We start from the raw sequence: 229,671 nt of genomic DNA on the forward strand, positions 1-229,671 counted from the left end.
GCGGCATATAAAGTCGCATAAATTAATATAGGTTAGCAATTTTCATAAATAAATACTAACCTATCATGTGTAAAGAATATGCTGGCGTAGCTCAGTTGGTAGAGCAACTGACTTGTAATCAGTAGGTCCCGGGTTCGATTCCTGGTGCCAGCACCATCTAAATAGGACTAAACGTTGACTAAAAATGTTGACAATCCATTCATCTTAAAAGACAATAGCGTTCTTTTTGGAGGGGTTCCCGAGCGGTCAAAGGGATCAGACTGTAAATCTGACGGCTCAGCCTTCGAAGGTTCGAATCCTTCCCCCTCCACCAGTTAAGAGAGAAGTTAGAAAGCGGGTGTAGTTCAATGGTAGAACTTCAGCCTTCCAAGCTGATAGCGTGGGTTCGATTCCCATCACCCGCTCCAAAGTAGTAAATAGTATTTGCTTGTTGGGACGAGCTAGCAAGCTGATATGAAGCCCACATAGCTCAGGCGGTAGAGCACTTCCTTGGTAAGGAAGAGGTCGTTGGTTCGAGTCCAGTTGTGGGCACCATGTAATATAAATTAGCAAACGGGGAGACTTTCCGATGGCGAAGGAAAAATTTGAACGTAAGAAGCCGCACGTAAACGTGGGTACGATTGGTCACGTAGACCATGGTAAGACGACATTGACAGCAGCTATTACAACGATTATGGCGAAGAAGTATGGTGGTACAGCGAAGGCGTACGATCAAATTGATGCTGCGCCAGAAGAAAGAGAGCGTGGGATTACAATTTCTACAGCACACGTTGAATATGAATCAGCGAGTAGACATTATGCACACGTAGACTGCCCAGGCCATGCTGACTATGTTAAGAACATGATTACTGGTGCTGCGCAAATGGACGGAGCGATACTGGTTGTATCAGCGGCTGATGGTCCTATGCCACAAACGAGGGAACATATACTATTGTCTCGCCAGGTAGGTGTTCCATATATAGTTGTGTTCATGAACAAAGCGGATATGGTTGATGACCCTGAATTATTAGAACTAGTGGAAATGGAAGTGCGTGATTTGCTAAGCAGTTACGATTTCCCTGGGGATGATATACCTATTGTTGTAGGTTCAGCCTTAAAAGCATTGGAAGGCGAAGACAGTGACATCGGTGTTAAGGCTATTGAGAAACTGGTTGAGACAATGGATTCTTATATTCCTGAGCCAGTTAGAAACATAGACAAGCCATTTTTATTGCCGATTGAAGACGTATTTTCAATTTCTGGACGCGGAACAGTGGTCACTGGTCGTGTTGAGAGCGGAATTGTTAAAGTTGGTGAAGAAGTTGAAATTGTTGGAATAAGAGACACCCAAAAGACTACTTGTACTGGTGTTGAGATGTTCCGTAAATTACTTGATGAAGGTCGAGCTGGTGATAACGTTGGTGTGTTATTACGTGGTACGAAGCGAGACGAAGTGGAGCGTGGACAGGTATTGGCTAAGCCAGGTACTATTAAGCCACACACCAAGTTTGAAGCAGAAGTGTATGTGTTATCCAAGGAAGAAGGCGGACGCCATACTCCATTTTTTAATGGTTACCGTCCACAATTCTATTTCAGAACTACTGACGTGACAGGTACTTGTGACTTGCCATCAGGAGTTGAAATGGTAATGCCTGGAGATAATGTGCAATTAGTTGTTAGCTTGCATGCTCCAATTGCGATGGATGAAGGTTTAAGATTCGCAATTAGAGAGGGTGGCCGTACAGTTGGCGCCGGTGTAGTCGCTAAAATAATCGAGTAAAGTAAGAAGGTAGTACACAGTGACATGAGCTACATAATGGCTCATGTCAATTAAATTTAGGCCAGTAGCTCAATTGGCAGAGTGGCGGTCTCCAAAACCGCAGGTTGGGGGTTCGATTCCCTCCTGGCCTGCCAACTACAAGTAAATATGAAAAGTTCAAACGAAAATCAAAGTAAGATTAAAGATATTATGTCCTGGTTAGCTATTGTACTGGCTACAGCAGGTGCATTTCTATGCACTTACTATTATACGTTCACAGGACCAATTCAATCGATAATATGGCTTGCGTGGCTTATTTTGATCCTTTTCTTGGGTTACTTAACAACAACAGGTAAGAGAGTCTTTGCATTTGCGCAAGAAGCAAAAGTTGAATTGTTAAAAGTGGTTTGGCCTACACGCCAAGAAACAATACAAACAACTACTATAGTAATGGTGATGGTTGGATTGACAGGATTTATACTCTGGGGAGTAGATTCAATCATGATGTGGGCAATTGCTAAGTTAACACATTTAGGGTGAATATGGTTGAGGAAAACAAAGCAAAACAGTGGTACGTTGTACATGCCTATTCAGGATATGAAAATTTTGTCATGCGCGAAATAACATCTCGTGCAAAACACCATAATTTACAAGATAAAATAGGCGAGGTAGTTGTACCTTCAGAAGAAGTTGTAGAAATGCGTTCAGGCCAAAAGCGCAAGAGTACCCGCAAATTTTTCCCAGGATATGTTCTAGTTCATATGGTAATGGATGATCAAACATGGCACATGGTAAGAGGTATTCCCAGAGTTCTGGGTTTTATTGGAGGAACTAGTCAAACCCCAACTCCGATATCTGATAAAGAAGCTCAGGCCATTATGCAACGAGTTGAAGATGGTGTGACGAAGCCAAGGCCAAAAATACTGTTTGAGCCAGGGGAAGTAATCAGAGTGAAAGAAGGTCCATTTGTTGACTTTAATGGAGTTGTTGAAGAGGTCAATTATGAGAAAAACAGGCTAAGGGTAGCAGTTCTTATATTTGGACGTTCAACCCCAGTGGAACTTGAATTCAGTCAGGTTGAAAAAACATAAATGATCTAGATAAAAATTTTAAACTCATCAGTGTTGTTTAAAATTTAAATACAAAGGTTTTACAAAACCGGGGAGCTAGAACTTAATTGAAAATGCTAATTCAATAAAAACTAGCGCATGACCCATAAGGAGTAATAATGGCAAAAAAAGTAGAAGCATATATCAAATTACAAATCCCTGCAGGAAAAGCAAACCCCAGTCCTCCAGTTGGACCTGCTTTAGGTCAACGTGGGGTAAATATTATGGAGTTCTGCAAGGCTTTCAATGCTGCGACACAGCAAATGGAACAAGGTCTACCTATTCCAGTTGTTATTACAGTATATAGTGATCGTAGTTTTACCTTTATAACCAAGACCCCTCCAGCTTCAGTGCTGCTGAAAAAAGCTGCTGGTATTCAAAGTGGAAGTGGCACACCAAATACTAAAAAAGTAGCCAAACTGAATGTCAGTCAACTTGAAGAGATTGCTAAGGTCAAAAAACCTGATTTGACAGCAGCTAACCTAGCAGCGGCAGTAAGAAGTATTGCAGGTACAGCACGTAGCATGGGTATTGAAGTTGAAGGTTTGGAATAAGGGGTTACCATGTCAAAATTAACTAAGAAACAAAAGAAAGTAGCGGAAGTTATTAAGCCAAATCAACTCTATACAGTTGCTGATGCAGTAGCTATTCTGAAGCAATTCGCGTCTAAAAAATTTCGTGAGAGTCTTGATATCAGTATTAATTTAGGAGTTGATCCTCGTAAATCGGATCAAGTAGTTCGATCCTCGACTAATCTGCCAAAAGGGACAGGAAAAACAGTTCGAGTTGCTGTTTTTGCTCAAGGTGATAATGCTGCTAAAGCAAAAGCTGCGGGTGCTGATATAGTAGGATTTGAAGATTTGGCTGATAAGATCAAAGCAGGCGAGATGAATTTTGATGTTGTTATAGCAACTCCAGATGCTATGAGAATTGTGGGCCAACTTGGACAAATTTTAGGACCAAGAGGACTCATGCCCAATCCTAAAGTTGGAACAGTTACAACCAATGTGGAAGCAGCGGTTAATGACGCGAAATCAGGTCAAGTAAGATACAGAACTGATAAAAATGGAATCATTCATTGTACTGTTGGTAAGGCTGATTTCGCGCCTGAAGATGTTCTTGAAAACGTAGTTGCGCTGATCAATGATCTGAAGAAGGCAAAGCCAGCATCCTCTAAAGGGCAATATCTGAAGAAAATATCTTTATCTACAACAATGGGGCCAGGATTACCTATTGATATTTCATCAATACCTGTGTAACATATCATCCCATTTTTAAGAATTCACGGCATAGATTAGGTTCCATGCCGTCGAAGACCGCAGGTGCCTCGGCTTAATTTCCTGCGCAGACGGTGAACCGGCTCCTTAAGAAAGAGACGGCCACCATAACTGTCAAGTCCATGAGATTTGTACATATTAGGAGGTCAGTAACGTGACATTAAATTTAGCTGCAAAAAAAGCCGTTGTTGAAGAAGTGACTGCAGTCGCGTCAAAGGCTATTTCAGCAGTGGTTGCTGATTATCGTGGGTTAACTGTAAATCAAATGACGCAATTGCGTAGTGAAGCACGCAAATCCGGTGTTTATCTTCGTGTGGTGCGAAATACACTAACAAGAAGGGCGTTTAAAAACACTGAATTTGAATGTTTGAATGACTTACTTGTAGGTCCTGTATTCATAGCATTGTCACTTGAAGCACCAAGTGATGCTGCAAGACTACTAAAAGATTACGCAAAAACATTTGAAAAGCTTGAGATTAGAGCATTATCAGTTGGTGGGAAAGTATACAACGCAAATCAAATTGATGCTGTTGCAAGCTTACCAACACGTGATGAAGCAATATCCAAGTTAATGTATGTGATGAAAGCGCCAATTGAGAAATTTGTTCGCACACTTGCGGAGCCTCATGCCAAATTGGCTAGAACTCTTGCTGCTGTAAAGGACAAAAAAGCAGGCAATCCCGCTTAATCATTATTTAATTTTAATTAGGAGCTAGTAATGGCTGTATCAAAAAACGAAATATTAGAAACAATTTCTAACATGACAGTAATGGAAGTTGTTGAATTAATAGAGGCAATGGAAGAAAAATTTAATGTTTCTGCTGCCGCTGCTGCTGTAGCTGTTGCAGCACCAGCTGCTGGTGCTGGGGCCGCTGCTGCTGAAGAACAAACTGAGTTTACCGTTGTAATGACCAGCTTTGGTTCTAACAAGGTAAACGTAATCAAGGCAATTCGTGGCATAACTGGTCTGGGCTTGAAAGAAGCTAAAGACTTAGTAGAAGGTGCACCATCAACTGTTAAAGAAGGTGTGTCAAAAGATGAAGCTGCCAGTATCAAGAAAGAGCTTGAAGAAGCTGGTGCTACAGTAGAAGTTAAATAATTAAAATATAGCAGTATTTAAGGACCCAGCCATGTTCACATGGCTGGGTTTACTCGTTTGAAAATCATCAATAATTTACAGAGGAACCACCATGGCAGTTGCAGAAGCTAAACCTCAATATTCGCATGCTGAGAAAAAACGATTTCGCAAAAGCTTTGGTAAGCAGACAGATATAATGCCAATACCGAATCTGCTTGAAATTCAACTTAAATCCTACAGGGATTTTCTTCAAACTAATACTAAATTAAGCGAACAACTGAATACGGGATTGCATGCTGCATTTTCTTCTGTATTTCCTATCGAAAGCTTTTCTGGTAATGCAAGACTTGAATATGTTGGATACAAACTTGGAGAGCCTGCATTTGATGTTCGCGAATGCAAATTAAGAGGCCTAACTTACTCAGCTCCTCTAAGAGTCAAAATCAGACTTGTTGTGCTTGACAAAGATGCAAGCGATGATCCTAAGCCTATAAAAGATATTAGAGAGCAAGATGTTTTTATGGGAGAAATTCCTTTAATGACCGACGTTGGTACGTTTGTGGTCAATGGAACTGAACGCGTTGTTGTTTCACAATTACATCGTTCACCTGGGGTTATATTTGAACATGACAAGGGAAAAACTCACTCTTCAGGGAAGTTGCTTTATTCCGCACGAATAATACCTTATCGTGGTTCATGGTTAGATTTTGAATTTGATCCTAAAGATTGCGTTTATGTACGTATTGACAGACGTCGTAAATTGCCAGTGACTATTTTGCTAAGAGCACTAGGTTACGAAGCAGAGGATATACTAAGCGAATTTTTTGAAACAACTCGTTGTCATCTAAAAAATGGTGAATATCATATTGATTTAATTCCGCAGCGTTTGCGTGGTGAAATCGCTTCATTCGATATTCATGTTCCTGAAACAGGAGAGCTTATCGTAGAACAAGGTCGTAGAATTACTGCAAGACACATTAAGTTAATGGAAAAAAGTCAAATGCAGGATCTTGTTGTACCAAGAGATTATTTAATTGGAAAAACATTAGCAAAAAATATTATTGATACATCAACTGGTGAATTTCTAGCTCAGGCTAATGATGAGATAACTGAAGAACTGTTAGATGCTATGGCTAGCCATGGTATTTTGCAAATTGATATGATCTATACTAACGATTTGGATCATGGTTCATATATATCAGATACATTAAAAATAGATCCCACAGGATCACAATTAGAAGCACTCGTTGAAATTTACCGCATGATGCGCCCTGGAGAGCCTCCTACAAAGGAAGCTGCAGAGGCACTATTCAAAAATCTATTCTTTGTTGAAGAACGCTATGATTTGTCTGCTGTCGGTAGAATGAAATTTAACCGTCGCGTTGGAATTAAGAGCGACGAGGGTCCCGGTACATTAACGAAGGAAGACATTTTATCCGTAATTAAAACACTGATAGATATTCGGAATGGAATAGGGATGGTTGATGATATCGATCATCTGGGAAATCGTAGGGTAAGAAGTGTTGGTGAAATGACCGAAAATCAGTTTAGAGTAGGTCTTGTCCGTGTAGAGCGTGCTGTCAAAGAACGCTTAAGTTTGGTTGAATCTGAAAATCTGATGCCACAGGACTTAATTAATGCGAAACCGGTATCTGCTGCGATCAAAGAGTTTTTTGGCTCCAGTCAGTTATCGCAATTTATGGATCAAGTGAATCCATTATCTGGTGTTACACATAAAAGACGCGTATCGGCTCTTGGACCAGGTGGTTTAACACGTGAGCGAGCTGGCTTTGAAGTCCGTGACGTACATACAACACACTATGGTCGTGTATGTCCAATTGAAACGCCAGAAGGACCTAACATTGGTTTAATCAATTCATTGTCAGTGTATGCAAGAACTAACGAGTATGGATTTATTGAAACTCCTTGCCGAAAAGTAGTTAATGGGCGCGTAACAGATGAAGTTGAATACTTATCTGCTATTGAAGAAGTAGATCAATACATTGCACAATCAAATGTCGAGTTAGACGAACAAGGAAATATTCTTGCTGACTTAGTTCCCTGCAGACATCAAAATGAATTTTCCTTGACTACTCCGGATAAAATTAACTACATGGATGTCTCACCCAAACAAATTGTTTCGGTTGCTGCATCATTGATTCCATTTTTAGAGCATGATGACGCAAACAGAGCACTCATGGGTTCAAACATGCAACGTCAGGCCGTACCAACCTTGCGATCAGAAAAACCTTTGGTTGGGACCGGTATGGAAAGAATCGTCGCATCTGATTCAGGGGTGTCCGTTGTTGCGAAGAGAGGTGGAGTTATTGATCTGGTTGATGCTTCTCGTATTGTTGTTCGTGTTAATGACGACGAAACAACTGCAGGGGAAACTGGAGTAGATATTTATAACTTGACCAAGTATTTCCGCTCTAACCAGGATACCTGTATTAATCAAAGACCCATAGTATCAACAGGTGATCGAATTCAACGTGGTGATGTTCTGGCTGACGGCCCATGTACAGATATGGGTGAGCTGGCACTTGGACAGAATTTACTGGTTGCGTTTATGCCCTGGAATGGTTATAACTTTGAAGATTCCATTCTCATATCTGAACGTATCGTTCATGACGACAGATTTACTACCATTCACATCGAAGAGTTAACATGTATAGCTCGAGATACCAAATTAGGCACTGAAGAAATTACAGCAGATATTCCCAATGTAGGTGAGTCTGCGCTCTCTAATTTGGATGAATCTGGTGTCGTTTACATCGGTGCAGAAGTAAAAGCAGGTGATATTCTTGTGGGTAAAGTAACTCCTAAAGGAGAAACCCAACTTACACCAGAAGAGAAACTTTTAAGAGCTATCTTTGGTGAAAAGGCTTCAGATGTTAAAGACTCATCATTGAGAGTTCCATCCGGTATGAATGGAACGGTGATCGATGTACAGGTATTTACCCGTGATGGCCTTGAAAAGGATGCCCGTGCTAAAAGCATTGAAGAAGAACATTTAGCTCGAGTTCGCAAGGATTTAATCGACGAAAGACGTATCCGTGAAGAAGACATCTATCATAGAGTTTCTCATTTGCTACTGGATAAGGTAGCAACAGGCGGACCAGGCAGCTTAAAACCAGGATCTAAAATCACCCAGGATTACTTAGAGAAAGTTGAAAGAGAAAAATGGTTTGATATTCGTATAGAGGATGACGCAGTTAGTCAACAGCTGGAACAGTTATCCAAGCAATTAGAACTTTTAACAAAAGAAATGGAAAAGCGCTTTAACGATAGCCGCAAGAAAATTATCCAAGGTGATGATTTAGCTCCTGGCGTATTAAAAATTGTTAAAGTGTATTTGGCTGTTAAAAGAAGAATTCAACCTGGAGACAAAATGGCAGGTCGCCATGGAAACAAGGGTGTGATCTCCATTGTTGTGCCAGTTGAGGATATGCCACATATGGAAGATGGAACAGCTGTAGATATTGTTCTTAATCCATTGGGTGTCCCATCGCGAATGAATATTGGACAGGTTCTTGAGACGCATCTAGGATTAGCTGCCAAAGGATTGGGAAGAAAGATTGCACAGATGCTTGATGAAAAACAAACACCTGAAGCAATAAGAGCATTTCTTGAGAAAATTTATAATCATGACGGAGTGCAACGTGTGAACTTGAAATGTCTCAATGATGATGAATTGATGACATTGGCAGATAACCTTAAAGCGGGTGTGCCGATGGCAACTCCTGTTTTTGATGGTGCTACTGAGCAAGAAATCAAAAGTATGTTGCAGCTAGCCGATTTGCCAGCAGATGGTAAAACAGTGTTGATAGATGGCAGAACAGGTAATAAGTTTGATAATCCAGTTACTGTAGGCTACATGTATATGTTGAAATTAAACCATTTGGTAGATGACAAGATGCATGCGCGCTCAACTGGATCGTACAGTTTGGTCACTCAACAGCCACTTGGCGGTAAAGCACAATTTGGTGGTCAGCGTTTTGGTGAGATGGAAGTATGGGCATTGGAGGCATATGGTGCAGCATACACTTTACAAGAAATGTTAACCGTAAAATCAGATGACGTTGGAGGTCGAACAAAGATCTATAAAAATATAGTCGATGGAGATCATCGTATGGACCCAGGAATGCCTGAATCTTTCAATGTACTATTGAAGGAAATTAGAGCGCTGGGAATTGATATCGAGTTGGAGCATGACTAACTCATCAGCGATACATACTGACTAACCATTTTTTGGAGGCATAGACTTGGCTACCCTAAGCAACGACCCAATGAAAAAAGCACCAGTAATGAGTGACTTACTTGGTATTCTTAAGCAACAAGGTCAAAGTGAAGAATTTGATGCAATTAAAATTGCACTGGCGTCACCTGAATTAATTCGATCATGGTCCTATGGCGAAGTTAAAAAACCTGAAACAATCAACTACAGGACATTTAAGCCTGAAAGAGATGGTTTGTTTTGCGCCAAAACTTTTGGTCCAGTTAAAGATTATGAGTGCTTATGTGGAAAGTACAAGCGATTAAAACATCGCGGTGTTATTTGCGAGAAGTGTGGGGTTGAATTGGCTCTCGCAAAAGTGAGACGAGAAAGAATGGGGCATATCGAACTCGCAAGCCCAGTTGCTCACATATGGTTCTTAAAATCTTTACCATCAAGAATTGGATTACTCCTCGATATGACTCTAAGAGATATAGAACGAGTACTCTATTTTGAAGCTTTTGTCGTTGTTGATCCCGGAATGACAGAGCTTGAAAGAGGGCAACTGCTGAATGATGAAGCCTATCTTGATGCGATGGAACAATATGGTGATGAGTTTGATGCTCGCATGGGCGCAGAAGCAATTCGTGATTTGTTACGTCAAATTGATCTGGAAGATGAAATTAAAAATTTACGTGAAGAACTTCCAACAACAAACTCTGAGACAAAGATTAAAAAAATCACCAAAAGACTCAAGTTATTAGAGGCCTTTTACGAATCGGGAAATAAACCTGAATGGATGATCATGGATGTACTTCCAGTGCTTCCACCTGATTTGAGGCCATTGGTTCCGCTGGATGGTGGACGTTTTGCTACATCCGATTTGAATGATTTATACAGGCGCGTCATTAATAGGAACAACCGTCTAAAACGTTTGCTGGATCTGAATGCACCTGACATTATCGTTCGCAATGAAAAACGAATGCTGCAAGAATCGGTAGATGCTTTGCTTGATAACGGCAGAAGGGGGCGTGCTATTACTGGCACAAATAAGAGACCTCTTAAATCACTGGCTGATATGATTAAAGGTAAACAGGGTCGTTTCAGGCAAAACCTCTTAGGTAAGCGTGTCGACTACTCTGGACGTTCAGTTATTGTAGTTGGACCAACTTTAAAATTGCATCAATGTGGATTGCCCAAAAAAATGGCATTGGAATTATTCAAGCCATTTATATTCTCCAAATTGGAATTTAGAGGTTTGGCAACTACTATTAAAGCGGCCAAGAAAATGGTCGAAAGAGAAGAATCAGTGGTTTGGGATATATTAGATGACGTTATTAGAGAGCATCCCATCCTTTTAAACCGGGCTCCTACTTTACATAGATTGGGTATTCAGGCATTTGAACCTGTTTTAATTGAAGGTAAAGCGATCCAGCTCCATCCTTTGGTATGTACTGCGTACAACGCTGACTTCGATGGTGATCAAATGGCTGTGCACGTGCCCTTGACACTGGAAGCACAGCTGGAAGCTCGTTCATTGATGATGTCGACAAACAATATATTATCTCCAGCTAGTGGCGAACCAATTATTGTTCCCAGCCAGGATGTTGTACTTGGGTTATACTATTTAACACGGGAAAAAGTTAATGCCTTAGGTGAAGGGAAAATATATTCAAGTGCTCAAGAAGCGCAAAATTTCTATGAAGCAGGTCATTTGGATATCCATGCAAAAATTAAAATTCGCATGCCTAAAGAAGAAGGTGAAACAGGATATCATTTAGTTGAGACAACAGTAGGACGTGCTATTTTAGCGGAGATTTTGCCTAAAGGGATGCCATTTGATTATATAAACCGCACAATGACAAAAAAGGTTATCTCAAAAGTTATAGATAGCTGTTACCGTAAGTTTGGTTTGAAAGAAACGGTTATTTTTGCTGATCAGTTAATGTATACCGGGTTTAAATACGCCACACGATCTGGAGCGTCCATAGGCATTGAGGACATGGAAATACCAGATGATAAGGCAAGTATTATTGAACACGCTGACAATGAGGTGAGAGAAATCGAGTCTCAATTCAGATCAGGTTTGGTAACGAATGGTGAACGATACAACAAGGTAATTGATATTTGGTCAAGAACAAACGAATTAGTTGCCAAATCAATGATGTCTAAAATTGCAACTGAAGAAGTCACTGATGCAAAAGGTAACAAAGTAAGACAAGAATCATTTAATCCAATTTTCATGATGGCTGATTCGGGTGCTAGAGGTTCTGCTGCTCAGATACGACAGCTGGCTGGTATGCGAGGACTGATGGCAGCTCCAGATGGGTCAATCATTGAAACTCCTATTACAGCTAACTTCCGTGAAGGTTTGAATGTATTCCAGTACTTTATTTCTACTCACGGGGCTCGTAAAGGGTTGGCAGATACTGCATTAAAGACAGCAAACTCAGGGTATCTAACGCGACGTCTTGTCGATGTGGCGCAAGATGTTGTTATTACTGAAGATGATTGCGGTACTGATACGGGTATTCTGATGCAACCACTGATTGAAGGTGGTGATATTGTTGAACCTTTGCATGAACGTGTCCTTGGACGGGTAGTTGCTTCAGATGTTTATATTCCTACTCAAACTGAACCAGTAGTCAAAGCTGGAACTTTACTGGATGAAGAATGGGTTGAAAAATTGGAGAAGCATGGGGTAGACCAGGTTATGGTCAGGTCACCGATCACTTGCCAAACAAGATTTGGTCTTTGTGCAAAATGCTATGGTAGAGATCTTGCTCGTGGTCATCTTGTCAATACGGGTGAGGCAGTAGGTATTATTGCAGCGCAATCAATCGGTGAACCAGGAACACAGTTAACGATGCGTACCTTCCACATTGGAGGTGCTGCATCGCGAGCAACAGCTGCGAATAATATTCAAATTAAAACGAAAGGGGTTATTCGCTTACACAATATAAAGACTGTAACTCATGAGAATAAAAATCTAGTGGCAGTTTCTCGCTCAGGTGAAGTCACTATTGTTGATGAGTTCGGACGTGAGAGAGAGCGATATAAAGTTCCTTATGGTGCAGTAATTTCCGCGCAGGATAATTCTCCTGTTGAAGCTGGCCAGGTTATCGCAACGTGGGATCCTCATACGCATCCTGTTATTTCTGAAGTATCAGGTCGGTTAAAGTTTGTTGATCTTATTGATGGCATTACAATGAATAGACAAACTGATGAGTTAACCGGTTTAAGCAATATTGTAATAATAGATGCCAAACAACGGAGTGCAGCAGGCCGAGACTTACGCCCAATGGTAAAATTAGTTACTGATGAAGGGGATGACATTTATCTTGCTGGAACGAATGTCCCAGCACAATATTATCTGCCTGTCGATGCTATTGTAAACTTTGAAGACGGTAGTCTGGTGGGAATAGGAGATGTTATTGCCCGTATTCCGCAAGAACGGTCTAAAACCAGGGATATTACCGGGGGTTTACCAAGAGTGGCGGACTTGTTTGAAGCAAGAAAACCAAAAGACTCTGCAGTAATGGCAGAAGTATCAGGTTTGGTTAATTTTGGTAAAGAAACAAAAGGTAAGCGACGCTTGATTATCAATGTATCGGAAGATCAATGCCATGAAGAGTTGATTCCTAAATGGCGTCATATTTCAGTGTTTGAAGGTGAGCACGTAGAGCGTGGTGAAATCATTGCAGAGGGTGCACTTAATCCTCATGATATATTGCGCTTATTAGGTGTTGGTGCGCTGGCTAATTATATTGTAAATGAGGTCCAGGACGTATACCGTTTACAAGGTGTGAAAATTAATGATAAACACATTGAAGTAATTGTTAGACAGATGCTACGCAAGAGAGTGATTACCTTTGCCGGTGATTCAAAATTCCTCGTAGGAGAGCAAGTGGAAGAGAGTGCCATGCTTCAGGAAAATGACAAGCTTCTTGCAGAAGGAAAGCAGATTGCTCGAGGTACTCCTATTTTATTAGGAATCACAAAAGCCTCACTGGCAACAGAATCGTTTATATCAGCCGCTTCATTCCAGGAGACCACAAGAGTTTTGACTGAAGCAGCAGTAAGCGGAAAAATTGATGAATTGCGTGGTTTAAAAGAAAATGTGATGGTGGGCCGACTAATTCCAGCAGGAACTGGTTATACCTATCATCAAAGCCGAAAGGCAAAAAGAGCAAGGGCTGCAGCAGGTGGAGATACTTCAGCAACACACACAGTTACTGCAAGTGATGTTGAACACGCGTTGAGTGAAGCATTAAACGCGGATAATCATGAACATTAATCGGGATTCAAAAATGGCAGATTTAAGCTTGACAAATCTGCCGTACCTATATAGAATCCGGCCTCCTTATGCATTCAAAATATTCACAAGTGACAGATCGGAGTTAAGTACAAATGGCTACTATTAATCAGTTAGTAAGAAAGCCTCGTGTGGACGTAAAGAAGAAAAGTAACGTACCAGCACTTGAGTCATGTCCACAAAGACGCGGTGTATGTACTCGTGTATACACTACTACACCAAAGAAACCTAACTCAGCTATGCGTAAGGTTGCACGTGTGCGCTTGACCAATGGATTTGAAGTAACATCCTATATTGGTGGTGAGGGTCATAATTTACAAGAGCACTCTGTTGTTTTAATTAGAGGTGGTCGTGTTAAGGATTTACCTGGTGTGCGCTATCATACAGTTCGAGGTAGCTTAGATACCTCTGGAGTGAACGATCGAAAACAAGGGCGTTCTAAGTATGGTACAAAAAAGCCAAAAGATAAAAAATAACCGATTGTAGGAAAATTGAGATGCCAAGAAGACGAGAAGTACCCAAAAGAGAAATTTTACCTGATCCAAAGCACCATAGTGAACTGCTTGCTAAGTTCATTAATGTTTTAATGGTTAGCGGTAAAAAATCAATTGCTGAAAAAATCACTTATGGTGCGCTATCTGTTATGGAAGAGCGTGTCAAGAAAATTAAGAAAAATGAAGAAGATGGCAGTGAAACTGGTAGCAGTGGAAGTGCCGGCGCAGTGCTTCGTTATTTTGAAGAAGCATTAGATAACGTTCGCCCAAGTGTAGAAGTACGTTCACGTCGAGTTGGAGGGGCAACATACCAGGTTCCAGTAGAAGTTCGACATGATAGGAGCATAGCTCTTGGAATGCGGTGGATAGTTCAAGCTGCTCGCACACGTGGTGAAAAGGGTATGATGCTGCGTTTGGCAGGGGAACTGATGGACGCTTATGAAAATAAAGGGTCTGCAGTAAAGAAACGTGAAGATACACATAAAATGGCAAAAGCTAACCAAGCATTTGCTCATTTTAGATGGAATTAAGAGAGAGATAAGCCGTGGCAACTCCATTAAAACTATATAGAAACATAGGCATTGCAGCCCACGTTGATGCTGGAAAAACAACAACTACAGAGCGAGTACTGTACTATACCGGTATGTCTCATAAGATTGGTGAAGTGCATGATGGTGCTGCAACTATGGACTGGATGGTCCAAGAGCAGGAACGTGGTATTACCATTACTTCTGCTGCAACAACTTGCTATTGGTCTGGTATGGACAAACAATTTGACTCCCACCGGATCAATATTATTGATACACCTGGACACGTAGACTTTATGATTGAAGTCGAACGTTCTTTGCGTGTATTAGATGGAGCAGTTGTTGTATTTGATTCAGTTGCCGGCGTTGAACCTCAATCTGAAACAGTATGGCGTCAAGCTAATAAATATGGTGTTCCTCGTATCGTTTTTGTAAATAAAATGGATAGGATGGGTGCCAATTTCCTAAGAGTTGTGAATCAGATAAAACAGCGATTAGGTTCTACTCCTGTAGTCTTACAATTACCAATTGGTGCAGAAGAAGAATTCAAAGGTGTGATTGATCTCATCAAAATGAAGGCAATCCACTGGGATGAAGAAAATAAAGGCATGACGTTTAAATATCTTGATATCCCCGCTGATTTAAAAGCAACCTGCGAAGAGTATCGCGCACATATCATCGAAGCAGCAGCAGAATATTCCGAAGAGTTAATGGAAAAATATTTGGAAGGTGAAGAGTTCACAGAGACTGAAATCAAAAAGGCTTTACGTCATTTGACAATTACAAATAAAGTTGTTCCAGTATTCTGCGGGTCAGCCTTTAAGAATAAAGGTGTACAAGCAGTACTGGATGGTGTAATCGAATATTTACCATCACCCACCGACATTCCTGATATACAGGGAGTTGATGAGCATGGTGAGATAATACATAGAAAAACCAGTTATGATGAACCATTCTCAGCATTAGCGTTTAAGATTGCTACAGATCCGTTTGTGGGTACTCTAACATATTTTAGAGCTTATTCTGGTATTCTCAAGAGTGGAGATACAGTATATAACTCAGTGAAGTGCAAGAAGGAGCGTATTGGCCGCCTCTTGCAGATGCATGCTAATTCTCGTGAAGAAATTAAGGAAGTGAGAGCAGGGGATATAGCTGCTGCAGTTGGCCTTAAAACAGTAACCACTGGTGATACCTTGTGTGATCAAGACAAGGTTGTAATTTTAGAAAGAATGGATTTTCCCGATCCGGTGATTGCAGTTGCTGTTGAACCAAAGACTAAAGCAGATCAGGAAAAAATGGGAATTGCGTTAGGCAAATTAGCCCAAGAAGACCCTTCTTTTAGAGTTCATACTGATGAAGAGTCAGGTCAGACAATTATTCAAGGTATGGGTGAGTTACATCTTGAAATCATTGTTGACCGCATGAAGAGAGAGTTCAATGTAGAAGCTAATGTTGGTAAACCTCAGGTTGCATACCGAGAGACACTGAAGCAAGCTGTTGAACAAGAAGGTAAATTCGTAAGACAATCAGGTGGACGTGGTCAGTATGGTCATGTGTGGTTGAAAATTGAACCACAAGAGCCTGGAAAGGGTTATGAGTTTATCAATGCCATCGTTGGTGGTGTCATTCCAAAAGAATATATCCCTGCAGTAGATAAAGGGATACAAGAACAAATGCAAAATGGTGTAATTGCTGGATATCCAGTAGTAGATGTTAAAGTTACACTGTTTGATGGTTCATTCCATGAAGTGGATTCAAGCGAAATGGCATTTAAGATCGCAGGATCTCAATGCTTCAAGCAAGGTGCATTAAAGGCTAAACCTGTACTTCTTGAGCCAATCATGAGTGTCGAAGTTGTTACACCCGAAGATTACATGGGTGATGTTATGGGTGATCTAAACAGACGACGTGGATTAGTTCAAGGTATGGAAGACTCCCCAGCAGGCAAAATTGTTAGGGCAGAAGTACCTCTTGCAGAGATGTTTGGTTATTCAACTGACTTACGTTCTGCTACACAAGGAAGAGCAACCTACACTATGGAGTTTTGTAAGTACGCAGAAGCACCAACAAATATTGCTGAAGCAATTATCAAGAAACAATAAAAGTTAACGAGGTTATTGAAATGGCGAAGGAAAAATTTGAACGTAAGAAGCCGCACGTAAACGTGGGTACGATTGGTCACGTAGACCATGGTAAGACGACATTGACAGCAGCTATTACAACGATTATGGCGAAGAAGTATGGTGGTACAGCGAAGGCGTACGATCAAATTGATGCTGCGCCAGAAGAAAGAGAGCGTGGGATTACAATTTCTACAGCACACGTTGAATATGAATCAGCGAGTAGACATTATGCACACGTAGACTGCCCAGGCCATGCTGACTATGTTAAGAACATGATTACTGGTGCTGCGCAAATGGACGGAGCGATACTGGTTGTATCAGCGGCTGATGGTCCTATGCCACAAACGAGGGAACATATACTATTGTCTCGCCAGGTAGGTGTTCCATATATAGTTGTGTTCATGAACAAAGCGGATATGGTTGATGACCCTGAATTATTAGAACTAGTGGAAATGGAAGTGCGTGATTTGCTAAGCAGTTACGATTTCCCTGGGGATGATATACCTATTGTTGTAGGTTCAGCCTTAAAAGCATTGGAAGGCGAAGACAGTGACATCGGTGTTAAGGCTATTGAGAAACTGGTTGAGACAATGGATTCTTATATTCCTGAGCCAGTTAGAAACATAGACAAGCCATTTTTATTGCCGATTGAAGACGTATTTTCAATTTCTGGACGCGGAACAGTGGTCACTGGTCGTGTTGAGAGCGGAATTGTTAAAGTTGGTGAAGAAGTTGAAATTGTTGGAATAAGAGACACCCAAAAGACTACTTGTACTGGTGTTGAGATGTTCCGTAAATTACTTGATGAAGGTCGAGCTGGTGATAACGTTGGTGTGTTATTACGTGGTACGAAGCGAGACGAAGTGGAGCGTGGACAGGTATTGGCTAAGCCAGGTACTATTAAGCCACACACCAAGTTTGAAGCAGAAGTGTATGTGTTATCCAAGGAAGAAGGCGGACGCCATACTCCATTTTTTAATGGTTACCGTCCACAATTCTATTTCAGAACTACTGACGTGACAGGTACTTGTGACTTGCCATCAGGAGTTGAAATGGTAATGCCTGGAGATAATGTGCAATTAGTTGTTAGCTTGCATGCTCCAATTGCGATGGATGAAGGTTTAAGATTCGCAATTAGAGAGGGTGGCCGTACAGTTGGCGCCGGTGTAGTCGCTAAAATAATCGAGTAAAAAAAATGAGCAGCAATCAAAATATTAAAATAAGATTAAAATCGTTTGATCATCGGTTGATTGATTTATCAACACGAGAAATTGTTGATACTGCAAAAAGAACTGGCGCACAAATACGTGGGCCAATTCCATTGCCTATCAGAAAAGAAAAATTTACTGTATTGACTTCACCGCATGTAAACAAAGATGCAAGAGATCAATATGAATTACGTACTCATAAACGCCTGGTCGTTATTGTTCATCCAACTGAAAAAACTGTAGATGCTTTAATGAAATTGGATTTGGCTGCCGGGGTTGATGTTCAGATAAGCCTTGATGACTAGATAATAAGGCAAAGGATATTAAAGAGGTGTTACAATGATGATCGGTTTATTAGGCCGTAAGATCGGTATGACGCGTGTCTTCACACCAGAAGGAGTTTCTGTTCCTGTTTCTGTTGTAGAGGTTCAGCCGAATCGCGTTTCTCAAGTAAAAACATCAGCGAATGATGGTTATTCAGCTGTACAGTTAACTGGTGGTACAAAAAAATCGAGTAAAGTGAGTAAGCCAATGGCTGGTCATTTTGCTAAAGCAGAAATAGAAGCTGGTGATATGCAAGTAGAATTTCGTATAGATTCAGAAGATGCATTTACACCGGGTCAAGTAATATCTGTCGCTGATGTATTCACTGCTGGGCAATATGTAGATGTATCAGGTTTGACTAAAGGTAAAGGTTTTGCAGGAACTGTAAAGAGATATAACTTTAGAACTCAAGATGCATCACATGGTAACTCAAGATCGCATAGAGTCCCTGGTTCTATAGGACAAAACCAAACTCCAGGCCGTGTTTTTAAAGGGAAAAAAATGGCCGGTCACATGGGTAATGCTCGATGTACAATTCAAAGTCTGGAATTGGTGAAAGTTGACTCTGAAAGAAATTTATTGCTCATTAAAGGTGCAATTCCTGGTGCTCCAGGTTCTAGAGTAGAAATTAAGCCTGCAGTCAAAAAGCAAGTGCGAGGTGAGTGATGGAAATTACTACAATAGATACAAAGTCAAAATTAAAGCTAAATAAAGAAGTCTTTGCTTATACCTATAACGAAGGCCTGGTTCATCAAGCAGTTGTTGCTTTCATGAACAATGCACGAAGTGGTAATAGTGCTCAGAAAACACGTTCTGAGGTTAGCGGCGGTGGTAAAAAACCTTGGAACCAAAAAGGAACTGGTCGTGCAAGAGCAGGGACCATTCGAAGTCCTTTATGGAGAAGTGGGGGAGTAACTTTTGCGTCTAAGAAAAGAGATTATTCGCAAAAACTTAATAAAAAAATGTACAAACGTGCATTACGTAGTATAATCTCCGAACTTTGCCGTACTGGCAATTTAGTGGTTGTCAGTGATTTCCAATGTGATAATCACAAAACCAAGGATTTTCTCAAAAAAATGAATCAGATGGATATAAATAATGCTCTGATCATAATGAGTGAAGTTGGCGAAAATGAATACCTTGGTTCAAGAAACCTAATTGATTATGATATCTGTGATGTTACAACTATAGATCCTGTTTCCTTACTACGATTTGAGAAAGTTGTTGTTACAGAAGCTGCAATTAAAAAAATTGAGGAACAGTTACAATGAACGCTGAGAGATTGATGATGGTTCTTAGGGAACCACATACTTCTGAAAAAGCAACTGTCATGGCCGATAAGTTTAAACAGTTCACTTTCAAAGTACTGAAAAATGCGACTAAGACTGAAATTAAATTAGCAGTTGAACATATATTTAATGTAAAAGTTAAAAGTGTATCTGTTGTCAATGTGAAGGGTAAATCTAAACGCTTTAAACAAACCAGTGGAAAGCGAAGTGACTGGAAGAAGGCATTTGTCTCTCTTCATGCAGACCAAGATATTGACTTTACAGTTACTGAATAAGGCAGATAAAGATGGCACTATTAAAATCTAAACCGACTTCACCCGGAAAACGAGGTGAAATACGTGTTGTACATCACAATATCTATAAAGGAAAGCCACATGCTGCATTAGTTGAAAAACTAAAAAAGACAGGTGGAAGAAATAATCAAGGTCGTATAACAGTTCGACATATTGGTGGTGGTCAACGTCAAAAGTATCGAATTATAGACTTTAAACGCAATAAGGATGGTATATTAGGTCGTGTTGAGAGATTGGAGTATGATCCAAACAGAACTGCTTTAATTGCATTGATATCTTACAAAGATGGTGAAAAACGCTATATTATAGCGCCATCAAATTTGGAAGTTGGTGCTACAATTCAAAGTGGAGCTGATTCACCGATAAGTGTAGGGAACTGTCTTCCGTTAAAAAATATACCTGTAGGTACAACAATTCATTGTGTTGAAATGAAGCCTGGTAAAGGCGCTCAAATGCTACGAAGTGCTGGTTGCAGCGGACAACTTGTTGCAAAAGAGGGTGTTTATGCAACTTTAAGATTACGCTCAGGTGAGATGCGCAAGATACATGTTTTATGCCGAGCTGTAATTGGTGAAGTAAGTAATAGTGAGCACAACTTAAGAGCTTTGGGTAAAGCAGGTGCTAAGCGATGGAGAGGAATACGTCCCACTGTTCGCGGAGTTGCGATGAACCCAGTTGATCACCCGCATGGTGGTGGTGAAGGACGCACATCAGGTGGACGTCATCCCGTATCTCCATGGGGTTTACCAACAAAAGGCTATAAAACTAGAAGCAATAAGCGTACTGACACATTTATTGTCAGAGGGCGTAAGAAGAAATAATTAATAAGAGGATATCAAGTGGCTCGTTCAATTAGAAAAGGTCCATTTATTGACCATCATTTGATCAGCAAGGTAGAAGCTGCAATCGAATCAAAATCAAAGAAGCCAATTAAAACTTGGTCTAGACGTTCTACAATCGTTCCTGAAATGATTGATTTAACGATTGCTGTACATAACGGCAAAGACCACGTTCCTGTATTTATTACAGATAATATGGTTGGTCATAAATTAGGTGAGTTTGCCATGACTCGTACATTCAAGGGCCACTCTGGGGACAGAAAGGCTAAAGGTAAGTAAGAGGATATGATGGAAGTAACAGCTAAATTAAAAGGTGCTCCTTTATCCGCACAAAAGGGTAGATTAGTAGCCGATATGATACGTAATATGAATGTATCTGGTGCGCTTGATGTCCTCAAGTTTACACCAAAAAAAGGTGCTAAATTAATGCTTAAGTTATTAGAGTCAGCTATTGCTAATGCTGAAAATAATAATGGAGCTGATATCGATGATCTAAAAGTAGGCATGGTATGCGTTGATGAAGCAACAACTTTAAAACGTATTAGTCCCAGAGCTAAGGGTAGAGCAAATAGAATTTGCAAACGTACCTGCCATATAACTATTAAAGTGTCTGACGAGGAATAGCAATGGGACAAAAAGTTAACCCAATAGGTATACGCCTTGGAATAATCAAAGATTGGAACTCGAAATGGTTTGCAGGAAAGAGATATGCTGAGTTTCTAATTCAGGATATAAAACTTCGAAATGAACTTAAAAAGAAATTAATGGCTGCGGCTGTAAGTAAAATTCTTATAGAGAGACCAGCTAATAATGCTGTTGTTACTATCTTGACAGCAAGACCTGGAGTTATTATTGGCAAAAAAGGCGGAGGGATTGAAACACTTCGCAAGGAAATTTCGGATAACCTGGGTGTACCAGTTCATTTGAATATTGAAGAAGTGAAAAAGCCTGAGCTGGATGCTACTTTGGTGGCTGAAGGTATTGCTCAGCAGCTAGAGCAACGAGTCATGTTCAGACGCGCTATGAAACGTGCTGTTACCTCTGCTCTTAAAGCTGGTGCAAAAGGTATTAAAATTTGTGTAAGTGGACGATTAGGTGGTGCTGAAATTGCAAGAAGTGAATGGTACAGAGAAGGAAGAGTACCTTTACATACTTTTAGAGCTGACATTGATTATGGTACCGCTGAATCCAAAACTACCTACGGAATTATTGGTGTAAAAGTCTGGATCTTTAAGGGTGAAATTCTCCCGCAAAAGAAAAGATCAACAGAAAACGCCCAGTGAGTGAGGATTAGAAATTATGTTACAACCAAAGCGTACTAAGTACCGAAAACAAATGAAGGGTCGTAATAAGGGTTTGGCTCTTCGTGGTAGTAAAATTAGTTTCGGTGAGTTTGGTCTTAAGGCTGTAGAGCGCGGACGTTTAACTGCTAGACAAATAGAAGCAGCGCGAAGAGCTATGACACGACATATAAAGCGTGGTGGTAAAATTTGGATTAGAGTGTTTCCAGACAAGCCAATCACACAAAAACCACTTGAAGTTAGACAAGGTAAGGGTAAGGGAAGTGTTGAGTATTGGGTAGCTCAAATACAACCAGGTAAGGTTTTATTTGAAATGGAAGGTGTTAGTAAAGAACTTGCAATGGAAGCATTTGACCTTGCAAAAGCAAAACTTCCTTTCAAAGTGATGTTTGAAGAGCGGACGGTAATGTAATGAAAAAAATAGATGAATTGCGCAATATGTCAGTTGAGGAATTGCAAAATGAATTGCTTTCATTACGTAAAGATCAGTTTAATTTACGAATGAAAAAAGCAAGTGGCTCACTAGATAAAACACATCTGATCACTATGGTGCGTAAGTCAGTGGCAAAAGTTAAAACAATCTTGACTGAAAAGGCAGGTAAGTGAAATGTCTACTAATAGTGAATCAAATGCCAGAACAATGATTGGAAAAGTAGTTAGCGACAAAATGGATAAAACTATTGTAGTTATGATTGAACGTACTGTGAAACATCCAAAGTATGGGAAAATCATGAAGCGAAGAACTAAACTACATGCACATGATGAAAATCAAGTTTGCCGAGTTGGTAATACCGTAAAAATCCGTGAGTCACGACCACTCTCTAAAACGAAAAGCTGGGTATTAGTCGAAGTAATTTCATAAGTAACTTAATTGTTTTACTTTTAAAACCCTAAAAGGCCTGATATAATCAGCAGCCTTTTTCTGGTCGAAATTAGATCTGGAGAGAAAAATGATCCAAATGCAGACAGTGCTTGAAGTAGCTGATAACAGCGGAGCACGTAAAGTAATGTGTATTAAAGTACTTGGTGGATCACACAGACGGTATGCCCGTGTAGGTGATGTAATTAAAGTAAGCGTGAAAGATGCTATACCAAGAAGTAAGGTAAAAAAAGGTGCTGTAATGAGAGCGGTAGTGGTTAGAACTGCTCAAGGTGTGAGAAGAGATGATGGTTCATTGATTCGATTTGATGATAATGCAGCAGTTCTTTTAAACAACCAAAACGAGCCAATAGGCACACGTATATTTGGCCCGGTTACACGCGAGTTAAGAGAAAGATTTATGAAGATAATTTCTCTTGCCGCAGAGGTTTTGTAAGAAGGATTAGATATGAAACGTATTAAAACAGGCGATGAAGTAATTGTTATTGCCGGTAAAAGTAAAGGTCATATAGGTAAGGTTTTAAGAGTAATTGATGATGCCGTTGTAGTGGAAGGTGGAAATCTAATTAAAAAGCATATTAAACCTAATCCACAAAAGCCTGAAAATAAGGGTGGTATTATTTCGCGTGAAGCTCCATTGCACGTTTCAAATGTGGCTCATTACAATCCTGTTACAAAAAAGGCAGATAAGGTTGGCTTTAAATATCTTGAGAATAATGGCGTTAGCAAAAAGGTTAGATATTATAAATCTAACAATGAAATAATTGACCGTATATAGAGTTAGGTGATTGAAATGGCGAGACTTAAAGAATTTTATAAGAAAGACGTCGTCACTATGATGATGAAACGGTTCAACTATTCGAGTGTGATGGAAGTTCCCAGGATTCTCAAAATTACTCTGAATATGGGAGTTGGAGAAGCTGTTGGTGACAAAAAAGTGATGAATCATGCCATTGAAGACATGACACTGATTTCTGGTCAGAAGCCCGTCGTCACAAAGGCAAGAAAATCAATAGCTGGTTTTAAAATAAGAGAGGGATGGCCAATTGGTTGTAAAGTGACACTCAGACGAGAACGCATGTATGAGTTTCTAGATAGATTAATATCTATTACTTTACCTCGAGTAAGAGATTTTCGTGGTTTGAATCCAAAATCTTTTGATGGAACAGGAAACTACAGTATGGGAATCCATGAGCAAATCGTGTTTCCAGAGATTGATTATGATAAAACTGACGGAATACGAGGTTTAGATATTTGTATTACAACAAGTGCTAAAACAAATGAAGAAGCTAAAGCTTTGTTAGAAGCATTTAATCTTCCACTGAAAGACAAAGATAGAAAATAAAAGGGTGAAATTGTGGCTAAAAAATCAATGCTGATGCGAGAGTCAAAGCGTGCGAAGCTGGTAGAAAAGTACAGACAACGCCGAAACGAGTTAAAACAATTGATTAAATCATCTGATGATTTCCAGATAATAATGGAAAGTCAGGCAAAACTAGCAAAATTACCAGTTAATTCAAATCCTGTTCGCTATGTTACTCGATGCAAGCAATGTGGAAGACCACACGCAGTTTATCGCAAGTTTAATCTTTGCAGAATTTGTTTAAGACAACAGCTTATGGTGGGGAATATCCCTGGCGGTAGAAAATCAAGCTGGTAAACTATTTTATTGGAGAATAATTGTGAGTATGCATGATCCAATTGCTGATATGCTGACTAGAATTAGAAATGGTCAACAAGCAAAACATCAGCAAGTAACATTGGTTTCTTCTAAGTTAAAGGAAGAAATAGCTCGAGTTTTGAAGGAAGAAGGATATATACAAGACTTTTTTATTGAAGCATTACCAAATGGTTTGAAATCAATTACTTTAAAACTAAAGTACTATCATGGAAGACCTGTAATTGAATTTATTAAGCGCATTAGTCGTCCAGGTTTGAGGGTATATAAGTCATACAAAGATTTGCATTCAATCCCTGGATTTGGTGTGGCTATTCTTTCTACGTCTAAAGGTATAATGACCCATGTATCAGCAAAAGTAAAAGGTGTTGGTGGCGAAGTCATTTGTGAAGTGGCTTAATACTTGCGAGGAATGATATGTCTAGAGTAGCAAAGGCCCCAGTAGTTCATTCACCAAATGTTGAAGTAACATTTGTTGATGGAGTAATCACTGTAAAAGGCCCAAAAGGAATATTAACTCAAAAAATTAATAAACTGGTTAATATTCAACATAGTAAGGAATCAAATAAATTAGAGTTTTCACCTGCTTCTAATGATCCAATGGGATGGGCACAAGCTGGTACAGCTAGAGCCTTAGTAAGAAATATGGTTCAAGGAGTAACTGAGGGATATACAGTTGCACTCGAGTTGGTTGGTGTAGGATATAGAGCGCAATCTAAAGATAAGTCAATTAGTTTGTCACTAGGATACTCACATTCTATAGAATATGATTTACCAAAAGGTGTCACCGTAGAAACTCCTAATAATACAACCATTCTACTAAAGGGCGTTGATAAGCAAGTTCTTGGACAAATAGCTTCTGAAATTAGGGCATTTAGACCACCAGAGCCCTATAAAGGAAAGGGTGTTAAATATGCTGGAGAGCAGATTGCTCGAAAAGAAGCTAAGAAGAAATAAGGTGTTAACTATGAATAAGCAGAACGCACGACATAGACGTGGATTAAAAGCCAAAGCCTTAATACGTAAATCAGGCCGCTCAAGATTAGTTGTGTATCGAAGTGGTGTGCATATTTATTCTCAAATTGTCAAGTCAGATCAACTTGGTGATAAGGTATTGGTAGCATCCTCTACTATTGATAAAGAATTGAGATCCAGTTTGACTGGAAAAAGTAAAGTTGAACAAGCCAGTTTAGTTGGTCAACTGTTGGGTAAGCGCGCTAAGGAAGCAGGAATTACTCAGGTTGCATTTGACCGAGCAGGTTATAAATATCATGGCAGAGTTAAAGCACTTGCTGAAGGTGCACGCGAAGCCGGATTAGATTTTTAAGGAACGATTATGTCATTCGATGAATTACCCAAGTCAGATGGATATCAAGAAAAATTGGTATCGGTAACTCGTACGGCTAAAGTTGTAAAAGGTGGGCGAGTTTTTGGTTTTGCTGTTTTAGTAGTTGTAGGTGACGGAAAGGGTAAAGTTGGGTTTGGACGAGGAAAGGCAAGAGAAGTTCCAATAGCAATTCAAAAAGCTATGGATCAAGCCAAGAAAAATATGGTTTATATTCCTCTTTCGGGCACTACAATATTCCACGAAATTACATGGAACTACGGTGCTTCCAAAGTGTTTATGAAACCAGCGAGTGAAGGTACAGGAATCATTGCTGGAGGCGCTATGCGTGCCGTTTTGGAAGTGTTGGGTGTGCAAAATATTCTTGCAAAAAGCATTGGTTCTACCAATCCAAGTAACATTGTTCGTGCAACTATTGGTGCATTGACACATATTGGTACGCCGGACTATGTAGCAGCCAAACGTGGAAAAACCGTTGAAGAAGTAATGGCAGGCTAATTATGGGAAAAAAAATTAAAATAACCTTGGTTAAAAGCACTATAGGTAGAAAACCAAAGCATGTTGCTATAGCCAAACAGCTGGGTTTAGGTAAAACAAATTCAAGTGTGGTTCATAGTGATACTCCTGCAATACGTGGACTTGTAAATGAAATTAATTACCTGTTGTTGGTTGAGGAGAGTGCGTAATGAATTTAAATACACTATCGCCAGATCCAGGATCCAGACCCTCAAGAAGACGAGTGGGAAGAGGTATTGGTTCTGGATTAGGAAAAACTTGTGGCAAAGGTCATAAAGGTCAAAAATCAAGGGCAGGTGGTTACCACAAAATTAATTTTGAAGGTGGTCAAATGCCTATACAAAGACGATTACCCAAGATGGGTTTTAAGTCTAGAGTGGGCCGAACCATAGATGAAGTGAGTTTGGGGGAGCTTGCAAAATTGAAAGATGAAGTTATTGATTTACTTGCTTTGCGTAAAGCTGGCTTAATTAATAACTCAATCAAAGATGTTAAAGTAATTTTATCTGGCGAGCTGACCGCAGCAATTAAGCTTAAGGGTTTAAGGGTCACTAAAGGAGCTCGTTCTGCTATAGAGAGTTTGGGCGGTAGTATAGAAGAGTGACTATGAAAAACCAAAAGCATAACGGTAGTAAGCCTCGTGGTGGATTAGCCGAACTAAAATCAAGATTGATGTTTGTTGTTCTCGGAATATTAGTATACAGGTTAGGTGCTCATATACCTGTTCCAGGGTTAGACCCTGCAAAATTAGCTAATTTCTTTAATGAACAGCAAAACACTATATTTGGTTTATTTAATATGTTTTCTGGTGGGGCCCTGTCTCGCGTGACAGTGTTTGCAATTGGTATTATGCCTTATATTTCTGCATCAATTATTATCCAACTCTTTTCAGTAGTTTCTCCTAAATTGGAGCAATTAAAGAAAGAAGGAGAGTCTGGCCGTAGAAAAATAAATCAATATACCAGATATTTAACATTGCTCTTGTCAATATTTCAGTCTATGGGTATGGCGAGATGGTTGGCTAGTCAACAAATTGCTATGCAGCCAGATTTCTCATTCTATTTTACTGCTGTTGTAACTTTAGTTACAGGTACTATGTTTTTAATGTGGTTGGGTGAGCAAATTACTGAAAAAGGTGTTGGTAATGGAATTTCCTTAATTATCTTTTCTGGAATTGTCTCTAGCATGCCAAATGCAATAGGATCTGTCCTTCAACAAGTTAAAGAAGGTCAGATGCAGGCCCTTACTCTAGTTATAATTGCAGCAGTAGTAGTTGTAGTTACTGGTTTTGTTGTATTTATGGAGCGTGCTCAACGACGAATTCGTGTTAATTATGCTCAGAGAACGCAGGGTAGAAAGGTATATGCAGCTCAAACAAGTCATTTACCATTAAAAATAAATATGTCAGGTGTGATTCCACCAATATTTGCATCTAGTATTATTTTATTGCCAGCCACTTTAGCGCAATTTTTTTCGCAAACTAAAGGGCTGAGTTGGTTATCTGATGTTGGAATGGCACTATCACCAGGTCAGCCTTTATATTTGATAGTGTATGCTGCAGCTATTTTGTTCTTTGCATTCTTTTATGCTGCCTTAGTTTTTAATCCTAAGGATACAGCAGATAACCTGAAAAAATCAGGGGCATATATTCCAGGAATTCGTCCGGGTGAACAAACCACAAAGTATATTGATTCAGTAATGACTCGTTTGACTTTGGTTGGAGCTATTTACTTGGTTTTGGTATGTTTGTTACCACAAATTCTAATGTATACCTGGCATGTTCCATTTTATTTTGGTGGTACTTCGTTGCTGATTATAGTTGTTGTTATTATGGATTTTGTAGCACAAGTACAAGCTCATTTAATGACCCAGCAATATGATTCTTTATTAAAAAAGGCGAATTTTAGAGGTACTAAGTTACCTGGTCTGCTATGATTTATCGGAGTTAGGAATGAAAGTAAGAGCATCAGTAAAGCGAATATGTCGCAATTGTAAAATAATAAAAAGAAGTGGCACTATACGAGTAATTTGTAAGGATGCCCGTCATAAACAAAAGCAAGGGTAATATCTGCTTGATTTTATTTTATTAAAATAGTATCCTTCTGTCCCTTTCGACAGAACAAATAACGTTCGGAGAAACTAATGGCTCGTATTGCAGGAGTTAATATACCTGATCATAAACATGTGGTAATCGCTTTAACAGCAATTTATGGAATTGGTAAAACAACATCATTAAAATTATGTAAAACAGTTGATATAGATCCTTCAGCTAAAGTTTCTCAGTTGTCAGACGCTCAACTGGAAGCATTGAGAACTGAAATTGCAAAAATTACTGTGGAAGGTGATCTTCGACGTGTTGTAACAATGAACATAAAAAGGTTGATGGATCTTGGTTGTTATAGAGGGTTAAGGCACAGAAGAGGATTGCCGTTGCGCGGACAGCGTACGAAAACTAATGCTCGTACCAGAAAAGGCCGTAGAAAAGGCACTAGTAGTTGATTTTTCATGTAGGAAAATAAAAGATGGCAATAACAAAGTCAAAGCAGCAAAAAACACGAAAAAAGATAAAACGTGTAGTGTCTGATGGCATAGTACACATACATGCATCTTTCAATAATACTATAGTTACCTTTACAGACAGACAAGGTAATGCATTATGTTGGGCAACTTCTGGTGGTTCTGGATTCAGAGGTTCTAGAAAAAGTACTCCTTATGCTGCGCAAGTTGCAACTGAGCGAGCTGCTGCTGTTGCTAAAGAATATGGTATGAAATCTGTTGCAGTATTTGTACATGGTCCTGGTCCTGGTCGCGAATCTACTATTCGTGAATTAATAACCCAGGATTTTAAAATTGTTGAAATTACCGATGTTACTGGCATACCACATAATGGTTGTAAGCCACCTAAAAAACGTCGTGTATAAGACTCAGGAGTAATTAATGGCTAGATATCTTGGTCCTAAATGTAAGTTGTCACGACGAGAAGGTTGTGATTTATTGCTTAAAAGTGGGGTTCGTGATCATAAATCCAAGTGTAAATCTGAAAAATTACCTGGACAACATGGTGATAAAAAACCTCGTTTAAATAGTTATGGAATTCAGCTTAGAGAAAAGCAAAAGATTAGAAGACTTTATGGGATTCTTGAAAAGCAATTCCGTAATTATTACAAAAAAGCGGCTAGACAAAAGGGTTCTACAGGTGAAAATTTAATGGCTCTTTTGGAAAGACGTTTAGATAATGTTGTTTACCGTATGGGTTTTGCCAGTACTCGTGCCGAAGCTAGACAGCTGGTTGCACATAAGGCAATACTTGTAAATGATAAAGTAGTTAACGTACCATCTTTTCTGGTTAATCCTGGAGATACTGTATCAGTTCGACAAAAGGCTAAAAACCAAGGACGTATCCAAGCTGCTTTAGCTTTATCTGAACAAAGAGCACCTTGTGATTGGATTACTGTAGATACTGCTTCTTTTAAGGGTACATTTTCTACAGCTCCAACGTTAATGGATTTATCTTCAGACTACAACGTAAACCTTGTTGTAGAACTTTACTCTAAGTAAGCTCGGAGAGATAGCTGAATGTATACTGAAATCAATGAAATGCTGACGCCTAAGGTTCTCAAGGTACAGGCCGAGTCGCCCTATAAAGCTAGAATAGTTTTAGAACCTTTGGAGCGAGGTTTTGGTCACACCCTCGGCAATGCTTTGAGAAGAATCTTATTGTCATCCATGCCTGGAAGTGCCATTACCGAAGCTTCTATCGATGGTGTTTTGCATGAATATAGTACTATTGAAGGGGTTCAGGAGGATGTAGTTGATTTGTTACTTAACCTAAAATCAGTTGCTATCAAATTGACTGTAGGAAATGAAGCACAGGTTACACTCAATAAAGAAGGACCGTGTCAAGTTACAGCTGGAGATATTCAGTTGACTCATGGTCAAGAAATTATTAATCCTGAACTTGTTATTGCCAATCTTAATGAAAAGGGTAAATTGAATATGACCCTTAAAGTTGAAAGAGGGATTGGCTTTCATAATACTGATGCATTTGTTCGCTATCATGATGATGAAATTGAGAAAAAAACTGTCGGAAAATTAAAAATTGATAACAGTTTTTCTCCAGTGAAGAAAGTGGCTTATTTCGTCGACAGTGCACGTGTTGAAAACAGAACAGATTTAGATAAACTTACAATTGAATTAGAAACTAACGGTACTATTGACGCTGAAGAGGCAATAAGAATATCCGCTAGTATACTGCAAAGACAACTTCATGCGTTTGTTGACATGAAATTTGAAGAATCACGTGCTGATAATAAAGAACGTAATGATTTTGATCCTGTTTTATTGCGTTCAGTGGATGATTTAGAGTTAACTGTTCGATCAGCGAATTGTTTGAAAGCTGAAAACATTCATTATATAGGCGATTTGGTTCAAAGAACAGAAAGTGAATTATTAAAGACACCTAATCTTGGTAAGAAGTCACTAACTGAAATTAAAGATGTTTTAGCATCACGATCATTATCGCTGGGTATGAAACTTGAGAATTGGCCGCCAGCAAGCCTTGGCGAGTAATATTTAGGAGTCTTTGTTATGCGTCACCGTAATTCCGGACGTAGTTTTAGCCGTACAAGTAGCCACCGAAAGGCCATGTTTTCTAACATGTGTTGTTCTTTGATTGAGCATGAGTTGATTAGAACAACTTTGCCCAAGGCAAAAGATTTACGTCGATATATCGAACCTTTGATTACTGTTAGTAAATCTGATTCAGTAGCATCACGCAGACGTGCTTTCAATATTTTGCGGTCTAAATCAGCGGTAGGTAAATTGTTTACTGATTTAGGTCCACGTTTTGCAAAACGACCTGGGGGGTACATCCGTATTATTAAATGTGGGTATAGGGATGGTGATAATGCGCCCATGGCTATAGTTGAATTAATGGATAGACCCATCACAAGTGATGATACAGAAGAGTAAATTTTAGTTTATAATAAAATCTTTTTTTGAGCCCGCATTAAAGCGGGCTTTTTATTTTAATCATTTAAAATGGTATGTCATCATCTAATTCATCAAAAGCATCTTGTGCGGTAGATGTTGGTGAAGCTTGATTTTTTGTTGAAGTTTGTTGGGAGGTGGAGGTTCCCTGGAATGAAGGCATGTCGTCATAATTGGAGGCACTGCTTCCTTTGCTATCGAGCATTTGAATATCAGACGCAACAATTTCAGTTGTATATCTGTCTTGACCCTGCTGATCTTGCCATTTTCTTGTTCTTAAACTACCTTCAACATATAGCTTAGATCCTTTACGAATATATTCACCAGCTATTTCACCCAGACGATTAAAACATACGACCCTATGCCATTCAGTTCTATCTTGTTTTTCACCAGTCGTTTTGTCTTTCCATGTTTCACTGGTAGCAACTGAAAGCGTAGTAACAGCATTTCCGTTAGGTAAATACCGTACATCGGGATCCGCTCCTACATTGCCAACAAGTATTACTTTATTTATTCCTCTTGCCATTGAAATCATCTCCTGTATGCGAAAGTTAGTTAGGTATTATACATAATTTGAAAGTTATTTCGTAGCGGCTCAATGAGAATCAGCTATTGGCAAATTTTAGACTGGTGAAGAATCTTTTCAGCGCTTCCTGCACTATATTCTGTATTATCAACTCGAATGTACAACGTATTTTCATCCTTGGACAAAATTACCTCTTTAATACCGGCTACTTTTAAAAGCTGTTTGATAATTAATTTTGGTTCTTCATTAGTTGATTTAAGAGGTAAAATTAGAGTAGAAAAATAGACATTGGATTTCATGCTCAGTGAAATGATGAGCCATAGAACTCCCAAGATCATGTTAAGTAAAAAAATAGCTTGGTTATCATGCCATTGATAGAGAATGCCTGCTAAAGAGCCTCCAAAAAAAATTCCTAGAAATTGACTCGTTGAATAAATACCCATGGCTGTACCTTTACTCCCGGGATTTGCCTGTTTTGAGACTAATGATGGTAATGTTGCTTCAAGAATGTTGAAAGAAATGAAATACAAAAACATTAACAAGCATAGCCAATACCAGCTTTTTGATGTCAATACTAATAGGCCTTGTGTGAGGGTAGTAAGCAGTACAGATAAAATAAATACTGTCTTTAAGAGTTTTTTTCTTTCTGAAATAACGATAAATGGTACCATTAAAATAAATGAGAATAACATGAGTGGTAAATAGAAGTGCCACTGCTGATGCAATTGTCCATTCTCAATTTGATATTTCAAAAGCATAGGTATGGCGAAAAAAGTAGCTGTCAGAATAAAATGCTGACAAAAAATACCAAAATTCAGGCGTTGTAAATGTTGATCTGTTACTACAGGTTTAATGAGTGATAAGTTGGGTTCACTATCTGCATGAAACTGTTCTTTTGAGGGATTGGGAATGATTAGATAAAGGATTATAATCCCTAAAACAGCTAAAATTGTTGTGAGATAGAACACCCCTGATAATCCATAGTAGTGGGTGAGAGCAGGGCTAATTATCATTGCTAGGCTAAATGATGTTCCAATAGTTATCCCTACTACGGCCATTGCCTTTGTGCGTTGTTCATCCAGGGTTAAATCAGCAAGCAAAGCAATTAACACACTACCTATAGCGCCAGCACCCTGCAATATTCTGGCAGTTATCATTCCGCCAATAGAATGGGTTACTGCTCCTAACAAACTTCCGGCAGCGAATAACAAAAGACCTATTGCAATCATGGGTTTTCTGCCAATTTTATCTGAAAGCATACCAAAAGGGATTTGTAGTAATCCTTGTGCCAATCCATAGCTTCCCAAAGCCAAGCCAATTAATGTTGGAGTGGCTCCCTTAAGTTCGGTGGCGTAAAGTGTGAATACCGGGATAAGTAAAAATAATCCCAGTAGACGAAAAGAGAATATTGCTGCTATAGGAAAAACAGTTTTGTTCCAAGAATACTTCATTCATTATAGGTATAAATTATATTATGTGGAGATGGTACAAACTAAGTGCCTTGGAAACAAGATAAATTATGAAATTACACTTGATAGAGTCCCTATATTTCCATTGACAGCACAGCAGATTAACGGTAGTTTGGTGGGATTTTATACTATAGGGTTATTGTATGAGTTCATTAGTTTTTTCAGGAAAAGTAGGGTTGATAACAGGTGGTGCGCGAGGAATAGGAAAGGCGACCGCATTAAAATTAGCGCATGCTGGCTGTGATATTGCTGTTGTGTATTACAATAGCTCTGACGAAGCTCAAAACCTGGTCAATGAAATAAGCAATATGGGTAGAAAAGCAATTGCCTTACAAGCCAATGTAGCAGATTGTCAATCGGTCAAAGAAATGTTCTCTCAATTCAGAGAGCACTTTAAACACTTAAATTTTCTAGTAAGTAATGCGGCAAGTGGAGTATTAAAGCCTGCTTTGAAGATGTCGACCAAGCATTGGCGCTGGTGTTTGGAAACAAATGCTTTGGCTTTGAACCACCTGGTTACTGAAGGCCTTGATTTAATGCCTAAAAATAGTCGGGTTATTGCTCTTTCCAGCTTAGGTGCATCAAGGGCAATTCCAAATTATGCTTTTATTGGAGCCTCTAAAGCTGCTCTGGAAGCATTAGTCCGTTCGCTAAGTTTAGAGTTGGCTACTCATGGCATTACTGTGAATACTGTTTCTGCAGGTGTTGTCGATACGGATGCTTTAAAGCATTTTCCAAACAGAGAACAGTTATTGGATGAATATCAAGCGCATGCTTTGGCTGACAGAGCTTTAACACCAGAAGATGTGGCTAATGCTATCTATTTGCTTTGTTTGCCTGAAGCAGCGATGATTAATGCCCATACATTATATGTTGATGCAGGGTATAGTCAGGTTGGGTAGTAGATGATAAAAGTAATTTTTATGATATAATTTCAAGCTTTGCGAGCTTTGTTGGTTCAGAGGATAAAATATGAATGTAGCTGAAGTTTACCCTAAGGTTAGGGAAATTATTGCTGATGTATTAGTAATTGATGAAGAAGAAATTTCTTTAAACAGTAGTTTAATTGAAGATTTGGGTGCTGAGTCTATCGATTTTCTTGATTTGGTTTTTCAATTGGAAAAAGAATTCAAGATTAAAATCCCAAGAGGCCAGTTGGAAAAGAATGCTCGTGGTGATCTGGCTGAAGATGAGTTTGAGAAGGGCGGTATTTTAACAACGGCAGGATTACAGGCATTAAAGAATTATTTGAGTGAAGTCCCCGCTGAGCGATTTAAAGAAAATATGAAAGTGAACGAAATTCCTGTGTTGTTTACCGTAGAAACTTTTTGCAAGCTGGTTGTTTCAGCTATAGTCCAGCAGCAAGCAATGGAAACTGTAGCCTGATGAGGTTCTTATTTGTTGATCGCATTGTACAATTATCCCCAGGAGAGTGGATTAAAGGGATAAAGCATGTCACAAGAGATGATGCTTATTTAACCACAGACGATCAAGGAAGGTTTTGTTTTATGCCTTCTTTGATTGGAGAAACATTGGGGCAATTAGCAGCATGGAATGTGATGCAGCATAATCATTTTACTTCAAGGCCAGTCGCTGGCGTAGTGTCAAGTGCTCGATTGTATAGACCTGCTTACGTCGGTGAAACGATATTGCTTGAATCAAATATTGATGCACTGGATGAAAAAGCAGTTCAATATCATAGCATTGCTAAAATAGGGAATGACATTATTTTTTCTATAGATGGAGCGTTAGGTCCCATGCTGCCTATGACTGAATTTATTAGTACAGAGGTCATTAGACAGCAATTTGCAGAGATATACCGACCAGGTGATTGGTCTTCCGTTATAGCCCTGAGTTCGCCTGTTTTAAAAGAGGAAAATTACTCTGATTGTGGAATTATTAATTCTTCCATGCAATTTGACAGAATCCTTGCCAGTGAACCGGGCATAAGCTTGCTTGCTGAAAAAAAGATAACTCGTTCAGCATCTTATTTCCCAGATCATTTTCCTAACAAGCCTGTACTACCGATGACAGTACTTCTCGAATGTAAATTGAATCTGGCAAAAGAGTTTATAACTAGATCAAGGTATGATAGAGCTTATCGAATTTGCGAATTACGCAAAATTAAAATGAATGAATTTGTTCATCCCGGGGATGTCGTAGTTTGCCATGTTAAAGTTAAACAACAAACGGATGATGAATTAATATTGTCTTATAGGTGTGAGGTTGATGGCAAGCGGGTATGTGTTGTCGACATAGTGCTTATTCCCAAAGGTAAATGAGGTTATGAAACGACGAGTTGCTATTACAGGTCTAGGGGTTGTTTCGCCTCTAGGAAATGATGTATCCACCACCTGGAAGAATTTGATTGCCGGGTATTCTGGTATAGATAGTATCAAGCAGTTTGATGCCAGTGCTTTTCCTACTACTATCGCCGCTGAAGTAAAGAATTTTTCACCTGATACGTCTATTTCGGGAAAACATACTCGATTTATCATGTCTTTTACGCATTTTGCTTTGGAAGCCGCACGCCAGGCTTTTGAAGATGCTTCTATATTTCCTACCAAGCAGACATCGGATCGATGGGGAATAGTAACAGGCAGTGGAATGATGACGGCTGAGTTCGAGTATTTAATGCGGTTTCAACAAACTTGTGCTGCAGGCGGAGAAATAGAGTGGGGAAAGCTGCAATCCAATAGCAGGGATTTTTATAATTTGATTGATTTTGGTAAAACCACTTCAAACTCTGGTCTTTCCTTATTAATACAACAATATGGGATTACTGGTTATGCCTCTTCTGTCCATACAGCCTGTGCTTCAGGAGGCCAAGCCTTGGGATTGGCGATGCAGGTGATTCGTCGAGGTGAGGCAGATTTTATGTTGGCAGGTGGATTTGATTCCATGATTAATCCTTTGGGTTTATCCAGCTTTTGTCTTTTGGGTGCTTTATCAACTTATAATGAGACTCCGCAAACAGCAAGTCGCCCCTTTGATGCGACACGCAATGGTTTTGTCCTGGGGGAAGGGGCTGCCTTTTTGATCCTTGAAGAATGGAATAAAGCAAAAACACGTGGGGCAAAAATCTATGCTGAACTGGCAGGAGAGGGAAATTCTTTGAGCTCCTACCGAATAACTGATTCACATCCCAATGGTGATGGTGCTATTCAAGCGATTAACCGTGCGTTGGAGGATGCGGGAGTTCAACCACGAGATGTAGATTATATTAATGCGCATGGCACATCAACTAAAATGAATGATTTAAGTGAAACGAATGCAATCAAAGTTGTTTTTGGGGACAGAACCGCCAATTTACCTGTTAGCTCTACCAAGAGTCAAACAGGACATTTAATCGCAGCAGCTGGCGCACTCGAGGCAGTGTTGTCAGTTAAATCCATAGAACAGGCGCAAATCCCTAAAACAGCGAATTTAAAAACGCCTGATCCGGAATGTGATTTGGATTATGTTGTTGATGGCCCACGTGAAAAATCTTTAGGGGTAGTCCTATCTAATTCATTTGGTTTTGGAGGTTCTAATAGCTGCTTATTATTTAAGCATCCAGAGTTCGAGGAGGCAAAATAAATGAGTCAGGCGAATAGAGTATTTATTACGGGTCGCAGTGCTCTAACTGCCTCTGGTGCAACTGCTGATGAAACTTGGAATGCGATCATTTCAGGCCAGTGTGGAATAGCTGAAATTCAGTTTTGGGAATTATCTCAATGGTCGCATCGATTGGGGGGGGAGATAAAGGATTTTCAACCATCCAAGATGCTTCCTGATAGAAAATTAATAAAAGTTATTTCCCGTCAGGATATAATGGGAATCAATGCGGCAGTGCAAGCTGTTGAGCATAGTAAAATGATTGCTTACAGAGATAGCTTGGCAGATGTTGACTCATTTAATGAACAAACCGCTATTTATGTTGGTTCTCCAGGGAATAAATATTTTCAACAATATGACTTTATACCTTTGTTGGCTAAAACCCATGGAGATATGCGTAGCTTCGCAAATCAGTTGTTTGATGAAGTGCATCCTATGTGGTTATTGAGGATTTTACCTAATAATGTGCTTGCCTATACAGGTATTACCTATGGCTTTAAAGGTCCAAATCACAATGTAACAAATCATGCTGTAGGTGGTACACAAGCCATTTTAGAAGCGTATCATGCCATACGTAGCGGGCAGGCAGAGCGCGCGGTTGTGGTTGCCTATGATATAGGCACAGAACCTCAGGGCTTATTTTATTATGAAAAATTGGGCGTGGTGAGTAATCGTCATTTAAAACCTTTTGATAAAGAGCATGACGGTACCATTCTTGCTGAAGGTGCAGCTGCCCTTGTATTGGAAAGTGAAGCCAGTGTGAAGTCCAGAGCTGCGACTTGTTATGGAGAGATAGTTGGTGGTTTATCCGCTACTGAAGCAACAGGATTATTTTCTATTGAAGCAGATGGGAAACATTTGGCTTCATTGATGGGGAAGACATTAAGCGCATCAGGAATAAACTATGGGGAAATAGGGTTAATAGTAACCCATGGAAATGGAAATAGTAAATCAGATGACAGTGAAGCGCAGGCCATCACTTCAGTATTCAAAGAAGAAGTTCCTGCGACTGCTTTTAAATGGTCCATGGGGCATACTTTATGTGCCTCTGGAGTATTGGATGCGGTATTAACTACATATGCCCTTGAAACCAAATGTGTGCCAGGGATCGCTAATTTTCAACAAATTGCCCCGACGTGTGAAGGTTTATCGGTAAGTTGTGAGCATAGAGAGATAACATCTAATTCCTATGCCATGATGATCAACCGAGGATTTGCCAGTATGAATGTATGTTTGGTGATCAAAGCTTGTGAATAATTTAGCTCAACAGATAGAAGCATTATCCATTACGCTGGCGGGGCGTTTTATTTATCGGTTTTTACCATACAGGCGGCGATTGATTTTTTCCAATATTAGTCAAGTTTATAATGATCAACTGAATGAATCTCAAAAAAAACGCTTGGCAAAAGCTTATTACTCACACCTTGCAAAATCTTTAAAAGAAGCCCTGCAACTAAGATTCATGAGTGAAAAAAAATTACGGGCTCAGGTTGAAGTGATCGGCCATGAAAAAATGCTGGCTGTTGTGGCACAGAAGAAAGGAGTGTTAGTCGTTACCGGTCACTTTGGAAATTGGGAATTTGCGCCGTTGGGAGGGGTACTAAACTTCAAGGAATTCAAAGGCCAATTTCATTTTATCAGGCGTACCTTGCGATTTAAGTTCATAGAACGCATTATGTTCAAAAACTATTATCAAGCTGGCCTAAATGTTATTCCTAAAAAAAACTCTCTGGAGCAGGTTTGTGTTGCGTTGGAACAAAATCATGCCGTAATCTTCGTATTGGATCAGCATGCATCTCTGGTGAACAGAGATGGGATAGCGGTAGAGTTTTTTGGCAAAAAAGCGGGTACCTACAGAAGTTTGGCGACGATATCTCGTCATACAGGAATTCCAGTTATACCTGCAGCCAGCTACAGATTACCCAACGGGAAGCATGTTTTGGAGTTTCATGATCCCATTCCCTGGAAAGATTATGAAACTACGCAAGAATCTTTATACCGAAATACCTTGGCGTATAATCAGGCTTTAGAAAAGATTATTCTGGCACATCCGGAGCAGTGGAACTGGATGCACAAGCGCTGGAAACTTTCTTAAATGAATAGGCCGTCAGCGGTTCATCTTGATAAAGAATATTTATGAAAAGAGCTCTTGCTTATTAATTATTTATTACAGCAGGAGGATGTTTATATGTTGTAATGACTTCTTATAGAAAGGTAATATCAAATCTTTATGTTTTATTTTTTCGTTCATCTCTTAATCGTTTGAGCACCAAAAATAATTTATTCGTTTCGTCTTCCTTTGTGAAATGGAGGACTATGTTGTTGTCTTCAGCACGAATCAATTCATAGCAAAGTTCTATAATGAAGTTATGAATTTGTAATTTAACCACTCCCTCTTTAGGAATATTAGTTTTCTGCTTAAGTACTAAAGCACCATTGGAAGAAATTTCAATAATCTCAATTGGATTACTGTCTAAGCTGGCATTCATTTCACCATGATTTTTTAGCCGAAAATATTTCCGTCTTTCGTCCATTGTTTAGCCATAAATAAAGTATGCTTTTTAATTTTAGGTCTATTATTCCTGATAGGTCAACCTGATGAGCGTGTAAAAAACTTCAGAGACTCTAATAAGGCTCAAAGTAGATGCACAGGGTAGATGAAACAATCCGGCTGTAGATACGCAGCCGGAGGATTAATCAAGGTGAAATCATTGTTGATGTCGATTGGGGAGCAGGTTTATGATTTGGATAAATAGCGGACATGATGTTGTTGCTAAAAAATACTCCCAAGTTGCCTAATGTGCTTTTTAAGCTGGTAGCTAACTCAGTTGCTGTATCCAGGATAGTTGTGCCTGGAGTTTGATTTGAAGAAACAGATTCATTCTTAAACGGATTTTGTTCAGGTAAAGTATGAGTAAACTCTTTACTGATAGCGCTGAAATGAGTAGAGTCCTCATTGAATTCCTTAAGTAAAGATTCAACCTCATTACGAGCTCCTTTCATTAATAGCATTTCTAATAAACGAAAACGATTCGCGATTAAAAGTTGTTGATTTTTTAAAAGCCAGGCATCCAATGTTAAGTCGCTTTTGCTTTCTAATAACAGATAATGGAATAAGCGATGAAGCTTTTGGCGAATTTTAAGCTCGTTCTTTGGATTGGGTTGTAATGAAAATATATTTAATGCTTCGATTAATTCATTAAGTTTTTGTTGAGTATAACCTGATTTTATATCATCGAGGATAATCGACAGATTTGTTTCAAGTTTGGTAGTGAAATATTTTCTTTGTTGAAGAAGATGAGGGGCTTCTTTTTCACTTTGCTTTATTGGAGTGTCCATTGTTGCAACAAAGGTAGGTGGATTTGGGGAAAAAAATCCAGTCCAGCCATAATACCAACATCGTTTCAATCGTGTAATCAATTGAGCGATAAATCCAGTATTTTCACCAAAACTTAACTCGATTTTTGCCTCAGTTAAAGCTTGAGTTGCTATACTGATAATTTCCTTATGCTTATTTGGATTTAATTTTTTTAGCGCTCCCTCACATAAATCAATAATTCTGGTATAGCTATCTTCACTTGCTTGTGCCCCAAAATGCTGGATAGTTTTTTTAGCATCATAGACAAATAACGAGAAACTAATTTGCTCATCATGTAATTCAGGGTAGTTTAGAAACGCCATAAATATAGCTTCTCTAACAGAAGCTGGGATATCGCTTAAAGACATGAGAACAATTAAATGATATATCGAACGCCGATGCATTTCAGTGCATCCTTCTTGAACATAGTAACTTAAATAATCATTAATGAGCTTGGAAAGTGCTTGTTTGTCGCCTTTGTAATGCATTAAAAAATAATCTATCGATTTAACCGTTCTCTTGCTTTTTATTAATTTATTAACTAAAGAATGTTCAGGTATATCATTGGTCGGTGCCATTACAGAAGTTTCGCTAATTTTGATGCCACAGAAGATGCTGCTTAAAAAACTTTTTTCTTGTGATTTAGTTGGAATTTTGGGAGCTAACTGGACTAGTTGAGTCATGCTCGTGATGTTTATGCGAGAATCATTATAAAATAAGCTTGAATCACCGGATTGTGCTGATGCCCGCAAGTAGTAATTGGTCAGATAGGCGATTTTATTATTTAGCTCTTTAAATTCTTCCAGATTATTTAAACAAATAAGGAGTTGCATCGCTTGAGGTGAGAATTGATAATTACGGTTTAATAATTTATAAACCAATAACTTGATGTAAGTGACATACGCGTCATGATGTTGACCATAGAGATAGCGTTGAATAGCGGAAATTAGTCGTTTCTCTTCATTTTGGTTGATCAAAATAGGATGGGTTGGATCAAATAGCTCGAGATGTTCAACCATATTCATAATAATGGCTTCCTTTTTTGTGGAATCCATTTTATTGAGTTCGTCTACAACATGAACATCTACCAAATTCATCAAATGGGCTAAAATAAAATGGGCATTTGGTCTGGATGAGTAATGATTTAGCCAATAAGCAATCATATCAGGCTTTGGATATTTAAGTAGTATTTTTTCAACCTGTTTTTCTGACAATTGATGAAAATGAGGGATAGAGCAGAGTAAAGTAACACATGCTTCAGGTTGTAGAAATTCTATTTGCGCCACAGTCAAACATTTCAGGTTTAATTGGTGAACCAGGGCATTAAGCCGAGGTGGTGAGTGAAATTCACTTTGGCTTAAATGGGCTAGAAATGATTTTTCTTTTAAATTGTCCAAGTACTCTTTTTTGCTTAAGAGACAGGTAATTAATAATGATTTAATTTGGCTATCCTGTGCTAAAGCAATTAATTCCAGTATTTGTTGGTAGCTAAATTTATTAGCGTTTAACGCATAGATAAAATCGAGCTGACTTTCTTTACTATTGTTGATACTGGCTAAATAATCCTTATTTAAGATGGCTATTTTTAATAAATCAAAATTTAATAGTTCATTTCTTTTCATATGATTCTCCAGCCAGCTCCACGAGCCGAGTTTAATAATATCAGGTAAAGTCGTTTGATCCGGTGCAACTATAAGACAATGATCACAAAGCCAATTCATTTGTGAGGTAGTGAAATTTTCATGCTGAATCAATATCTTTTTGATGGTGTAGGGGAGCAGCTTTTGCTCGACAATATGTTTCAACAGGAGGACTATCTCTGTGGAGGATTGAAGTTGATCAGGGTTTAATTGACAGAGCCATTTTATAAATACTTCAGTTTTAATAAGTGGATCATTAAGTGATAAAAATGATTCCAGAGCCTGCTTCCAGGAAAGAGTTTGATTTGGAGATGGTTCGTTTAAATCTGCGATAAGTAATAAGCTGGTGAGAATATCATTTTCTGAGACAGGTTTATCAAAATCAACCACTTGATCCTCCTTGACCGAAATGTCAAAACCACTCTATCAACCTTAATACCCATTTCGTTCATGTTAAGCCAGGGAATATAATATTCACAACTTCTCCCGATGGAATTTTTACAGGACTTACGCAACCCTCCAATTTCTTCGTTAAAAACTGATTTTTAATTCGGTCATTTAGTTTATCTAAACTCCCTCATTAAAAACATTTTTTGCCTTGACCTTGGCGTTTTTCGTAAGTCCTGTTTTACACTTGTGGATTAATTCAGAATAACTGTTTGAAAAAAAAATTCAATACTTGTTTTAATTTTGTGAATTTTGTTATGAAAGTAATGTGCCCTCATACACAAAAGCAGCAGGTCCCGTTAATATAATGGGAGCAGTGCGACAAGGCCATTGGATAAACAAATCTCCTCCTGGCAAATGAACAGTGATTTTATCTGATAAATTGTAAAATAAATGTGCTATCGCTGCTGCAGCAACCGCACCACTACCACAAGCAATCGTTTCTCCACAACCCCTTTCGTAGACGCGTAAATTGATTTTTTCATGATTAATAATTTGCATAAATCCAACGTTGACTTGCTCTGGGAATTGTGGGTGAAGACTAATCTGTTGTCCCAAACTGCTTACAGGGGCTGTTTCTACATCTTTCACCAACAATACAGCATGTGGGTTACCTACACTTATCGCATGAAGATTAACTGTATTGCCGTTATTTAATTCAAGTAAATATTCTGGGGATTGGCTATCAGCAAGAAAAGGAATTTCACCTGGGGCTAGTTTAGGAACACCCATGTTGACACTCACGCTGTTATCCTCATTGATGATTAAATCCATGAGCGTGGTTTTAGTTGCGACTGTTAATTTATTTTTTGCTGTCAAACCATAATACCTGGCAAAAAGGGCTATGCATCGCGCTCCATTACCACATTGTCCTACCTCTTGCCCATCGGCGTTAAAGATTCGATAACTAAAATCAATTCCTTCGGTTTGACTGGGTTCTATTAGTAAGCATTGGTCAAACCCAATACCGGTATGGCGATTGGCTAGTTTTTGTATTTGCTCAGTAGTGAATTGAATAGATTGATTCACTCCATTCAGTACAATGAAATCATTGCCTAAACCATGCATTTTGGTAAATTTTATTCCCATAGGATATCTCTATTGATTGGCTGTTGCCTTCTTTTCTTGCTCAGGCAAATACAAAGGTCCTTTTTGCCCACAAGCTGACAAACATAAAGAAGCCAAGGTGACAGTAATGGACAATAATGCGAAATAAATGTATCTCATGAGGTACTATTATTGAGTTAAATTTTAATTATATGAGATTTGCTTTGAAACTCAATGATTCATTCTTCTTAGTTTATTTTATGCGGGAATATTTTAGGCTCAGTCAAAATGGGCTGAGAGCTTATTCTGTATTTCGCGTCTTTAAGTGAAGTCATTCTTAGGTGTGGCGTGTCTGAAAAGAGAGAAATCTATTATTGGATGCTTCGAGTATTTCTTCCAAAGAGTGTTGATTATCCATAACCAATTGATGCAAAATTGCAAGTTCCTTCTTAGGTAATTTATTTGTACACTCAATAAAATAACTGTTTTTTCCATCTCTGTACCAGTATATGAAAGTCGTATTTTGTGAAATGACGCCTTTGCCAGGATTTCCATATAAGCTGTTTGTATTTGAACCATGCAGATCAGTTCGGGGTGAATAGAAGCGATAATTTATTTGGTTGCGATTATGGCTTTGCTGGATTTGCTCAATAAATCCGTAGTCAGAAGCCAGTTTTCTTGCTAAAAACAAAATACTCATAAAACAGGATAACATACAAAACAAACATTATGATAAAATTTTGTGCAAAAAAGATCAATAGTTATTAGTATTCCCGGTGTCATTGTGTTTGTAATTTGTTCAATATATTTTTAAATGTTAAACTTGCGCTGCTCTATTGCATTGGCGATAATTTATCTTTTTGCGTGGAGAATTTGTTTTGAGCGTTTATATGAAGGAACCTTTAGAGAAGGCACAAGCTTGTGTCATATGGATGCATGGGTTGGGAGCTGATGCCTCTGATATGATGGGTTTAGCTGATCAGCTAACAATAGAAGATACTGCTTTAAGGCATGTATTTCTTGATGCTCCTCGAAGACCAGTGACTCTGAATGGTGGAATGGTTATGCCTGCGTGGTATGATATTTATGCATTAGATTTAGTCGATGAGGAAGATAAAGCAGGAATTGAAGAGTCTGAATCATTAATCCGTAAGGTAGTTGACGCTCAATATAATTATGGTTTTAGATCTCAGCAAATTTTTTTAGCGGGTTTTTCTCAAGGAGGGGCTATGGCGTTGCACACAGCTCTTCATATGGCTGAGCGATTAGGAGGGGTTATTGCATTGTCTGCTTATTTGCCCCTGGTTAAACATAATAAGCCGCAACTGGATAAGAATACCCCCATCTTTATGGGAGCAGGACAATTTGATCCTTTAGTTTTGCCAAAATGGACACAACAAAGCAAGGATTGGCTATTGGCTAATGGGTATAATGAAGTCTCTTTTCATCAATACCCTATGGAACATTCTATATGTTTTGAAGAAATAAAAGATCTTAGCCTTTGGCTTAATAAGCAGGTTCAAGGAGTTTTACAATGACAATAGTAAAAAGGTCAAGAACAGTACCTTATTCTTGTGAGCAAATGTACGGGCTGGTTAATGATGTTGAACATTATTCCGAGTTTTTACCTTATTGCGCGGAAAGCAAAATACTTCACCGTGACAGTGATGAAGTCCAGGCGACTTTGGTGATAGCTGCTGCTGGTATGAGTAAATCATTCACTACTCGTAATCGATTGCAAACTAATAAAATGATTGAAATTCGTCTGGTTGATGGTCCTTTTAGCCATTTAGAAGGATTTTGGCGTTTTGATGAGGAAGAAAAAGGGTGCAGAATTTCTTTTGATTTGGAGTTTGAGTTTGCCGGGAAAATATTTTCCATGCTTCTTGGCCCTATATTTGATCAGATAACCGATAAAATGGTTGACGCATTTTGCGAAAGAGCAGAGGTCATTTATGGTAAAAGTTGAATTGGTCTATATAGCGAATTCTGAAAATTGTCTGCATTACAAAATGGATTTAAAGCAGGGGGCTACAGTTGAAGAGGCATTAATTCAATCAAATATTTATTCTACTTGTCCTGAAACGAGGGAATTACCTATAGGAGTATATGGGAAACGGGTTTCCATGGACCTGGTATTGAAAGATGGCGATCGAATTGAAATTTATAGGCCATTGATACTCGACCCCAAAGAAAAGCGCCGTAAGTTAGCCCAATTTAAAAAATAGAGGCATATTAGGTATTTTAATCTACATTGAACTCTTAAAAACAATTTTCCCCTTATCTAATCGCTTAGGCAAGGGGGTGACGCTACATTACGGCTTATGTTCTATTCTTATCAAAGAACCTCTGGAAAAATATAAAACAACATTACGAATTTCCAGGTTACCTTTCCCTCGTCGCCAGGTATAAGCATAATCCCACCGATCATTGTTGAATGTTGGGCTCATTAAGCTGGTGCCCATCAAGATTGCAACGTCATTTTTACTCATGCCTGTTTTTAATCGGGCAATTTTTGATTGAGGCAACAAATTACCTTGCTGAGTAATACGCCTTGAGAAGTCGTATGATGCACATTGAGTTAAGGTTAATGTTAAAATGAAACAAATAAAAAAGGTTATTATTCGCATTTTTTTGCCTACCATGAAAAATTTCGCCATAATAACATGTCATTTATTGAAAGGCACCTGTCATCATGTGGAATTTGGTATTTGTCATTGTTCGGCCAGACTAAGTTTTAAGGCTGCTCACGGTTTTTCGAGCATGGAAATAACTTTGGGCCTTGATGCTAATTGTTAATCTGATTTTTCTGGAATAATGATTAAAGTTCGGAATTCGTTACAGTTAAGGAGCACAAGTGGAAGAGAGTCAACAGCTAAAAGACGCTGGATTAAAAATCACATTACCTCGTATCAAGGTATTACAAATATTGGAGCAATCAAGAAATCATCATTTGAGTGCGGAAGCAGTCTATAAGGCCTTATTGGAATCGGGTGAGGATGTTGGTTTAGCTACTGTTTATAGAGTTCTTACTCAATTTGAAGCAGCAGGATTAGTATCTAGGCACAATTTTGAAGGAGGACACTCGGTGTTTGAGTTGTCTCAAGGCGAGCATCATGACCATCTTGTTTGTGTTAAGTGTGGGCGAGTAGAGGAATTTGTAGATGAAGTAATAGAACAAAGACAGAAAGCTATTGCAGAACGTGCTCATTTTAAAATGACAGATCATGCGCTAAACATATATGGTATTTGTCCTCAGTGTCAATGAATTGGATATTTTAATTGGAATGGTTTGTTACCTCACGTAATATTCTAAGCGTATTTACTATGTTCTTCTGTAGTATTTTATCATTACAATAATTGGAGTGTTTTGGTGAAACGCTACTTTCCTTAAGGGTCCATCATATGGAATTTGATTATATTATTGTTGGTGATGGTAGCTTAGGATATGTTTTAACTTCATGGTTAAGTGCCAGCCCCACAAATAAAGTATTATTGCCAGAAGCCGGAGATAGCTTATTTCTGGCAATACCAATCTGCCTGCGATGAGGATTGCACACTACATTCCAACTTTACGTTAGAGTTCAGTATCCTAAATGGCAATTTTAAATTATTTGCTAGGCGGTAAAGACAGTCCCTCATTGCGCAGTAAAATCACGAATAAAACTCTCAATAGGATTTACCAAGGTGGTTAAGCAATACCCGCTGCTTATCCATAATATTAGTAACGACTTATTGAGCCAGGTTTACTTTTTCTAGATGCGCCTTTTGGATAAGACCACAAAAAAAGCTGGCTTAGTTGATGTGGCAGAGTCCTCCACACAGTTTCTTGTTACGCGCATTAATAAATTATCCTCGCTATCTTATTGTCCAAAAACTGATTATCAAAGGCCATGAGCGGATTTTCCAATGTTGATTTGAGTGCGATAAAGTCTCTTGTTCTTACATCACATAATGACGTCATAGCGGTTAAATCAAGAGCTGCGGTCCCGGTCACCGATTGCGATGATGAGGTGGCGATGTTGCCCATCCCTTTATATGCAGCAAAAGCAGAACCTAATTTAAAATAACTTAAGAACCAATGATCCATAAAGTCGGTTATCCAATTATAAAACTTCAAGGATGAATTGGGTTTTATATTAAAGTCTGGTACAGGGACAAACGGCCTGTCAGCGCAATATTCGTGAACAACATGCAGGGGGAGAAGCTTCTGCGCCCCGCCTACTCTTACTGTCCATTGCTTATTAATGGCTTCCCAATTGGGGTTAGGCGCATTGATCGAATTCACCTGGTCTTGAAGCGCTTTAATAATGGTATTTTGAAAATCAAAATGGTGTTCAGTGACTTTTTTTTCATTTAGAGTATAAGTCACTCCATCTGTTTCTACCTTGTTGTATTGGCTCAGAAGTTCTTTGAATATTTTCTCAAAATTGGAATCCTTAGGGATGCACTCAAGCATTATCGTCCAACCATGCTTATCCAACGCCCAAAGCATGTATTCAAAAGCACTGATGTCCTCAAAGGTCCGGCCCGAATAATCGGTCACATTACCTCTTTTCAGCAGTAAATTAATGTCTTTTGTTAAGATTGATTGAACCGCATTATCCTTGCGACGGACTGCATGGAACAAGAGTATGCTCACATTATAAAGCTGGGACTCAAATAGTGTTTGGTTATTTTGTGAGGTTTGGGCAAGATGGGCAATATTTGATAGATTTAAATACTGACCAATTTCCTTTTCAATTATATCTTTGGGTAATCTATGAAATGGAAATTTACTATGTTCTGGCATAATCAACTGTCGGTGCAAATAAACAAGGATGATATTATACCATAGTGATCTGTTTTGAAGATCAATGTCAGGCTGCAGCCTTATACAAGGTCTTTAAATTACAAATTTACTGCGGTATAAGGAAGCAACTAAATAAAATTGTCTATACTTGAAATTATAATGAAGGTGCTTGGGTTTTGAATTAATTATGTATCAAAAGAAGCGGTCTTCATTGGAACTTGAAGCCTTTTTGTCGTTATTTGAGGGATCCTTAAGAACTATCCCATTCAATATATTGGCTGTGATGGTGCTTGCTTTGGATTTTATATATACGAACGAGGTTCCAATCAAACTGGTTATTATCTGGTTTTTTCTTATTTTAATTTTAAGTGTGATTCGTTGGGTAACCAGCCGAATTATAATTCGTAAAGAGTTTTACATCACAAAAGGAAAGCTGTCTTTAATTAGTTTTTTACTGCTCAATTTTTTTATGGGATTGGCTTGGAGTTTGAGCTACTTTACTTTTATTCCTTATTTAAATAATACAAATGAGTTGATTTTTGTACTCATTTTGGGAGGATTATCGACAGGCGCTATCGCTTCTTTATCAATTTATCTTCCGGCATATTATGCTTACGTATTGCCGATGAATTTTCCAATTATTGCCTACAATTTCTATTTATTTCAGTTTGATAAAACAATTTTTGCTGTCATGTATTCGCTTTTTTTGATCATAGTATTGTTGACTGCAAGATTAAATTCAAATTTACTTTCCAAAGTGAGGACATTATCTATAACTGATTCATTGACTGGCTTATTTAACCGTCGTCATTTTGATGTGGTGTTCAGCAATGAGTTAAGCAGAGCAAAACGTAATAAATATCCTATCAGCCTGGTTTTCATTGATATAGACAATTTCAAGTATATTAATGATACTTTTGGACATTCTGTAGGTGACAGTTTTTTAATTCATGTGGCAAATATCCTGAAACAAACATTACGACGCGCCAGTGATAGCATGTTTCGAATTGGTGGCGATGAATATGCCGCTATTCTTATTAATATGCCACCAAATGAAGTGACGGCATTCTGTGTTGCTATTCAAGAGCACTTTAATAAAAAAAATCAATATAAAAATGTATCCTTAAGCATGGGAATCATAAGCATAGGGTCTATGCATGTGATTGATCAACAAAGTGTCATCGCAGCTGTTGATAAAACACTTTATCAAGCAAAAAAAGCAGGTAAAAATCAGATTAAATCAAAATCGTTAATCTAAACGAAGGGGGTGAGTAGCAATTAAAATTCTTCGATTTCATCACCATCAGTTTGGCACAAGAGAAACAAATTATTCTCTTATGCCAAATAGAGTTTCAGTTAATTACTTTTTATTCAATGTTGATAGAATAGGAGTAACTTCCGAAACCGTCATAGGTGGTATTGATATAACGTAGGCCATTGCAGGAAGCGCTGACGACAGGATGATTCATAAATGGACCATCATTAATATCCAGAATACACCAATTGGCACTGTCATAAGCTACGGTGACGTGAGCATATCCTGCTCGACAATCAAAACCATCCCTGATTACAAAACTGCGTGGGCCAACAATTTGCAATATGACATCTGAATCATTATAACCACTGACTACATAAATTCCGGGATGAGTTTTATCACTCAAATGAAAAAAATCCTTGTATCCACAGAATGATTCATTGGCGTATGCATTCATCATTAAAAGGCTGCTTGCTGCCAGTACCGTCCACTTTTTCATATGAAAATACCTTCTTATTATTATTCAGGAAATCGAATTATAGGGAATCAATGACTATTAAACAATCACCTTGTTCTTTTGTTTTTTGAAAAATCCAGTTTTAAAAATTATTTCTGGGAAAGACAGGAAATATTTCCTGTTGAGGAGATGATAAGTGACCTTGTTTCGATTTACCTAATCAGATACGCTGACCATATCGATATTGATAATCTCGACAATATTTTGAATGGATAGAAACATGGATTTATCGGGAGGAAAAAATGTATTCATCATTATTTCTAAAGAAGGACTTAGGGCATTTACCTGAAAAAGTTATTTTTCTTGATTTTGACGGTACTGTTGCTCTTCCTGCAAGGAAGGCAAATGGAGAATATGATATTCAGCCTGATGGGTCAATTGGAGCTTCCCACCTGGATAAGGATAAATTTAGACGTTTAGTACAGTTTGCTATTCGCACGGATATTCCGTTATATTTTTTGAGCGGACGTCCCGATCTTCAATCTTGTGTTGATTTAATGACTGATTTTATTGCAAGCGTTGATGGCTTTAATCCTGGTATTGGCGGGTTTAAAAAGGATTCTCTGTTTTTTATCAGTAAAATGATAATTGATGAAGGAAAACTTGTTCGAAAGGAAATAACGACAAAGGCTCAGATTATTCAATCAGTGCATCATGAAAAATACAGTTATTTACCTAATGAATCGATTTTACTGGTCGATGACATTCAAGAGTACCTCGACCCTGTGCAGGAACTAGGCTACAACACTTTGTTGGCAAATCCAGAGAGTTTGGAGCATTTTGATGAAATAGAGAAATTTATTGGAGTTACATTACAAGAAACTATCGCATTCAATGCTTAGACATGGTTATGGCAGATTAAAAGATCAAGTTAAATATTTTTATGCTGATGGCACTAATGGGTTTAACTCAATTGTTCCATTATTTTCAACAGAGGGAGCTGACGTAATTGCCCTGGACTCAGTAGATATAGCTGACTCATTACCAGCAAATAATCCAAATCGTTTGGTCAGTTCATTGATTTTGGGTTGGGTTTTTACAGAGCTTTCCAAATTATTAAACAGTTTTCTTCTCTCCGGAGTGTACAGGCAAAGCGCTTCCAATAAGGATAAGATGCATTGTTTTAAATAGGTAAAACTAAAATAGCTTTCATGCTTGTAATCCATGATGATTCTTTCAAAATTAGGATTTTTAACATGGAAAGATATTTGGTCGACACGTTCTTTTGGCGTAAGGGTTCCATCTTCACTGATATCGACCAGTTTATTGATGAGCTCTGTTTTTTTCGCCAGTGTTTCTTCACTTTCAAATGTTGAATTATTTTGCTCGATGGCTGCGGTAGAAAGACTAAAGTAGTTTTTAAATTGGGCTAAAGCGACTCTTACTGCATCAAGGTGATAATATTTCTCAAAATTATCTCTTTCAAAATTTCTAATTTTTTCCTTTAGCAAATTTTTTATAGTTAAATTAATATCTTCAGCGAATTTTGAGTGTTGAATAATACTCTCTTTGAATGCCAGTAAGTATTCTCTAAGTTTTGTCCGATATTCCTTGTCAGTGTATTGTAAGCCTATATGACGGTTGCAGAAGGCATCTAACTGTTTATTAAATGATTCTGTAGTGTATTCTTCTATATAAAGAAGATCTTCTTGTTCTTGAATCGATCTTAACTCTTTAAGATAGTTCAGTTTTTCTCTGGCAGTATTTGCCTTCATAAGATAGGTGGCTTTTAAGCCCTCGTAATGATGGTAACTTGCAATAATGAGGGGTTTAATGAGCGTTAATTTAGGTTCATACTCTTTCAGTTCTGAATTTAAAAGAGTATCTAGTTCATAATCTTTAGGCTCAGGATCTGTATTCTGAGGTAATCGCTTTTGTAATTTTACCAATTTGTACAGAGCTTTTTTATAAGTTTCTATTAATTCATCATCAGTGGTTTTGCCGCTTTTTGTTTTAATAATTTCATATAATTTGATGATATGTTTATAGTTTTTTTCTATTTTATCCAAATGTTGTGTTGCATTTTCGAGTTTTTTATGCGTTGTTTTTATTCTTTGATCTATTGGTGTCTTATCACATATCATTCGAATATGGGCTTTGGAATGCAGCGCTAAAGGATGTAACAGGCCTTTATAATATTCATCCGTTATTGTTTTTAATGGTCCGGAGATAGTACCTGGTACCAAGCCTAATTTATCTTCCCATGCATCAGCTTCCATCAACATGGGTGTAAAAATCTTGGAGCGGAACTGATCCAGATTATTCATTACGGCGTCATGTGATGTGCTAATAAATTCATTCAGTTTATTCGTCATTTCTCTATAGAGAGAATACATGGCGGGTGTTTGTAAGAATAATTTGAAATAGGAGTTTGAACTTTTAATGATATTTTCTACAGTAACAGTTGCTTTCTTTGCCTTTAAGTGTAAGTCATTGAGCTCTTCTGTCGTGAGATAATTGGTGTTTCTTAAACTTCTAATGTGTTTGGGTGAAATATAAAAAGCATTAAGTGTATACCAAAGGGCATTGTATTTAATATCGTGGTTATAAGGTACTTCTAACGGTGATACCTGATACGCATCACTGTGTTCTTGTATTGTTGCAATAAGCGTTTGCGCTTTTTCCAGTAACTCACTTGCTATGAGCTTAAAATGAGGATCCACAGCGAGTTTTAGCGCTAATTTCTTAATTTCATTAATGTGATCATAGGCTTGTATTAAATGATAAACATAGACACTTTCGTAACTTCTGGTATCCAGTTTTTCTAATTCAACAACAATTTTTTCAACATGATAGAGGCTATTGAATATGCGTTTTATTGCGATAACCTGTGCACTTTGGGCAAGTTCTTTATTTTTATCTTGCAATTCAGGGTACGGTATTCCGTTGGGTTGCTGTTTTAATTGTGCTTTCATCGCATCATTAAACAATGAAATGATTTGATTTAACTCGGTTCTGAACTCATGTATGTATTTAGAGAAATTGGTATGTTTAATTAAATGATGGGCTCTACTTTCCAGCCTTTCATCATGTTCAAGTTCGGTTGAGTTATTTTCACTGGCAAATTTTTCCTGGGCCCATTTTAAATATTGATTACTCTTTTTACTCCATTGCAAATCAATTTCTGTAAAATAAATTTGAAAATGTTCATCCAGTTTTTCAAACAGGTCAACTGCTGGAGCATCGTAGGCGGATGACTCATCAGAAAAGGAATGCACTAAAAATTTGTCAAAACTTATTGCGGAAGCTCTGAGTTCAGGGGGTATCCCATCGATAAAATACGGTTGAAATACATTATATAAATTACGGCAGCGAGTTTTGGTCTCTTTATCAAGATTATTTAAATGAAGAATCCTTCCTTCCGTTTCAGCGATTGTCTTGGTTTGCTTTTTTAATAAGGTAATAAATTCGTTATATGCTTTGCTGGCAACTCTGAATTTTTCACGTTTGTTTCTATACCATTGGTAGAGGTCAAGAGCCTGTTCAGATGTTAAATCCTCAGGATTAACCAGTAAATTATGTCCTTTCTCTGACCTGAATTTTAGTTTGTCCGTAGCACCATTAGCAGGGTTTAATGCTTTTGTCTCATCCAGAAGAAAGACATTGGTTTTTTCACTATAAGGGAATAAAACCAGATTTGTTTGTTTGTGAACAGATTCGATAAGGTCTCTATTCAACTCGATATGAAATTGTTGAGTTGCTTTCTTTTTGCTAATTAAAGCTTGTAATGCTTCCTTTTGCGCTAAAACAAAGCTGGCATGATCGGCAGGAAGAGTACCTCTTAGCCAACGCCACGGCTTCTTTAAATAAGAAGACCAGGATTCCGGGCCCTGAAAACTATCGATCAACAAAATATTGAGATCAGGGTCCACATCCATCATATAAGGACTGATTATTTTGTAATGTGTAATCAGTTGATTTTTAATTTCTTTCGGTAATTGATGTATGGGTTGGTTATTATAGGGGGACGCATCCAATATTTTGTAAAAATTATCCAAGGCTTCTTGCGCTTTTTGTATTTTAAAAAGGGCTTTGTTCGCTTCATCAATTCGTTGATATGTTCTTTCCAGTCTCAAAGCGAGAAAACGGGAGTCCTCTATACTGAGCAACTCTTCTCCTTTTTCTTTGAAATTGACTGGCTTGGATGCGTAATAAATTAAAAGTTGATATAGGGGTTTGATTTTTTCCATTAACGGAATGGATAGTGTGCCAGGCTTCAGCATGGCATTGTCTTCAATTTTATCTACTAACCCAAATAAAGTAGGTAATACAACGTATTTTAATTGAGCCAAATTATCACGAATGACATCCTGGGATGAATCGCTGAAATGTCCCATTTGTTCAACAGAGCTTGTCGCTAATGTGATGATATTACGGATAATGTGAATGTATTTTAAAACTTTAAGGGATATAAAAAAGTCATTCCCTTTCAAATGCTCTAGATCATTAAGTAATTTTAATGATGCGTTTTGTAGTTCTTCCAGCTTTTCGTTATTGAGTGTAGGCTCTTTTTCTTTGATTTGTGAAGAATATTGCTGAATGTATTGAGTTAATTTCTCTATATAACCAGGTAATACGGCGCTGAATTGAGTGAGGAATTGGTAATCCCAATCTCCTGTTCTCGGTTGCATTTGCTCTAAGGCAATGCCTGTAACTTCTCCTGCTTTATAACTTATAGGAAAATCCTTCCAATACTCAGCTAATTGCTTGGTGGATTCCTGGTGTTCCCCTGCAAAGGCTTGTAATTGTCCAATGACAGGGAGAATAAGATCAATCTCTTCCTTGAACATTTCCTGCAAATCAACATCCAGGTTCGTGATTAGATAACCGGCTTGATAGGCCTGGTGAATCGTATTGCTATAAAGTAATTTGAGATCAGGGATAGTTCGTTTGATGTTCCGTATATCAATATTCTCTAAGTCCAGGAAAGCTAAGCGGGCATGATAAAGGGCATTAATCAGTTTCTTGATTTGAGAAATATTTTCCGGGTCAAGATCAAAATCGGTGAATGGAACCCCTTCTTTATTCATTTTTTCCAGGTAGGGAGCCAGTCTGGGGTTGAAGTGTCCACTTTTTAAAGTCGCAAGGATTTTTGAATTAATTTTTTCAATTAATTTAGAGAATTGGTTTTGCTTAAAGGATTCTAAAAGCTTGATCTTTTCTGAAATCATTTCAATATTAAAAAAATTAACTTGTGATATTATAAAGAAAAATACTTAAGCAAATATTAACACATGATCAGTGCTTGTAAAAACTCAATCTTTTTTGTAAAAAAAATTTTTAATTCAGCCACTTAGTCTGTTTAAATTGCAGATTGAAAAATATTGTTGCTTATATCTCTGATTTTTGATAAGCCTTAATCGTGTTTGATATGCTCAATGATACTGTATTTTTGAGTGCGTCAAGGCTGTGATTGTTAAAAATAAGTTTTTGATTGACTTCCAGTTCAATGCCTATGTATTCATGAGGACTGTATTTTTTACGCAAGGATGTAGTAAACCCATCACTGGTTCCTTTATAAGGATAATTCATACGTACTTTTAACTGGGGATGGAGCATTTTGATTTCTTTTTGCCATTGCCGAGCCAAGATTTTTTCCGAATGACTCCCAGGGTCATATAGAAGGCCGATGTCAGTCGTGCGAATGATATTATTCATTACTGGCGTAAAACTGTGTGTGGATAGATGCCACACTTGCAGCTTTTGACTAATAAGTTGCTGAATGTAGTCCATGACTCGATTGCGAAATGGAAAATAGAATTCATCCAGTATTTTTTTCTTTTTGTCTGATGATAAATTTTTTGTAATCTCTGAAAAGCAATGGGGATGATTGATACTCCTGTTGCAATCGACCAAGAGCCTTGTACAGGTGGCTTGAAACAAACTGCAATGGTTACTTTTATGAATCGATTGTGCGATTTCTAGCGCGCCAAAATCAATTCCTCTATGAGACTCTAATAATTCTTTATGGGATTCAAATAGGGTTTGATATTCATGAGGGACTGTATTGACAGCATGTTCACAACTGATTAGGAGGGCTATATTTTTCATCATATCAAGGCGTAAATTGTTCATTGTGAAGCAAACAATGAGTTAATTGTTTATACACTTGTTTTAAAGAATCATGATTGACACAGGAACTGCAAGCCTTGAGTATTCTTTCACTCAAATTTCCCTGTTTTAAAATAAGTTCCAGGGCCAGTTGCTGTTTCCTGTCCAGTTCATGGCTAATTCTTTCAATCAGTAGTGACCATATGGTATTTACTGACATCCCTTGAAGGGGTAATTGCCATTGCTCCAGTAATTGTTTGTTATCGATATGACAACTTAATCCGTTTTTTATGGTCTCATCAAAAACGTACTTTAAACTTTTGGTATCGCATGGATTATCAAGATAAAAATTCGAGGTGCTTTGCCAGTATTTTAAAATGGCATTGATTGCTTTTGCTATGGCAATGTCTGCTTCTACACATTCTTGGCTGTCAAGAATACGAATTTCAATAGCCTTCATGTCAAACTTGGGAATTGCACCACGAGAATTTAACCATTGATATTGTAATATTCCTTCGGGATCATAAGGGCTAATATCTCGATACATGGGTTCGAGAATTTGTTCCTGGTATTCCCTTTCTGTTCTAATAAACTCAGGAATAATATCGCCGCTGATGGAGGGAATACGTTGCTGATTGCGGCTATAAAAGAATAAACGGGAATCCAGTAATCCTGTAGCTTGCCCATCAAGAAATGGAGTACTTGCCGCAATAGCGGGTAATAAAGGTAAAATCAAGCGTGTGGCGTTATGCAATTGACAAAATTCTTCTTCATTGGAATAAGGCAGATTGACATGCATACTTTGCAGGTTTGCCCAGCCATGTCCCTGGCAATTGAAAATTGAATTAAATTGATTATAGATATCATGGTTACCATGAGGCCAGCGAATTGTTTCGGTATCTGGGTTCATCCAGGGATGAGCGCCAGTAGGTAATAACAATAAATTGTGTTGAGCAAGAAGCGGCTGGAGCTCTCTAATGGTTTTCTGGAAATGTTCGGCTACTGGAACATGTATTGGTTTAGGACCATTATTTTTTAATTCAAGGACATGCAATACTAATTCATTGCTTATCGCAATGTCTCCTAATTCTATTTCATTAACCTGATGACCTGCCAAAGCACGTAATATAAGATCGCTTTTAGGTTGGACATTCAAACTCTCTTTATCCACTAGCATGTATTCTATTTCTATCCCTAAGACAGAAAAAATAGGAAAATCAGACATAACCATGTTTCCTGCGAATTCGTTGTAAAAAGACACTCATAATCTGTTCATACAGATTTTGGCCGAGTATTTTATCTTCAAGGCCATGATCAATATTAGGATTATCATTCACCTCGATGACGTAATATTTATTACCATGACTTTTTATATCGACACCATATAAGCCGTCACCAATCAAGCGTGTACTTTTTAGAGCTATTTTAATAATCTGCTCTGGTACTTCATGAAGGGGCAGTGTTTCACTATCTCCTTCTTTGTTTTCTTCCTGGCAATGCCAATCATAGATTTGCCAGTGGCCTTTTGCCATAAAATAGCGGCAGGCAAAAAGTGCTTTATTATCAAGGACACCGATGCGCCAATCAAATTCAGTCGGTATAAACGGTTGAACTACTACCAAATCAGAATTTTTAAAAAACTGGTTTAGAGATTTCTGCAAAGATTTTTCATCATCTATTTTAACCACTCCATGAGAAAAAGCACTGTCTGGCTTTTTTAAAACGCAGGGGAATTCAATCTTGGGTAATTCCTTGTCATATTTGCTGATGAATAAGGTGTCTGGTGTCATGATTTGATGACTGCTTAATAGTTCTGCAAGATAAACTTTGTTGGAGCATTTAATAATGGATTGAGGGTCATCAATAACGACCAAATTCTCTTGGGCTGCACGACGTGACACGCGATAAGTATAATGATTCACTGAAGTCGTTGCTCTGATAAAAAGCGCATCGTATTCAGCGATTGCTTTTGCTTCATTTTTATCTATGATGTCAACGTTTAATCCCAGTTCTTCACCACAAGAAACAAAAAGCTCAAGGGCTTTTTTATTGGATGGCGCATTGGGTTCGGAGGGGTCGACAAGAATTGCCAAATCATGAAATCGTTGTTTTTTACGCCATTGATGAACTCGCTTTTTTGATAAATAATTTTCAGCAGATTGGCGCATAAACTCCAGATGATGCTCTGGTACATCCGACAAAGCCAAAGGAACGACTGTCTTAATTCGCCATTGCTTTTTCTTTTCCAAATAAAAACGAATGAGTGGTAAAGGAAAAAGGCCATGGAGTTGCTTAGCCAACGTTGCATATCGTTTTGCCAGATTTTGACCAAAATAGAGGCTTAAAACAAATTCATTCCCTTTGATATCGTGAAGACTGTGCTGTATTTCTTCATGAGTATCCTGAGAGATCAGTTTGGATAAACTGACATTTAAAACATCCTGAATACTGTGTACCGAGGGTAATGCTTTGTGATCACGGGCTTGGGCAAGTAAAGATACGTAATAGCCTATCGATTGGTAATTATAAGACCGGCATAAGTTAATGACCCGAAATGATTTATTTTGATGATACTCATCACCACTAAGATATTCCAAGGCATGTACTATAGGGGCAAGTTCACTTAAAAAAGACCAGCTGTGCAGATCATCAGTAACAATAACTGTTTGCATTTATCACTCTTTAGGTTCAATTATGAGTAGATTCGCATCATAAGTTAGTACACCAAGCATTATAGAGTTAATCAAGCGATTGATGCTTACTTTATAATAATTGTTATGAGACAGTGGGTTTTCTGCATGGGGGTCAGCAACAATTACAAGGCGTTTTTTTACGTCATAACCGCACAGTACAACAAAATGCCCACAAGGCTCACCACGAATATCATCGTAAACTGATTTGCCTTCCGGAGTAAAGTATTCTCTTGCACTGCGATAAAGATAGGTAGCACTTAAACCAGTTAAAATGGGGATTTTCTTATTAAAATATTTTTTTAATAAGTCCACGTTTAATGATTTGGAGCGGACTGTACCCCCCAGTTTTAAGTAGTCTAAATAGGCTAGAGACGCTTTGGTAATATATGGATCATTTTTGTATTTCATCTGGGCTTCAAGTTTATCCATTAAAAAGGAATTATTGACTTCACCATTATGAAACCAGGTTAGGTCAAATATATTCAGGTTATAGATGTAAACAGTTGTTCTAAACCCATGGAGGAGGGCATGTTTTCCCAGCATGGGCGTTAAGGTGCCTCCTGAAAGCGATTTATCCACGCCTTCTATGATTTCGTTTAATGGCAAATCTAAACCATAATATAAATAAATGGCATGTAAGCTGGTTGGTCCGCAAGTTTCATCGTCAGGTTGAGTTTGTATTGTCAGGTCAATCATAGGCAAATCCTTGCGGTAAAAATAGTGCCTTCATGATTTAAAATTAGACATGAGTGGCTTCTTTGTCAAATAGTGTAATCGATTCAATAATAAGTACTTTTAGGAAACTGATAATAGATTGACGTTTAAGAAAATAAAGTTGAATAAATAACTCTCATTTGCAGAGTTAATATTTATTCTAGGAATACAAATCTGTTATTTTATAATTTTTACAGAGAGTTCAAGGATAAAATCAGCAATCGCTTCCGGATGGGTCAAATAATTGATATAAGCCTTGATATGAATTGGCTTGTTAATTCGTTCACCGGATTTCTTTGATTCTTCTATCATTTTTTTAACTACCTCTCCTTCTGTGCATATAAAATAAACATCAGATTCAGGTCTACGCAGAAATTGTGCTTGAAATGATTTAAATGCCAGGGATACTTTACATTTCGCTTGTTTGGCATGATAAAAAGCATGTAATCCCCCGGCTATGTCCGCACCAACTGCCAAGGCACCAAAATACATGGAATGCAGATGATTGCGACTGCGCCTTGTCAATGGTAGTCGCACAACAATTTCATTATCGGTAAGCTGAATTAACTTAGGTTTTAAATAGCCAATCAAGGCTACTTTAAAGTGGCTAAAAAACCATAAAAAGAATTTAAATTGGGTTAATGGGTTCATGTATTTTCCTGAATTTCCAAATTGGTAACGATTTTTTTGACGCCAGGGATCTTATTAACTCGTTTAATGATAGCCGCAATGGAGCGTGCGCTTTTTACATGCCCAGACAAGGTAACCTCGCCATTCGTTGTGCTGGCATTGATTCCTACCAATGGTATTGATTCATCATCCAGAATTTTGGCTTTTAAAACAGCTGTTTCAACTTCTGCTGTGATGAAGGCATCTGTAAACGCTGTGTTGACTTTCTTTATGTGGAGATCGTTGGCATGTACTGCCTTGACTCCTTTTGTGTTTTTGGCGATTTGCAAGGCATCTATGAAAGCCTGTTTATCAGGAGCATATCCGCTTAAGGTCACAACACCTTTTTCTGTGCCGATTGAAATTTTTAATGGATTCAAGTGCCTGCTTTCGGCAAACTGTGCGGTAATTTTGGCAGTAATCACTGAATCACTTACTTCTTGTTCTATTTCCTGTAGATTGCTTGCATAAAATGTAGTTGAAACAAAAACTAATGCGGTAGCCAAAATAAAATGCATACACTTAGGCATGGTTATGTCCTCCTGTTTATATTGAAGCAGAATTTAAAGCGGGAGTATAGATATACAAGTGAATTGCATGTGGCTAATTCCTGTTTAATTTATAGTTATGAGGCGTTAAGCAGTATACTTAAGCTTTGAATTATGTATGGGGAGCCCGCTGCGGCAGATCGTCCCAGGATGGTTAAGGTAAAGGTTAAGTTGATATTGAGTTCGTCTATGGCTACTGATTGTCTGATAATCCAATAACTCATACCCGAATAAAGGCCTGTTGAGAGAATTTGGGTGTCGGGCAGTAAAATCGGATGAAGTGTTAGTTGTTTTTCACGTATGCTTTGCATATTACCACCTAAAAATCCGGTTATTCCACTCCAGGCATTAAGTGAATAATTTTTGCGAACAGTGGCAAAATCTTTTGGTTTTGTAGTATAATTGACTGATAAAGTATCCATAAGGGTTTGTTGAGCCCATTGAATCACTCTGGTATTACCAGAGGCGGCATAGAGAGCAGGCGAGTTGATTAAGAAGACCACAATCAAAAGCAAGCTTTTTATTAGTGATTTCATATTAAAATCCCTATTTCTCATCATAGTGTGCAATTTGTTTTATTATTATAGCAGAGATATACTCACCTATTTTTAAGGCAAATTAACGAATTTTATGCATACTATCACCATCCGTGGCGCAAGAACCCATAATCTCAAGAATTTGGACCTGGAGCTTCCGCGAGATAAACTAATAGTAATAACCGGATTGTCCGGTTCTGGGAAATCGTCTTTAGCCTTTGATACTCTCTATGCCGAAGGCCAGCGACGTTACGTGGAATCTTTGTCTGCCTATGCACGGCAGTTTTTATCCATGATGGAAAAACCTGATGTTGACTCAATAGAGGGGCTATCACCCGCTATTTCTATAGAACAAAAGGCCACCTCCCATAATCCGCGTTCGACTGTAGGCACCATTACCGAAATTTATGACTATTTGCGCTTGCTTTATGCACGAGTAGGAGAACCAAGGTGCCCTACTCACCACACCAGTTTGCATGCCCAGACTATTAGTCAAATGGTTGATCAGGTATTGGCTTTACCAGAGGACAGTAAGGTGATGATTCTGGCGCCCGTTGTTCGTGAACGAAAAGGAGAGCATGTCCAGTTTTTGCAACAATTGCAAGCTCAGGGTTATGTGCGTGCCCGTATTGATGGGGAACTTTATGAGCTGGACTCTCCCCCTAAATTAGGATTGCGCACCAAGCACACTATAGAAGTAGTTATTGATCGCTTTAAAGTGCGCTCCGATTTGGCTCAACGCTTGAGTGAGTCTTTTGAAAATGCGCTCAATCTCGCAGATGGCCTTGTCATCGTTGCGTCAATGGATGGCAATTTCAAGGAACTTTTATTTTCTTCCCGATTTGCATGCTCTGAATGCGGTTACAGTTTAAGTGAACTGGAACCAAGGCTTTTTTCATTTAATAATCCTGTCGGTGCTTGTTCCTCATGTGATGGGCTGGGAGTCGATCAGTTCTTTGATCCGGCAAGAGTAGTCCATGATGCGACCGCAAGTTTGGCAGAAGGAGCAATAAGGGGGTGGGATAAGAAAACCACTTATTATTTCAGCATGCTTGAGTCACTTGCAAGGCACTATGGTTTTGATACCAATACGCCTTTTTGTGATTTAGGTGAAGCAATGCAACAACTCGTTTTGTATGGCAGCGGTCGTGAAATAATCGAGTTTCAGTACCATAGACCGCATGGAGGATACATGGTGAAGCGGCATAGTTTTGAGGGAATCATCCCCAATATGCAACGCCGCTATCGTGAATCAGATTCTGGTATGGTCAGAGAGGAACTTGCCAAATACTTATCCTCACGCCCTTGTCAATCCTGTCAGGGAGCGAGATTACGTGTAGAAGCTCGACATGTATTTATTGATAATAAAAATCTACCAGAAATTACCAGCTATTCTATTGAACAAGCCTATCAGTTTTTTAGAGAGCTGAAGTTATCGGGATATAGGGGTAAAATTGCGGCAAAAATCAATAAGGAAATTGTAGAACGATTGGGATTTCTGGTGAATGTCGGTTTGGATTATTTGTCTCTGGCTCGAAGTGCGGAGACTTTATCTGGCGGAGAAGCTCAACGTATTCGCCTGGCCAGTCAAATAGGTTCAGGACTTGTTGGTGTCATGTATATTTTGGATGAGCCTTCAATAGGGTTGCACCAGCGCGACAATGATCGATTATTGAGGACTCTAATGCATTTACGCAACCAGGGAAATACTGTAATTGTTGTGGAACATGATGAAGATGCTATTCGAAGTGCTGATTTTGTTCTTGATATAGGGCCTGGTGCTGGAGTGCATGGTGGTAAAGTAGTTGCCAGCGGCTCTCCTGAAGAAGTCATGAACAACTCCGCGTCTCTCACGGGTCAATATTTGTCTGGGAAAGAGGCAATAGAAATTCCAAAAGCTCGAATCCCGGTTAATTATGATCGGATGATTCATTTAAAAGGAGTGACTTGTAACAATTTACATAATGTTGATGTCAGTATTCCTTTAGGTTTGTTTACTTGCATTACAGGTGTTTCTGGTTCAGGTAAATCCAGTTTGATTAATGATACTTTATATCCCATTGCTGCCAATGCACTAAACAGAGCCAGCTTAATGACTACAGGTGAGGTTAAGGACATTTCCGGACTGCATCTTTGTGACAAGGTTATTGACATCGATCAGAGTCCAATTGGCAGAACTCCGCGTTCCAATCCTGCAACTTATACCGGTTTATTTACTCATATAAGAGACTTGTTCTCAGGGACTCCCGAATCACGAGCACGAGGGTACCAACCTGGGCGCTTTAGTTTCAATGTAAAAGGTGGCCGATGTGAAGCTTGCCAAGGCGATGGTCTTATTAAAGTTGAAATGCATTTTTTACCTGATATATACGTTTCGTGCGATGTGTGTCAAGGCAAAAGATACAATAGGGAAACTTTGGAAATTCACTACAAAGGCAAAAATATTCATGAAGTGTTGGACATGACAGTGGAAGACGCATGCACTTTTTTTGCTGCCATTCCTGTTATTGCCAGAAAATGTCAAACATTAATGGATGTTGGTCTGTCTTATATAAAGCTTGGACAAAGTGCAACTACTCTCTCTGGAGGGGAGGCGCAAAGAATCAAATTGGCCAGAGAATTGTCAAAAAGGGATACCGGAAATACGCTGTATATTCTTGATGAACCCACAACGGGGTTACATTTTCATGACACGAAACAGTTATTAACGGTGTTGACTCGCTTGCGTGAGCAGGGAAATACCATTGTCATTATTGAACATAATTTGGATGTGATAAAAACGGCGGATTGGATCATTGATCTTGGTCCTGAAGGAGGCAGTAAAGGGGGAAATATTATTGCAACAGGAACACCCGAAATGGTTGCTGAAAACCCTCACTCTTTTACAGGCCAGTTTTTAAAACAAATGTTCTCTAAATCAAATTAGTTTCTAAAAGTCAAATAATTCATTAATTCTCAAATTGTCTTTATATTTGATGTTCTATTCAGGTTGTTTTTCAGGCAACCTGAATCTCTTTTTGCAACAAAAAAACACTGTATTCAGTTGTTTCTTTTTTCTTATCTTAACTGTTATTTTTTGAAATTTCGGGCTATAAATTAGGGAAGGGATCTTTCATAGGATAAGAAGATGAAAACATTTTTAATCGCAATTTTAATTATTATTGCGCTGGCATTCATTTGGGCAATTAGCATATATAATACTCTAATTGGTTTGATAGAGGCAATTAATAACAATAAAAAACAAATTGATATTCAATTGGACAGGCGATTTAAAGTTTTTGAATCACTGATCGAAGCAGTTAAAAAATACATGGATTATGAAAAAACCACCCTCAAGGATGTTGTTGCATTACGTAATCAGGCACAGGCCGCTAAAGAAGCAGGAGATGAGCAAGGAAGAATTGCTGCAGAAAATGGAATTTCAAAAATTGCATCCAATTTGAATTTAGTTTTTGAACAGTATCCAGATCTGAAAGCAAGCCAAAATGTTATGCAATTACAAGAGGAAATTGTTAATACAGAAAACAAGCTGGCTTATGCGAAACAAGCTTATAACGATGGAATAGAACGTTATAACGCAAAGAAAAAATCATTTTTTGAATCCATGGTTGTGGCAATGTTTTCTTCTGCTTTGGATAAAGAATTTATCTATTGGGGGCTTCCAGAAGAACAAATTCAGGCAAAAGAAAGTTACACTGTCAAACTTTGAGCTATATACCATGGGGATCGCAGATTATCATGCCACAGCAGGAGATTGGCGTGCACAATTGAGGCGAAATGAGAAAAAAACCCGAAGTGTGATTGCGGTCTTTTTTTTAGTTTATATTTTTGTGGGATTGATAGTCGATGCTTTTGTTTTACAAGGCATGTATCCTCATGCCTCTTTGGAAAATATTGTCTATGCCTTAATCACTTTTAAAGTGGTGCCTATTGCTACCTTGTTAATGATTGCATTTGCAGGTATTTCTTTGCTAATAACATATGCTCTTTATGACCGCATTATGTTATTGGGAACAGAATACTATGAAATAACACCAGAAACAGCTCGTACCTTGCAAGAAAAACAATTATACAATGTTGTTGAAGAGATGAAAGTAGCATCAGGCTTGCAATATATGCCCAAAGTTTACATTATCGAAGCCAATTACATGAATGCTTTTGCCAGCGGTTATAGTGAGAAATCAGCGATGGTTGCGATTACTCGTGGCTTGATGGAAAAGCTGGATAGGGCTGAAATGCAGGCTGTAATGGCTCATGAGTTAAGTCATATCAGACATCATGATATTAAATTGACTCTCATGGTTGCTGTGCTAAGTAATATTTTATTAATTGTCATTGATATCCTGTTTTATTCTGTAATTTACAAGCGGGATAGGAGAGGGGATAACCGTTTGTTAATGGTTATTATCATCTTAAGATATGTCTTACCCATTATTACTGTTTTGTTAGCTCTCTTTCTAAGTCGAACCAGAGAATACATGGCTGATGCCGGTTGTGTGGAATTAATGAGAGATAATGAGCCTATGGCCAGGGCTTTACTTAAAATTAATCAAGACCATGTTGAGAATGCGGAACAATATGCAAAAGCTTATGGAGATACTCCTCATGAGCAGGTAAGGCAAGCCTCCTATCTATTTGATCCTTCCCATATTGACCCAGTAAAATCGCTAAATAATGCTTTTTCAACTCATCCCAGTATAGAACAGCGCCTGGAAGCATTGGGTTTTAAACGCAAATAGATTAGTTTTGTAAGGAATCTAATTATTTTTATTCGCGAAATCCAACCCCTTTTTTTAAAAGAATCATATTCCCTGCTGTCAAAGCAAGTAACATCAGGGAAATAATAATCATAGCCAGAGTCATACTAACCTCTTCCTGATCAATCATGGTGTGTCTTAAGGCGTTTACCATGTATAAAATTGGATTGAAAAGAGAGATTTTTTGCCAAAAGGGAGGCAGCATATTAATACTATAAAATACTCCTCCCAGATAAGTAAGAGGGGTCAAGATAAAGGTAGGGATCAGCATGATGTCATCAAAATTTCGAGCGATCATGGCATTGGTAAATCCAGCCAGAGAGAATATGGCTGCAACAAGCACGACGACTACCAGGGTCATCGGTAAATGGTCTAGTTCAACAGGCAGAAAAAAGGTAGAGATAACAAAAACCAGAATGGCGACAATTAAGCCTCTAAGCACACCTCCTATCACATAACCTAATAATAGAAGCCCGTGATGCATGGGACTAATCAACATTTCCTCTATGCTTTTTTGAAATCTTACACTGAATAGTGAATTAGAGACGTTTCCATAGGAATTAATAATAACAGACATCATAATTAATCCAGGGGCTATGAACTGTGGGTAATCCACACCCTCAATATCACCAATACGAGGTCCAATCAAACTGCCAAAAATTAGAAAATATAACGTTGTAGTGATTACTGGTGGTAAAAACACTTGGCTCGAAATGCGAAACATACGAACCAGTTCGCGTCTTACCAGAGTATAAAGGGCAATGAGTTGATATTTAAACGCCATTTTTAATAAGATCCATAAAAAGTTCTTCTAACCGGTTGGTTTTATTGCGCATGCTGTGAATCTTTATTCCCTGATTTGTCAATACTGCAAATACTTCATTTAAACTGAAGTTATTGTCTACACGCAACTCAAAAGTAGTCGCATCAATAGGTGTCACATTGAATGGGTGTATATCTGGTAAATAATCAATGGTGTTTTCTGTGTTAAAGATAAAGGTTTGATGGCGCAATGTTTGTAATAAAGCCTTCATCGAGGTATTTTTAATAATTTGACCCTTATCGATTATTGCGATGTTTTTACATAATTGTTCTGCTTCTTCCAAATAATGAGTCGTCAGGATAATCGTTGTTCCTTCTGCGTTAGTCCTTGTTAAAAAATCCCACATACTGTGTCTTATCTCTATATCAACACCGGCGGTGGGTTCATCCAGAATCAACAATTTGGGTTGATGAATCAGCGCTCTGGCAATCATAAGCCTTCTTTTCATTCCACCGGATAAATGACGTACTATAGAACGTCTCTTGTCCCAGAGTCCTAATTGTTCTAACAAGGATTCTGCTCTGGGCAAAGCCTTTTTCCGTGAAATGCCATAATAGCCAGCTTGATTCAGTAAAATTTGTTCGCAGTTTTCAAAAATATTAAGATTGACTTCTTGAGGTACCAGTCCCAAACAAGATTTGGCTTTTTCAGGATAAGCATCAAGGTCGAAGCCGTAAATTTTGATGTTTCCTGAGGTTTTATTGACTAAAGAGGTGATTAAACCAATGGTGGTCGATTTGCCGGCGCCATTTGCCCCTAACAGGGCAAAAAAATCACCGGTATTCACTGTTAAATCAATGCCTTTTAACGCTTCAACTCCATTTGAATAGGTTTTTGAAAGTTGTTTAATTTCTAAGGCATGCATGATTTATTATTTAAGCAAAAACGCTATTATACACCATAATTTTTATTCTACAGTAGCCTATGGATTTTAATTCATCCCTCATTTCCAACGGGTTAATTCCGGGGATGAGGAAGGAGTTGACTCTGGTGATGAATCATCAGTATGAGGGTATTTGCCGGTCACTGCTTTTCTAATTTCCTCCATTTTAGCTAAGAGAGCCATATATTCAGGAGGAACAGAAGTTGAGTTAACTAGAGATTTTTTTTTTCTCCGTGTGTGGCTTGCGCTTCGTCTTTTGGACGTTCCTTCCTTTCTTTAATTTTAGCGTTTAATTCTTTTAAAAAACTATCACCAGAAAAGAATCCTGAATTTTTTGCAGCAGGCTGGGTTGTATTTTGTTTGGGCACGGAGGGTATTGCAGTTTTTGGAGAGATATCCTCTTTAGGGGTTATATTTGGGGAGAAAGTTAGTCGTTCTATGTCATTGGGGGGCGGTGGAACCGGTTTTTTTTCCGGCTCTTGGCTTATTGTATGAGTAACTTCCTTGTATACAGGGATGGCAGGGTGTACATTTTCCTTTGGAAGTTCAGTTTTACTTTCTGTAAAAGTGGTAATGGGGGATGGAAATACAGGCTCTATATTGGGTTTGGCATTTGTGATTTCGCTTAGAGTTTGCATTAATTCTGTTAAAGTGCTTAGTTGCTGCCGGGCAGTGTTAATCTGTGGATTAAGGTCTGCGAATGTTTTTTCTGCCCTAACTTGATCCTTTAGGAAGTGATTTTGTGTGACTAACCGCTCGTTTTCTTGCTTTGTTTGCTCAAGCTGCCTTTTTAGCGAGTCAACTTCTGTAGCATAGGCTTTTTGAGCTAAAATAAACGATTGCTGTGTCATGGCCAGGCTTTCTTTGAGCTCTCTTATTATCCGCTCGGATGGGGTACCTTCTGGCCCGATTTTAATGTGCATCGAAGCCCCTATAGGGGTAAAGCTGTTCGTTTCAGTATTGTATTTGGTAATAAATGAAATCCAACAATCGAGTAAGTAGGGATTTGTCTTTGCTGATAATAGTACTGTGGCATTAAGGTGCTCTATAATACTGACATCGTGAAATGTTTCTGTGTTTGATTTAATAATTTCCAAAAGTTCATGGAAAAATTTGTTAATGACTTCATGATTTTGTTCCTTTGCCCAATGATAAAATGAAGGGGTGCCATTGCGTGCATAATTATCAACAAATTCACTGAATAACTTAAGAAAGGCATTACTGATAGGCATGGTGGTAACTCCTGATCCATGGAACCATTTCCAGGACTTGGGAGCACTCAATATCTTCGTTAAAAAATATTTTTCCCTTGACTTTAGGGTTTTCCTAAGTCCTGATAGTGTTTCATTTAATATCAACTTAACTTAAAGTTCAATAGTTCTTGTGACCTTATAAACTAATTTTTTGTTTTATACAGGGTGCAAAGTGCTACTGAGTTATTTGGGTCAGTTTATTGTCGACCAGTACGGAGGTTGAGCGTGTTTTCATCCATCCTGTTATACTGAAACGCGTTTGATGAGTCGGATGGACTTCGTGCGGTAATTCACTATCAAAACAGACCAATCGATTTCCCACTGGAGATATGTTTTGAATCAGTTTGTCTTTAATATTATAGAGTAACAATTCACCGCCAAATTCTTTTTGCCAAGTTTCATTCAGATAATAGACGAATGATATTTTCCGGGTTTTTGTACTTTCAAATTGATCAACATGCTTTTTGTAAAAGGCTCCAGGGAGATAAATTGCAAAATGGGTTTCAAATTCCACTAAACCAAGATACAGGGTTTGATTCAGAATGTTGCCCAAACAGACAAGTTTTTTTAAGTAAGCTTGAATGGAGGGATAAGGAGAGTCTGCATCTATCCAGAAAATTTGATCGCTTCTAATCTTGTTATTTTGCTGAGCTTGTAAATTCTGGCCAATTTTGGCATTTCTGAATAAATTTTGCTGTTTCAATTCATTAGCCATATTCCGTAAAGAGTGATAGTGCTCCTCTTCCAGAAATTCATCAATGATATGAAATCCTTGAGTGCCAATATTGTGGGCGATTAAGTCCGGATTAAACAACCTGTCTACACCAATCAAGCAAAGTGATAATGCATTGTACGTCATGAATTATTTTTTGAAAACAATGAGAAAATGAATTTGGTTATTACCTTGCGAACGTATTAGCATTAGATGTACATTCCAGTATCCTTTGATATTCTTGCCATTTGGGCATGAAATGTGTCATGAGCGCATAAAATCGTTTGTTATGACTGGCTTCCAAAATATGTACCATCTCATGAACAAGAACGTATTCAAGGCACTCCAAAGGTTTTTTGATTAAATTAAGATTAAGCCAGATTCTTTGTGCGCGAGGATTACACGAACCCCAGCGGGTTTTCATTTTTTTTATACCCCATTGATTAATTTTGACTTTCATTATTGGTTCCCATTGTTGAATAAGCTTGGGAATGACAAGATTCATTTCCTTTCTATACCAGCGATCCAGAACTATCTGCTTTTGCTGTGGAGTTAAATTGGGTTTTGTATAGTAATAAATTAATTCATCTTTCATTAGGATTTGAGAAGGGCCGTGATGCTCTTCAACAATTAATAAATAACTTTTACCTTTAAATAGAATGGTTGCACCTGTTTGAAGTGATTGTTCACTGGAAAAAGACCGTGCGCGAATTCGTTCGCGTTGGACACGAATCCATTCACTTTTTTCCTGCAACCGTTGTTTTATTAACTGTTCGCTGTATTTTAAAGGAACACTCACTTTGACTAAGCCATCGGGAGGATAAATTCTCAAGTTTAAATTTTTAATGGGTTTTCTCAGTATTTCTATAGGAATGCCATCAATTTGAATGTGCATAGCAAAATAGCTTATTGTTTTGTTTTTCGATTATACAGAAGAAGTAATGTTTATGATATTGCTGCAATAATTTTAACGCTCAGCTCCTATACATGGGCTATCAATGTATTCACCATTGATATCCAAAACCATATTGACACTAGCACGTTGATAGCGGGCCAGAATATCATATTGCTGCTTTGTGATATAACCGTAAGAACTTCCGCAATATACTAGAGAGGAAGCGCCTGGACTGGGCTTGACCTGTACTGGAATATCACAATCCCATCGAAACTTGGTTAAATCACAATTAGCCATGGCGGCAGCTGTTGGTAAAAGGAATAATAATATACTCATTGCCAATTTATTTTTCATGGAATTCCCCACCCGTTTTGTAGTTTTACTTTAAGTATAGAATAACAATCGATGAGCGTATGTTGTTTAACATGAAATAATTTTTCACAAGATTTTTAGTATTGTTAATGTTATAAATTGAATAATTAGATTTTGGTAATGGATAACTATGCTTTCATCGACAAAGGAATATCTTCAAGCTTTACGTGATGGAAAATACCTGCTTTTTCTGCAGTGGCCAAGATTTATTGCAGAATATTATGGTAAGAACGACAAGAATCAAGAAGCTGATGAAATGGTGAATTTGATCATATTTGAATGGTTAAATAATGGTTTTTGTGAGGAGGATATTAAAAAATTTGCTATTTTGTACGCTGTCCATGAAATGGAGTCCAGGCCTTTAAGAGAGGGATTATCCTATGCGCTCACTACAATTTCCATTGCTCTTTTTCCCTGTATGGTGTATTCAACAAATAATCTGCAAAAGCACTATATTAGTTCAAAAAAATTATCAGGTAAGGAAGTGATCCAATTAATGGCTATGAACAATGCTTATCTTGAGAAGCGACAGTTTGTTGAGTTGTTAGGGCAAGAGCAAGATAAATTTTTTACTTGGGTTAAGGAAGCAGATTCTTCTGCGGTTTATAAAGCGTTTGATCAAATTTATTCTGTAACCTATCTGAAATATCTAATTGAAGATTATCTTAGTATATTAGAGTCTGCGCGCTTGCCCAATGATCAATTAAAATCTTCTCGCATCAGCTTGATTATTCGATTAGCCAAGTATCTTAACGAGCAAACCGAATTAACTCAAGATGTCCTTGATGAAATAGCTGTGTATGTAAAAAAGCTTTGGGAAATGCAGCCAGCTGAGTTCGAAGAGGAATTTTTAAAGAAAATTTCGCCACTACCGTTTATCGATAATACTGTAAGAATATTAACGGGATTGGGCGCCAGATTTTTTAGTATATTACAACCTCCATCCCCTCCTTTGAATATCAATTCTGAGGTGAATAAGAATCCCAAAGTTTAATTTCACACGCCCCCAATATCTTCGATAAAAACATTTTTTACCTTGACCTTGGAGTTTTTAGTAAGTTCTGATCAATGTAATATTGATTATTGTAAACTCAATTAATCAGGGAGTTTTTGCTTCATGGGTGAGTAGATTTTGTTTATAAGAAATGGCCTTTGGATTTCCCATATATCCTCCCAGATCATGTTTCCCTACTACTCTGTGACAGGGAATAAATAAAGCCAGTGGGTTGCTTTTGCAAGCTTGTCCAATTGCTCTTGGGCTACTTTGCAGTTTCACAGCGAGTTCTCCATAAGTAACTGTTCTGCCAACGGGAATTACCAACAGTGTATTCCAAACCTTTTGCTGGAAGAGGCTTCCTTGAGGTTTTAGCGGGAGTTGAAAACGGTGATGTGGATCATCAAAATAAGCCTTTAATTCACTGGCGATTAAATGGGCCAATTGGTTTTGGGCTGGAGCGCCAGATTTGTCTGTAAAGGAGGCATTGAAAATAAAATGCTCATCATGGGCTACTTCCAGGTTACCAATAGGGGTATTAAAAATAGACACGAGGAGCATTTTGCCATTCAAGAATTAATCGCCTTTTTTCCCAGATAGTTTTTCTTTAATACGAGCAGCGCGACCGGCAAGATTTCTTAAGTAGTATAATTTGGCACGTCGAACGTCACCACGTCTTTTTACCGTAATACTATCAACAATAGGACTGTAGGTTTGGAAAACGCGCTCTACACCAACGTTATGTGAAATTTTACGCACAGTGAAAGCAGAGTTTAGTCCACGGTTACGCTTGGCAATCACAACTCCTTCAAATGCCTGTAAACGCTCACGGTTACCTTCAATAACTTTTACTTGAACCAGAACGGTATCGCCTGGGTTAAAATCAGGAATTTCTTTGCCTTGCATTTGTTCGGCATTTATTTGGTCAATAATATTAGTCATGGACTACTCCTCAAAGTGGCTTATCCTCACTAGGAATCACCGTGTTCGCATTTAAACTCAGCAAGCAATTGCCTGTCTGTTTCACTTAATTGTACTTTCTCAAGTAAATCCGGGCGCTTGAGCCAGGTTTTACCCAGGGATTGTTTTCTACGCCAGCGTTCTATTTCTTTATGGTTTCCTCCTAATAAAACATCTGGTACATCCAGTCCATTGATAGTTGCTGGTCGGGTATAATGTGGGCAGTCCAGTAATCCGTTCATAAATGAATCTTGTTCTGCTGAACCCAAATGCCCAAGGCTGCCAGGTATCAAGCGAATTATCGCGTCAATAAATACCATGGCAGCCAATTCACCGCCACTTAATACAAAGTCCCCTAGCGACCATTCTTCATCTATGTGGTGACTAATAATTCGCTCATCAATTCCTTCATATCTCCCTGCAACAAATAGCAAGGATTGTTTTTTGGTAGCTATGAGTTTTAAATCGTTCTGCTTAACTACCTTGCCTTGAGGGCTTAAATAAATTGTTTTGCAGTTTTCCTTCATTACACTGCGTGCATGCCTTATCGCAGCATGCAATGGCTCATACATCATGACCATTCCTGGTCCGCCACCATAGGGTTTGTCATCAACTTGCTTATAAGGTCTTGATGACCAATCCCTAGGATTCCAGCAATTAACTTTAACCAAGCCTTGTTCAATAGCTCGGCCGGTTACCCCATAATGAATGCCTTTCATTATTTCTGGCAACAGGGTGATGACTCCAAGATGTAATGCCACTAAAAATTCATATCCCAATCAACAGTGATAACTTTCTGGCTTTCATCAATATCGATTACGAATTGGCCTGGAAGATAGGGAATTAAATGTCTTTTTTCACCTTCCACAACCAGCACATCATTCGAGCCAGTAGGCATGATTTCAACAACTTTTCCAAAAAGTTCACCTTTGGCGTTTATGACACTCATGCCAATCAACTGGTACCAGTAATACTCACCTGGTGCCAAAGCAGCAAGCTGTGATTTTTGCACAGCAATATCTAAATTAGTCAATCTAGAGACTAACTCACGCTCAGGATACCCTTCAATTTGAGCAATAATGGCTTTACTTCTTACTTCTATTGCCAAAAACTTAACGGGCTGCCACTGTTTATTTAAAAAAACATGCCAGTCATTGTACCGCAAGATATTATCAGCAGGGTCTGTAAAGGAATGTACTGTTACAAAACCTTTAATACCATGGGGTCGGCCAAAACGACCGATGACCACCCAATTTGTCTTGTTATTCACTTTGACTAAGCAGCTGTTCCTGAGTTTTTACTATGTTCTTTTAACAAGGCACTGACTCGATCGGATAACTTGGCTCCAACTTTTTGCCAGTGAGTCATTTTATCCATATCAATGTGAAGCTTTACTTCTTGTCCACGTGCTACAGGGTTAAAATAACCAATACGCTCAATGTAGTTTCCATCGCGACGCTTGCGGCTGTCAGTAACAACCATGTGATAAAAAGGACGCTTTTTTGCGCCAGCTCGTGATAAACGTATAACGACCATTATTTTCCTCTACTGTTAGAGTGGTTACATAAAAATGCCGTGTATTGTACGAAAATTACATCGACATGTGAAGTAATTCTTACGAATTATTTTAAATCATCTGGAAACATGCCTTTCAATCCGGCCATGCCACCAATTCCACGCATCATTTTTTGCATTCCGCCTGGTTTGGTAAATTTCTTCATCATCTTTTGCATCTGCTCAAATTGTTTTAATAGTCTATTCACGTCCTGAATTTGAGTTCCAGAGCCTAAAGCTATGCGCTTTTTACGGGAGCCTACAATAATTTTGGGTATACGACGTTCTTTGGGTGTCATGGAGTTAATGATTGCAATGGTTTGTGCCATCGCTTTGTCATTCACTTGCTGCATTGCCTGTTTTGGCAATTGACCCATCCCGGGTAATTTGCTCATCATCCCGGAGATACCCCCCATATTGTTCATTTGTAATAATTGTTGTTTGAAATCTTCTAAGTCAAATCCTTTCCCTTTTTTTAATTTTTTTGCCAGTTTTTCGCTGGCTTGTTTGTCGGCTTTGCGTTCTACCTCCTCAATGAGAGTTAAAATATCTCCCATCCCCAATATTCTTGATGCAATCCGTTCAGGGTGGAAAGGCTCCAAGGCTTCTATTTTTTCACCACTCCCTATAAATTTTATAGGTTTCCCAGTGATTTGTTTGACGGATAGTGCTGCTCCTCCTCGAGCATCGCCGTCCGTTTTGGTCAAAATCACACCAGTGAGAGGGAGAGCCTCATGAAATGCTTTTGCAGTATTGGCAGCATCTTGCCCTGTCATACTGTCAACAACAAAAAGAGTTTCGATTGGATTGACTGCTTTGTGCAAGGATTTGATTTCAGACATCATATCCTCATCAATATGCAGACGTCCTGCTGTATCGAGAATAAGAACATCGACATACTGTTTTTTGGCACTTTCCAAAGCTTTTTGAGCAATTTTTATCGGCTGCTCATTGGAGTCTGAATCAAAGAAGGCGACATCAATTTGCTCGGCTAATACTTTCAGTTGATGTATAGCGGCTGGTCTGTATACATCAACGCTGGCCATCATCACTTTTTTATTTTCAGTTTCTTTTAAATAACGAGCGAGTTTTGCGGTACTTGTTGTTTTACCAGATCCTTGTAAGCCTGCCATTAAAAAGACAGCAGGTGGCTGGGTTTTGTAATCAAGTTCAGCCCGCTCATCACCCATAACGTGAATGAGCTCATCATGCACGATTTTAATGAATGCTTGATCGGGATTTAAACTGGTTAAGACTTCCTGGCCAAGTGATTTTTGTTTTACTTGCTCAATAAACTCTTTGATAACGGGTAAAGCGACATCGGCCTCAATAAGAGACAGTCTTACTTCACGCAAAGCATGCTGGATATTGTCTTCCGTCAGGCGGCCTTGGCCCCGCAAATTTTTAAAGGTCCGGGTTAAGCGTTCGGTTAAATTATCAAACATAGTGAGTAGTACCCAAAAAATGACTACTATACCATAGAGAGTTAAAAGTATACCACAGAGAAAAACGCATTAATGATTAGCCGTAATTGATGACAGTGAATCAAGTCGGGTTGTCTTTATGATTTTATCATTAGAAGCTGTAGAGTAACTTATTAGTTACTCTACAGTTTTAGTTACTCTGCAGTTTTTCAGGTTTTGGATAAATCACCATAAATTGTCATATTAAGTAAACCAATAGAACGATCTTCACTATGGTTTATCAAACGATATCAATTAATGGAACCCATGCTTATCCATTCCGGTTTTCTTCTCATCATCGTGAGCTCTGGATAAAGGTTTTGTTGTTGTTTTTGTTGAGGTAAGGAAAAATCCTACTCTTAGCCCTGCGAAAGTGGTTGGAGTATCTACTTCTTTTTCTTTCACAACAGGTCGTTTTGTGCCTGAGTGAACTGAAGGAGAGGATACAGGCAATGGACTGGGCACGGTTGTTTCCAGTTTTGGCATATCTTCGGGGAGAGCATTGGCTTTATGGTAGGCATCGATAAAGCTGACGTGTTCTTCAGAAGAAATAAGAGAATGCTTTTCTAATATTCCCAGAATATTTTCCAATTTACTCTCATCAATAGTTTTATCAAATTGAGCATGATAATGGTTATCGTCCATGCTAAATTCATCTTGATGATACAAATCGTGATCATGATCATCACGATGAATAAAACGATAGACACCGAGTTCATTCGAACGCATCATAAAAAACTGATCAACCTGTGCGCTGTTGCAATCCATTTGAGAAAACAACAGAACCATGAGAAGATCAAGCTCACTACGTATTTGAATAGGTTTTGGCAGTACAGATGATTTAGGGTAGACAGTCAATGTGTCATTATATAAACTGAGGTTGACTTTTTTACACAAATGGGTAAATGCTTTAGGCATAAGGGACTCCAATGATTTTTTACAAAAAGCAGTTGTCTATATTTTGGCTCTATAGTTTAAAACATCAACATTAAGGTTTTCTTAAGAAGAAATAAGTAGTGCTATCAACGAATTGCCATAACTGATCTGTTGCTTCGAGGATATCGGATTTCCTGTACAATTAAGCTTTCGATTTGTATTGACTTACCCCATTTCCATTTCTCTCTTTTTACTAATACTTTCTGATGAGGTAACAGTACTACACAACCAACACGAAAATTGAAAAATATAGAATAATTTATTGATTTTAAAATTTTTTCATAAATCCTCATAAAAAACAGTTCAATTAAAAATACATTATCCCTATTGTTCAAGGTTTATTTTCAACAAGCATTTATCTCGCCCTTTTATTTGACAATAAAAAAATCAATTTGCTTATTTTTCTTAATATTTTCTTAATGATTTTTAGTTATTATTTTGCACAGTTTGTATCTAGATATGGTGAAAGTTATGGCGAAAATAATCCTGGTGTATGCTAATTGTGTTAATTCAACTGCCAAAGGTGATTTTGCTCTGGCTGGGCAGATTGCTAAAGATTTAGTTAGAGAAAAAACTTCTGATGATATCGATGTGGTTTTAACCTCTACTTTGGATGGAGTCGCAAGATTTGAAAGCCTTTATGGCAAAGCAGTTGATGGTCGTGTAATGATTGAAGGAACCAGTGTAGGCTTATGTGCCTTGGAATTATTTGACTCGGTAGATAATGAAGTGGTCGCTTTCATTGAAGCAAACCGATGCAAATACGCGCCAAGTGATATTCTGAAGAGAGTTCTCTCTCCTGACAGCAAGTTTTTATTTATTGGAGCTGCTAACCAAAAGGCAATAGCAAAAGGCGATAAATATACTAAATCCTGGCTGTATATAAGCCATAAAGGTGATCAGCCTAATGTTTATGAGCATTTTGACGAAGACGATTCTCTAATACAAAGTGTTGGTTTAGGTGATGATCGATTAGGATTACCATCCTTGCCAAAAGTCGATGAATTACCCAAGATGAACTCCACACAATCACAAAAAATACCAAGTGGAGAGTATGGGTTTATGTATCTTGCCGCTGTACATGGGATTGATGACGTTTATTTGATGAATCAATACATGTCTTTAACTGGGATGGGGCAATATGTCTTGGTGGGTGAATACGCCAAACAATCAAAAGAAGTTCAAATGGCTCTGCATAGTTTACAGTACAAAGGCAGTTCGGTATCACTAACGGTGCCTCAGATTTTCTTCCATGATTCGGTCGATAATTGTTTAATGCGAAACATGGTTTCAAAGTCTTCTGGTCCTTTGGTTGTTTCCACAGGGGTTATGAGTTCTATTGAGGCGATGCAGGATGGTAAATTAACGTATTATCAGACAATGTCTAATAATACCCAATTCGTGGCTTCTTATTTAATCGCAGTGAAATCGATTTGCTCCAGTGATACAACACTATTTGGTTCCATGCCGAAATTAATTATCGACTTGTCCAATTTGCTTTTTGCAGAAAAACCATTGAAAGAAAGCCAAGTAAATGAAATTAAAACTTTACTGAGCATGTCTTCGGTTACCAGTCGTTTGGGTGAAATGAATAAAAGAATTATTGCAAAAGCAAATGGGACTGTTGCTGGTGAGCTTTTAAGCTTTATTGGAAAACCTAAAACGACGCAATCACATAAACAATGCATTAGCGTTTGCATGTCCCTTCGCAAGAGTGGTGAAACTACGTCACCCATTTTTGATCAAGCATTACGTAGAGCAGCAGCTTGGGGTCGCTTGTTTGAATTGAAAGTGTTGATTGCATCAATGTCAACTTCCGATTTAAATAAAAAAGATAAAACAGGTAATCAATACACAGCACTTCATTGGGCTGTGATGCAGGGGCATTTAGATTGCGCAAGATTATTAGTGAAATCTGGCGCCTCTGTCGATATTCAAGACAAGTCTGGTAAATCGCCTTTACACTATGCGATTAAAAGAGGAGATAAAGAAACCATTAAATTATTGGTTCAAGCAGGAGCTTCTTTGGAAATTATGGATGATTCAGGGGCAAAACCTTGTGATGGTTCAGAGTCTTGGGTTCCTGAGTATATTAAATCCTGTTATGAGAAAAGTGGCCACAATAAATCCAGTAGCTTATTTTAAATTAGTCTTAATGACAGATTTGTAACCTTGAATTACCCGGAGATGAAATCCATGATCCGGGTAATTTTTTATTATTTAAAAGCGTGGATGATTTTATTTGCTTTTCTGGTATTACCCAGTTTTTTGAAGAAAATTTAACCCCGGCCCCCCTCGACTTATTTTATGGGTTAATTTTATACTGAATTCATTATGGATAGCATCTGGTTCAAGGGATATGATTTTTGTTCTAATTTGTATCGTTTTAGTTTGTGGTTTGGTCGTGTATCAACTCATGCCCAAGTTCCTTTCGTATTCTCCTTCTCTTATCTCAAAAAATCGAGATTCCAGGGAGTTAACTCATGATGGTATTACTGATGTCTTAACTCAACTCGGTCATCCCAAATTTGAGGGAGTCTGTTATGGCTTCACTCTCAATTGGGCATTGGCGGTGGCTCAGGGTAAAGAATCTTTTTTTTACCGCCAATTACATCATTTACGGATCCATCAGTTTGATTTACCAAAAACGTTACAACAAATTGCAGACAAGAAAGAAAGTAAACAATCATTAAGCAACGATGAGACGGTCATTGAAACTTTGCCTCAGTTAGGAAAGAAAATTTGTATTGCTCAAGATCCCTTACAATATAAAGAGAAATACAAAAAGCTGGTATGGCAGCCTGATATTAACTCCATTTTGAAAGCCATTAATGCTGATTCTTCTATTGCAAAGCACATTTTTTATAAAACACATAGTTTTTTAAACCAGGATGAAGCAACAGAGTATCTTGAATTATTAAAAAGAACAGGTATTAGAGAAGATGTTGCAGTAATTATCAGTACTGCGGATCACGCTATGGGGTTTAAACTGGCGGGTAATGTCTGGCGGTTTATTAACATCAATGATTTATACCAACAAGACAAAAGTAAACCTTACTTTGAATTCTCATCCCGAAACCTGATTAAAGAGTTGTATCGTGCGTGTGCCGAGAACCTTCAGGGAAGTCGATTGACCGTGAATACCGATTTTATTTCCATTCATCCTGAAGAAAAACTGTCAAGAGTATTGCAGAATGTATTTCCTGTGTTTCCAGTCAGAACCAAAACATCTTATCCTGAACGATTGGCTTTTTTTTCCATGGCAGCTACCCAGGGTGATATGAATTCAGTAAAAAAGTGTATTCACTCTGGGTGGTCAATTTTTTCTCGACAACGATTAAGTGATGATTCACCTATCCTAACAGCCATCTATTTAGGAAGAAGAGACGTAGTACGTGCCATGCTGAGTACTTCTCGACATAGAGTTAACCAAAAGCGTAAAAACGATTCTTCTACTTTGCTCCATGTTGCCTGTCGGTATGGCGGTAGTGGTATAGTCGAAGATCTGTTGAACATACGTGGAATTAAAATTGATCCCCAAGACAGCAAGGGACGGACACCACTCATGTACGCCTGTAAAAAATCTGTGGTGACAGATGATAGAAAATTATTTAATTTATTGTTAGCAAAAGGTGCTTCGCTTTCTATTAAAGATAATGACGGTTTGACGGCACTTGATCATGCTCTAAAAAACGAGCATACCCTTGCAATCCACATGATTGAGGAGAGATTGGAAAAAGAAGCTTGTATGCAGGGGAACTCAACCCCTAGTCGATTTAAATTTTCTGAGACTAAAGGTACTTTGTTCCAGAGAGGAGTAAAAGCTATTCCCTATCACTCACAACAACCTGGCTTTAGTATGAAGTAGGAGAATAAAATTTTTTTAACACGCTAATCTTTCTGTCTCGACCTTGGGGTTTGGCGTCCAATTAGTAAATAAACCACTTAATGTGCATTATAAAAATTCTTGTTATTAATTTTATATACAGAATACTGGTTTTTCATGACATAACATCATATGATGTTTTCGCATCGGACCTGTACTGATATGAAAATTCTCAACATCTGTTGAAGCAATTTTATAGGTCAGTATATTAAGGGGTATATTTGGTTATTTTTTATTCGATTATTAAGGTTTCCTTAAGCTTATTTCTTTATAATAAACTTTTGATTCCAAATAGTCCTCACTGAAGGAATACAATGAGCAATAAAAAACATTCTCTCACTATATTTAGCTTGACTATGATTACCGTTGGCTCTGTGGACAGTATCCGTAACTTGCCAGCTACTGCATTATTTGGGAGTCAATTGATTTTTTATTTTATTCTGGGTGCCTTATTCTTCCTTATCCCAACCGCATTGGTTTCGGCAGAGTTAGCCTCTGGATGGGCCAGGCAGGGTGGAGTTTATATCTGGGTTAAAGAAGCTTTTGGGAAAAAATCAGGTTTTTTGGCCATTTGGCTGCAATGGATAGAAAATGTGATTTGGTATCCCACGATTTTATCTTTTGTTGCAGGAACAATAGGTTATCTTATTAATCCCTCTTTAACTACCAATCCTTATTTTCTTTGGGCCGTCATTGTCAGTTGTTTTTGGGGAGCAACCATTGTGAATTTGCGTGGCATGAAATCATCGGCTATGTTCAGTAATATTTGCTCTTTAGCAGGATTATTATTACCCATGTCCTTGATCATTGGTTTGGGTGCGGTTTGGATAGTTCAAGGTAACCCGTTACAAATCAGTTTTGACATGCCAAGTATTGTTCCTCATCTATCAGATAAGGGCATGTGGGTTTCATTAACCGCCATCATATTGTCGTTTTGCGGGATAGAAATTGCTACGGTTCATGCCAATGACGTTAAGGATCCCCAGCATGCTTTTCCTAAAGCCCTGGTTTATTCTGTAGGGATCATTCTGAGTACTTTGATTTTAGGTTCATTAGCGATTGCGGTAGTGCTTCCACAAAAGGATATCAATCTGGTTGCCGGGATTATGCAAGCCTTTTCTGCCTTTTTCCTGAAATATCACATGGATTGGATGATGCCCGTGGTGGCTGTAATGTTGGTTCTGGGTGGGCTTGGTGGTGTGAGCAATTGGATCATTGCCCCTACCAAAGGTCTGTTAGTTGCTGCAGAAGAAGGGAATTTACCCGAGGTATTTCAGCGTACTAATGGAAAAGGTGCTCCAGCTATGATGCTATACACCCAGGCAACCATAGTCACAGTATTATCGGCTTTATTTTTATTTATGCCCAGTGTCAATGGCTCCTACTGGCTCTTAACGGCATTGGCGGCTCAATTATACATGCTGATGTATTTGATCATGTTTGTTGCTGCAATTAAATTGCGCATAAGCCAACCATACCATCCCAGACCTTTTAAAATTCCAGGTGGTATGGCAGGAATGTTGTTTGTAGCAGGTATAGGCATCATTGGAGTGGTTACCACTTTAGCTGTTAGCTTTATTCCTCCAGAGGGGATTAATGTCGGCAGTGCAACACGCTATGAACTGACTTTGATTATTGGTTTGTTGCTCATGTGCGCACCACCTTTTATAACCAGTTGGTTGCAATCCAAAGAGGCGGATTTGGAACCTGCTGTTTAATTTAACAGGACAGGTTAATTTTAATAACCCTAGTTGTTTATGTAATTTTCAAAAGATGGGCTATATTGACGAATTGTTGGCAGAGCTATCTGCACGATTGCCAGAGTTGGAGTGGAAGATCAATGGATTGAGTTCTTCTATTTCAATTCATAATTTGCCCAAAGGCATATTCTCTTCCGTTATAGAATTCAATGGGCCTGCCTGTATCAGAGAAATCAGGGATGATATTCACGCTTTACAGAAGCATAAGGATGAATCAATTGCATGCTTTTTGGCAGAGCGTATTCAGAAAAAAATTAATGTCTTGGTCATTTTATGTCAAATGGACAAGAAGAATAATAAATCAGAAACAAGAGTTACTTTTGATTTGACAACACTTAGTACAAGACAACAATGGATTGAAACCATGGAAAGGAATATCTGTGCCCTTGAAGAACAATATCAAGCCATGAGAAAAACTTTGGAACAAATGAAGTCTTGCTCTAATCCTGCAACCATTTTGCATTTACAAACCGAATTAGGGAATGTTGAAAAAAGACTTACCCTGGCTAAGGAAACGCTCAATCGGGCGATATCCTCTTAAATTAACGTGGGTTATCGATAAGGATTATATAAGAAGCAGTCGATATCCAGGGCCTGTTCGTGCTGAGGCATCGTCTCGAAGCCTTGGCACGAAACATTAAAATCCATACAAGGCTTCGAGACGGCATAAGCCCGAACGATTCAAGAGAACGACCTATCTTATTCATCACTCACCTTAAATTAAAGAATACATCTTTTGCATCCCAATATTATGCTGTAAATTAGAGGCGCTTGAAAAAATTATAAAAAGGAAGGAGTAGGCTCATGTCAGATAAGTTTTCACATATTACAAAAGATATTACTACACAATTAGCTAAATTTCGCAAAGAGATGCCAGAGTTAATGACAGGCTTTTCTTCTTTAGCGCAAGCTGCGACTAAAGACGGTGCCCTGGATAAAAAAACCAAGGAGTTAATCGCTATGGCGTTGGCCGTGGCAAAGCAATGTCCCGGATGCATAGGATTTCATTCACAGACTTTAGTGAAACTGCAGGCCTCAAGAGAAGAGTTATTAGAAACATTGGGTATGGCGGTTTATATGGGGGGCGGCCCATCATTAATGTATGCCGCAGAGGCGTTGGAAGCTTTTGAGGAGTTTAGTAAGTAATTATCAAGACGTTAAGTCGCGCTTAAGCAACACTAAAATCAGTAAAAAAACCAGCAAGGCAGAGTTTTTGTAAGCATTGGCAAAGCAATTCAAAGTGCTTTGCGCTCTGCCAAGTTTGCTTTGCTGTTTCCGCAATAAGAATTTTAAGAAAAAGAAGATGTTTGTAGAAAAAATTCTGGGGGGATTTACCACAGAGGAAACTACTGAGGTGACAATAGGGAAGCCACATGTTGTATTTGTTTTTCTTGAGGGGTCGGCTCACAAGGATATTTCTTGCTAAGTCCTAATAAAGCCACTTGGGAAACAGTCATTTTATCTTTGTCGCTTTGTTGACTGGATATTTCTTTATAAGTTTGTTGAATAAGCTCGTTCATGACGAAAGAATTAAGTTGTACACCTTGCGGCAAGCAAAAAATAGGTTTGCCGTGTGTTTTTGCAGCCTCATTCGCCTGGATTAATGTTTCAGCAATACTTTCACTGGTAATGGTGAGTACGTGACGTGCCGATCTGGCCCAGGCTTGAGCTTGAGGGTCTGCTTTCATTTCCATTTGCGGAATATTGTTAGCAATATTCATATAATTATTTATTGTATCGGCCTGTAAATATCCGCTGACAAGAATTAAACTGATAAACAAAAGACGCATTTTAAATCCTCAAGATCCTTAATTATTATTTAGTAAATAATATTTGCTCGGGTTATCTGGACATTCGTGCGGTCCACATTCCAAGAATGTACTGATTCCATTGGCAAGAATCAAGATAAAAAACATCCATATCATTACTTTTACCGACTTGCTTCCTACTTTATAATCTGGCATGAAACCCTTATCAAGGATTAAAGCCCCAGCAATCAACAAGATAATGATTAAAAATATGATTGCAGACCAAGTATAAAGATGTAAACCAAAAAAGAGGCCGCCATAACCAGTATCACCTGGGGTTAAATGAATATACATTTGCCGAACTGATATAGACAATCCCAAAAGACTTGCCAAAAGCATCAGCCCGTAGTGTGAGGCTCTAATACCCAACATTAAATTCATAACAAAACACAGACCTACTGCAACAAAGCAGATTCTTTGCAAAATGCATATAGGACAAGGTAGTTCATAAAAGATGAATTGATCCAGGAAGGCCAGGAGCAAAAGGCAACAAATTATCAATAATCCTGACGTATTCCCGAAAAGATGCCATTGCATTTGTCTGTTCATAGATTCACCAGATGGCTGTGATAATTGAAGCTGATTAGTATAAGAAATAAACTGAAAAGAAATTGGAATATTATGGTTTTATTCGGTTTATATAAAATTTGTAATCCTATTATGAAATAAAGTAAAAACAGCACTATCATCATGATCATCACCATCCCTTTTGAGGGTTACAACAAAAGTATAGATAGTTTATTAAGCAATTACGAAGTTTTATTAGGGTACTGTCAATTGATCAGGGTTTACGAAAAGCTCCTAATCTGGTTGTTAAAAAAAAATTTTAATTCGCTCATTTATTTTATCTAATTCCCTAATTAAAATCATTTTTTACTTTGATCTTGGAGTTTTTCACAAGCCCTGTCGATGCTTGCTGCGAGAGTTTTCCGTTGTTTGTCGTCTCGTGACTTAGGCAGAGATTTCCTGAAGGTCATTTTGAATTAGCGCCGAGAACTCGGTTTATCTTGTCAACAACTGAAATGACTCTTTAAAAATATCTCAGTATTTCAGCTAGGACCATGTCTCTCGACAAGAATTGATTAAAAACTAAAAAGTTAAATCCCATGAGGTTGAATCAATCCCAATTTGAATGCAATAAATAAAAAAACAAATAAAGATAATGAAATTGCAATGCGTACGGTGAGGGCTTTGACTGTACGTTTTGATTTATCAGTGTCTTTGACCAGGTAAAAGAGCCCACTCGCTAAAGAGGCTACAATAAGAATCATGACAAAGATGATGAAGATTTTGGTGAACATTTGTTATACTCCTGACATTGCTAGCTTCAGGGGAATGTTAGCTAACTAAATGAGTAGTTGATAAAAGATGCCTAGTTTAACCTGTTTTAATTTTCGTTTCACCTCAAATTGGCCAATGCTTTTTCTTGCGGCCTTTTGCTTTTTTTTATTCATTAGTCTTGGGTTTTGGCAAATACACAGAGCTGATGAAAAAACTAAAATGATAACCGCACAACAGGCGCTGGCAAAACAGGAGCCAATAATTTGGAAACCAGGGCAAAAATTGCCAGAGCAATATCAAAGAATTAGCCTTGAAGGAATTTTTCTACCAAAGTTATTTTTGCTTGATAATCAACATTACCAGCATCAGTTTGGTTATGACGTAGTTTCTCCTATGCTTCTTGATGATGATTCCATCGTTATGGTGGATAGAGGATGGGTTTCTGGAGACATCACTCGACGCACTTTTCCTGATGTTCAGACACCCCATAAGAAGTTTAAACTATTTGGCATGGTTTATTTTCCAAGTAAAAAACAATGGGTATTAGGGCCAAGTTTTGAAGAAAAAGAAAATAAGGTGACCATTCTTGAACTCATTGATGAAGAAATACTGAAACAACTTTTGCAAAAAAAGGTCTATCCGTTTATTATTCGCCTCGACAAGGATGAGCCTTTTGGTTTTATACGAGAATGGGAGATAGTATCCATGCCCCCGCAAAGGCATTTTGCTTATGCAATACAGTGGTTTGCCATGGCATTGGTTATTCTGATTATATTCGTGATTTTTAATTTGAAGAAAAATGAAAAAACACTATAAATACATGACATTATTACTCTTGGTAGTGATTTTTGCTGCACCAGGAATAACAGCTTATTTGTTTTATAAACATCCTTCCTGGCTTGGAACTTCTAAAGTGAATAAAGGGATTTTGCTTTCTCCCCCGATAGCACTAAAACCATTAGATAGCAATGCAAAATGGCGCATTATCTATTGGAATCCTAATGGTTGTGACAAGACTTGTCTTAAGCAGCTTAATATGTTGGGAAGAGTTCGCCTTTCATTTGGGAGAAAATTGTATCAGGTGGATGAATGGTTACTCCTAAGTAACAAAGACTCGTTGATTGCAGAGGAATTAAAACCTATTTTAAAAGAGCAAGATATCCATGTTGCTGCCTTATCATTAACTGAAATGTCCAAGTTGGCGACTTTATATCCTGAAGCCAAAATTTTTATAGCAAACCCGGATAATTACCTCATACTGAGCTATCAACCAGGTTGTAACCCCGGCGATATATATAAAGATTTGAAGCTTTTACTCAATACAACTGAAATTAAGAGCGGGTAAATTGATGTCTAATAGTTCAATACGATTGGCAGCGACTCTCGCTGTTTTTTTGGCTTTTTTTGTCGTTATGTTAGGTGCTTATACTCGTTTAACGGATGCGGGGTTAGGTTGCCCGGATTGGCCTGGTTGTTATGGTCACATGGTTCTTCCAGGAGCAGATAAAGGTTTGCAAGAAGCGCAATCACAATATCCGGATCTTCCTATTGAATCCAGAAAGGCCTGGACTGAAATGGCTCATCGTTATGTGGCAGGAACCTTAGCCTTGTTGATTTTTTTCATTGCTTTCCTGGTATGGTTCAAGCGTCGTCAGGATCAAGATTTACCCTGGCATCTTCCTTTGGCTTTGTTCATGTTGGTGGTATTTCAGGCGGCATTGGGAATGTGGACTGTTACTTTAAAATTACTGCCTGTAGTAGTCATGGGACATCTGCTAGGCGGCATGTTAATCGTTGCCTGTTTGTGTCGTTTTCGTTTGCAGATAACTCCGCTAAACGGCGAAAATTTACCTAAATGGCGACCTTGGTTGCGTTTGGGAGTTGTTATTATTTTGTTGCAAATTGCTTTAGGCGGTTGGGTAAGTGCCAATTATGCGGGTATTTCATGTATTGGTTTTCCATTATGTAACGGAGTCTGGTTTCCTGAATTGCATTTTGCAAAAGGATTTAATTTATTTTCTGCGATAGGCGCAAATTACCAAGGCGGTGTACTCGAGAATGAAGTTCGGGTCAGCATTCAATTTATTCATAGAATCGGCGCTATATTGACTGCCACTTATATACTGGCTCTTTCATTAATAATCGTGTTCAAAACCCATTCAATTTATTTAAGAGCAACAGCTATTATCATGGCTATGTTAGTATTGCTTCAATTCACTTTAGGAATAATGAATGTGATTCATCTATTACCGCTCAAGATCGCAGTCGCTCATAATGGTGTAGCCGCATTATTATTAGCGGCGGCATTTTGTTCTTTGCATTTTACACAAGAAAGGGAGGTTGGCCATGCGTACTGAATACGCGGCTCGATTCCCTGTGGACTGGCGTGATTACATGGAATTGTGTAAGCCACGCGTTGTATTGCTCATGCTACTCACGGTAATTGTAGGAATGTATTTAGCAGCCCCTGGCTGGGTGAGCTTGCAGTTAATCGTTTTTACTTTACTGGGTATAGGATTGTGTGCTGGAAGCGCCGCTACAATTAACCATTTGGTAGACAGGCATATTGATTCGATTATGGCCAGAACAAAAAAAAGGCCAGTTGCTTATGGGCGAGTCTCAGTAAAGCAAGCCTTATGGTTTGCAGTCATTATCGGGACAACGGGATTAAGTTTTCTCATCCTGTTTGTGAATCAATTAACAGCATTACTTACCTTTGTAACACTGATTGGTTACGCTGGTGTTTACACGGGTTATTTAAAACGAGCTACTTCACAGAATATTGTTATTGGGGGATTAGCCGGAGCTGCGCCTCCCTTATTGGGGTGGACTGCGGTTACTGATCAATTGGATCCTCAGGCCTTGTTATTAGTATTGATTATATTTACATGGACACCCCCTCATTTTTGGGCCTTGGCAATTTATCGGTATAAGGAATACCAAGATGCTGAAATTCCTATGCTACCGGTGACACATGGTATTCAATTCACAAAATTAAATATTTATCTGTATACGGTTTTATTGCTGGTAGTTAGTCTTTTGCCTTTTGTTGTGAGTATGAGTGGCTGGATTTATTTGCTGGGCGCTTTAGTTTTGGGCATCAGATTTTTAGTTTGGGCACATAAGTTGTATTTTACTGATAAACCAGTCGTTGCTATGCAAACATTTCGATTTTCTATTCTGTACCTGATGCTGTTGTTTGTCTTTTTATTAGTAGATCACTATTTTTAAGGGGTTAGAATGAACGTAAAGATAAAAGGGGGCGCTGTAACAATCACTGTATTGGCCCTGATCAGTTTATTGGCGGGTATTTATATTTCTCAAAATTTTCATTTTAAAAAGAAGATCAATGTGGTGGATTTTCATGGAACTTATCTTGAAAATCCAAGAACGGTTAACCATTTTAGTTTAACAGGCACAGATCAGAAGGTTTTCAATAACACAAGCTTGCAGGGTCGATGGACTTTAGTATTTTTTGGGTTTACCAATTGTGGTTATCTATGCCCAACTACTATGGCAGAACTTGGAAAAATGTACCGAATTCTGGAAAAGAAAGGAGTAAAAAACTTACCTCAAGTTGTGATGATATCTATTGATCCTCAAAGAGACAGTCTTGATAAATTGGGCAGTTATGTCACTTCATTCCATAAATCATTTTATGGTGCAAGAGGCGAGGAAAATTCAATTAAATCAATGACTCAAGAAATGGGCATTGCTTATGCAAAAGTTGCCAACAAAGAGAGTTCGGAGCCTCAAAATTATGATATACAGCATAGTGGGGCAGTCATGCTATTTAATCCTCAAGGTGAGTTAAATGCATTTTTTACAACACCACATCATGCAGATCTTTTGGCTAAGGATTATATCTTATTGGTATCTTAACCTGTAAGTTGATGGTTTACCCCTGCAAGAGCAACTGTCAGACGGAACTTTATTTATTTATTTATGTCAAAGGACTCTGTATAGAATGCATTAGTTAATTAATTGACTGCTGCATGAATTCAAAAATTATTCTCCGGTCAGATACAACAGGGAGGATAATTTGCGATTTTTAATCTAGGCTTTAAGTATGGGTTGTTGACATTTCATTTATCTTGGCTTAAAACCCGCGATTTTTTATATGTGGCTGCTTTTTATCATTTCAGAGCAGTTCTGTTGTGATGCTTAAAATTTGCGTTATTTAACAGAGAAGTAGGTAAATTAGTTTGGATTGTTCAGATTGAAGTATGAAATTACTGAGGAAAGTTTAATTCATGAAAATTGCGATATTGGCAACTAACCCCCATTTGTATTCTCATAAGCGTTTAAAGGCGGAGGCGGAAGCTGCGGGGCATGAGGTTAAAATTATTAACCCTTTATATTGTTATATGAACGTGGCTGCTTCTAATCCTAAGGTACATTATCGAGGTGGGGCACCTTTGCCGCATTTTGATGCCGTTATTCCAAGAATTGGTGCATCCATTACGTATTATGGTACGGCAGTATTGCGTCATATGGAAACAATGGGTATGTACACTCTTAATGAATCCATCGCTATCTCACGCTCCAGGGATAAATTTCGCTCTTTGCAATTGTTGGCACGCAAAGGAATTCCTATGCCGTTAACCAGTTTTGCCCAGTCTCCTGATGATACGGAAGATTTGATTCATATGGTTGGTGGGGCTCCTCTGGTCATAAAATTATTGGAAGGAACACAAGGCAAAGGAGTCATCCTTGCTGACAGTCATCAATCAGCTGTAAGCATCATCAATGCATTTAAAGAAATGCATGCCAATATTTTGGTTCAGGAATTCATTGAAGAATCCCGAGGTACGGATATTCGTTGTTTTGTCATAGGAGAAAAAGTGGTTGCCGCAGTTAAACGGCAAGCCAAGGATGGGGAGTTTCGTGCAAACGTCCATCAAGGAGGAAAAGCAGTGAAAGTCAAACTCTCCCCACAAGAACGGGCAATCGCTGTTAGTGCCGCAAAAACAATGGGATTAAGAGTTGCTGGAGTAGATCTGATTCGCTCAAATCATGGTCCATTAGTGCTGGAAATTAACTCTTCTCCAGGGCTTGAAGGTATAGAAAAAGCAACTAATATTAATTTGGCAGGAAAAATCATTGAGTACATTGAGAAAAAGGCGAAGCCAATCAGTTCCAATCACAGGTTTCATGGATAATTTTTAATGTGCTCCTGATTTAGAGTCACTCTTGCCAATTAGCCAATCCGCGTTGACTTCCAGTTCCTGAGCTAATGTTTTTAATACAGCCTCATCAGGGCTTGTAATTCCATTAAGCAAAGCTTCTGCTTTAAATTTTGGAATTTTAATGAGTTTAGAAAGTATCTCAATTCGTTCTGCCGCAGCCTCCGGTACTCCAATATTATCCAGTTCTCTATTCAGTCGTTCTGAAAATCTCTTGTTAAGCATGAGGGGCTCCTAATCAAAGGGATTTTTTACTAACATGTACTTATTTCATATAGCATAAAAATGAAGTTTTGCAATTTTGAGACAAAGATCGCTTACACGAGGATTTTTTTAATCCCTGCTGCTTTTAATTCACTTCAATTTAGTTTGATTGATTAAATAGGTAACGAACCTGATGGAATAAGTGAAAAAAAGCAATTTTGATTGACGCTTGATTCCAGTGATGTAAAATCGATGAAATTTCAGGGAAATAGTTATTGTAATTTTAGGATGATATATGCTCTTAAAAGCAGAATCGAAGTATCCTTGTGATTTAATTTTGTTTGGTACACTGGGTGATTTGTCTTGTCGAAAATTGTTACCTGCATTATATCAATTAGAATTAGCTAATTTACTTCACGAAAAAACAAGAATTATTGGATGTGCACGGGAAAATCTCGATTTTTCTGCCTATCTTGACTTGATTAAACATAAAATTCAGCAATTTTTATTTGATGAAATTGATGAAACGGTCTGGTTACGTTTTATAAAAAAGCTGGCTTATTGCAAGCTTGATTTGAATCAATCAGACGATTATCAAAAATTAACAGACTATGTTAACCCTTCTGAACGAGTGATTATTTCTTATCTGGCAATTCCTCCAAGCCTTTATTCTCAAACATGCCGCAGTCTTGCTCAACTTGATCTAACAAAGAAACCATCGCGAGTTGTTTTGGAAAAGCCTATTGGTCATGATTTGCCTTCTTCTATAGCAACTAATGATCAAGTGGCTTGTTTTTTTGCTGAAGATCAGATTTATCGGATTGATCATTACCTGGGTAAAGAAACAGTCTTGAATTTATTAGTGCTCCGCTTTGCCAATTCCATATTTTCAACCAATTGGGATAATCGTGTTATTGATCGGGTTGAAATTTCTGTTGCCGAAGAAATTGGTGTTGAAGGTCGTTGGGAATATTATGATAAGTCGGGGCAAGTCAGGGACATGCTGCAAAATCATTTATTACAAATATTGTCTTTAGTAGCGATGGAACCCCCGTTAAGCCTTTCAGCAGAAAGCATCAGAAACGAAAAATTAAAAGTACTAAAATCCCTGCGTTTTATTAACAAGTCCAATGTGCATGATCATACGGTACGCGCTCAATATGTGGCCAATAATTTAATAGATGGTAAAAAAATACCTGGTTATTTGGAAGAAGAGGGCGCTAATCAGACATCGACAACGGAAACTTTTGTTGCTATCAAAGCCTATGTTGACAATTGGCGATGGTCTGGTGTCCCATTCTATATGCTTACTGGTAAAAGATTGCCCAAAAAGCAAAGCGAAGTGGTGATTTATTTTAAACCACAGCCGTATAATATCTTCCATCCCTTAAAAGAAGAATTGTATCCTAATCAGTTAATTATTCGCTTACAACCCGATGAAGGGGTGGAAGTGAGGATAATGAATAAAATTCCGGGTCTTGGTGAACGTATGGAGTTGCATGATTCCAAGCTGGATTTAAATTTTCATCATAGTTTTAAAACGCGGAGAATTGCTGATGCCTATGAGAGATTATTATTGGAGGTAATGTTAGGTAATCAGTATCTGTTTGTAAGCCGAGAAGAAATTGAACAAGCTTGGCAATGGATTGACAGTATTATCTCTGCTTGGGAAGAAGATAATATTCCTCTGTATACCTATCCGGCTTGTACCTGGGGGCCAAAGGAAGTCATACGCTTATTTAACGGACAAGCACATGTTTGGGGTGAGCACAATGCAGTTTCATAGTTTTATGGATGCCAAACAGTTGATTCATGGCATGGTGGAAAAATTAAGAATTATTCTATCAGATGCTATCAAACAAAGAGGGCAAGCTTTTTTGGTAGTTTCCGGCGGTAAAACTCCTGTCGATTTGTTCAAGGAGTTGGCTGTAGCTGACTTGCCTTGGGAACAGGTAGCGATCACTTTGGCCGATGAACGTTGTGTGAATCTTTTTGATTCTCAACGTAATGAGCGACTGGTTCGCGAATTTTTGCTTCAACATAACGCAAAAAAAGCCAAATTTATCAGCTTGTTTGATGAAAAAGAGGACCCATTAAGTCATTTGAATGCGGTGAATAGCCAAATTGATTCTCTACCAACGTTTGATGCAGTCATTTTAGGAATGGGTGAAGATGGTCATACCGCTTCGTTATTTCCATGCAGTGATGAGTTAAGTGCAGGATTGGATGATAAAGCCAATGCGGTACTTATTGTGAATCCCAAAACAGCTTCATTCCAGAGAGTTAGCTTATCGAAAAAGCGATTATTAAATAGTCGCACTATTTTTTTACATTTAGTAGGTCAAAGAAAGCAGGCTGTCCTGGAACAGGCAATGGCAACTAACAACCCGGAAATACTGCCAATCTGCGCTATTTTAAATGCCCCTGATGCCAATATTCAGGTGATGTATGCTCCAACATATGAGGAAAAAGAATGCATCCTGTAGTAAATAAAGTGACTGCCAATATCCAAAATCGTAGCACTGCTAGAAGAGCAGCTTATCTGAATCAAATCGATAAGGCTCGTACTAAAGGTCCACAACGAAGTATTCTGCATTGTGGAAATTTAGCACATGGTTTTGCTGCTTGTGCTAAACAAGACAAGGCAATTTTGAGAGGTAACACAAAAGCCAACATTGCCATTGTTTCTGCTTATAATGATATGTTATCAGCGCATCAACCGTATGCTACTTTTCCTGATTTGATTAAAGAAGCGATTTCTGCTGCAGGCGGAGTAGCACAATTTGCCGGAGGTGTCCCTGCTATGTGCGATGGGATTACTCAGGGACAGCCGGGGATGGAGCTAAGCCTGCTCAGCCGAGATGTGATCGCTTTATCTACTGCCGTGGCTTTGTCACATAATATGTTTGATGGAGGGCTCCTCCTAGGTATTTGCGATAAAATAGTTCCTGGATTATTAATGGCTGCACTGGCCTTTGGCCATCTGCCTTTTATTTTTGTACCCGCTGGCCCCATGCCTTCAGGTATCTCTAATCAGGAAAAAGCAAGAATTCGTCAATTGTACGCAGCAGGTCAAGTCGACAAAAATGCGTTATTGGATGTGGAAGCAGCATCTTATCATACTGCTGGAACATGCACATTTTATGGTACAGCCAATTCGAATCAATTAGTTATTGAGCTGATGGGGTTGCAGCTTCCGGGGGCTTCCTTCGTGAATCCTAATACCCCGCTGCGCAATGAATTAACCAAAGCAGCAGCATGTCAGATTTTGTCATTAACAGATTTAAATTCTGATTATATGCCAATAGGGCAGATGCTTGATGTGAAAAATATTGTAAACGGTATTATCGGATTATTGGCTTCAGGGGGATCAACCAATCATACCATGCATCTTGTCGCGATAGCAGCTATGGCAGGATATTGGGTAAATTGGGATGATTTTGCTCAGTTGTCGGCAATTATTCCATTAATTGCTCGAATCTATCCTAATGGTCAAGCAGATATCAATCATTTTCAAAGAGCAGGGGGAATGGCTTATTTTGTTAAAACCTTGTTAGATGCTGATTTGCTCCATCCTGATGTCAATACGGTGGTGGGTTTTGGTCTGGATAAATATACGAAGCAGCCGCAATTGATTGACAATCGATTAGTTTGGGTTAATGGTCCTGACAGTTCGAGTAATAATGACGTATTAACCTCTGTTGCCGATCCATTTAAACCTCAAGGCGGTTTACAGGTTTTAAGTGGTAATCTTGGCAGAGCGATTATTAAAACATCCAGTCTTTATGATGCGCATTATGTGATAGAAGCTCCTGCAGTCGTTTGCTCAAGTCAAGAGGAATTTGAACATCTATTCAATCAAGGTTTGCTTAATAAAAATTGTGTGGTAGTCGTTCGTTTTCAAGGCCCAAAAGCATGCGGAATGCCAGAATTACATCAATTAACGCCAAAACTTGGTGTGTTAATGGATAAAGGTTTTCATGTGGCATTGGTTACAGATGGTCGAATGTCTGGCGCATCAGGCAAGGTTCCCGCTGCAATTCACGTTACTCCGGAAGCGGTTGATGGTGGTGGTATTGCTAAAATAGAAACGGGCGATATGATTTTGATCGATTGTGAAAGAGGGATACTTCAATTATTAGTTTCTGATGAAGAATTAGCCAGTCGCTCGCCAGTTGCTGTCGCAGGATATTCTTCTGTTCAAGGTATGGGACGAGAATTGTTTAGTAATTTAAGATTACATTTTACTGGTGCAGAACAGGGAGCTTGTAGTCTATTTAATGGAAATGAATTTTTTTATGACGTCTCATGATTTAGCCCAGTATGCGATTGTCGCTGATATAGGCGGCACTTTTGCTCGTTTCAGTAGAGTCAATCTTGTCAATTTGCAGATGGATAAAATCGAAATTTATCCTTGTGCCGAGTTTCTTAGTCTGGAGTCCGTGCTAATAACTTATAAATCCCGGCATTCTCTGCAAGAAATAAAACATATTACGATAGCGATTGCGTGTCCAGTCATCGATGATTTGGTTTCTATGACGAATTGTCATTGGCAATTTTCAATAACAGAATTAAAACAGAAGCTCAGCCTTGATGTTCTGGAAGTCATGAATGATTTTACTGCGATTGCTATGAGTTTGCCTGTCTTATCGGCTCAGGATCTGGTGCAGATTGGTAATGGTTACCTGGATGCCAGTAAAGTGAGAGTGGTCTTAGGTGCAGGCACTGGTTTGGGTGTTGCTTATTTAATTCCCCATCAACATCACTATAGTGCTTTTGCAGGGGAAGGGGGGCATGCCGATTGGGGAGCAAAAACGGAGCAGGAGTGGTTTATCCATCGTTATTTAAAAAGCAAATACTCCCATGTATCTTATGAGCGCTTGTTATCGGGCCAAGGACTGGAAAATTTATATCAAGCTTTAGCCGCGTACCATAGTAAAAAAGTTGAATTTTTGTCTGCAGCGCAAATTATATCTTTGGCATTAAGTCAGGAATGTTTCATAGCTCATAAGGCAGTGGCCCAATTTTTTTCAAGTTTGGGATCTTTTGCTGGTGATTTAGCCTTAACTTACGGGGCTTTTGGTGGTGTTTATATTGCTGGAGGTATTGTGCCACGTTTACTCTCCTTGATACATCAAAGCGACTTTAGAATCCAATTTGAAGACAAAGGTCGATTTAGCGATTTCAATTCGTTAATTCCCACTTATGTTATTGCAGCGGCTCAACCGGGTATTTTAGGCGCGAGTGTAAGTTTAAAACAAACATTGACAGGAGTTTCTCATGTCATTTTCTGAATGGAAAACACAACCAGGGACGGTATTTTGTGCATCCCCCGTCATTCCAGTCATTGTAATCAATGAATTAGAGGATGCATTACCTTTGGCCGACGCTTTATTTGCTGGTGGGCTTTATGTGCTTGAAGTGACATTAAGAACGTCAGTGGCAATGAAGGCTCTGGAATTATTGATCAATACATTTACAGATAAATTAATTGGTGCTGGAACTGTAATCACTCCAGCCCAACTTCATGATGTGGCAGCTGTAGGCGCTCGATTTGCCATTAGCCCAGGCCAAACCAGGGAATTATTGATAGCAGGACAGAAAAGTAAAATTCCTCTCATTCCAGGTGTAGCCAGTGTCTCTGAATTAATGGAAGGCTTGGGGATGGGATATAACCATTTTAAATTTTTTCCTGCGGCAGCGGCTGGAGGTATCCCTATGCTACAAGCGATATCGGGGGTATTTCCTCAAGTTAAGTTTTGTCCAACAGGTGGAATTAATTCCAGGAATTATGAGGAGTATCTGCGGTTGCCAAATGTAGCTTGCGTTGGAGGGTCTTGGATAGTACCAGAAGAGGCTATCAAAAATCATAATTGGTCTTACATTACAGAATTATGTTTGGCTGTGAGTGCTCAGAAGCGAGAATTTTGTTCGCAGCTTTAATCCATTCAAGTTAAAGAAATACCTTTTCATGATGTAAAGAGAGCAGCAGTTAAAGTAGTTCATTACGCAGTGACAGAGGAAAAGTATTTAAAATCAAGGAGTGAAAAATGGCTTGGATTGTTGCAATAATTGGGTCAGTTGCCGGTTTTTTATTTGGTTACGATGAGGGAATAATAGCTGGTTCCCTTGAGCTGGTAAAAAATCATTTTAATCTGACTGCAACCCATATTGGTATTATAGCTTCTGCTCTGCCTTTTGGGGCATTGTTTGGTTCGATGTTAATTGGCGTATTCATGGCATCAAAGGGCGTAAAACATTTCGGCAGACGTTCTTTATTATCTTTTGCTGGTTTTTTGTTCTTTATTGGGGCCCTGGGTGCAGGGTTTGCTGAAACCATCTCTGTATTGATTTTATCTCGGTTAGTTCTAGGCTTGGCCATAGGGATGGCTTCTGTTTTAACCCCATTATACCTGGCTGAAACAGCCGCTATGCAATCACGTGGCGCTGTGGTTGCAATTTATCAACTTGCTTTGACTGTCGGTATTGTTTGTTCTTACTCGGTCAATTATTTATTGATAGAGCAGCAAGCATGGCGTGCAATGTTTGCTTCAAGTGCTATTCCTGCCTTGTTATTGACCATAGGGATTTTGTTTATGCCTGAGTCTCCCAGGTGGTTATGCAGTGTCGGACGTCATGATGCAGCAGCAAACTCCTTAAGAAAATTAAGAGGAAAACAATCAGTTGAGCAGGAGTTAAAAGATATTGAAGTAACACTGGCGAACGAACCGAAACAAGGCAACTGGCTACTTCTGTTTCAAAAGCCCTTATTGCCTGTGTTGATGTTAGGGACCATATTATTTTGTTTACAACAATTAAGCGGTATTAATGTGGTAATTTATTTTGCACCTGAAATATTCAAGAATTTAGGTTTGGGCAGCACGACTGGGCAAATATTAGCAACAATGGGAATAGGTTTGGTTAATTTACTGGTTACTATTATTGCCATTTTGTATGTCGATAAATTAGGACGACGCAAATTACTGTTACTGGGTTTTGCAGGAACCAGTTTGAGTTTGTTGGCATTATCCCTGTTCTCATTAAACCATATTGCCTGGTTATCTTATTTATCCGTTATTTGTTTAATGGTTTATATTTTCTCTTTTGCAATCAGCGTGGGTCCTATTCCCCACATCGCTATGGCAGAAATTTTTCCTCTACATGTCCGTGGTGCCGGTATGGGGATGTCCGCGATGAGTAACTGGTCGTTTAATACGATAGTCATTTTTAGTTTTCCTATCCTGCATCAAATGTTTGGTATAGAAATGACTTTCGCCCTGTATGCGGTAATTTGTTTCTTGGGTTTCATTTATGCTTATATTTATATGCCTGAAACCAAGAATATCAGTTTAGAACAAATAGAAACTTATATAATGAGCGGCAAGCCATTACGATTTTTAGGTAGAGAGGACGAAGAGGTTGATAATGAGTCAGCTAAATCGGAATCTTCTTTGTTGGCTTCAACGACTTGATACAAATTTTTTTCTGATGCCCGTGTTATATTTTGACTAACACGGGCTACAAATTCTGTTCTTTATCGTATTACCTGATCATATAAATCCTAATGGGTATTCCAGCCCATAATTTTTATTCTATTTTCCAATTGTTCTCTTAAACGAATAGCTCGTAAGACGGAAACGTAACTCCAGGTCAAGGATGTTGCTCCTTGCTGAACTCCAGTATTCAAATTAATTTGTTCACTTAAATTCAGATCAGGGCCATATTGTTTTATCAGCCTTAAATAATTGTCTCCTTTCTTTAGATAATTCAGTATATGGAGTTTATTATGGGTGCTTAGCGACAGATTATGAGCCAAGGTAAAATAATATTCAGCCATCGTAGCTGTTAAGATAAACCAGGGGTTCCCTAAGCTGTTTGTTTGATAGCCATCATAAGTATCGCCGGGATAACGACCAAACAATATTGCTCCGGAGCGGTTTTTATTGATAGGAAACATTAAATTAAATTGTTCATGCAAAGCCTTTACTGTATTTTGCACAAAGGTGTGATCTGGGGCAAAAACACCTTCTTTTTGTTGATTGGTTAAAATACCCAACATGACTGATGAATCTAGCTCTAGGGTTTTTTGAGGACCGGGGTGAGGTAATAATGTGGCTTGAATTATTTTATTTTGATGATCCAAATGCTGCTTCAGTCGGTTGTTAATTAAGTTGGCTTGCATTTCATAAAAAACAGCGGCTTGTCTGTCATGAAGTTTGTGAGCCAAAATGGCACCATCAATCAAAGCTTTTTGTTGTGCCATCGCCGTGAAAAAATGATGGCCATAAACCTCTTCCCACAGATCAAAGTTTGCATCTTGCCAATGATGTGCGATGTATTCCAAATCGATTTTGATAGTGCCCATGGATTGGGGGTCCATAGTCTTGTTATAAAGATGTGTTTTCACATAATCTATTTCATTATGATCGATAAGCTGTTGCGCAAAACGAATTAAAACAGATGCTCTCAGTGCCGGACCATCATTTTGCGGTCTTCCCCATTCTCCATCAAAAGGGTTACCATTGATATAAAATTTAGGTTCACCCAATATGTCTTGGCCAGCAATGGGATCAGTTTGATGCTGTATTTTTTCTGTCCATGAAACATATTCTAGTAAAAGCTTTTTATATCGAGTAGATTGGCTGGTTTCATACCATGTTTCAACCAATCCCATGGCAATGGCTGAGTCTCGAATCCAGTCATAATAATAATTGGGGTTGTATTGCGAGGGTGAGGCTACGATGGCTCCATTGGGTTGAAAATTATTTAAAAAATGTTTTTTTAATATTTGAACCTCTTCATGGGTAAATACTGAAGCCATAGTTTGTGAGACATAAAAAATCATTAAGAAAAAGATCCTTTTCAACATAATCTCCTGATAATAGTTAGTTTTAAAAAGAAGGTCGCCATAGTACAGGAAATGAGTTTTTCAGACCATAGTCTTTAGGGCAGATTCTTGTTAAATGTGTTGAACCTCAATTACTCAGGATACACCAAAATCCCAATTTCATTGTTAAAAAAGTTTTTAATTCGGTCATTTAGTTTATCTAAACTTCCTCATTAAAAACATTCTTTGCCTTAACCTTGGGGTTTTTCATAAGCATCTGTCTTTTTTACAATTGGGTTGGGAAATATATGAAACTTCACGCTCGGACTTATTACCGTAACCCCTGACTAAAATCTTTGCTCTGATTAAGCTCTATCTCTTATAAGGTGCTTATCTTCAATGGATTGATACTCAAGCAGATCTCCAGGTTGACAATGCAAGTAAGCACAAATGGCCTCAAGAGTCGCAAAACGTATTGCTTTGGCTTTACCATTTTTTAAAATGGATAAATTCGCTTCAGTAATGCCTATTGCTTCGGCTAAATCTCTAAGTCGACACTTTCTTTTTGCCATCATCACATCCAAATTAACAATAATTGACATCGATTGAACCTCCTTAAATAACAAACGGGATATAAACTGATTGAGATTGGCGTAAGAAAATCTCTTGATTTTCTTACGCTGAAGTTCACATTAAATGGTTAATAAGGCATCTGTCTTTAATTTATGTGCTTCCTTAATAATCCAGGAAGCGATCAAAATGATAAAAGCAGTAATTAACGTGGACAGGTTAGCTGTTCCCAAGGTGATGCTTGCGATACGTTGACCAGATGGATTGGTAAAGGTTAAAGCCGCTGTGATCAATGGTTGATAAAGCAATTGTATAAGTTCACCTGATATAAGGTAAATACTTATATTCCTAATAAGTCGAATGTTTTCTTCTTCAAATAAATGGCCATGCTCATATAGGTGAAACAGCTTTGCCAATTGATGACAAATTAGAACGTTAATCGATAAAGGTAAGGCTTCTATTGATAAAATAATGAAACGATGCAACAAAGAAAACTGAGAGGGGTCTTGCACCGGGGTTGATAGCAGGGAATGCCATCCTCCCCAATTCAGCATGCTCTCGAAATGAAATAAAATGAAATAAGCCGTTACAAGAGGGAGGCCATAGGCTAATGTTCTGAATAATAGAAAAAGCAAATGACTCACAGATTTTATTTTTTGCATTATAACTGTCCTTCTAAGATGAGATCATGCGTATTTTATAATAAATTTATTGTTTTGCAATAAATATTTAACGTAAAACGTGATTTTATTATGACTGTATGTAGTGAAATTAGCAAGACGACAGGTTAAAATGGCGCGCTAACAATACTTTGAATTGCTTTGACCCATTCAGGATGATCATTCATGCAAGGAATTAATATAAATTGTTCACCACCAAGTTTTTCCCACTGTTCTTTTGCACGCATTCCTATTTCCTCAAGAGTTTCCAGGCAATCTGCGACAAAAGAAGGGCAGGAGACTACAATATTTTTAATTCCTTTGTTGATGAGTTCGGCAAGAACTTTATCGGTATAAGGTTTTATCCAGGGAGTTTTCCCGAGTCTGGATTGGAAGGCCGTTGTATATTGGTGAGTGCTTAACTGCAATTCTTTTGCCAGTAATAGACTGGTTTGGTAGCATTGAGCCCTATAACATGCTTGATTTTTATCATCTATGGGTTTGCATATTTGGGGACAAAGCGTATTGCATCCGCTTTTATGAATGTGCCGTTCGGGAATCCCATGGTAGCTAAAAAGAAGATGGAAATTATCCTTAATATAGGGCTCCATAATTTTAGCTTGTGCATGGATATATTCTGGTCTTTGGTAGAAATCTCGAATGATCTTGATTGATGGGATTATTTCTTGGCTTGCAAAATAGGTCATGATTTTTTCAACAGCTGAGCCTGTAGCTGCAGAAGAATATTGAGGAAATAAGGGTAAAATGGTAAGGGAATGACAATCTTTTAATTCTGCAAGCGCAGTTGTAATGGATGGAGTCCCATAGCGCATTCCCAAGGCAATTTTGTACTCATTGTCAACTACAGCCTGTAGTTTTATCACTAAATTTTGGCTGTGATATAAAAGTGGAGATCCGTTTTCAGTCCATATCGATTGGTAAGCCTGGGCTGATTTTGGCGATCTAAAGGGTAAAATCAAACAATATACAAGGATATATCTCAGGATAGCTGGTAAGTCTATCACTCTTTTGTCAGTAAGAAATTCACGCAAATAGGGTTTTACCGCTTTGATATCAGCGTTATCGGGAGTGCCAAGATTTAACAGTAATAAGCCACGTCTCATCAGCTAAAGTCCGGTTATAAAATAAAGGACATAATACCTTAAGTTGATGGACGCAGCAGCATAAATATTAGTTATACTGCCACGCTTAATAGTTTATCACATCAATTAGATTAAGCTATTTCTTCTTGTTCAGCGTTTTCACTAAGAGCAACAACGTTAGAGGCATGCAAACCTCTTTCACCATTGACTACATCATAGGTAACCGCCTGCCCTGGAACCAGCGTTTTGTATCCAGTACCGTGAATTGACGAGAAGTGAACAAAAATATCTTCGCCGCCACCTTCCGGGATAATAAAACCCCAACCCTTGGCGTTATTAAACCACTTGACTTCGCCTCTAGCCATGAATCCTCCTTATGCTAAAGCTTATCAATCGTCGACTGACATAAGCGGTCAGCTGAGCAATTGCATTCTTCCTTAAATGACAATTGTTAAAAGCCTATTTTACAATAGGTCATTTCAACATAACGCAAAAAGGGATCATTACTCAATAGGTTTATTAAAATTTATCTGTAATTCTTATAATTTTGAGGTCATGTTTTTGTTACAATGATTGAGTACTTATTGACAGAGAGAGTATTTTGTTTAGCATTGATGATCGGATTAAGTCGTCTTCTTTTATACTTGGAGAATGGCCTTTATCTACAGTTCTTTTAAAAAATGACGCCTCATATCCCTGGTTTATTTTGGTTCCAAGAAGAATGGATATTCAAGAAATTTATCAACTTGAAAAGAGTGATCGGTTTTTATTAATTGAGGAAATCAATCAACTGTCTCTTCTGGCTAGTGATTACTTTAAACCAGACAAGCTTAATATAGGCGCTCTTGGCAATATTGTTCCGCAATTACATATACATATTGTTATCCGCAGAAAAAGTGATCCTTTGTGGCCTCAAGGCATTTGGCAAGCTTCCATGCCTTCTATTCCTTACCTTGAAAGTAAATTAAAAAGTTTACTGTCTACCTTGGGTGAGTTAGTCAGGACTTACGAAAAATCTCAATCTCTTTGTTAAAAAATGTTTTTAATTCGGCCATTTAGTTTATCTAAACTCCCTCATGAAAAACATTTTTTGCCTCGGCCTTGGAGTTTTTTGTAAGTCCTACTAGCAAACGAGGCATACTAAAGGTGGGTGTTATTTTATATTTTTGGAAATATTGACACTTTGCATACCACTGATTTGGGCGGAGGGCTCCTTTAGAGACCCTCACAAGTACTCCTGGAAACAATCATGTTAATTGATGTAAAGTGATCGCGTTTCCTTCTGAATCGAAGGCGATTGCCATTTTGCAAACAGGCGAAGTGAACAGATCAATTTTGAATTGAACTCCTTTGGATTTTAGTTGGGATACCAGATCGTCAAGATTATCTACTTCAAAAGCAACGCTTCCTCCGGAATTTGCACTAGGGATAACTCCTTGAGCCAATGTAGTAATTGCAAAGCAACCTCCTTGAGGTAAATCATATTCTACCCATGCCCCCTCTGCAGAAATTTTGCCAACTTCAAGTCCAAGTGTTTTTTCATAAAATTGCCTTGCTCTATCCATATCTTGAACAGGATACATGGTAAATGCGATTTTTTTGATCATGGGAGCTCCTTGTTGAAATTTAAATATACTTTCACCATTAGATGAATTATAAATTACAATGATAAACATTCACTTTGAAATAAACGATGATGTGCATGCTTAAAAAATTAATGTTCTTATTATTGTTGGGAGCAGGTTTGTTAAGCTGTGGGCAAAGCACGGATCAGCAAGTTTCTAATATTATAACACCTAAACAATTCCCTTCCAGTCCCAGGGATTATCGCCCAGTTCAAGAATTACCTTATTTAGCCTGGTGGAAGCAGTTTCAGGATCCGGAGTTGGATCGTATAATTGATGCTGGTTTGAAAACCAATATGGATATTCATATTGCGATGGCTAATTTACAACAAGCACAAGGAGAGTTACAGCAAGTGAAGTTGAGTTGGATACCTAATATTCAAATATTGGGGGGATATTCTACTAATCCTGCTCTTGGGGTGCCAGGAGGGTTTTATGGAATATGGCCAAGTTATGTTTTGAATATTATGCAACTTTATACTCAGCAAAAGCGGGCTCAATATCAGGTCCAATATCATCAGGCAGCCATTGATGGTTTGCGCTTGACCTTAATTGGTCAGGTAACTGCAGCTTATTTCACTTTGATTGCGCAGTTGGAGCAACTTAAATTATTGTATGAACTGGACAGGGATTTAAAATCGTTAATTGCTTTGAGCAGGAAAGAAATCAATATAGGATTAAAAAATGATATTGATTTGGCTCAGTTACAATCTAACGAGCGCTTGATAGCAGCACAAATAAAACCTATTAAGCACAACATTGTTGTTAGCCAGAATGCGTTGCGTTATTTAATCAATGAGAATCCTGGTTTAATCAAAAGCAAAAATAATTTTGCTCAATTGGATTTTACACGCTTTAAACCCGGAAGCTTACCCGCTACTGTATTAAGTAATCGCCCCGATATGAAGATGGCCGAATATTCCTTAAAAGCGGCTCGTATAGGTATTTTTGTCGCTTATAGTAATTTTTTTCCTGTTATGCAGCTGGATGATTTTATTGGAGAGGCGCATTTGCCTAATAGCACGTTTGAACAAGCAACGGATGCGTACGTAAACTGGGCAATTAATCCAAATACTCTGGGTAAAATTTCAGTTAGTAAGGGAGTTTATAATGCAAAATTGGTCGAATACGTTAAGACAGTCCGATTAATTTTAAAAGAAGTTGATAATGCTTTTTCAGCTAATAAGCGCATGAGAGAGCAATTTTTATCCTATCTACATGCACAAGAAGAGTATCAGCATAAATACAAGTTACAAAATGGTTTATTAAAAACAGGGCTAATGTCTTATAAAGAGTTATTGGAGAGTAAGGTTTATCTGGATAACTTGGCACTCTCAACAAATCAGGCGAAGCTGGAATTGGCTATGTCACTGGTTATGTTGTATCAAGATTTGGCTGGTGGGTATGCTTATAGTGACTAAATCGGTTTGGTTTGCAACGCACTGATTTTAAAAGTTGCCAAACAAGCTAGAATTCCAGTTCTCATCTCTTGAGCTGTTCGATGAGATAGGCTAATTTCGCATTATTGTTATATACCAAGGGAAACTGGTTGGCTATTTTATGAAAAAATTGATGGAATATAGTGGAAAAATAAAAGAGTATTTGCTGCGTTTAAAACCAAAACGTTGGTTTACCCTCACTAATTTGATTATTTTTATTGGTTTTCTTACTGCAATTATCTATGTTTTTTCCTATTTGATTCCTTTTACTGATAATGCGTTTGTCGTAAATAATGTACGACCAGTTGCGGCACTAACAAGCGGATACATAACTGATCTTTATGTAAAAAATGGTGATGTAGTTTGTAAGGGACAAAAACTGTTTACCGTATTCAAAAAGCCCTATGAATACACAGTTGAGCAACTCAGCGCTGATTTAGCTGGAGCACAGGCAAAGTTGGCTGTATTAAAAACCACGTACGAACGGGATTTCAAACTCAGTCAAAATGAGCAAAAAATATACACAAAACTGGCGCAAGATGATCAAAAATATCTTAAAGGCTATGCTATAAGATCTGTTTCTCTTATAACTCTGCAAAATTCCCAACAAGAAACAAAAGCAGCTAAAGATAAATGGCAGGCTTCATTGAAACAACTGGAAATAGATCAGCATCAAATAATAGTTCAGGAGAATGAAATAAAATCAATTCAGGCCCGATTAAAAAATGCCAAAGTCAATTTGGATTTAACGGATGTTTATGCGCAGGGTAGTGGGGTTATTCAAAATTTGTTTTTTACCATAGGAACTCCGGTAAATATCAATCAGCCATTATTCTCGTTGGTTGATCAGGATAATATTTATATTCAGGCCAATTTTAATGAGACGGATTTGCGTGATGTGCGCAAGGGTTCAAAGGTATTGATATTTCCAAGAATGTATTTAGGAAGAAAAATGTTTCATGGTGTCATTGATTCTGATTATTGGTCTGCGAATAGGCAATTGGTAGATGTGCGTACGCAGCTGCAAAATGTTATCAATGAAAATCAATGGATTTTATTGCCCCAACGCCTTCCTGTTATTATCAAGGTTACTGACCCTGACCCTAAATATCCGCTTCGTGTCGGAGCTAGTGCTTATGTCTATGTCGAAGTTTATTGATTGGGTTGAGCAGGTTGACCCCTATGCTATTCAACGAATAGCGCTCTATAAATCACTTTTTATTGCTACAATAATGGCCTATGTTTATTGGATATTTCGTCCCACGAATTTTACAGCATTTTTTTCACCATTTTTGCTGGTAAGATTTTATGAATCTCCCAGTCTTGCCAGTTTTCAAGAGAAAGAGCATTTTTTGATTTTTATTGGAGTGGTAGTGATACTGCTGAGTACTTCTTTTTATCTTGTTTACCCATTTCGTGTTGTATTTTTCTTTTTCTCAATTATTGCGTTAACAAGCGTTTATTTTTATGTACTGAAAAAATATCTTTCATTAAAGAATGTGACTATGTTGATTGTTGCATCTGGAGCAACAATTTTAAGTACAGAGCCCCCTGCAAATTGGCAAATTGTTTATGACATTATTGGGTCAAGCGCATTATCGATGATTGCCATATTCATTTGCTTAAGATTTTTTCCAAACCAATATCTCAGAGTATGGAAGAGGGCTATGGCAAAATTCATTCAATCTCTTGAGCTGGATATTGAAAAATCATTTAGTCATCGTGGTCTGAGATTCATGCAGGAAGAAATGATAAATCTGAGCGTAATTAGACAATATCGTAGACTTATCCCCAAAAAATATATGATTTATACGCAGCAAATTTCAATCAACATACGCAACATTCAATTTTCTTTAGATAATCTTTATTATGAAGCCAAAAATGAGGCTTTCTGGCATGAAGTGAAAGAGAATCTTTATACGCTTAGATGTGCAATAAAAACCAATACACCCAGCTGCACTCCTAAAATGTCTATCGTGCCTGAGTCAAAATTACAACAATATGTCATGGGATGTTTACAAAAAGCATTTAATCATTGGAATCAATTATGCATGATACTTCAGCATTGAAGAAAAAGCTTGATTATGCTCGCCTTGTTCACCTGCTCATCATGTTCATGGTTGCCATGCTCATTTTTTTGTTTTCAACCTTTCCTGAAAAGTGGTGGGTATTGATAACTGTTCTGTCAGTTAGTGCGGGTATTGAACCAGGATTAATTATCAGAAGAGCTAAACATCGGATTTGGGGAACACTTTTAGCTCTCATCCTTTTGATTCCCTTACTTTATTTACTCCAATTGAACTATCGATTGATATCCATCCTGTTCGTTCTGGCGATAGTTGGTTTGAGTGTTGCTACGTTAAACACAAAACGTTACGACATTAGTGTATTTTTTATTACTTTAGTTGTCTTTTTTTTAATGGCACAAACGGAAGAAGTGACATCGCCTCATGGCCCTTTTGAGATGGTTCTTAATCGGGGCATATGCACCTTGTTTGGTATTTTTATTGTGTTGGCTGGCGATTATTTTTTATTTCAGGCATACCGTTACTCTCATAGACTTTATTTTTTTCATCAGGTGACGGTTTATGATTTTTTAAATAATATTGTGAAAAAAATATATAATTCCAATGCAGAAAAAGTGAATACATTACTCTTTGTAGAGAAATTACGTGGCCAATTTACCGAGTATTATCTCCCGATATCCATCAGTTCTGAAAATTTGAAACTGGATTTTAAAACCAGTGAACATACTAAAAAAAGAATTGATATTTTTCAGGAAACGATTTGGGAAATCCGACGCTTGGTTTTTGCATTATGCATTTCAGAGTTTGTTTTACATTCCTCAACAGCATCTGAACAGCATTTGCAACGATTTAAGTTGTTGATGAATAAAGCTCGAACTCATTTTATTCAGTTTGAAGGTCATTAGTAATTAGAAGTAGGGAGTACAAACATGTCTCATCCTGACTATAGTGTTTATAATGAGAAGTGCCCATCACATAATGTTCTTGAAGGCATTAGTGACAAATGGTCTATATTGGTTATTAGTCTTTTATCCCAAAGAATATACCGTTTTGGTGAGTTAAAACGCGAGATCGGTGGAATATCAGCCAAAATGTTGACACAAACATTACTGAAATTGGAGCGATATGGCTTTGTCCAAAGACAATCGTATCCTGTTTTACCTATGAAGGTTGAATACTCATTAACCGCTTTGGGTAAAGAATTGAGTGCTATATTGGTTTTACTTACCCGTTGGACTGAAACCAATATGGATAAAATAATCAATGCGGAAAAGACATTTAGTGAACAGAAGCTTTATTGTGATTCCGAATTTATCTAAACCATTTTATTAAAGTTTCCTCACCTAAATGGTCATGGATATAGGTTAAATAGCGAGTTAGTTCCAAGGCATATTCCTCTTCAGAAACCTGGGTGTTTTTTTCGAGTAAAGGATCATGATGAAAGAAAATTCCATTGAGATGGGTATTACAAAATTCATGATAATCTCTGGTGAATAAAAGAAAAGTATGCCACATCTTGTCAATATCAACCATTTCCGCATGAATGACACAAGAGAAATTCAGGTTTTTATCCCCAGGATAAAGTAATTTGTCCGTTTTATGTTTATGGCAGAGCCAAATAAATTTCATTAATTCTTGTAATGCCTCTTCTGCTTGCATGGCGGCAGTTGGGTAATCCATATTATATCGGGTAATAATTTTATGATTTCTGTAATCGAGTAAGTCTTTTAAGTCAGGATGCATGATTATGGGGCTTTGATTGGTTTAAGTATAATGGCACGTTTTTGCTAACGTGCCATCATTCCGGTTTTATCATCCAATGCAAGTTCCTGGGCCACACCATCCTCTATGCCTTTTTAACAGTTTTTCCTGGACAATTTTTTTTATGAGTTTTTCTTTCATAATCCACTCCTTTATTTTATAAAATGAACAGGTTTGAGACTAAGATATTCAATAAAATCAGTCAATTAGTTACTTTTTGGTAACTAGGGGTATGCAGTCAATGAATAAAAGAAATTGGATCGCTTATTATAATTCTACGAAACAAAACACTCTACCCAGAAAGTCTTTGTTAAAGGCAATTGCAAATTTTGATAAAGAAAAGGTCAGTATATCTAAATTGGCAATAGATTTGGGATGTGGTGCCGGTATGGATGTTATGGAACTTTTGCGTGGCGGTTGGTCTGTCATTGCTATTGATTCGCAATTGGCCGCTATAGACAGCTTGTTTTCTTCGGTTCAGGAGTTAACATGGGTTAATCATCTAAAAACAGTAGTATCTTCATTTGAGACATTGAATTCTCTTCCTGAAGTAAACTTAATTAACGCCAGTTTTAGTCTCCCTTTTCTTAAACCAGTTTATTTCTATAAATTCTGGAACGTTATTTTAAGAGGGCTTGAGCCAGATGGTCGATTTTCTGGTTCATTTTTTGGTTTTAATGATTCCTGGAATACCAGAACTGATATGACTTTTTTAAATCGGGAAATGATTTGCCATTTGTTTACCCAATTCAAAATAGAGTATTTTCAAGAAGAAGAAAAGGATGAAATGGATGCTTTGGGTTATTATAAACATTGGCATAAATTTTATATTGTAGCTAAAAAAAACGCATGATGGCGCAATCATAGAATCATCTAATTGAGGTTAGAAAATTGAATCGTATTCTCATGAGCTGAAAGTTTTATAAAAGATAGGCATGCAAGGATAACATGAAACACCAAATAGTAAATTTGGTGTTTCATGATGGATTAGTAGGTAGGATAAAAAATTTTAAAGGGCATTTTTAGGGGCGTCTATGCCGGCTTCTTCAATACGACTCTCTGGAACTTTTCTTAAAGGAGGTATTTCTCCACCGGTCATAAAGAAAAGACTAATAGAATCTTTTAAATTTTGCTGATCATAAGTTTCTTTTGAATTATATTGATTTTTAATGATTAAAAGCTGGTTTTTAAGTCTACCAAAAAGGACAGTGATGATTGAGTCATCAAGCCCCTCTCCAGCAACAGTTGAATAAACCGATTCCAGCAATTGCATGTAATCGTACTTTACTATACCACCTAAGCGATTGATTAATTGTGATTTCCTTGCTTGTTCTCCGAAGCGATTACCTTCAGCATCACATTTAGAAGAAACAGCTTCCAAACCACCCATTAATTTAATGATTTCACAGGTATTTTTAATTTTATCTTCAGTCAGGTATTTGATATTGGTGCTATTCACCAGCAGGAAATGCGGTGCTCGCTCTGAAATGGAGGCATTGTGCTGCACTAAATATTTGAATAATTGAAGATCCTGATTTTTACAAGCCAATTCAATTGGTGTTTCTTTGTGATGGTTGATAGGATAATTAAAATCAACATGATGCTCAACCAAAATATCAAGCATTTTGTAGTCAATGTGCTTTTTATTTAATACTCTAGCCAGGGGTGAATCATAAGTTGGGGGAACGTACTGATTTACAAGCTCAGGATCTTTATCCAGTATTGTATTGACAGTTTCATAATGACCTTCAGACACTGCCTTCATTAATTCACGCAATTCGGCTGATGCTATTTTCATTTCTCTTGTACCCATAGTAATCACCTGTTTAAAACTAAAGACATAGTGTTGTAATAGTAAAATTGCTGGCATCTTAGCATAACATCTGTATAAATGACAATATTTTTGTTCATTTATTTTACTTATATACTGGTTGTTTTGATCAATTTTTCTTTTGATTTAAATTAATAACACATTTTTTTAAATTTGAACAATACGTTTAATATTTTCTTAATCTTTGTGTTTTATCATACCCGCTGTGAAATATAAGTTGTCAAATATGACAATGTTTAGAGGTAGAGGGTTATATGCAAAACTTAGATGAGATTCTAAAGAAACTGGGAGAAGATCTGAAAAAGACGTCGAAGGAAACGACTGAGAAGCTAAGTGTTTTATCAAAGAAAGTTGCTGAAGATGTGGTTAAGGTATCTAATGAAACGGTTCAAAAAATTAACGAAGTAACCAAAAAATTCACCGTAGATACTACAGTCAGCACTATTGAGGCCCAAAAAGTTTTAGATGACTTTATGAAAAACATGCGTTTTTCTCGATTTAAACGGCTTTGTCAAGCAATTGAGGAAGCGCCTAAATCCAAGCACATATTATTAAAGTCTCTCTTCTTAAAAGGACTGTTGACCCATAATAAACCTTTACTCGAAGAAGTTATACGACAAGTTGGATTAATACCTTATTCAACTGATTTGGAGATGCTTGGTGCTTTTAGTAAGGATAAAGTACATCCACTCTCACCTGAGCTTTTGGAATTTGTACAAGAGATGCTTGCCAATCAAAGCGAGAAGGTATTGCTCACTATTCTGATGAATGCTTTTCAGTCTATTCCTGAGCTGTCTCTTGATAGCAAGACCGGGACTTTAAGCATGAAAACCAAAAAAGCCTTACTGCCTCTTTTAATTGAAAAAGTGGATACCTCAATTGCAAAATCCATTATGTCGCAATTAACCGATATCTCATTTGATTCTGTATTACCCGCATTTCGTCCGTCGATTGGTGATCCCAGCTATAAGAAAACGAACATAAACTTAAGTAAATACTTATCTCTTGTTGGTGATAAAACAGATGTTTCAGAGTTTTTAATATTAACCATTGGTCTTTTTTCCTCCTTAAAAATTGGAGATAAGGGGTTTCTGCAAGAATTATCGGCTGATTATTTATTTGTTCGATATGATGACTGCTTGCATAAAATAATGGAAAAATTAAAGAAAAAGGAAGTAATAGAAAAATTAGGAAAAAATGAAGTTCAAAAAATCATGGAAGCATCTGGAAACCTTAAGCCTTTTGATCCCAGGAGGAATGACCCAAGGCGATTTTTTGAAACCCGTCTTGCTCAGTATATTAATGGGCTTTCCCACTCTGAAGAAACCCTTGAAATTGATTTGACAGAAGAGGGTATAGAGCCCGAAGATGAGGAGTTAAGGGATAGCACGCTGAAGGCATGTAATAAAATTCTGCAATTCTTTTTAGGTGATTGCGGACGAGTTGATACTCCACGAGAGATGGAACAAAAAATTTGTATCTTTGCCAATGGTTATAAGGATACCTCTAAATTTACCAAGAAAGAAGTTGAGTTTATTACCGGTGTATTACATCATGCTGAAGCGCATAAAGGACGCGATCGGGTTGAACGGGACAAATTGACGGGTATTAAAGAAAGAAAATTTGAGACTGATTCAGAAAAAGTCGGTTCGGATGTATGGAATTGTGGTGGCGGAGTCATGAGAGGCTGTTCTCCTGTCTTTTATGACGCTCAACGCGAACCCATGCGTAATATGCTGGTAGATTCATCAACTGTTGCACCTGATAATAAAGAGGGAAAACAATGGTTTTGGAACAATAACCGCCGGTATTCGTCTTACGTAGGGTCGATTTCCGGGCATACTTGCAATATTGTGGGTATGTTAGCCAAGTATATGGCAGAATATAAAGAAGATTCCGATTTGCAAAACGACATCAATCTTTTTCTTATCCAGGTCATAGGTGTTTATGCCAAGCGTGGTTTTCATGCGATGCTTGAGGTCATTGATGTTCTTCATGATCCTTTCGTACAGGGTATATTCAAAGAGTATGGTGTTAAAGTTAACCTTTATAGCTATTTTAAAGAAACCCCAGAGCTTGCTGGATTTCTACAGCATGCGATGAATGATACAACCACCTATACTCAGGCACTTGTGAATAAGGAGCATGTCAAGAGAGCGCTACAATCCCATTCACTCTTCAGCAAGAAAGTTGAAGAGAGTGGGGATAAGAAAAATGACCATACGCCAAAAGATGGAAATGTTTATGGGTGTTAGAGGATAACTTGAGAGCCCATTGCCTACTTGCCTCGGTTTGTCCGAGGCATCCAATCCAGGGAAATTTTGCATTAAGAATGAATCTTTTCAAATAAATCATCCCGAGCAAGATTGTTTTTTGCAATCAACAGGACTTACGAAAAACCCCAATCTCTTTGTTAAAAAATGTTTTTAATTCGGTCATTTAGTTTATCTAAACTCCCTCATTAACAACATTTTTTGCCCGACCTTGGAGTTTTCGTAAGTCCTGATCAAATGTAATTTCTATTATCCAAGCCAATTGTTTAAACGACAAGCGGCTTACCCATAGGCTACATGAATTTCACAACAGAACTGATAACTTATAATTCTTCATGCGTACTATGTTGATGTGTTTTGACAATCCTTAAGTCAATAAATTCGACTTTGGATGGGTGTGTTAACCACTATTAAAAATCGGCTTGTATATCTTGTTATCTGGTTATCTACTACTAGTGGGAGCAAATAGACTGTGAAAAGGAATATTCAAGAGTCTATGGTTGAAAATAACTTTATCCAGAAGTTTTGATACTGCTCCTAGCTGAAGTTCAAGTACAATAAAGATGATATTATTTATGTTTATCTGACAAATTATCCGAAGGGATTTATTTTATCATCTCTTGTTTCTAAGGTTTTATCCAAAGTGGTTTTCTCCAAAGTTGTCATGTCGTCTGATGCAGATTTCATTTTATGAAAAAAACCAAAACTGCTTTCCTTTGCTTCGCTAACCTCTTTTTTATCGTGAATGGTCACTTTTAGAGTATCGCCAAACTCTTCAGTAAACTCTGGTGAATTAACGTATTCAGCCAGTTTAAGTTTAAACATGGCGAGACAGGCTTTGAGCTCCTCTTCATTCCATTTTATGGCATGTTGGTTAATAGGGTGAGTTTTATTCTTTGCAATTAAATCAAACATCAAACCAGGCTCTGGTCCTCTTAGAGGAACACCGGCAATATATTCCATGTCTGGGGCGCCCCTGCCCCACATATGCAAATGAAGCATGCTGGGTTCTTCCTCACTTCCAATCAGTGTTACTCCGGTCTCTTTATCGAAAGACTGGGAGTTATTGCCAAGTTGAGAAAATTGTACAATAAGCCCTAATTTTTCATAAACTTGGGTCATGAGACTGGCAACGTCATTTAATCCTCGTTGTTCAGATACAGTGTAAGGACGGTTAAAAGCAGATGAAAGACTTGAATCGCCCTCATTCAGGTATCGAATAATGATACGATAACCTCTACAATCAGTAGGGTTAAGAATCACAGAGTAATGATATTTATTCCGGACAGTAATAACTGCGATTGAGGTGCCTGCCCGGGTATAATCAATTGACCAATGGTCAGAGGAGTATTCATGTTTTAAAAATTCTCTTTTTCCTTTCATTACAACCTCATTGTGATATACACTTTTTTTTGCCCAACATGTGCCTGATGTCAACGGGATAGAAAACAAAATTAAAATAAAGGCATTTATAAAAAAATTAAAACAACTATATCCCAGAAAGGGTTTTAATTCCAAAGTGCTACCAATTTTGCAGTTTGTCATTAATCAAGCAACTTTTAATTTGATAATAGTTTTCGAGATGATATTGTATTGTAAAATACTTAACTTAATATTAAGAAACTTAAATTTTATAAAGGGGAATAGTTGATACGTGCAGAATTTTTTTGGTTTTTTCAAACTCTTAATAATTCCTTAATTTGTATGTGATATCTTACTTAAGAGTTGTTAAAAGGGGATTTCGGATGGATATCCACAGTACCTACAAAATGTTAGCTAAAATGCAAGGGAACAAAGAGTTTAGCAATCATAAAATTGCTGAAACTGAACAAACTGAAGCGGATACTGTTCCACAGTTAAAACTTCAAGCTGAACCAGAAGCAAAACCTGATATGCAAAATATTTTATCTAATATGTTAGGGATATCATCTAATAAAAAACATTCTCCAATGGATTAAGTTCGGGTTACTAACATAGGATATCTATTTGTGGCTAACCCTTCGTATTTGCAATATTCAATTGCATAAAAATTAATCTTAATTTTAAGTTTCTTGAAAGTATCAACGTGCACAAGCTGTTTTTTAAGTATATACTTTTTTAAAAGGATGATTTTTTGAGGTTTAAAAATGGCAGGTGGATTTTCAGCAACGAGCCACTGGCGTGACTCTGCGAGAAGCGCTCGGTTTTTTGTGGTTGATGCGAGGGCGGCATTCCCAATATTTTTATTTCTAATGCACATAAGGGTATGGACAGGTGTTTTGGTCTTAGTTTCTGCAATTTTTTTTGGGATAATTGAACATTATGGATTCACTGTCCCGGTTTTTTTACGCTGGCTCAGAAGTTTTTTAGCTGGTTCAGTTAGATCTGCTAAACCCTGGTGGAGATAAATGGAACGAGATATTAGCAAGTGTATGGCAAAGATTGCAGCAAGCATGAATGCAAAATTTTACCTGAACGATAGATTTGTAAGTTTTGATGAAGTTTTTTCAGAAACAGGGTTGTTACCGGCCATTGCCAAGAGAGCGGATCAATTGTGTTCCTTGTGTTTAGGTTATGGCTTAGGAGCAACTTATGACGAGGCCGAAGGTGCATTATTAGGTATTAGAGTTGTTTTTGATGAAGTGACGCCAAATGTATTACGTTTGTTATGTATGACGGATGTTATGAATGAGCTTATTCAAGGGGGGCCAAGCCGTGATTATACTCCCCTGGATGAGTTAATGTATGATTAGTTGTTTGTAAAAAATTAGAAAGTTTTATCGGACCAAGATATATTGAAAGATATATTTTGATATATGTAAAGTAAGAGATTTAGCTCAGGAGTGGTAATAATGGGTAATAATACTGATGACAGTGCACGAAATCCATTTGGTTTTTATACGCCACCTCGTGTTAAAGAGATAGGTGAATCTGATGTAACTGATGCTACTCTTGGCAGTGTCTATAGTGAAATTATTTCACCGGTAAAAGATTGTATTCTAACTGTTGCAAAGGCTGTTAGTTTTAATCCCGGAGGGAAGGATAACACCGATGCAGTTGAGGTGTTAACAGAACTAAATACAAAGGTAGAGAGAGCCGCTTTAAATCAACCGGTTTTAATAACAAAGCCAGAAAGAATGTTTGGTGCTCCTGAACCTGAAAAATCGTCTGAGCAACCAAGCCATGAGGAACGTGGTTTCAAATTATCTTCTTGAAAGATTAATTTCATTTCAGTGATTTTTACAAATGCTGTTATACTTTCTTTATATTTGCCCTAATTCTTGGTTCCCATAAGAAGTATTGAAGTTATGAAAGATCAACTCTCGGATGAACAAAAAGAAACTATTTTAAAGGCCTTAAATGATGCTATTGAAAAAGGCCCATGGGATAAATCCAATTTCTTAAGGGTGATTGGCAAAAAGTTAATTGCAATTCGAGATCGTTTTTTAAAGCGGATAGGTGCTGCCAGTCAGGCTAAGTTAAAAGCAGAGTCTCATTTAGCAAATCGAATTGCCTTAAGAAGCGGTCAGCAGGAAATTTATGTTTCTTTATATTCCTCAGATGGAAGTAATATTCAGTCTTGGGAGAAAATAGTGGGAAGTTTGCCCCGACAAATGATTTCACGGCCTATTTATGCAGATGAAGAAGACATAAAAGCAATGTTAAAAACAAAAGAAAATAAACAGAATGAAGCCTATGTGGCAATTTATATCAGTCAATCTGATATCTTGCATTTATCCGCTGATAAGGCTCCGGTAGATAAATTAGGTAAACCGTTATTAACGCTTAAGGATAAATCTATCAGTTTGGAAAATATCAGTCGTTTTGTCCATGTGAGTGGTATATATCGATACTCTAATGGTCGTCTAATTAAAAATGGATAAACCGTTTCAGTTTTCTTGTAATGATTTCGAGTGTGTTAAAAATTTATTTCTACTCTAACTGTCCTGACGCTTTATTCAATCATCCTTGTATTCATATTTTGATATAGTACACGAAAATCTCGCAAAAATAGCTCCGAGCAGTATATACTTGATATATAGAATCTATTAACTAATTGTATATAGAGATGGCACAACAACAGCAGCAATCGGGTTCAGATAATTCCATGGCGCCAGTATGGATCGTCATACTGTTATTTATTACTGCTTATTTTATTTGGGCGCTGGCTCATCAGTACATTGTGAGTTTTGTATTTACTATCAATATCTGGCAAGCAAGATTAGTTAATTTGTTTTTAAACAATCAACTCTTGGCCAATCAAATTTATCTGATGCAAACCCTTGATCCTAACACTGTCAATTGGGATCAAATGGTGACTGTGATGCGTGCGGTCGGTGATTACATGCGTTACCCGGTTATTTGTATCCTGGTAGTGTTAGCCTTTGTTCTTTATAACTCAAATGTGACTCTAAAATATCGCAAAACCTACGATATGAAAAGCTTACGGGCTCAGGAACAATTCAATTGGCCTGCCATCATGCCTATAATTAAGGAGGATTTGGTCAGTCAAGATATCAATAAAGGGCCTTGGGCCATGGCTTTAACACCTATGGAATTTGCGCGAAAATATAATTTATTGAGAAAGGACGACGCATTATTGGATAATCCTGTGCCTGGCGAAGAGATGACAGCGGGGATTCGGCGTGGCGATGCCAAACGAGTATTTACCATGCAATTGGGCCCTTATTGGGATGGTTTTGAACGTTGCTCTCCCCAGGCTTACGCATTGTCTGCTGTATTTATGGCACGAATGAACAGAGACAGAGATGCAGCGAATAATATTCTTAAAGTGTTAGATAAAACATTTGTGGATGGGAAACCTGATTTTTCTGTCGCAAGACCCGTGATGAAAAAATACCAAAACTCAGAGCTGGTACAGGAAGTAGTAGCCAAGCATGCTTATGTGCTCACAGTGATTGCTTCTCTGCTGGAAGCAGCAAGAGAAGATGGCGTGGTTCCTAGCTCTGAGTTTCTATGGCTAAAACCTGTGGATAGACGTTTATGGTATATGCTGAATTGCGTAGGCAGGCAAACTCCATACTCTGAAGTTGCAGGTCCTTTCGCACATTGGAAAGCTGAAAAGGAAATGGGACGGCGTTCATTGGTTCCAATGATAGATGAAGCGATTAGAGCCTTGGAAATTGCAGTAAAAGAAGTGAAATTATCACCACGTCAAATGGAGGAGTTAGAGCCATGATGCGGGGTATTGATTCTCGTCATGAGTTAGATCCAACCCTTTTACTGAGGGATACACGTACTTTTACGCAACGGTTGGCAGATTTTTTTGCAGATCCAACAAATATTTCTATTGTTCTTATTTCTTTGGCAGCTGTTTCATATTATTTCTCTGAAGCAGCAACATTTTTGCTGATTATGGGGAGCATATTTTTTCTTTATAGCTATACCCGAAAGCAAAAGTTGCCTTTTCGATTGCCGCAAATTTCGCGCGCAAAGGATTATAACGATCTGAAACCAGGTATTAATAAACCGAATATAGCTCGAGGTATTACCTTTTTTGGTAATGACCGAAAAACTGGTGAGGAGCTTTGGTTCGCTAACGATGATATGCGTACCCATGCGTTAATTTTCGGTTCAACAGGTAGTGGTAAAACAGAAACTTTGGTTTCTTTGTCATATAATGCCCTGGTACAAGGGAGTGGGTTTATTTATGTTGATGGTAAAGGCGATAACTCCCTGTATGCTAAAGTGTTTTCTATGGTGAGGAGTATGGGACGTGAAGATGATTTGCTCTTAATCAACTTCATGACCGGAGCCCGTGATATTGTTGGCCCACAGGAAAAAAGACTTTCCAATACACTAAATCCATTCTGCCAAGGTTCTTCCAGCATGCTAACTCAGTTGGTAGTCAGTCTGATGGGGTCTTCAGGCCAATCCTCTGATGGTGATATGTGGAAGGGTCGAGCCATAGCTTTCGTAGAAGCATTAATGCGTTTATTGGTGTATATGCGTGATGAAGGCGCAATTCTCCTTGATGCGAATACTATTCGAAATTACTTTGATCTGCAAAGATTGGAATCTATTGTAATTGATAAAGTTTTTCCCAGAGATGATCAAGAAAGCGTCAATATTGAAACCATTCCAAAACTGGTAACGGATCCTTTAAGAAACTATTTAAATACCTTGCCGGGGTATAATAAAGAGAAAAAGGGGAAACAGGTATCACAAGTTTTGGAGCAACATGGTTTTATTACCATGCAGCTTGTACGAAGTTTCTCTTCTCTGGCAGATACTTATGGTCACATTATTCGTACCAATTTAGCAGAAGTCGATTTTAAAGATGTGGTACTCAATAGACGCATATTAGTGGTTTTATTACCTGCTCTGGAAAAATCACCGGATGAATTATCTAACCTTGGCAAGATTATTGTTTCGTCACTAAAAGCTATGATGGCGGCTGGTTTAGGTGAAGAAGTAGAAGGAGATTACCGTGATGTTATTCTCAGAAAACCCACGAATGCGCCGACTCCTTATATGTGTATTCTTGATGAGTATGGATATTACGCAGTGCAAGGTTTTGCTGTAGTACCTGCGCAAGCCCGTTCGCTAGGGTTTTCTGCTATTTTTGCTGGGCAAGATTTGCCTGCATTCCAAAAAGCATCTAAAGAAGAGGCAGCTTCCATCGGAGCAAATACAAACATTAAAATATGTATGAAACTGGAAGATCCCACCGAAACTTGGGATTTTTTCACTAAAACTGCTGGTGAAGCTTATGTTACAAAAGTGGATTCGTTTCAAACCAAAGAAACCAGCATAGCCAATAGTTATATGGATACTAAAAGCTCTTCTTTTGAAAAAAGAGCTAGAGTAGATCTCCTGGATTTAAAAGAACAAACTGAAGGTGAGGCGCATATATTTTTCAAATCCAAAATTGTTCGTGCTCGCATGTTTTATGCTAATCCTAAACCGGTTAAGCAATTAAAAATTAACCAATTTTTAAAAGTAGAACCACCACCAGATGATTATTTAATGAAGCTACAGAAACAATTAGCTTCTTTCCAGAGCATTCTTGAAAGTGGTGACTTGAGTATCAATAAGGCAGTAGAGAACGAAGAAATCACTCTCATTAGCAAGGCATTAAAAGAATCGACTATCGTGGAGCCTATTGAACGAGGCGTTGCCGCTTTAATTGCATTTCATGGCCAAAATGAACCTGAGCCTGTGGAAGACATTGTCGAAGAAGAAGTTGAGGGGGCATTAACTATTTTCAGCAAACTACGAATTGACCCTAATGCTCCTCCAATATTAGTTGCTGACAAAGAGGCTTTTTCTGAGCCATTATTACCTATTAATGAAACAAGAAATCAAATGATAACGATTGAGCGATTGGCAGGGGCTAAAGACAAATACGCTGGGACAGTAGCTAATGAATTAATCAAAGATTTTCAAATAGCGACTAGTTATCCTCCTGAAGAAAGGGATGTGATTGATGCTCAGGAACTTACTGGTATTATAAGAGATTTATCAGCTAATATTTCCGCAGAACGTGAGAAGGCCAATAAAAAGGCTGCGGAGGAGTTAACGTAAAGACTCAGCCGACAATTGGAGTTAGATTATGGTTTGTCTTGGGTACGAAGAGAGTTCTTATTTAAGTCACTCTAAGTTTTTTATAATCCGAGTAGTGATATTGTCTCTTTAAAATTTTGTTTATGACGTTAATGATCTGTATCGTTCCCTTTTGAGAGAGCTTTTGTATTCTGAATTTATAGGGTAATTATTCAGTATACTCATAGATTAATTTGGCATATATTGATTTGTCTTAATTAGTCAACCCCATCTTAAATAAATAAATTATTTAAAAAAATGGCAATTTTATTAAATTCATTGTAACGTAATGATTTGTATGTTTTTATTATCAAATGGAATGTTTGAGATAGTTAGACATAGATAACACAATTAGTCTATTTTCAAAGATGGGGATAACAGGTGAGATCACTTCGTACTAACTACATCTATGTATTGTTTAAAACAACTGGATTACTATTCTTATTATTGCTAAGTGCTTGTAATCGTTCTGGTTATGTCTCTGAGAATGAAGTACCCAAATTACCATGCCGTGTTGATGGTGCATGCGATGCGACAATAATCAAAATGATGACTGATTTAAATAAAAAAGGGATTAAAGTTGCATCAGTAGGCCAAAATTATTTAATAAGCATTCCTGCAAGCGCTCTGTTTGCGGATCAATCTCCTCGGTTACATTGGGCTTCTTATAGCCTTTTAAATGAGATCGCGACGTTTCTTAAACAATTTCGCAAAATTGCAATAACGGTAACTAGTTACAGTAGTAAATATGTGTCGGTAAAAAGAGAACGAGCATTGACATTGGCGAGATCAAGAGTTGTAAGTGAATATCTATGGTCTCAGGGAGTTGATAGCAGAATAATCTTTACACAAGGGTTAGGTAGTGATAAACCTATAACTAGTTATACACTTGGTGGTGATAGATCACCCAATGCCAGGGTGGAAATCACATTTAGGCGGGCTGTGGCATAATTGAGGTAAAAATGAGTCGAGAAACATGGGCTTTAATAAAACGAAATAAGAATTTTAATGTCCATATTTACAGACGCGGCTTAACACTCCTAATTCTTTCTCTTGGATTGAGTTGTGGGTTATCTGGGTTGATTTATTATGTTCATATACATGAACCTGAGCGAGATTTTTATGCAACCAGCGGCATAACACCTCCTATCCAGCTTAAGCCAATGCTGACTCCGAATATGTCATCTGAGGCATTGCTTCCGCCGGATCCACCAGATGAAGATTCACAAAGGATTATACCGCAATAATTTTTAGAGGATATTATGGCTGAAGATGCCTTAACTGTAGTTGCCTTAAGAAATAAGTTTTATAAAGATAGTCAACGCAAAGTCATATTGGCGTTATTGATTGCTATTGTGGTAAATGTGGTCTTGGCGTCACTTGTTGTCTATATGATTACTCATCCGCCCGCTCCAAAGTACTTTGCAACAAGTATTAACGGACGTATTACTCCTTTATTTCCTTTGGATGAACCAAACCAATCAGACTCAGCTGTACTACAGTGGGCTAATCAGGCAGCAATCGCGGCATTTACGTATAATTTCGTAAATTATCGCGATGAGTTACAGGCTTCTTCCGGCTTTTTTACGGCGGAAGGTTGGGATCAATTTTTAGCTGCATTAGAGCAATCCAATAACCTTGATGCGGTTAAAGCGAAAAAACTCGTTGTGTCGGCGGTAGCAACTCGAGCTCCGATCATTTTGCAAAAAGGAGTGCTCAATGGCAGGTATTCATGGAGAGTACAAATGCCAATATTAGTTACCTATCAGAGTGCGAGTGAATTTACACAACAAAATAACGTAGTAACGATGCTGATAACTAGAGTTTCAACGTTGAATTCACCTAGAGGAATAGGTATTTCACAATTTGTTGTTGGACCTGCCAGCGGTGGGGTATCCTAGTGATGAAGAAATATTATCAATTATGTAAATATTGTTTAGTGATTGGTTTGACATTCAGTATGTCATACAGTGCCTATGCGGCTGATCAATCAGATGATGCTCAGCAAGCGTTGCAGCAACTACGTATGCTACAGCAGAAATTATCACAAAACCCTTCTCCTGATGCACAGGTAGGAATCGGTGATGGAGGTGATAATGCAGCTTCTGATTCAACACAACAGTCTAATCAGTCTGGGCAGACTAATGTTCCTGCGGCAAATCAAACAGCAAATGCGGGTGGTGAGGGTCAGATAATTAGTCAAGATGATGCCGAGGTTATTGATAAAAAGGCTTTTAAGGATATGACACGTAATTTGTATCCGTTAAATCCTGAGCAAGTGGTCAGATTAAAACAAATCTATGAAACTTCTGAGTATGCCAAAGCTGCAACGCCAGGCACTCCACCTAAACCTACAGCGACATCACAATTTGTTAATTTGTCTCCAGGTTCAACACCACCAGTAATAAGATTATCACAAGGTTTTGTGTCTTCTTTAGTATTCCTGGATTCAACAGGAGCTCCCTGGCCTATTGCTGCATATGATTTGGGCGACCCCTCTTCATTTAATATTCAATGGGATAAAACCAGTAATACTTTAATGATTCAAGCTACTAAACTATATAACTATGGTAATTTGGCAGTAAGGTTAAGAGGATTAAATACTCCTGTAATGCTTACTCTTATACCCGGACAGAAAGCAGTGGATTATCGAGTGGATTTGCGAGTTCAAGGTTATGGCCCTAACGCTAAAAGTATGCCAACTGAAGAAGGCATTCCCCCATCAGCCAATGATTTACTTCTTCATGTGTTAGAGGGAGTTCCTCCGCCGGGAAGTAGGCGTCTGGTGGTTAGTGGCGGAGATGCTCGAGCCTGGCTATCTAATGAAAAAATGTATGTCAGAACGAATCTCACTATATTGTCGCCGGGCTGGTTAGCCAGCATGACTAGCGCAGATGGAACGCATGCCTACGAAATGCAAAAGTCTCCGGTTTTATTAGTGTCTTGGCATGGAAAAGTCATGCAACTCAAGGTAGAAGGGTTATAAGCAAATGGCGAGCAAAAAAGAAAATCTAAAGTCACTGTTTTCCAATACTCGGACTCGAGTAATTATCATTTTTACAGCAGCTTTATTAATCATTGCAGTAGTAATAGGTTTTTTTAAAATAAGAGGTGCTACTACCGGTTCTATTGCTACAGCTGAAGTTTCTACTGTGCCGGGAGGAATTCAATCTATTCCAGGGGTTTTAGATCCAACCGCTCAATATGCGAAATTGCAAGAAGAACAAAATGTAACCCAAGCACAAATTGCTGAAAAAACAGGTGGGAGTGCTATTCCAACAATTATCCGTACTCAAGCATTGGGGGAAGGAGTTGGTGTTATTGGCTCTCAAAGTGGAGTAGGTTTTGCTGCTTTGGCACAAGAAGAGTTAGGTGGTCCTCAACGAAGTTTATGGATACAAGAGTTACAAGATGGCAGTTGTAGCAAATCTGTGATTACAAAAGTTGTGAATCAGGGAGCCCAATTAACTGATTTGAAAGCTGCTTGTAGCTGTGTTCAGTTAAAAGATAGTGGGTACGGTTTGCAGGAATTAGAGCAAGTTTGTGAGTGTAAAGAGTTAAAAGCAGCTGGTTATAATGCAAGGCAGCTGAAGGAGGCAGGTTATAGTGCAGGTCGACTAAGAAATTGTGGATTTGATGCTTGTGAATTACGTAATGCGGGCTTTACAGCACAAGAAATGAAGGATGGAGGTTTTTCTGATGGAGAATTAAAAGGAGCCGGGTTCTCTGATGCTGAAATTGCAAAAGCAAGTGGCTTACCAGATGGTATAACTGCAGATGATGTGCGCAAAGCAGGATGTGGAGCTGCTGCATTGGCCAAATTACGTCAGGCAGGGGTTAGCGCGTCTGCGATTAGAAAAATAAGCGGTTGTACCGCTGAGCAGTTGAAAGCAGCAGGTTATACCGCTAAAGAGTTAAAAGATGCGGGTTTCAGCGCCGCAGACTTAAGACGAGCGGGTTTTTCTGCTGCAGAATTAAAAGATGCTGGATTTACTGCAAGAGATTTGTTAAACGCGGGATTTACACCGACTGATCTTGCAAAAGCAGGGTTTTCTGATGCTCAAATCAAAGCTGCTCAGGCAGAGCTTCCGCCTGGGATTACTCCGCAAGATGTGAAAAATGCTGGTTGTGATGTGGAGGCCTTGAAAAAGGAAAGGGAAGCAGGGGTTAGTGCTGCTTTAATCAGGCAATACGCAGGATGTAGCGCACAGGCTCTCAAAGCTGCCGGATTCACTGATGCCGATTTGGCAAACGCAGGATTTACTCCAGCTCAAATCAGCGCTGCAACTCCTTTGAGTGATGCGGAAATAAAGGCGGCTGGCTGCGATCCTGATAAACTGAAAAAATTATTTTCAGCAGGCGTATCTGCGAAACGCATCAAAGAACTCAATGGTTGCAGTGCAGAAGCTTTAAAAGCTGCAGGGTATGATGCGCAGTCCTTACTTGCTGCAGGATTTACCCCTCAAGAATTGCTTGCAGCAGGATTTACTCCAAAGCAGTTGGAAGATGCTGGATTAAATCCTGCATCCATTATTGCAGACGGGCGTGTTGCAGATTGCAGCGTAGAGTCATTAAAAAAAGCGAGGGCAGCTGGTGTCAGTGCTTTGACAATAAAGCAAACATTAGGATGTTCTGCTGCGGCATTGAAAGCAGCTGGTTATACTGCAAAAGAGCTGAAAGACGCCGGGTTTACTGCAGCTGAATTAAAGGCAGCGGGTTTTAGCGCGAAAGACTTAAAAGATGCCGGTTTCACCGCAAAGGAATTGCGTGATGCAGGTTTCTCCGCCCAGGAATTGAAAGATGTGGGTTTTAGTGCAAAAGATCTAAAAGACGCAGGTTTTTCTGCTGCGGAATTAAAAGCGGCTGGATTCACTGCTGCTCAGCTAAAGGCCGCTGGGTTTTCTGCAAAAGATCTAAAAGATGCTGGTTTTTCTGCAGCGGAATTGAAAGCAGCCGGATTTAGCGCAAAAGAATTGAAAGATGCTGGTTTTAGCGCCTCGGATTTGAAAAATGCCGGATTTAGCGCAAAAGAATTGAAAGATGCCGGTTTTAGTGCCTCGGATTTGAAAAACGCAGGATTTAGTGCCTCAGAATTAAAGGATGCTGGGTATTCTGCTGATGAGCTAAGAAAAGCAGGATATACCTCAGCTGAACTGAGAAATGCTGGATTTTCTCCACAAGAGTCAGCTGTTGCAGGATTACAAGGCCCTGATTTACAACAACTCGACTCAAGTATTACAGGAATTCCTTCAATTCCTGGTGCTACTCCAAGACCCACAACCAGTGATGCGGCTTCTAGTGCTGAACAACTTCAGGCCATTTTGCAAAAGCAGAATGAACAATTGGCTGAACAAAAATATCAGCAAGAAATTCAACAAAGAACTTCTGACATGCTTACGGCAGCGACTCAGCTGGTTCAAGACTGGAAGAAAGTTGAAACCCAGGTGTATACAGAAGGTACGGAGGAAACAAAAACATCTGGTGGTGAAAGCGCAGTTCCAGGAACAGGCACAGGCGCTAATAATCAGCCAGTAGATCAAGGCGCAAATAGTGCTCAGAATCAGGCAATTATCAAAACGGGTGATATTATGTTTGCAGTTCTGGATACTTCTGTGAATAGTGATGAACCGGGTCCAATATTGGCAACTATTGTTACTGGTAAGCTAAAAGGCTCAAAATTAATAGGAAGCTTCAACTTACCGTCTAATGCGGACAAAATGGTGATTACCTTTAATACAATGTCAATTCCAGGAGCAGAAAAGACTATATCCATCTCCGCTTACGCAATTGACCCAAATACGGCAAGAACGGCCCTATCCAGCAGAACCAATCATCATTATTTAATGCGATATGGTTCTTTGTTTGCTTCATCTTTCTTACAAGGATTTGGAAATGCATTCCAGTCAGCAAATACAACAATCACCATTGGGGGTACTGGTGGTGGCAATAATATTACCGTGGCCAATGGCGTTGGTCGCTCAACTTTGGAAAATGCGGTTATAGGATTGGCTACCGTTGGAAAGGCATGGAGTCAACAGGCGCAACAATTGTTTAATACACCAACAACTGTGGAAGTTTATTCAGGTACAGGTTTGGGTATTTTATTTACCCAGGATGTTACAACAATTTAATTTGATGGCGGATAATGATGGCAGAGCACGATCAAAATAATGATGAATATAAATTTGCAGAACTTGATTCATACGATATGGATCAGGCCGGTGAATCGGATCTCGATTCAGAAGCTTCGTTTCAATCTGGAAAAGAGGGATTAACAAAGAAAAAAGATATTAAGAGAAACGCTCTTATTGCTATTGGGGCAGTTGTTTTTATAATGGTTATGTATAAACTAATTGGTTGGATGTTTTTCTCAGATAAATCCAGCCAAGTCACCTCAAAGCCGGCTATTCCTCCGGTGACACAGGTAGCAACACCACAGCCTGTACAAATAATACCAACAACTACTCCCATACAACAAGTTCAACCGACAACTATTATTGAAGAGGACTCCGATCTAAAGAAGAAAGTTTCAGCAATAGAAATAGCACAACAGAGTCTTCGTTCGGAAGTCAATGCACTTGGTGAACAAATCAATGCAGTAAATAATAATATCAAAAATTTAAATGCTCAAATTGTAAATCTGAATCAAATTATTGGTAATATGTCAAATCAAATAGCTAGACAATCAGAAGTTATTAATGTCTTAATGGCACGTACAACACCCAAGAAAGTTGTAAAAGTGTCTCGGTCAGCAGTTCCAGCAAGAATTATTTATTACATACAAGCAGTAATTCCAGGTCGGGCTTGGCTAATTGGCTCAAATGGTTCTACACTTACAGTTAGAGAGGGATCAAAAATTCCCGGATATGGAATAGTTAAATTAATTGATTCTTTGCAAGGTCGTATTTTAACAAGTTCTGGACAAGTGATTAAGTTTAGTCAAGAAGATAGTTGAGGCGTATATGGCTGATCCGACTTGTACTGGCGGCACAGTAGCATGCTGGATAGTGAGTCAAGCTAACATATTAGCTAATATTGCTAATCAGTTGGAGCCTGTTCAAAGGCTGATTACTGGAGCCGCTTATTTGATTGGGTGTGCTTTTATATTTAAGGCAATTTATAGCCTAAAGGTTTATGGAGAAGCCAGAACAATGATGTCGAGTAATACGAGTATCAAAGAGCCTGTGATGTATTTAATGGTAGGTGCATTGCTTATCTATTTCCCATCACTGGTTTCCTCCGTACTGCAAACGACTTTTGGTTATAGCAATCCACTGGCCTATTCAGGAGGTGTCAGTAGTGGAAGTGATACTATCACGGCCTTATTTGGTAGTGGCAGTCTTGTAGGTAGACCTTTGGTGATGATTATACGGGTTATTGGTCTAATTGCATTTGTAAGAGGGTGGGTATTAATCGCACGTTCCGCGTCGCAGGGGCAACCTCCAGGAGGTACAGGTAAAGGTTTGATTCATGTATTTGGTGGGATATTGGCAATCAATATTGTTGGTACAGTTGATATGATTAACAATACTTTATATGGTACTTAAACTAATTTAAAAATAGGAGAGAATTGTGAACATTAAGGTTATCCATAAATCTGGTTATAAACACTGGCTATTAAGTGCAGTTTGTTTGGCTTTATTGACCCTAATTTGCCAGGATGCTGCAGCAGGCGTATCGCTAGGTAAAATGGCATCACAAATTACAGGTTCCTTTACAAGCCTCACTAAATTGATTACAGCGGGTTCTTACTTGGCTGGCCTGGGTTTTTCTATTGGTGCGATTATGAAGTTTAAGCAGCATAAGGATAATCCTACTCAAATTCCAATCGGAACACCAATAGCTTTAATATTTATCGCTGCGGCATTATTGTTCCTTCCTTCTATTTTGGGAGTGGCTGGAGTAACTATGTTCGGTAGTAGCGGAGGTAAAACTGCTGGACCTACTGGAACAATATACAAAACTAACTAATCAGAGAGATTATTTATATTATTTGGGTAAAGATAATACCGCTTTACCCAATTTAATTTATAGACTTTTTATTGTGTTAAATAGTAAGTTTAAATGATTGTCTCTATTAATATGGTCCAGTATTCTTAAGCTGACGGCAGTCAGTAGTTAAAGATACAACACATAATTTTTTGAAAATTGACTAAATGTGAACCAAAAACATGGCGGATAATCAGCAACGATGTGAGCTAAAACTAATTGCTTCACCAGGTTCCTGGCGTTTATATTCTGCCAGAAAAATTGATGAGCGATTTAAATCCTATGAGCAAAAAATCTTTCAGCGAGATAGGTATACTTGTCAATTTTGCGGGTTTCAAGCTCGTTTATACCAAGAGATCGTGAATCTGGATGGTGATTATACAAACAATAGGTTGTCAAATTTAGTTACAGCATGTTGTTTTTGTGCGCAATGCTTTTTTGTTGAATCAGTAGGCGTTGGTGGTTATGGTGGGGGTACTTTGATCTACCTGCCAGAATTATCCCAGGCAGAACTGAATAGCTTATGCCACGTTCTTTTTTGTGCTATTACCAATGATACTGGATATAAATCCAGTGCACAGAATATATATAGAAGTTTTAAATTTCGCTCGCAAATTGTTGAAGAAAAATTTGGTGAGGGTACAAGTGACCCTGCAATATTTGGACAATTAATGATTGATTCTGGTGTGAATAGTGAAGAAATAAGAGAGAAGCTTTTTAAAAATATAAGACTATTACCCTCCAGAGCAAAATTCAGGAAGCAAATAGAGAAATGGGCTGCCAGTGCTTTAGAAGAAATTGCAGATTAAACAGTAAAAGTACTATCAATAATTGAGGACAAAGGATGGCAAATTGGTCAGAATCGTTTTTTGAAGGCGTCGATACTTTCTTTGCCTGGTTAAGTACTTCCTTGAAGCAAACTACAGAGTCTTATATAGATTTGGAGACGGCAGATAGTCCTACCGTATTAGTTAATCATGATGGCTCATTACTGTCGGTATTAAAAATTGAAGGGATTACTGGATTGGCAGGCCCTGAAGAATTTGAACGATTGGTTGAAGGTTTAGCCAACTCATTTCAAGCTGCTATGGGTAGACCTGGTCATGCACTACAAGTTTATTTTAGTCATGATAAGCAAAACATAGTAAAAATGATCAAGGATATTTATGACCCCGCGGAAGCAACAGCAAGCCGTCTTGAACTTAATTTAAGAGATTTATTTGAAGAGCGGGTCAATTATTTATCACAATATTGCGCAGAGGAGCGTGTTTATTTTGTTTTGTATACGAGACCATTTAATTTGGCGAGTGATCAGTTAAAAGCTGCGAATAAAGCAAAAATGAAGATGATCAAGGATACAAAGGCTCCTCCCTTTAAAAACACACAAACGATTTTTGCGGCTGTTCCAGAAATAAGAGATACACATGATGCTTATGTGCGTGCAATTCTTAATGATTTGGATGCTCTTAACGTTATAGCTAAGTTGCTTGAGGTACATGATGCTGTACATGCCATTCGTATGACAGGTGACCCCGATTATACTGCAGATGACTGGCGAGCAACTTTACCTGGAGACAAAATATCTGTTCGCGAACTGAATAATTTTGAGGGAGATCCTTCAGATTTATTATGGCCTCCGTTGTCCAAGCAAGTTTTACCAAGAGATGCAGAAATTATTGATTTACGCACTGTCCGAGTAGGGGATAAAATTTATTCTTCAACCTATATTGATTTGTTTCCAAAAGACGTAAGACCGTTTATTAGTTTATTTTCTCGTATTCTTCCTTCACATGTGCCCTGGAAAATTTCTTTTTTGCTGGAAAGCGAAGGATTAAGCACAATTAAATTGAAGGGGCTTTTGGCTGCAATATTGAGCTTTAGTTCTGCACAGAATCGTTTAATTAGTGACTCAGTTAATCTGTTAAAATATATACAACTCAATACGGATGAAGCTATTGTCAGGCTACGTGTCGTTGCAACAACTTGGGCTCCTGAAGGCAATATACCCTTATTGAGGCGAAGAAGTTCTGAGTTAGTAAAGGCTATTGAAGGTTGGGGTTCTACTGATGTATCAGAGATTTGTGGAGACCCGTTTGCAGGCTTTGTGTCAAGTATGCTAGCTACTACTTTAAACAGTTCAGCTGTGGCATCAGTAGCTCCTTTATCAGATGTTATCTCAATGCTGCCTATTACAAGGCCAGCATCTCCTTGGAAAACAGGAGCTCTGCTTTTTAGAACACCGGATGGTAAACCGTGGCCGTTTCAACCAGGCTCTACTGAACAAACTACTTGGATTGATCTGGTTTACGCTCGTCCTGGCTCTGGTAAATCTGTTTTGTCAAATGCGCTGAATTTAGCTCTTTGTCTGTCAGGTGGTTTGATGCGTTTGCCTCGCATAGCAATTATTGACATAGGTCCCTCAAGTAGTGGTTTGATTTCATTGCTAAAAGAGGCTCTCCCTGCATCCAAGCGTCATTTGGTTGCTTATCATAGATTAAGGATGACTCCAGATTATTCCATTAATCCGTTTGATACCCAATTGGGATGTCGTTATCCAACTGCTTTGGAGCGGTCATTCCTGGTCAATTTTATGACCTTGCTAACTACACCATTAGGCGCTGCAAAGCCATATGACGGAATGGCCGATTTGGCAGGTATGGTAGTAGATGAATTATATAAAAGCCTGGCTGATGAATTTAACCCAACTCCTTATGCTCCAGGAATAGAGGAATTTATCGATAGTATTCTTGAGGAAATAGGTTTTGTCCGAGACGCGAAGTCCACTTGGTGGGAAGTGACTGACGCACTCTATTCAGCAGGCTTTGTCCATGAAGCGATGTTGGCGCAACGATATGCAATGCCATTATTAGCGGACGCTGCTTCTATCTGTAGAACACCATCAATTGAGGATTTGTATGAAAAGATTACCGCTCCAACTGGCGAATCACTAATTAATGCTTTTTCAAGAATGATTTCATCCGCTGTTCGTGAATATCCTATTTTATCACGGGTCACTAGCTTTGATATCGGTGACGCAAGGGTAGTATCTCTTGATTTGGATGAGGTAGCGAAAAGCGGTGGTGATGCGGCTGATAGACAAACAGCAGTGATGTATATGTTAGCCAGATATGTATTGGCAAGACACTATTATTTAACAGAAGAAAGTTTGAATAATGTACCAGAACAATATAAAGAGTATCACAAACAGAGAGTATTAGAGATTCGAGAGGATCATAAGCGTATTGTTTATGATGAATTCCATCGCACGGCAAAATCGTCTGCTGTCCGTGAGCAAGTTATTATTGACATGCGTGAAGGCCGAAAATGGAAAGTGCAAATTTCCTTATTATCACAAGCAGTGGATGACTTTGATCCGGTAATGATTGATTTTGCTACCGCTATTTATGTTATGGACGCCGGGCCATCTCAGGCCGTGGAGAAAACCAGTCAAATTTTTGGACTTTCTGAAACAGCTAAGATCGCTTTACGTACTCGAGTCCATGGTCCCAGGCAAGGTGGGGCTACTTTCCTTGCTCAATTTGCTACTAAAACAGGAATTAACGTACAATTATTGACCTTAACATTGGGGCCGGTGGAATTATGGGCATTTAGTACTACTGCAGAAGATGCGACAGTAAGGAATCTTTTGTATAGACATCTGGGACCAAGTGAAGCTCGACGGCTTTTAGCCGCACTGTTCCCGAATGGTACGGTAACTAAGGAATTGGAGGCTCGCCTGGCAAGTATGAAGCAAAAAGTTGGATTAATTGAAGACGAAGAGAGAGAGGGGATGATTAATCAATTGGTAAATGATATTCTTGATGCTTATTCAAAAGATCCCAACGTAAAAAGCTTGCCTGCAAAAGTGGGTTGAAGTGGGTAAGATTTTTATTAGTATGTCCCTATGCTCTTATTTTCTGGGTAATAATGCTTGGATATTTTCTGCTTAATAGATCCCGATCAAATTGTATTCTTGCTTATTCAATTGAGAGAGATAGCGATTTATATCAATCTAATGTCTTAAATAAGTTCTTTTTGATAACTTTCACGAATAGAAATGGTTATTGGTATCACGATAAGAGTCCACAGGAACAGGTACCAGGCTGGAGCCATTTTATTGTTACTTAATTCAATCAATGTAAACGCTACCAAAGGCATGGTCCCGCCAAACAAAGCCTGGCCAATGTTATAGGATATGGAAATTCCACTTGCTCGTACACTGGTTGGAAACATTTCTGCAATAATAGTGGGTACTGTCGCATTAATTGGGGCTAAAACTATCGCCAGTAATAATTCGCAGCATAAAGCTTTCCACCAACTACCACTTAATAAGAGCCAAAAAAATGGGAAGATTAGTATGCAAAGAGAAAATAAACCTATTAAAAAAATAGGCTTACGTCCTACTACATCAGAAAGAAATCCCATCAGTGGTATTAAAACTGTCAAAAGAGCAAGCGCAATTAAATTGATTAATAATGCATCTTTTAAGAGAAAATACTCAGATTTGACTAAAAAGGTTGTGACATAGGCGATAAGTACATAATTAGCCATGGCAAGAATGCTAGTAATTATCACAGATAAAAACAATTGCTGTTTAAATCGCGTGAATACCACTTTTGCAGGAAGTTCGGTAGTATGCTTATCCTTAAGAAATGTGGGTGATTCAACGCTTTTAATACGCAAATAAATGCCCAAAATTCCTAAAATCCCCCCTAGCAGATACGCATACCGCCATCCCCAATTTAATAGAGAATCACCTGTAAATAATGTGCTGAATATTGATGCTGTAAGCGCTCCTATAAAAATACCTAAAAAAGCGCTACTTAACACCAGGCTTCCAGCAAGCCCCCGGCTATGTTGAAACATATGCTCAATCAAATAGGTGGTTGATCCAGGGAGTTCGCCTCCCACTGCAAGGCCCTGAATCAGTCGTAAAACAGAAAATAAAATTGGGGCGGTGATTCCCAATGAATTAAAATCAGGCAATACAGCAATTAATGCGGTAGAAACGGTCATTACTGACATAGATAGTATTAATGCTTTCCGCCTTCCTACATGGTCAGCATAATGTCCAAGCAAAAGCCCACCAATTGGTCGCATAATGAATCCTATAGCAAATAAGCTAAATGTTGCTATAAGAGAAACAAAATGGATTTTTGAAGGGAAAAAAATTTCAGCAAAGACTGGAGCAAAACTGGCATAGAGTAAGAAATCATACCACTCTAAAGCATTTCCGTATAATCCAGCAATAATGCTGTGTTTGATGTTTTGCTTCATAATTATGCAATATGATCGTTCAAAGTAAACCCATTTAGAATTCCTGGAGTAAAGGGATTAATTTGGTTGTTTGTTTTTAATAAATACCGGCCGGAGTTGCTATTCACTTCAAAAAGTATTTGGAGGCTGGAGCTATCTTGTTCATCCACAAGAACATTAACTTTTTCAAGTAATTTAAATATTGCCCAGGTTCCATATTCTGTGAGCTCATAATGATTCCCTTCAATAGAATCAAGAGCCAATTTAGCGTTGTTTTGAGGCCAGGTGAAGCGAATTAATGAATCGCTTGTTTGATTATCCATTAATTTGGTCCCGCCAATTTCAAGGACTAGATTAGAAACTACTGGATCCAGAGAGATTTTTTGCAAGCTAAAATCAATTTTACTTTCCTCACTGTGATCAGGAAAAAACATATTAGTGATGATATTGGCACGGATTAATTCATCAATTACTTCATTTGAAATGGGTAAGATGAAATCATTCACTGCTTTAGGCTTCCATTCTGGAGATGAAGTATCAAGAAATGGTTTAAGGTATTGTTCAGTGTAGGTGTTCAATAAGCCATGAGTTGAGAAAAAGCGATTAAAATCTGCAATATCTATTTCTGCAGTTTGTGACGAATCAAAAGGATAGCGCTGGGCAATAGAGTTTTGGAATTCTCTATAGACGGTTTTTTGCCATTGATTATTAATATATTGACGGCTATCTCTAATCAATATAACCCAAGTGTCACCAGCTATTTGCTTTGTCCACGAACTCAATGGTTCAGGTAATTGACGTGCTTGACTGTAGAGCAAACTTATAGGGTCAGAGGAATTTTCATTGATAAAGCGCGATCGTGTAATGGTAAATGCTGTTTTACCTCCATCATTTACAACAGATAAAGTTGCAATAAATCGTTCTAACTCAGAAATTCTAAAATCTAATTCCTTTATGCTGGATAAAGTTGTTAAATTTAAATCGGTAAATTGATTGGCAATGAATTGGTTAAAGGTGGATATGCTTTCAGTTAAATCCGGTTTGGTTTCCTGCTGAATAAAATTAGCGAATTTATAAAACGAATTAGATTGTTGTATTAGTTTTGTTAATTGACGACCTTGATGATAATCCTGATACCGTAATGGTTGGGATTTCTTCATGAACGTTTGCCACCAAGTGACGTAATCAAAACAATAGGCCTGAATAAGCATATTGTGTAATTGAGACAAATCCTGTCTTGCAAGCACCCAGTTTTCTGATTGAAGTGTACTGGTAATTTTAGGTAATTCGTTAATGATTTTCGTAAATCCGGTTTTAGTAAAATAGGTTGGCACTTCATCTGTAGGTAAAGTAAAACCTTCTATTACTATCTTTTGCTTTTCCTGAGGGAAATACTCTTTAGCAATGGAATAATATAAATAACTTGTTGGAAGCGCATTAAGATAATTCCTTGCATCACTGATTACTTGTGATTTGATGGGTATGTTTTGGGGAGGATTGTTAAGGGTTTGCTTTAAAAGAGCCAACTGTTTTTGAGTTGTGACCGATGCACGTCCCTGCCATTGTTGTTGAAACCAATCCAGTATGGGTTGCGCTGAAAAATATTTTGTTTGTCCTAGCATTAAATAAATTTTTAAAGCTTTGTATCGAGTTATAGGTGTGTTGCCAGGATTTGTGATGACTTGTTCCAACTCATTGGCTAAAGAGGGAAGAAATTCACCTTGTAAACGATTTTGAGTATTGTTGTGAAGGTTTAATTTTAATTGGTGCACAGTAGGCAGTGATATGGAGTTTGATGTAATGTGATTCATTTTATTTGCGGCTTGCGATAAGTGATACAAGGCTTGTGCGCCATTAGTGCCCTGATTATTCAGTGCTTCATAGGCAAGCAATTCTTTACTAGCCTCATCAAGGATATGAGAGGTTTTGTAGTGATTATAAATTAGGGTTAATAAACTGAGCCCTGCCAAACTTACTGCAACAGCAATAAATGGTTTTTGAGAAAATTTTGTAGTCTGTGGTGTCTGGATACATTGTTCCTGGATTGTTTTCAGTGCGCCTTCTACAAAGTAGGATCTGAAATTGGTCGCTTGAGGGAAAGTATCCTGAACAATCAAAGCGTATTCATGCTGAATTTTTTTGTTTAGCCTGTCTACACTAAACCCGCCTTGTTCAGCGCTCGTGAAAAAAATAGAGTGAACATGGAATAATTTTGGCGAAATTCCTTGAATTAGTGATTGAATTGGGGCTCTCAAACTGGCTAATTGCAAAGGAAATTCTCGGATCAAACTGCGTTTAATAGTGGAGCGTACCGGGTGCATTTTATTGATAACTTGCTGTCCCAAAGCTTCGATTAATTGATTGAATTGAAGGGAATACGTTTCAATTTTTTTAGTTAACTGGTTTACACAATCGAGAGAAAAGCCAAGTGGTTTGGATAGATCATTGACATGATCCATTTGATAAAATTCAGAAAAACCAGCCAAGGTATCCATCTTGGTGAATATTAAAGCTAATTCAACCTGATATCCCAGATTAACACCTAAACGTTGAAGAAGTTGCAAATGAGATTTTTTTTGTTCGGTGAATTGTGCGGGTTCCGCTATCAGTAAATCATTGACATCCACGCATAAAATCAAACCTGTAATTTTGAGATGACGATTGCATTTATTTAATTGTTTAAGTGTTGTGAGCAATAATGTTTTGCTATTAGTAAGCCAATTTTCACCAAGTTCTACTATGATTCCTTTTTGATTAAAATACAGTTTGGCATGCTCTTCGCTGAATACGGGCATTTCTTCCATATTACTTTGCTTTAACAGTGCCGATTTGCCTTGGGCATTTTTTCCGGTGATGACAATAAAAGATAATTGATTAACTTGCGGTTTTAATTGAGAGAGAATTTTTTTTATAGCATCACATAATGCGCGTAATGAATTGTCCATTAGTTTTCCAGCATAGCAAGTTGGGTATGTCCAAATAAAACTGTTTTCGCTTTGTTTTCTAATAAAACATGGCTAGTAACGAAAGCCAGAATTACAACAGCTACAGCAACAACAGTTGTTATCCATGTTGCTTTATAATTTTTTTTAATGGTTTTGGGAAGAGGATTCTCATTAAACAAACGATTTGGTTTATTAAAACGATATTTTTGAATGATTTGATATAAATCTTCAATAGTATTATCAAGAGATTGTCGCCCATCTGCTTTCAGATGGTATTCGCCCTCAAACCCGGCAATCAGGCAAAAGTAGGCTAATTCAATTAAATCAAGAAATTGGTTTGGTCTTTCTTTAATATAATTCAATATTTCAAAAAAACGCTGTTGAGGCTGCGCCCCATCACTTGATAAGGGAGTGAATGATTTGAATTCTGTCGTCAGGTTATAGACTCTTAGATAACTTTTACCTAATATTTCATCAATGGTTGCTGATAATAAATATTGAGCAATGCTAATAATATCCAACGGATATTTAGATGCGTCTAATTTACTATGAAAGGCGCGTAATTCATGTTGTATATTTTCTCTTATATCTTCTACTGGAGGTAAAGAAGGACTTAAACAAAGTCTTTCCAATAAAGACAGCAATGGTCCGGCAGCTGCAACTAAAACATTTGTAGAAAATGGGGCAATAAATAATTTCGAACGATAATATCCACTTGGAACCAACGCGGGCTCTGTGATAGCAAGACGATTGACAAGTGAGGACGGATATTGCTCAGTTGTCATTATATTACTCCATGAGATTCATTGACGCATTAGACGTTTATTATAATTTTTATCTTTTGCGTGATTGCCAGTTGATTAGTAAGTATTCCTATAATTCTCGTTTATTCTATAGGTAAAATCTGCTTCTAGAAATACTTGCTCCTTGTTCTAATATCAAATCCATAAATCCTATAAGAAAAGGACCATTTACGCTAATCAATAAGCTTCAATTAAAAAGAAGATGATACGTTATATACGACTCTTTGTTCAAGTTAGTCAAGCCCAGAATTCAGGGCAAAATCATATTTTGATTAAATAATAAAATATATGTGCTATTGCAGCGCAGGTGGAGATCCATTTCAAATCCCGTTCTTCAGTTTGCTATCAAGCTTCCCGACTGTGGGGGAATGACAAAACATGAACGATTATTTGTGCTGTTTATTGTACTTAATGGCATGATCTTGCCTCGATTTAGAATTAATAGATGTTCGACATTAATGTTTAAAATGACGCACTCCTGTAAAAATCATGGCAATGTTGTGTTGGTCGGCGTAAGAAATAATTTGTTCATCTCTGATAGAACCCCCTGGTTGAATAATTGCGGATATACCAGCTTTCGCAGCTATTTCAATAGTATCAGGGAAAGGTATAAATGCGTCTGAGGCCATAACAGAGCCTTTGGGATCAAAGCCCATTTGCTCTGCTTGCCACAAACCAATACGAGCGCTCATCACTCGACTGGTTTGCCCTCCTCCAATCCCTATGGTGGCCAAATCTTTAGCATATACAATCGCATTGGATTTGACATGCTTGGCTGCTAACCAAGCGAACATTAAATTTTCGAGTTGCTCATCAGAGGGTTTTATTCGGGTAACGGTTTGCAATTCACAAGATTCCAGCGAAAGAGAATCATGTTCTTGTACTAATAGACCACCATCAACTTTCTTCATATTTAATCTAAAATTGGTACCTTGTTGCCAAAAACCGGTGAGAAGAACACGAATATTCTCTTTGGTTGCCAGAATTTTTTTTGCTTCTTCATTGGCATCAGGTGCAATAATGACTTCAACAAATTGCTTTTCAAGTATTGTCTTGGCCGTATCGCTGTCCAGAGTTCCATTGAAAGCAATAATTCCTCCATAAGCGGATACAGGATCACTTTGAAAGGCTTTTAAGTAAGCATCAAGTGATGTTTCGGATAGCGCAATGCCGCAGGGGTTGGTATGTTTTACAATGACGCAAACCGACTTTTCATTGGAAAATGATTTAACACAATCGAGAGCTGCATCGGCATCAATGATATTATTATAGGATAATTGTTTTCCCTGTAATAATGTTGCTGTGCCTAAAGAGCCTGGATGTGAATTTTTATCAGCATAAAAAATAGCTTGTTGATGAGGATTTTCACCATAACGAAGATCAGTAATTTTATTAAATTGACAGGTTAGGATGTCGGGAAATCCAGTTGGTACATAATCATTATCTAAAGTGGTTAAATAATTTGCAATTGCGGCATCGTAGGCTGCAGTATGGGCAAATGCTTTTTTAGCTAACGTAAAATTCCAATGAGAAGGCACTTTCTGATCTTGTAAATAATGAATCAATTTTGGGTAATCATTAGGATCAACGATGACATACGTATGGGCATGGTTTTTAGCTGCTGCCCTCACCATCGTTGGTCCACCAATGTCAATGTTTTCAATGGCCTTATTAAAATCGCAGTCCGGGTGGTTAATGATTTGTTCAAAGGGGTATAAATTGACAATAAGTAAATCAATAGGTTTTATTCCATGTTGTTTTAAAACAGGGCTGTCTTGTTCTCCGCGGGCTAATAAACCAGCATGAATAGCTGGATGAAGGGTTTTGACTCTTCCATCCATTATTTCGGGAAATCCCGTACAATCACTGACATCGGTAACTGGTAATTTATGTTCTCTTAATATTGCAGCTGTGTTACCCGTGGCTATCAATTCCACTCCATGGTCATGTAAGGCCTGACCGAGTTCTCTTATTCCTCTTTTATCAGAAACACTCAGCAGTGCTCGATGTGGCTTGAAAGAAGAGTCAATTTGTTTTTTCGCCATTTACATATACCTTAGTGATATCGTTATTATTTGCTGGTAAAAACCAGCAATGACCATCCCTCACAATATTCAGTTGCAATATGATTGAATGCGGAATCATAAGCTTCAATCAGTAAAGGGGCTTGTTCTTCCAGGAGCCCTGATGTTACCAAATGCATGCCGGAGGGGAGTAGTTGATGAAAACGCTCCTTTAAGTTGATTAGCGGGGCTAACAAAATATTTGCGATAATTAAATTCACAGGGTTTTGTAATGCCTCCGGGGAGCTGATAGAGAGCTGACTTTCAGTGATATGATTGACATACGCATTATTTTGAGTCGCTTGTAACGCTTGATTATCTATGTCAACGGCATAGACATGTTTAGCCCCTAACTTGATTGCAGCGAGGGATAGTATCCCTGAGCCACATCCATAATCTATTACTGATTTATTTTTTAAGTCAGCCTGTTCCAGCCAGTTTAGGCATAGGGAGGTGGTCGCATGTGTGCCTGTACCAAATGCCAACCCAGGATCTAACATTAAATTTACAGCATCAGGTTCAGGGGGAGAGAGCCAAGTAGGGCAGACCCATAAACGGTTACCAAAACGATGAGGTTGAAAATCTTCCATCCAGGCTCTTTCCCAATTTTTATCAGCGAGTGTTTCCAAACTGCAATGCAGAGAAGGTCTTTTATCAGCCAATTGTTCTCTTACGTATTGCGCTTCTTCTGCTTGGGCAAATAAGGCATGTATGATTACCTCAGGCCATAAGGGTGTTGTCCCTGGCTCTGGTTCAAGAACAGGATTATCGTTTTTGTCCGTGAGCATGATGGACAAGGCACCGTATTCTTCGAGTTCCTCGGTTATTTCTTCAATCTTGTCATTAGGACAATGTTCTATTTTTAGTTGAAACCACACGCTATGAATCCTTGAGCATTTTTTCTAGATAGTGAATGTTTGTGCCACCTTCCATAAAAGATTTGTCATGAAGAATACGTTGGTGTAATTCAATATTAGTCTTTATGCCATCAATGATAATTTCATCAAGAGCATTACGCATTCTGGCAATAGCTTCTGCTCTTGTTGCCCCATAACTTATTAATTTTCCTATCATGGAATCGTAATTAGGCGGAACAACATAGCTGCTATAGATGTGAGAATCAAAACGAATGCCTGGACCTCCTGGCTGGTGAAGCAATTTTATGGTTCCAGGAGAAGGCATAAAATTCCTGGGGTCTTCCGCATTGATTCGGCATTCAATAGCATGGCCACGTAATTTAATATCTTTTTGGGTTAATGTCAGAGGAATATCGCTGGCAATTTTGATTTGTTCTTTAATTAAATCAATACCAGTGATCATTTCTGTTACTGGATGCTCAACCTGGATGCGTGTATTCATTTCGATGAAATAAAAACAACCATCTTGAAATAAAAATTCAAAGGTTCCAGCACCTCGGTATTGTAACTCCTTGCAGGCTTTAATCACTGACGCGCCAATTTCTTCTCTTAATTCAGGGGTAATTCCTGGAGCCGGGGCTTCTTCTACGACTTTTTGATGTCGTCTTTGCATCGAGCAATCACGTTCACCCAGATGTATAGCATGTCCTTTACCATCTCCAAGAACTTGGAATTCAACATGGCGAGGATTTTCCAGAAATTTTTCCATGTAAACTATCGGGTTATTGAAAGCGGCTTTTGCTTCGCTTCGGGTTAATGCAATAGCACTGAGTAAATTGGATTCGCTATGAACGACTCTCATGCCACGTCCACCACCGCCACCTGCTGCTTTGATAATGATGGGATAACCAATTTTTCGCGCTAACTCCAGGTTTTTGTTGTCGTCATCTCCTAAAGGACCGTCTGAACCGGGAACACAGGGGACTCCTGCCGCTTTCATTGCGGCAATGGCAGAAACTTTATCCCCCATAAGGCGAATGGAGTCACCGCGCGGGCCAATAAAGCGAAAGCCGCTTTGTTCAACAATATCTGCAAAATCAGCATTTTCTGATAAAAATCCATAACCTGGATGTATCGCCACTGCATCAGTAATTTCTGCCGCGGATATAATTGCGGGAATATTGAGATAGCTTTTTTGGGCAGGCGCAGGGCCTATGCATACTGTTTCATCAGCTAGGCGAACGTGCAACAAATCTTTGTCTACATCAGAGTGAACAGCAACAGTCTGAATGCCGAGTTCTTTACAAGCACGCAATATACGAAGGGCAATTTCGCCTCTATTAGCAATAACTATTTTACTGAGCATAAACAGGCCTCTCTATTCTATGATAAACAAGGCCTGGTCATATTCAACGGGATCCCCGTTTTTTACCAGGATTTCAACAATTTTCCCAGCACGATCTGCTTCAATTTCATTGAACATTTTCATTGCTTCAATAATGCATAAAGTATCGCCCGCTTTAACAGATTGTCCCACTGTCACAAAAGGAGGGTTGTCTGGCGATGGGGCTGTGTACATTGTACCAACCATTGGTGAACGAATTTTATGGCCTGAGGAGGTTGAAGTGACTTGTTTATTTTCAACCACATGAGGTTCGGCGGTAGAAGTATTGGATGAAGGAGTAGAAGTCGTTTGTTTCGCGACAGAAGGAGCCACATAATGAATTTGTGGAGCCGCTTCTGTTGCTATATTACTATGCCGGCTTAGCCTTAATGACTCTTCACCTTCTTTGATTTCAATCTCTGAAATGCCAGTTTCTTCCAGGAGCTCAATGAGTTTTCTGATTTTTCTGATATCCATTTGTTCTTTCTCTCTACTGTAATTCTTTGATAATTGCTTGTAAGGCCAGTAAATACCCTTGCGCCCCCAAACCGCTAATGACACCAACGGCGATATCTGAGAAATAGGAGTGGTGGCGAAAAGTTTCACGGGAAAAAATGTTACTTAAATGAACCTCAATAAATGGAATGGCAACCGCACTTAAAGCATCTCTAAGGGCAATGCTTGTATGAGTAAATGCTGCAGGATTTATGATAATGTAATTGATTTTATCAATTCCAGCCTGATGGACTGCTTGAATTAACTCTGCTTCAGCATTGCTTTGAAAGCAGCTGAGTTGAATCCCTGCATTGTCAGCTTCCTGGATTAAATCACCATTGATTTGAGTTAGCGAAGTATGGCCATAAATGAATGGTTCTCGGGAACCTAAAAGGTTTAAATTGGGGCCATGTAATACTAGAATTTTTTTCATTACACATCAGTATAGTCTGAGATTTGGAGATTTTGCCTGAACTTTATGAACATGTCTATATATCTGCGAGGATATCGGCAAGATCTCCGCAAGTTTAGCAAGAAATTTTATATTTAGTGAAAAGGAATTGATTGTACTTAAAGAGTGTCCCGATTTTAGGATTATGCTATTGTTATTTATTTCCTGAGCCAGGAAGAGCTTATGTCTAAAACGTTTATAACAGATGTCACCTTGCGTGATGCTCATCAATGCTTAATCGCTACAAGAATGCGTACTCAAGATATGTTGCCAATCTGTAATAAAATGGATGATGTTTGATTTTGGGCTATAGAAGTCTGGTTTTAGAACAGCGTAAAAATAATCAATTAATCCCGGAGCCTTTATTGGCTCAATCAAGTGCACCAGATAATTCTGCCATGTCTGAGTTTGACATTATTCTTCATGGTGAAAGTTATCATGTAAAAGTAGCAGGTTATGGAATGGCTGAGCATGGTCATCAATCCTGTTTCTTGTAGGTTGATGGGTCCCTGAAGAAGTCGTTGTGCAACGCTCCAAACTCCATGACAAAATAGGGCATTACTCAGTTAATAACAAAATAGGACCAGGGGATATTACTGTAGCCATCTCCGGTTCTATTATTGCAGTTCATGTTTCTGCCGGGGATGAAGTAAAGGCCGGGCAGGTTGTGCTGGTTATTGAAGCGATGAGAATGGAGACAGAAATAAAAGCACCTGTGAATGGAGTAGTTGCAGAAGTATTATGTCAAAAGGGAGATAAAGTGACTCCTGGGCAAATATTAATCAGGATGGAAGTGAGTTAAGGGGTAGCCCCGCATATTATTTTCACTACTTGTTTTTACTTGCTAAAAAATTTTTTAAGAATTTTTATGTTTTTAAAAATGACAAAAAGACCAATTAATAGCTCATTGGGTTTAAAAACAATTGCTTTATTATTTAATTAGATTAAAATTATGCCACTTAGGTCAATTTTTTGAAAACTGTTTAGGGAGCCCAAGTCCATCAGCCTGTGGCTTTCAAAATGTCGGATAAACCCAAGTTTTGCATCGGAGCAAAATTAGTATTTTCAAAAATAATAAATTTGTGCTAGTTTGGAAAAGTTTGGAAAAGAGTTCTTGCATTTTGAAAATGGTAGTTGGTTATATGCCTAGAAATATTAGGATACTATCCAAATAGTTGAATTAAAAATGGAAAATACTTTTTTATTATCTTAAGTATTGTCCTAATTTGGATCATCCTTAATTTTGCAGTTGAGCATTAGTCTACACTAAAAATTTAACTGAAAAATTATAGGGGAATATAACAAACCTGGGCACTCCAGGAAGAGTTGCTGTATGAGAATTTAGTTTAAGGAGTTAGAATCAATGCACCCAAATTATTATTTGTCACCTTTAGCTGTAGCTATAGCATTAGGGATTGCTTCACCTGTGAAGGCAGCCGATCCGATCCCTTTACAAAAGTCGTCTTTTTCTGAAGTCACACAAAAATTTCAGTTGACTTTGCCTGGTGTTATGAAAGGTGCTGTAGTTTCAACGAATAGTTTGCAGTTTATAAGACAGCATACTGATGGGAATAAAGTGACGCATGTTCGTATGCAGCAACAATATGCCGGGTTTCCAGTTTTTGGTGGTTACGCCATCCTGCACAGCAAGAATACCACGCCTAGTCTAGTGACAGCGAAATCTGATGTGAAAATGAATGGTGTGATTTATGATGGGTTGCAAGCAGAATTAGGTCAACCTAAACCTTCATTTGTAAAAAATGCTTCTTTGGCATTACAACAATTTAAGGATAAATACGCGAATAAACAAGTTAGTGAAGATCAAGTAACCCCTATGATTTATATTGATGAAAAGCATCAAGCTCATTGGGCTTACAAAGTCAGCGTTTTAGTTATCCATGATGATAGAATTCCTGAGCGACCAACAGCAATTATCGATGCAGAAACCAATAAGCCTTTTGTCCAATGGGATGATGTAAAAACGGAAAGAGTCCAAGCAAAAGGGATGGGATTTGGTGGAAATCGTAAAATCGGTGAATATCAATTTGGCAAGGACTTACCATTATTAGAAATCACACGTGATTCAAGTGTTGAAATGTGCTTTATGGAAAATACCGATGTTAAAGTAGTAGACATGGGACATAAGTACTATTCAAATAACAAACCTATGCAATTTACTTGTAAAGAGACTCCCGATACTCAATCTACTAAAACTTATTATACCGGATATTCGGCTGATGGTTATGATAAAGATAATGGAGCTGCTTCTCCTACCAATGATGCACTGTATGCTGGTTATGTCATTAAACACATGTACCATGATTGGTATGGTGTGGAAGCTTTAACCAAATCAGATGGATCGCCAATGCAATTAGTTATGCGAGTGCATTATGGTCAAGGCTATGAAAACGCCTACTGGGACGGCAAGCAAATGACCTTTGGTGATGGTGACACTATGATGTATCCTTTGGTTTCTCTAGGTGTAGGTGGTCATGAAATCAGTCATGGGTTTACTGAACAACATTCTGGACTTGAATATTTCGGTCAGTCTGGTGGTATGAATGAGTCGTTTTCAGATATGGCTGCTCAAGCAGCTGAATATTATTCAGTTGGAAAAAACAGCTGGCAAATCGGCCCGGAAATAATGAAAGAAGACAGTGGTTATGAAGCATTGCGTTATATGGATAAACCAAGCCGTGATGGTATGTCTATTGATGTAGCTGATGATTATTATGGTGGCTTAGATGTTCATTACTCCAGTGGAGTGTATAACCATTTATTCTACATATTAGCCAATCAACCTAATTGGAATCTTCGTATGGCTTTTGATGTCATGGTAAAAGCCAATATGGATTATTGGACACCTTATTCAACGTTTGATGAGGGCGGTTGCGGTATGTTGAGTGCTGCCAAAGATTTGGGTTACAATCTGGATGATGTTAAGAAGTCATTGAGTGAGGTGACTATAAATTATCAATCTTGTTATGCCGATTAATTCATTTTATTGACTGATAAAATTTAGCCAGAAGTTGACTTATGACTTCTGGCTTTTCCATGTGAATATGGTGCCCACCATCTAGCCTCTCAATTTTGATATTCTTTACCGCTTGAATCCTTGCTTTCATCTTATCTGAATCAAACGAAAATCCTTTGCTGGCCCAAATAAGGTAAGTTTGAGCTTTTATTTCTGTAAGACACGAAAGAACTTGTGTTTCAGTCATTTGTAATGGGGATGGGGCTAATAGTCTGCGATCATGTCGCCAATAGTATAGACCATTTTCTTGTTGAATTCCGCGTTCGCAAAGTGACTTGGCAATATCCAGAGAAACATATCCTTTAACAGAACGGGCAAGAGCAGCATGTTCAAACTTATTGTAGCCTTTTGCTTTTTTTGACTGTTTTTGTGATAGATAGTCCAAGTATTTTGACAGTTGTTGGCATGCTGTTTCTGCCGGGTGAGAAAAAGGGCCTAACCCTTCGATTAAGCTTAATGAAAGAAAACGATCCGGTGCAACTCCTGCTACCAGACTTCCCAAACAGGCTCCCATAGAGTGCCCTAGCAAGTGTAGCTTATTTAGTCCCAAGGCATTAATAATTTCAACAACAGTAAATATTCCATCAGTAAAATGATATATGCATCCTGGGGGTAAGTGCGAAGAGTGGCCATGTCCAGGCAGATCTACTGCTATGAAATAGTAATCATGCTGTAAATATTGAGCAATATCATCAAAACTATTAGCATTATCTAACCAGCCGTGCAAGGCAAAAATAGGTGGATTATCAGGATTTCCCCATATTTTGCATGCTATAGATAATCCTGGGATACTTAAAATCTTCGTTTTCATCGATTTTCTGTGGTTTGTAGGTAATGGTTATAGCTTATTACTTTATATGCAGGTATGTAAATTCAGTTTTTGCTTTGACCTTAGGTTTTTTTATAAGCCCTGATAGTAATTGAAATAGACGAAGTTCAATAAACTATGTCGATCATTCGTTTACTTGTAACAAACTATAAAAGATTACAAAATAAGTGGTTTTACAAGTTGTTGAGGAAGGGCCAATACTATGATAAATAAAAATAATTCAGAGCCCGAGCTGATCAGTTTAATGACAAATTCTTTTCAAAATGTAGGTTATAATTATAGAGCAATGTAATACATTTATCCTATTACCATTATACTGATTATAGAAACCTAAATGAGAGACAGAGTATCTATGCAACCTGAGGTGCGCAGCGTATCGCTGATAACTTATAATATTCATAAAGGTTTTGGAGTAGGTGCAGTAAGGTTTTTGCTTCCTGAAATGCGAGAGGCTATTACTGGATTGAATCCGGACTTTGTTTTTTTACAAGAAGTGCAAGGTAAACATAGAAAACGTGAAAAAAGAATTGTCAGTTGGCCTGATTCTCCTCAATGTGAGTACATTGCTGAAAATATATGGCCACATTACGTTTATGCAAAGAATGCAGTATATCAATCTGGCCACCACGGAAACGCGATTTTAAGCAAATACCCATTTGAGAGTTTTGAAAGCATTAATCTTTCAAACATGAACAGAGCATCAAGAGGCATACTTCATACCCAGTTAAAACTGGATAATAATATTATCCATCTTTTGTGTGTTCATTTAGGTCTATTTAAGGCAGAGCGTACCGAACAATGTAAGGCATTGATACAACGTATTAAAGATGTTGTGCCTCAAAATGAGCCTCTGATAATGGCAGGAGATTTCAATGATTGGCGTCATGTTATTTCTAAAATTCTTGCTGAAAATTTAGGAATTGAAGAGGCTTTTGTCGCACTTGAAGGACAACATGCCCGTTCATTTCCTGCAATAAGACCTGCTTTGTGTGTCGACAGGGTGTATTTTCGCGGAATGAAAGTTCAGGAGGTTGCCTGTTTACAGGGCAAACCTTGGCGGATGTTATCTGATCATTTACCCTTGTACGCACGTTTTGAATTATTATGATTGTAAGAGATCAGCTCCTCTACCTGGAACAGCCGTATTTGGTTCATTTTGAACGAAAATAATCCTTCAAAATGTTCATATAGTTATCTATGTCGTGCTTTTTCAGGATTATTTTCATCCAACTTGAGATTAAATAAGAGTGTTAGAGAATATTTAAGCGTGAGAGCCTGACCTATTACTTATGACTAAAATTAAAGCGACAGTCTTCCTGGTCGAGAGAAGATTCTGTCGCTATTGCAATTTTACTCCATGTTGTTTTGGTATTCACCCAAACAAGCCATACTGTTTAAGCGAGCTCTCTTAATTAAAGCCTCTTGCGCTTTGGCGATATTGGCTTTGTTTCCAGACCATTCTTTTAAGCAATCCTCTTGTAATGCTCTTCCAAATGAAAAACTTAATAACCAGGGTTGGTGGCCAATTTGATTGATTGCATTCAAATTCGCGGTAGCTTGTTGGGGCGTTTGACCACCAGAGAGAAAGTTAATGGTAGGTACTGACGCTGGAACATTATTACGAAATACACTGATGGTGTAGTCAGCTACTTCTTCAGGATCGCTAAATGGGGTAACCTCTTTACCACAGGTCACCATACTGGGTTTAAGTATAATGTGCTCCAACTCCACTTGATGGATAAACAAGGTATGAAACAGTTCATGGAGAACCATTTCACAGACTTCAGCACAATGTTCTATGCTATGGTTGCCATCCATTAATACTTCAGGCTCAACAATTGGAACGATGCCGACTGATTGACAAGCCGCAGCGTAACGACCTAAATTTTCAGCTCCTGTTTTGATGGCAGTGAGGCTGGGGGTGTATTCGGAAATGGAATAAACATTTCTCCATTTTGCGAATTTTGCACCTAATTTTTTAAAATGAAGCAGGCGCTCGGTTAAACCGTCTAATCCCTGGGTGACTTTTTCATGTTCTGTATTGGCTAAATCAACAAGTCCTTTGTCTACTTTAATTCCAGGAATAATGCCTTTACTAGCAAAAAGTTCAGGAATTGGTGTTCCATGATCGTCAGTTTGAGTAAATGTTTCCTCAAATAAAATGACGCCATTGATATACTGTTCTAAATCAGGTGTGGTAGCTAGTAACAAGCGATAATCTCTGCGATTTTGCTCGGTATTTTCTGTATTGATTGACGCAAAGCGCTTACCAATTGTACTGTTGCTTTCATCCGCAGCTAAAATACCTTTTCCCTCATGCAGCATTTGCTCCATGGTATTTGATAATTCTTCATAACTCATAACGTATTTATCTCCTCATTATCGGGTGTCGACCTTTCGATGTGGCTTGGCACCTATTTAATTGAAATAGCGGTTAGTCATATCTTGTCAAATCCGGAGTTTTTACCGAAATCATGACACTGATTAATAATAGTTTTTGATACAACATTTCAGCGTGAAATATATTTTTCACGTACAATCTGTTGCATGGAAAAACCATGTTCTTTTAAGTAATTAAATGCCTCGTCGATCATACCTGGATTTCCACATAAATAAACCATATCGCGAGCGGGATTTAAATTAAGCTCTGGAAATGCATGTTGTACATACCCACTGTATTCATTGTCTTTCAAGTCTTGTGTTTGTACACGACTTAAATAGGGACGAAAACTTACTTGTGGATATTTTTTTGCAAAGGTTCGGAAATCATCGGGATAGAGAATCTCTTCACTGCGTTGCACTCCTTGAAGGATGACTACCTGTAAATCCGGATGTTTCTCTATTCTTTGACCAAGCTCATTAAGCATGGCTCTATAAGGTGTGGTACCAGTACTGGTCGCTACCAATATGTATCTTCCTGGAGTTTCATCTTTAAAAATCAAACGCCCGAAAGGTCCATTAATATGGATCATATCGCCAGGCTTTAAATTGTAGAGTAGCTCTGTACCTGGTCCTCCTTCGAAATACCCGGCAGCAAATTCAATTCGATTATCCTGCTTGGGTTCATTGGCAATACTATAACTACGCTTTAAGTTTTTTCCATCATGTTCAAAATGAATAGTGATAAACTGTCCAGGTAAATATTCGAAAGGGGGCGATAATTCACAATTGAATATAAAGTGTTTTACCTTGGGAGAAATCATGAAGGACTCTTCTAGAGTGATGGGAAAAGTATTTATTTGCATAAGGAATATCAACTTTTATTCTAAAATGATTAATATAGGGGAAAAATTATGCATTGCAAGAGCTAAACGCATATAATTAACATATGAACACGATAGATTTAATCACTATATTTGGTAATATTAGCCAATCTCTTTATCCTGTGCAAAAACTTATCACTGGGGGTGCTTATATATTGGGTATCTTGTTTTTTATAACAGCAATTGGTAAGTTAAAAAAAATCGGGGATCATCGAGCCCAATCCTCCTCACAAGAAAAAATGTTTACTCCAATGATGTATTTATTAGTCGGAGCACTTTTAATCTACTTGCCTTCAGGGATGGATCTTATGGCGAACACCGCTTTTGGTGTGGGTAATGTCTTAACTTATTCCAACTATAATCCCGCCAATATCTACAGTTCAATGGGATTTTTAATTCGCACTGCGGGTATTCTATGGTTTATACGTGGATGTGTACTTGTTGCTCATGCCAGTCAACCGGGCACTCAACAAGGACTAAAAGGATTGATATTTCTTATTGCAGGCGTTCTTGCAATGAACTTTGATAATACGATTGCTATGATTAATTCTGCTTTAGATTATTTTATTAGGGCAACTTTATCAGTAAAAGCTGCAGCAGGATTCTAGTTTTTTCTGATTGATTTGTCTTCGCTTTTAATGCATTTTCCAAGAAACAGGACTTAAGAACCCCCCCAATCTCTTTGTTAAAAAATTTTTAATTCTGTCATTTAGTTTATCTAAACTCCCTCAGTAAAAACATTTTTTGCCTCGATTTTGGGAGTTTTCGTAATTCCTGAGAAAATAAAACTGGATAGCAATCCTTTGGGTTGTTATAAGTCTTCTTCACCACAGATTTTCAAGTTGTTTGTTTTAGCAAAATCCATAATTGCCTGATAAACTTGTGGGCTTGATTCCTTGAGTTTTGGGTCAAGTAAAACACATTTATAACCCTCGCTGTTGACACTTGGTTGCAAAAGCGGGGAATAATAAATTCTGCTATTTTTAAAAACAGCTAAAGAACCGCTCATGCGCTCCGCCCAATCGCTTGGGCGAAACGTTTTTCCCTGCGGTGTAACACCCTCAATAACGATAGTTTTATTTTTTCGATTAGACATAACTCTATGCATATTAAATACAGTATGATAATTATATCATCATCATGCTGAGCCTGCAGGGAAAATTAATTATTTTATTGCAATAAATCGTTGTTTCTCTTTAGTCATTGCCAATTATTAGTCACAATTGCATGCTGTCTTTGTGACTGATCATAAGTTTCCATAGTAGATTTAGTTCTACTTATGATAGCATGTTCTTGATTTAAAAATGAATGAGGTATGATTGCGAATGAATAAAGAACATCATTCTGGGATTTATTTGTTACCAAATTTATTAACGACTGTCAGTTTATTTGCAGCATTTTATTCAATAGTTGCTTCCACAAAGGGACAATATGAGGCTGCTATTGTCGCTATGTTTATAGGAATGATTGCTGACAGTCTTGATGGACGGATTGCCCGGTTAACCAATACACAAACTGAATTTGGTGCTCAATACGATAGTTTGTCTGATATGGTTACTTTTGGAGTAGCCCCATCCTTACTTTTATATAATTTAACCCTGCATCAATTAGGAAAATTTGGCTGGTTGGTCGCTTTTATTTATACAGCAGCGGTTGCTTTGCGTCTGGCTCGGTTTAATACTCAGATTGGAAAATCGGATAAGCGTTATTTCCAGGGCCTCCCATGCCCACCAGGCGCAGCAGTAATGGCTTCTTTTGCCTGGATCTGTTTTCAAAATGAATGGGAAAATTTGGTTGTATCTTTATTTACAGCGGTCTTGGCTTTGATTGTTTCTGTATTGATGGTGAGTAATTTACGCTATTACAGTTTTAAGGAAGTAGATCTTAAGGGTAAGGTTCCATTTTTATATGTTTTAGTGATGATTCTTTTGTTTGTTGCAATTGCTGCAAATCCTGCAATAGTGCTTTTTGCAAGTTCAGCTATTTATGCTTTATCAGGCCCTATGCTGACTGTGATTTCATTGCATAAAATGAGGAAGCAAAGAAGAAATATGAGCAAATGACATGGAGCGTGTATTTCTTAATGAATTATTATGAAAATTTATTACCAAAACCTGTAAACAGGTGATTTCTTTAGACTTGGTATCAAGTAAGGTTTCGAAGTCTTAAGTTAGTTTATTAAATCACAGGTTGATCATAATAAAGATGTTACAAGAACTGGAAGCACATTCAGGGAGAATAAGAACCTCTCTGTGTCGCAAAAAGATATGAAGCGAAGGTAAACAGCGTTGATTAGTATATTCTTATTCACTTTCCCCAAACCGATTATTAATTAATTCGACCAAGGCTTCATTCATACGCTCTTCATCCGGACCGTCAATTTCCAGCGTCAACTCACTACCTTTGTTAGCAGCAAGCATCATCACACCCATAATGCTTTTGCCATTAACGGTCTGAGTATCTTTGGTTACATCAATATGACTTTGAAATTTTGCTGCTGTTGAGACAAATTTCGCTGAGGCACGAGCATGTAAACCGAGTCTGTTGATTATCTTAATTTTGGTCTTGATCATAGCACGTACAATGTATCATGACTCTGGTATCAGGTACAGTGATTAAATAAGTGATTTTAGTAATCGCCTTGCTTTCTCAGTGCTATGACCTCATTCAAAAAACTGTTATTTGTTTTATGTCAGTTTACATAAAGCACTGAGAAGGCGTTGATATTAAATTAAAGTAAAAGTGTTTGTATTTAAAATAACATTTAATCCCTGTCTCTATGGGCTAAAAGTTTTTCCTTGTGTTTAATCAGTTGTCGATTTAATTTGTCTACCAAAGTATCAATAGCAGCATACATGTCTTCTGATTCTGAACTGGCATGCAACTCACCTTTAGTAACTAATACAGTAGCTTCCGCTATTTGTCTAACCTTTTCGACATCAAATACTACATTAATTGCTCTGATGTGATCAAAATGACGCTCAAGCTTATCAAATTTTTCTTCAGTGAATGCTCTTAGTGCAGGAGTGACATCCATACCATGTCCAGTAATGTTGATTTGCATAAAACCTCCTTTCGTTGACCGATTAATTAACTACTAATAACCTTTCTTTCATTGGATGGGGGAATCCCCATTGCTTCACGATATTTGGCAACAGTACGTCTTGCTACTTTAATGCCTTGCTCGCCTATTAGTTGGGCAATTTTACTATCACTCAAAGGTTTTTTTCTATTCTCTGCTGAAATTAATTTTTTAATTACCGCGCGTATTGCGGTGGAAGAGCATTCTCCCCCGCTATCAGTATTGACATGACTGGAGAAGAAATATTTTAGCTCAAAAACCCCGCGGGGTGTATTAATAAATTTTTGAGTTGTAACTCTTGATACCGTTGATTCGTGCATGTCCAGGGCAGAAGCAATATCATTCAATATTAATGGCTTCATCGCCTCTTCACCAAACTCCAGAAATCCATGTTGGTATTCCATGATACAGGTTGCTACTTTTAGCAGAGTTTCCTGACGGCTTTGAATACTTTTTAAAAACCAACGTGCCTCTTGTAAATTATGCTTTAAGAATTGATTATCCAGACTATTGTTTGCGCGTTGGATTAAAGCGGCATATTGACTATTAATACTCAACTTGGGAAGAATATTTTGATTCAAAAAAACTTTCCATTGATTATCTATCTTTTTAACAGTTAAGTCGGGAATAACATATTCAGTATTATCTTGATGGATCAAACTTCCTGGTTTTGGATTTAATTTATGAATGATTTGTAATATTTCATGGATTGTTTTTTCGCTTATTTGATGATTTTTCATGAGTTGTCTATAGTTATGTTGTCCTAGCAACTCAATGTCTTCAAGAATGATTTTCTTGGCAGTAGCCAAAAGCTTAGGTTCCAGTGGCAGTTGTTCCAATTGCAAAACGAGTGTTTCTGCTAAATTAACAGATGCGCATCCTACGGGGTCAAATAATTGAAGCCTGTGTCTCACTGCTTCTATTTCTTCTATATCCAGAGGAAAATCATCACTGTTTAAGCTGGCGTGAATTTCAGCAACAGGTATAGTTAAAAAGCCATCATCGTTTATAGCATCAATAATTGTTGTAGCAATGACTCGGTCAATATCGCTCATAGGCGTCAGATCAAGTTGCCAGTTAAGATGGTCTTGTAAATTGGTGGTCGTACAGTGTAGATTATCAAAATTGTAATCGTTCTCTTCAAAATTATTACGCTTGTTTAAGCTATTATACAGTTGTGACCATTGAAAATCTGAATATTCATCATGGTTCTGATTGGTATTTATTTGGATGTCTTCTTTTTCTTCAACAGGAGTGGCTTCAAGCAAAGGATTTGATTCAACTATGAGTTGAATTTCTTGTTGTAAATCAAAGGTAGATAATTGCAGCAGTCTTATGGCTTGTTGCAGTTGTGGGGTTAACGTGAGATGTTGACCAATACCAATCTGCAATGTCTGTTTCATTCAAATCCTCTTTGTTTTTACTGTCTTTATCTATCAGTTTAAACGATCCACGAGGATTATCCAGTGTTTACGGGCGTTAATTTGAATTTAAAAGTATGGGGATTACCTATTTTTTTAATAAAATGATAGGCTTGTTTTGAAATATAACAAATTGATTTTGAAAGGGGATAATGAGAGGACGTAAGCCCCAAAAACAGGGGCCTATCAATTTATTTTACTTTTTTCTCTTTGAAAAGCACGTGCTTACGTACTTTAGGGTCGTACATCATCAACTCCATCTTTTCAGGATGGTTACGTGGATTTTTGGTAGTGGTTTTATAGTATCCAGTTCCTGCTGTGGATTCCATTTTCACTTTTATTGTAACAGCTGCCATGGCTTATCCCCTTGTTATATCTTCTCACCTTTAGCTCTGATTTTATCCAGAACTGCCTTTATGCCTAACTTGTCAATAATTCTCATACCCTTGGTACTTAATCTCAAGGTGACAAATCGATTTTCTTCTTCAACCCAGAATTTATGATTCTGAATGTTAGGCAGGAAGCGTCTTTTGGTTTTGTTATTAGCGTGCGACACTTTATGACCAACCATGGGTCGCTTGCCAGTTACCTGACATACTCTAGACATTGTGTTACTCCAAGATAAAAAAAATTTTAACAGCCCTTACCAATGCACTACAATGGTGTTGGTTTTGACGGGCTTTCGTTGTAAAAAATAACCAGATATGAAATACAAGAGCGGTTTTATAACAAAAAAACCCAAATATTGCAATATTTTTACTTTGTTTTCATTAAAATCGGATTTTTCATGGCTGTTGTCCAAAGAGGTATCTGGTAAAAGTAGAATATTTAATCAAAATCAGTATAATCCTGAAATTTTATATTGAGTTATTGTAATGCAACGTAAGATTAAAAGTTACGTGTTGCGCGCTGGGCGAATCAGTAACAGACAGCAACAAGGATTAGATCTTTGGCTTGAAGACTATGAATTAAAATTTGATAGTCCCTCTCCGTGGAATTTTGCGAAGGAATTTGGTCGCCATGATGCGGATACTATTGTAGAGATTGGTTTTGGTATGGGTACCTCATTGTTTACCATGGCAATGAATAACCCCCAATGTAATTACCTGGGCATAGAAGTACATAGAGCAGGCGTTGGTAGTCTGGTAGCGGATTTGCATGAGCACCAGGTGACGAATGTGCGGGTGGTGATGCATGATGCAGTAGAAGTTTTACAAACCAAAATACAAGAAAATTCTCTTGCTGGGGTTCAAATTTTTTTCCCCGATCCGTGGCATAAAAAACGTCATCATAAGCGACGACTGATTCAATCCGAATTTATTCAAATGTTAGCAAAAAAAATCAGGCCATCCGGATTTATTCACTGTGCTACTGACTGGGAAGATTATGCAGAACATATTTTAAATGTTTTATCTTCAGAATCGGCCTTGTTTAACCAACAGAAAGAGGGCGGATACTCACCTCGCCCGGACTCAAGGCCGTTAACAAAATTTGAGCAGCGTGGTGAGCGTCTAGGCCATGGGGTATGGGATCTGGTTTTTATAAAAAAATAAGGAAGTTACCTATGATTAAGCATGCAATTCTTATTAGCGGATTGATTTTTTCCTTTTTAGCCTCAGCAGCAGATATGTCGTTTTTAGCCCAATTGACTGAAGTACCTGGTGCCTCCGGGTACGAAAAAAATGTTCGCCATTTGCTGCAAAAACAGTGGCAGCCCTACATGACGGAGCTAAAAGTCGATGGTATGGGTAATTTGATCGGTCAGCGTAAATATAATCAGAAAGGACCGAAATTACTATTCATGGCACATCTTGATGAAACAGGGTTTATGGTCGAATCCATAACACCAGATGGTTTTTTGAAAGTTATCCCTTTGGGTGGGATTGCAAACTCGGTCATCTATGCTCAACGCTGGGCAGTTTCAACATCCAAAGGACCTGTATTAGCTTATTCAGGTATGGATTCCCCGCATTTATTAGGTGATAAAAAAATGTTAGGGTCCCCTGATATCAATGCCCTGTTTTTAGATGTTGGCGCAGAAAATAAAGAACAAGCTCAGAAAGAATTTGCAATCCAACCTGGCCTTGAAGTCACACCAGTAAGTGAATTTAGCCAATTAAGCAAGAACAGATTTTTAGGCAAGGCTTTGGATGATCGCTTAGGGTTAGCTGTCATTAGTGACGTTCTGGGGGCAGTGAAACAACAACCCAATCAATTATATGTTGCTGCCACAGTGCAAGAGGAAGTTGGCATGCGGGGTGCCAGTACAGTATACAAAGCGACTCATCCAGATATTGCAATTAATGTTGAAGTGGGAATCGCTGACGATTATCCCATGCTGTTGGCGGATAGAAAAGGTCGAATTGGCTTGGGGAAAGGACCATCCTTGTTTGTTTATGACAAATCAATGATTCCCCATCAGGAATTGATTAACTGGATAATGGAGCTCGCTAATAAAAATAATATCCCTCTACAACTTGAGGTGGAGCCAGGATATGGCGAAGACGGTTCCAAGGTTCAAGCCTCAGGCATGGGCGTTCCTGTCGTCAACATAGGTATCCCTATCCGATATGCACATCAACATGCTGGGATATTTGATAAAAGAGATTACGATAACACGGTTAAATTGTTGAAGTTGATTGCTGAGAATTTGAATCAGGAAGTGGTTGACAAGATTAAAAAGAGTTAACAATATTTTGATCTTCCATTGTCCATTGTGTAGTATTGGTGTCCTATAAATGATTTATAAATAAAGGAAGTATTATTATGGATTTTGTAAGTGAAATGAATAAGATTCTACAAATGGAATTAGAGCAATTTAAAGAATTTATTCAAAAGAAGTTGGAAGAAGATAAAAATTATTTAGAAAAATTATTTTGGCTGCCGAATGGTTCTCAAATGACTGTTTTAAATTATTTGATCGAACAATACTCTGAGCCTAAGGTCGGCGTAGACGATACAAATAAAGATTTGCTCGCCAAAATAGATTTTGTTCTTCATAAGGCTAAAGATGTGAATGTTGGTGAACCCTTACACCAGGCAATTGTTGCTGGAAAAATTTCTTTGGCACTCTATCTATTGGGAGTGGATGAAAATAATTTCACCAATGATGAAAGTGAAAAAACAGATGTTTTGAGTATTTTGTCTAAAGTAAGGAAAAAAATCGAAGAGTCTTTTAGCCACGTTAAACGATATTTTTTTGATGTGGATAAGCGGGATAGTTATGGGCGCACTTTGTTGTCTTTGGTATTAGATACAAAACGCAAGGAACTATTAATTGCCATTTTAGCTAGGAATCCCATTGTACACGCGACAACGTTAAGATCCTCTGCCTATGTTCCTTTCCAGCCTATTCATCAAGCTGTTGTTTTAGATTATGCGGAAGGCATTACCTTGTTAGCCAGTACGGGGGCGCAATTGACAAATCCACTGGGTATCATGAGAGATACACCAGTCATTTTAGCTGCTCGTTTGGGCAAAATAAATGCACTGGCGGCTTTACTGGATTTACCAGCTCAAAGTTTGTCTCTTGAATCCGAAAACAATCATTTATTCGAAGACAAACAAACTGGTCATACAGCAGTAGAAGAGTTATGTGAACGCATGACCAATGAGAATGATAAGGCAGACGCTCTGCGTGGGATTGCCATGCTAATATGCCGTGGTGCTGAACCGCCACGTAATGAAAAAATGCGAAACTTGTTAAGCAGCAACAGGGTTGCTTTCTTAAAAGCGGTCAGTACCTATTTGGCAGATAAGCCTCAGTTGGTCGATGCTTTTGTAGAGCGTTGCCATCTAAGAGAAAGTGCTTTGCATAACATAGTTTATGCCGATCATTCATGGGGGAGTTCTATTCGTCATTTATTTGGTGTTCCCAGTGAGGCGGCTCTTATTGTTGAAGAATTAGTAACGAGAAAATACAGTGATCCTTCTTTTGCCAGCGAAAATGTTTCATCATTATCAACTACTGCTACGGAAAATCTACGTTCAGAGAAGAATCCGCTAAAACTCTATGCCGAATTTGTCAGACGATATACACAAGCTTATGACAGCCAAATGATTACCAATCGTTGGAGTACTATGCGCTGGATGATCGCTGAAGGAAATTGCGATTGGGATACAGTGGTTCGGTATTCTAAAAATCATCCAACAAGCCGTACCAGAATTGTATTGAATGAAATGTTTAACCCAATACCGAGAGTACATGAGGATATTGAGTCTCAACAGAATTCTCCTAGAGTTGTCCTAAAATAATTCATATTAATATTTTGATCTTGAACCTTCGACAGGCACCCTGGTGACCTGCGAAGGTTTATAAAACATCTTGAGTATTTCCAGATAATTGCCAAGCCCAGATAGTTTTTTGCTTAATTGGTTAATATTCAAATAAGTCCTCAAGTATCTACTTGCTTAAACTTCATATACCCCATAAAATCCTAAATTCATTTGAAATTGCTAGGAGTAGTACATGGGGTGGAATGAGCCAGAGAAGGGCAAAGATCCATGGTCGGGTAAAAATCAACCTCCGGATTTGGATGAAGCGCTTAAACGTATCCAGGATAAATTGAAGAAAACATTTTTTGGAGGCACGGGCAAATCAAATAATAATTCGTCAGGCAGTTCCAGTGGCGGGTTGCTTGCTGTCGCAGTTTTATTAATAGCTTTTATTCTTTGGGCTCTTTCTGGTATTTTTATTGTGGATCCTGCAGAGCAAGCAGTGATACTCCGTTTTGGTAAATATGCAGAAACAGTTGGTCCTGGTCCTCATTGGATTCCTCGTTTTATCTCATCAAAGATTGTTATGAATGTAGATAGGGTGTTAGATTACTCCTACTCTGCTCAAATGCTTACCAGTGATGAAAATTTAGTATCGGTCTCTTTGGCTGTCCAGTACCGCATTAATGATTTGAGTGAATATTTGTTTAATGTCGCAAATCCTGAGGAAAGCTTACAACAGGCAACCTCCAGTGCCTTAAGGCAGGTTGTAGGCACGACAACCCTGGATCAGATAATAACCGAAGGTCGAGAAATTTGGGGAGGTAGGGTAGAAGAAACTCTGAGAAAAACTTTAGATAGTTACAAGACCGGAATTTTAATCGTTAATGTGTCACCCCAACCTGCCAGAGCTCCAGAAAGTGTTCAGGATGCTTTTGATGACGCTATTAAAGCTCAAGAAGATGAAAAACGCTTCAAGGAGCAGGCTTATGCTTATGCAGCGAAAGTAGTGCCCATTGCAGAAGGTAAAGCGAGCCGTATTCAACAGGAAGCTGAAGCTTATTCGAAGCAAGTCGTATTAGCTGCTCAGGGAGAAGTAGCAGAATTTTTAGCCTTACTTCCTCAATACAATGCAGCTCCTCAAGTTACGGCTAAACGGATGTATCTTGAGGCTATGCAAAAAGTTATGAATAAGAGCAGCACTATTATTGTAGACAGTAAAGCAGGAAACTTATTGTATCTACCTTTAGATAAATTACTTGGAAATCAATATTTTCCGCAATCTGAAAATCCAAAAACCATAAAAAACGGTACGAATGCCAGTAATGAGGAGGACAATTTGATTCTTTCTGGAAGAGATCTCACAAGGCCAACTTATAGTCAAGGGAGAGATTGAGAATGAATGCATTTAAAACAACATTAGGTGTCTTAATCTTTTTAATACTAGTGCTTTTGTTTACCAGTGTTTTTACTGTCACACAAGGACAGCAGGGTATTATTTTACGATTAGGGCGTTTGGTAAAAGACCCTCAAACTGACGCAGTGAAAGTGTTAAATCCAGGCCTCCACTTTAAAACCCCTTTTATCGAAAGTGTGCGAATTTTCGATACACGTATCCAAACCATGGATATCAAATCGACTCGTATTGTGACCAAAGAGAAAAAGGATGTCATGGTTGACTATTATGTGAAATGGCGAATTTCAGATTTAGCCCAGTATTATAAATCAACAGGTGGAAATGAATTTAAAGCCGAAACTTTGTTAGAACAACAGTTAAATACCTTACTCAGAGCCCAATTTGGTAAGCGTACTATATCCGATGCTGTTTCAGGCGGGCGTGATGATGTTATGGAGATACTGCGTAATGCTGCTGAGAAGCAAGCCGGCGAATTAGGTATTAAAGTGGTTGATGTTCGTATTAAAGGTATCGAACTGCCTTCAAATACCAGTAATGCCATCTATCAACGCATGAGAGCTGATATGCAAAAAATTGCAAACAGGCACAGAGCTGATGGACAAGCTGCCGCAGAACAAATCCAGGCGAAAGCAGATGCTGATGTCACGGTTTTGTTAGCTAAAACTAAAAGTAATGCTCAGCGAATCAGAGCAGTTGGTGAAGCGGAAGCAGCAGCTATTTATTCGAAAGCGTACACTCAAAATCCTGATTTTTTTGCATTATACAAAAGCTTGTTAGCCTATGAAGCCAGTTTTCATAGCAAAAAAGATATTTTAGTATTGGATCAAAGCAGTTCATTTTTTGATTATTTCAAACAAGCTATGCCAAAAAATGATGGTACAGCGGCTAAAAAGTAATTATAATGTGAAATTTTGCTGTAATCAGGTTCGATATTTATTGGCATCATCCATCTAATATAAATGCAGTTGGGTTTCTCGTAAAATGCAACTGCATTTTTAATTTTTATAGGTATGCAAACAAAGAGTAAATCATGGGTAAGAATGTTGTTGTTTTGGGTACACAATGGGGAGATGAAGGCAAAGGCAAAATTGTTGATTTGCTGACACAAGATGCTCAAGTGGTTGTCCGTTATCAAGGGGGCCATAACGCAGGCCATACATTAAAAATCAATGGAGTAAAAACAGTCCTTCGTTTAATTCCATCTGGGATGCTTCGCCCTAACGTAACCTGCTATATTGCAAATGGCGTCGTTTTATCACCTCAGGCATTACTTAATGAAATTAAGGAGCTTGAGGGTAGTGGTGTCAATGTGAGAGAACGGTTACGTATTAGCTTGGCTTGTCCTCTTATTCTTCCATACCACATTGCTCTGGATAAGGCTCGTGAGACACATATGGGCAAGTCTGCAATTGGAACAACAGGTCGTGGTATAGGCCCTGCTTATGAGGATAAAGTGGCTCGGCGTGCTCTAAGAGTTGGTGATTTATTTCATAGAGACCGATTTGCCAATAAATTAACAGAATTATTGGATTATCATAATTTTGTATTAACAAAATATTTCAAACAACCAGCTGTTGATTTGGAATCTCTCTTGGATGAATCATTACAATGGGCTGAAGAATTAAGACCAATGGTTTGTGATGTTTCTGCCTGTTTGCATGAACATAGAAAACAAGGTGAAAACATTTTATTTGAAGGGGCGCAGGGTGTTTATTTAGATATTGATCACGGAACTTACCCCTATGTGACTTCTTCAAATACCTGTGTGGGATCAGTAATTAATGGTGCGGGATTTGGTCCTCGGTATATTGATTATGTGTTAGGCATCACCAAAGCTTATACAACTCGAGTTGGCGGTGGCCCATTCCCCACGGAGTTACTTGATGAGGTTGGAAAACGCATTGCGGAACGAGGTCAGGAATTCGGCGCAGTAACTGGTAGACCCAGACGTTGTGGGTGGTTTGACGCTGTTTTATTAAAACGCTCGATTGAGTTAAATAGCATTTCTGGACTTTGCGTTACGAAATTGGATGTGCTCGATGGTTTAGATGTATTAAGGATTGCTGTCGCTTATAAAGACAGGGATGGCAATTTATTATCTCGACCTCCTCTGGCAGCTGATGATTTCAATGATTTGCTACCAGTCTATGAAGAGCTTCCTGGTTGGCAGGAATCTACCGCTGATGTGACTGTAATGAGTGATTTGCCAGCCAATGCCAAGGCTTATCTAAAGCGAATAGAAGAAATATTAGGGATTCCTATTGATATGCTATCAACAGGTCCTGAGAGGGATTCAACAATTACTTTACGAGATCCTTTTCTTTGATGTAAAGATAGAGTTTTCTAAGCACGGCGAGTGTCATGCAGGATTTCTTGATATGACACTTTCACCTTTTTGAGTGCTGGTGTGCTGTGCTTTAGCAGTCTATTTTCTTGTTATTCAAGTTAAAATTGTAGCTAAGAAGCAAATAAATACGGAAATTCCTTGTTTAAAATGTCATAAACTTTTTGTTGATCGGACTTACTTTTAATAATAAGCAGGACGGTGTCGTCTCCGGCAATAGTTCCTAAAATTCCTGAATTCGAAGACTCTTTTATGCTGAAGGAAACGTATTTACGGTCTATATAATAAGCAAGACTGTTTGCATTACCAGGATGAGTTTGTAGAATGATTAGTCCAAAATCAGAAATCTGTACATTTAGAACCAAAGGTAAGCCAGGCTGATTGTAATCAATGATTTTGTAATAACCAGATACTTTTGCTATTTTCATTTTTTTTAAGCGACGAGAAAGGGTTGCTTGAGGAATCTCATACCCTCTTTTTTTTAAACTGTTTTGTAAATCACTTTGTTCCGCAATAGTTTCAGTTTGTACTATCGATAAAATCAAATCATCCAAAAAGGCATCATGAGTCAATTGCTTTCTCCTTGTTATTAATCCAATTGAATTCATATTAATTAGAATGGAATTATATCCATTTTTTATTGACAGTACAAACCCCGATCATGTATATTCAATAAATGAATAAAAATAGGATACATATTCAATGAGAAAGATTTTTAGTTTATTGTTAATTAGTTCAATTATATTTATATCCAGTTGTGGTGAGCAAAAAAATCAAAATGCACTGCATTTTTCTACTTCAGCAGAATATCCACCTTTTGAATATATTGAAAATGGAGAAATAAAGGGATTTGATATTGATTTGGCAAAATTGATTGCCAGGGAGTTGGGTAAAGAAGCAGTTTTTGACAACATGCAGTTTAGTACGGTTTTACCAGCAGTGAATTCAGGTCAGGATGACATTGCTATTGCCACAATTACTATTACAGAGGAACGTAAGAAAAATTTTGATTTTACCAAACCTTATTATTTTGAAGGGATGGCAGCAGTTTTTGATACTTCACAGCCAGTGAAAGAGATCTCGCAATTAACAGGAAAAAAAATAGCAGTCCAACTGGGAAGTGTTATGGAAATTTGGCTTCATCAACATTTTCCCCAAGCTGAAATTACGGCTTTGGATAATAACAATCAGGCCATAGAAGCCTTAATTGCTGGTCATGTTGATGTTGTTCTTATGGATGGAGCACAAGGAGGGGTTTATAGCAAGAAATATCCAGGACTGTCCTATTCCATCCTGGCGAAAGCGAATGAAGGTTATGGATTGGTTTTAAAAAAAGGTTCTCCTCTAACAAATGAAATCAATTCCGCATTGGAAAATCTTAAAGCGAAGGGTGAAATTCAAAAACTAGAATCCATTTGGATAAAGGGGTCAATATGACAGAGATAGTGCAAAGTCTGTTTTTCATTGGCAAGGGAATAATTCTAACTATGCAATTATTAACAGGAGCCATGTTGATTGGCGTATTACTTGGAACTCTCTTGTCTATTTGCAGACATCAAGGAGTAGCTTGCTTTTTTATAAACCGATTCATATCAATATTGAGGGGCACACCACTCATTTTGCAATTAAGTTTTATTTATTTTGCGGTCCCTGTTTTATTAGGTATGCGACCAAGTATTTTAGTGGCTGGAATTGTTGCTTTTGGTTTGAATAGTTCCGCTTATTTCGCTGAAATTTTAAGATCCGGAATTGAGAGTTTACCCAAAGGGCAATTTGAAGCAGCCCGTACGCTGCAAATTCCTACTTTTTTCTTATGGAAAGATATTATTTTACCTCAAGTGATAAGAAATATTTTTCCCGCAATGATCAATGAAATGATCGCCCTGTTAAAAGAAACGGCCTTGATTTCCACTATAGGAGGCATGGATTTAATGCGTCAGGCTCAAACATTGGCAGCACAACAATTTACTTACTTTATGCCTTTATGTATCACGGGTTTCTATTATTACAGTTTGGTATTACTCCTTGAGTCACTAGGTAAAAAAATTGAAAAAAGGGGGCATTATGTTGCAAGTCATTAACGCATCGAAAAAAATCGGCAACGCTCAAGTACTTAATGAGATTAATTTAAATATTCAAGCAAACAGTATTGTCGGTTTGGTAGGGCCTTCTGGCAGTGGAAAAACAACTTTATTGAGATGCATACAACAATTGGAGTCAATCGATTCAGGCTCTATCCAGTGTGAAGGAAAAAGCGGATTTATGTTTCAGGATTTTCAATTATTTCCGCACATGACAGTACTCAATAATCTAATTTATGCCCCAAGTCTTCACGATAAAACTGCTGCTCATATGGCAAACGCGTGGGCTTTACTTGCTATGTTAGGTTTGTCAGACAAAGCTCACTCTTACCCGCAAGGATTGTCTGGTGGACAAAAACAACGCGTGGCCTTGGCCAGAAGTTTAATGATGAAACCGGATTTATTGCTTTGTGATGAACCGACTTCTGGCCTTGATATGGCGACCACTAATGATGTCATTGCTTTGTTAAATACAGTGAAGACTCTAAAAATCACTATGCTTATCGCCTCTCATGATTTGTTTTTTTTATCCAATATTGCAGAGCGCTTGCTGGTCGTAAAGCAAGGGAAATTAATTGCAGATTTTAAAACCCAAGAGGTGTCTGATCCTATTTTATATCTACAGCACTTTTACCAGGGGGAAATATTATGAAAAAAATTATTAAAAAAATCGCATTGGCTTATTCAGGTGGTTTGGATACTTCCATCATGATCCCTTGGCTTAAAGAGCACTATGAGCATGCTGAAGTAATCGCTGTGATTTGTGATTTAGGGCAACAGGAAGATCTCACTGCCATAAAAAATAAAGCGCTTAAAAGCGGCGCTTCCAAAGCGTATGTTGTCGAGGTGAAGAATGAGTTTGCCGTTCAGTATCTTTGGCCTTTGGTAAAATCGGGCGCTTTATATGAAGATCAATACATTTTGGGCACTATTTCAAGGCCACTAATTGCTCAAAAGCTTGTTGAAATTGCTTTGACAGAGCAAGTAAATGCTGTTGCGCATGGAGCCACCGGCAAAGGAAATGATCAAGTGCGTTTTGAATATTCGATTAAGGCTCTTGCACCTCAGCTTGAGATTATTGCTCCCTGGAGAACTTGGGATATTAAATCAAGACAGGAAGCGATTATGTACGCTAAAGCACATGGTATTGAGGTACCTGTGACTCCCAAATCGCCTTATTCGCGAGATCACAATATTTGGTATATTTCTCATGAGGGGGGTGTGCTTGAAGATCCGTCGCAGGAGATGCCTGACGATGTGTTATTAATGACCAGTCCTGTATCACAGGCCCCTGATGAAGAGGAAATGATTATTCTTGATTTCAAAAAAGGCGTTCCTGTCGCCTTAAATGAACAAAAGCTTTCTCCAGTTGATCTCTTAAATACATTAAATCAAAAGGCAGGCGAGCATGGTATTGGAGTGGCAGACATTGTTGAAAATCGATTAGTTGGGATGAAGATTCGAGGGATTTATGAAGCACCTGCTGCTGCAGTGATTTATAAAGCGCATAAACTGCTGGAGAGTTTATGTCTCACTCGTTCAACGTTACATTTGAAGCAATCTTTGCAGCAAACTTATGCCAATTTGGTTTATGAAGGAAGATGGTTTTCACAAACCAAGCAGGCTTTGGATGCATTCATTGATGTAACGCAACAGCATGTGACGGGTCGTGTTAAGTTAAAGTTATTCAAAGGGAATATTATTCCTGCTGGCATGCACTCTCCTTATAGCTTGCATCATCCAGCATTAGCTACTTTTGAAGAGGATAATGTATACAACCAAAAGGACGCTGAAGGATTTATTAACCTCTTTTCTTTATCCGCTAAAATCTATAGCCAGGTACATCAGGGAGGGAATTATGACTAATAAAACGTGGGGAGGACGATTTAAAAAATCTTTGGATAGTCGCGTGAATCAGTTTAACGCTTCATTGGCTTTTGATCATGTGCTTTTTGACCAAGACATTAATGGCAGTCAGGTTCATGTGAAGCAATTAGCTAAACAGAAGATTTTAACAGAAGCCGAAAGCCAGGCGATTTTTTCTGCTCTTGAAGAAATCAGAAGTGAGATAAAGCAAGGTCAATATTCATTTAATGAACGTGATGAAGAAGACATACATATGTTTATTGAACAACTGCTGACTCAAAAATTAGGAGAGTTAGGTAAAAAATTACATACTGGCCGCAGTCGCAATGATCAAGTGGCTTTGGATCTCCGTTTATATACCAGAGATAAAGGCTATCTAATTAATGAACTTTTAACGGGGCTTGTCGATTGTCTTGACGATCTCACCAGGAAACATCAACAAGATTTAATGCCAGGATATACTCATTTACAGCAAGCCCAACCTGTCACATTAGGGACTTATTTTAACGCGTATCAATCCATGTTTAGCCGGGATAAGAGCAGATTGGAGGATTGGTTTAAACGCATGAATTATTCTCCCTTGGGTGCCGGGGCACTGGCTGGGAGTACCTTACCTCTTGATAGAGAATGGGTGGCTGAGTCCTTGGGATTTACAGGGATTATTTCTAACACTCTTGATGCGGTCAGTGACAGAGATTTTGTCATTGAGTTATGCGGTGTTGCTGCAATGATCATGATGCATCTCTCCAGATTATGTGAAGATTTGATTCTATGGTCTACCCAGGAGTTTGATTTTATTACTTTGGATGATGCGTTTGCTACAGGCTCTTCACTGATGCCTAACAAGAAAAATCCTGATGTTCCAGAATTGATTCGTGGTAAATCAGGACGAGTTTATGGTCATTTAATGGCTATTTTAACGGTAATGAAAGGGTTGCCCCTAGCTTACAACAAAGACATGCAGGAGGATAAAGAGGGATTGTTTGATACGATTAATACGATAATCGGTTGCCTCCAAATCATAACTCCTTTTTTGCAAAGTTTGACTTTTAATACGTCGTTAATGAGGGCTAAAGCTCAAAGTGGTTACCTTGATGCGACAGCCATTCTGGAGTCATTAGTGATGAAGGGTATTCCTTTTCGTGATGCACATCATCAAGTTGGGTTATGGATTGCAGAAGCAATAGAAAAACAATGTTCACTGACCGAATTATTAAAAGGAGGCTAAGAATGTCTTTTTCCACCTCGACTGATACAACCTCTATTGAAACTCAAGATGATAGTCTTGATAAAATTCAATCTAACAATAACCCATCTACAATTAATGAAGTGAAGACTAATACTTTTGTCATTAATTTGCAACAAGCTATTTTTAGTCTGGAGACAGGTAGTGAGGCCGTTGATTTTATTTCTCATAAGGATACAGATTCTCCATTTCCTGCCGCTGAATATAAGCCAAGGCATTTTCTTACGGGCACAGAGTTGTCAAGGGAAGAAATTCAATTGATTTTAAGCCAGGCCAGAGCAATAAAACAAACGCCAAAATTATATAACCAGGCACTTGCCAATAAAAGTTTGGTGATGATTTTTGAAAAACCTTCCTTTAGAACCCGTTTGAGTTTTGCTTTAGCAATTCAAAGTATGGGGGGGATTGTTGTTGAAAGCATCAGTAACTCAAGAAAGCAGGAGACACCAGCTGATATGGCTAGAGTTTTAAATGGCTACGCTGATTTTGTAATGGTTAGAACACATGAGGATAAGATTTTACAAGAAATGGCTGAATACTCAAAAATCCCTATCATTAATGGCCTCTCCGCATTACATCATCCTTGTCAAATTCTTGCTGACTTATTAAGTCTTGAAGAACAATTTGGTGCCTTGGAAGGATTAACCCTCGCTTACATAGGGGATGGCAATAATATTTTGCATAGTTTGATGCTTTTGGCACCGCAGTTAGGTGTCACTGTGCATTATTGTTGCCCTAAAGCAAATCAACCTGATGAGGCTGTTGTCAAGCAAGCTCAAAGCAGGATAGGGAATCAAATGACTTATTGTTTTAATAAACCAGAGGAGGCTGTGAAGCAAGCGGATGCAGTTTATACTGATGTGTGGACAAGTATGGGATTTGATAATCCTGAAGCGGGGAAGATTTTTAAAGGGTTTCAGGTTAATGAAACATTAATGTCCCATGCAAAACCCGATTCAGTGTTTATGCATTGCATGCCTATGGAAAGGGGAAAAGAAGTTTCTGCTACTTTACCTGACAGCGCGTCATCTATCATTTTTACTCAGAGTGAGAATAGGATGCATGTACAAAAGGCGTTGATGTTATTTTTGGATCAATAGAACCTTGGATTATGAGGCCCATATTAGTGCATAATGAAATTCTATTTTGCATTTCTCCTAATATGGACTCATTTTTTGCAAATTAATTTAGTAATTCTTCTCAAAGGCGATTAATTGTTGTTCCAGATTCCATTGCAATTTTGCTTTTTCGTTGTGCGCAATAAATTTTTGACAACTTTTGCTCCCAAGGTCACGGCACTCAGGAACTAATTCAGCTTTATCCGCATTAGCCCATAGGCTTTTCCCTGGTAAGAAGGAATAAGTTAATGTGTTTCTATTAATTTGTTTTAATTGTTGATAACTAAGGCCATGCGCTTTAGCCGCCTCTACATATTGTTGGGTTAAGTCCGTTCTTAGCACTCCTTCGTCATCAGTCGATAAAACGACGGGTACATTATGGGAAAGATAATAATTAAGAGGATGATTGGAGCCAGATATATTCAGAATTTTTAAATTACTAATCAGGTTTATTTCAACAGGTATGTGATGGTTAGCCATGTATTTTAAGGTATCTTCTGCATTGTTTTCATAGCCAATATCCACGCCGTGGCCAATTCTTTGGGCGTGTCCAATCAGCAGAGCATCGCGAATATGATGACTTAGATTTTCTGGTGTTACTGCCTGAGGAGATAATTCTCCAGCATGTAAGCTGATAGGAACATTCGGGTATGCTCGATGCAGATATTCAAAGATGGACATGTGCTTTTGGTAATCACGCAAAGAAATAATTCCATCTTCCGGTTGCACGAGGTTTACTCCGATTAAATTCCCCTTGGATTTCGATACAGCCTCAAAAGCGTTCAATGCTTGGGCAAAGACGTTATCAACAGGCTGCTCTCTGAGCACATAATAGAGGAATTTAATTTTTACATGGCAGGAATCGGAAGCAGGGTTCTCGTTGCAGCCTAACTCTTGAGATGCTTTGGTTAGAATTCGGTCACTTTCCAGAACAGTATTTTGTATATTGCTTTGGAAGTCTTTATTCGCTAATAACAAGCGTCTTTTTTGGTCATACGATGGAATATCCTTGATTAAATCTCCATAAGTTAATGACTGGGCATTGTCCGGGATTGTCATAATTTCCAAGTATTGTGCTTTTTGCTGCGCCGCACGTTGAACAATATCAGCAAGCAATTGCGGTTGATAATCAAAAACTATGGGCATGTATTTGATAAATCCATTGAAAAAATGATCGTGGCCAGATTCTTTGCCAGGTATAAAATCTTTCATAGACCAGTCTTTAATTATGTTGGAATAGAGTTCAGGGTTGTTAAAGACTTCTTTAACATTAACTCCCTCACAATGAGAAGAATCTTTACTTACGGCAAAGGTGTGTTTATCCAGGCAGTAGTTGCCATTTGCGGCAAGCGCCAGCATGGTCTCAGGATAGGCTCCTCCAGCTAAATGATAATGTAATTCGCCACCTTTGGGCATTGTTTTAAAAAAAGCATAAAGGGCACTGGAATCCTTTTTTATATTACTAAAATAGAAGTCAACACTGGCGTATGTTGGGCCCAAAAAAAAGAAACTGGTAAAAAATGCGAGTAACCTGGTAATGTTCATAACTTCACAGTGATCATTAATTGGGCAAGTATTATCTCATAATCTTGCACGATTCCCAACAGAATATCTGTTTTATCATGCAATCTATTATGATTTTCTTGGAAATGATAATGATTGTATTTTTTTATTATTCATTGCAGAATGTTTTTAAGGTTTAATACATGGAAGAAAAAATGCCCAATTTTTTTACAAGATCAGCGCCTTTGTCTTTTGTATTAGTAATCGCACTTATTTTTATAAATCTTTCCTATGCCTATGAATTTCAAACTGATTCAAAAAATAAGAATAAACTGGATGTTCACATAGGCATCTATGCCCCGTTTTCCAGTCATTCTGCTTTTATTGGAAGAAATATTCTGGCTGCAATGGAAATGGGTAGTGAACAGTTACAGCCCTCCAACATTCATTATTCCTTTTATACTCTGGATCAACCTTCTAAAAATAAGAATGCTGCTCTTGTGCTGCAAAAATTTATTAATACCCATCATATTAATGTATTGGTGACAGGTGGCAAAGAGGCAGGGTTAATAGCAAATCCTATAGCCAAGAAAAATAATTTGATTCATTTCAGTCTGACTAACGATCCTAAAATTGCAGACGGCAGGAATAATTTTATTGTCTGGAATCCAGTTTATGAACAGGCCAGGGTTTTGGTTAACGAATTAAAACGTCAGCAGGTTCATCACCTGGGAATTATTACGGCAAATCAACCTTCCTCAACCGTTTTGACACATAGTGTTATAAAAGAATTACAGGCTGATTCCCACATTGATGTGGCTGCCTCTGAGTTATTTGAACCTGGAAATAAGGATTTTTCAAGATTAACTAACAGAATTAAAAGGAAAAATGCAGATATGTATTTGGTAATGGCATCACCTGAGGATATTAAATTAATACAAGAACAAATGGAGGCAGATAAACAGCATGTGCCCATTACCAGTATAGTTGAGCGTGCTACTCCAGAAGTGGTAAAGGTATTTGAAGGTCAATGGTATGTTGATTCTCATGAGATGCAGCCTGATTTTATTAATGAATTTAAACAAAATTATTTAAATTATCCAGTAACTGAGGCAGGTTATGCGTTTGATTTATTTCAGCTTTTGAATAAAAGCATAGTGATGGCGATAAGAACACAAGGTTTTCCTACAAGCCAGGAAGTCGTTCATCAACTCCATGATATTGCTAATGGAAGAGGGGTAATGGGAACTATGGTTTTGGATGATAAGGGTTCTTTATTTACTAAATCTGAAGTGAAAACTGTGAAAAATGGCGAGATTCATACTGTTTAGGTAGAAAATAAAACCTGAAATCATCGATTCACAATGAACCGATGACTTCAGGCGGGATTGACTAATTGGTCATTACCTGTTAGCTAACGCCATTCCTTCCAATACGGTGAGCGCCGCATATAATTGATAATCCTCGTGTATTAAATCTCCTGTTTGAATTTGGTTATTTTTAGACTCAGTGTTTTCTGAATTGTCTTTGTTAATCAAGTGCCCATTCAGGTCCGCTTCAGTAAAACCAGCCAGAGTGTCTTTTTTGACGGCATTTTTAGGAACGTCTACTTCTTCTACAATGATGTCAGGAATTATTCCTTTGGCTTGAATGGAGACTCCTGATGGTGTGTAATAGAGTGCTGTGGTTAGTTTTATTCCGGTTTTGCCATCAAGCGGTAACACGGTTTGAACGGATCCTTTTCCAAAACTCTTTGTACCAAGGATTATAGCCCTTTTATTATCTTTTAATGCCCCGGCGACAATTTCTGAAGCAGAGGCGGAACCATTATTGATTAAGACAACGATAGGGGCATTGTCCAACACATCTCCTGGATTAGCTAGGGCTGTAAATTTAGAGCCAGGTAATCTGCCTTCTGTATAGACTATCATTTCTTGTTTACCTGTCTTGTCATTGCCAAGAAAAGCATCGGATACCTGGATAGCTGAATCAAGTAACCCTCCGGGGTTATTTCTTAAATCCAATACTAATCCTTTTAATTTGCCGCCTGCTTGTTGTTTTAATTGTTCGATTGCTTTAATCATGTCTTTACCAGTTAAAGCCTGGAATTGAGTCAATCGAATGTAACCATAACCTTCACTTAGCATTTTGCTTTTTACACTTTTTATTTGAATAACTTCGCGAATTAAGTCAAAAGTTAAAGGTTTGTTTACACCTTTTCTCAAGATAGTTAATTCTATAGTAGTACCAGGTTTACCGCGCATTAAATTAACAGCGTCTTTAAGAGAAAGGCCTTGAACTGACTCTTTACCCAGTTTGATAATATAATCGCCCGATTTGATCCCCGCTTTAAATGCTGGAGTGTCTACAAGGGGGGTGATTACCTTTACAACACCTTCTTCCATGGTCACTTCAATACCCAAACCACCAAATTCACCACTGGTTGATGTTTGCAACTCCTTGAATTCTTCTTCATTGAGATAACTGGAATGCGGATCAAGCCCGGTTAGCATCCCGCGAATTGCGTTATCAAATAATTCTTTATCATCAACTGGCTTGACATAGTATTTCTTTATTTCACCAATGGCATTAGAAAATCGTTGTACATCTTCCAACGGAATTCGTTTTGTATTAGTATAATTTGTATTGGTTTCTTCAGCCGAAAACGCGGTCAAAGGCAGCATCAGAGTTAGGGCATAAACCAATGCCAAAGTACTGGAAAATAGTTTCTTAATAACCATAGCGATCTCCTCAGATGCAAGGCCATGAAATTAGCCACCTGCGTATTTTTATTATGCAATTTAAATGCCAGCGGCTAAGCTTTAAGACAACCAGTCTAACGGATTGACCGCCTTTCCTCTTTGTCTTATCTCAAAGTATAGACCGTTTTGCTTAATTCCACCGGTATGGCCTACGCTTGCGATTTGCTCATTTTGTTGGACGATTTGTCCTTTGCGTTTGAAGAGAGATTGATTGTGTGCGTATAAAGTCATAAACCCTTGACCATGGTCAATAATCAGAAGCAAACCATAACCTTTTAACCAATCACTGAACACGACTTTCCCTGGGTAAACAGCAGTAACGATGGAGCCTTCATCGGCAAAAAATGTCACTCCTTGATTCATCCTACGTAACGATCTACCTGTGGTTTGGACAGGTAACGGCAATTTTTTGCGCATACCAGTGAACGGTTTGCCGTTTTGAATGACACTTTGTTGAGATAATGACTTCAAGAGATGAGATAAGTTGTCTCTATCTTTTTGAAAATCTTTTAATGATTGTTGATTATTTTGAATATCATTATCAATGGATTGAATCAGTGTACTATGGTATCTTTTATTTTGCTCTAATTGTTGTTGATTTTGTGATAACTTAAATTGCAGCTGCTTGTTTTCTGCAAGTTCATTCCCTAGCTTGGTTTTATTGTCGTTAAGAGTTTGTCGGGTTCGAGCAATTTCATCAATCAACTGCTGACGAGATCTTATTATATACTGATAATAAGTTAAAATTCGGTTGATCTTAAAAGGCTCATCTTGATTAATAAGCCATTTCAAAGGTTGATATTCCCCCATCTGATAACGTGCCCTGACATGATTTGCCAGCATTTCCTGTTGAGTCAGTAATCGTTCATTTAAGTGATTTATTTTTCCTTGCAGTTCGGCAATGCTTTTTTCTTTTGCGGACATATTAGCTTGTATGATTCTTAGCTTGCGTATTCCTTCTCCAATTTGTTTTTCTGTGCTGCCCAGTTCCTGGTTTAGTACAGTCCGTTTATCCTGTGCATTGGCTAAAACTTGCTTTAGTTTGTTAATCTTGGCATCTAACTGTTTTAGTTTGGCTTGTGTTTGAGTGATAGAATTTGGAGCAGTTTTTGCCTCAAGGCCATTACAAAAAAATAGAATGAGCACAAGTGCCAAACCAAGAGGGGTACTAGATAAATAGTTAGGTAGGCTAGGCATGCGCATGTTTTTTTTCCAGAAGGATACGACCAGTCATTTCCGAAGGTGGGGTTATCCCTAATAATGCAAGTAAAGAAGGCGCTATATCAATCAAACTTCCTTCAGAATGAGTGAAGTGCCAGCCTCCACCTACATAAAGAAAAGGAACCGGATCACTGGTGTGTGCTGTATGAGCTTGATTTGTGGCTTCATTAAACATTTCTTCGGCATTTCCATGATCAGCTGTGATCAATAATTTACCCCCATTGTTTTTCAGGGCTTGCCAAACCTGATGCATGCACTCATCAAGGCATTCTATAGCTTGAACAGTAGCCTCGAAATTTCCCGTGTGTCCCACCATGTCAGCATTGGCATAATTACAAATAATGACATTATAATCTCGGCTATTAATGGCGGTTATTAGAGTTTTAGTTAATTCATGTGCGCTCATTTCTGGTTGCAGATCATAAGTTGCCACTTGAGGAGAGGGGACCATAATGCGTTCTTCATTCGTAAAAATACTTTCACATCCGCCATTAAAGAAAAAAGTAACGTGAGCATATTTTTCAGTTTCAGCAATGCGTAATTGACTGAGACCATGAGAAGACAATACTTCGCCCAAGGTATTATTTAAAGGAACAGGTGGGAATGCAATCGTGGTCAATAAATTTTTATCATATTGGGTCATGGAGACAAAATAGGGTAACTTTGGCAGTACTTTTCTTTCAAACCCTTTAAACAAAGGATCAAGAAATGTAGAAGTTAACTGCCTTGCTCTGTCAGCACGAAAATTGAAAAACAGGACAGCATCACCATCTTGTATAGTATGCTCTTTTCCTATAAGAGTAGGTGGAACAAACTCATCAGAAATTTTATTTTTGTAATAGAAATGTATTGCGGTTTCTGCATCAGGAAACTGGTGTTCGCTTTTGCCTTGTGTTAATAAATTATAAACAGGCTCTACTCTCTCCCAACGTTTGTCTCTATCCATTGCATAATATCGGCCACAAATTGAATTAATGGTTGCAACAGGGTGTTTAGCCAGTTCTTTATTCAGGCATTTCAAGCTATCAAGAGCGCTTTGTGGTGGAGTATCTCGGCCATCAAGAAACAAATGCAGATGGACGGATCTGAATTTTTTTTGATTACAAAGGGCTAGTAAAGCAAACAAATGTTGTTCGTGACTGTGCACTCCGCCCGGAGAGAGCAACCCCATGATGTGAAGAGATTTTTCTGTTTTCTTTAATTGGTCAATTACTTCATGAAAAACGGCATTTTTAGCAAATTCGCCGTTATTTATTGCTTCATTAATGCGAGTAAAGTCTTGTTGTATTACTCGACCAGCACCAATATGCATGTGCCCAACTTCAGAATTACCCATTTGCTCATCAGGTAAACCAACAGGCACGCCGGAGGCTTTTAAAAGAATATGAGGGCAGGTTTGCCACCATTCATCCCATTGGGGGGTATTGGCTTTTGCAATAGCATTATGTCTATGATTTTCGTTATAGCCCCAGCCATCAAGAATCATGAGTACCAGGGGAGCATTATGAGACATGACCTAAATCCTAAATTGTACAATTAAAGGGCTAAAATGATAATTATACCTTCGCGGCAGTAAGAGGTATATAGTTTCTGTAAGAGTTCATTGTTATTAAATTTAGTAACAATCTTCTTTTTGTTCGCAGTGACCATAAGCATCGCATGACTGGATTGGCCGACACCCAGGATAATAAATGATGGGTACCGGAGTTGTAATAATTAAAGGAGGGGTAGTTGATTTATCACAGGATTTACAGTGATTAAAAGTAGCTCTTACATCATTGTCTTTGGGTAGATTTTTGGGATTTGGTCCTATCCCTAATGGATTCATCGCCATGGCATGGTTAACAAGAGCAGTTAAACTGATAAATAAAATAATTGCTTTCAGAATCAGGTTATTGGTATCCCTACTCATAATAAACTCCTTTTTAATTTTGTACCCCGTATTATGCGATAATAAGAGTATAGTTGCTTGTTATGGTTTTGCTCCTATACCAAAGGATTATCTTGCAATTCTTCTGGTACATACTGAGACAAATATTTGCTTAAACTCAATTGCACAGTTGAGGTTATGCCATATTGTGTTTTTAACAATAATAAAGTACTCCAGCCCCACCAACTATTTGTCCAATGCCTGTCATAAGGATTTGCCAAATTGGTTCTTCTTAACAACTGTTTGTTTTCTTCATCCCAATAGAACATAGGAGCAATATCCATGTTATTTTCATCATTTAATTTTGTGATGTGTGGAATCATGTCTTCTATTTGATTTTTTTCTGGTAGAACTCCTGAGTAATAGGTTTCAAATATTTCATCAGCGGAAGTTTGCAAGGTTTTTAAGAGCATTTGCTGGTTGGTTTGATTAAAGGGATTAAAGTAGGAGTAATCGCCATAAACTAACCATTGCTCTCCCATATTATTAGTCACATGAATTCCATACTTGTTTTCTTCATTATGCATATAATTGGCTAACAACGCACCAAGGACTGTTGGTGTGATAATGGCTGATAATTCTTCTCTGGGAGTTCGCAAATGGCCGGCAGCAAAGTGATCAGATAAATAGTGGCAGGCAAAAGCATCCATTGCATAGGCGATTTCCAAATCAGAGCGTTTTCCTGTTCGTTTTGCTTTTAATGCCTGTTGCAGTGCGACATGGTGCCCACTTTTATAGGCTATTAGATTATTGGGTGTAAAGTGATCATAGTTTTCCATGGCTAATTTTAGATATCTGCCAGGATTTAACCACCAGGTCAGACTATTACAACCACCCCCGGTGATGCAGTTGATTTGACGACCAACTTCATTCCCAATTCGTTTATAAATGTCTTCAGCAGTTTCTCCTTTTGCAATTCCTGATTCGACTTCACGCATTTCTGCTCTGATAACGGAATTAAGATCTTCTACCTCACTAACTGCAATAACATTCCTGGCAAAACTGTTGAAAACCTCTTTAAAACGAGTTTGTTTTTCCAGTTTTGTCAAGCCATGACTAATTGGTTTTCCTACAATTCCATATAGATCACCAAGGCTCATGATATCGCCAGCTGTTAATGCCAATCCATTTTTTAAATGTAATACAACACCAGATTGGGGAACCTCATCCATGTCAAATCGTAATTTGATTTGTTGCCCCATGGACCAGTGCTCGGACAAAGCAAAACTACCATTCGATTCACCGTAAGTTATAGAGGAAAAAGCCAACAAGCTCATGCTCATCGCGAATAATCGGGGCTTGACGAATCGATTGATAGATTTTTTCATTATGTCCTCATCAACAGGGATTGATTATTGGTTTTAGTGACAAATAGCGTATTGTATAACATTTGGGTTGAAATATTGATGCATGGATTCGTCTCGAGATAATGCAAAGAGATGAATGGAGTCTGTACAAATAACCATAGCCAAAAACGATGTAGGGTGCTATAGGTCATTGGAATTATCTCCTTTCTGGATATTCATGATGAAAAGTGACAACTCGTTACGAATTTTTATTCAGGTTTAATAATGAGGTGTTTCATAAACAAGGTCAATTGATTTCTTAATGAGTACTTAAATTTTTGTCTTAAAGAGGTTAGACTATGCATCATTTTGATTAGTCGGATAAGTTGTTTTGAATCATAAGTTACCTCAACATATTGCCGTTGTCATGGATGGAAACGGGCGTTGGGCTGAAAGCCGCGGTTTGCCCCGCGTAGAGGGACACAAAGCGGGCCTTGAGTCAGTTAAAAAGATTATCAATTGTTGTTTGGAAAAAAACATTTCCTGCTTGAGTCTGTTTGCATTCAGCTCTGAAAATTGGTCAAGACCAGTGACAGAAGTCAATTTTCTTATGGAGTTGTTTTTGGAGGCCTTGCGCAAAGAGATAGACGATTTAAACCAGCATGGAATACGGTTAAAGTTTACTGGTGATAGAGAACCTTTGTCTCAAGTATTACAAAAACAAATGTGTGATGCAGAAGCTCGTACCAAGAATAATCAACAATTAATTCTAAATGTTGTTGTGAATTATGGTGGGAAATGGGATATAGTGACGGCGGCTAGAAAATTAGTACGCACTGTTTTGGATGGGAAGTTGGCATGTGATGAAATCAATGAGGCGGTATTCGCTCAATTTCTAGATACAAATGGTATGCCAGAACCCGATTTGTTTATTCGAACTAGCGGTGAATTGAGAATAAGTAATTTTTTTCTTTGGCAGTTAGCTTATACTGAACTGTATTTTACTGATGTTCATTGGCCTGATTTTAATGAGCATGAGTTTGAATTGGCATTAACTTCTTTTGCCAAGAGGGCAAGAAGGTTTGGGCAAATTTCACAATCTGAATAAAGGTAAGACCATGTTTATGCAACGATTGATCACCACATTAATATTAGCGCCCTTGGTTTTGCTTGCTATTTTTTATGCTCCTTCCTGGATTTTATGGGGTGTTGTACTTGTTATACTCCTGCTTGCAGGAATAGAATGTTTTAAATTGATTCCTGTTGACAATTTAGCTGTACAAGCTTGTTTTTTGATATTTTTATTGATGTGCTTTTGGGCAGGTGGCTATTTATATCCCTATTGGTTAAGTGTGGGCTTATTGGTATGGTTATTAAATGGGTTAGCAATTCTTACCTATCCGCGCTCACAAAATTATTGGGGTTATCCAATCATTGTTGCAATAGCTTCTTTGATATTATTACCTTTATTTACTCAGAGCCTTATTCAAGTTTTTTCTTTACAACAAGGAAAGGAATTACTTGTCTATTTACTTTTTTTAATTTGGGCTTCTGATATTGGTGCTTATCTCACTGGAAAACAATGGGGAAAACATAAATTAATCCCTAAAGTTAGTCCGGGTAAATCTTGGGAAGGTGTTACAGGTGGCCTTATTTTGGCCATGATAGTCGCGACTTTTGGCTATTATTATTTTATGCCTTACTCAATTTCTATATGGTTTGGTTTAGCATTGTCTACTGTAATTATTTCAATTTTTGGTGATTTGTTCATCAGTATATTAAAACGACGTTGTCAATTAAAAGATACTGGAAATATTATTCCAGGTCATGGGGGCATATTAGATCGACTGGACAGTCTAATTGCTGCGTTACCATGGTTTTACTTTGGATTAACCTACATACCACTGGGAATTTAATTTTCTGGTCGTATCAACCTTTGGATAGCGATATGCTTTCAACGTTGCTGTACTTTTTATTAGCATTGGTATTGTTAGTCACCATACATGAATATGGTCATTTTCAAGTGGCGCGTTGGTGTGGTGTGAAAGTGTTAAGATTTTCATTTGGTTTCGGAAAAATTCTTGCACGTTTTTATGATAAGAAAGGAACAGAATATGCTTGGTCTTTGTTTCCTTTGGGTGGCTATGTCAAAATGCTTGATGAAACGGAAGGAGAAGTTTCTGAGAAAGAAAAGCCTTTTGCATTCAATAATCAATCTGTTCTTGTCAGGATAGCTATTGTAGTAGCAGGTCCTTTATTCAATTTTATTTTTGCATTTGTAGCATTGTGGTTAGTTTTGGTTATCGGTATGCACTCTTTGGCACCGATGATTGAGTCAGTAAAACCCAATAGTATCGCCGCACGAGCTGGTCTAGGCCCCAAGCAGGAAATTATTGATCTTAATGGAGTCAAAATTAATAGTTGGCGAGATTTTCAATATGAAATAATGCCTCTTATCGGTTCCCAGGAAACAGTGAGCTTGACCGTAAAATCTATGATAAATGGCGAAGAAAGCACGTTGTTGTTACCTTTGGATAAGTGGGAGTTGGATGATAAAAAGCCTGATCCTATTAAAAGCTTGGGGATTGTTCCATTTATACCCACTATTCCCCCCATAGTCGGAGAAGTGGTTCCAGATTCCCCTGCTGAAAAAGCAGGCCTAAAAATAGGGGATGAAATCATTAGTGTTAATGGCCAGCATTTCAACGATTGGTTGTATTTGGTCAGCTATGTAAGGGAAAGACCCAATTCTCAAATCGATTTGGATATTAAAAGACAAGGTAAATTGCTGAAGATAATAGTGCACACTGGAAGTCAGGACAATAATGGAAAATTAGAAGGGTTAATTGGAGTTAGATCTCAGAAAGTAGATTGGCCTGCCCATTGGCTACGACTGGAACAACAGCCGCCAATTTCAGCACTTGGCACGGCTTTTAAGCAAACAATACAACTCACAGGCACAACCTTTGTCTTAATGGGAAGATTAGTGACCGGAAAATTGGGATTAAATAGTATTAGTGGCCCTGTCGGCATAGCACAGGGAGCTGGTGATTCCGGACGCGGAGGATTGGTATCCTATTTATTTTTCTTGGCCTTAGTAAGCATTAGCCTGGGAGCTCTTAATTTATTACCAATCCCTATGCTGGATGGCGGTCATCTTTTGTATTATGTCTTGGAAATCATAAGAAGAAAGCCATTATCGGATGGAGTTAAATCTGTCGGAATCTATTTTGGATTATTATTGCTGGTTGCCTTAATGTTTGTTGCTCTTAGTAATGATATATCAAGATTAACCAGTTAGGATTTGACGAGGGTAATTCTAATTTCTGTATGATTAATGAATGAAATGATGTTTTAGCGATAAAGAAACTTGACAGTAGTTTCTAGTTCCTATAAAAGGGTTTCAATTTTTTGTACAATTGAATGGTTTTTAATTTCATAAGTGCGCGTAGTACTGGACGTAAAATAATAATGAAAAAAGTCAGTAATAAATTTATATTAGGTGTTTGTTGTTCTACTCTTTTAGCTTGGTCATCCCAATCCTTTTCCTCTGATACCTTTATTGTCAAAGGGATTAGAGTTAACGGATTACAAAGGGTTTCGACAGGTACGGTATTAAACTATATGCCTGTGCAAGTTGGTGAGGAAATCAGTTCCAATTCAACAGCTCAAATTATCCGCGCCCTCTATGAGACCGGATTTTTCCAGTCTGTTTCGCTTGAACGTCAAGGAAATGTGTTAGTGGTCAATGTGGTAGAACGAGCAACCATTGGCTCTATTACAGTTGTAGGAAATAAGGAAATACCCTCTGATAAAATGAAAGCTTTTCTTAAAGAAATGGGGTTGGTCAAAGGCAGAGTGTTTCAAAGATCTTCACTGGAGCGTTTGGAGAAGGAGCTGAAACAAGCCTACACAGCCAGAGGAAAATATAATTCTCGCATTGAAACTAAAGTAACTCCTCTGACTGAAAATAGAGTAGCCATTAGTATTACTGTATCAGAAGGTCGAGTTTCACGGATTAAAGAAATAAAAATAATTGGTAACCATGATTTCAAAGCAAATGAGCTATTGCCTGAATTGACGTTAAGCACAAGCAATCTGTTTACTTATTTTACTAAAAAAGATCAATACTCCAAAGCAGGAATGGATGCCTCTTTAGAGGCATTACGTTCATTTTATTTAGATAGAGGATATTTGAAGTTTAATGTTGTATCTTCGCAGGTTTTGCTATCGCCTGATAAAAAAGATGTCTATATCAACATTCATATAGAAGAAGGACCCCAGTATCATTTTTCAGGTTATGATGTGGTTGGAAAAACGATATTACCTAAAGAAAAAATTGATTCACTGATACAAGTTAAGAAAGGAGATATTTTTTCTCGTAAGAAAGTTACTGAATCCATCTCTGCAATAGGGCTAGCTTTAGGAGATGTAGGATACGGTTTTCCTGCGATTAATGCTGAACCTCGAATAGATGAAAATAATAAAACAGTATTTATTACTTTTGTAGTGCAGCCAGGCCGTCATGTTTATGTGAGACGTATTAATTTTCATGGTAATACGAAAACAGGAGATTATGTTCTGCGTAATGTGATTCGTCAGGATGAGGGAGGGTTACTGTCTTTACATAACATCAAGGAATCTGAGCGCCAGTTACGAATGCTGGGTTATCTAAAAAACATTGATGTTAAAACGACACCTGTTCCGGGAACTAACAATCAGGTCGATCTGGATGTTAATGTGGAAGAAGCTCCTTCAGCAGAAGCAAGCGCATCCATGGGATATGGTACAAACGGTTATCAATTTAATGCATCCGTTAACCAACGTAATTTTATGGGAAGTGGGCGTTCCATGGGGGCTGCTTTCAATGCAAGTCAATGGGGACAAGATTATTCTTTTAACTATTATAATCCATTCTATACCGATACCGGGGTAGGTCGGGGAGGAAGCTTATATTATTCAAGGATCGATCCTAAAAATTTGAATGTCAGTACATACAGTTCTAATCGCTATGGTGGCGATATCAGTTATAACTTCCCGTTAGGTGAAAAAAGCAGTTTTCAATTGGGGTATGGTTATCAAGATATCAATATCAAATCAGTAGGTTACGTACTCCCCATAATCAATTTTGTTGCTTTAAACGGTAATCATTTCCAGGAAATACGGCTGACATCCGGTTGGAGTAGAAACAGCTATGATCAAATGCCCTACCCTAACCAGGGATTTAATCAACAAGCCATTGCCATGGTTGCTTTGCCAGCGACATCACAATCTCTCTCCTACTACAAGAGCTCTTATCAGGCGCATTTATATTATCCTCTAACCCGCGGCTGGATTTTTTCTGTCTTGGGTAATGTGGGGTACGGAAATACTTTTGATAATTTCGGATTACCTTTTTTTGAAAACTACTATGCCGGTGGTCCAGTTCAACCAGGCCAAGTAAGAGGATATGACAGTTATTCTCTAGGTCCGCAAGATAATTTTGGAAATGCAATGGGTGCGAATTTCCTTGTGAATGGAAGTGTTGGCCTGATACTACCATACCCATTGAGTCGAGATAATGTAAGAACAACTATTTTTGCTGATGCAGGTAATGTTTTTGCTTCTGGGACACCCCCTGCTTTACGCGGAACTCCTGCAGGTCCGATGCGTTATTCAGCTGGTGTGTCATTAGAATGGCGTTCACCTTTTGGTCCATTATCCTTTAGCTTGGCCAAGGCATTGAATCCACAGCCATTGGATCAGACACAACTCTTCCAATTTGCTCTTTCTTCGGGCTTTTAGAGATGTTATGGATTGGAATAAGCAGATTTTTTAGTATTTTAAAAACTAGTGCTGTACATATCGCAACCTTTTTCGAATTGTGCTAGCATTTCAAACTTTAAATTAGGAGATCATTATGAAACGTCTGGGTGCGGTGCTAGTCGCATTATTTTTGGGTTTGTTCGGCACGACTGTGTTTGCTGATTGGGCAAAGATAGGCGTGGTTGATTTACAAAAAATCATGCAAACTTCAAATCAAATGAAAGAAATCCAACAGAAGTTGGAAAAAGAATTTAAGCCTCGTCGAGACAAGCTTGTTGCAATGGAAGCAAGCTTGAAAAGCGACATGGAAAAATTCAAGCGTGATAGTGCTATAATGAGCGCGAGCCAAAAGAAAGAATTGGAAAAGAAAATTGTTGCATCACAACAACAGTTTGAACGTGATGGACAACAATATCAGCAAGAATTAAGTACAGCTCATAATGAAGCTATGGAAGGTTTGTATAATAAGGTCCGTACTGCCATTACCAAAATTGCCAAAGATGAGAAGTACGATATTATTGTTCAGAAAGATGCAGCGCCTTTCAGTAGCGAATCTCTTGATGTAACAGATAAAGTTATTAAAGCAATTAATTAATTCGGCGGATGCGTTGCTAACCTTAGAGGAACTGGCAAAACATTTAAATGGCGTTTGGCATGGCAATGCCAATCACGCCATTTTTAGCGTATCCTCATTGGCTCGCGCTTCATCTAAAGATCTTGCGTATTTTGTTAATCCTTTATTGCGACCTGTCTTAAACTCTACCAGAGCAGGTGCCGTTTTATTAAAATCCGAGTACAAAGACTGGTGTCCTGTAAACTGTGTTGTAGTCTCCAATCCGTCAGAAGCAATGTTTAAAGCAGCAAAGCTCTTGCCTCAACCTGGCGTCAATGTTTGTGGAATTCATCCTACAGCTCAAATTCACAAATCTGCTCAATTAGGTCAACACGTATCAGTTGGCGCTAACAGCGTGATTGGTGAAAATGTACAAATAGATGATAACGTGACCATTGGTCCGAATACGGCCATTGAGTCTTCTGTGCTGATTGGTAGAGGGAGTCAGCTGGGTGCTGGAGCAATAATTCATTCTGGTACAGTTTTAGGCCAATCTGTGATGATTGGTTCTGGGTGTATTGTTGGTGCTGCCCCATTTAATTGCTACAAGGAACATGGTGTTTGGCAACAAGGGCCAATTTTGGGTGGAGTTGTAATTGGTCAAAGAACTCAAATCGGTGCAAATACAGTAATTCACAGAGGCTCCATTGGCGATACTTATCTGGGCGATGGAGTTTGTATAGACAGTTTAGTGCTCATCGCTCATGATGTGTATGTAGGGAATAATACTGCTATCGCAGGTTGTGCCGCAATTGGCGCTCTTGTGCAAATAGGAATGGATTGCATCATAGGAGGAGCAAGTTGCCTTGCAGCAAATATTCGTCTGACCAATGATGTAGTGATAACCGGGATGTCTACTGTGACAAAATCTATCATGCGTTCGGGAATTTATTCTTCGGGAACGACAGTTCACGATCATCGCAAGTGGCGTCGTAATACAGCGCGGTTCAGGCATTTGGATGACTACATTACAAAGCTGATAACAATAGAAAAAAAATTGAATAATAACAACTAAGTATGTTTTAACAATCTGAAGTAACATTATTTTTGAAATTTTTAATTGATTAGAATGAGCTAAACCAAGATAATGAGCCATTTTGTAATGCAATAGGCGATTAATGAGAACTAGGGTATGAACGAATCGATAGATATAAATCAAATTTTTACTTTGTTACCACACCGCTATCCATTTATTCTGGTTGATAGAGTGATAGATTACAAAGTCATGGAATATTTGATCGCAATTAAGAATGTGACTATTAATGAGAACTTCTTTACTGGGCATTTTCCAGGAAATCCTATTATGCCTGGAGTGCTAATGCTTGAGGCTTTAGCCCAGGCTTGTGCCATTTTAGCCAGTTTGTCTCGTCAACCCAAAGAAGGGCACGAGTTTCTGCATTATTTTGCCGGTATTGACAATGCTCGCTTCAAGCAAGTAGTAACTCCTGGGGATCAATTGCGATTAGAGGTGAGATTGGCTGGACAAAAAAGAGATTTTTGGCGTATGCACGGAGAAGCTTATATTGGAGACAAATTGGCTTGTTCCGCAGACTTATTAAGCGCAGCAAAGGAAATTAAAAAGTGATAGATGAAAGAGCAATGATTCACCCATCGGCGAAGCTGGCAAGTGGAGTGTCAATAGGCCCTGGAACAGTGATAGGCGCTGATGTTGAGATTGGTGAAAATACTTGGATAGGGCCGCATGTGGTAGTTGAAGGACCTACTGTAATTGGTAAAAACAATAAGATCTTTCAATTTGCCTCCGTAGGAGATGAGCCGCAAGATATCACTTACAAGGGTGAGCCAACTCGTCTTGAAATTGGTGATAATAATGTAATTAGAGAATATTGCATGATTAGCCGGGGTACTGTCAAAGGAGGGGGTGTTACTCGTATTGGGAATAGTAATTACTTAATGGCTTATTCACATATTGGCCATGATTGCATGGTAGGTAATCATATCATTATGGTGAATTATGCAGCCTTATCAGGTCATGTAACAATTAATGATTACGCAATTATCGGTCCTTATGCTGCAGTTCACCAATTTTGTCAGGTGGGAGCTTACGCTTTTATAGCTCGAGCTACTTATGTTACTAAAGATGTATTACCCTATGTCATGATTGCAGGTCATACCACCTCTGCTTGTGGAATCAATACGGTTGGTTTAAGAAGGCGGGGTTTTTCTTCCGCAGCTATTGATTGTTTGCGCCGTGCATATAAAATTATCTTCCGAAAAGGATTAACAGTTCAACAGGCAGTTTCAGAATTAGAGCTGATTCAAAATGAGTGTCCTGAAATTATCCCTATGATTGATGCTTTGAATCAGTCCACCAGAGGCATTGTGAGGTAAGCAATGGTTGTTGCTCCCTATTTGGCTGTAGCTATCGGAGGTTCCTTAGGTGCAATGTCACGTTATTTAGTTACAATAATGGCTCAAAATGCCTGGGGGATAAAATTTCCTTATGGTACTCTTTTAGTCAACACGCTAGGCTCTTTTCTAGCTGGCTTTTTTCTTATTGTATTAGTAGGTCGTTTTAGCGCTGAGGAGTCGTTTCGTTTATTCCTTTTTACGGGATTTTTAGGAGCTTTTACTACCTTTTCGAGTTTTGCTGCAGAATCTTTATTTATGTTTGAGCAAGGATATTGGTTTAAATTAATTACCAATATACTGGTTAATAATGTTGGCTCATTGTCCATGGTCTTCATTGGAACATTAGTTGCTAAATATGTATTATTAGGACATCAGGACCCCAATTAATAATTTTTAGAGTGTTGGCTTATGTTAGATAATCAATTACTTCGAGAAAACCCTCAATATGTAGCAACTCAATTGCTGAAACGAGGATTTCAATTTGATGCAGTCACTTTCAGTCAGTTGGAAGAAAAGCGTAAGGCTCTGCAAGTAAGTACGCAATCATTACAGAACGAACGAAATTTGCGATCGAAAGCAATCGGTGAAGCAAAATCTCGAGGTGAAAACATAGAGCCTATGCGCGAAGAAGTGAATAAACTTGGCGCCAAATTAGAGCAACAAAAGACCGAACTGGACGAGGTTCTTAAGCAAATTGAGGTGATTATTCTGTCATTACCTAATATTCCTCATAAATCAGTACCTGTGGGTAAAGATGAGGTGGATAATCAGGAAATCAGAAAATGGGGGGAAGTACCTGCTTTTTCTTTCCCTGTAAAGTCACATGATGAATTGGGTGAGGCGCTAGGGCAAATGGATTTTGCTCTTGCAGCTAAAATTACGGGCAGTCGTTTTGTAGTCATGAAAGGACAACTGGCACGATTGCACCGGGCTTTAATTCAATTCATGCTGGATATACATATTCAGCAACATGGTTACCAGGAAATATATGTACCTTATATTGTTAATGCAGATAGCTTGTTAGGGACTGGACAGTTACCAAAGTTTGAGGCCGATTTATTTAAATTAACAGGGGATAATGAGTACTACTTGACGTCTACTTCAGAAATTCCTGTGACGAATACAGTACGGGAAATGATATTGTCTGCTGAGCAATTACCTATTCGGTATGTTTGCCATTCCCCGTGTTTTCGTAGTGAGGCCGGTTCTTATGGTAAAGACACAAAGGGGATGATTAGACAGCATCAATTTGAGAAGGTCGAGTTGGTCTGGATTACCAAACCGGAAGATTCTTATGATGCTTTGGAGCAACTTACTCAACATGCTGAAGTCATTTTACAGCGTTTAAACTTGCCTTACCGAGTGGTTGCTTTGTGTACAGGGGATATCGGTGCTGGCTCAGCCAAAACATATGATCTTGAGGTTTGGTTGCCTAGTCAGAATACTTATCGAGAAATATCTTCTTGTTCCAATATGGAGGCATTTCAGGCACGCCGAATGAAAGCTCGTTTCCGAAATCCTGAGACCAATGAGATTCAATTGGTTCACACTCTAAATGGATCAGGTTTAGCTGTTGGAAGAACTTTAGTTGCCATTATGGAGAATTATCAAGATGAGCATGGAAACATTCATATACCAGATGCTTTGAAGCCTTATTTAGGCGGTATTGATATCATTACTGTGAAATAGGTTTACTCATAATCATGGATATTATTTCTTAAACGTTAGCCTTCAAGAGGAAAGAATGATAGATAGGTTATATTGAGTCAAATCAATCGCCTCTTAAGCACTTTTAAGAAAAATATCCAGTGGCTCTAAACTAATCTAAATTAAACACTTTGGTATTTCCTTAACAATCTGGTCAAAAACCATTGATATCAATTATTCTCAAATTTAAGTATTACATTTTAGTTTAAGGTTCATAAAATATTTTGGAGTTAATAATCCAATGAACGAGGTAATTATTCGTGAGATAACATCCGAAGATAGAGAGATATTTCTTTGTGCTATGCAAAGCAGTCAGGCATTACATCATCCTTGGGTTAAGGCTCCGGTAACACCTGATGAGTTTGATGAGTATTTTTCTCGCTATCAAAAATCAAACCAGAAAAGTTATCTGCTTTTTTCTGCCAATAACTTGGCTGGTGTCTTTAATATCAGTGAAATAGTACGTGGTTACTTTCAAAATGCCTATTTGGGCTTTTATGCTGTTGCAGCTTATGCGGGCAAAGGATACATGAGTACGGGTTTGAAGTTAATATTAACCAAGGTTTTTAAGGAAATTGGGTTGCATCGCTTAGAAGCGAATATACAACCTGAAAATACCCGTTCAATCTGGCTTGTGAAGAAAAATGGTTTTCGCTATGAAGGATTTCCCCCACGTTATTTGAGAGTGAATAATGTTTGGCAAAGCCATGAGCATTGGGCCATGACTTATGAAGATTTTATCAAGGATAATAATGAGGTGCTTGAAAAAGATCATATCGATATTGTTGCATACAATACAGAGTGGCCACTTCTAGCCAAGATAGAAATGGCGAAATTACGCGCTTCATTTTGTAATATTGTGATATATAAACATTGTGATCTATAATTGTACTAGGTTACTTTAATTGAGAAACGCTATGGCAGATCAACCTCCAAAATCTAAATGGCATGAAATTAAACGGCTATCAGAGGGGGATAATAAAGTAGATAATAATCAAGCCCCAGTGTCAACAGCAGATAGAATTAAAAAGCTTTACCTGGATACACAGGTAGGCAGTCCAGTTGATACTGTTGAAGAAGCGGATGCCCTACGTAATAATTTGGGGCCTAAAGATACTAAAATAGAAAAATCATCCCCTGAGAGTGATGAGCCAAAGCCTGATATACCAACCCCTGGATGATAGTAGGAATAAAATACATTGATTAAATAAAATGGTTATTACTATTTAACTATACCATTTTGGTTCAGCAAGTGGATATGTTGGTATTGTGTTGACAGCCATAATAAATACTTGTAAATTCTTCTCCAAGAAAACCCTTAGTGTTCAATATTCTTTTAGTCATCCTGATTGAACACGTGATTAGGTTTTTGATGATGGCTTCTTTATTCTGTTAAAGAGGTCATAACTATGTCAGACAAGCCAGAATGCCCATATATATTAAGCTTGCAAGCAGGCGATAATTTATTTCATAGCATTTTACAATCAAATTTAGCCATGACGTTAATTTGGAGATGTTGTGGAAAATTTATTGAATGAAAAAAAATTAACAATTTTTACATCTAATGAAATCCGAGATAATCTGAACCGGGTTCTGCAATACTATGAACAAAATGGCATTATTGGATTTAATGGATATCTAAATCAGGCAGACCGAATAAGTTTGCTTAATGAACTTGAGGTAATGCAAAAGGATGCTGAGCAGGATATTGCGATGTATTGGAATAATAAAATCATTCATTTTTATTCCAAAGATCCTTTGAAACCTGAGTCAGTGGATAGAGAATATGTCACAGAACCTTATTTTCAAGCTTCAAGTAACAAGGCACATGTATTTTATGAAATGGTTGATAATATGCGGGTAGTCAATCGAATCGGCCATGGTATGCATCTCATCAATAAGTATCCGATGATGCAGCGAGCAGTTTATGATAGTCCTGTACTTCTGGATTTGCTAAAAGGGATTGGATTTAAGAAGCCAATCTGCCATCTCAGTGTCTATATTCCCAAATATCCTAATGGAATAGGTAGTGAGGTAAGGCCTCATCAGGAGTCAACATTTGCCTATACTAAGCCACAAACTGTAGTTGTTTTGTGGGTCGCTCTGGAAGACTCGTTAATTGAGAATGCCTGTATGTATGGAATTTTAGGAAGTAATCATTGGCCATTGAAATGGGTATCAAAAGTGGATCGTGCGACAAAAACGCGTCACTTTGAGCAAACTCATCAGTTATATATTCCTGATTTTATGACAGAGCGCGAATTTTATACTGCCTTGGAAGTGAAAGCCGGAGATGCTTTGTTATTTCACGGTAATTTTGTGCACTGCAGCCCAATGAATACGTCTAAAAATTCAAGAAAAGCGTTGTCGTTCCAGTTTATTGAAACGTATGAAGTCGATTATCCAGAAACTAATTGGTTGTACCCTCCTAACAAGTTGTACTTATATTAAAAATTAAATTTGATAAGCGATTGAGGAATCAATGCATGTCTATGTATGATAAGCCCCAGTTTTTTAAAACCTATTTTTCTAGTGCAAGCGAGAAGTCAATCTTGGTAAAGCTGTTGGATAAACGATTTCATCCTCCCTCTCATACTGCGAACATATTGGATTTGGGTTGCCATGATGGCGCATTGATGAAAAATATAGTGAATGCTTATGCAAAGCGTTTACCGGAAAAGTTAGTTATTACCGGAGTGGATCCTAGTTTGCAAGCAATTAAAGAATATGCAAAAGCAGATTTTCCAATTCAAGTCCAAACGAATATTTTTTCTGGAACTGCAGAAGATTATTTTGATGTGTGCACTGACCATTTTGATTGGATTTTTGCATCGCAGTGTTTGTATTGGTCCCCTGATTTGCCAAAAATAATTAAGCAGATTCATGAAGCAGGAGAATCCTCTTTAATTGTTATCAGAGGATTTCATGGAATTTATGAAATTCAATCGCAATTCAGGCATTATATTGGGAATCATTTAGAGAAATTTTATACTGATAAAGAAGTTGAGATGGCCTTAAGGACCCAAAAAATTTTATTTCAGAAAGAATCTCTAAGTACTTCTATCCGGTTGCCTGATAAAGACAGCATTGAATTGAAATGGCTCATTTTGTTTTTTTTGCAAATGGAAGAGGAATCATTGAGCGATGAAATATTTTCCGAAGTACAGGATTGGATCACATCTCGAACATCAGGGAGCATCCATCATGAAGTTCATTTTTTTTGGCTAGGGAATGCAATTTTTATAGAGGATTACAACATGAATCTCCCAGTCCAATTGAAAAGAAATTTTATGAGGTAAAGGCAATGTTTTCAATGAAGTTGATTTCATCATCAGTGAGTATGAATTGATTGATTGCAAGATCTTCTTTCATATGATCCACATTTGTCGTGCCAGTTAAAGGCAACATTCCTACCTGCTGTGAAAATCTAAAAATGATTTGCTCAATCGATTTCTTGTATTTTTTGCTGAGATTCTCAAGTTTCGGATGTCTTAATTCATATTGATTGGCCGTTAACAGAGAAAACCCCTGATAAATAATTCCATAAGCCTGGCAATGGTTGCGAATTTGTTTATCCCATAATAGCCGGGCAAAACATCTATTTTGAACAAACTTGGGTTTTACCGAAGCAAACGAAATGAGTTCGACTAATTGTTCATAACTCGCATTGGATATGCCGAGGTGCTTTACTTTCCCATCTTTATACAGGGATTCCATTTTGTTCCAGACTTCTTTATCTTCATCAGAAAGATGATATTGATAATAAGGGCCATGCAAAATATAGGAGTTTAAGTAATCAGTATTTAAATGTTCAAGGCTGCTTGTAAAAGATTGTTGTACTTGAATAGTCAGGTTTGCTGTATCATCGTAAGGTTTGCGATGATCCTGGCCATGAGCATAGGTGAACTTGGATTGTAAAAAAATATCATCACGCAAGATACCTGATTTTTTATAGCATTGTTGCAGGGCATATCCAACACCTTCTTCATAATAGTGTTTTCTTTGGTTTGCAGTATCTATACCCCGAAATCCTGTAGTTAATGCAAGCTCAACCAGTTCACTTGTGCGCTTTTCTTTCCAGGCGGTTCCATATATAAAAGTTGGAAAGCCAAGGTCCATCGTTCAATCTCCTTCTCGGTTTATTACCTGCAAACAGACTCTATTTTGACTCAAAAAACAGAACAAACCATGGTTGACTGTGTGTCTTACATAGGGTTTTTCCTGAAGCTTCTTGTCTTACTATTTGTTTTAATTCTCAATAGTTACAAATCCTAATCAAAAAGACAACAGGCGTGATTAATCCAAAAGGTTATTCGAAGAACGTACTAATTTTATGGAATTATACAAGAAAATCAGTCCTTCATCAAAAAGACTTTGGTATTTTTTAATGAGCCACAGTCGCAAGCGACTGTAGCAGGCAGGTAAGAATTAGTTAAATTGATAAGCGGTTGTATTCTCATGCTCAGTCTCAGTCACTTCAGGTTTGATGCATGCAGAAACCCAGGTAGTACCAAGACGTGTCATAAAGGCAATTCCTTCAACCAGAGCGTTAATTGGTGTCATCACCGCCAAAGAGGCTGCTAAACCAAAATGTACTTGTAAGTTATGGAAATTCTCTTTTGCATGTAAAGGCTTACAGATAGCCAAATTGACAATACATTCTAGCGCAGACTCAACTCCATACAATGCTTCGACTAATGAACGAAATCCGCCTTTAGCCAAGGAGGTCATTGGGGATGCCATTTGTTCTAAACAATCCCAGGCATTGTTATAAGAAGAAAAGAACCTGGCTTTATTGAAGTAATTGGATGAAGGCAACTCATTAACCATTTGATATCCACTTACTCTGTTTGCCCACTTTGCCATAAGCCCGGTTTCTAATAAATCATGGCGAGGTTCTTGACCAACAAACCATGATGATATAACTCTTGTAAGAATTTCAACGGCATGAGTCAGAGCGTGAATTGGAGCCATAAGCAGTAAACAGGTAGAGAGAGTTAAATGGCAACCCACATCTTTGATCGCGTCCAATGCCAAGCCTGGTTTTAAAATTAATAAATTACCTACAGTCCGCAAGGTGGCCCATACTGCCCTTGAGGCATAGTAGCAAGCATATAACCCATTGATAATAGGGGTAATTCCTACTAATGCCAAACCAGCCCAAAATTCATTGGTATTGGCGTAATGATTAATAAATCGCTTGGCTGAAACATATTCTCTATCTGGCAATAATCCATCATGTATGAGTGATTCAAGTTCTCTTCTAAGGTCTGTCATTATGGTCTCTCTCTATGTTAATTAAACAAGCGGGCAGAGTATAACCAAAAAAAACATAAATGACCAATATTGACCCATGTTGTATTTGATGTTTGCATTTGTTTTCTTTTGCTTTCTGAACACAAATTAAAGCCTGTCTCTATCCTTATTTATGAACACATGAGTTTCAGGTACTGCAAAGCCAAAGGAATGCACGGTTGACTAGTTGTAGCGTCTTTTAGTAGCCCAGTAGCCTCGTGCGCGGCCAATGTTGCTCACCTCGATGGTTTATAAAAAGTTTATCATCAAAAAAATCTTATCACATACTCCCAAAAAAATGAGATCTAATTTTATAGTTCACCCAAAACCTAAGTAATTAAGATTTTTGTAGAACAGAAATAAAGAAGCAGTGAAATAAATAATCATTTCACTGCCAAGGATTAGATTTAGCCTAAAAGAGAACTAAGACCAATATAAGCAGCTCCTAGAAGTACTGCCGTGATCTTGCCTTGATTCTCTCTTATTGTTTGGAAAAAAGAAGGTCCTGTGTTTTTGGATACCAAAACATTATTGGTTCCTGAAACTTTCTGTGGCTCTTGTTCCTTAGACTGCTTGACCAAAAAAGGACAGCGATTATAAACCCGAGTCGATATACGATCGCGTACTTTTTCCTTATCAATCGCAGGTATATCTGCTTTAATTATTGATTGAGTTTGTATATTTAACTTAATCGCTAAATGTGGACTAACATGGGCAATTAAAGGAGCAAGTCCTGCATTTATTCCTCGAGAATACTCCGGAGCCGCAGTCGTTAAAGGCAATTCTTGCAAGACATCTCCAATTTTGAATAATCTTTCTAATACCATGGTTAATTGTTCAAGTTCCCTTGAGCCAAGATTTTCCAAAACTTCTTGTGTGCTTAATCCAGGTTTGGATAATTTACACAAAAGAATATTCATAGAGTCTAAACCTAAACCGGTTTGCAGTTTTTGCACTAATTTTTTGCAATAAGCAAACTGAGCTCCTACAATTAATCTGTCATCTATCGTAGGTAGTTTTGCTGTTTCATCCATTAACTCGGTGAAGACTTTGTCAGTTTCTTCCTTACCTAAAACTTCTACTAGGAGAATGAATAATGCGCTATCCTTGGGATCTTTTTTAGCAAAAGCATCTGGTATTAATTGCTCTAAAATCATCTGTTCAGCAATCAGTTCTGCTGTTGAAACAATTGCTGCTACATGAGCAGCTGTATTGAAAGATGGTGTGACTAATGTGCCACTTATTTGAGAATCAATCATATTCTCTCTTTTGGATAAAACAGGATTGTCATCGAACCCTCTAAATATAGGTTGTTCTGACTTATCTTTAATTCCAAAAGCATAAGCAATAGCCTTTAGATTATTAATTGTTACAGGAAAGCTATTGGTAAAGCGAATCGGTAAGACACTTCGAATACTTTTAGGTTGACTCACTCTTAAATGTTGCACCATTTCATCTTGCAAAGCTCCAACAAGAAAGTCATCAATTAAAGAAGGATCTTTTTCTAGAGTCGATTGTAATCGGTTGTATGCAATCTGTAAGGAATTGTCTAACAAAGGACGTGGATCGAAGTTGTATCTTTGTAAATAATCAAAAATAACATACATTGCGTTAAAAGCCTGATTTTGAGTGAATAACCCTAAACCACTTGAATTCATTAAATTACCGGATTGAAGAATTTTTTGCTGGGTAGGGCGCTTTTCATAAAACCCACCTTCAGCTATGGCAGAAACACGAATAATATCTTCTGTAACTTCTTTCGGTAGAACTTCTCCTGTTTTTTTATGGATTATCCAGCCCATAGGAGCATATTTTTTATCCTCTTTATTGTTAGCAATTGCAAGTCCATTAGGTTCTTTAGTAAATTCTTGTTTATCATCTAAATAAATATCTAGTTTACTGATATCCGATTCTACTACTTCAAGGCCCACCTCTTCGAAAACCAGTGCAGGAGGTTTTCCCGAGATGCGTAATTGCTGATCTAATATTTCCTTTTCTTTTGAATTAAGTTGAGATGGACAATTTATATAAATAAAACCTTGTTTATTTAATTCATACTTCATTGCGCGACCAACATTCCAAACAGGGGCGTGTATAATGTCCCATATTCCCTGTTCTCCGTAGGTGCTTTTTTGATTCACATGAACCAAGGGTTGTGCTAGTTCATTTAATACTTTTGATCGCCCTAAAGTTAGATGGCTGGCAAACTCAAGTACATCACCATTAATTCTACCGGAATTAGCACTTTCTTCTTTGAAAAATAAGGTTTCCTCATCTCCACCTAGAGCTGGACGCTCAACTGGATTTTCGGAGTAATTGAATTTAGATACTTGTTGTAATAAACCCGCACGTTGCCCTTGACCCAGATGAAAACGAATTACTAGTGCACCAATGTTCTTAAAACGCTCAGTAAATGCTTGTAAGGGAGTTAGTTCAGGGTTATCGACACTGTATTTATTATTCTGAAAAGAAGAAGGCAAATATTGTGCACCGGTATAGGATAAGGTAACGCCTTTGTAGTTTCCTTTGTCCTTTTGAATTTGTTCGTAAATGGTTTCCTGGGTTTGCATAATTGTTCTCGCACTAAATGCATTATTTATTAACGAAGAGTATATTATCACTCCAAAATTAAGAAAAAATTAAGCTGATTGAACAATTAATATTCGGCAAGGTGCGATCAAGGCGAACATTATTGGGGATTAGGATATGCTCCCGAGGTTTTGAATGCGCTTCTTAGTTGGAGGCAATCAAATATCAAGATAAATTTTATTATTGCGTATGATCCAATCGACCATGATGCAGCACATCGTGTGATGGAAAATGCGGTATGGAATACTACAAAGATGGAGTTGAGCATGGAGTACAAGGTAAACTTTATCGAATTAAAAACAATAAACAAGCGTGCGATAGCGCGTTATTCACTGATTTTTTTCAATCAGATCCAGATGTTTGTGTATTAAATTGGTAATAACATCAATTGAAAAGTTAGGGCAATACCGGGGATATGTCCTATTTAAACCACCAGAATGCTTCTCTAAAAGTTGAAGGTCATATTCCAACATATCTTCTATATCGAAAATGTCTTTATTCCATCTGTCTTCATTATGAACCCCGAAACCTCCATCAAAAAGCGACCCATTAGGTAATCGGATTAAGATATGCCAGCATTCATCAGAGTTTTTCACCATAATAAATGCAATATTTACTTTTTCAGTAAATTTTTGATTCCAAATCTTGTAAAAAGCATTGGCAAATGGACCACAAGGGCCTGAGTGAATTGCAGGCTCACCAAAATTGTCACCAGCAATGGTGACGTATCCATAGAGTTTATTTATTTCCTTAGATAAGCTATTTAGGGTATTAAGAACATTATTTTCGGCATTCATAAACAATTGCCTCATCCTGCGCATCTGGGGTTGCAGTACTATCAAATGCTTTAATCAAACAGACATTTTTAAAACCACAACTTTTAAGAATTCCTGTTAACTCCTGCGGGTCGTAAATTCTTACCCTCAATTCTTCAACCTCCGTATGAATTATACTATTGTTGTGAACGAGTTCATATTTACCGATAGAATGACAAACCTGCTCCTTCATGGTCGCTAATTGACTGAGCATAATCATCTGACCATTGGGCTTATGCCAAACGGAGCCTTTCCAGACATCAAGTTGTGGTACCGCTTTAAGTGTTTCGCCCTCAAACAATAAAATACCCTCTTCGCTTAGGTGATTATAAAATGTTTGAAGAGCTAATCTTACCATTGCAGGATCGATAATCAAGCCAAAGGAACCGCTTGGTATAAAAATCAAATTGTATTTTTCTGGCCTCGTCAAATTTTCAACAAAACCTCTCCATACTGTTGGTTTGAGATTTTTAGCTTTGGCTTTAATATTGAGAGCTGCAAGCATATAGTCGCTTGCATCAAAGCCATGCACTTCGAATCCTTCTTCAAGTAATGGAAGTAAAAAACGACCGGTACCACACATTGGCTCTAAAATAGGACCTTTCACATTCATTACATAACTGCGATAAAATGCATAAGCATCTTCAGGAGGCTTCGGTTTGCTTAAGTCATAGACCTCAGTACACAAGCTAAGATAAGTATCCAGGTTTTTTAGTTTTGTCATCTTTTTTACCAATTAAAAAATTTTTGATTATTTGAATTTGCACTTCGGTACTTAAGAGACCGTCGATTACTATAGTGGCATTTTGTTTCAGTTCATCATCAAAAAACAAAGGTCTTGAATGATTTAAATAAAAACTGATTTCTTCAAGAAGATTTTCTTTAGTTTGTAATTTATCCTTAAAATCCCTCAAAACGCGACGGCACAATGAAATATCAAGTGGCACCTCAATATGAACACAGGTATCAATATATTCACCTGTTTGTACGTGAGGTTTCCCTAAAGGAGCATCAAAAATTATGTATTCCGTGGGGTTGAGCAAAGTGCGTAAGACTGGATGAATAACTTCTCTTTTTGCTTTAAGCTCTGCCAAAACCTTTGCGAGGTCTTTCCTTTGAAATTCACTGTAATTACAACCCTTATGATACCACTCGATATAATCTTCGGGTTCTAAAGAGATGTCATCAAAGTCATCCCATGAAATAAGAGTTGCTTTTAAATTCAGGGACAATGCTTTTGCCAAAGTGGATTTTCCAGTGCCTGTTATACCACTAATGCCAATAATATGAGGAGTCATAACAATATCTCCATCACAGTGACTGGATGTCCTTTAAATTTGTCCATGCCGATTATGGCCCAACCAAGACGGGAGTAATAATTAGGAATGGTTGGGTCAAAGGCAAAAAGATGCAGCTTATTAAAACCTAAATCCCTGGCTTTATTTTTTGTGGTGTCAATTAGCCTATTTCCAATACCTTGTTTCTGATAGGCAGGGTTAACCACAAGCGAGCCAAGCCATGGGGTTATGTCAGGCCTGATGCCATCATTTTCACGTAAAGAGCACATCCCAACGGGTTTCCCAGCATCAAGTGCAATAAACGTAATGGGTAGTTTGTCAGCATTTAGGTGTTCACTGAACCGTTGAATCACTTGTTCGACCGGGATCTCAGGAACCCAGATTTTTCCAAGCACTTCATGCCATATTTTTGCACATCCGGGGATAGTGTCTGGATAATTTTTTAGAAGGTCTATGGTGATCATGCTTTGCTTACATTGATGAGTTCAGGCATTAAACTTTTGAGGCGTATAATAGTAGGTAATACTTGTATTACTTGCTCCATTCCAATTTTTTGTTGTTCTGGATTGTGTTGGTTTGCAGCCCGTTGGATGTTATAGACCATCCAATTAATCCAATTACCTAAAACACCAAAAAAAGCGGCTTCAACTATGTTTATATCAATTATCCCGCCAGCTTCTTTGTATGCTATTATCATTTTACCAAATAAATTTTTATCAAGTTGTGTAGTAATCCCAGACCAATCTAATGCTGCGTTCACAATTTCATAGGTAGGGTTAAGCTTGCGAGCGGATTCCCAGTCAATGAGTATAGGATTTTTTGAGCAATCCCATAAGACATTTTTTTGATCCAAGTCGCCGTGGCTAATTACTGTATGATCGTTTAACATTAAAATTGCGTCATGATAATTTGTATTAATTTCCAATATTGTTACTGAACTTTCCATCAAGGATGAAGCGATAGCGGGATTCTTTTTTTTGGCTAAGTCTATTAGCGCTATAATCTTATCATTTTTATGAATATCAAATTCTGCTTCGTCAATTTCTTTAAACTGCACATCGATCTGATGCATCTTAGATAAAATACGAGCAATTTCCAAAGATTGAGATGCGCTTACAGCATCCTTATCAAGGGTTTTTGCATTGACCCATGGGTAGACTAGAAAACCAGTCTCATTAATTATAAAAAGATGTTTATCTGATTTTTCAATGGCATTAACAGCAGGAATACCAAGTGCGACAAAAACTGAGGCAATGTTTTCACTCAATTCGTAATTTCTAATAACACGATGATCTGTAAGATTAATGTCTTTTGATAATTGTTTAATCGCAAAAGATCCTTTGTCGGTATTTAGCCGCCACATGATGTGAAGTAAACCGCCATGTACTCTTTGGGGCTCTTGTATAGGATCACCCAAATTGAAGTGTTGGCATAGACGCTTGATATGATTTTGGTTCATGGCCAATTCTAATTCTTTGATTTTATTGGTCGGAGTGACAGGAATTGAACCTGCGACCCCTGCCTCCCGAAGGCAGTGCTCTACCAGTCTGAGCTACACTCCGCTTTTGTTTGAAGTTACATTCAATTAATCTGATATTTTAGAAAGTATACGAGTTATTTTACTTGAAGTTAATTTATCCGTCGATTGATTGTTGATTTGAGCACTTTATATACCTCAAACACTTCTTAGCATATCCATATGAAACGATATAAACACAAATTATTATGAAAAATTGGGTGTCTATATCTATGCTGTGTATTGATTTTACGGCTTTTTTACCTTTTCTTAAGCTCTGTTTAATGTTCTATTGTCAATTTTGGGCTAATATAACAGTAATATCCTTATTACCCGGGTAAATATAAATGGCAGACGGCGATATCGAAATCAAAGCAGGTTTTGCAGAAACTGATCTAGACGATCGCAAATTGACAATGATAGATGATTTGAATAATCCATTAGCCATAGTGGAGCGAGTCTATCTAATATGGTGGCATTGGGCAGATTTTCATCTTCATGTTATTTCTCCGCATATTGATACTATTACTCCTGCGATAGTCATCGAACCCGAACTGATACCTGGTTCTAATGATCATGAATTTGTTTATCCTATTCATGATAGTGGCTCTAAATTATCTACATCCAAAAGCCAGGATATGTTTAGTGCGGGTATGTCCATGTGCAAACTTTTCTATACTATTGAAAAAATGGTCCATATACTGGTAGATCGCTTAAAATCTGGTGGAGTAAGTATGGAGGCAGAAGTTCAGATAGCTTTTTCTGGCCATGAAATAGCACAGAGGAAAGCTTTTGAGTCGATTATTAATTTACCTTATAACGTTGTTGTGACTAATTTTGATCCCGGAATATGGGGTGAAAAATATTTACAAAATGTGAAGCGGCTGGCGGATAGGGGTTATGGTTATCCTCCTGAATCCCCAAGAAAAAATTATATGCATCCGGTATCTTCTGGAACTACTGCACGAAAATAAATAATTAGCGAGAATGGCTCAACACTGTTTTAAACTTTTTTAAAACCAGTTTGGGTCCATTGATGCAAAAGCGTATAATTGCCTTTTAAGCAAAAAGGGGCTATTAAAGTGGCAGGAATAAAATAAAAAAATCGGGCGATAATTTGTTGTCTTGATAGTTTTTTACCAGAGTCAGTTGTCAGTTTAAATCTCCAGGCTTTCATACCTATAGTTTGTCCACCAAATCGAATAGAACCATAATAATAAACAAAAATGATACTGAATAATGAAAATTGATACCAATGGGTAGCAGGAGGAATGGCTTGTCCATGAGTTAATAAGAGCAGGGCAGAGGTGTATGCAAAAAATAAAATGGATAGGATGATTAAATCATAAATCATTGCCCCCATATATTTGATGAAAAACATAATTAATACTTATCCTATATTGATTTAAATTATTAGTTTTTGGAATATTAACCATTTAGGAAAACACATTCTAAATTTTTTGTTGCTCAAATAGAAGATTGTATAAATTGTTGCGCAATCAGTTATTCATGATTTTTGTACCTTGGCTTACCAAGGCCAAACTGTCAATATATAATTGACTTAAATCAATTCCATTGATGTTAAGCTGAGTTACTTCTTCCCAATGCCCTTCTTCATAAGCGATTACCAAAGACAATAGATTTCCCAAAGGTCCTGATTTATATGCCAGAGCATTTTTTATCTCCTCAGCCAGGGTGATTTGTTCTATCAATGCTGGCATGGGCTTGTTTAATAAACAGTCTAATATGGATAATAATCCTGCAGTATAAGCACTTTGACTGAAAATATTCGAACTTGTTTTAGCGAGTTCTTCTGCCATATGGGCTCTGATTAAACCTGATTCCAATATTTCTATGGGTTTATCAGAGATATTTTTCATGGAAAACAACATGACCCATTTTTTCAGGTTAATGATGCCAAGCCTTGCAACGGCTTGATCGATCGATTCTATGCTTGGTCCGCTAGAAAATCCAACTGAATTGACTAGTTTTAGAAGTTGATAGCTTAGTAATGGATCGGCTTGGATAATATGAGTGATCGCATTTAAATCGCAATCTTCTTTTTGTAATTCCTCGATGAGTTGAAGTACATTTAATTTGTTTGCCGCTATTTCTGTGCCTTCCTCTGTAATGCAGTTAAGCAGGAAATCACCACAGTAATAATCCATGGTCATAGCCTTACATTTTTCAAAATTAACATGTTGATTTAGATCATAAGCAATGATTTTACGATTTTTTGCCTTACTGTATTGTACTACTTTGGTTACATCCGATTGACTCATTAACTGCTCAGTCAGTCCTATGTATTCGGCAAAATTTAGCCAAGCCAATTGTTGAGGGGTATTAATTAACAAGGCAATAGAAAATAGAGAATCTTGTAGTTCCGTTAGTGAATAAACAGATTCGATTTCATCTGCAGATAATTTTAAAATAATGGGGTTATTGATTGGTGTTTCAAATTGCTCAAGCAATTTTTTTAGGGAAAAAGGAACAAATAAAGGTAATTGGGTGTCTGTGTGGTAAATCAGATCATAAAGTTGTCTTGTTAATTCTTCATTAAGCATTGCATTGCGGCAGGATAATATTTCAAAGGCGACACATTTTAATTGTTGATTATATATTGGTCTTTTGGCGATCATGAAGACTTCCTTTTGCTCACATTATGTAATCATAGTACGGGTTTTTGTAATTGGCCAATGGACTATTCATTTTCCTTATAAACTGAACTTTGCGTGATAAAAACAGAGTGCTATACTTCCCATGCATGAATTGAAATTTAGTAATTCTAAATAGTTTTTAAGGCCCAATTTTTTTATTTTTCAAAGCCATTTGTTGCGCAGTATACTTAATGAATTATGTTTCTCAAGAAGTCTAAAGGGTGAATGTGAAATAATTGAATGGGATTCAATATTTAGAAGAAAATATATTGATGACATTTTCTTATGAGGAAGAAATTAATAGTGAACAAGAAAAGACCGATCAATCTTGATTTAAGCAGTCTGAAATTTCCGCCTATGGCTATCGCATCTATATTACATAGGATTTCAGGAGTTCTGATATTTTTATTATTTCCTTTCGTATTATTGATTCTGGGTTGTTCCCTGCAATCAGAGGAATCTTTTGTACAGACTAAAACAATGTTAGCCAATCCCTTCTATAAACTTATGTTATGGGCTTTTGGCGCCTCTATGATTTATCATGTAATAGCAGGTATAAGACATCTGATAATGGATATGGGATTTGGTGAGAGTCTTCGTGCTGGTCGTATGTCGGCTGTTTCAATTATAATTCTAGCAGTTATTTTGGCAATTTTTCTAGGAATCTGGATATGGTAAACAATGTCACCAGTTTAACAGGAAATGGGTTAAAGGATTGGTTAATTCAACGAGTTACCGCTGTCTATTTTGCAGCGTATTTAATTTTTTTATTTGGATTTATATTGGCAAATCCTGATTTAAGTTTTTCTCAATGGCATCTTTTGTTTGCCAATAAGGTATTTCAAATTGCAACAACAATTGGATTGACGGCTTTGACATTGCATGCCTGGATAGGTATTTGGACAGTAACTACAGATTATATGAAATGTACTGTTATACGTTTATCAGTACAGTTATTGGTTGTTTTATGGCTCCTTGCTCAATTTATCTGGGGCCTTATGATCATTTGGGGACAATAGCATGACAGTGGCACGTAACAGATTTGATGCGGTAATTATAGGAGCTGGTGGTGCAGGAATGCGTGCTGCACTCCAGATGACAAATTCTGGTTTAAAAGTAGCTTTGTTATCAAAAGTATTTCCAACCCGCTCACATACTGTGTCGGCTCAAGGCGGTATTACAGCTGCTTTGGGAAATGCTGATGAAGACGATTGGCGCTGGCACATGTATGATACCGTGAAAGGTGCTGATTACATTGGTGATCAGGATTGTATAGAGTATTTGTGTAAAACTGGGCCTGAAGCAGTTTATGAACTGGAGCATATGGGGCTACCTTTTTCACGAATGGATAATGGAAAAATTTATCAACGTCAATTTGGTGGCCAGTCAAAACATTTCGGCGGAGAACAAGCAGCCCGTACTTGTGCTGCGGCAGATAGAACAGGGCATGCTTTGCTGCACACCCTTTATCAACAGAATTTAAAAGCTAAAACTCACGTATTTAGTGAATGGTATGCTCTCGATCTGGTAAAAAACTCGCAAGGAAGGATTGCAGGTGTTACTGCAATGTGTATGGAGACAGGCGAGATTGTATTTTTTCAAACTCGAGTTTGTATTTTGGCGACTGGGGGAGCCGGTAGAATTTTTCAATCTACAACGAATGCTTTTATCAATACTGGCGATGGCTTTGGAATGGCACTAAGAGCTGGTATACCTCTTCAAGACATGGAAATGTGGCAATTTCATCCAACTGGCATAGCGGGTGCTGGTGTTTTGGTTACGGAGGGTTGCCGAGGTGAAGGTGGTTATTTAATAAACAAAGATGGTGAACGCTTTATGGAGCGTTATGCTCCCAGAGTAAAAGACCTTGCTTCCCGGGATGTGGTCGCTCGCGCCATGGCTTTGGAAATTCGGGCCGGGAAGGGATTTGATCCAAAAGGCGTCGATCATGTTAAATTAAAGCTTGATCATCTAGGCGCTGATTTGATCATGTCTCGCTTGCCTGGTATTCGCGAGTTATCAATGAAGTTTGCCGGTGTGGATCCAATTGTTGAGCCGATTCCGGTTGTTCCAACTTGCCACTACAGTATGGGAGGAATACCCACCAACATGCATGGTCAGGTTATAACTAAAACTGATGGCAAAGAGCATGTGGTGGAGGGATTGTATGCGGTAGGAGAATGTGCCTGCGTTTCAGTGCATGGCGCCAATCGATTAGGCGGTAATTCCTTATTGGATTTGGTTGTGTTTGGTCGTGCAGCCGGGATACATGTTGAAGAATTATGGCAATCAAATCAATTGCCTGATATGTCTTATGTGAGTGAAGACGATGTAACTGCTTCCCTGGTTCGTTACGAGCGTTGGGAAAATTCAAAGGATGGTGAAAGCCATGCGGTAATACGAGATGAAATGCAAAGAGTAATGCAGGAAGATTTTGGAGTATTCCGTACAGGTGAGGTAATGGCTTCAGGATTGAAACGTTTACAAGCCCTGCGCGATCGATTAGCACATGCTAAACTTGATGATAAAAGTCAAATTTTTAATACAGAACGCGTTGAAGCTATGGAATTGGATAATTTAATGGCAACTGCCTATGCAACGGCTTTATCTGCAATTGCGCGAACTGAAAGCAGAGGAGCGCACAGCAGGGAGGATTATCCAAAACGAGATGATGCAAACTGGATTAAGCACACATTGTATTTTGAGGAAGGTGAGGTGATAGATTATCGTCCGGTTAATACCTCACCCAAGTATGTCGAGCCTTTTGAGCCGAAAGAACGCGTTTACTAATGAGGATATTTTATGGCTGATAGTAGAAATTTAATCCTGTCGATTTATCGCTATAATCCTGAGGTGGATGCCAAACCTTACATGAAAGATTATGAGATAGAAATTCCGGCTAAAAGTGATCCCATGTTACTTACTTTGCTTGAGCGCTTGAAAGCTGAGCAAGACCCTTCTATTACTTACAGGCGGTCATGTCGAGAAGGAGTATGTGGCTCTGACGGTATGAATATCAATGGGACTAATGGATTAGCTTGCATTACACATATTTCACAATTAAAAACAGATAAAATTGTCATACGTCCTTTACCAGGTTTTCCAGTAATTCGTGATTTGGCAGTTGATATGACACAATTTTATCAACAATACGAACGCATTGAGCCTTATTTACAGAATGATGAAGTAGCGCCTGCTCGAGAGAGGTTACAATCTCCTGAAGAACGGGCACAATTGGATGGCTTGTATGAGTGCATTTTATGCGCTTGTTGTACCAGTTCATGTCCTTCTTACTGGTGGAATCCTGATAAATTTGTAGGCCCTGCTGGACTTTTACAAGCTAGGCGTTTTTTAGCAGACAGTCGTGATAAAGCAACGCAACATCGTTTGGATTTATTGCAAGATCCTTTCAGTGTATTTCGTTGTCGTACTATTATGAATTGCACGAATGTATGCCCGAAGGGACTCAATCCAACACAAGCGATTGCAAAAATTCGCACGCAAATGTTGACGCAGGAAACTTAATAAATCAGTCCTTGTTACTCAGAAAATTTCTGAGTGAACCCTTTGGAGAGAATGATAATGAGCAGTTCAGATCTGCAAAAAGAATGGGCTTCTTCCTATTTGTCTGGAGGAAGTATGGCTTATGTTGATAGTCTTTATGAGGATTACCTCGCAGACCCTGATTCAGTGTCAGAGGATTGGAGAGCGGTATTTAGCGCCTTACCTAAAGTAAATAGTGCTACCAAAGAAGTATCTCATAGAGACATTCGCGATTATTTTTTGCAGCATGCTGATAAGAAGCTTAATAAAATAATTCAAATTGCAGATAGTCAGCAGTACCAGGTTGCCAGTCTGATTAATGATTTTAGATCATTAGGACATCTTGCCGCAAAGCTAGACCCATTGGAAATGACGGAGCGTATGCCAGTACCACGCCTGGAGCTGGCTTATCATAATCTTGCCGATGTTGATGTGAATCGTACTTTTTTTGCTGGAACCAGTTTTAATGGACCAGAGATGACTTTGGGGGAAATATACAACGCCCTTCGCGAGACATACTGTCGCAGTATAGGCATAGAATATATGCATATCTCTGATACTGAAGTCACTGAATGGTTACAAAACAAAATGGAATCAGTACGCGGATGCCCTGAATTCAGTACACAGGAAAAACTGAATATTCTTAAAGACTTGATAGCAGCAGATGGTTTGGAGCGCTATCTCGGAACACGATATGTTGGTCAAAAGCGATTTTCTCTTGAGGGGGGAGATTCTTTAATTCCAATGATGAAAGAACTCATTAGAAGATCGGGTATAAACAATGTGAAAGAGCTTGTCATTGGAATGGCACATAGAGGGCGCCTAAATGTATTGGTGAATGTCCTCGGTAAAGAGCCAGGACTATTATTTCAAGAATTTGAAGGAAAAATTAAATACGAACGAACTGGTGATGTGAAATATCATCTGGGTTTTTCCTCTGACATAAAAACAGAATCAGGCGCGATTGTACACTTGGCTTTGGCATTTAACCCTTCACACTTGGAAATTATTGGGCCAGTAGTTGAAGGATCTGTACGTTCACGTTTGGGAAGACGCAACGATTTGGCTAAAAAGGATAAAGTAGTTCCCATTGTCATTCATGGCGATGCCGCTTTTGCAGGTCAGGGTGTGGTTATGGAAACCTTTAACTTCTCACAGGCACGTGGATATTGTACTGGTGGAACAATTCACATTGTTATCAACAATCAGATAGGATTTACAACGAGCAATCCTTTGGATGCCCGTTCAACTCTCTATTGTACAGATGTTGCCAAAATGGTTCAGGCACCAGTCATTCATGTCAATGGAGATGATCCTGAGGCAGTAGTTTTCGCTACCCAAGTTGCTTTTGATTTCCGAATGAAGTTTAAGCGAGACATAGTAATTGACCTGGTCTGTTACAGACGTCATGGCCACAATGAAGCGGATGAACCTTCAGTGACTCAGCCGAAGATGTATAAAAAAATCAAATCCATGCCTACATTACGTGAAAAATATGGCGAACAATTGGTCAGTGCTAATTTATTAACCAAATCAGAATTAGACAAGTTGGTTGATTCCTACCGAGAAGCATTAGATAAAGGCAAGGCGGTTGTCGATTTGGTGCATGAAGATTATGAAGGAAAGCAATCTTTAGATTGGACTCCTTATATGAATGCCAAGTGGACTGATAAAGTTGATACAACCATCAGCAAGGAAGAATTGGAAAAAATTGCATCCCAATTAAACAAATTGCCTGAAGGAATGAAACTGCATCCCGTTGTGGAGCGTTTGTTGGCTGAACGAAATAAAATGACCGCTGGTGAAATCCCTATGAATTGGGGCTATGCCGAGATCATGGCTTATGCCAGTTTGTTACATGAAGGCTACGGAGTAAGAATTTCTGGACAAGATAGTGGTCGAGGAACTTTTGCCCATAGACATGCTGCGCTTCATGATATTGAAACAGGCGATACTTTTATTCCTTTGGAACATATATCAACCAATCCCAAACGCTATTTTACTGTAATAGATTCAGTGCTTTCCGAAGAAGCAGTATTAGCTTTCGAATATGGCTTTGCTTCGTCTGAGCCATCTTTCCTGGTTATTTGGGAAGCTCAATTTGGTGATTTTGCAAATGGAGCACAAGTTGTTATTGATCAATTTATAAGTTCCGGTGAGCAAAAGTGGGGACGGCTATGCGGGTTGGTGATGCTTTTACCCCATGGCTACGAAGGTCAAGGCCCTGAGCACTCTTCTGCGCGATTGGAGCGTTATATGCAGCTTTGTGCACAGCACAATATTCAAGTATGTACCCCAACCACTCCAGCACAAATATTTCATTTGTTAAGAAGACAAGTGATTCGTAATTTCAGAAAGCCTTTAATTGTCATGACTCCCAAAAGTCTTTTACGACATAAATTGGCTGTTTCACCTTTGGAAGCTTTGTTTAAAGGAAAATTTCACACAGTGATTCCGGAAATTGATGCCTTGGACGCACAAAAAGTAACAAAAGTGGTGTTATGTTGTGGTAAGGTTTATTATGATTTATTGCAAATGCGTCGCGATAAAAACTTAAACCACGTAGCGATTGTGCGTATAGAGCAATTGTATCCATTTCCCAAAAAAGCATTAATGGCTGAATTGGAGAAATATCAACAGGCTAATGAAGTAGTCTGGTGTCAGGAAGAGCCACAAAACCAAGGAGTCTGGTTCTCTTCTCAGCATAATATACGTGATTGCTTGCGTTCTGACCAAACCTTGCACTATGCTGGCAGAGAGTTTGCTGCTGCGCCTGCAGTGGGTAGTCCCGGCTTGCATGCAGAGCAACAAGTTGCTTTGGTTGAGCAAGCATTACTTGGTAAAAAATAAATCTAAACAATATAATATTAAGAGAAGGTATAACCATGTCTATTGAAGTCAAAGTACCTGTTCTACCCGAGTCAGTAGCTGATGCAACAGTGGCTGCGTGGCATAAGAAAGTGGGTGATAAAGTATCTCGCGATGAGAACCTAGTTGATCTGGAAACAGATAAAGTTGTGCTTGAAGTTCCATCACCTGTGGATGGGGTATTATCTGACATTATGTTTAATACCGGAGATACGGTTGGTTCAGGAGATTTACTAGCAAAAATTTCTCAAGGTGTTTCCGCAGAACCTCAAAAAACTGAAAAGGAAGAGAAATCTGCTAAAAAAGAAGAAATGGAAGTTTCTGAAAGAGAATCAATTTCAAAAGAGGATAAGTCAACCAGTCCAGTAGTAAGACGCATGATGGCTGAAAATGATTTGAAAGCTGGGCAGATTCAAGGTACTGGTAAAGATGGTAGGATAACCAAAGAAGATGTTTTATCTTATATAGAATCTAATAGAGAAAAAGCAAACCAAACCGCTGAAGTTCAAAAAGAACCTTCTATGAGAGCACTTTCTGTTGGCGGCAGGGAAGAAAAACGTGTTCCTATGACGAGACTAAGAGCCAAGATTGCGGAGCGTTTATTACAAGCACAACACAATGCTGCCATGTTAACCACTTTTAACGAAGTGAATTTGAAGGCAGTTATGGACATGCGTTCTCAGTATAAGGATAGTTTTGAAAAAAAACATGGTGTAAAACTTGGATTTATGTCTTTTTTCACAAAAGCAGTAGTAGAGTCGCTGAAACGATTCCCGGCTGTGAATGCTTCCATTGATGGGCAAGATATTGTTTATCATGGTTTTTATGATATAGGAATTGCTGTTTCTACTGAAAGAGGTTTAGTTGTTCCGGTAATTAGAGACGCTGATCAATTAAGCATGGCAGAAATTGAATTAGCCATTAATGATGCTGCATCAAAAGCCAGAACCGGTAAGCTGTCTATGGAAGAGATGCAAGGGGGAACATTTACCATAACTAACGGCGGAGTATTCGGTTCATTATTAGCTACTCCCATTATCAACCCACCGCAAACAGGTATCTTAGGGATGCATAAAATTGAGGAAAGACCTATTGTAGAGAAAGGACAAATAGTAATCCGTCCTATGATGTATGTTGCTTTGTCCTATGATCATCGTTTAATTGATGGAAAAGATTCTGTACAATTTTTAGTGAGTGTTAAAGAGTTGTTGGAAGATCCATCCCGACTTTTACTTAATGTTTAATGAGTCATGTTTAACTGCAAGGCCCGTCTTGACGGGTCTTGCTTTTTTAAAAGGTAATTAGAATGAATTTACATGAATATCAAGCCAAGCAATTATTCGCGAGCTATGATTTACCAGTTCCTCGTGGTGAGGTTGCTTATAATGTTGAGGATGCCTTGCTCGTTGCTTCTCAATTATCAACCTCTCGATGGGTTGTGAAAGCGCAAGTCCATGCCGGTGGTAGAGGTAAAGCAGGTGGAGTGAAGCTGGTTTCTAGCAAGGATGAATTGGCTGCAGTTGCGAAATCCATGTTAGGTACACGTCTGGTTACCTATCAAACTGATGCCAGAGGCCAACCGGTTAATGCTATTTTGGTTGAAGAAACTTGTGAAATAGACAGAGAATTATACCTTGGTGCTGTTGTTGATAGAGCCACCAGACGGGTTGTTATTATGGCCTCTACAGAAGGTGGTGTGGAAATTGAAAAAGTTGCCCATGAAACGCCCGAAAAAATTTTCAAGGTGGTTGTTGATCCATTAGTTGGTGTTATGCCTTTTCAATGCCGTGAAACAGGTTTTAAACTTGGATTAAAAGATGATCAAATCAAACAATTCACTCATTTAATGATGGGCTTAGGGAAAATGTTTGTTGAGTGTGATTTAAGTCTATTAGAGATAAATCCTCTTGTGGTAACAAAATCTGGGCAACTGATTTGTCTGGATGGAAAAATTAATATCGATGGAAATGCTTTATTTCGACAACCTAAACTGAAAAATATGCGGGATGTTTCTCAGGAAGATGATCGAGAAAACCGAGCCAGTGATTGGGAACTTAATTATATCCCCTTGGATGGGACAATAGGTTGTATGGTAAATGGTGCTGGTTTGGCTATGGCCACTATGGACGTGATAAAACTACATGGCGGTGAGCCGGCTAATTTCCTGGATGTTGGGGGTGGCGCCACAAAAGAAAGAGTAAGTGAAGCCTTAAAGATTATTGTGTCAGATGAAAAAGTTAAAGGAATCCTGGTTAATATTTTTGGTGGAATTGTTCGTTGTGACCTTATTGCTGATGGAATTCTTGCTGCTGTAAAAGAAGTGGATGTGAAAATTCCTGTGGTTGTCAGACTGGAAGGTAATAATGCTCAGTTAGGTGCTGACATATTGAATAAAAGCAATTTGAATGTGATTGCTGCAACGAGTTTGACTGACGCGGCCAAGAAAATTGTAGCAGCAGTTTCCTAATAAAGAATAAATTAATTTTGGCATTATTGGTAAAGGCGGTTTTTTAAAGCAGATATGCCATTAAATTACGAGGTTAACAATGAGTGTATTAGTTGATAAACATACAAAAGTACTATGTCAGGGCTTTACTGGAAAACAAGGTACTTATCATACAGAGCAAGCACTGGCTTATGGAACCAAGATGGTGGGGGGAGTTACTCCAGGCAAAGGTGGCCAAATGCATTTAGGATTGCCAGTATTTAATACCATGCGTGAAGCCGTCGAGGAAACCAAGGCAGATGCCAGTGTGATCTATGTTCCTGCACCATTTTGCAAAGATTCAATTATTGAAGCAGCAGAAGCAGGTATTAAACTGATTGTTTGTATTACAGAGGGTGTGCCTGTATTGGATATGTTGCAAGTAAAAGTATATATAGAAAACAATACACAGGCTCGATTAATTGGGCCTAATTGCCCGGGAATAATTACACCCGGTGAATGCAAGATAGGCATTATGCCAGGTTACATTCATTTACCTGGAAAAGTTGGAATCGTTTCACGTTCAGGAACTTTAACTTACGAAGCAGTAAAACAAACTACTGATAAAGGGTTTGGTCAAAGTACCTGCATAGGTATCGGTGGAGATCCAATTCCAGGAACCAGCTTTATTGATGCTTTGTCTTTATTTGAAAAAGATCCTAAAACAGAAGCTATTATCATGGTAGGAGAAATTGGTGGTTCAGCAGAGGAAGAGGCAGCTGAATACATTAAGTCTCATGTAAAAAAACCTGTAGTATCCTACATTGCTGGAGTCACAGCACCTGCTGGAAAACGTATGGGACATGCTGGAGCAATTATCTCTGGCGGGAAGGGGACCGCAGCAGAAAAATATGCTGCTCTGGAAGCGGCAGGTGTGAAAACAGTTCGATCTCCTGCTGACTTGGGAGATGCAATAGCTGAGGTAACTGGTTGGTAAGAAAATATTTTTTTCTCTTGCTTAAAAGCTTTTTCATTATAAAAATATACACTGATTAAAATAAATTGGTGATTTTTCCTCGATTCATGTTGGTGCTGTGCGTTAAGCGCAGCCCAACAGCTATCATGATAATATTGTCATTTGGTTGAATAAGATTAAATCTTTTGCATAACCTGTCTCTTGTATTTTAATTAGAGCATGGCAAACGTTTTTGTGGTGCTCGTTTATTGCATGTAAACTATGCTCCTCAAAACATTTGTACCTTGCCTTAAAACTAAATCAAGACTTACGCCCCCTTACTTTCTTTGTTAAAAAATTGTTTTAATTCAGTGATTAAGTTCAACTAACCCCCTTCATTAAAAGCATTTTTTGCCTTAACCGAGGGATTTTTCCTAAGTCCAGAAAATAATCAGCTTATGCAAGAAGTCGATTGAAAATTTTAACTGCAAAATTTGTCGCAAATTATAAATTTTAGAGAGTATAATTATGTATATTTTTTTAGTGAAGGTTTGCTATGAGCAAATTTAGAAGTCTTGCGGATATTAGACGAGATTATGGTGAGTTGCAGCTAAGTGAAGAATCAGCTGAAAATAATCCCATTTCTCAATTCAAACTATGGTTTGATGATGTGTTACAAAATGAAAAAAACGATCCCACTGCGATGGTTCTGTCTACAGTAGATGAAAAGGGCTATCCAGATTCCAGAGTTGTCTTATTAAAAGGATTAGAGAACGGTAATTTTATCTTTTATACCAATTATCAAAGTGCTAAGGCAATGCAAATGCAAAAGAATCCTTATGCTGCACTTAATTTTTATTGGCCTCAAATGGCAAGACAAGTACGTGTCCGTGGTCGGGTGAAGAAAATCAGTAGCGAGCAATCCGACGCCTATTTTTCTTCGAGACCTTTAAAAAGTCAGTTTAGTGCGATTGTATCTCCCCAAAGCCAAGAAATTCTGGATAGGATTTCTTTAGAAGATGCGTTAAATCAGTTGATTGAGGAATATGGTCAAAAACCCGTAATCAGACCGGAAAATTGGGGTGGATATATGATAATCCCAGATGAGATTGAGTTTTGGCAGGGTAGGGATAACAGGTTACATGATCGAATTCATTATTACCGGCATGGTGATGAATGGATTCATCGTAGATTGGCACCTTGACCGGCAGTTTTTGTCATTATTCCTGCCGGCATTATTTTATTATTTAGATATAGATAGATGATTTTTCATGGCCGGCTAACGGTTAGATTTTTTAATAAGCACAAGCGATTTACAAATTTTGCCTGGTTTATAAATCAGCACTATCGAAAAAGTCCAATCTCTTTATTAAAAACATTTTTAGCTTTGATCTTAGGATTTTGTGTCAGCCTTATCAATATCCTATTTTGGATTGATTATTTAAAGGCAGATAATTTACCTTCATTTTTCCATAATTTCAAACAATAAGACTGCTTGTTAACCATAAAAATCCATGAAAATTAGGATAAAAAAGTTGGCCTAATACTTGCATCTCTATCAATAAAATCAATAAGTTAACGAGGTACCATATTGTAGATCCAAGGGTAAAAAGATTTTTTGTCAAGATAATGTAAATATTTGATCTTTGAAGGCAGGGGGCAAATTAAAGTCGTAAAATTGATTTAAGTGTGGGAGATACATGCACTAAAAAGTAGATCTGCACTAATTGTATTAATAATTATAGATTTAGGAGTAAATGAGTTGAAAAGCGGAAACATATTCAGGATACATAAAAGAGGCTATCATCATGAACGATACAACATCATTATTATCACATATTAGACTACGATTTAACATTGAACACCCAAGCTATGAAGAATGTTATGTTTTTGGGTATGAATGTGCATTAGCAGAAGTTCCAGAAGAGGATAATCCTTTCCGCGAAGGTTCTCAAGAGGCAGAGCAATGGCTCGAAGGATGGTGGGCTGGAGTGTATGGGGAAAAGCCCTTATTTGATTTGAACAATATCGAGGAAGATATTATTTTAGATAAAACCACAGCCGCAAATGATCAGCAATATCATCATAAAAACAGCTTTCTATCTTTAGTCTTTGAAATTGGTGGTGCGATAGCCGCTTCTGCAATAGTAGGTTACCAATTACTTGAGCTTGTAGCATGATCACCGCTTTCAATTGAAGAGCATAATTTAATGCTTCTTCAATTGAATAGGAGTATTCCTGGTATTGGTTCAGTCTTTAAATAATTTTAAAACCATCGACCTCATTCGTTCAATTTCAGATGGATTAAATTCTTTATAAAGTTCACTGCCGATATCAAGACAAACCGTAACTTTCTCACCTAAACCTTTCAACAGGTTGACACCTGATAATTTAAGTAATTTGATATATGGGCTAATTTCACTTGCCCAAGCATTGAGGTATTGCATGTCAGTGAATACCGGCAAAAAAATAGTATTATTTTCTTCCAAAAATAATACTCTGGGTTCGCTATCATCAGAATCGGATTCAATAGGAATAATAAAGTTTGCCTTGATAAATTCAAGGTAAACTTTATTCGCTTCTTTTGAGCTTCCGGAAGATTCAAAAGCTTCTTTAATAGCAATATTTAGTTTATTCATCAGGGGTGGATCCCATGTTTTGATAGTACATTGAAAATTTGATTTCTAAATTTGTTCAGAGTGACCAATTTCCATTCTTTAAAATATATGAAGATTCTACTTTAACAGGGCAAGATCATAACAATTTCAGTCAGTTATGAGCTGCGATGCTTTATAAATTTGAGCATATTTTTGTCATCCCCGCGCAGTTGGAATGATTCAAACTTTTCATTATATAATCAAATTATGATTTTGCCCTATCTACTTTAAAACTTTTTAGTGAATCTCCGGGAATTATTCAGTCTTATCTTCAATTCATCCAAAGGACTTACGAAAAATCCCAATCTCATCGTTAAAAAATAATTTTAATTCAGTCATTTAGTTTGTATAAACGCTCTCATTAAAAACATTTTTTGCCTAGGCCTTGGATTTTTTCTTAAGTCCTGATTGTTGAATCATTCAACTCAATCCAGAGGATTTTTGTTCAATTGGATGATGATGAGTCACTAAAAATTAGAATTATATCCTAAATCCTCAATACATTACTAATATGGCAAAGGTAAAAATAAACTATATGTTGAAATAAGTTACAACAGCAGTATAATGATAAGTTATCATTGTTAATTTATTGATCATTTTTTAAATAAATACAGCATGTGGTGGTTATACCAAAATGGGAATATCTAAAGTGGAAATTTATAAACGTAAAAATTACCTGGGTTTTGCGTGGTTAGTTTGGGGGTTGGCAGCTGCTTTTTATTTTTCTGATTATTTAGCTAGAGTAGCGCCTGGTGTAATGCACCGATATCTACAAATGGACTTTGGCATTAATGAGGCCGGTTTCGGGATATTAACTGCATCCTTCTATATTCCATATATCTTAATGCAAATTCCCGTAGGATTAACGGTCGATCGTTTAAGCATTCGATGGTTATTGACTATTATGTCATTAGTTACTGCTTTTGGCTGCTGTGTATTTGGTCTTGCTGATGGTCTGCTGACTGCATCAATTGGCAGAATGTTGATTGGTTTCAGTGCTGCTTTTGCATTTATTTGCTCACTTCGTCTTGCCACTTCATGGTTTCCTCCAACTATGCTCGGATTATTATCTGGATTAACTCAAGCGTTAGGAATGCTGGGTGCTGCTGCAGGGGAGGCTCCTGTTTCATTTTTAGTGAGTAATGTTGGCTGGCGTCATAGTATGCTGATTATTGCGTTCTTATTTATTGCTTTATCAGGATTATTGTATCAATTTGTTCAAGATAAACCAGGCGAGCATCGCAATGAAATTCGTTCCGTTAATCGAATCAGTATTTTGGATAGCTTAAAGATCATTTTGTCAAATAAACAAACTTGGCTTAACGCAATGTATGCTGGATTTTTATTTGGTCCCACCGCTGTAATTGGGGAAGCAATAGGCCCTGCATACTTACAGTTCGGCCGTGGTTTAGGGGCGCACGCAGCCGCATTTGCAACGGGATTGATCTTTATAGGCTGGGGAATTAGTGGCCCATTATCCGGTTGGATTTCTGATAAAATGGGGCGTCGTAAGCCATTGATGATTATTTCCGCAGTATGCGGGGTGATCTTGAGCAGTTTATTCGTTTTTATTCCTGAAATGAGTCAAACAACAGCTTACATACTATTTTTTGTTTTTGGTATTACGAATACAGGAGTTGCGATTTCATACGCTGTTTCTACAGAAATACATGACAGGAGTGTTGTTGGTACATCTATTGCGTTTACCAATATGACTTCGATTTTTGTTGGGGCCTTATTCCAGCCTTTAGTCGGACGTATCATAGACATCGTATCTGGGCCTAGAGCCTATAATGTTGAAACGTTATTATTATCGGATTTCCAGGCCGGTTTAAAATTACTTCCTTTATGTTCTTTAGTTGCTTTAATCCTGGCGTTTACAGTTAAAGAGACTTATTGCAAACCCATAAGGCATTAAGATAGTAAAGATCAAACACTGAGCATGGAATTATCAATACCTTACCATTGTTTGATTTTTACTGTAAAAACATCAAATTTTTGAAACTTAATGAAAATATTTTTCATTAAGTTTTAATCTTCTTGCATTAGACTGTCGCACTTTTAGGTTATTTACTGTTATACTTTTCGCAGCACTTTGCTGCGCTCGAGTAATGCTATTTGCAAATTAATAACATGGAGATAATAATGAAAAAACTTACAGGATTAGTAATTATCCTGGCTGTTTTAATCCTAGGTGGATATTATGGCATGGGAATTCTAACCGAAAGAACGGTTAAAAAAACTGTCGAGGTAATTAATCAATCCAATGGGCTTTTCGCTGATATTCAGCAATATAAGAGAGGTTGGTTTTGCTCTGATGCATTAGTCAAATGGCGTTTACATGTACCCGAGCGGGTAGTAAAAGACGATGATGGAAAATTGCAAACTACGCCAGCTCAAGATTATCAAATGGAAATGCCGATTAAGATTTATCACGGCCCCATTATATATGCGAGTAAGCAGGTACGTTTTGGAATGGGCTTTGCACAAACCGTATTTCCATTTCCAGAAAAATATAATCAACAATTTAATGAGCTTTTTTCTCAAGATTCAGAAAAGCCTCAGTTAAATTTAAGCATTTTTGTAAATTATTTGAACAAAAGTACAGTGGAGTTGTCCATTCCTTCGTTCAAGTTAATTGCTAAAGATGGAAATGGTAAATTTAATTGGATGGGTATGGATAGTACTACATCAATGTCTTCCAATTTGGATAAAGTGGAAGGAGAAATTGAATTTGATGGCGCTGAATTTTCTAAAGATGATACCAAGCTCTCTTTGGGGAAGGTAACCAGCGAGTATGACTTACATAAAACGACGACAGGATTATATTTAGGTCAAGCCAGTTTTTCATTACCATCACTTGCAGTAGTCGTTAAAGATCAAAAGATGTTTGAAATTAGTGAATTGACATTAAGTTCAAGCAGCGATATTGAGGACAATCTCTTCAGCACTCATTTTAGCGCGGTTCTAAAATCGTTATTCGCCAATGGACAAAATTACGGTCCTGGTGAAGTCGAAATGTCTTTAAGAAACCTTGATGCTGAAGTACTGGCCAAAATCAATGAGCAAGCTAACGCGATGCAAAGGGGTACAGATCAAGAGCGTCAACAAGCCTTAATGGCAATGCTTCCAGAATTACCAAAGCTATTTAGTAAAGGTGCGGAGTTTGAAATTTCCAAATTAAGTCTCAAACTTCCACAAGGCATGATTGATGGTAACTTGTTAATTACTTTACCTAAAGGTGATAGTTCTAATCCTTTCGAGTTGATTCAAAAAACTCAAGGTAATGCCAAGTTAAAAATGCCAATCGAGGTAGTGAAGCAACTGATGCAGCAATCGATTATGCAACAAATGGCAAAACAGCCAGAAATGCAACAAGCTTTAATTCAACAGCTGCAAAGCAGTCAAGGCCAATCAAACCAAGCAGAACCTACTTCTGAGCAAATCGCTTCAATGCAAGTAGATAAGCAAATTAATGAGTTGGAGCAATCTGGTTTAATTACTGTAGATGGCAAAGACTATGTCATTGAGATGAGTTTGAGTGAAGGAAAATTCATGGTTAATGGAAAACCATTTGATCCATCTATGATGAAATTCCAGTAGTTCGTTAATTATAGGATAAGCTGTTGAGAACGGCTTATCCTCTTTTCAATCCACTGTGGTGAGAAACGTAGCAATGATTCAAGCGCAAACAGTATATATTGAATTTTAATGCAGTTTTTTCTGTTCTGCCCTTGTCTCGTATTGCTCAATTCGGTAATATACCGCTTTTAAAAGGAGGAGCTAATAATAATGACAACAATCAGTAATGATGCAGGAGATACCACTGCTTCACTAGCCGAAAGCGTGACTCAATCTGTACAAAAATATTTTTCAGAGCTTAAGGGAACTGATCCTGTTGACTTATACCAGTTTGTACTTGAAGAAATTGAGACCCCTCTATTTCGTGCAGTAATGGAACATTGCAAGTATAATCAGTCCCGCGCTGCAATCATGCTGGGAATTAGTCGTGGAACTTTAAGAACTAAATTAAGACGTTATTTTGATGATAAATACGTTGGTACAAGGGATTAAGAAGGATTGATAATAAAAAGGGAGCTAAAGCTCCCTTTTTATTATCAAAGAATAATTCATGTTATTCAGCAAACATAGAGCTTACTGACTCCTCAACATTTACTCGTTTGATTGCTTGAGCTAACATATCAGCAAGACTAACCACTCTGATTTTTTCACAGTTTTGTGCTTCAACTGATAAAGGGATGGTATCAGTTACTACTACCTCATCAAGACCTGAATGTTTAATATTGTTAACCGCAGGGCCGGATAATACAGGATGTGTAATGTAAGCCCTTACACTTTTTGCTCCGCTTTTCTTTAATTCATGAGCAGCCGTACAAAGTGTTCCAGCAGTATCTACTATATCGTCTACAATAATACAGTTCTTATTAGCAGGTTCACCGATAATGTGCATTACTTCTGATTTATTTGGTCCACTACGGCGTTTATCAATAATTGACAGCTCAGCGTCATTCAGTCTTTTAGCAACCGCTCTGGCACGAACAACTCCGCCGACATCTGGAGATACTATCATAATGTTGTTTAATTTTTGTTTGGTTATATCGTCCAGCAATACCGGAGTTGAGTATACGTTATCAACCGGCATATAAAAGAAGCCTTGTATTTGATCCGCGTGCAAATCAACAGTAAGAACTCTACAAATTCCAACAGAAGCCATCATGTCTGCTACCACTTTAGCTGTAATAGGAACACGTGCGGAGCGTACTCGCCTGTCTTGGCGTGCGTAGCCAAAATAAGGAACTACAGCTGTAATTCGACCTGCAGATGATCTTCTCAGGGCATCCGCCATAATCAGCAATTCCATTAAATTATTATTGGCAGGCGCACATGTTGATTGGAGAACAAAAACATCTTTACCTCGGACATTTTCCAAAATCTCAACCATAGTCTCTCCATCGCTGAAGGTACCAACAGTGGCTTTACCAATAGGTATTTGCAAATGTGAGGATATTTTTAGTGCTAATTCAGGGTTAGCATTCCCTGTAAAAATCATCATCGTGGACATGTGTCAAAAGCCTTAGATTTAGGTTAATCACATAACTTAAACACATAGCAGAAGACAGCCAAAAAGATATTATTATTATTTGAGCGATACGAAGTACGCATCCTTCCAGGTTATCTTCTGCCGTCTGTTTACTTGTACCTAGATTCAACTTCATATTCTAGGTTGAATCAACAAGAAAATGGCAGGGGTGCTAGGATTCGAACCTAGGTATGCAGGGATCAAAACCCTGTGCCTTACCGCTTGGCGACACCCCTATAATTGTAGATTCTTTAATCATCCGTGAGTTTGTAAATAGTATTCATCCCTGCAATGTGCTGCGTATTTTGCAGTGCTTTTTTATCGATGTCAACTTCAGAAAGCAAATAATTATAAGAATTAATTTATACAACCCAATTCTTTATCACTACCTTTACCATGACACCATTTCCTTCAAGGCGAATCATGCTTGGTAAATCTATTCCCTTGACTGAAGTATACTTAGTAAAATCAATGGTATAGCCATTTTGCTTTAATTGTATCAGGTGATTGAATTGGTCATGTTTTTCCGATTGGACTCCACCTGGTGCAGGCAGACCTCTTACCCAGTAATACAAGTTATTTACTGGGAGTCTAATGCCAGTTTGTTTTAGTAATAACTCATCAGCATTGGTGGACGTAGTTATTTTGGAGCCATCTTGAAATGTAATTGTATTGCCTTTTTTGCTGATTAGAACGGCTCCACCACCCAAGGGTCCCATTAAACGAATTTGGTATGAGCTGGCCCCTTGCTGTACCCAATTCATGGTAGCAGACCAGCCTTTTGCTTTGGTTTTTGCAGCCAGGGCACCTTTAATTTCCCATGATGAAACAGTGGCTGTTTCGGCTTTGCGTTCTTCAAGAGGAATTTCACGGTTTGCAGGCGGCTCTTCAGATGGTCTTGGGGGAGCGCATGCTGTTAAAAAGCAAATTAAGATGATTGTCAAACGTTTTATCGCATTCATTGCTTACCTCAATTCCATTTTTTTATAGTTTTTCAATTTACAATACGCTAGACTGCTTCTATATGCAAATGGTAATTAACGAGATGAAACAAAAAGCAATCTACCCGGGAACATTTGACCCTGTAACCAATGGCCATGTTGATATTATTACTCGGGCCAGCACTATTTTTCCAGAATTGATAGTTGCTGTAGCGAGTAATAAGAATAAGCGGCCTTATTTATCTTGGGAAACCAGAATTAGTTTACTGGAAGAATCCGTTGGACATTTAACTGGTGTGAGGGTCTTGGGTTTTGATAATTTGTTAATTGATTTTGTATTAGAACAAAATGCGGGCATTATTTTACGTGGATTGAGAGCTGTTTCTGATTTTGAATATGAATTTCAACTGGCTGGAATGAATAGAAAACTATCTAAAAAGATAGAAACATTATTTTTAACCCCCGCAGAGCATTTAATGTATATCTCATCCACTTTAGTTCGTGAAATTGCAGCCTTAAATGGCGATATTTCTCAATTTGTTCCGCCCAATGTAGTTAGAGAATTAAAAAAGAGACAAAATGAAATATAACTATAAATGGCTGAGTTGTTTATTTTTTTTAATTTGCAATATTTATCAGGTTAATGCAAAAACATTTCCACAAAATCCTCCTGGATATGCTGTAGCAAGTGCTCACCCCTTGGCAACTAATGCCGGTTTAGAAATTTTGGCAGCAGGAGGAAATGCCTTTGATGCCGCAGTTGCAGTAGCTGCCGCCTTGGCAGTAGTCGAACCATATCATTCAGGGCTTGGAGGAGGAGGTTTTTGGTTGCTTCATCAGGAAAAGGAGCATTTAAACCTCTTTATTGATGGCAGGGAGGTAGCTCCTCTGGCCGCGAGTAAGGATATGTATTTAGCTCCTGACGGCCAAGTGATTCCCGGGCTTTCTCTAAATGGTGGTTTATCTGCAGCCATACCGGGACAGCCAGCTGCCCTGGTTTATATAGCCAAAAATTATGGGCGTCTTCCGCTTAGCAAGACATTAGCTCCGGCTATTAAGCTTGCGGAAGAGGGTTTTCCTGTAGACCCTCAATTTCGTTATTTCTCCACTCTGGATGATAGATTGGAAAACTTGAAGAAATATCCCGATACCGCTGCTATTTTTTTAAAGAATGGCCAGCCTTTTGAAATTGGAGATAAACTTGTTCAAAAAGATTTAGCAAAAACACTCAGATTGATAGCCAAGTACGGAAATGCTGGATTTTATTCGGGAGAAACGGCTTCTCTGTTAGTTCAAGGTGTTAACGCAGCAGGTGGAATTTGGTCTCTTGATGATTTGGCTCAATATAAAATTAAAGTGAGGTCACCTTTAATTAGTGCTTATCATAACATGTTAATTATCACAGCTCCTCTGCCTTCAGCTGGTGGAGTGGCATTGGTAACCATGCTCAATATATTATCCCAATTTCCTTTATCTTCATTCTCCAAATTAAAATGGGTTCATTACGTCGTTGAATCGATGAAATTGGCTTATTGGCAAAGAGATCAATTTCTGGGTGATCCTGATTTTATTAAGGTTCCTCTTGATAAGTTGATTTCCTCAGATAATGCAAAACAATTAAGCCGCTTGATTTCACCTGATAAAGCGATTGATAGTAAAATCTTGCAAGGCTCAGTTCCAATAGAAAAACATTCAAATACCTCACATATTTCAATTATTGATACGGAAGGTAATCGCGTTGCTGCAACAATGACAATTAATTACATTTTTGGATCCAGTGTAGTTGCAAAGGGAACTGGGGTATTATTAAATGATGAAATGGACGATTTTTCTACCAAAGTAGGTGAGCAAAATGTCTTTGGTTTAGTGGGAAGCGAGCGCAATGGCATTGAACCACGAAAAAGACCACTATCCAGCATGACTCCAACTTTCCTGGAGATGCCAGGACGGGTAGCTATCCTGGGGACTCCTGGAGGAAGCCGTATTCCTAGTATGGTTTTACTTGCTTCATTATTATTTTATGATGGATATGGGGCTATCAGTATGGTTTCAGCCATGCGATTTCATCATCAATATTTACCGGATGTTTTGCAATTTGAGCCCGATACTTTCCCAAGTTCAATTCAACAGGGTTTACGAGCTATGGGATACCATTTAATGCCATTGAAACAATATTATGGAGATATGCAAGCCATTACATGGGACAAAGAAAGTAATGTCTTAACAGCTGCTTCTGATCCGAGACATATTGGTTTAGCTGCTACGATATCTAATGTGACATATGGGTATGGGGTTAATTACTAGAAAACATTTTTAAAATGAATTGGCCATTTACATTCGATACGTAAATTGTTAGTGTTGAATAAAACAATTGAAATCAATATTTGTTTTATGATTTGTGTTAAGTGTTTTTCAATCGCTTGTTGAGTTTATGCAACGCATCGATAACTCCCTGATTTAAGAGACGGAGTAATTTAATTCCAAGAGCCTTTTGCTGAATAAAAAGCGATTTACAGGGTTCTACCATGATTTCTAACATGGAACAGTTTTCTGTAGCCTGACAAGTCGCCATACGTTTATTCTCAAGGAATAGTGCCATTTGACCAAATACTGACCCTGCTTCCAGTTGTGCAATCATTGAAGTAAAGCCTTCAGCATGCTCATAATAAAGATTGATTTTTCCTTGAATCAGAATAAAACAAGAATGTCCTGCGTCGCCTTGTTTAAAAAGAATTTCTCCCTTATTTAAGCAAACAGGTGAGGTATAGCAAATTAACATTTCTAATTCGTGATATGCAAAAGATCTAAAGATTGCTAATTGATGCATTACTTTTAGTGGGTCAAGAATGCAAGTTTTCTCTTGATTCCCATGAGGCAATGAAGTAGTAGAATAAGGTTGATACGTGGACTGATATGATAAGGACTCAGCCAGAAGTTGATTGAGATTATTAAGTGTTGTACAAAGAGTTTTTCCAATCCGCCATAAACTGTCAGTATCCTCCCAAAATAGTGGCTTGTCTGACAGGAGGCGTTTAGGAGAAAATACATCTGCAGGTAACCATGCGGGATTTTTTCCAGTTAATGCTATTTCAGCTGCGGCAAATCCTGCTGCTGTGGTATAGCTTCCTCCATATCCATTACAACACATCACAATAATGATTCCCGGAGACAGGTAGCCAATAGCGGGTAGTTGATCAGGTGTAAAAGCCAAGGCGCCAACCCATTCTGTTGAAAATGGTTTTCCTTTAAGATCCGGGAAATATTTATCTCTTTGCTGCACAATAAGGTCATGAACTTTTTTTGAACGCTTTCGATAATAAGGATTTTTCATTGCCCGGTCGTCACCAGCCCCAATAAGCAAAGGCACCAAACCATTCTTTGATTTGAATCTGGGTTGATTGAGATAGAGAGGTCCATCTTCACTAGTTATTAATCGGCCTTTACAGTAATCTGGTGTTGATTCGGTAATTGCAATTTGACTTTGGTGAGGTCTAATCGCTCTCAATTCCGGGAGCAATTCGCTAGTAAACGCGTTTGTTGCAACAATCACTTGCCGAGCCTTAAGCAGACCCATATTGGTTTTGAGTTGATGGTATTCTTCATCCATACTTTGAATTTGTTGGACTTTTACAAACGTGTAGAGCTTGATACCACCTTTGATTGCTGCCTTAATCAGGCAGCAAGTATATTTAAAGGGATTGTAGGTTCCGTCATCTGGAATAAATCGACCTATGAACTTGGAGTTGATGCCGAATTGTTCTCTAATTTTTTTTCGAGACCAAATGTAGATACGTTCACCATGTTGGGCCGCAAGAGTGACTTCATCACAAATTGCTTGTTCTTCCTCTTCAGTATGAGCAATGTAGAGCCATCCTTTTGCTGAAAGATCACAATAAATACGTTCTTTTCTAACTATTTCCTTAAAACGATTACGATTTTTTAAAGCGAATTGAAAAACCAGTGAAGCATGGTATTCGCTTTCAATTTGTAATATTGACGGATGAACATGGGGGTAGCATCGTTTTAAAAAACGAAACCGTTCTGAAACTAAACCACTATAGATTCCCACAGAGTTTTCAGGTAATAATTCAAAATTACCTCCATTACGACCACTGGCTTCAGTAGCTGGATTCCCTTTATCTAACAATAGAACAGTAAGGTTTCTTTTTTTGACTGCATCGATCAGATGATAAGCAGTAGAAGCGCCAGTTAGACCTGCTCCTATGATTACGATATCTGCTTTTTCAGGTAGGGAATTGGTAGAACGATAATGATCGAATGGATGTGGTTCATTTTGCCAAAAGGGTTTATTTGAAAGGGGAATTAAGATGGGATTAATTGATTTGCCACAAAGTTTATTTAGAAAAAACTGTAGATGTCTTGCTGCTTGTTTGACCAAAGTAAAGCGGGATTCAACAAGATTTATTATCAGTTGGCATTCAATTAATGTCAATTGATGTTTCTGCAAATCTTTACTTAACTTGTTTATCAAGATATGAGCATCTTTCACTGTTAATGGCCCGGCGTTATCCATTCGGTGTACTAAATACATCTTGGCTTTCATTTCCAGATCAGAAGAGGTATCCCTTTCTTCTTCTATTTTATTAATGCTCATGGTACGCTAATATTGATTTGCTTTTTAAAGTCTAGGTAAAGTTTTAGAAAATTTCAAAATAGTTAGTACTGAGATTGAAAGGCAGGTAGTCTGGATTGCTTATTCTATTGTAGAAATCAATTTTATTTTCTTGTGTAACATGGGCTTTTTTCCTACTAGTTATTGTAGTTATTTTTAGCTATCTTTTTCAGCAAATCTTAATGAGAGTTTTTTCAATTCTCCCCGACCAGCTTTTTTATTGACTGATAGGTTTTTTCGATTAATTCCTCTTTATTTTCAATTGCATATTGAGCTGCATCAATAGGCTCGCCAATATGAATTTCTGCTTTTTGATTCAAGTGTATATTAAAGGTGCGGGCGGGAAGAATGTCAAAAGCTCCGCGAATTCCTATAGGAATTATAGTTGCCTTGGCTTGAATAGCAGTGATAAAGCCACCTTTTTTAAATGGGGCTAGTTTGCCATCTTTAGAGCGAGTTCCTTCTGGTGCAATCCATAGAATAATTCCACTTTCCATCAGTTGTTGGGCAAATTCCAAATCCTTTATGGCTTGAAATCTGTTTTTTCTGTCGATAAAAGGGAATTCCGCTGCAGCCATTCCTTTGCCTAAGAGTGGAATTTTGGAGAGCTCTCGTTTGGCAAGCATACGGATAGAGTTATTGGGGAATGCTTTGAAGCCTAAAGGAATGTCATAAGCACTGGAATGATTGCACATAAGAATCGTTGCCTTGCCAGGTTGAGGCTGGACATTATGTGGATTGATTACTTTATATTCTACTTTCACAGCATTTAAGAGTTGATCAACCCAATGGTGAATGACGTTATCAACCCATGGTCTCGTAGGGGTGCTAAAAAGATACTTAAATATAGACCGAGTGCAGGCAACACCTGTGTAATAAAATAGACGGGTAATTATCCAAAAAGTTTTTAATCGACTTATTTTCATCGTTAGGGCGCATGGGATTATGGGAGGGTCATCATACAACAAGTTGAGGAATACTGGAACGATTCAAATCAAGCCGTGTATTTTAAACCGAAGATGGATATTAGCATTAATACAAGGTACAGCAAACGGTAGACAGATAGATGTTCCTGAAACAGGAGTACGCCCATGATCGCAGTCCCGAGTGTACCTATCCCTACCCATACCGCATAGGCAGTACCGATAGGTAATGTTTGAGCTGCTTTCGCTAATAAAAACATACTGATAATCAGTGTGGTGCCTGTAAACAGGCTTGGTAGCCATTTCGAAAAACCATCCGTATATTTTAAACCAACAGCCCAACAGATTTCCAAGAGTCCCGCGATAAATAAATAAAGCCAAGGTAATAACATAGGGACTCCTTTTAAAATGATTAAAGGCGTCGTCTTGTCTTAACCGGGTACGGCGCGTCTCGTCCGGAGATTATTTCATAGCATATCACGGTTTTTGATGTAATAGTATTCCCTGCATCAAATTGAGCGATATGGTGTCGATTATAACTCAGTCAAAAATAGCTCATTAATAATACGGAAGGATTTTTGCACTTCCATAGCATTGGTGTTTGCAATGCCTGCAGCTACGATTAACGCTTTCCATAAAGCCCAAGCTTGCCCACGTGACCAGGTATCCTTGTCCAAAGGAAGCATTTCACGGAAGATTTTTCTGCTGTCCCCTGCAAATAATGTCCAGGTAATAGCAAGATCACAGGCCGGATCGCCGACGGATAACTGTCCAAAATCGATAACAGCGCATAATTTTTCATTTTTAACCAGAAGATTACCAGCGCTGATATCACCATGAACCCACACAGGTGTACCTTGCCAAGAGGTATTCAGAGCGGTTTCCCAAATTTCAATGGCATGGTCTGTATCAATTTTTCCTTTTAAATAATCGATGGCTTGACGGGTTTCTGGATCATAAATTTTCAAATCTCCACCGCGATAAAAGCTGTGGAGCCCAGGTTTTGGACCGCTGGTAGAATCAATTTGATGAAAAGCAGTGAGGAATGTCGCCAGATCCTTCGCTATTTCATTCAGGTTGGATACATTAGCAGAGGCTATTGCTTCACCTTCAAGCCAACGGTAAATTGACCATTTCCAAGGGTATCCTTCGCCAGGCATCCCCATTTCCAAAGGTATCGGAATTGGAACAGGCAGCAAGGGAGCCAGTTGGGGGAGGCATTGTTGCTCTTTTTCAACCTGCAATTGATATTGTTCGGCACTGGGCAGTCGCACAAGCATTTTCTTACCAAGATGAAAAGTCCGATTATCCCATCCGCTGACAGCTACCGGGCTAATAGGGAGATTGGAATAATGGGGAAACTGGCTGGCGATTAAACGACAAACCAGTGTTTCATCGATTATTAATGAGTGCATCAAAATAATATTTCCAGTTGTTATTATTTGAGAATAATATAGTCGTTATAAGTCAAGCAATGGCAGTTGCATACTTTGATACACGTTTTCCTGTTTTAATTTGATTCCTATGCCTAATAATCGTACAGGCATACATTTTCTGGCGAAACCTTCTTGTATCAGTTGACGTAAAACGATTAAATCAAGCTTGTCATGAACTCGTTCAATGGTTGTTTGCTGAAAGTCATTAAACTTCAATTTTACAAATAAATTGTGAATACCAGAAATTTTACCTGCTCGTTGTATCCGTGCTTCCAGACGCACCATAAGATCTGGCAAGGCCTCAAGGCAAGCTTCACTATCTGGCAAGTCTATTGGATAGGTTTCTTCAACGCTAATGGATTTTCGAATACGTTCAGGATTGACTGGGCGATTATCAATGCCTCTCGCTAACTCATAAAGTCTCTGTCCTATGGTACCAAATTTATGTAATAGATATTCAACGGAATATCGCTGCAAATCAGCGCAGTTTTTAATGTTGAGAGCATTCAATTTTTCTTCCATCTTGGGCCCCACACCGAATAATTTACGTACAGGTAAATCAAGAATAAATGTGTTAACGTCTTCAGGTCTAATAACCATTTGCCCATTGGGTTTATGCCAATCACTGGCTATTTTTGCAAGGCTCTTATTAGGCGCAATGCCTGCACTTGCAGTGAGTTGTCTTGTTTGATAAATTCGGGCGCGAATCTCTTGCGCAATCCAGGTAGCACTTCCCTGGCATTGTGTGGATTCAGTGACATCAAGATAGGCTTCATCTAATGACAAGGGTTCGATAATATCTGTATATTCTGCAAATAGGGTTCTAATATATTGACTTTCTTTTTGATATACATCCATACGTACTGGTCGCAAAATGAGTTCTTTGCAAAGTTTAAGTGCATGGGCTGTTGGCATTGCAGAGTGTATACCAAACTGACGGGCGGCATAATTACAAGTTGCTATTACTCCACGACGGCTTGCCTCCCCGCCTACGGCGATAGGCTTATTTGCCAACTCAGGGAAATCACGCATTTCAATTGCCGCATAAAAACAGTCCATGTCAATATGGATAATTTTTCTTATCGGATTCATTTTTCAATCGCAGATTGCAGTAACAGGGATTTCATATTAGGTCTTGGCTGATTTTCTTGAATCTGTACAGTTTAGTCTACAGAATAACTATTTCTTTATCTTATTTGATAAGAATATAATATTGTAATCAAAATAAGCAATCAGGTTATGTTCTGTAAATTACGTTTGCCATACTCTGCAAAACGTTAATCGTTCAGTTTTAAAGCCCGTTTTTAAATTTAAATCACCGTTGTGATAACTCAATTGAACCAAGAATTACAAAATGGTACCTTATATTTTATTAACGAAAGGGTTGGTGGGTTTTTGCGGGTGTAGTTCAATGGTAGAACCTCAGCTTCCCAAGCTGATGGCGTGGGTTCGATTCCCATCACCCGCTCAATAAAATAATATTGCCTATCTTTATATAGTCCATAAGGCGGTAATCGTAGAAAACTTAATGGCCATCCAGACTCATCATTAAAAAACCGCAGAATGCGGCATTGCTAGGTGCTAGCGAGGGTTCAATTTTTGTTTTCATTTGGTTAATGATATTCCTATAAGATTCATAGAATTCCCAGGAAGGGGTTGGGTTATATACGATATCAAGGTTCAGTTCTTTAATGATATTTTTGGTTGTTGTAGGTTTTATAAACACATCCACTTCGGGATTGAAGTAAGCCTGAAAAATAGTCATTAAAGTCCACTTCGCAAATTTCTCTCTTTGCAATTGAAAAAGAAGCTCTTCAAAGCCTTCCTGTTCATTGCCATACAAAAGTTCTTTTAATCCTTTTGCAATAAGTACTT

At 38.1% G+C, this 229,671-nt stretch carries 236 protein-coding genes, 8 tRNA genes, 1 pseudogene and 1 riboswitch (1 of these 246 running past the window's edge); of the genes and pseudogenes, 155 read left to right on the plus strand and 90 right to left on the minus strand.

Features of this window, described 5'->3' with window-relative positions; translation table 11 throughout:
• Window positions 1-80: 80 nt before the first annotated feature.
• The 46 genes from OQJ02_RS01580 (at window position 81) to rplQ (ending at window position 31,521) form a co-directional block, all read left to right on the plus strand.
• Window positions 81-156 (plus strand) — tRNA-Thr (locus tag OQJ02_RS01580).
• 72 nt (window positions 157-228) lie between these two features.
• Window positions 229-313: transfer RNA gene (locus OQJ02_RS01585), tRNA-Tyr, on the plus strand.
• A gap of 20 nt (window positions 314-333) precedes the next feature.
• Window positions 334-407: transfer RNA gene (locus OQJ02_RS01590), tRNA-Gly, on the plus strand.
• Window positions 408-458: 51 nt separating this feature from the next.
• A tRNA-Thr gene (locus tag OQJ02_RS01595) sits at window positions 459-534 on the plus strand.
• Window positions 535-568: 34 nt separating this feature from the next.
• Window positions 569-1,759, plus strand: coding sequence for an elongation factor Tu (gene tuf / locus OQJ02_RS01600; RefSeq protein ID WP_010946066.1), 1,191 nt, complete (start codon window positions 569-571; stop codon window positions 1,757-1,759).
• 58 nt (window positions 1,760-1,817) lie between these two features.
• A tRNA-Trp gene (locus OQJ02_RS01605) sits at window positions 1,818-1,893 on the plus strand.
• 13 nt (window positions 1,894-1,906) lie between these two features.
• On the plus strand, window positions 1,907-2,278 hold the full coding sequence (gene secE / locus OQJ02_RS01610) for a preprotein translocase subunit SecE (protein ID WP_265717598.1): 372 nt from the start codon (window positions 1,907-1,909) through the stop codon (window positions 2,276-2,278).
• Between the two features lie 2 nt (window positions 2,279-2,280).
• Window positions 2,281-2,829, plus strand: a complete 549-nt coding sequence (gene nusG / locus OQJ02_RS01615; RefSeq protein ID WP_014840953.1) for a transcription termination/antitermination protein NusG — start codon at window positions 2,281-2,283, stop codon at window positions 2,827-2,829.
• Window positions 2,830-2,966: 137 nt separating this feature from the next.
• Window positions 2,967-3,401, plus strand: a complete 435-nt coding sequence (gene rplK, locus OQJ02_RS01620; protein ID WP_265717599.1) for a 50S ribosomal protein L11 — start codon at window positions 2,967-2,969, stop codon at window positions 3,399-3,401.
• Between the two features lie 9 nt (window positions 3,402-3,410).
• Entirely contained in the window at window positions 3,411-4,106 is a 696-nt protein-coding gene (rplA, locus tag OQJ02_RS01625; RefSeq protein ID WP_265717600.1) for a 50S ribosomal protein L1, read from the plus strand.
• Between the two features lie 172 nt (window positions 4,107-4,278).
• Window positions 4,279-4,812 (plus strand): 50S ribosomal protein L10, encoded by a 534-nt coding sequence (gene rplJ / locus OQJ02_RS01630; protein WP_010946071.1) that lies wholly within the window; start codon window positions 4,279-4,281, stop codon window positions 4,810-4,812.
• A gap of 30 nt (window positions 4,813-4,842) precedes the next feature.
• Window positions 4,843-5,223, plus strand: a complete 381-nt coding sequence (gene rplL, locus OQJ02_RS01635; protein WP_010946072.1) for a 50S ribosomal protein L7/L12 — start codon at window positions 4,843-4,845, stop codon at window positions 5,221-5,223.
• Window positions 5,224-5,314: 91 nt separating this feature from the next.
• The gene (rpoB, locus tag OQJ02_RS01640) at window positions 5,315-9,421 is read left to right on the plus strand and encodes a DNA-directed RNA polymerase subunit beta (protein WP_265717601.1); all 4,107 of its coding nucleotides are present in this window, start codon (window positions 5,315-5,317) and stop codon (window positions 9,419-9,421) included.
• 88 nt (window positions 9,422-9,509) lie between these two features.
• Window positions 9,510-13,715, plus strand: a complete 4,206-nt coding sequence (rpoC, locus tag OQJ02_RS01645) for a DNA-directed RNA polymerase subunit beta' (protein WP_265719778.1) — start codon at window positions 9,510-9,512, stop codon at window positions 13,713-13,715.
• A gap of 113 nt (window positions 13,716-13,828) precedes the next feature.
• Window positions 13,829-14,209, plus strand: a complete 381-nt coding sequence (gene rpsL / locus OQJ02_RS01650) for a 30S ribosomal protein S12 (RefSeq protein WP_004450478.1) — start codon at window positions 13,829-13,831, stop codon at window positions 14,207-14,209.
• Between the two features lie 20 nt (window positions 14,210-14,229).
• Window positions 14,230-14,757: a 30S ribosomal protein S7 gene (gene rpsG / locus OQJ02_RS01655; protein WP_010946075.1), complete on the plus strand. Its 528-nt coding sequence runs from the start codon at window positions 14,230-14,232 to the stop codon at window positions 14,755-14,757.
• Between the two features lie 14 nt (window positions 14,758-14,771).
• Window positions 14,772-16,856, plus strand: coding sequence for an elongation factor G (gene fusA / locus OQJ02_RS01660; RefSeq protein WP_265717602.1), 2,085 nt, complete (start codon window positions 14,772-14,774; stop codon window positions 16,854-16,856).
• Between the two features lie 20 nt (window positions 16,857-16,876).
• A complete protein-coding gene (gene tuf / locus OQJ02_RS01665) occupies window positions 16,877-18,067 on the plus strand; it encodes an elongation factor Tu (RefSeq protein WP_010946066.1) in 1,191 nt (396 codons plus the stop codon).
• A gap of 5 nt (window positions 18,068-18,072) precedes the next feature.
• Window positions 18,073-18,390 carry a 30S ribosomal protein S10 gene (gene rpsJ / locus OQJ02_RS01670; RefSeq protein WP_010946077.1) on the plus strand — a complete coding sequence of 106 codons (318 nt, stop codon included), beginning with the start codon at window positions 18,073-18,075 and terminating at the stop codon, window positions 18,388-18,390.
• 37 nt (window positions 18,391-18,427) lie between these two features.
• The gene (rplC, locus tag OQJ02_RS01675) at window positions 18,428-19,075 is read left to right on the plus strand and encodes a 50S ribosomal protein L3 (protein WP_265719779.1); all 648 of its coding nucleotides are present in this window, start codon (window positions 18,428-18,430) and stop codon (window positions 19,073-19,075) included.
• Window positions 19,075-19,680 (plus strand): 50S ribosomal protein L4, encoded by a 606-nt coding sequence (gene rplD / locus OQJ02_RS01680; protein WP_265717603.1) that lies wholly within the window; start codon window positions 19,075-19,077, stop codon window positions 19,678-19,680. Before rplC ends, rplD begins: the two co-directional genes overlap by 1 nt.
• On the plus strand, window positions 19,677-19,973 hold the full coding sequence (gene rplW, locus OQJ02_RS01685) for a 50S ribosomal protein L23 (protein ID WP_011213009.1): 297 nt from the start codon (window positions 19,677-19,679) through the stop codon (window positions 19,971-19,973). The genes rplD and rplW overlap by 4 nt, the downstream gene beginning before the upstream one ends.
• An 11-nt stretch (window positions 19,974-19,984) precedes the next feature.
• The gene (rplB, locus tag OQJ02_RS01690; RefSeq protein ID WP_265717604.1) at window positions 19,985-20,812 is read left to right on the plus strand and encodes a 50S ribosomal protein L2; all 828 of its coding nucleotides are present in this window, start codon (window positions 19,985-19,987) and stop codon (window positions 20,810-20,812) included.
• 18 nt (window positions 20,813-20,830) lie between these two features.
• Window positions 20,831-21,109, plus strand: coding sequence for a 30S ribosomal protein S19 (gene rpsS / locus OQJ02_RS01695; protein WP_010946728.1), 279 nt, complete (start codon window positions 20,831-20,833; stop codon window positions 21,107-21,109).
• A 9-nt stretch (window positions 21,110-21,118) separates the two neighbouring features.
• The gene (gene rplV, locus OQJ02_RS01700; protein ID WP_010946083.1) at window positions 21,119-21,454 is read left to right on the plus strand and encodes a 50S ribosomal protein L22; all 336 of its coding nucleotides are present in this window, start codon (window positions 21,119-21,121) and stop codon (window positions 21,452-21,454) included.
• 2 nt (window positions 21,455-21,456) lie between these two features.
• The gene (gene rpsC / locus OQJ02_RS01705; RefSeq protein ID WP_265717605.1) at window positions 21,457-22,113 is read left to right on the plus strand and encodes a 30S ribosomal protein S3; all 657 of its coding nucleotides are present in this window, start codon (window positions 21,457-21,459) and stop codon (window positions 22,111-22,113) included.
• Between the two features lie 16 nt (window positions 22,114-22,129).
• Window positions 22,130-22,543, plus strand: coding sequence for a 50S ribosomal protein L16 (gene rplP, locus OQJ02_RS01710; protein ID WP_265717606.1), 414 nt, complete (start codon window positions 22,130-22,132; stop codon window positions 22,541-22,543).
• Window positions 22,543-22,737, plus strand: coding sequence for a 50S ribosomal protein L29 (rpmC, locus tag OQJ02_RS01715; protein WP_010946086.1), 195 nt, complete (start codon window positions 22,543-22,545; stop codon window positions 22,735-22,737). Before rplP ends, rpmC begins: the two co-directional genes overlap by 1 nt.
• 1 nt (window position 22,738) lies before the next feature.
• Window positions 22,739-22,993 carry a 30S ribosomal protein S17 gene (gene rpsQ / locus OQJ02_RS01720; protein WP_010946087.1) on the plus strand — a complete coding sequence of 85 codons (255 nt, stop codon included), beginning with the start codon at window positions 22,739-22,741 and terminating at the stop codon, window positions 22,991-22,993.
• An 88-nt stretch (window positions 22,994-23,081) separates the two neighbouring features.
• The gene (gene rplN, locus OQJ02_RS01725; RefSeq protein ID WP_010946088.1) at window positions 23,082-23,447 is read left to right on the plus strand and encodes a 50S ribosomal protein L14; all 366 of its coding nucleotides are present in this window, start codon (window positions 23,082-23,084) and stop codon (window positions 23,445-23,447) included.
• Window positions 23,448-23,459: 12 nt separating this feature from the next.
• On the plus strand, window positions 23,460-23,789 hold the full coding sequence (rplX, locus tag OQJ02_RS01730; RefSeq protein WP_265717607.1) for a 50S ribosomal protein L24: 330 nt from the start codon (window positions 23,460-23,462) through the stop codon (window positions 23,787-23,789).
• A 15-nt stretch (window positions 23,790-23,804) separates the two neighbouring features.
• Window positions 23,805-24,356 (plus strand): 50S ribosomal protein L5, encoded by a 552-nt coding sequence (rplE, locus tag OQJ02_RS01735; protein ID WP_010946090.1) that lies wholly within the window; start codon window positions 23,805-23,807, stop codon window positions 24,354-24,356.
• 12 nt (window positions 24,357-24,368) lie between these two features.
• Window positions 24,369-24,671, plus strand: a complete 303-nt coding sequence (gene rpsN, locus OQJ02_RS01740) for a 30S ribosomal protein S14 (protein WP_265717608.1) — start codon at window positions 24,369-24,371, stop codon at window positions 24,669-24,671.
• A 22-nt stretch (window positions 24,672-24,693) separates the two neighbouring features.
• The gene (gene rpsH, locus OQJ02_RS01745; protein WP_265717609.1) at window positions 24,694-25,089 is read left to right on the plus strand and encodes a 30S ribosomal protein S8; all 396 of its coding nucleotides are present in this window, start codon (window positions 24,694-24,696) and stop codon (window positions 25,087-25,089) included.
• A 17-nt stretch (window positions 25,090-25,106) separates the two neighbouring features.
• Entirely contained in the window at window positions 25,107-25,646 is a 540-nt protein-coding gene (gene rplF, locus OQJ02_RS01750; protein ID WP_265717610.1) for a 50S ribosomal protein L6, read from the plus strand.
• A 10-nt stretch (window positions 25,647-25,656) separates the two neighbouring features.
• Window positions 25,657-26,016, plus strand: a complete 360-nt coding sequence (gene rplR, locus OQJ02_RS01755; protein ID WP_265717611.1) for a 50S ribosomal protein L18 — start codon at window positions 25,657-25,659, stop codon at window positions 26,014-26,016.
• A gap of 9 nt (window positions 26,017-26,025) precedes the next feature.
• Window positions 26,026-26,532, plus strand: a complete 507-nt coding sequence (gene rpsE, locus OQJ02_RS01760; RefSeq protein ID WP_010946095.1) for a 30S ribosomal protein S5 — start codon at window positions 26,026-26,028, stop codon at window positions 26,530-26,532.
• Window positions 26,533-26,534: 2 nt separating this feature from the next.
• Entirely contained in the window at window positions 26,535-26,720 is a 186-nt protein-coding gene (gene rpmD / locus OQJ02_RS01765; RefSeq protein ID WP_010946096.1) for a 50S ribosomal protein L30, read from the plus strand.
• Window positions 26,720-27,154 (plus strand): 50S ribosomal protein L15, encoded by a 435-nt coding sequence (gene rplO, locus OQJ02_RS01770; RefSeq protein ID WP_265717612.1) that lies wholly within the window; start codon window positions 26,720-26,722, stop codon window positions 27,152-27,154. The genes rpmD and rplO overlap by 1 nt, the downstream gene beginning before the upstream one ends.
• A 2-nt stretch (window positions 27,155-27,156) precedes the next feature.
• Window positions 27,157-28,485: a preprotein translocase subunit SecY gene (secY, locus tag OQJ02_RS01775; protein ID WP_265717613.1), complete on the plus strand. Its 1,329-nt coding sequence runs from the start codon at window positions 27,157-27,159 to the stop codon at window positions 28,483-28,485.
• Between the two features lie 16 nt (window positions 28,486-28,501).
• Window positions 28,502-28,615 carry a 50S ribosomal protein L36 gene (rpmJ, locus tag OQJ02_RS01780; RefSeq protein WP_010946099.1) on the plus strand — a complete coding sequence of 38 codons (114 nt, stop codon included), beginning with the start codon at window positions 28,502-28,504 and terminating at the stop codon, window positions 28,613-28,615.
• 77 nt (window positions 28,616-28,692) lie between these two features.
• Window positions 28,693-29,049 carry a 30S ribosomal protein S13 gene (rpsM, locus tag OQJ02_RS01785; RefSeq protein ID WP_265717614.1) on the plus strand — a complete coding sequence of 119 codons (357 nt, stop codon included), beginning with the start codon at window positions 28,693-28,695 and terminating at the stop codon, window positions 29,047-29,049.
• 23 nt (window positions 29,050-29,072) lie between these two features.
• Window positions 29,073-29,471, plus strand: a complete 399-nt coding sequence (gene rpsK, locus OQJ02_RS01790; RefSeq protein WP_265717615.1) for a 30S ribosomal protein S11 — start codon at window positions 29,073-29,075, stop codon at window positions 29,469-29,471.
• Between the two features lie 16 nt (window positions 29,472-29,487).
• Complete coding sequence (gene rpsD / locus OQJ02_RS01795) at window positions 29,488-30,108, plus strand: 30S ribosomal protein S4 (RefSeq protein ID WP_061484919.1); 621 nt, start codon at window positions 29,488-29,490, stop codon at window positions 30,106-30,108.
• 18 nt (window positions 30,109-30,126) lie between these two features.
• Entirely contained in the window at window positions 30,127-31,119 is a 993-nt protein-coding gene (locus tag OQJ02_RS01800; RefSeq protein ID WP_011213014.1) for a DNA-directed RNA polymerase subunit alpha, read from the plus strand.
• Between the two features lie 18 nt (window positions 31,120-31,137).
• Window positions 31,138-31,521, plus strand: a complete 384-nt coding sequence (rplQ, locus tag OQJ02_RS01805; RefSeq protein ID WP_265717616.1) for a 50S ribosomal protein L17 — start codon at window positions 31,138-31,140, stop codon at window positions 31,519-31,521.
• Window positions 31,522-31,585: 64 nt separating this feature from the next.
• Here the strand turns inward: rplQ and ssb are convergent, their stop codons facing one another.
• Window positions 31,586-32,065, minus strand: a complete 480-nt coding sequence (gene ssb / locus OQJ02_RS01810) for a single-stranded DNA-binding protein (RefSeq protein ID WP_265717617.1) — start codon at window positions 32,063-32,065, stop codon at window positions 31,586-31,588.
• An 83-nt stretch (window positions 32,066-32,148) separates the two neighbouring features.
• Window positions 32,149-33,516 carry an MFS transporter gene (locus tag OQJ02_RS01815; RefSeq protein ID WP_265717618.1) on the minus strand — a complete coding sequence of 456 codons (1,368 nt, stop codon included), beginning with the start codon at window positions 33,514-33,516 and terminating at the stop codon, window positions 32,149-32,151.
• Between the two features lie 161 nt (window positions 33,517-33,677).
• On the opposite strand from OQJ02_RS01815, the gene fabL reads away from it, so the two are divergent.
• The 6 genes from fabL (at window position 33,678) to OQJ02_RS01845 (ending at window position 39,226) form a co-directional block, all read left to right on the plus strand.
• A complete protein-coding gene (gene fabL / locus OQJ02_RS01820) occupies window positions 33,678-34,436 on the plus strand; it encodes an enoyl-[acyl-carrier-protein] reductase FabL (RefSeq protein WP_265717619.1) in 759 nt (252 codons plus the stop codon).
• A 70-nt stretch (window positions 34,437-34,506) separates the two neighbouring features.
• Complete coding sequence (locus OQJ02_RS01825; RefSeq protein WP_265717620.1) at window positions 34,507-34,920, plus strand: acyl carrier protein; 414 nt, start codon at window positions 34,507-34,509, stop codon at window positions 34,918-34,920.
• Window positions 34,920-35,816 (plus strand): hydroxymyristoyl-ACP dehydratase, encoded by an 897-nt coding sequence (locus OQJ02_RS01830; protein ID WP_265717621.1) that lies wholly within the window; start codon window positions 34,920-34,922, stop codon window positions 35,814-35,816. The genes OQJ02_RS01825 and OQJ02_RS01830 overlap by 1 nt, the downstream gene beginning before the upstream one ends.
• 4 nt (window positions 35,817-35,820) lie before the next feature.
• Window positions 35,821-37,113: a beta-ketoacyl-[acyl-carrier-protein] synthase family protein gene (locus OQJ02_RS01835; protein WP_265717622.1), complete on the plus strand. Its 1,293-nt coding sequence runs from the start codon at window positions 35,821-35,823 to the stop codon at window positions 37,111-37,113.
• Window positions 37,114-38,388, plus strand: coding sequence for a beta-ketoacyl-[acyl-carrier-protein] synthase family protein (locus OQJ02_RS01840; RefSeq protein WP_265717623.1), 1,275 nt, complete (start codon window positions 37,114-37,116; stop codon window positions 38,386-38,388).
• Window positions 38,381-39,226: a lysophospholipid acyltransferase family protein gene (locus tag OQJ02_RS01845; RefSeq protein WP_265717624.1), complete on the plus strand. Its 846-nt coding sequence runs from the start codon at window positions 38,381-38,383 to the stop codon at window positions 39,224-39,226. The genes OQJ02_RS01840 and OQJ02_RS01845 overlap by 8 nt, the downstream gene beginning before the upstream one ends.
• A gap of 133 nt (window positions 39,227-39,359) precedes the next feature.
• Here OQJ02_RS01845 and OQJ02_RS01850 read toward each other — a convergent pair whose 3' ends face one another.
• From OQJ02_RS01850 to OQJ02_RS01870, 5 genes are all read right to left on the minus strand, one after another.
• Complete coding sequence (locus OQJ02_RS01850; protein ID WP_265717625.1) at window positions 39,360-39,665, minus strand: PilZ domain-containing protein; 306 nt, start codon at window positions 39,663-39,665, stop codon at window positions 39,360-39,362.
• 163 nt (window positions 39,666-39,828) lie between these two features.
• Window positions 39,829-42,519: a type IV secretion protein Dot gene (locus tag OQJ02_RS01855; RefSeq protein WP_265717626.1), complete on the minus strand. Its 2,691-nt coding sequence runs from the start codon at window positions 42,517-42,519 to the stop codon at window positions 39,829-39,831.
• A gap of 312 nt (window positions 42,520-42,831) precedes the next feature.
• The gene (dapF, locus tag OQJ02_RS01860; RefSeq protein ID WP_322783366.1) at window positions 42,832-43,665 is read right to left on the minus strand and encodes a diaminopimelate epimerase; all 834 of its coding nucleotides are present in this window, start codon (window positions 43,663-43,665) and stop codon (window positions 42,832-42,834) included.
• Between the two features lie 9 nt (window positions 43,666-43,674).
• A complete protein-coding gene (gene lptM / locus OQJ02_RS01865; protein WP_265717627.1) occupies window positions 43,675-43,803 on the minus strand; it encodes an LPS translocon maturation chaperone LptM in 129 nt (42 codons plus the stop codon).
• A 157-nt stretch (window positions 43,804-43,960) separates the two neighbouring features.
• The gene (locus OQJ02_RS01870) at window positions 43,961-44,323 is read right to left on the minus strand and encodes a hypothetical protein (protein WP_265717628.1); all 363 of its coding nucleotides are present in this window, start codon (window positions 44,321-44,323) and stop codon (window positions 43,961-43,963) included.
• Between the two features lie 190 nt (window positions 44,324-44,513).
• On the opposite strand from OQJ02_RS01870, the gene OQJ02_RS01875 reads away from it, so the two are divergent.
• From OQJ02_RS01875 to OQJ02_RS01885, 3 genes are read left to right on the plus strand one after another with little or no spacing between them, the layout of a single operon-like run.
• Window positions 44,514-45,161, plus strand: coding sequence for an alpha/beta hydrolase (locus OQJ02_RS01875; protein WP_265717629.1), 648 nt, complete (start codon window positions 44,514-44,516; stop codon window positions 45,159-45,161).
• The gene (locus OQJ02_RS01880; RefSeq protein ID WP_265717630.1) at window positions 45,158-45,592 is read left to right on the plus strand and encodes a type II toxin-antitoxin system RatA family toxin; all 435 of its coding nucleotides are present in this window, start codon (window positions 45,158-45,160) and stop codon (window positions 45,590-45,592) included. The genes OQJ02_RS01875 and OQJ02_RS01880 overlap by 4 nt, the downstream gene beginning before the upstream one ends.
• A complete protein-coding gene (locus OQJ02_RS01885; RefSeq protein WP_265717631.1) occupies window positions 45,579-45,851 on the plus strand; it encodes an RnfH family protein in 273 nt (90 codons plus the stop codon). The genes OQJ02_RS01880 and OQJ02_RS01885 overlap by 14 nt, the downstream gene beginning before the upstream one ends.
• 87 nt (window positions 45,852-45,938) lie before the next feature.
• Here OQJ02_RS01885 and OQJ02_RS01890 read toward each other — a convergent pair whose 3' ends face one another.
• The gene (locus tag OQJ02_RS01890) at window positions 45,939-46,283 is read right to left on the minus strand and encodes an outer membrane protein assembly factor BamE (protein ID WP_265717632.1); all 345 of its coding nucleotides are present in this window, start codon (window positions 46,281-46,283) and stop codon (window positions 45,939-45,941) included.
• Between the two features lie 197 nt (window positions 46,284-46,480).
• Here OQJ02_RS01890 and fur point away from each other — a divergent pair, with 197 nt between their 5' ends.
• Both fur and OQJ02_RS01900 read left to right on the plus strand, forming a co-directional pair.
• Window positions 46,481-46,891 (plus strand): ferric iron uptake transcriptional regulator, encoded by a 411-nt coding sequence (fur, locus tag OQJ02_RS01895; protein ID WP_265717633.1) that lies wholly within the window; start codon window positions 46,481-46,483, stop codon window positions 46,889-46,891.
• A 137-nt stretch (window positions 46,892-47,028) separates the two neighbouring features.
• Complete coding sequence (locus OQJ02_RS01900; RefSeq protein ID WP_265719851.1) at window positions 47,029-47,172, plus strand: hypothetical protein; 144 nt, start codon at window positions 47,029-47,031, stop codon at window positions 47,170-47,172.
• A gap of 292 nt (window positions 47,173-47,464) precedes the next feature.
• Here OQJ02_RS01900 and OQJ02_RS01905 read toward each other — a convergent pair whose 3' ends face one another.
• A complete protein-coding gene (locus tag OQJ02_RS01905) occupies window positions 47,465-48,415 on the minus strand; it encodes an F-box protein (RefSeq protein ID WP_265717634.1) in 951 nt (316 codons plus the stop codon).
• A gap of 187 nt (window positions 48,416-48,602) precedes the next feature.
• Between OQJ02_RS01905 and OQJ02_RS01910 the strand changes: the two genes are divergently transcribed.
• Window positions 48,603-49,673 (plus strand): GGDEF domain-containing protein, encoded by a 1,071-nt coding sequence (locus OQJ02_RS01910; RefSeq protein WP_265717635.1) that lies wholly within the window; start codon window positions 48,603-48,605, stop codon window positions 49,671-49,673.
• Between the two features lie 109 nt (window positions 49,674-49,782).
• On the opposite strand, the gene OQJ02_RS01915 is transcribed toward OQJ02_RS01910, so the two are convergent.
• Window positions 49,783-50,169, minus strand: a complete 387-nt coding sequence (locus OQJ02_RS01915) for a hypothetical protein (protein ID WP_265717636.1) — start codon at window positions 50,167-50,169, stop codon at window positions 49,783-49,785.
• 260 nt (window positions 50,170-50,429) lie between these two features.
• On the opposite strand from OQJ02_RS01915, the gene OQJ02_RS01920 reads away from it, so the two are divergent.
• The gene (locus OQJ02_RS01920; protein WP_265717637.1) at window positions 50,430-51,029 is read left to right on the plus strand and encodes an RNA-binding protein; all 600 of its coding nucleotides are present in this window, start codon (window positions 50,430-50,432) and stop codon (window positions 51,027-51,029) included.
• 39 nt (window positions 51,030-51,068) lie between these two features.
• Here the strand turns inward: OQJ02_RS01920 and sdhA (OQJ02_RS01925) are convergent, their stop codons facing one another.
• From sdhA (OQJ02_RS01925) to OQJ02_RS01960, 8 genes are all read right to left on the minus strand, one after another.
• On the minus strand, window positions 51,069-55,358 hold the full coding sequence (gene sdhA, locus OQJ02_RS01925) for a Dot/Icm T4SS effector SdhA (protein WP_265717638.1): 4,290 nt from the start codon (window positions 55,356-55,358) through the stop codon (window positions 51,069-51,071).
• A gap of 160 nt (window positions 55,359-55,518) precedes the next feature.
• Window positions 55,519-56,262 (minus strand): N-formylglutamate amidohydrolase, encoded by a 744-nt coding sequence (locus tag OQJ02_RS01930; protein ID WP_265717639.1) that lies wholly within the window; start codon window positions 56,260-56,262, stop codon window positions 55,519-55,521.
• Window positions 56,243-57,463: a carboxylate-amine ligase gene (locus OQJ02_RS01935; protein ID WP_265717640.1), complete on the minus strand. Its 1,221-nt coding sequence runs from the start codon at window positions 57,461-57,463 to the stop codon at window positions 56,243-56,245. The genes OQJ02_RS01930 and OQJ02_RS01935 overlap by 20 nt, the downstream gene beginning before the upstream one ends.
• On the minus strand, window positions 57,456-58,910 hold the full coding sequence (locus OQJ02_RS01940; protein WP_265717641.1) for a RimK family protein: 1,455 nt from the start codon (window positions 58,908-58,910) through the stop codon (window positions 57,456-57,458). The genes OQJ02_RS01935 and OQJ02_RS01940 overlap by 8 nt, the downstream gene beginning before the upstream one ends.
• Before the next feature lie 3 nt (window positions 58,911-58,913).
• Window positions 58,914-59,627, minus strand: a complete 714-nt coding sequence (locus OQJ02_RS01945; protein WP_265717642.1) for a C39 family peptidase — start codon at window positions 59,625-59,627, stop codon at window positions 58,914-58,916.
• Between the two features lie 195 nt (window positions 59,628-59,822).
• Window positions 59,823-60,296 (minus strand): PaaI family thioesterase, encoded by a 474-nt coding sequence (locus tag OQJ02_RS01950; protein WP_265717643.1) that lies wholly within the window; start codon window positions 60,294-60,296, stop codon window positions 59,823-59,825.
• Window positions 60,293-60,844 (minus strand): BON domain-containing protein, encoded by a 552-nt coding sequence (locus OQJ02_RS01955; protein ID WP_265717644.1) that lies wholly within the window; start codon window positions 60,842-60,844, stop codon window positions 60,293-60,295. Before OQJ02_RS01955 ends, OQJ02_RS01950 begins: the two co-directional genes overlap by 4 nt.
• 95 nt (window positions 60,845-60,939) lie before the next feature.
• Window positions 60,940-61,398 (minus strand): hypothetical protein, encoded by a 459-nt coding sequence (locus OQJ02_RS01960; protein WP_265717645.1) that lies wholly within the window; start codon window positions 61,396-61,398, stop codon window positions 60,940-60,942.
• 94 nt (window positions 61,399-61,492) lie between these two features.
• On the opposite strand from OQJ02_RS01960, the gene uvrA reads away from it, so the two are divergent.
• From uvrA to htpX, 3 genes are all read left to right on the plus strand, one after another.
• Window positions 61,493-64,324 carry an excinuclease ABC subunit UvrA gene (gene uvrA, locus OQJ02_RS01965; RefSeq protein ID WP_265717646.1) on the plus strand — a complete coding sequence of 944 codons (2,832 nt, stop codon included), beginning with the start codon at window positions 61,493-61,495 and terminating at the stop codon, window positions 64,322-64,324.
• 201 nt (window positions 64,325-64,525) lie between these two features.
• Window positions 64,526-65,107: a LemA family protein gene (locus OQJ02_RS01970; protein WP_265717647.1), complete on the plus strand. Its 582-nt coding sequence runs from the start codon at window positions 64,526-64,528 to the stop codon at window positions 65,105-65,107.
• A gap of 10 nt (window positions 65,108-65,117) precedes the next feature.
• On the plus strand, window positions 65,118-66,137 hold the full coding sequence (htpX, locus tag OQJ02_RS01975; protein ID WP_265717648.1) for a zinc metalloprotease HtpX: 1,020 nt from the start codon (window positions 65,118-65,120) through the stop codon (window positions 66,135-66,137).
• Between the two features lie 28 nt (window positions 66,138-66,165).
• On the opposite strand, the gene OQJ02_RS01980 is transcribed toward htpX, so the two are convergent.
• The 6 genes and pseudogenes from OQJ02_RS01980 to OQJ02_RS02005 all read right to left on the minus strand — a co-directional run bounded on the left by OQJ02_RS01980 (window position 66,166) and on the right by OQJ02_RS02005 (window position 71,075).
• Window positions 66,166-66,939 (minus strand): ABC transporter permease, encoded by a 774-nt coding sequence (locus OQJ02_RS01980; protein WP_265717649.1) that lies wholly within the window; start codon window positions 66,937-66,939, stop codon window positions 66,166-66,168.
• Window positions 66,929-67,843 (minus strand): ABC transporter ATP-binding protein, encoded by a 915-nt coding sequence (locus tag OQJ02_RS01985; protein WP_265717650.1) that lies wholly within the window; start codon window positions 67,841-67,843, stop codon window positions 66,929-66,931. The genes OQJ02_RS01980 and OQJ02_RS01985 overlap by 11 nt, the downstream gene beginning before the upstream one ends.
• Window positions 67,844-68,073: 230 nt before the next feature.
• A pseudogene (locus OQJ02_RS01990) lies at window positions 68,074-69,113 on the minus strand (VipA).
• A gap of 176 nt (window positions 69,114-69,289) precedes the next feature.
• Complete coding sequence (locus tag OQJ02_RS01995) at window positions 69,290-69,928, minus strand: 2OG-Fe(II) oxygenase (RefSeq protein WP_265719781.1); 639 nt, start codon at window positions 69,926-69,928, stop codon at window positions 69,290-69,292.
• Window positions 69,929-70,013: 85 nt separating this feature from the next.
• Window positions 70,014-70,721, minus strand: coding sequence for a M48 family metallopeptidase (locus OQJ02_RS02000; protein ID WP_265717651.1), 708 nt, complete (start codon window positions 70,719-70,721; stop codon window positions 70,014-70,016).
• Window positions 70,722-70,793: 72 nt separating this feature from the next.
• Entirely contained in the window at window positions 70,794-71,075 is a 282-nt protein-coding gene (locus OQJ02_RS02005) for a hypothetical protein (RefSeq protein WP_265717652.1), read from the minus strand.
• A gap of 148 nt (window positions 71,076-71,223) precedes the next feature.
• Between OQJ02_RS02005 and OQJ02_RS02010 the strand changes: the two genes are divergently transcribed.
• Entirely contained in the window at window positions 71,224-72,087 is an 864-nt protein-coding gene (locus OQJ02_RS02010) for an Lpg0393 family guanine-nucleotide exchange effector (RefSeq protein ID WP_265717653.1), read from the plus strand.
• A gap of 105 nt (window positions 72,088-72,192) precedes the next feature.
• Here OQJ02_RS02010 and OQJ02_RS02015 read toward each other — a convergent pair whose 3' ends face one another.
• The 7 genes from OQJ02_RS02015 to OQJ02_RS02045 all read right to left on the minus strand — a co-directional run bounded on the left by OQJ02_RS02015 (window position 72,193) and on the right by OQJ02_RS02045 (window position 76,994).
• Complete coding sequence (locus tag OQJ02_RS02015; protein ID WP_265719782.1) at window positions 72,193-72,648, minus strand: methylated-DNA--[protein]-cysteine S-methyltransferase; 456 nt, start codon at window positions 72,646-72,648, stop codon at window positions 72,193-72,195.
• 15 nt (window positions 72,649-72,663) lie between these two features.
• Complete coding sequence (rplS, locus tag OQJ02_RS02020; RefSeq protein ID WP_010946144.1) at window positions 72,664-73,029, minus strand: 50S ribosomal protein L19; 366 nt, start codon at window positions 73,027-73,029, stop codon at window positions 72,664-72,666.
• A 29-nt stretch (window positions 73,030-73,058) separates the two neighbouring features.
• On the minus strand, window positions 73,059-73,808 hold the full coding sequence (gene trmD, locus OQJ02_RS02025; RefSeq protein WP_027228938.1) for a tRNA (guanosine(37)-N1)-methyltransferase TrmD: 750 nt from the start codon (window positions 73,806-73,808) through the stop codon (window positions 73,059-73,061).
• On the minus strand, window positions 73,808-74,317 hold the full coding sequence (gene rimM / locus OQJ02_RS02030) for a ribosome maturation factor RimM (protein ID WP_027228937.1): 510 nt from the start codon (window positions 74,315-74,317) through the stop codon (window positions 73,808-73,810). The genes trmD and rimM overlap by 1 nt, the downstream gene beginning before the upstream one ends.
• Before the next feature lie 5 nt (window positions 74,318-74,322).
• On the minus strand, window positions 74,323-74,583 hold the full coding sequence (gene rpsP, locus OQJ02_RS02035; RefSeq protein WP_028378001.1) for a 30S ribosomal protein S16: 261 nt from the start codon (window positions 74,581-74,583) through the stop codon (window positions 74,323-74,325).
• An 86-nt stretch (window positions 74,584-74,669) separates the two neighbouring features.
• The gene (gene ffh, locus OQJ02_RS02040; RefSeq protein WP_027228936.1) at window positions 74,670-76,046 is read right to left on the minus strand and encodes a signal recognition particle protein; all 1,377 of its coding nucleotides are present in this window, start codon (window positions 76,044-76,046) and stop codon (window positions 74,670-74,672) included.
• A gap of 273 nt (window positions 76,047-76,319) precedes the next feature.
• Window positions 76,320-76,994: a hypothetical protein gene (locus OQJ02_RS02045; RefSeq protein ID WP_080272363.1), complete on the minus strand. Its 675-nt coding sequence runs from the start codon at window positions 76,992-76,994 to the stop codon at window positions 76,320-76,322.
• A gap of 444 nt (window positions 76,995-77,438) precedes the next feature.
• Between OQJ02_RS02045 and ankY the strand changes: the two genes are divergently transcribed.
• From ankY to OQJ02_RS02070, 5 genes are all read left to right on the plus strand, one after another.
• Window positions 77,439-79,145 carry a Dot/Icm T4SS effector AnkY/LegA9 gene (gene ankY, locus OQJ02_RS02050; RefSeq protein ID WP_027228933.1) on the plus strand — a complete coding sequence of 569 codons (1,707 nt, stop codon included), beginning with the start codon at window positions 77,439-77,441 and terminating at the stop codon, window positions 79,143-79,145.
• Between the two features lie 178 nt (window positions 79,146-79,323).
• Window positions 79,324-80,868 carry a Dot/Icm T4SS effector AnkG/AnkZ/LegA7 gene (gene ankG / locus OQJ02_RS02055; protein WP_265719783.1) on the plus strand — a complete coding sequence of 515 codons (1,545 nt, stop codon included), beginning with the start codon at window positions 79,324-79,326 and terminating at the stop codon, window positions 80,866-80,868.
• Between the two features lie 332 nt (window positions 80,869-81,200).
• Entirely contained in the window at window positions 81,201-82,604 is a 1,404-nt protein-coding gene (locus tag OQJ02_RS02060; protein WP_265717654.1) for an amino acid permease, read from the plus strand.
• Window positions 82,594-83,187 (plus strand): hypothetical protein, encoded by a 594-nt coding sequence (locus tag OQJ02_RS02065; RefSeq protein WP_265719784.1) that lies wholly within the window; start codon window positions 82,594-82,596, stop codon window positions 83,185-83,187. Before OQJ02_RS02060 ends, OQJ02_RS02065 begins: the two co-directional genes overlap by 11 nt.
• Window positions 83,188-83,450: 263 nt before the next feature.
• On the plus strand, window positions 83,451-83,792 hold the full coding sequence (locus OQJ02_RS02070; protein ID WP_027223484.1) for a carboxymuconolactone decarboxylase family protein: 342 nt from the start codon (window positions 83,451-83,453) through the stop codon (window positions 83,790-83,792).
• A 200-nt stretch (window positions 83,793-83,992) separates the two neighbouring features.
• On the opposite strand, the gene OQJ02_RS02075 is transcribed toward OQJ02_RS02070, so the two are convergent.
• The 4 genes from OQJ02_RS02075 to OQJ02_RS02085 form a co-directional block, all read right to left on the minus strand.
• Window positions 83,993-84,436, minus strand: coding sequence for a phosphatase (locus tag OQJ02_RS02075; protein WP_265717655.1), 444 nt, complete (start codon window positions 84,434-84,436; stop codon window positions 83,993-83,995).
• Between the two features lie 18 nt (window positions 84,437-84,454).
• A complete protein-coding gene (locus OQJ02_RS02080) occupies window positions 84,455-85,003 on the minus strand; it encodes a disulfide bond formation protein B (protein WP_265717656.1) in 549 nt (182 codons plus the stop codon).
• Window positions 85,000-85,158: a DUF5993 family protein gene (locus OQJ02_RS15445; RefSeq protein ID WP_416209881.1), complete on the minus strand. Its 159-nt coding sequence runs from the start codon at window positions 85,156-85,158 to the stop codon at window positions 85,000-85,002. Before OQJ02_RS15445 ends, OQJ02_RS02080 begins: the two co-directional genes overlap by 4 nt.
• A gap of 393 nt (window positions 85,159-85,551) precedes the next feature.
• Window positions 85,552-85,755, minus strand: a complete 204-nt coding sequence (locus OQJ02_RS02085) for a twin transmembrane helix small protein (protein ID WP_011213058.1) — start codon at window positions 85,753-85,755, stop codon at window positions 85,552-85,554.
• A gap of 67 nt (window positions 85,756-85,822) precedes the next feature.
• On the opposite strand from OQJ02_RS02085, the gene OQJ02_RS02090 reads away from it, so the two are divergent.
• The 6 genes from OQJ02_RS02090 to rimK all read left to right on the plus strand — a co-directional run bounded on the left by OQJ02_RS02090 (window position 85,823) and on the right by rimK (window position 90,897).
• Entirely contained in the window at window positions 85,823-86,551 is a 729-nt protein-coding gene (locus tag OQJ02_RS02090; RefSeq protein ID WP_265717657.1) for an SURF1 family protein, read from the plus strand.
• Complete coding sequence (locus OQJ02_RS02095) at window positions 86,535-87,080, plus strand: hypothetical protein (RefSeq protein WP_265717658.1); 546 nt, start codon at window positions 86,535-86,537, stop codon at window positions 87,078-87,080. Before OQJ02_RS02090 ends, OQJ02_RS02095 begins: the two co-directional genes overlap by 17 nt.
• A 4-nt stretch (window positions 87,081-87,084) precedes the next feature.
• On the plus strand, window positions 87,085-88,092 hold the full coding sequence (locus tag OQJ02_RS02100) for a COX15/CtaA family protein (protein ID WP_265717659.1): 1,008 nt from the start codon (window positions 87,085-87,087) through the stop codon (window positions 88,090-88,092).
• Window positions 88,082-88,966, plus strand: a complete 885-nt coding sequence (gene cyoE, locus OQJ02_RS02105; protein ID WP_265717660.1) for a heme o synthase — start codon at window positions 88,082-88,084, stop codon at window positions 88,964-88,966. Before OQJ02_RS02100 ends, cyoE begins: the two co-directional genes overlap by 11 nt.
• A gap of 9 nt (window positions 88,967-88,975) precedes the next feature.
• A complete protein-coding gene (locus tag OQJ02_RS02110; protein ID WP_265717661.1) occupies window positions 88,976-89,617 on the plus strand; it encodes an SCO family protein in 642 nt (213 codons plus the stop codon).
• Between the two features lie 371 nt (window positions 89,618-89,988).
• Window positions 89,989-90,897: a 30S ribosomal protein S6--L-glutamate ligase gene (rimK, locus tag OQJ02_RS02115; RefSeq protein WP_010946163.1), complete on the plus strand. Its 909-nt coding sequence runs from the start codon at window positions 89,989-89,991 to the stop codon at window positions 90,895-90,897.
• A 3-nt stretch (window positions 90,898-90,900) separates the two neighbouring features.
• Here the strand turns inward: rimK and OQJ02_RS02120 are convergent, their stop codons facing one another.
• Complete coding sequence (locus OQJ02_RS02120) at window positions 90,901-91,146, minus strand: hypothetical protein (protein WP_265717662.1); 246 nt, start codon at window positions 91,144-91,146, stop codon at window positions 90,901-90,903.
• Between the two features lie 274 nt (window positions 91,147-91,420).
• Between OQJ02_RS02120 and zwf the strand changes: the two genes are divergently transcribed.
• The 6 genes from zwf (at window position 91,421) to OQJ02_RS02150 (ending at window position 98,597) form a co-directional block, all read left to right on the plus strand.
• A complete protein-coding gene (gene zwf, locus OQJ02_RS02125) occupies window positions 91,421-92,911 on the plus strand; it encodes a glucose-6-phosphate dehydrogenase (protein ID WP_265717663.1) in 1,491 nt (496 codons plus the stop codon).
• Window positions 92,898-93,611 carry a 6-phosphogluconolactonase gene (gene pgl / locus OQJ02_RS02130; RefSeq protein WP_265717664.1) on the plus strand — a complete coding sequence of 238 codons (714 nt, stop codon included), beginning with the start codon at window positions 92,898-92,900 and terminating at the stop codon, window positions 93,609-93,611. The genes zwf and pgl overlap by 14 nt, the downstream gene beginning before the upstream one ends.
• On the plus strand, window positions 93,599-95,437 hold the full coding sequence (gene edd, locus OQJ02_RS02135) for a phosphogluconate dehydratase (RefSeq protein ID WP_265717665.1): 1,839 nt from the start codon (window positions 93,599-93,601) through the stop codon (window positions 95,435-95,437). The genes pgl and edd overlap by 13 nt, the downstream gene beginning before the upstream one ends.
• Entirely contained in the window at window positions 95,424-96,419 is a 996-nt protein-coding gene (glk, locus tag OQJ02_RS02140) for a glucokinase (RefSeq protein WP_265717666.1), read from the plus strand. Before edd ends, glk begins: the two co-directional genes overlap by 14 nt.
• Window positions 96,406-97,068 carry a bifunctional 4-hydroxy-2-oxoglutarate aldolase/2-dehydro-3-deoxy-phosphogluconate aldolase gene (locus tag OQJ02_RS02145; protein ID WP_265717667.1) on the plus strand — a complete coding sequence of 221 codons (663 nt, stop codon included), beginning with the start codon at window positions 96,406-96,408 and terminating at the stop codon, window positions 97,066-97,068. Before glk ends, OQJ02_RS02145 begins: the two co-directional genes overlap by 14 nt.
• Window positions 97,069-97,175: 107 nt before the next feature.
• Window positions 97,176-98,597, plus strand: coding sequence for a sugar porter family MFS transporter (locus OQJ02_RS02150; RefSeq protein WP_265717668.1), 1,422 nt, complete (start codon window positions 97,176-97,178; stop codon window positions 98,595-98,597).
• Between the two features lie 89 nt (window positions 98,598-98,686).
• On the opposite strand, the gene OQJ02_RS02155 is transcribed toward OQJ02_RS02150, so the two are convergent.
• The 5 genes from OQJ02_RS02155 to OQJ02_RS02175 form a co-directional block, all read right to left on the minus strand.
• Entirely contained in the window at window positions 98,687-99,970 is a 1,284-nt protein-coding gene (locus tag OQJ02_RS02155; protein WP_265717669.1) for a glycoside hydrolase family 15 protein, read from the minus strand.
• Window positions 99,971-100,317: 347 nt separating this feature from the next.
• On the minus strand, window positions 100,318-100,554 hold the full coding sequence (locus OQJ02_RS02160; protein ID WP_265717670.1) for a helix-turn-helix domain-containing protein: 237 nt from the start codon (window positions 100,552-100,554) through the stop codon (window positions 100,318-100,320).
• 90 nt (window positions 100,555-100,644) lie between these two features.
• Window positions 100,645-101,184 carry a DUF2975 domain-containing protein gene (locus OQJ02_RS02165; RefSeq protein ID WP_265717671.1) on the minus strand — a complete coding sequence of 180 codons (540 nt, stop codon included), beginning with the start codon at window positions 101,182-101,184 and terminating at the stop codon, window positions 100,645-100,647.
• A gap of 125 nt (window positions 101,185-101,309) precedes the next feature.
• Window positions 101,310-102,305, minus strand: coding sequence for a ferrochelatase (hemH, locus tag OQJ02_RS02170; RefSeq protein WP_265717672.1), 996 nt, complete (start codon window positions 102,303-102,305; stop codon window positions 101,310-101,312).
• 110 nt (window positions 102,306-102,415) lie between these two features.
• Window positions 102,416-102,649 (minus strand): cold-shock protein, encoded by a 234-nt coding sequence (locus OQJ02_RS02175; RefSeq protein ID WP_010946175.1) that lies wholly within the window; start codon window positions 102,647-102,649, stop codon window positions 102,416-102,418.
• A 236-nt stretch (window positions 102,650-102,885) separates the two neighbouring features.
• Between OQJ02_RS02175 and OQJ02_RS02180 the strand changes: the two genes are divergently transcribed.
• Window positions 102,886-103,317, plus strand: a complete 432-nt coding sequence (locus tag OQJ02_RS02180; RefSeq protein ID WP_265717673.1) for an HIT domain-containing protein — start codon at window positions 102,886-102,888, stop codon at window positions 103,315-103,317.
• A 214-nt stretch (window positions 103,318-103,531) separates the two neighbouring features.
• Here OQJ02_RS02180 and OQJ02_RS02185 read toward each other — a convergent pair whose 3' ends face one another.
• Entirely contained in the window at window positions 103,532-103,891 is a 360-nt protein-coding gene (locus OQJ02_RS02185; RefSeq protein WP_265717674.1) for a VOC family protein, read from the minus strand.
• An 86-nt stretch (window positions 103,892-103,977) separates the two neighbouring features.
• Here OQJ02_RS02185 and OQJ02_RS02190 point away from each other — a divergent pair, with 86 nt between their 5' ends.
• The 5 genes from OQJ02_RS02190 (at window position 103,978) to OQJ02_RS02210 (ending at window position 108,694) form a co-directional block, all read left to right on the plus strand.
• On the plus strand, window positions 103,978-105,330 hold the full coding sequence (locus tag OQJ02_RS02190; RefSeq protein WP_265717675.1) for a TolC family protein: 1,353 nt from the start codon (window positions 103,978-103,980) through the stop codon (window positions 105,328-105,330).
• 139 nt (window positions 105,331-105,469) lie between these two features.
• Window positions 105,470-106,507, plus strand: a complete 1,038-nt coding sequence (locus OQJ02_RS02195; protein ID WP_265717676.1) for an HlyD family secretion protein — start codon at window positions 105,470-105,472, stop codon at window positions 106,505-106,507.
• Window positions 106,485-107,417 (plus strand): hypothetical protein, encoded by a 933-nt coding sequence (locus OQJ02_RS02200; RefSeq protein ID WP_265717677.1) that lies wholly within the window; start codon window positions 106,485-106,487, stop codon window positions 107,415-107,417. Before OQJ02_RS02195 ends, OQJ02_RS02200 begins: the two co-directional genes overlap by 23 nt.
• Window positions 107,396-108,280, plus strand: a complete 885-nt coding sequence (locus tag OQJ02_RS02205; protein WP_265717678.1) for an FUSC family protein — start codon at window positions 107,396-107,398, stop codon at window positions 108,278-108,280. The genes OQJ02_RS02200 and OQJ02_RS02205 overlap by 22 nt, the downstream gene beginning before the upstream one ends.
• 24 nt (window positions 108,281-108,304) lie before the next feature.
• Window positions 108,305-108,694: a winged helix-turn-helix transcriptional regulator gene (locus OQJ02_RS02210; RefSeq protein WP_265717679.1), complete on the plus strand. Its 390-nt coding sequence runs from the start codon at window positions 108,305-108,307 to the stop codon at window positions 108,692-108,694.
• Here OQJ02_RS02210 and OQJ02_RS02215 read toward each other — a convergent pair.
• Complete coding sequence (locus tag OQJ02_RS02215; protein ID WP_265717680.1) at window positions 108,687-109,118, minus strand: glycine-rich domain-containing protein; 432 nt, start codon at window positions 109,116-109,118, stop codon at window positions 108,687-108,689. The two genes, OQJ02_RS02210 and OQJ02_RS02215, sit on opposite strands and share 8 nt — an antisense overlap.
• A gap of 259 nt (window positions 109,119-109,377) precedes the next feature.
• On the opposite strand from OQJ02_RS02215, the gene OQJ02_RS02220 reads away from it, so the two are divergent.
• Window positions 109,378-109,989 carry a class I SAM-dependent methyltransferase gene (locus OQJ02_RS02220; protein WP_265717681.1) on the plus strand — a complete coding sequence of 204 codons (612 nt, stop codon included), beginning with the start codon at window positions 109,378-109,380 and terminating at the stop codon, window positions 109,987-109,989.
• Between the two features lie 156 nt (window positions 109,990-110,145).
• Here the strand turns inward: OQJ02_RS02220 and ankJ are convergent, their stop codons facing one another.
• Entirely contained in the window at window positions 110,146-110,958 is an 813-nt protein-coding gene (gene ankJ / locus OQJ02_RS02225; RefSeq protein WP_265719785.1) for a Dot/Icm T4SS effector AnkJ/LegA11, read from the minus strand.
• 263 nt (window positions 110,959-111,221) lie between these two features.
• Between ankJ and ceg14 the strand changes: the two genes are divergently transcribed.
• Window positions 111,222-113,222, plus strand: a complete 2,001-nt coding sequence (gene ceg14, locus OQJ02_RS02230) for a Dot/Icm T4SS effector Ceg14/sidL (protein ID WP_265717682.1) — start codon at window positions 111,222-111,224, stop codon at window positions 113,220-113,222.
• Window positions 113,223-113,831: 609 nt separating this feature from the next.
• Here the strand turns inward: ceg14 and OQJ02_RS02235 are convergent.
• The gene (locus OQJ02_RS02235; protein ID WP_265717683.1) at window positions 113,832-114,623 is read right to left on the minus strand and encodes a hypothetical protein; all 792 of its coding nucleotides are present in this window, start codon (window positions 114,621-114,623) and stop codon (window positions 113,832-113,834) included.
• 362 nt (window positions 114,624-114,985) lie between these two features.
• Between OQJ02_RS02235 and OQJ02_RS02240 the strand changes: the two genes are divergently transcribed.
• From OQJ02_RS02240 to icmB, 17 genes are all read left to right on the plus strand, one after another.
• Complete coding sequence (locus OQJ02_RS02240; RefSeq protein WP_265717684.1) at window positions 114,986-115,198, plus strand: hypothetical protein; 213 nt, start codon at window positions 114,986-114,988, stop codon at window positions 115,196-115,198.
• A 168-nt stretch (window positions 115,199-115,366) separates the two neighbouring features.
• A complete protein-coding gene (icmT, locus tag OQJ02_RS02245; RefSeq protein WP_265717685.1) occupies window positions 115,367-115,627 on the plus strand; it encodes a type IVB secretion system protein IcmT in 261 nt (86 codons plus the stop codon).
• Window positions 115,628-115,972: a type IVB secretion system protein IcmS gene (icmS, locus tag OQJ02_RS02250; protein ID WP_014843348.1), complete on the plus strand. Its 345-nt coding sequence runs from the start codon at window positions 115,628-115,630 to the stop codon at window positions 115,970-115,972. It abuts the gene before it with no gap.
• 99 nt (window positions 115,973-116,071) lie between these two features.
• Complete coding sequence (locus OQJ02_RS02255) at window positions 116,072-116,434, plus strand: phosphoesterase (RefSeq protein ID WP_265717686.1); 363 nt, start codon at window positions 116,072-116,074, stop codon at window positions 116,432-116,434.
• 93 nt (window positions 116,435-116,527) lie between these two features.
• Complete coding sequence (gene icmQ, locus OQJ02_RS02260) at window positions 116,528-117,103, plus strand: Dot/Icm secretion system protein IcmQ (RefSeq protein WP_265717687.1); 576 nt, start codon at window positions 116,528-116,530, stop codon at window positions 117,101-117,103.
• A 185-nt stretch (window positions 117,104-117,288) separates the two neighbouring features.
• Window positions 117,289-118,419: a type IVB secretion system coupling complex protein DotM/IcmP gene (gene icmP, locus OQJ02_RS02265; protein ID WP_265717688.1), complete on the plus strand. Its 1,131-nt coding sequence runs from the start codon at window positions 117,289-117,291 to the stop codon at window positions 118,417-118,419.
• Complete coding sequence (gene icmO / locus OQJ02_RS02270) at window positions 118,416-120,767, plus strand: type IVB secretion system protein IcmO/DotL (protein WP_265717689.1); 2,352 nt, start codon at window positions 118,416-118,418, stop codon at window positions 120,765-120,767. The genes icmP and icmO overlap by 4 nt, the downstream gene beginning before the upstream one ends.
• 399 nt (window positions 120,768-121,166) lie before the next feature.
• On the plus strand, window positions 121,167-121,736 hold the full coding sequence (icmN, locus tag OQJ02_RS02275) for a type IVB secretion system protein IcmN/DotK (protein ID WP_265717690.1): 570 nt from the start codon (window positions 121,167-121,169) through the stop codon (window positions 121,734-121,736).
• Window positions 121,737-121,747: 11 nt separating this feature from the next.
• On the plus strand, window positions 121,748-122,032 hold the full coding sequence (icmM, locus tag OQJ02_RS02280; RefSeq protein WP_027226416.1) for a type IVB secretion system protein IcmM/DotJ: 285 nt from the start codon (window positions 121,748-121,750) through the stop codon (window positions 122,030-122,032).
• 15 nt (window positions 122,033-122,047) lie between these two features.
• The gene (locus OQJ02_RS02285) at window positions 122,048-122,686 is read left to right on the plus strand and encodes a type IVB secretion system apparatus protein IcmL/DotI (RefSeq protein ID WP_061485269.1); all 639 of its coding nucleotides are present in this window, start codon (window positions 122,048-122,050) and stop codon (window positions 122,684-122,686) included.
• 2 nt (window positions 122,687-122,688) lie between these two features.
• Window positions 122,689-123,771 (plus strand): type IVB secretion system protein IcmK/DotH, encoded by a 1,083-nt coding sequence (gene icmK, locus OQJ02_RS02290; RefSeq protein ID WP_265719786.1) that lies wholly within the window; start codon window positions 122,689-122,691, stop codon window positions 123,769-123,771.
• A 4-nt stretch (window positions 123,772-123,775) separates the two neighbouring features.
• Entirely contained in the window at window positions 123,776-126,916 is a 3,141-nt protein-coding gene (gene dotG, locus OQJ02_RS02295; RefSeq protein WP_265717691.1) for a type IVB secretion system protein DotG/IcmE, read from the plus strand.
• 14 nt (window positions 126,917-126,930) lie between these two features.
• The gene (icmG, locus tag OQJ02_RS02300; protein ID WP_265717692.1) at window positions 126,931-127,740 is read left to right on the plus strand and encodes a type IVB secretion system protein IcmG/DotF; all 810 of its coding nucleotides are present in this window, start codon (window positions 126,931-126,933) and stop codon (window positions 127,738-127,740) included.
• 7 nt (window positions 127,741-127,747) lie between these two features.
• Complete coding sequence (icmC, locus tag OQJ02_RS02305; RefSeq protein WP_265717693.1) at window positions 127,748-128,332, plus strand: type IVB secretion system protein IcmC/DotE; 585 nt, start codon at window positions 127,748-127,750, stop codon at window positions 128,330-128,332.
• Between the two features lie 25 nt (window positions 128,333-128,357).
• Complete coding sequence (gene icmD / locus OQJ02_RS02310) at window positions 128,358-128,756, plus strand: type IVB secretion system protein IcmD/DotP (protein ID WP_265717694.1); 399 nt, start codon at window positions 128,358-128,360, stop codon at window positions 128,754-128,756.
• Between the two features lie 200 nt (window positions 128,757-128,956).
• Window positions 128,957-129,583 carry a type IVB secretion system protein IcmJDotN gene (gene icmJ / locus OQJ02_RS02315; RefSeq protein ID WP_265717695.1) on the plus strand — a complete coding sequence of 209 codons (627 nt, stop codon included), beginning with the start codon at window positions 128,957-128,959 and terminating at the stop codon, window positions 129,581-129,583.
• A gap of 35 nt (window positions 129,584-129,618) precedes the next feature.
• Window positions 129,619-132,648, plus strand: a complete 3,030-nt coding sequence (gene icmB, locus OQJ02_RS02320) for a type IVB secretion system protein IcmB/DotO (protein ID WP_265717696.1) — start codon at window positions 129,619-129,621, stop codon at window positions 132,646-132,648.
• Window positions 132,649-132,794: 146 nt separating this feature from the next.
• On the opposite strand, the gene OQJ02_RS02325 is transcribed toward icmB, so the two are convergent.
• The 8 genes from OQJ02_RS02325 to aroQ form a co-directional block, all read right to left on the minus strand.
• Window positions 132,795-134,051: an MFS transporter gene (locus OQJ02_RS02325; RefSeq protein ID WP_265717697.1), complete on the minus strand. Its 1,257-nt coding sequence runs from the start codon at window positions 134,049-134,051 to the stop codon at window positions 132,795-132,797.
• A gap of 2 nt (window positions 134,052-134,053) precedes the next feature.
• Complete coding sequence (gene icmF, locus OQJ02_RS02330) at window positions 134,054-136,975, minus strand: type IVB secretion system protein IcmF (protein ID WP_265717698.1); 2,922 nt, start codon at window positions 136,973-136,975, stop codon at window positions 134,054-134,056.
• Window positions 136,975-137,760, minus strand: a complete 786-nt coding sequence (gene icmH, locus OQJ02_RS02335) for a type IVB secretion system protein IcmH/DotU (RefSeq protein WP_265717699.1) — start codon at window positions 137,758-137,760, stop codon at window positions 136,975-136,977. The genes icmF and icmH overlap by 1 nt, the downstream gene beginning before the upstream one ends.
• 473 nt (window positions 137,761-138,233) lie before the next feature.
• The gene (purH, locus tag OQJ02_RS02340) at window positions 138,234-139,823 is read right to left on the minus strand and encodes a bifunctional phosphoribosylaminoimidazolecarboxamide formyltransferase/IMP cyclohydrolase (protein WP_265717700.1); all 1,590 of its coding nucleotides are present in this window, start codon (window positions 139,821-139,823) and stop codon (window positions 138,234-138,236) included.
• Between the two features lie 26 nt (window positions 139,824-139,849).
• Complete coding sequence (prmA, locus tag OQJ02_RS02345; RefSeq protein ID WP_265717701.1) at window positions 139,850-140,719, minus strand: 50S ribosomal protein L11 methyltransferase; 870 nt, start codon at window positions 140,717-140,719, stop codon at window positions 139,850-139,852.
• Window position 140,720: 1 nt separating this feature from the next.
• Window positions 140,721-142,064 carry an acetyl-CoA carboxylase biotin carboxylase subunit gene (accC, locus tag OQJ02_RS02350; protein ID WP_011213101.1) on the minus strand — a complete coding sequence of 448 codons (1,344 nt, stop codon included), beginning with the start codon at window positions 142,062-142,064 and terminating at the stop codon, window positions 140,721-140,723.
• Between the two features lie 12 nt (window positions 142,065-142,076).
• Window positions 142,077-142,559 (minus strand): acetyl-CoA carboxylase biotin carboxyl carrier protein, encoded by a 483-nt coding sequence (gene accB / locus OQJ02_RS02355; protein ID WP_265717702.1) that lies wholly within the window; start codon window positions 142,557-142,559, stop codon window positions 142,077-142,079.
• Between the two features lie 13 nt (window positions 142,560-142,572).
• Window positions 142,573-143,010, minus strand: a complete 438-nt coding sequence (aroQ, locus tag OQJ02_RS02360; RefSeq protein WP_265717703.1) for a type II 3-dehydroquinate dehydratase — start codon at window positions 143,008-143,010, stop codon at window positions 142,573-142,575.
• Window positions 143,011-143,324: 314 nt separating this feature from the next.
• On the opposite strand from aroQ, the gene OQJ02_RS02365 reads away from it, so the two are divergent.
• From OQJ02_RS02365 to proA, 3 genes are all read left to right on the plus strand, one after another.
• A complete protein-coding gene (locus OQJ02_RS02365; protein WP_265717704.1) occupies window positions 143,325-143,525 on the plus strand; it encodes a hypothetical protein in 201 nt (66 codons plus the stop codon).
• Window positions 143,526-143,551: 26 nt separating this feature from the next.
• Window positions 143,552-143,830 carry a biotin/lipoyl-containing protein gene (locus OQJ02_RS02370; RefSeq protein ID WP_265717705.1) on the plus strand — a complete coding sequence of 93 codons (279 nt, stop codon included), beginning with the start codon at window positions 143,552-143,554 and terminating at the stop codon, window positions 143,828-143,830.
• Window positions 143,831-144,391: 561 nt separating this feature from the next.
• Entirely contained in the window at window positions 144,392-146,023 is a 1,632-nt protein-coding gene (gene proA / locus OQJ02_RS02375) for a zinc metalloprotease ProA (protein ID WP_265717706.1), read from the plus strand.
• 1 nt (window position 146,024) lies between these two features.
• Here the strand turns inward: proA and OQJ02_RS02380 are convergent, their stop codons facing one another.
• Window positions 146,025-146,873 (minus strand): alpha/beta fold hydrolase, encoded by an 849-nt coding sequence (locus tag OQJ02_RS02380; RefSeq protein WP_265717707.1) that lies wholly within the window; start codon window positions 146,871-146,873, stop codon window positions 146,025-146,027.
• A 370-nt stretch (window positions 146,874-147,243) separates the two neighbouring features.
• On the opposite strand from OQJ02_RS02380, the gene OQJ02_RS02385 reads away from it, so the two are divergent.
• Window positions 147,244-147,999: an endonuclease/exonuclease/phosphatase family protein gene (locus OQJ02_RS02385; RefSeq protein WP_265719787.1), complete on the plus strand. Its 756-nt coding sequence runs from the start codon at window positions 147,244-147,246 to the stop codon at window positions 147,997-147,999.
• A gap of 242 nt (window positions 148,000-148,241) precedes the next feature.
• Here OQJ02_RS02385 and OQJ02_RS02390 read toward each other — a convergent pair whose 3' ends face one another.
• Both OQJ02_RS02390 and OQJ02_RS02395 read right to left on the minus strand, forming a co-directional pair.
• Window positions 148,242-149,252, minus strand: coding sequence for a class I fructose-bisphosphate aldolase (locus OQJ02_RS02390; protein WP_265717708.1), 1,011 nt, complete (start codon window positions 149,250-149,252; stop codon window positions 148,242-148,244).
• Between the two features lie 149 nt (window positions 149,253-149,401).
• Window positions 149,402-150,136, minus strand: a complete 735-nt coding sequence (locus OQJ02_RS02395; RefSeq protein ID WP_265717709.1) for a ferredoxin--NADP reductase — start codon at window positions 150,134-150,136, stop codon at window positions 149,402-149,404.
• Between the two features lie 83 nt (window positions 150,137-150,219).
• On the opposite strand from OQJ02_RS02395, the gene dotV reads away from it, so the two are divergent.
• A complete protein-coding gene (gene dotV / locus OQJ02_RS02400; protein WP_265717710.1) occupies window positions 150,220-150,762 on the plus strand; it encodes a type IV secretion system protein DotV in 543 nt (180 codons plus the stop codon).
• A gap of 203 nt (window positions 150,763-150,965) precedes the next feature.
• On the opposite strand, the gene OQJ02_RS02405 is transcribed toward dotV, so the two are convergent.
• Window positions 150,966-151,250 (minus strand): DUF3579 domain-containing protein, encoded by a 285-nt coding sequence (locus OQJ02_RS02405; RefSeq protein WP_265717711.1) that lies wholly within the window; start codon window positions 151,248-151,250, stop codon window positions 150,966-150,968.
• 229 nt (window positions 151,251-151,479) lie between these two features.
• On the opposite strand from OQJ02_RS02405, the gene pssA reads away from it, so the two are divergent.
• The gene (gene pssA / locus OQJ02_RS02410) at window positions 151,480-152,217 is read left to right on the plus strand and encodes a CDP-diacylglycerol--serine O-phosphatidyltransferase (RefSeq protein WP_265717712.1); all 738 of its coding nucleotides are present in this window, start codon (window positions 151,480-151,482) and stop codon (window positions 152,215-152,217) included.
• 240 nt (window positions 152,218-152,457) lie between these two features.
• Here the strand turns inward: pssA and OQJ02_RS02415 are convergent, their stop codons facing one another.
• The 5 genes from OQJ02_RS02415 to rpmB form a co-directional block, all read right to left on the minus strand.
• The gene (locus OQJ02_RS02415) at window positions 152,458-152,727 is read right to left on the minus strand and encodes an HPr family phosphocarrier protein (protein ID WP_010946224.1); all 270 of its coding nucleotides are present in this window, start codon (window positions 152,725-152,727) and stop codon (window positions 152,458-152,460) included.
• 191 nt (window positions 152,728-152,918) lie between these two features.
• Window positions 152,919-153,218 (minus strand): ribosome hibernation promoting factor, encoded by a 300-nt coding sequence (hpf, locus tag OQJ02_RS02420; protein ID WP_010946225.1) that lies wholly within the window; start codon window positions 153,216-153,218, stop codon window positions 152,919-152,921.
• Between the two features lie 26 nt (window positions 153,219-153,244).
• A complete protein-coding gene (locus tag OQJ02_RS02425) occupies window positions 153,245-154,639 on the minus strand; it encodes an RNA polymerase factor sigma-54 (RefSeq protein ID WP_265717713.1) in 1,395 nt (464 codons plus the stop codon).
• A 209-nt stretch (window positions 154,640-154,848) separates the two neighbouring features.
• Entirely contained in the window at window positions 154,849-155,013 is a 165-nt protein-coding gene (gene rpmG / locus OQJ02_RS02430) for a 50S ribosomal protein L33 (RefSeq protein WP_003635328.1), read from the minus strand.
• 14 nt (window positions 155,014-155,027) lie between these two features.
• On the minus strand, window positions 155,028-155,264 hold the full coding sequence (rpmB, locus tag OQJ02_RS02435) for a 50S ribosomal protein L28 (protein WP_010946227.1): 237 nt from the start codon (window positions 155,262-155,264) through the stop codon (window positions 155,028-155,030).
• A 268-nt stretch (window positions 155,265-155,532) separates the two neighbouring features.
• Between rpmB and trmB the strand changes: the two genes are divergently transcribed.
• From trmB to OQJ02_RS02465, 6 genes are all read left to right on the plus strand, one after another.
• Window positions 155,533-156,210 carry a tRNA (guanosine(46)-N7)-methyltransferase TrmB gene (gene trmB, locus OQJ02_RS02440; RefSeq protein WP_265717714.1) on the plus strand — a complete coding sequence of 226 codons (678 nt, stop codon included), beginning with the start codon at window positions 155,533-155,535 and terminating at the stop codon, window positions 156,208-156,210.
• A gap of 11 nt (window positions 156,211-156,221) precedes the next feature.
• Window positions 156,222-157,346, plus strand: coding sequence for a M42 family metallopeptidase (locus tag OQJ02_RS02445; protein WP_265717715.1), 1,125 nt, complete (start codon window positions 156,222-156,224; stop codon window positions 157,344-157,346).
• Between the two features lie 77 nt (window positions 157,347-157,423).
• A complete protein-coding gene (gene ankC / locus OQJ02_RS02450) occupies window positions 157,424-158,911 on the plus strand; it encodes a Dot/Icm T4SS effector AnkC/LegA12 (RefSeq protein ID WP_265717716.1) in 1,488 nt (495 codons plus the stop codon).
• 214 nt (window positions 158,912-159,125) lie between these two features.
• Window positions 159,126-160,268, plus strand: a complete 1,143-nt coding sequence (hflK, locus tag OQJ02_RS02455) for an FtsH protease activity modulator HflK (RefSeq protein ID WP_265717717.1) — start codon at window positions 159,126-159,128, stop codon at window positions 160,266-160,268.
• Window positions 160,269-160,270: 2 nt separating this feature from the next.
• Window positions 160,271-161,185, plus strand: a complete 915-nt coding sequence (hflC, locus tag OQJ02_RS02460) for a protease modulator HflC (RefSeq protein ID WP_265717718.1) — start codon at window positions 160,271-160,273, stop codon at window positions 161,183-161,185.
• Between the two features lie 134 nt (window positions 161,186-161,319).
• A complete protein-coding gene (locus tag OQJ02_RS02465; protein WP_265717719.1) occupies window positions 161,320-162,615 on the plus strand; it encodes an adenylosuccinate synthase in 1,296 nt (431 codons plus the stop codon).
• Window positions 162,616-162,746: 131 nt separating this feature from the next.
• Here the strand turns inward: OQJ02_RS02465 and OQJ02_RS02470 are convergent, their stop codons facing one another.
• On the minus strand, window positions 162,747-163,205 hold the full coding sequence (locus OQJ02_RS02470) for an arginine repressor (protein WP_265717720.1): 459 nt from the start codon (window positions 163,203-163,205) through the stop codon (window positions 162,747-162,749).
• 130 nt (window positions 163,206-163,335) lie between these two features.
• Here OQJ02_RS02470 and OQJ02_RS02475 point away from each other — a divergent pair, with 130 nt between their 5' ends.
• The 6 genes from OQJ02_RS02475 to argF are packed head-to-tail and all read left to right on the plus strand — an operon-like array spanning window position 163,336 to window position 168,926.
• A complete protein-coding gene (locus tag OQJ02_RS02475) occupies window positions 163,336-164,070 on the plus strand; it encodes an ABC transporter substrate-binding protein (RefSeq protein ID WP_265717721.1) in 735 nt (244 codons plus the stop codon).
• Complete coding sequence (locus OQJ02_RS02480) at window positions 164,067-164,714, plus strand: amino acid ABC transporter permease (RefSeq protein ID WP_265717722.1); 648 nt, start codon at window positions 164,067-164,069, stop codon at window positions 164,712-164,714. The genes OQJ02_RS02475 and OQJ02_RS02480 overlap by 4 nt, the downstream gene beginning before the upstream one ends.
• The gene (locus tag OQJ02_RS02485) at window positions 164,698-165,366 is read left to right on the plus strand and encodes an amino acid ABC transporter ATP-binding protein (RefSeq protein WP_265717723.1); all 669 of its coding nucleotides are present in this window, start codon (window positions 164,698-164,700) and stop codon (window positions 165,364-165,366) included. Before OQJ02_RS02480 ends, OQJ02_RS02485 begins: the two co-directional genes overlap by 17 nt.
• Window positions 165,363-166,580 carry an argininosuccinate synthase gene (locus OQJ02_RS02490; protein ID WP_265717724.1) on the plus strand — a complete coding sequence of 406 codons (1,218 nt, stop codon included), beginning with the start codon at window positions 165,363-165,365 and terminating at the stop codon, window positions 166,578-166,580. The genes OQJ02_RS02485 and OQJ02_RS02490 overlap by 4 nt, the downstream gene beginning before the upstream one ends.
• On the plus strand, window positions 166,573-167,808 hold the full coding sequence (argH, locus tag OQJ02_RS02495; RefSeq protein ID WP_265717725.1) for an argininosuccinate lyase: 1,236 nt from the start codon (window positions 166,573-166,575) through the stop codon (window positions 167,806-167,808). Before OQJ02_RS02490 ends, argH begins: the two co-directional genes overlap by 8 nt.
• 2 nt (window positions 167,809-167,810) lie before the next feature.
• Window positions 167,811-168,926, plus strand: coding sequence for an ornithine carbamoyltransferase (gene argF / locus OQJ02_RS02500; protein ID WP_265717726.1), 1,116 nt, complete (start codon window positions 167,811-167,813; stop codon window positions 168,924-168,926).
• 87 nt (window positions 168,927-169,013) lie between these two features.
• On the opposite strand, the gene OQJ02_RS02505 is transcribed toward argF, so the two are convergent.
• A complete protein-coding gene (locus OQJ02_RS02505; protein WP_265717727.1) occupies window positions 169,014-170,489 on the minus strand; it encodes an adenosine deaminase family protein in 1,476 nt (491 codons plus the stop codon).
• Window positions 170,490-170,650: 161 nt separating this feature from the next.
• On the opposite strand from OQJ02_RS02505, the gene OQJ02_RS02510 reads away from it, so the two are divergent.
• The gene (locus OQJ02_RS02510; RefSeq protein WP_265717728.1) at window positions 170,651-171,778 is read left to right on the plus strand and encodes an ABC transporter substrate-binding protein; all 1,128 of its coding nucleotides are present in this window, start codon (window positions 170,651-170,653) and stop codon (window positions 171,776-171,778) included.
• A 72-nt stretch (window positions 171,779-171,850) separates the two neighbouring features.
• On the opposite strand, the gene OQJ02_RS02515 is transcribed toward OQJ02_RS02510, so the two are convergent.
• The 5 genes from OQJ02_RS02515 to OQJ02_RS02535 form a co-directional block, all read right to left on the minus strand.
• The gene (locus OQJ02_RS02515) at window positions 171,851-173,188 is read right to left on the minus strand and encodes a S41 family peptidase (protein WP_265717729.1); all 1,338 of its coding nucleotides are present in this window, start codon (window positions 173,186-173,188) and stop codon (window positions 171,851-171,853) included.
• A gap of 81 nt (window positions 173,189-173,269) precedes the next feature.
• The gene (locus OQJ02_RS02520; RefSeq protein WP_265717730.1) at window positions 173,270-174,412 is read right to left on the minus strand and encodes a murein hydrolase activator EnvC family protein; all 1,143 of its coding nucleotides are present in this window, start codon (window positions 174,410-174,412) and stop codon (window positions 173,270-173,272) included.
• Window positions 174,399-175,943, minus strand: coding sequence for a 2,3-bisphosphoglycerate-independent phosphoglycerate mutase (gene gpmI, locus OQJ02_RS02525; protein ID WP_265717731.1), 1,545 nt, complete (start codon window positions 175,941-175,943; stop codon window positions 174,399-174,401). Before gpmI ends, OQJ02_RS02520 begins: the two co-directional genes overlap by 14 nt.
• Before the next feature lie 102 nt (window positions 175,944-176,045).
• Window positions 176,046-176,342, minus strand: coding sequence for a hypothetical protein (locus OQJ02_RS02530; RefSeq protein WP_265717732.1), 297 nt, complete (start codon window positions 176,340-176,342; stop codon window positions 176,046-176,048).
• Between the two features lie 74 nt (window positions 176,343-176,416).
• Window positions 176,417-177,688 carry a phospholipase gene (locus OQJ02_RS02535; RefSeq protein WP_265717733.1) on the minus strand — a complete coding sequence of 424 codons (1,272 nt, stop codon included), beginning with the start codon at window positions 177,686-177,688 and terminating at the stop codon, window positions 176,417-176,419.
• A 349-nt stretch (window positions 177,689-178,037) separates the two neighbouring features.
• Between OQJ02_RS02535 and OQJ02_RS02540 the strand changes: the two genes are divergently transcribed.
• The 14 genes from OQJ02_RS02540 to OQJ02_RS02605 all read left to right on the plus strand — a co-directional run bounded on the left by OQJ02_RS02540 (window position 178,038) and on the right by OQJ02_RS02605 (window position 191,443).
• Window positions 178,038-178,754: an isoprenyl transferase gene (locus OQJ02_RS02540; protein ID WP_265717734.1), complete on the plus strand. Its 717-nt coding sequence runs from the start codon at window positions 178,038-178,040 to the stop codon at window positions 178,752-178,754.
• 10 nt (window positions 178,755-178,764) lie between these two features.
• Window positions 178,765-179,562: a phosphatidate cytidylyltransferase gene (locus OQJ02_RS02545; RefSeq protein ID WP_265717735.1), complete on the plus strand. Its 798-nt coding sequence runs from the start codon at window positions 178,765-178,767 to the stop codon at window positions 179,560-179,562.
• Window positions 179,563-179,594: 32 nt separating this feature from the next.
• A complete protein-coding gene (rseP, locus tag OQJ02_RS02550; RefSeq protein WP_265717736.1) occupies window positions 179,595-180,947 on the plus strand; it encodes an RIP metalloprotease RseP in 1,353 nt (450 codons plus the stop codon).
• Between the two features lie 170 nt (window positions 180,948-181,117).
• Window positions 181,118-183,430 carry an outer membrane protein assembly factor BamA gene (gene bamA, locus OQJ02_RS02555; protein WP_265717737.1) on the plus strand — a complete coding sequence of 771 codons (2,313 nt, stop codon included), beginning with the start codon at window positions 181,118-181,120 and terminating at the stop codon, window positions 183,428-183,430.
• A 115-nt stretch (window positions 183,431-183,545) separates the two neighbouring features.
• Window positions 183,546-184,046 (plus strand): OmpH family outer membrane protein, encoded by a 501-nt coding sequence (locus OQJ02_RS02560; protein WP_010946255.1) that lies wholly within the window; start codon window positions 183,546-183,548, stop codon window positions 184,044-184,046.
• A 13-nt stretch (window positions 184,047-184,059) separates the two neighbouring features.
• The gene (gene lpxD / locus OQJ02_RS02565; protein WP_265717738.1) at window positions 184,060-185,079 is read left to right on the plus strand and encodes a UDP-3-O-(3-hydroxymyristoyl)glucosamine N-acyltransferase; all 1,020 of its coding nucleotides are present in this window, start codon (window positions 184,060-184,062) and stop codon (window positions 185,077-185,079) included.
• A gap of 117 nt (window positions 185,080-185,196) precedes the next feature.
• Window positions 185,197-185,649 carry a 3-hydroxyacyl-ACP dehydratase FabZ gene (fabZ, locus tag OQJ02_RS02570; protein WP_010946258.1) on the plus strand — a complete coding sequence of 151 codons (453 nt, stop codon included), beginning with the start codon at window positions 185,197-185,199 and terminating at the stop codon, window positions 185,647-185,649.
• Entirely contained in the window at window positions 185,646-186,416 is a 771-nt protein-coding gene (gene lpxA, locus OQJ02_RS02575; protein WP_265717739.1) for an acyl-ACP--UDP-N-acetylglucosamine O-acyltransferase, read from the plus strand. The genes fabZ and lpxA overlap by 4 nt, the downstream gene beginning before the upstream one ends.
• A 3-nt stretch (window positions 186,417-186,419) precedes the next feature.
• Window positions 186,420-186,824: a fluoride efflux transporter CrcB gene (gene crcB / locus OQJ02_RS02580; RefSeq protein WP_265717740.1), complete on the plus strand. Its 405-nt coding sequence runs from the start codon at window positions 186,420-186,422 to the stop codon at window positions 186,822-186,824.
• 21 nt (window positions 186,825-186,845) lie between these two features.
• Entirely contained in the window at window positions 186,846-188,126 is a 1,281-nt protein-coding gene (gene serS, locus OQJ02_RS02585; protein WP_265717741.1) for a serine--tRNA ligase, read from the plus strand.
• Between the two features lie 259 nt (window positions 188,127-188,385).
• A complete protein-coding gene (locus OQJ02_RS02590; protein WP_265717742.1) occupies window positions 188,386-189,030 on the plus strand; it encodes a GNAT family N-acetyltransferase in 645 nt (214 codons plus the stop codon).
• Between the two features lie 31 nt (window positions 189,031-189,061).
• The gene (locus OQJ02_RS02595; protein ID WP_265717743.1) at window positions 189,062-189,325 is read left to right on the plus strand and encodes a hypothetical protein; all 264 of its coding nucleotides are present in this window, start codon (window positions 189,062-189,064) and stop codon (window positions 189,323-189,325) included.
• A gap of 337 nt (window positions 189,326-189,662) precedes the next feature.
• Window positions 189,663-190,595, plus strand: coding sequence for a phytanoyl-CoA dioxygenase family protein (locus OQJ02_RS02600; protein ID WP_265717744.1), 933 nt, complete (start codon window positions 189,663-189,665; stop codon window positions 190,593-190,595).
• 35 nt (window positions 190,596-190,630) lie between these two features.
• Window positions 190,631-191,443 carry a class I SAM-dependent methyltransferase gene (locus OQJ02_RS02605; protein ID WP_265717745.1) on the plus strand — a complete coding sequence of 271 codons (813 nt, stop codon included), beginning with the start codon at window positions 190,631-190,633 and terminating at the stop codon, window positions 191,441-191,443.
• Here OQJ02_RS02605 and OQJ02_RS02610 read toward each other — a convergent pair.
• From OQJ02_RS02610 to OQJ02_RS02650, 9 genes are all read right to left on the minus strand, one after another.
• On the minus strand, window positions 191,433-192,263 hold the full coding sequence (locus tag OQJ02_RS02610) for an aldo/keto reductase family protein (RefSeq protein WP_265717746.1): 831 nt from the start codon (window positions 192,261-192,263) through the stop codon (window positions 191,433-191,435). The genes OQJ02_RS02605 and OQJ02_RS02610 overlap by 11 nt on opposite strands.
• Window positions 192,264-192,572: 309 nt before the next feature.
• The gene (locus OQJ02_RS02615) at window positions 192,573-193,421 is read right to left on the minus strand and encodes a lpg0518 family Dot/Icm T4SS effector (protein ID WP_265717747.1); all 849 of its coding nucleotides are present in this window, start codon (window positions 193,419-193,421) and stop codon (window positions 192,573-192,575) included.
• A gap of 425 nt (window positions 193,422-193,846) precedes the next feature.
• Window positions 193,847-196,060 (minus strand): Dot/Icm T4SS effector Ceg17, encoded by a 2,214-nt coding sequence (gene ceg17, locus OQJ02_RS02620; protein WP_265717748.1) that lies wholly within the window; start codon window positions 196,058-196,060, stop codon window positions 193,847-193,849.
• A gap of 297 nt (window positions 196,061-196,357) precedes the next feature.
• Complete coding sequence (locus tag OQJ02_RS02625; protein WP_265717749.1) at window positions 196,358-196,825, minus strand: hypothetical protein; 468 nt, start codon at window positions 196,823-196,825, stop codon at window positions 196,358-196,360.
• Window positions 196,809-197,567 (minus strand): class I SAM-dependent DNA methyltransferase, encoded by a 759-nt coding sequence (locus tag OQJ02_RS02630; RefSeq protein WP_265717750.1) that lies wholly within the window; start codon window positions 197,565-197,567, stop codon window positions 196,809-196,811. Before OQJ02_RS02630 ends, OQJ02_RS02625 begins: the two co-directional genes overlap by 17 nt.
• A complete protein-coding gene (locus OQJ02_RS02635) occupies window positions 197,533-198,141 on the minus strand; it encodes an AAA family ATPase (protein WP_265717751.1) in 609 nt (202 codons plus the stop codon). Before OQJ02_RS02635 ends, OQJ02_RS02630 begins: the two co-directional genes overlap by 35 nt.
• Window positions 198,138-198,605, minus strand: coding sequence for a GNAT family N-acetyltransferase (locus tag OQJ02_RS02640; RefSeq protein WP_265717752.1), 468 nt, complete (start codon window positions 198,603-198,605; stop codon window positions 198,138-198,140). Before OQJ02_RS02640 ends, OQJ02_RS02635 begins: the two co-directional genes overlap by 4 nt.
• A complete protein-coding gene (locus tag OQJ02_RS02645; RefSeq protein WP_265717753.1) occupies window positions 198,602-199,600 on the minus strand; it encodes an aminoglycoside phosphotransferase family protein in 999 nt (332 codons plus the stop codon). The genes OQJ02_RS02640 and OQJ02_RS02645 overlap by 4 nt, the downstream gene beginning before the upstream one ends.
• A gap of 26 nt (window positions 199,601-199,626) precedes the next feature.
• Window positions 199,627-199,703 (minus strand) — tRNA-Pro (locus OQJ02_RS02650).
• A 301-nt stretch (window positions 199,704-200,004) separates the two neighbouring features.
• Between OQJ02_RS02650 and lvgA the strand changes: the two genes are divergently transcribed.
• Window positions 200,005-200,631, plus strand: a complete 627-nt coding sequence (gene lvgA / locus OQJ02_RS02655) for a Dot/Icm type IV secretion system effector LvgA (protein ID WP_265717754.1) — start codon at window positions 200,005-200,007, stop codon at window positions 200,629-200,631.
• Between the two features lie 29 nt (window positions 200,632-200,660).
• On the opposite strand, the gene OQJ02_RS02660 is transcribed toward lvgA, so the two are convergent.
• The gene (locus OQJ02_RS02660) at window positions 200,661-201,038 is read right to left on the minus strand and encodes an RDD family protein (protein WP_265717755.1); all 378 of its coding nucleotides are present in this window, start codon (window positions 201,036-201,038) and stop codon (window positions 200,661-200,663) included.
• 118 nt (window positions 201,039-201,156) lie between these two features.
• Window positions 201,157-202,296, minus strand: coding sequence for an EAL and HDOD domain-containing protein (locus tag OQJ02_RS02665; RefSeq protein ID WP_265717756.1), 1,140 nt, complete (start codon window positions 202,294-202,296; stop codon window positions 201,157-201,159).
• Between the two features lie 321 nt (window positions 202,297-202,617).
• On the opposite strand from OQJ02_RS02665, the gene sdhC reads away from it, so the two are divergent.
• The 10 genes from sdhC (at window position 202,618) to OQJ02_RS02715 (ending at window position 214,285) form a co-directional block, all read left to right on the plus strand.
• Entirely contained in the window at window positions 202,618-202,992 is a 375-nt protein-coding gene (gene sdhC / locus OQJ02_RS02670) for a succinate dehydrogenase, cytochrome b556 subunit (protein ID WP_265717757.1), read from the plus strand.
• Complete coding sequence (gene sdhD, locus OQJ02_RS02675; RefSeq protein ID WP_265717758.1) at window positions 202,986-203,333, plus strand: succinate dehydrogenase, hydrophobic membrane anchor protein; 348 nt, start codon at window positions 202,986-202,988, stop codon at window positions 203,331-203,333. Before sdhC ends, sdhD begins: the two co-directional genes overlap by 7 nt.
• Before the next feature lies 1 nt (window position 203,334).
• Window positions 203,335-205,104, plus strand: coding sequence for a succinate dehydrogenase flavoprotein subunit (sdhA, locus tag OQJ02_RS02680; RefSeq protein WP_265717759.1), 1,770 nt, complete (start codon window positions 203,335-203,337; stop codon window positions 205,102-205,104).
• 12 nt (window positions 205,105-205,116) lie between these two features.
• A complete protein-coding gene (locus OQJ02_RS02685; protein WP_010946278.1) occupies window positions 205,117-205,839 on the plus strand; it encodes a succinate dehydrogenase iron-sulfur subunit in 723 nt (240 codons plus the stop codon).
• Window positions 205,840-205,896: 57 nt separating this feature from the next.
• A complete protein-coding gene (locus tag OQJ02_RS02690) occupies window positions 205,897-208,707 on the plus strand; it encodes a 2-oxoglutarate dehydrogenase E1 component (RefSeq protein ID WP_265717760.1) in 2,811 nt (936 codons plus the stop codon).
• 35 nt (window positions 208,708-208,742) lie between these two features.
• Entirely contained in the window at window positions 208,743-209,969 is a 1,227-nt protein-coding gene (odhB, locus tag OQJ02_RS02695) for a 2-oxoglutarate dehydrogenase complex dihydrolipoyllysine-residue succinyltransferase (RefSeq protein ID WP_265717761.1), read from the plus strand.
• 62 nt (window positions 209,970-210,031) lie between these two features.
• Entirely contained in the window at window positions 210,032-211,192 is a 1,161-nt protein-coding gene (gene sucC, locus OQJ02_RS02700; protein ID WP_265717762.1) for an ADP-forming succinate--CoA ligase subunit beta, read from the plus strand.
• Window positions 211,193-211,271: 79 nt separating this feature from the next.
• A complete protein-coding gene (gene sucD, locus OQJ02_RS02705; RefSeq protein ID WP_027223601.1) occupies window positions 211,272-212,147 on the plus strand; it encodes a succinate--CoA ligase subunit alpha in 876 nt (291 codons plus the stop codon).
• Between the two features lie 514 nt (window positions 212,148-212,661).
• Entirely contained in the window at window positions 212,662-213,309 is a 648-nt protein-coding gene (gene pdxH, locus OQJ02_RS02710; RefSeq protein WP_265717763.1) for a pyridoxamine 5'-phosphate oxidase, read from the plus strand.
• 604 nt (window positions 213,310-213,913) lie between these two features.
• Window positions 213,914-214,285 carry a transmission trait enhancer LetE gene (locus OQJ02_RS02715; RefSeq protein WP_265717764.1) on the plus strand — a complete coding sequence of 124 codons (372 nt, stop codon included), beginning with the start codon at window positions 213,914-213,916 and terminating at the stop codon, window positions 214,283-214,285.
• Between the two features lie 69 nt (window positions 214,286-214,354).
• On the opposite strand, the gene OQJ02_RS02720 is transcribed toward OQJ02_RS02715, so the two are convergent.
• Window positions 214,355-214,744 carry an SseB family protein gene (locus tag OQJ02_RS02720; RefSeq protein WP_265717765.1) on the minus strand — a complete coding sequence of 130 codons (390 nt, stop codon included), beginning with the start codon at window positions 214,742-214,744 and terminating at the stop codon, window positions 214,355-214,357.
• 652 nt (window positions 214,745-215,396) lie between these two features.
• Here OQJ02_RS02720 and OQJ02_RS02725 point away from each other — a divergent pair.
• The 3 genes from OQJ02_RS02725 (at window position 215,397) to OQJ02_RS02735 (ending at window position 218,836) form a co-directional block, all read left to right on the plus strand.
• A complete protein-coding gene (locus tag OQJ02_RS02725; RefSeq protein ID WP_265717766.1) occupies window positions 215,397-216,680 on the plus strand; it encodes an MFS transporter in 1,284 nt (427 codons plus the stop codon).
• Window positions 216,681-216,907: 227 nt separating this feature from the next.
• Entirely contained in the window at window positions 216,908-218,365 is a 1,458-nt protein-coding gene (locus OQJ02_RS02730) for a YdgA family protein (RefSeq protein ID WP_265717767.1), read from the plus strand.
• A 189-nt stretch (window positions 218,366-218,554) separates the two neighbouring features.
• Window positions 218,555-218,836 (plus strand): helix-turn-helix domain-containing protein, encoded by a 282-nt coding sequence (locus OQJ02_RS02735; protein WP_010946289.1) that lies wholly within the window; start codon window positions 218,555-218,557, stop codon window positions 218,834-218,836.
• A 61-nt stretch (window positions 218,837-218,897) separates the two neighbouring features.
• On the opposite strand, the gene OQJ02_RS02740 is transcribed toward OQJ02_RS02735, so the two are convergent.
• The 3 genes from OQJ02_RS02740 to lolB all read right to left on the minus strand — a co-directional run bounded on the left by OQJ02_RS02740 (window position 218,898) and on the right by lolB (window position 220,825).
• A complete protein-coding gene (locus OQJ02_RS02740; protein ID WP_265717768.1) occupies window positions 218,898-219,845 on the minus strand; it encodes a ribose-phosphate pyrophosphokinase in 948 nt (315 codons plus the stop codon).
• Window positions 219,846-220,024: 179 nt separating this feature from the next.
• Window positions 220,025-220,099, minus strand: a tRNA-Gln gene (locus OQJ02_RS02745).
• 126 nt (window positions 220,100-220,225) lie between these two features.
• Window positions 220,226-220,825 carry a lipoprotein insertase outer membrane protein LolB gene (gene lolB, locus OQJ02_RS02750; RefSeq protein WP_265717769.1) on the minus strand — a complete coding sequence of 200 codons (600 nt, stop codon included), beginning with the start codon at window positions 220,823-220,825 and terminating at the stop codon, window positions 220,226-220,228.
• A 62-nt stretch (window positions 220,826-220,887) separates the two neighbouring features.
• Here lolB and coaD point away from each other — a divergent pair, with 62 nt between their 5' ends.
• Together coaD and ggt are read left to right on the plus strand one after the other, a co-directional pair.
• Complete coding sequence (coaD, locus tag OQJ02_RS02755; RefSeq protein WP_265717770.1) at window positions 220,888-221,394, plus strand: pantetheine-phosphate adenylyltransferase; 507 nt, start codon at window positions 220,888-220,890, stop codon at window positions 221,392-221,394.
• A complete protein-coding gene (gene ggt / locus OQJ02_RS02760) occupies window positions 221,384-223,108 on the plus strand; it encodes a gamma-glutamyltransferase (RefSeq protein ID WP_265717771.1) in 1,725 nt (574 codons plus the stop codon). The genes coaD and ggt overlap by 11 nt, the downstream gene beginning before the upstream one ends.
• Before the next feature lie 97 nt (window positions 223,109-223,205).
• Here the strand turns inward: ggt and OQJ02_RS02765 are convergent, their stop codons facing one another.
• From OQJ02_RS02765 to dinB, 5 genes are all read right to left on the minus strand, one after another.
• Entirely contained in the window at window positions 223,206-225,419 is a 2,214-nt protein-coding gene (locus tag OQJ02_RS02765; RefSeq protein ID WP_265717772.1) for an FAD-dependent oxidoreductase, read from the minus strand.
• A 212-nt stretch (window positions 225,420-225,631) separates the two neighbouring features.
• Entirely contained in the window at window positions 225,632-226,363 is a 732-nt protein-coding gene (locus OQJ02_RS02770) for a lysophospholipid acyltransferase family protein (RefSeq protein ID WP_265717773.1), read from the minus strand.
• Between the two features lie 68 nt (window positions 226,364-226,431).
• On the minus strand, window positions 226,432-226,752 hold the full coding sequence (locus OQJ02_RS02775) for a DMT family transporter (protein WP_265717774.1): 321 nt from the start codon (window positions 226,750-226,752) through the stop codon (window positions 226,432-226,434).
• Between the two features lie 23 nt (window positions 226,753-226,775).
• Window positions 226,776-226,839, minus strand: a riboswitch (guanidine-III (ykkC-III) riboswitch).
• A gap of 54 nt (window positions 226,840-226,893) precedes the next feature.
• Window positions 226,894-227,775 carry an aminoglycoside phosphotransferase family protein gene (locus tag OQJ02_RS02780; RefSeq protein ID WP_265717775.1) on the minus strand — a complete coding sequence of 294 codons (882 nt, stop codon included), beginning with the start codon at window positions 227,773-227,775 and terminating at the stop codon, window positions 226,894-226,896.
• 45 nt (window positions 227,776-227,820) lie between these two features.
• Complete coding sequence (dinB, locus tag OQJ02_RS02785; RefSeq protein ID WP_265717776.1) at window positions 227,821-228,888, minus strand: DNA polymerase IV; 1,068 nt, start codon at window positions 228,886-228,888, stop codon at window positions 227,821-227,823.
• 305 nt (window positions 228,889-229,193) lie between these two features.
• Between dinB and OQJ02_RS02790 the strand changes: the two genes are divergently transcribed.
• Window positions 229,194-229,264 (plus strand) — tRNA-Gly (locus tag OQJ02_RS02790).
• Window positions 229,265-229,321: 57 nt separating this feature from the next.
• Here the strand turns inward: OQJ02_RS02790 and OQJ02_RS02795 are convergent.
• Window positions 229,322-229,671, minus strand: the 3' portion of a protein-coding gene (locus OQJ02_RS02795; protein WP_265717777.1) for a hypothetical protein. Its footprint extends 271 nt past the window's final position; 350 of the gene's 621 nt are visible here — the last part of the coding sequence; its start codon lies beyond the right edge, outside the window; it ends in the stop codon at window positions 229,322-229,324.

The organism is Legionella sp. PATHC032 (assembly GCF_026191185.1).
In the GTDB taxonomy this organism is placed as follows: domain Bacteria; phylum Pseudomonadota; class Gammaproteobacteria; order Legionellales; family Legionellaceae; genus Legionella.

Excerpts from the sequence above, each read along its gene's own strand:
- tuf (WP_010946066.1), top strand. The coding sequence starts at position 569 with ATGGCGAAGGAAAAATTTGAACGTAAGAAGCCGCACGTAAACGTGGGT.
- secE (WP_265717598.1), top strand. The coding sequence starts at position 1,907 with ATGAAAAGTTCAAACGAAAATCAAAGTAAGATTAAAGATATTATGTCC.
- nusG (WP_014840953.1), top strand. The coding sequence starts at position 2,281 with ATGGTTGAGGAAAACAAAGCAAAACAGTGGTACGTTGTACATGCCTAT.
- rplK (WP_265717599.1), top strand. The coding sequence starts at position 2,967 with ATGGCAAAAAAAGTAGAAGCATATATCAAATTACAAATCCCTGCAGGA.
- rplA (WP_265717600.1), top strand. The coding sequence starts at position 3,411 with ATGTCAAAATTAACTAAGAAACAAAAGAAAGTAGCGGAAGTTATTAAG.
- rplL (WP_010946072.1), top strand. The coding sequence starts at position 4,843 with ATGGCTGTATCAAAAAACGAAATATTAGAAACAATTTCTAACATGACA.
- rpoB (WP_265717601.1), top strand. The coding sequence starts at position 5,315 with ATGGCAGTTGCAGAAGCTAAACCTCAATATTCGCATGCTGAGAAAAAA.
- rpoC (WP_265719778.1), top strand. The coding sequence starts at position 9,510 with ATGAGTGACTTACTTGGTATTCTTAAGCAACAAGGTCAAAGTGAAGAA.
- rpsL (WP_004450478.1), top strand. The coding sequence starts at position 13,829 with ATGGCTACTATTAATCAGTTAGTAAGAAAGCCTCGTGTGGACGTAAAG.
- rpsG (WP_010946075.1), top strand. The coding sequence starts at position 14,230 with ATGCCAAGAAGACGAGAAGTACCCAAAAGAGAAATTTTACCTGATCCA.
- tuf (WP_010946066.1), top strand. The coding sequence starts at position 16,877 with ATGGCGAAGGAAAAATTTGAACGTAAGAAGCCGCACGTAAACGTGGGT.
- rpsJ (WP_010946077.1), top strand. The coding sequence starts at position 18,073 with ATGAGCAGCAATCAAAATATTAAAATAAGATTAAAATCGTTTGATCAT.
- rplC (WP_265719779.1), top strand. The coding sequence starts at position 18,428 with ATGATCGGTTTATTAGGCCGTAAGATCGGTATGACGCGTGTCTTCACA.
- rplD (WP_265717603.1), top strand. The coding sequence starts at position 19,075 with ATGGAAATTACTACAATAGATACAAAGTCAAAATTAAAGCTAAATAAA.
- rplW (WP_011213009.1), top strand. The coding sequence starts at position 19,677 with ATGAACGCTGAGAGATTGATGATGGTTCTTAGGGAACCACATACTTCT.
- rplB (WP_265717604.1), top strand. The coding sequence starts at position 19,985 with ATGGCACTATTAAAATCTAAACCGACTTCACCCGGAAAACGAGGTGAA.
- rplV (WP_010946083.1), top strand. The coding sequence starts at position 21,119 with ATGGAAGTAACAGCTAAATTAAAAGGTGCTCCTTTATCCGCACAAAAG.
- rpsC (WP_265717605.1), top strand. The coding sequence starts at position 21,457 with ATGGGACAAAAAGTTAACCCAATAGGTATACGCCTTGGAATAATCAAA.
- rplP (WP_265717606.1), top strand. The coding sequence starts at position 22,130 with ATGTTACAACCAAAGCGTACTAAGTACCGAAAACAAATGAAGGGTCGT.
- rpmC (WP_010946086.1), top strand. The coding sequence starts at position 22,543 with ATGAAAAAAATAGATGAATTGCGCAATATGTCAGTTGAGGAATTGCAA.
- rpsQ (WP_010946087.1), top strand. The coding sequence starts at position 22,739 with ATGTCTACTAATAGTGAATCAAATGCCAGAACAATGATTGGAAAAGTA.
- rplN (WP_010946088.1), top strand. The coding sequence starts at position 23,082 with ATGATCCAAATGCAGACAGTGCTTGAAGTAGCTGATAACAGCGGAGCA.
- rplX (WP_265717607.1), top strand. The coding sequence starts at position 23,460 with ATGAAACGTATTAAAACAGGCGATGAAGTAATTGTTATTGCCGGTAAA.
- rplE (WP_010946090.1), top strand. The coding sequence starts at position 23,805 with ATGGCGAGACTTAAAGAATTTTATAAGAAAGACGTCGTCACTATGATG.
- rplF (WP_265717610.1), top strand. The coding sequence starts at position 25,107 with ATGTCTAGAGTAGCAAAGGCCCCAGTAGTTCATTCACCAAATGTTGAA.
- rplR (WP_265717611.1), top strand. The coding sequence starts at position 25,657 with ATGAATAAGCAGAACGCACGACATAGACGTGGATTAAAAGCCAAAGCC.
- rpsE (WP_010946095.1), top strand. The coding sequence starts at position 26,026 with ATGTCATTCGATGAATTACCCAAGTCAGATGGATATCAAGAAAAATTG.
- rpmD (WP_010946096.1), top strand. The coding sequence starts at position 26,535 with ATGGGAAAAAAAATTAAAATAACCTTGGTTAAAAGCACTATAGGTAGA.
- rplO (WP_265717612.1), top strand. The coding sequence starts at position 26,720 with ATGAATTTAAATACACTATCGCCAGATCCAGGATCCAGACCCTCAAGA.
- secY (WP_265717613.1), top strand. The coding sequence starts at position 27,157 with ATGAAAAACCAAAAGCATAACGGTAGTAAGCCTCGTGGTGGATTAGCC.
- rpmJ (WP_010946099.1), top strand. The coding sequence starts at position 28,502 with ATGAAAGTAAGAGCATCAGTAAAGCGAATATGTCGCAATTGTAAAATA.
- rpsM (WP_265717614.1), top strand. The coding sequence starts at position 28,693 with ATGGCTCGTATTGCAGGAGTTAATATACCTGATCATAAACATGTGGTA.
- rpsK (WP_265717615.1), top strand. The coding sequence starts at position 29,073 with ATGGCAATAACAAAGTCAAAGCAGCAAAAAACACGAAAAAAGATAAAA.
- rpsD (WP_061484919.1), top strand. The coding sequence starts at position 29,488 with ATGGCTAGATATCTTGGTCCTAAATGTAAGTTGTCACGACGAGAAGGT.
- OQJ02_RS01800 (WP_011213014.1), top strand. The coding sequence starts at position 30,127 with ATGTATACTGAAATCAATGAAATGCTGACGCCTAAGGTTCTCAAGGTA.
- rplQ (WP_265717616.1), top strand. The coding sequence starts at position 31,138 with ATGCGTCACCGTAATTCCGGACGTAGTTTTAGCCGTACAAGTAGCCAC.
- ssb (WP_265717617.1), bottom strand. The coding sequence starts at position 32,065 with ATGGCAAGAGGAATAAATAAAGTAATACTTGTTGGCAATGTAGGAGCG.
- OQJ02_RS01815 (WP_265717618.1), bottom strand. The coding sequence starts at position 33,516 with ATGAAGTATTCTTGGAACAAAACTGTTTTTCCTATAGCAGCAATATTC.
- fabL (WP_265717619.1), top strand. The coding sequence starts at position 33,678 with ATGAGTTCATTAGTTTTTTCAGGAAAAGTAGGGTTGATAACAGGTGGT.
- OQJ02_RS01825 (WP_265717620.1), top strand. The coding sequence starts at position 34,507 with ATGAATGTAGCTGAAGTTTACCCTAAGGTTAGGGAAATTATTGCTGAT.
- OQJ02_RS01830 (WP_265717621.1), top strand. The coding sequence starts at position 34,920 with ATGAGGTTCTTATTTGTTGATCGCATTGTACAATTATCCCCAGGAGAG.
- OQJ02_RS01835 (WP_265717622.1), top strand. The coding sequence starts at position 35,821 with ATGAAACGACGAGTTGCTATTACAGGTCTAGGGGTTGTTTCGCCTCTA.
- OQJ02_RS01840 (WP_265717623.1), top strand. The coding sequence starts at position 37,114 with ATGAGTCAGGCGAATAGAGTATTTATTACGGGTCGCAGTGCTCTAACT.
- OQJ02_RS01850 (WP_265717625.1), bottom strand. The coding sequence starts at position 39,665 with ATGGACGAAAGACGGAAATATTTTCGGCTAAAAAATCATGGTGAAATG.
- dapF (WP_322783366.1), bottom strand. The coding sequence starts at position 43,665 with ATGGGAATAAAATTTACCAAAATGCATGGTTTAGGCAATGATTTCATT.
- lptM (WP_265717627.1), bottom strand. The coding sequence starts at position 43,803 with ATGAGATACATTTATTTCGCATTATTGTCCATTACTGTCACCTTGGCT.
- OQJ02_RS01870 (WP_265717628.1), bottom strand. The coding sequence starts at position 44,323 with ATGAGTATTTTGTTTTTAGCAAGAAAACTGGCTTCTGACTACGGATTT.
- OQJ02_RS01875 (WP_265717629.1), top strand. The coding sequence starts at position 44,514 with ATGAAGGAACCTTTAGAGAAGGCACAAGCTTGTGTCATATGGATGCAT.
- OQJ02_RS01880 (WP_265717630.1), top strand. The coding sequence starts at position 45,158 with ATGACAATAGTAAAAAGGTCAAGAACAGTACCTTATTCTTGTGAGCAA.
- OQJ02_RS01885 (WP_265717631.1), top strand. The coding sequence starts at position 45,579 with ATGGTAAAAGTTGAATTGGTCTATATAGCGAATTCTGAAAATTGTCTG.
- OQJ02_RS01890 (WP_265717632.1), bottom strand. The coding sequence starts at position 46,283 with ATGGCGAAATTTTTCATGGTAGGCAAAAAAATGCGAATAATAACCTTT.
- OQJ02_RS01900 (WP_265719851.1), top strand. The coding sequence starts at position 47,029 with ATGGAATTTGATTATATTATTGTTGGTGATGGTAGCTTAGGATATGTT.
- OQJ02_RS01905 (WP_265717634.1), bottom strand. The coding sequence starts at position 48,415 with ATGCCAGAACATAGTAAATTTCCATTTCATAGATTACCCAAAGATATA.
- OQJ02_RS01910 (WP_265717635.1), top strand. The coding sequence starts at position 48,603 with ATGTATCAAAAGAAGCGGTCTTCATTGGAACTTGAAGCCTTTTTGTCG.
- OQJ02_RS01915 (WP_265717636.1), bottom strand. The coding sequence starts at position 50,169 with ATGAAAAAGTGGACGGTACTGGCAGCAAGCAGCCTTTTAATGATGAAT.
- OQJ02_RS01920 (WP_265717637.1), top strand. The coding sequence starts at position 50,430 with ATGTATTCATCATTATTTCTAAAGAAGGACTTAGGGCATTTACCTGAA.
- sdhA (WP_265717638.1), bottom strand. The coding sequence starts at position 55,358 with ATGATTTCAGAAAAGATCAAGCTTTTAGAATCCTTTAAGCAAAACCAA.
- OQJ02_RS01930 (WP_265717639.1), bottom strand. The coding sequence starts at position 56,262 with ATGAACAATTTACGCCTTGATATGATGAAAAATATAGCCCTCCTAATC.
- OQJ02_RS01935 (WP_265717640.1), bottom strand. The coding sequence starts at position 57,463 with ATGTCTGATTTTCCTATTTTTTCTGTCTTAGGGATAGAAATAGAATAC.
- OQJ02_RS01940 (WP_265717641.1), bottom strand. The coding sequence starts at position 58,910 with ATGCAAACAGTTATTGTTACTGATGATCTGCACAGCTGGTCTTTTTTA.
- OQJ02_RS01945 (WP_265717642.1), bottom strand. The coding sequence starts at position 59,627 with ATGATTGACCTGACAATACAAACTCAACCTGACGATGAAACTTGCGGA.
- OQJ02_RS01950 (WP_265717643.1), bottom strand. The coding sequence starts at position 60,296 with ATGAACCCATTAACCCAATTTAAATTCTTTTTATGGTTTTTTAGCCAC.
- OQJ02_RS01955 (WP_265717644.1), bottom strand. The coding sequence starts at position 60,844 with ATGCCTAAGTGTATGCATTTTATTTTGGCTACCGCATTAGTTTTTGTT.
- OQJ02_RS01960 (WP_265717645.1), bottom strand. The coding sequence starts at position 61,398 with ATGAAATCACTAATAAAAAGCTTGCTTTTGATTGTGGTCTTCTTAATC.
- uvrA (WP_265717646.1), top strand. The coding sequence starts at position 61,493 with ATGCATACTATCACCATCCGTGGCGCAAGAACCCATAATCTCAAGAAT.
- OQJ02_RS01970 (WP_265717647.1), top strand. The coding sequence starts at position 64,526 with ATGAAAACATTTTTAATCGCAATTTTAATTATTATTGCGCTGGCATTC.
- htpX (WP_265717648.1), top strand. The coding sequence starts at position 65,118 with ATGGGGATCGCAGATTATCATGCCACAGCAGGAGATTGGCGTGCACAA.
- OQJ02_RS01980 (WP_265717649.1), bottom strand. The coding sequence starts at position 66,939 with ATGGCGTTTAAATATCAACTCATTGCCCTTTATACTCTGGTAAGACGC.
- OQJ02_RS01985 (WP_265717650.1), bottom strand. The coding sequence starts at position 67,843 with ATGCATGCCTTAGAAATTAAACAACTTTCAAAAACCTATTCAAATGGA.
- OQJ02_RS02000 (WP_265717651.1), bottom strand. The coding sequence starts at position 70,721 with ATGCACATTCAAATTGATGGCATTCCTATAGAAATACTGAGAAAACCC.
- OQJ02_RS02005 (WP_265717652.1), bottom strand. The coding sequence starts at position 71,075 with ATGAAAAATAAATTGGCAATGAGTATATTATTATTCCTTTTACCAACA.
- OQJ02_RS02010 (WP_265717653.1), top strand. The coding sequence starts at position 71,224 with ATGCTTTCATCGACAAAGGAATATCTTCAAGCTTTACGTGATGGAAAA.
- OQJ02_RS02015 (WP_265719782.1), bottom strand. The coding sequence starts at position 72,648 with ATGCTCCTCGTGTCTATTTTTAATACCCCTATTGGTAACCTGGAAGTA.
- rplS (WP_010946144.1), bottom strand. The coding sequence starts at position 73,029 with ATGACTAATATTATTGACCAAATAAATGCCGAACAAATGCAAGGCAAA.
- rpsP (WP_028378001.1), bottom strand. The coding sequence starts at position 74,583 with ATGGTCGTTATACGTTTATCACGAGCTGGCGCAAAAAAGCGTCCTTTT.
- ffh (WP_027228936.1), bottom strand. The coding sequence starts at position 76,046 with ATGTTTGATAATTTAACCGAACGCTTAACCCGGACCTTTAAAAATTTG.
- OQJ02_RS02060 (WP_265717654.1), top strand. The coding sequence starts at position 81,201 with ATGAGCAATAAAAAACATTCTCTCACTATATTTAGCTTGACTATGATT.
- OQJ02_RS02070 (WP_027223484.1), top strand. The coding sequence starts at position 83,451 with ATGTCAGATAAGTTTTCACATATTACAAAAGATATTACTACACAATTA.
- OQJ02_RS02075 (WP_265717655.1), bottom strand. The coding sequence starts at position 84,436 with ATGCGTCTTTTGTTTATCAGTTTAATTCTTGTCAGCGGATATTTACAG.
- OQJ02_RS02080 (WP_265717656.1), bottom strand. The coding sequence starts at position 85,003 with ATGAACAGACAAATGCAATGGCATCTTTTCGGGAATACGTCAGGATTA.
- OQJ02_RS15445 (WP_416209881.1), bottom strand. The coding sequence starts at position 85,158 with ATGGTGATGATCATGATGATAGTGCTGTTTTTACTTTATTTCATAATA.
- OQJ02_RS02085 (WP_011213058.1), bottom strand. The coding sequence starts at position 85,755 with ATGTTCACCAAAATCTTCATCATCTTTGTCATGATTCTTATTGTAGCC.
- OQJ02_RS02090 (WP_265717657.1), top strand. The coding sequence starts at position 85,823 with ATGCCTAGTTTAACCTGTTTTAATTTTCGTTTCACCTCAAATTGGCCA.
- OQJ02_RS02095 (WP_265717658.1), top strand. The coding sequence starts at position 86,535 with ATGAAAAAACACTATAAATACATGACATTATTACTCTTGGTAGTGATT.
- OQJ02_RS02100 (WP_265717659.1), top strand. The coding sequence starts at position 87,085 with ATGTCTAATAGTTCAATACGATTGGCAGCGACTCTCGCTGTTTTTTTG.
- cyoE (WP_265717660.1), top strand. The coding sequence starts at position 88,082 with ATGCGTACTGAATACGCGGCTCGATTCCCTGTGGACTGGCGTGATTAC.
- OQJ02_RS02110 (WP_265717661.1), top strand. The coding sequence starts at position 88,976 with ATGAACGTAAAGATAAAAGGGGGCGCTGTAACAATCACTGTATTGGCC.
- rimK (WP_010946163.1), top strand. The coding sequence starts at position 89,989 with ATGAAAATTGCGATATTGGCAACTAACCCCCATTTGTATTCTCATAAG.
- OQJ02_RS02120 (WP_265717662.1), bottom strand. The coding sequence starts at position 91,146 with ATGCTTAACAAGAGATTTTCAGAACGACTGAATAGAGAACTGGATAAT.
- zwf (WP_265717663.1), top strand. The coding sequence starts at position 91,421 with ATGCTCTTAAAAGCAGAATCGAAGTATCCTTGTGATTTAATTTTGTTT.
- pgl (WP_265717664.1), top strand. The coding sequence starts at position 92,898 with ATGCAGTTTCATAGTTTTATGGATGCCAAACAGTTGATTCATGGCATG.
- edd (WP_265717665.1), top strand. The coding sequence starts at position 93,599 with ATGCATCCTGTAGTAAATAAAGTGACTGCCAATATCCAAAATCGTAGC.
- glk (WP_265717666.1), top strand. The coding sequence starts at position 95,424 with ATGACGTCTCATGATTTAGCCCAGTATGCGATTGTCGCTGATATAGGC.
- OQJ02_RS02145 (WP_265717667.1), top strand. The coding sequence starts at position 96,406 with ATGTCATTTTCTGAATGGAAAACACAACCAGGGACGGTATTTTGTGCA.
- OQJ02_RS02150 (WP_265717668.1), top strand. The coding sequence starts at position 97,176 with ATGGCTTGGATTGTTGCAATAATTGGGTCAGTTGCCGGTTTTTTATTT.
- OQJ02_RS02155 (WP_265717669.1), bottom strand. The coding sequence starts at position 99,970 with ATGATTTTTTATGTCTCACAAACTATGGCTTCAGTATTTACCCATGAA.
- OQJ02_RS02160 (WP_265717670.1), bottom strand. The coding sequence starts at position 100,554 with ATGTCAATTATTGTTAATTTGGATGTGATGATGGCAAAAAGAAAGTGT.
- OQJ02_RS02165 (WP_265717671.1), bottom strand. The coding sequence starts at position 101,184 with ATGCAAAAAATAAAATCTGTGAGTCATTTGCTTTTTCTATTATTCAGA.
- hemH (WP_265717672.1), bottom strand. The coding sequence starts at position 102,305 with ATGAGACGTGGCTTATTACTGTTAAATCTTGGCACTCCCGATAACGCT.
- OQJ02_RS02175 (WP_010946175.1), bottom strand. The coding sequence starts at position 102,649 with ATGGCTAGAGGCGAAGTCAAGTGGTTTAATAACGCCAAGGGTTGGGGT.
- OQJ02_RS02185 (WP_265717674.1), bottom strand. The coding sequence starts at position 103,891 with ATGATCAAAAAAATCGCATTTACCATGTATCCTGTTCAAGATATGGAT.
- OQJ02_RS02190 (WP_265717675.1), top strand. The coding sequence starts at position 103,978 with ATGATGTGCATGCTTAAAAAATTAATGTTCTTATTATTGTTGGGAGCA.
- OQJ02_RS02195 (WP_265717676.1), top strand. The coding sequence starts at position 105,470 with ATGAAAAAATTGATGGAATATAGTGGAAAAATAAAAGAGTATTTGCTG.
- OQJ02_RS02200 (WP_265717677.1), top strand. The coding sequence starts at position 106,485 with ATGTCTATGTCGAAGTTTATTGATTGGGTTGAGCAGGTTGACCCCTAT.
- OQJ02_RS02205 (WP_265717678.1), top strand. The coding sequence starts at position 107,396 with ATGCATGATACTTCAGCATTGAAGAAAAAGCTTGATTATGCTCGCCTT.
- OQJ02_RS02210 (WP_265717679.1), top strand. The coding sequence starts at position 108,305 with ATGTCTCATCCTGACTATAGTGTTTATAATGAGAAGTGCCCATCACAT.
- OQJ02_RS02215 (WP_265717680.1), bottom strand. The coding sequence starts at position 109,118 with ATGCATCCTGACTTAAAAGACTTACTCGATTACAGAAATCATAAAATT.
- OQJ02_RS02220 (WP_265717681.1), top strand. The coding sequence starts at position 109,378 with ATGAATAAAAGAAATTGGATCGCTTATTATAATTCTACGAAACAAAAC.
- ceg14 (WP_265717682.1), top strand. The coding sequence starts at position 111,222 with ATGCAAAACTTAGATGAGATTCTAAAGAAACTGGGAGAAGATCTGAAA.
- OQJ02_RS02235 (WP_265717683.1), bottom strand. The coding sequence starts at position 114,623 with ATGAAAGGAAAAAGAGAATTTTTAAAACATGAATACTCCTCTGACCAT.
- OQJ02_RS02240 (WP_265717684.1), top strand. The coding sequence starts at position 114,986 with ATGGATATCCACAGTACCTACAAAATGTTAGCTAAAATGCAAGGGAAC.
- icmT (WP_265717685.1), top strand. The coding sequence starts at position 115,367 with ATGGCAGGTGGATTTTCAGCAACGAGCCACTGGCGTGACTCTGCGAGA.
- icmS (WP_014843348.1), top strand. The coding sequence starts at position 115,628 with ATGGAACGAGATATTAGCAAGTGTATGGCAAAGATTGCAGCAAGCATG.
- OQJ02_RS02255 (WP_265717686.1), top strand. The coding sequence starts at position 116,072 with ATGGGTAATAATACTGATGACAGTGCACGAAATCCATTTGGTTTTTAT.
- icmQ (WP_265717687.1), top strand. The coding sequence starts at position 116,528 with ATGAAAGATCAACTCTCGGATGAACAAAAAGAAACTATTTTAAAGGCC.
- icmP (WP_265717688.1), top strand. The coding sequence starts at position 117,289 with ATGGCACAACAACAGCAGCAATCGGGTTCAGATAATTCCATGGCGCCA.
- icmO (WP_265717689.1), top strand. The coding sequence starts at position 118,416 with ATGATGCGGGGTATTGATTCTCGTCATGAGTTAGATCCAACCCTTTTA.
- icmM (WP_027226416.1), top strand. The coding sequence starts at position 121,748 with ATGAGTCGAGAAACATGGGCTTTAATAAAACGAAATAAGAATTTTAAT.
- OQJ02_RS02285 (WP_061485269.1), top strand. The coding sequence starts at position 122,048 with ATGGCTGAAGATGCCTTAACTGTAGTTGCCTTAAGAAATAAGTTTTAT.
- icmK (WP_265719786.1), top strand. The coding sequence starts at position 122,689 with ATGAAGAAATATTATCAATTATGTAAATATTGTTTAGTGATTGGTTTG.
- dotG (WP_265717691.1), top strand. The coding sequence starts at position 123,776 with ATGGCGAGCAAAAAAGAAAATCTAAAGTCACTGTTTTCCAATACTCGG.
- icmG (WP_265717692.1), top strand. The coding sequence starts at position 126,931 with ATGATGGCAGAGCACGATCAAAATAATGATGAATATAAATTTGCAGAA.
- icmC (WP_265717693.1), top strand. The coding sequence starts at position 127,748 with ATGGCTGATCCGACTTGTACTGGCGGCACAGTAGCATGCTGGATAGTG.
- icmJ (WP_265717695.1), top strand. The coding sequence starts at position 128,957 with ATGGCGGATAATCAGCAACGATGTGAGCTAAAACTAATTGCTTCACCA.
- icmB (WP_265717696.1), top strand. The coding sequence starts at position 129,619 with ATGGCAAATTGGTCAGAATCGTTTTTTGAAGGCGTCGATACTTTCTTT.
- OQJ02_RS02325 (WP_265717697.1), bottom strand. The coding sequence starts at position 134,051 with ATGAAGCAAAACATCAAACACAGCATTATTGCTGGATTATACGGAAAT.
- icmF (WP_265717698.1), bottom strand. The coding sequence starts at position 136,975 with ATGGACAATTCATTACGCGCATTATGTGATGCTATAAAAAAAATTCTC.
- icmH (WP_265717699.1), bottom strand. The coding sequence starts at position 137,760 with ATGACAACTGAGCAATATCCGTCCTCACTTGTCAATCGTCTTGCTATC.
- purH (WP_265717700.1), bottom strand. The coding sequence starts at position 139,823 with ATGGCGAAAAAACAAATTGACTCTTCTTTCAAGCCACATCGAGCACTG.
- accC (WP_011213101.1), bottom strand. The coding sequence starts at position 142,064 with ATGCTCAGTAAAATAGTTATTGCTAATAGAGGCGAAATTGCCCTTCGT.
- accB (WP_265717702.1), bottom strand. The coding sequence starts at position 142,559 with ATGGATATCAGAAAAATCAGAAAACTCATTGAGCTCCTGGAAGAAACT.
- aroQ (WP_265717703.1), bottom strand. The coding sequence starts at position 143,010 with ATGAAAAAAATTCTAGTATTACATGGCCCCAATTTAAACCTTTTAGGT.
- proA (WP_265717706.1), top strand. The coding sequence starts at position 144,392 with ATGCACCCAAATTATTATTTGTCACCTTTAGCTGTAGCTATAGCATTA.
- OQJ02_RS02380 (WP_265717707.1), bottom strand. The coding sequence starts at position 146,873 with ATGAAAACGAAGATTTTAAGTATCCCAGGATTATCTATAGCATGCAAA.
- OQJ02_RS02385 (WP_265719787.1), top strand. The coding sequence starts at position 147,244 with ATGCAACCTGAGGTGCGCAGCGTATCGCTGATAACTTATAATATTCAT.
- OQJ02_RS02390 (WP_265717708.1), bottom strand. The coding sequence starts at position 149,252 with ATGAGTTATGAAGAATTATCAAATACCATGGAGCAAATGCTGCATGAG.
- OQJ02_RS02395 (WP_265717709.1), bottom strand. The coding sequence starts at position 150,136 with ATGCAAATAAATACTTTTCCCATCACTCTAGAAGAGTCCTTCATGATT.
- dotV (WP_265717710.1), top strand. The coding sequence starts at position 150,220 with ATGAACACGATAGATTTAATCACTATATTTGGTAATATTAGCCAATCT.
- OQJ02_RS02405 (WP_265717711.1), bottom strand. The coding sequence starts at position 151,250 with ATGTCTAATCGAAAAAATAAAACTATCGTTATTGAGGGTGTTACACCG.
- pssA (WP_265717712.1), top strand. The coding sequence starts at position 151,480 with ATGAATAAAGAACATCATTCTGGGATTTATTTGTTACCAAATTTATTA.
- OQJ02_RS02415 (WP_010946224.1), bottom strand. The coding sequence starts at position 152,727 with ATGATCAAGACCAAAATTAAGATAATCAACAGACTCGGTTTACATGCT.
- hpf (WP_010946225.1), bottom strand. The coding sequence starts at position 153,218 with ATGCAAATCAACATTACTGGACATGGTATGGATGTCACTCCTGCACTA.
- OQJ02_RS02425 (WP_265717713.1), bottom strand. The coding sequence starts at position 154,639 with ATGAAACAGACATTGCAGATTGGTATTGGTCAACATCTCACGTTAACC.
- rpmG (WP_003635328.1), bottom strand. The coding sequence starts at position 155,013 with ATGGCAGCTGTTACAATAAAAGTGAAAATGGAATCCACAGCAGGAACT.
- rpmB (WP_010946227.1), bottom strand. The coding sequence starts at position 155,264 with ATGTCTAGAGTATGTCAGGTAACTGGCAAGCGACCCATGGTTGGTCAT.
- trmB (WP_265717714.1), top strand. The coding sequence starts at position 155,533 with ATGCAACGTAAGATTAAAAGTTACGTGTTGCGCGCTGGGCGAATCAGT.
- OQJ02_RS02445 (WP_265717715.1), top strand. The coding sequence starts at position 156,222 with ATGATTAAGCATGCAATTCTTATTAGCGGATTGATTTTTTCCTTTTTA.
- ankC (WP_265717716.1), top strand. The coding sequence starts at position 157,424 with ATGGATTTTGTAAGTGAAATGAATAAGATTCTACAAATGGAATTAGAG.
- hflK (WP_265717717.1), top strand. The coding sequence starts at position 159,126 with ATGGGGTGGAATGAGCCAGAGAAGGGCAAAGATCCATGGTCGGGTAAA.
- hflC (WP_265717718.1), top strand. The coding sequence starts at position 160,271 with ATGAATGCATTTAAAACAACATTAGGTGTCTTAATCTTTTTAATACTA.
- OQJ02_RS02465 (WP_265717719.1), top strand. The coding sequence starts at position 161,320 with ATGGGTAAGAATGTTGTTGTTTTGGGTACACAATGGGGAGATGAAGGC.
- OQJ02_RS02475 (WP_265717721.1), top strand. The coding sequence starts at position 163,336 with ATGAGAAAGATTTTTAGTTTATTGTTAATTAGTTCAATTATATTTATA.
- OQJ02_RS02480 (WP_265717722.1), top strand. The coding sequence starts at position 164,067 with ATGACAGAGATAGTGCAAAGTCTGTTTTTCATTGGCAAGGGAATAATT.
- OQJ02_RS02485 (WP_265717723.1), top strand. The coding sequence starts at position 164,698 with ATGTTGCAAGTCATTAACGCATCGAAAAAAATCGGCAACGCTCAAGTA.
- OQJ02_RS02490 (WP_265717724.1), top strand. The coding sequence starts at position 165,363 with ATGAAAAAAATTATTAAAAAAATCGCATTGGCTTATTCAGGTGGTTTG.
- argH (WP_265717725.1), top strand. The coding sequence starts at position 166,573 with ATGACTAATAAAACGTGGGGAGGACGATTTAAAAAATCTTTGGATAGT.
- argF (WP_265717726.1), top strand. The coding sequence starts at position 167,811 with ATGTCTTTTTCCACCTCGACTGATACAACCTCTATTGAAACTCAAGAT.
- OQJ02_RS02505 (WP_265717727.1), bottom strand. The coding sequence starts at position 170,489 with ATGAACATTACCAGGTTACTCGCATTTTTTACCAGTTTCTTTTTTTTG.
- OQJ02_RS02510 (WP_265717728.1), top strand. The coding sequence starts at position 170,651 with ATGGAAGAAAAAATGCCCAATTTTTTTACAAGATCAGCGCCTTTGTCT.
- OQJ02_RS02515 (WP_265717729.1), bottom strand. The coding sequence starts at position 173,188 with ATGGTTATTAAGAAACTATTTTCCAGTACTTTGGCATTGGTTTATGCC.
- OQJ02_RS02520 (WP_265717730.1), bottom strand. The coding sequence starts at position 174,412 with ATGCGCATGCCTAGCCTACCTAACTATTTATCTAGTACCCCTCTTGGT.
- gpmI (WP_265717731.1), bottom strand. The coding sequence starts at position 175,943 with ATGTCTCATAATGCTCCCCTGGTACTCATGATTCTTGATGGCTGGGGC.
- OQJ02_RS02530 (WP_265717732.1), bottom strand. The coding sequence starts at position 176,342 with ATGAGTAGGGATACCAATAACCTGATTCTGAAAGCAATTATTTTATTT.
- OQJ02_RS02535 (WP_265717733.1), bottom strand. The coding sequence starts at position 177,688 with ATGAAAAAATCTATCAATCGATTCGTCAAGCCCCGATTATTCGCGATG.
- OQJ02_RS02545 (WP_265717735.1), top strand. The coding sequence starts at position 178,765 with ATGTTTATGCAACGATTGATCACCACATTAATATTAGCGCCCTTGGTT.
- rseP (WP_265717736.1), top strand. The coding sequence starts at position 179,595 with ATGCTTTCAACGTTGCTGTACTTTTTATTAGCATTGGTATTGTTAGTC.
- bamA (WP_265717737.1), top strand. The coding sequence starts at position 181,118 with ATGAAAAAAGTCAGTAATAAATTTATATTAGGTGTTTGTTGTTCTACT.
- OQJ02_RS02560 (WP_010946255.1), top strand. The coding sequence starts at position 183,546 with ATGAAACGTCTGGGTGCGGTGCTAGTCGCATTATTTTTGGGTTTGTTC.
- fabZ (WP_010946258.1), top strand. The coding sequence starts at position 185,197 with ATGAACGAATCGATAGATATAAATCAAATTTTTACTTTGTTACCACAC.
- crcB (WP_265717740.1), top strand. The coding sequence starts at position 186,420 with ATGGTTGTTGCTCCCTATTTGGCTGTAGCTATCGGAGGTTCCTTAGGT.
- serS (WP_265717741.1), top strand. The coding sequence starts at position 186,846 with ATGTTAGATAATCAATTACTTCGAGAAAACCCTCAATATGTAGCAACT.
- OQJ02_RS02590 (WP_265717742.1), top strand. The coding sequence starts at position 188,386 with ATGAACGAGGTAATTATTCGTGAGATAACATCCGAAGATAGAGAGATA.
- OQJ02_RS02595 (WP_265717743.1), top strand. The coding sequence starts at position 189,062 with ATGGCAGATCAACCTCCAAAATCTAAATGGCATGAAATTAAACGGCTA.
- OQJ02_RS02605 (WP_265717745.1), top strand. The coding sequence starts at position 190,631 with ATGTCTATGTATGATAAGCCCCAGTTTTTTAAAACCTATTTTTCTAGT.
- OQJ02_RS02610 (WP_265717746.1), bottom strand. The coding sequence starts at position 192,263 with ATGGACCTTGGCTTTCCAACTTTTATATATGGAACCGCCTGGAAAGAA.
- OQJ02_RS02615 (WP_265717747.1), bottom strand. The coding sequence starts at position 193,421 with ATGACAGACCTTAGAAGAGAACTTGAATCACTCATACATGATGGATTA.
- OQJ02_RS02625 (WP_265717749.1), bottom strand. The coding sequence starts at position 196,825 with ATGAATGCCGAAAATAATGTTCTTAATACCCTAAATAGCTTATCTAAG.
- OQJ02_RS02630 (WP_265717750.1), bottom strand. The coding sequence starts at position 197,567 with ATGACAAAACTAAAAAACCTGGATACTTATCTTAGCTTGTGTACTGAG.
- OQJ02_RS02635 (WP_265717751.1), bottom strand. The coding sequence starts at position 198,141 with ATGACTCCTCATATTATTGGCATTAGTGGTATAACAGGCACTGGAAAA.
- OQJ02_RS02640 (WP_265717752.1), bottom strand. The coding sequence starts at position 198,605 with ATGATCACCATAGACCTTCTAAAAAATTATCCAGACACTATCCCCGGA.
- OQJ02_RS02645 (WP_265717753.1), bottom strand. The coding sequence starts at position 199,600 with ATGAACCAAAATCATATCAAGCGTCTATGCCAACACTTCAATTTGGGT.
- lvgA (WP_265717754.1), top strand. The coding sequence starts at position 200,005 with ATGGCAGACGGCGATATCGAAATCAAAGCAGGTTTTGCAGAAACTGAT.
- OQJ02_RS02660 (WP_265717755.1), bottom strand. The coding sequence starts at position 201,038 with ATGTTTTTCATCAAATATATGGGGGCAATGATTTATGATTTAATCATC.
- OQJ02_RS02665 (WP_265717756.1), bottom strand. The coding sequence starts at position 202,296 with ATGATCGCCAAAAGACCAATATATAATCAACAATTAAAATGTGTCGCC.
- sdhD (WP_265717758.1), top strand. The coding sequence starts at position 202,986 with ATGGTAAACAATGTCACCAGTTTAACAGGAAATGGGTTAAAGGATTGG.
- sdhA (WP_265717759.1), top strand. The coding sequence starts at position 203,335 with ATGACAGTGGCACGTAACAGATTTGATGCGGTAATTATAGGAGCTGGT.
- OQJ02_RS02685 (WP_010946278.1), top strand. The coding sequence starts at position 205,117 with ATGGCTGATAGTAGAAATTTAATCCTGTCGATTTATCGCTATAATCCT.
- OQJ02_RS02690 (WP_265717760.1), top strand. The coding sequence starts at position 205,897 with ATGAGCAGTTCAGATCTGCAAAAAGAATGGGCTTCTTCCTATTTGTCT.
- odhB (WP_265717761.1), top strand. The coding sequence starts at position 208,743 with ATGTCTATTGAAGTCAAAGTACCTGTTCTACCCGAGTCAGTAGCTGAT.
- sucC (WP_265717762.1), top strand. The coding sequence starts at position 210,032 with ATGAATTTACATGAATATCAAGCCAAGCAATTATTCGCGAGCTATGAT.
- sucD (WP_027223601.1), top strand. The coding sequence starts at position 211,272 with ATGAGTGTATTAGTTGATAAACATACAAAAGTACTATGTCAGGGCTTT.
- pdxH (WP_265717763.1), top strand. The coding sequence starts at position 212,662 with ATGAGCAAATTTAGAAGTCTTGCGGATATTAGACGAGATTATGGTGAG.
- OQJ02_RS02715 (WP_265717764.1), top strand. The coding sequence starts at position 213,914 with ATGAACGATACAACATCATTATTATCACATATTAGACTACGATTTAAC.
- OQJ02_RS02720 (WP_265717765.1), bottom strand. The coding sequence starts at position 214,744 with ATGAATAAACTAAATATTGCTATTAAAGAAGCTTTTGAATCTTCCGGA.
- OQJ02_RS02725 (WP_265717766.1), top strand. The coding sequence starts at position 215,397 with ATGGGAATATCTAAAGTGGAAATTTATAAACGTAAAAATTACCTGGGT.
- OQJ02_RS02730 (WP_265717767.1), top strand. The coding sequence starts at position 216,908 with ATGAAAAAACTTACAGGATTAGTAATTATCCTGGCTGTTTTAATCCTA.
- OQJ02_RS02735 (WP_010946289.1), top strand. The coding sequence starts at position 218,555 with ATGACAACAATCAGTAATGATGCAGGAGATACCACTGCTTCACTAGCC.
- OQJ02_RS02740 (WP_265717768.1), bottom strand. The coding sequence starts at position 219,845 with ATGTCCACGATGATGATTTTTACAGGGAATGCTAACCCTGAATTAGCA.
- lolB (WP_265717769.1), bottom strand. The coding sequence starts at position 220,825 with ATGAATGCGATAAAACGTTTGACAATCATCTTAATTTGCTTTTTAACA.
- coaD (WP_265717770.1), top strand. The coding sequence starts at position 220,888 with ATGCAAATGGTAATTAACGAGATGAAACAAAAAGCAATCTACCCGGGA.
- ggt (WP_265717771.1), top strand. The coding sequence starts at position 221,384 with ATGAAATATAACTATAAATGGCTGAGTTGTTTATTTTTTTTAATTTGC.
- OQJ02_RS02765 (WP_265717772.1), bottom strand. The coding sequence starts at position 225,419 with ATGAGCATTAATAAAATAGAAGAAGAAAGGGATACCTCTTCTGATCTG.
- OQJ02_RS02770 (WP_265717773.1), bottom strand. The coding sequence starts at position 226,363 with ATGAAAATAAGTCGATTAAAAACTTTTTGGATAATTACCCGTCTATTT.
- OQJ02_RS02775 (WP_265717774.1), bottom strand. The coding sequence starts at position 226,752 with ATGTTATTACCTTGGCTTTATTTATTTATCGCGGGACTCTTGGAAATC.
- OQJ02_RS02780 (WP_265717775.1), bottom strand. The coding sequence starts at position 227,775 with ATGCACTCATTAATAATCGATGAAACACTGGTTTGTCGTTTAATCGCC.
- dinB (WP_265717776.1), bottom strand. The coding sequence starts at position 228,888 with ATGAATCCGATAAGAAAAATTATCCATATTGACATGGACTGTTTTTAT.